Raw genomic sequence first — 230,686 nt, forward strand, 5'->3', positions numbered from 1 at the left:
GGTCTCGGTGCGACTGAGGCCGAGGATCGAGGCGTTGAGGTAGACGTTCTCCCGACCGGTGAGGTCGGGGTGGAACCCCGCCCCGAGCTCGAGGAGGGCCGCGATGCGTCCGCGTCGCTTGACCGATCCGGAGGTCGGGTCGATGATTCCGCCGATGACCTTGAGGAGGGTGCTCTTGCCCGAGCCGTTGTGTCCGATGAGCCCCACGGTCGTGCCAGCGGGGATCGAGATCGAGACGTCCCGCAGTGCCCAGAACTCCTCACGATGACGACGCCCGAGGCGGCCGAGGGTCACGAGGCGCTCTTTGAGCGAGTTGTCGCGGCGGATGACGAATCGCTTCGACACCGAGTCGACGACGGCGATGGTCGGTACTTCTGTCACTGGTTCTCTCTCACTCGAAATGCGCGGCACCGGTTACAGCTCTTGTGCGAAGTTGCCCTGGAGGCGGGCGAACACGCGCTGGAAGCCGATGAGCAGACCGAGGCCGATGACGATCGCCACGAGCATGCGCGGCAGTAGTTCGCCTGGGTAGTCGACGACGCCGTCTCCCCCGACCCAGAACGCCTGCTGGAAACCGAGTACCGCGAGGGTGACGGGGTTGTTCGTGTAGATGTCGAGGAGGAGGCCGTATCCGACGATGTCGCGCACCATCTCCCACGCGTACACCACGGGCGAGGCCCACAGCATGATGAGGAGGAGCACTTCGGTGAGGTACTGGATGTCGCGGAGGTAGACGTTGACGGCGGAGAGCAGGAGCCCGAACGCCGTGCCGTAGACGACGAGGATCGCGAGCGACGGGATGAGGTAGAAGATGTCGACCGAGAGGGGGATCGCCCCCGCGATGATCGTCGCGATGATGAGGATGCCGAGCTGGATGAAGAAGTTGAAGAGCGCGGACCCGACGCTCGCGAGGGGGAAGACCTCGCGGGGGAGGTAGACCTTCTTGATGAGCCCGCCGTTGGCGACGATCGATGACGTCGATCCGCCGATGATCTCGCTGAAGAGGCCGTACGCCGTGAGCCCCGTGAACACGTAGATGGCGAAGTCCGGGATGCCGCGCTCGGCCCCGAGGAACTTGCCGATGACCACGTAGTAGATCATGAGCTGCGTGAGAGGGCGGATGAGCGTCCACACGAAACCGAGGGCGCTGTCCTTGTATCGCGACTTGAGGTCGCGCCTGATCAGCAGGTTGAGCATCTCGCGATGACGGAAGATGTCCTGGATCGATTGCACGGCTCCCGTGAACGACCGCGACTTGGTCGTGTTCACGAAGGGGAGCTTCTCGAGGCTGGCGAATCTCTCAGCAGGGTCCATCGGAGCCTCCCGGCGGGTTAGTCGACAACCGCATCACTCTACACGCGCCGACATCCCCGTCTGCTTCGGGGGCGCTAGGCACCGGGCCTGAGCTTTCGCACGCGGGAGGCGAGAGCGTCGGTCGCCCGCACGACCGTCCTCGAGCGCAGGGAGTGGAGTTCGGCGTGGAGCGCGTCGAGTTCGGCGCGCTGCGTGCGCACGACCTCGTCGAGCTCACGTCGCGCGATCCGCTCGCTCTCGAGGTCGTCGCGTGCGTGCACGAGCTCCGTTCGCGCGGTCGCGACGTCGGCTTCACGAGCGATGAGGGCGCGGCCGGAGTCGGAGAGCACGCGCACGAGGTCGGCGGGGAAATCGACGGGGGGCGAGGTCGAGTCGGCCGCGCCGCCGAACCGCGCGAGGAGGCCGTCGTCCCGTGTGAAGGCGGAGCCAGCCTCGAGGTCGTCGGGGGAGGGGAATCGTGCCGCGTAGTAGGGAAGGAGAACGCCCGCTCGCAAGCGCGCGAAGTCGAGCATGCCGTGGTGGTTGGGGCTCGGCGTGATCGAGGGGTTGGCGAGATACGCCGCCCCCGAGATGTCGACGCGGTGCTCGTATTGTTCCCACGCGCGCCACGGCACGTGGAGCACCTCGAGCTCGAGGCCCGCGGGCACACCTCCCGAGTTCGGGATGCTCGCGGCGTGATTGCCCTGGGCGACAGTCACGTCGGGGGCGCCGACGTGGATCGCGTTGGGGGTCGGGTGGCTCTGCAGCCCCACAGCACGGAGCTCGTCGACGGTCCGGCCGTCGCGCCACACGAAGTCTGCGAGGCGGGAGCCGCGGCGCACGAGCGGACCGATCATGTTGACGACGGGAACGAGGAAGGAGCCGATCGATGTCGGCATCGCCTCGAACACCGCGCGCAAGTCGAGGGTGCGGTCGACGGGGAGGAGGAACTCGTCGGCGTCGGCGTTGATGACCCAGTCGACACCGTGCTCCGTCGAGAGCCGGCGGGCCATCGAAGTGACCACCGCGGCTTGCTGTTTGCGATGCACGGGGTCGTGCTCGAGGAGGATGCTGCCGGCATCCGCGAGGCGCTGGAGGATCTCCGTCGTGCCGTCCGTCGACGCGTTGTCGGTGATGACGAGGGTGTCGACACCCTGCTCGAGATAGAAATTCACCGTGCTCTCGATGATGTCCGCTTCGTCGCGAACCATCATCGTCAGTCCGAGCTTCACGTGGACTCCTTCGGGTTGGGGCTCCACCCGAGGGTGGCCTACGCGTCTGGGCCGCGCAAGTCGGTCAGGAGGGGTGAGCCGGAGCGCGAGAGGCGCGGGTCGGCCGGCGGCGCACCGGGCGCGCGGCGTCGAGCGATTAGCATGTTCACCGCAGACTCCTGTCCGGCGTCGTGTGACCACCACACCCTCGAGGAAAGGCCCACCCCCGTGAAGCAGTGGATTGTGGGGCGGCTGCGCCGCGTTCTTCCGCAGGACAGCTCGAGCCGACGCGTCGCCCGGATCGGCTACGGAGCCTTGCGCGACGCGCGCGGGGTGACCCGATCGGTCTCGACCGCGATCCGCGAAGAGGTCGTGTCCGGCGCGGGAGACGACGCCTACGGCGCATGGCGCCGACAGCACCGTGATCCGGTCATCGTCGAGGGCTCGGGCGCGGTCACGACCGACTTCACGATCGTCTTGCGGGGCGGCCCGGGAGACGCCAAGAGCTCGAGCGCGACGGTCGACAGCATCCACCGGCAGTCGGTCGGTCGCGTCGACATCCGCTGGGCTCACGACGGCGACGATCTCGCGGCGATCCTCGAGACTCTCACGTCGCACTTCGTGCTCTTCCTGAGGGAGGGCGACGTGCTCGAGCCGACCGCTCTCGCTCAGATCGCCAAGAAGCACCGCATCGACCCGCGCCTCGACCTGATCTACTTCGACTCCGATACGCGCGGAGCACGGCGCCGCGAATCGCCGCGATTCCGCCCGGAGTGGTCGCCCGAGATCCTCCTCGGAGCCAACTACCTCGGTCGCGCGTTCGCGATCTCGCCCCGCATCCTCGATGCGGAGGCGGGGGAATCGCTCGGGCCGCGCGCCCTCTGGCGCAACCTCCTCGCGATCGACCCGACGACGACGCGCGTCGGGTCCATCCCCGAGGTGCTCCTCTCCGAGGTGGAGGGGGCAGACGATCGCGTCGTCGCCGCCGACGCCGAGATGGTCGAGTCGGCCCTCGCGCGCCGCGGCGAGGTCGCTCGCGCGGTCGTCGACGACGGCATCGTGCGCACCTTCTTCGAGCCGAGCGTGTGGCCGACCGTGTCGGTCGTCATCCCGACGCGGCACTCCCGCTCCAACCTCTCGGTGCTCCTGCCGAGCCTCGCGGCATCCGACTACCCGCACCTCGACGTCACCATCATGGACAACGGCGAGCAGTCGCCCGAGAACCGCGAGTGGTACGAGCAGTGGAACTCGCAGCTCGACCTCTCGGTGACCTGGTGGAGCGAGACCCCGTTCAACTACTCGCGGGTCAACAACGTCGGGGCGAGGTCCGCTGTCGGAGACGTCATCGTGTTCCTCAATGACGACACCGAGATCGTCGACCCCCGCTGGTTACGCGAATCGGTCGGACTCCTTCTGCGCGAGGGAGTCGGCACCGTCGGATTCCGTCATCTCCGAGCCGACGGGCTCATCCAGCATGCCGGTGTCGTCGTGGGCCCCGGTGGCTTCGCCGACAACCTCTTCGTGGGCCGCGACCCCCACGAGGACACCCTCATCGGGCCGACCAACTGGTACCGCAACTCCCTCGCCGTCACGGGCGCGTGCGTCGCGATCCGCCGCAGCGACTTCGAGGAGGTCGGCGGTTTCGACGAGCGGTTCGAACTCACCGGGAGCGACGTCGTGCTCGGGCTCGACCAGGTCATCCACGGCCGTCGCAACGCGGTCATCCCCTTCGACGTCGTGAGGCACTACGAGTCGATCACGCGCGGCACGCACGTTCCCCCGCAAGATTTCTTCGCGAGCTACTGGCGGTACAACCCGTGGCTGCGCAACGGCGACCCCTACTCGTCGCCCAACATCTCCCGGTCGACCGCCGTCCCGCGCTTCGCACGCACCGACGACGAGGTGCCGATCAAGCGCGCCCTCGAGACCCTCGGCCGACCCTACGGAAGCGTCGCGCAGTCGGCGTCGATCTCCGACGAGGCCCGAGGCCTCCTGGGAACCGCGTCGGTCTCGCGCGAGACCGTCGAAGACGTGCACAAGACCCACGCCGACAACGCGGCACCGTTCGAGATCCGCACCGTCAACTGGTTCATCCCCGACATCGACATGCCGTTCTTCGGTGGGCTCAACACGGCGTTCCGCCTCGCCGACAAGCTCGCGCGCGACCACGGCGTCGTCAACCGCTTCGTCGTGCTCGCGGCACCGAACCCGCTCTTCTTCACCTCGGCCCTCGCCGCCGCGTTCCCGAACCTCGCCGACGCCGAGGTGCACTTCTACGACGGCAGCGCGACATCGATCGAGGAGATCCCCGGGGCGGATGCGGCCGTCGCGACGCTGTGGCTCACGGCCATGCACGTCGCGCGCTCGAACGACGTGAAGCGCAAGTTCTACCTCGTGCAGGACTTCGAGCCCGGTTTCTACGCCGCGAGCACGATGTTCGCGATGGCCGAGGAGTCGTACAGGCTCGGTCTCTACGCGATCTGCAACACGCCGAGCATGTTCGAGAGCTACACGGGCGAGTACGGCGGCAAGGCGACGTCGTTCATCCCGGCCGTCGACGCGTCGATCTTCCACGCCGAGGGGCGGGAGACCCCCGATCCCGACGCTCCCGTGACGATCTTCGCTTACGCGCGCGACCACTTCCGCAACTGCTGGGAGCTCGTCTACGCCGCCCTCGCCGAGATCAAGCGCCGTCACGGCGACGGGGTTCGCATCGTCGCTGCGGGCGCTCGGTACCTCCCCGACAGCGCCGACTTCATCGACCTCGGCCTCATCGACTATCGCGAGACCGGGCGGCTCTATCGCGACGCCGACATCGGTATCACGATGCAGATCTCGCGCCACCCCTCGTATCTCCCGCTCGAGCTCATGGCGAGCGGGGTCGCGATGGTCGTGCCCGACAGCCACTGGTTCACGTGGCTCTTCGACGACGGCGTCAACGCCGAGATGTCGATGCGCTCCTTCGACGACGTCGTCGCGAAACTCGACCGTCTCGTGACCGACCCCGAGTTGCGCGCGCGCATCGCGAGCGGCGGGCTCGAGACCATCGCCGAGAAGCACTCCGACTGGGATGCCGCCCTCGACCACATCTACGACTACCTGTGCGACCCGGAGAGAGACCGATGACCGTTTCGACCACACCCGCCCACTCGACTCCGAGGAGCCGCGCGTGCTGAACCGACTCAAGAACATCGCGAAGGACCTCCTCGCGATCGCGTGGATCCGCCGCATCTACGAGAACGTCAACAGGGCGTTCCTCGAGACCTTCGGATCGAGCCGCATCCTCTCGCACCTGTTCTTCTTCGTGAGCTTCATCACGTTCAACCGCGAGCAAGCGGCGACGCTCCGCGGGCGCCGCAACTACTACCGCAACAAGAAGGCGCACCGCCGCTCGCACGTCGAGTTGCGCCGTAACATCCACCGCTTGGAGAAGGGCCTCATCATGCGGCCGCGGCGCGAGGTCTTCGCGCGCGACTACATCGGCGAGACGCTCGAGTTCTACCGGTTCGCCGCGCAGCAGGTCGCCGCATCGCCTTCGTCTATGGACCGGGGCGAGATGGACTGGGCGCACAACGTGCTCGAGGAGTTCTTCTCGGCGACGGGCACGACCGACCCGACCATCTCGGCCGCCCGTGCGGCGTTCGAGGCCGTCGGCTACCGTCCGAGCGAGACCGGGTTGGTGCCGTACCACAAGAAGCAGATCTCGTCGGTGACGTTCGAACAGCTCGAGGAACTCGCGATGCAGCGCCGCTCGGTGCGCTGGTTCGACGACCGGCCGGTGCCGCGCGAGTCGATCGACCGCGCGCTCGAAGTGGCGCGTCAGGCCCCGACCGCGTGCAACAGGCTCCCCTACGAGTTCCGGGTCTTCGACGACGAGAAGATGGTCCGCACCGTCTCGTCGATCCCCTTCGGTGCGGCGGGATACGCCCACAACATCCCCGCGATCGTCGTCGTCGTCGGCAAGCTCGACAGCTACTTCAGCCCGCGCGACCGCCACGCGATCTACGTCGACTCGTCTCTCGCGGCGATGTCGTTCATGTTCGGCCTCGAGACCCTCGGCCTGAGCTCGAGCGTCATCAACTGGCCCGATTTCGAGCCTCTCGAGGTCAAGATGCAGCGCACGCTCGGCCTCGAGGTCTCGGAGCGGGTCGTCATGCTCATCGCCGTCGGCTATGCGCACCCGGAAGGAATGGTCCCCTACTCGCAGAAGAAGGAGCTCGACTCCATCCGCCGCTTCAACGCGCTCGGCTGATCGTGCGGGTTCCGCAGTGGCTGCGCTCGAAGAAACTCTGGCGTCGGGTCGCGACCGTCGTGATCGTCGGGGTCGTGGGCGTGCTGTTCACGCTCGCCCTCGTCGAGAACTGGGCGCAGGTGCGGGAACAGGACCTCTCGTTCAGCTGGCTCTGGATCGTGGCGATCGTGCTGTTCGCGGCCGCGGTTCCCCTCTCGGGAGTGCTGTGGGCGGCGATCGTCAACAGGTTGAGCGAGCCGGGGCTCCACGTCTCCGTGCGCGACGGTGTCATGGTGCACTCCGCCTCGTGGTTGCTCAAATACATCCCCGGGCAAGTGGGCTCGCTCGTCAACAAGGTCATGTGGGGCGCGAAGCAGGGGTTCAGCCGCGCCCTCATCGTTATCACGTTCATCTACGAGAACGTCTTCCTCCAGGTCGCGTCGATCGTGCCGAGCGCGATCATCCTCCTCGTCGTCGCGGGGCCTGACGCCTTCGCCCTCGACGGCCTCACGATCGTGCTCGCGATCGCGGCGGCCGGTCTCCTCGTCGTCGTGCTCACACCGCCCCTGTTCCGTCGCGTGCTCGACGTCGTGAGCCGTCGCGCGATCAAGCGTGACCTCCCGCCCGCCTACTTCCTGCCCGTCACAGCGTCGGCGGGCTTCATCCTCGCCTTCACGCTCCCGCGCGTCGTCAACGCGTTCGGCTTCGTCGCCGTCGTCGCGTCGTTCCGGCCCATCGAGCCGTCGGACTGGGCGCTGCTCTCCGCGGCCTACGTGCTCGCCGGGGCGATCGGCATCCTCGCCGTCTTCGTGCCGAGCGGCCTCGGTGTGCGCGAGGGCGTGCTCGCGGTGTGTCTCGTCGCCGGCGGCTTCACGATCGCCGAATCCATCGTCGCGGCCATCCTCGCGCGCCTCCTGAGCACGGCGGCCGACGCGGTCGTGGCTATGCTCTATGGGTCCCTCCGTGCCCTCTCCAAGAAAGACTCCTGACTGTGCGCTCTCCCCACATCTCGATCATCGGCTCCGCATTCTCGGGCAACAAGGGGGCTTCGGCGATGCTCGAGAGCGCGATCACGACGCTCCGCGCGAGGATCCCCGGGGTCACCTTCACCCTGTTCAGCATGTATCCGTCGGAGGATGCCGCGCTCAACGACCACGCCGACGTCGAGATCATCGACGCGCGACCGCGCCAGCTCGGGGTCAACATCAACACCCTCGCTCTCGCCTACCGGGTGCTCCGGCCCGCGAGGTCCATCCTCAGGAGCCGCTCGCGCGCCGTCGCGGCCCTCGCGAAGTCCGACGTGCTGCTCGATCAGGGCGGCATCACCTTCGCCGACGGGCGTGAGAAGTTCCTGCTCTACAACGTCGCCTCGATACTCCCCGCGCTCAACATCGGCACGGCCGTGTTCAAGTGCGCTCAGGCCGTCGGGCCGTTCATGTCGCCCGTCAACAGGATCGCCGCCAAGACGTTCCTGCCCAAGGTCGCGACGATCGTCACGCGCGGGCGCATCACGCACGACTTCGCTCGCGGGCTCGGTCTCACCAACATCCACGCGGGGGCCGACTACGCTTTCTCGCTCGAGCTCGACGGCACCGAGCACGATGTCGCCTCGAGTGTGCTCGACACCGCGTTCTTCGACGAGGGGCGCGTCGTCGGCATCAGCCCGAGTGTCGTCGTTCAGAAGAAGGTCGATGCCGCCGGCGCCGCGGGCGACTACAGCGCGCATGTCGTCGCTCTCATCAACCATCTGACCGCGCGGGGCCTCAAAGTCTTCCTCGTGCCGCACAGCGTGCGCACGGGCACCGACGCGACGCACAATAACGACCTGCCGCTGTGCCGCGACCTCTTCGCCCGCATCGACCACCGCGATCGCGTTCTCTTCGCCGACACCGAGCTGCCGTCGCAGGTTCTGCGATACCTCATCGGCCGCTGTGACTTCTTCATCGCGAGTCGGTTCCACGCGATGGTCTCGTCTCTCGCGATGAAGGTCCCGACCCTCGTGATCGGGTGGAGCCACAAGTACCGCGAGGTGCTCGAGATGTTCGACCTCGAGGAGTGGGCCATGGGGTTCGCGACAGCATCCGCCGACGCCATGATCGCGCGGTTCCGTGAGCTCGAGGCGGCGGAGGACAGCGTCAGGGCGAAGCTCGAAGAGCACTTGCCCGCCGTCAAGGCGCTCTCGGTGCAGCAGGCCGACCTCATCGCGGAGCTCGTGCTCTCGAAGCGCTAGTCCTCGAGCGCGCGCGGAGCCTCGGCGAGGGTCGCCCTGCGGGCGACGAGCACGGCGAGGAGGGCGAGGGTTCCCGCGACCGCGCCGACGATGCCGACGACGGGAGCCCACTCGGGAGCCCCGTTGCGGCCCGCGAGCACCATCGAGGTCGCCACGATGTCGCCGATTCCGGGCACGGTGTCTGCCCGGTAGGCGACGAAGGCCCACAGGTTCCATCCCCACAGCACCGTCATGGCCGCGGGGATGAGCACGATGCGCGCGCGCGGGAGGGCGGCGATACCGAGACCGAGGATGATCGCGATCGAGATCGTCGACGGGAGGAAGTACCTCCAGTTGTAGGCCCCGTAGCCGCTCGCGTGGCTGAGCTGCAGCACATAGGAGCCCGCGAGGTGACCGAGGATGAGGGTCGTGAGCAGAGCCATCTCGATTCGGCCCGCGGGGGTCAGAGGATTCTGCTTGCGACGGACGATCCAGCGGATGACGACCGCGATCGTGATGGCGACGAGCACGGCGAAGAGGGCGACGGACGCCGATTCGGCGAGCGCGCGGTAGTCCGTGGTCCCGCGGTGCAGCAGCGCGCGCGGCACGATCGTGTAGAAGTCGGGGTCGACGAGGTTGTCGACGAGGCTCCGCTCCTGCCGCGTGCCCACGGGGGCTTTCGGGGTCGAGCGGTACCAGGCCCCGCTGAGCTCGGCGTTGCGCACGTAGAACCACCCGAAGACCGCGATCGGCACGGCGAGGAGCACTCCCGTCGCGACGAGCGGCCGCAGGTACCAGCGTCGACCGCCCGCCCTACGGTGCAGGATGCCCGCAACGATGACCGCGACGACCGCGACTCCCCACGAGAGCACGAACGTCGCTTTCGTTCCGAAGCCGAGCGTCGAGACGATGACGAGCGGAATGAACAGTCTCGCGGAGATGCCGCTCTGGATGAGCCGGCAGCTGATCGTCACGGCGAGCAGGGAGAGGAGCGTCACGAGGAGGTCGTTGTAGACCTCGGCGGAGAACCGCAGGTAGTAGAAGGTGAAGCCGCCGATCGCCGGGAGGGTGATGGCGAGGGCGACGCGTCGGGTGTAGCCGAGAGTCCATCCCGCCCAGGCGAGAACGGCGAGGCCGGCGAGACCGATCACGGTGTTGACGAGCCGCAACACGAGAACGCCGTGGCGCCAGTCCGGGCCCGCGAGCGTCTCGCCCACGAGCGCGGCTCCGATCGCGTACCACAGCGGGGGGTGAGCCGACGAGAACTGCCGCGCGGCGATCTTCGCCTCGAACGACGGTTCGCCGTGCGTGGTCCACTCGTGGCCGACGGGCTGCGGAAGCTGTCCCTGTGAGACCTGGTAGACGTAGTCGAGGTGATCGAACGCATCGGCGGTCCCGACCCACGGAAGGGTCAGGATGCCGACGATCGTGACCGAGAGGAAGGTCACCGCGATCGCGATCCACGCGAGCGCGACGGTGACGGCGCCGGGGTCGAGCCGCCTGAGGGACGTCGTGAGTGTTGTCATCGAGGCGCTGGGGCCCTTTCGGGCGTGGAGCCGCCGTCGGTGGTGGCGGGGATGGCCGCCGCTGTCGCTGGTGTCTGAGCTTTCAGGGCACGCCACATCGCGACGACGGTGAGGGTGCACGTCGCGGCGACGAGAGTGCCGACGATCGCGAGACCGACGATGCCGAAGGTCGACGTCGCCGCCCAGTTGCCGAGCGAGCTCACGGGGGAGATGTTGTTGTCCCTGTTGTAGAAGCCGTCGAAGGCGAGGATGACGCCGTAGGCACTCACGGCGATCGCCGCGCACGTCGCGGCGAAGCCGAACCTCACCCGTGCGCGCTCGTCGCGGATCCCGCGCAGCGCACCGATGGCCGCGAGCAGGATGAGGGCGACGACGGCGGAGAAGAGGTAGCGACCCTGGATCGCGTAGGTCACCTGGGTGCGCTCGTAGACGCTCCACGTCGTGTAGCCGAGGAACAGCAGCGTCGCGATCGGGAACGACGCGAGGACCCAGGCGTCGCGCCGGAGCGGCCCGCGCCGGAAGGCGTAGATCGCGATCACCAGGAGGCTCACGACCGTGAGGAGGTCGGTGACGATCGACGACATCGGAATCTCGAGTCGACCGAAGTATCCCCAGAAGCTCGCGGAGAGACCGTTCCAGAACTGAGTGAGGTAGAAGTGGATGTCTGGCCCACTCCCCTCGGCCCACGGCACGCGGGGACGCGCCTCGGCGAGCCCACTCGGTTGCACTTCGCCGTAGAGCAGGATGTTGCGAATCCACCACCAGCCCCCGAGAGCTCCCGCGATGCCGAGGGGAACGAGTGCCGCGAGGATGCGGCGCCCCCACGGGATCGCGCGGCCCCGACCGAAGAGCATGACGACGGCGACGAACGGTACGGCGGGCAGACCCGTCCCCTTCGTGAAGATGAGGAGCCCGAGCACAACGCCCATCGCGACGAGGGTGCGCCATCGGGAGTCGCCCGTCATGACCTTCGAGGCGAGCCACGTGAGGGCCGCCGCGCCGAGGATGACCATCGAGTCGTTCGTGACCGACGACCCGATCTGGGCGACCTGCGGGATCAGGAGGATCGACACGGCGCCGACGAGGGCCGCGCGGGGCGACCCGGTCACGCGTCGCACGGCGCTCCAGATGAGCAGTGGGAGGGGGACGAGGAACAGCACGTTGAGCATGCGGAGCGTGAGCAACCCGATGTCCCACCGCTCGTCTTCGAAATCGGTGGCGGCGAGAACCGCGCCCGCGATGACGTAGTAGGTCGGCGGGTGCTGACTCATCTGGTCGATGCGGTCGCTGTCTCCGGGCGCTTCGGCCGTGAGCTCGTCGAACGTCTCACGCTCGTCGGCGCGGGTTCCCGGACCGAACTTGTCCATGAGGTGGACTGAGGCGAGGTACTCACCGTCGCCCGGGGCTGGCCACTCCGGATCTGTCGCCATGCGCACGGCACTGCTGTAGTGAGCACCCTCGTCGGGGGCGCGGAACGCCGGGGTCAGGAACGCCCACAGGGTCAGGATCGCGAAGAACGCCGCCGTAATGGCCACGAGGGCGTGACGTTCGCGGCGAGACGACCGCGGTCGCACCGGACGGGCGTCAGCTGCCATATCGCTGCATCTTGAGGTAGTCGAGCGTGTCTTCGCTCAACGTCCTGTTGATTCTCGTGAGGTCGGCGACGACGCCGATGACGAGGGAGAGCAGAGCGCCGATGAGCAGGAGCACACCGAGGAGCAGCGACTGCAAGTGGTCACCCGCGACCTCGAGCGTCGTGAGCACGAGGTACCTGATGAAGGGGATGAGGCCGAGGGCCGCAAGCAGGGCGCTGATCCACGCGAAGAGCGCGTAGGGGCGATACATGAGGTAGGCGCGCACGATCGCCGACCCCGACTGGAACATGTGCTCCCAGATGTTGCTGAACAAGCGCGACTCGCGCGTCTTCGCGTTGATCTCGATCGGCACGCTCGCGATCGCGAGTCGCTTGTAGCCCGCCTGGATGATCGTCTCCATGCAGTAGCTGAACCGCGTGACGATGTTGAGTCGGATGAGCGAGTACTTCGAGTAGGCGCGGAATCCGCTCGCCGCGTCGGGGAGGCTGAGCCCCGCGGCGCGACTGACGACCCAACTGCCGAACTGCTGCATCCGCTTCTTGAACGGGGAGAAGTGGGCGACCGTCGCGGTCTGGCGATCGCCGATGACGATCTCCGCCTCACCCCGGAGGATGGGCTGCACGAGGTCGGCGATGCGTGCCTGGGGGTACTGGTTGTCGCCGTCGGTGTTGACGACGATGTCGGCGCCGTGCAGGAGCGCGTAGTCGACGCCGTCGCTGAACGAGCGGGCGAGACCCATGTTGCGGGTGTGATGCACGAAGTGGGTGACCCCGTAGGACTTCGCGACCTCGACGGTGCGGTCGCTCGATCCGTCATCGATGACGAGGATGTGGATCTCGTCGATGCCGTCGATCTGCCGGGGGATCGATTCGAGCACGAGCGGAAGAGTCGTTTCTTCGTTGAGGCACGGAATCTGGATAAAAAGCTTCACAAAAATTCCTCGAGCGATGTCGCAGTCGGGCGGCGTCGGAGCCGCGCTCCATATCCACGATGTGCAGACAGTCTAATCCCCGGCGGTACACCCGTCGGCCAGCCGCCGCGTCGTGCCGACCGGGTCTCCCGCACCGGCACCAGTAGGATCGTCCGAGTCAACGGAGTGGAAGTGGGTCCCCATGCCTGAGCTGCGCCCAGGCGTCGTGTCTGTCGTCCTCGTCAACTATCGGGGTGCCGACGACACCATCGAGGCGATCCGCACTCTCGGTGAACTCGAGTGGCCGAGCGAACTGCTCGAGATCGTCGTCGTCGAGAACGCGTCGGGGGATGACAGCGCTGAGCGCATCCGCGCCGCCGCCCCGCACGTGACGCTCATCGTGTCGAAGACCAATACGGGGTTCGCCGGCGGGTGCAACCTCGGTGTCGCGTCGAGCTCGGGCGAGTTCATCGCGCTGCTCAACAACGATGCGAAGCCGGATGCCGCGTGGGTCAGCGCCGCGGTCGCGAAGTTCGGCGAATCGCCCCGCATCGGTGCCGTCGCGAGTCGCGTGCTCGACTGGGACGGCGAACTCGTGGACTACATCGGGTCGGCGATGACCTGGTACGGCATGGGATTCAAGCCCTGGACCGCCCAGGCGATCCCGAAGAGGGTCGACGACCCTACCGACGTGCTGTTCGGCACCGGGTCGGCGATGTTCGTACGCCGGTCGGTGTTCGACGAGCTCGGCGGTTTCGACGAGCGCTACTTCATGTTCTTCGAAGACGTCGACCTCGGTTGGCGACTCAACCTGCGCGGGTGGCGATACGCCTACGCGCCCGCTTCGCTCGCCTACCACAAGCACCACGCGTCGATGTCGTCGTTCGGTGCGCACAAGGAGACCTACCTGCTCGAGCGCAACGCGCTCTTCACGCTCTACAAGAATCTCGGCGACGAGTCGCTCACCGAGATCCTGCCCGCCGCCATGGCCCTGTCGGTGCGCCGCGGCATCTCGCAGGGGTCCGTTGACTCCGAGCAGTTCGAGTTGCGCTCGCCGGGCGCGAACGAGCCCGAGACGACGATCGCGTCGACCACGCTCGCGCCCCTCTTCGCGATCGACCGGTTCGTCGAGGAGCTGCCGTCGCTCCGCGCAGACCGCGAGCGGATCCAAGCGACGAGGGTCGTTCCCGAGAACCGCATCTGGCGGCTCTTCGGGCACGCCGACGCGCCCGTCTATCAGGAGGAGAGCTATCTCCGGGGGTATGAGAATCTCGTGACGACCTTCAACGTGACCGAGCCCCCTGCGACGCGCAACGTGCTCATCATCACGGGCGACCCTCTCGGCGACAAGATGGCGGGCCCCGCCATCCGCGCGTGGAACATGGCCGTCGCTCTCGCCGACGACAACGCCGTGACGGTCGTGACGCTCTCGGGAGCGGAGCCGCTCGACGCGCCGTTCGACATCGCCCACGTGCGAGCGGGCGACGATCGCGCGTTCGCGCCCTACGAGAAGTGGGCGGACGTCATCATCTTCCAGGGGCACGCGATGGCGGTCTTCTCGGCCCTGCGGTCGACGTCGAAGATCGTCGTCGTCGACATCTACGACCCCATGCACCTCGAGCAGCTCGAGCAGGGCCGCGAACTCCCGGCGGCCACGTGGGCGAAGCAAGTGGACGACGCGACCGACGTTCTCAACGAGCAGCTCGCGCGCGGCGACTTCTTCTTGTGCGCCTCCGAGCGTCAGCGGCACTTCTACCTCGGTCAGCTCGCGGCCCTCGGCCGCATCAACCCGGCGAACTACGCCGACGACCCCGACCTCGACGGGCTCATCGCCGTCGCCCCCTTCGGCATGACGAGCACCCCGCCCCGTCACGAGAAGACGGTGCTCAAGGGAGTGAAGCCCGGCATCGGTGCCGACGACAAGGTGCTCCTGTGGGGTGGAGGGCTCTACAACTGGTTCGACCCGAAGACCCTGATCCGCGCGGTCGCGAAGGTTAGCGAGACCCACGGCGACGTGCGGTTGTTCTTCCAGGGAACCAAGCACCCGCACCCCGGCGTGCCCGAGATGGCGATCGTCGCCGAATCGCGTCGCCTCGCCGCCGAACTCGGAGCCCTCGACACCTCGGTGTTCTTCAACGACTCGTGGGTCGACTACACCGACCGCCAGAACTACCTCACCGAGGCCGACGCGGGGGTGAGCACGCACTTCTCGCACGTCGAGACGACGTTCTCGTTCCGCACGCGCATCCTCGACTACCTCTGGGCCGAACTGCCCATGGTCGTGACCGAGGGTGATAGCTTCGCCGAGCTCGTCGCGACCGAGAAGCTCGGCATCGTCGTGCCCTCGGGGGATGTCGACGCTCTCGCGGCGGCGCTCGACCGCATCCTCTTCGACGAGAAGTTCATCGCCACGAGCCGACGGAACATCCGCAGGGTGCGCACGCGGTTCTTCTGGGAGGAGACCCTGCGCCCCCTCACCGACTTCATGGCCCAGCCGGCGCACGCGGGTGACCGACAGGGTGTCGTCGGGGCGTCGGGCAGGGCGACCGATTCGGCGGCGATGCGGCGCAGGCAGCGGCCGCACGGCATCCGTCACGACGTGCAGCTCGCCGCCCACTACTTGAAGCACGGTGGCATCTCGACGGTCGCCCGCAAGGTCGGCAGCCGACTGAAGCGCTTGCGCGGGCGCTGAGCGGGCGCTGAGCGGGCACTCGACAGCCGAGCTGCGCCGCCCTACCGGCGCCGGGCGACGGGCGCCGCGGTCTACGCCTCGGGGAGTCGCGATCTCCAGCTCAGCTCGTGCGCCGAGCGCACGCAGCAGATCACGAGCAGGAGCCAGCCGAACTCGACGAGGATCGAGCTCTCGGCCGCCGAGGTGAGGATGAGTGCGACGAGCACGAGGGGGACCCACGCGAACACGACGCTCCGCTTGTTCGACGCGAGCAGCCACGATCGCACGAGCGTGAGCCCGAGGAGCGCGATGAACGCGAAGAGCCCGACGATGCCGGTCTGCAGGAGGACGTCGAGGTAGGCGTTGAGTGCCGACGAGTGCGCGGGCCCGAAGGGGTCGATGCCGATGTACGGGGGCAGGTCGCGCCGCCAGAGGCCGAGCCATCCGAAGCCCTCGACGGTTCTCGTGGCCGCGCGCTCGACGACGTCGAGCCAGAGGCTGTAGCGGAACTCGAACTCGCTGCCCGCGTCGAGCACGGCGATGAGTCGCGAGCGGAACACGAAGGCCGCGGTGAGCACGAAGACCGTCGTGCCGAGGAGCGCGAACTGCGCGACCCGTCGAGGGTCGGGATCGAGCCGGCGCAACCACACGAGCACGGCCGAGGTCACGGCGACGGCGGCGAGCACCCCGAGACTCACGGGCGACCCGGTGAACCACACCGAGAGGGCCGCGAGTACGATCGACCCCACCGCGAGCCCACGATCGGCGGACCGCGTGACGAGCTCGATCGAGAAGGTGATGAGCGCGATGACCGCGACGAGGCCGAGCTGGTTGCGCGTTCCGAGCAGGCCCTGGATGGGGCCGCCGTCGGCGAGGGACCCGTCGATCCTCAGGAACGGGGCCGAGGTGTCGAGGAGGATGCCGACGAGCACTTCGAGGGCGAGCGACGCGACGAGAACGGTGCGCAGCACATCACCGACCGCGCGGACGATCTGGATGAGATCGCGCCGCAGCGCCACGAAGACCCCGAGTGAGGCGAACGCGACCTGGTACGCGATCGAGCCGAGTGTCGCCCACTGGTAATCGCTCCAGAGGATCGTCGCTCCGCACCATCCGATGAAGAGGATGAGCGAGATCGGCAGCAACCCGCGCCACTCGATCTCCTCGCGCGACACAGCGAGGGAGGCGCCCGCGAGCACGACGAGGCACACGAGGGCGCCGATGAGCCCCTCCCACCCCATCGTCGCCTTGACCGTCGACGACAGGAAGGCGGTGCCGAGGATCGCGACGGTGAGCGCTTGGGTGAACCGTGCCGACGCGAGCACCGACACCCCGACCTCGATGAGGGTGCGGTGCGGCGGTGGGGTCACGATCGCACCTCGGCGTCGACCACGGAGGGGAGGGAGCGCGCCCTCGACGGGTGGCTCGCCTTCGTCGACGCGGCGAGGACGACGAGCAGGAGCCAGCCGCCCTCGATGAGCAACCGACTCTCGGCGAGCGACTGCACGAGGAGAGCCGTCATGAGCAGGGGGGCGGCGAGTGAGACGGACGAGAATCGTCCGCGCTCGGAGGCCGAGGTCACCACGCGATCGGTCGCGAGCAACCACGCGCGCAGTGTCGTCGAGAGAACGAGGGCGCCGAAGACCACGAGCCCGACGATCCCGAGTTGTAGCCACACGTCGAGCCACGCGTTGTGGGCGTGCAGCTGCACGACCCCGTTGCGGGTCACGAGGTCGGCGAACGGCTCGCGCCACGGCGCCCAGAAGCTGATCCATCCCCACCCGAGGGCGGGGCGCTGCTCGGCGAGTCCGATGACGGCCTCCCAGATCCCCGCCCGCCCGGTGAGGTCGGAGCTCTTGCCGAGGGTGCTCAGGATGCCCTCCCTCGCGACGAGGGCGATCGCGACGAGACCGACGCCCGCCACCGCGAGCGACCCGTAGACGATCGCGCGCGGCCGACCCGAGGGGGTGCGTCGCACGATCAGGATCATGGCGAGCACGACGGCGACGGCGACGAGGCCGAGGAGAACGGTCGCGGATCGGGTGATCGCGACCGTTGCGCCCGCGAGGGCGAGCCACGCGATCGCGCGTGATCGGCGGATCATGCCCGCCGCGAGTTGCACGCCGAGAACGATGATCGCGAGGAAAGCGACCATCGCGAGGAGGCTCGACGATCCGACGATGCCCTGCACGGGTTCGCCGTCGAGAAGCACGTTGCGCGACCAGAACAGCAGAAGGGGCGGGTCGACGCGATCGGCGCCCACGACCCACACGGGCAGCACGGGGGCACGCACGACGAAGGCCACGACGAGTTCGAAGACGAGCGACAGAGCGAGGATCGCCGTGAGCGCTCGACCGAGAGCCCGGAGGATCGCCGCGCGATCGACCGTGAGCGCGACAGCGAGCCCGATCGTCGTCGTGAGGAGCTGCAACAGGAGTCCGGCGGCGGACTCGAGCGGATAGCGCGACCACACGATCGACGCGGCGCACAGCGCGAGGAACGCGACGAGAGGCACGGGCACATCGCTCGCGCGGAGCACCAGGCGGTGCCTCACGAGCACGACGATCGCGAGCGCGAGCGACGCGATCACGACGACGCCGTAGCCCCACCACGTGATCGAATTGCGCCACGCGTCGGCGGCGAAGCCCGTGAAGAACACGAAGGCCGCGAACCCCGTGAGAAACCCGCGGCTATCGAGCGTCGTCATGGGGCAAGGCTACCGCCCGCACCCCGGTGATCCCGCGGCGGGAGGGCGGCAGCGCGGGTGGGCGGCGCCGATCAGACGAACGCGGCCTTGCCCGTGATCGCGCGACCCACGATGAGCGTGTTCATCTCGCGCGTGCCCTCGTAGGAGTAGATCGCCTCGGCGTCGGCGAAGTAGCGGATGACGTCGTAGTCGAGCACGATGCCGTTGCCACCCATGAGCTCGCGGCACCATGCCACGGTCTCCCGCATGCGCGCCGTCGTGTAGAACTTGGCGAGCGAGGCGTGCTCGTCTCGCTGGGTGCCCTCGTCGAGCATCGCCGACACGCGAGTGACCATGCCGATCGACGCGGTGATGTTGCCGAGACTCTTCGCGAGCAGGTCTTGCACGAGCTGGTGGCTGCCGATCGGCTTGCCGAACTGCACGCGCTCGTCGGCGTACTTCACGGCGGCGTCGTAGGCGCCGACCGAGTTTCCGACGGCGGCCCACGCGACCTCGGCGCGCGTGAGGCGCAGCACTGCCGCGGTCTCGCGGAACGACTTCGACTTCTGCAGGCGGTTGGCTTCGGGAACGACGACGTTCTCGAGGGTGATGTCGGCGTTCTGCACGATGCGCAGGGCCTGCTTGTTCTCGATGCGCGTCGCCGAGTACCCGGGCGTCGACGTCGGGACGATGAAGCCCTTCACCTGGCCGTCGGCGGTGTCCTTCGCCCAGATGATCGTCACGTCGCTGATCGAGCCGTTGCCGATCCACCGCTTGGCGCCGTTGAGCACCCACGAGTCCCCCTCGAGGGTCGCCGTCGTGCGCAGCCCCTGCGCCGCATCGGAGCCCGAGAGCGGTTCGGTGAGCCCGAATGCACCGAGCAGCTCTCCCGACGCGAACTTCGGGAGCCACTCGGCGCGCTGCTCGGGCGACCCCGCCACGGCGATGGACCCCATCACGAGACCGTTCTGCATTCCCACGAGGGTCGCGAGGCTCGCATCCACTCGCGCGAGTTCGAGAGCGACCCAGCCGCGGAAGACCGCGGAGTTGTCGAAGCGCTTGGTCTCCTCCCACGGTTGCCCGAAGAGTCCGAGGTCGGCGAGCCCTTGCACGATGTGGCGGGGGAAGAACTCCGCGTTCGACCACAGGTCGTTGACGAGGGGGCGGACCTCGGCTTCGAGGAACGCGCGCAACTCGATGATGAGGGCCTTCTCCTCGTCGCTGAGGGCGTTCTCGTATCCGTAGAAGTCGCTGCTGAGGGGCTCGAAGGTCATGACCTGCTCCATTGCTCGGTTTCGATGCTGGTTTCGGCGGCACGGTGTCACGTCGTGCGGCTCTCGGAGCCTAGATCGGGGAGGGTCGAGGGGCGAACGGGTTGGTAGTTTGGTCTAACGCGGCGCCAGCCCGAGTCGGGCACCTTTGTAGGTCGCGCCCACTCGTCGGCCGATCCCGAGGCAGTCGCCTCACGAGCGAAAGCACCGGATGTTCGTCAGCATCACCAACACCCCCAGGCCGTACGCGTGGGGTTCCCGCTCGGCGATCGCCGAGCTCGTCGGTCGCGAGAGGTCGGTCGAGCCCGAGGCCGAGCTGTGGTTCGGGGCCCACTCGGGTTCGCCGAGCGTCATCGTCGACCCCGCAGCCGTGGGCGGAGCGCGGACCCTCGACGAGTGGATCTCGGCCGACCCCGTCGCGGCTCTCGGGTCGCCCGACGCCGAGCGACTCCCGTTTCTGCTCAAGCTCCTCGCCGCCGAGGCTCCACTCTCGCTGCAAGCGCATCCGACTCCGGAGCAAGCGCGAGAGGGCTTCGCGCGGGAGAATCGCGCCGGGGTGCCCCTCGACGCGCCGAACCGCAACTACAGGGACGAGTTCGCGAAGCCCGAGATCCTCGTCGCGCTGAGCGAGACATTCGAGGCGGTGTGCGGCTTCCGTGAGCTCGCGGAGTCACAGGCGGTCATCCGCGACCTCGCCGAGCGGGCGGAGACGTCGTCTTCCCTCAAGCTCTGGGCGTCGAGGCTCGAGGGTCACGGGATCCCCGACGGCGCCGACCCCCTCGAGCACGCGGTCGCGTGGCTGAGCGCTGGCGGATCCGAGGTCGATGAGATCGTGCGCGTGCTCACGGCCACGTCGGCGGCGGTGTCGGCGGAGGAATCCGCTCCGCCCGCGACGCTGCTCGCCGCGCGCACCGTGGCCCTCCTCGCGGAGCACCACCCCGGTGACCCGGGGATCGCCGTCGCCCTCTTGCTCAACAGGGTGACCCTTCGGCGGGGTGAGGCGCTCTACCTGCCCGCGGGCAACATCCACGCCTATCTCCACGGCCTCGGCGTCGAGATCATGACGGCGTCGGACAACGTCTTGCGCGGGGGGCTCACGGTCAAGCACGTCGACGTCGGCGAGCTCACCTCGGTGCTCGACTTCTCGGCGACGCCGCCGCCCGTGATCGAGCCCGAGCGGCCGTCCGAGGGGATCGAGATCTTCCGGCCCGATGTGAGGGACTTCGTTCTCGCGCGAGTCGACGCCGCGTCGCGCGACGGGTCGGACCCCGTGCTCGTGGGCCTCACGGGCCCCGCGATCGCGCTCTGCACGGGAGGAGAGGTCGTGATCCGCGACGAGACGACGGGCGAGAACGCGACCCTGTCTCCCGGCCAGGCGAGCTACCTCACGCCCGAGGTCACCGCCGTGGCGGTCTCGGGGGGCGAACTGTTCGTCGCGATGCCCGGCTGAGCGGCGGGAGTCATCGGGGGCGCCTCCGGAACGAGAAGAACTTGTGCCCGAGGTAGCTCATGATCGTCGTGATCACGACGATCGTCGCTTGAGCGAGCCACGACGGCCACCCCGCGAGCTCGATGAACACGGGCAGGAGTGCCGCGTTGACGGCGAACATCACGACGTAGACGCTCTCGAAGCGCACGAAGTCGAGGATGACGTTCGACCGCCCCGTGAGGCCGAAGGTCACGCGCCGATGCAGCACGAAGGCGAGCACGGTCGCGAGAGCGTAGGAGAGCGCGAGGCTCACGAAGTACCTCCCGTCGAGGAGCGCTTCGAAGGCGAGGAAGAGCGCGTAGGCGACGACCGTGTTGACACCCCCGATGACAACGAACCGTGTGCGCTCGTCGGCGAGGAGGGTCCGGAGCCGAGGGTGCATCCCGCAAGCGTGCCACGGGGTGGTCCGCCGACGGTCATAGGCTTGCGGAATGACTTGGCTTGTGACCGGCGGTGCCGGCTATATCGGTTCTCACGTGGTGCGCGCTCTCGTCGACAACGGCCTCGCGGCCGTCGTCTACGACGACCTCTCGAGTGGTCGTGAGGAGTTCGTCCCGGCGAGCGTGCCCTTCGTGCGCGGGAGCATCCTCGACGGTGACGCTCTCGTGCGCAGTTTCGACGCGCACGGTGTCACGGGGGTCATCCACGTGGCCGGCTTCAAGTACGCGGGGGTGTCGGTGTCGCGCCCGCTCCACACCTACGCGCAGAACGTCACGGGCACGGCGACCCTCCTCGCGGCGATGGAGGATCGCGGGGTCGATCGCGCCGTGTTCTCGTCGAGCGCCGCGGTCTACGGAACGCCCGACACCGATCTCGTGACCGAGGACACCCCGAAGAACCCGCAGTCGCCCTACGGCGAATCGAAACTCATCGGCGAGTGGCTCCTGCGCGATCAGGAGGTCGCCGCCGGGTTGCGTCACACGTCACTGCGGTACTTCAACGTCGTCGGCTCCGGCAGTGACGGCGTCTTCGACGTGAGCCCGCACAATCTCTTTCCGATCGTCTTCGAGGCCCTGCTCGACGGCAGGACGCCGCGTATCAACGGAGCGGACTACGACACGCCCGACGGCACGAACGTGCGTGACTACATCCACGTCGTCGACCTCGCCCACTCGCACGTGCGCGCCGCCGAGCGCCTCGACGCGGGAGAGGGCCTCGAGGCGGCCTACAACCTCGGGAGCGGCGCGGGGGTCTCGGTCGGCGAGATCATGACGACGATCGCCGAGGTCACGGGCATCCCGTTCTCTCCCGAGGTGGGACCCCGCCGCCCCGGCGATCCCGCGCGCATCGTCGCGGCGGGGGACCTCGCCGCGCGCGACCTCGATTGGCGCATGCGGCACTCGCTCCACGACATGGTGTCGAGCGCCTGGAGCGCGAGACGGGGCACTGCCGCGTCGTGACGGTTGCGCATCGGCATCAAACCGTCGGCGCGTCGCCAACTCTCGATAGCCGGTTGAGGCTTTACGATTCGCGACTTGACGCGAGCTAACTACACGGGTGTAATTATCCCTAACGCGACAGGCGGACGCCGGAACGCCGTGCGGAGGGGAGATCGTGATATGGCTATGGCCAACGATGACAGGTCGAGCAGGCAACTGGACTCGGGGGAGTCGGGTTCCGTGAGGCGCGGGGTTCCCGACGACTGGTTCGTCGACCCGGTTCAGCTCGGAGTCCCCGGGGTCCGCAAGCCCCAGCTCGACGACGACAACCCGCTCGCGTGGCAGACCGACTCGCTGTGCGCGCAGACGGACCCCGAGGCCTTCTTTCCCGAGAAGGGCGGTTCGACTCGCGACGCGAAGAAGATCTGCCTCTCGTGCGAAGTGCGGTCGGATTGCCTCGAGTACGCCCTCCAGAACGACGAGAGATTCGGTATCTGGGGCGGACTCTCCGAGCGCGAGCGACGCAAACTGCGCAAGCGCGACAGCGCGTGACCTGAGTCGTCGAGCTCGGGGCTTTGCCCGCCCGCGTGTGTCACCCGTCTGATCTGCGCCACGCGGCTTTAGGCTCGGTCAGATGCGTCAGCGAGTAACCGCGATCGTCGTCGCCCACTCGGGCGCCGACCTCCTCGAGCGAACCCTCGAGGCCGTCGGACGCCAATCGAGGCTCCCCGACAACCTCGTCGGAGTGGATGTCGCGTCCGTCGACAGGTCGAGCGAGGTCTTCGCGCGCTCCTCGGCAGCGCACCTCGTCGCCGCGCCGTCCGGTTCGTCGTTCGGTGCGGCCGTATCGCACGCCCTCGACGTCGCCGTGCCCCCGGGGGAGCCGGGGGAGTGGCTCTGGCTCCTCGCGCACGACAACGTGCCCGAACCGGACGCGCTGGCCGCGCTCCTCGGCGCGGTCGAGATCGCACCCTCGGTCGCGATCGCCGGACCCAAGCTCATGCGCATCGACGACCCTGCCGTGATCGCGGAGTTCGGCGAATCGATGACGAAGCTCGGGGCGTCGGTCGGACTCGTCGCGAGCGAGCTCGATCAAGCACAGCACGACGTGCAGAACGACGTCCTGGGTGTCTCCGCCTCGGGAATGCTCGTTCGCCGGTCGCTCTGGGCCGAGCTCGGCGGGTTCGACCCCGCCCTCGGCTCGACCGACGCGTCGCTCGACTTCTCCATCCGCGCGAGACTCGCGGGACACCGTGTCATCGGCGTTCCCGCGGCCAAGGTCGCGAGTGCCGGTGGTCCCTATCTGTTCGACGCACCGCGCGTGAGCTCCGCCAAGCGCACGACGATCGCGCGCGCAGCCCAACTGCACCGGCGGCTCACCTACGCCCCCCTCGCGGCGGTCCCGCTGCACTGGCTGTCGCTCCTGCCCCTCGCTATCGCCCGATCGATCGTGCACCTCCTCGCGAAACGGCCGGGGCTCGTCGGCGCTGAATTCGGTGCGGCCCTCACGGCGGCCGTCGGTATCGGCAGGGTCGCCGCCGCGCGCCGAACGCTGCGTCGCACGAAGACCCTCGGATGGTCGTCGATCGAGCCGCTGCGCATCACGGCGCGGGCTGCGCGGGAACAGCGCGCCCGCAAATCCGGCACTGCGCCGCGCGGTGCCGTGCCCGTCGCCCTCGTCGAACCGCTCGGGTTCATCTCGGGCGGGGGACTCTGGGCGGTCGTCATCACCGGTCTCCTGGGGCTCATCGCCTTCGGCACTCTCCTCGGCTCGACGACGGTCGTCGGTGGGTCACTCGTGCCGCTCGCGGACTCCGTGTCGCAACTGTGGAGCAACGTCGGGTGGGGTGCGAGGTCGATCGGCACCGGATTCGACGGTGCAGCCGACCCGTTCGCCGCCCTCCTCGCGGTGCTCGGGAGCATCACCTTCTGGCAACCGTCGCTCGCGATAGTGCTGCTCTACCTCGTCGCCCTCCCTCTCGCGTCACTGAGCGCGTGGTTCTGCGCGAGACGCTTGAGCGAGAGGCCGTGGCTCCCCGCCCTCGCCGCCATCCTGTGGGCGGTCGCCCCGCCGTTCCTCGGCTCCCTCCACACGGGCCACCTCGGCGCGGCGATCGTGCACATCGTGCTGCCGGTGTTCGTCGTGCTCCTGCTCGGCGCCTCGAGTTCGTGGGCGGCATCCGCGGGGGCGGCCCTCGTCTTCGCCGTGATCGCCGCCTCGGCTCCGTCGACCGTTCCGGTTCTCGTTCTCGCGTGGGTCGCGCTCATGGTGTTCCGCCCGTCGAACGCGCACCGTGTTCTCGCCATCCCGCTTCCGGCCGCGGTGCTCTTCGCGCCGCTCGTCGTCGACCAGATCACGCGGGGCACCCCGCTCGGTCTGCTCGCCGACCCTGGCGTGCCGTCGGGTGGCGGCACCCTGTCGGGACTCCAGCTCGCGCTCGGCTCGCTCACGGGAGGCTCCGACGGCTGGACGGAGTTGCTCGGCGAGCTCTCGCTCCCGTCGACGGCGGGACCGATCGTGGCGTCCGCACTCTTGCTCCCCCTCGCGGTGCTCGCGGTGCTCGCCCTCTTCGTGCGCGGGTCGCGCCGAGCGATCCCCGCGCTCGCCGTCGCCCTCGTCGGCTATGCGACCGCCGTGCTCGCGTCGCGGATCTCCGTGACCTCGATCGCCGACGCCCCCGTCGCCCTGTGGTCCGGTGCCGGCGCGAGTCTCTACTGGCTCGGTCTGCTCGGGTCGGCGATCGTCGCTCTCGACGCCATCGGGCGGGCGGCGACGAGCGCCGCTCTTCTCGTCGGGGTCGCCTCGGTTCTCGTCGCCGTGCCCCTCATCTCCGCCGTCTTCCTCGGGTCGACGACGATCGCGCCGTCGACCGATCGGATGCTCCCGGCCTTCGTCGACGCCGAGGCCCAGTCGCGCCCCGACGTGGGCACCCTCGTTCTCGACCCTGTCGCGGGCGACGAGATCTCGGCGACGCTCGAGCGCGGTCGGGGCACGCACCTCGACGACCAGTCGACCCTGTGGTGGACGACGACGGATGCGGGCGCCGAGGAGGTCGCCGTCGCGACTCTCGCGGGCAACCTCGTGTCGCGCAGCGGGTTCGATTCCGCGGCCGAACTCGACCGCCTCTCGATCGCGTTCGTACTGCTCGCCACTTCTGAGGGCGAGGAGACCGACGCGGTCACCACGCGCGCGAAGGAGGCGCTCGACGGCAACGCGCTGTTCGTCCCTGTCGGCGACACCGCTGCGGGATCACTGTGGCGCTATTCGGGTGACGAGACGGCCTCGGGCGAGCAAGCGGACGCGCAGCTCGATCGGGGCAGCCGCAACACCGAGTCGGTCTACGGGATCCTCGTGCTCGTCGTTCAGGGCCTCGTCGTCGGCCTCACCGTGCTGCTCGCTATCCCGACCGGATTGGGTCGGCGCGAGGTCGCCGATCGCGGCCGGGTGAGCGATCGACCCGCGACGACGTTCGAGAGGACCGACGATGACTGACCGCACGGGACGCGACGACGGCGCCGGCCCAACGGAGCCACCCGCTACCGGCCCCGACCCGGTCGAGCAGGGCGCCGCCGAGCCGGGCGCCGCCGAGCAGGGCGCCACCGAGCCGGGCGCCGCCGAGCCGGCCGCCGAGCCCACCGCCGCCGAGCCCACGGGGCTCGAGCCGGAGGAGGAGTCGTCTCTCGAGACCCCGCTCCCCGAACCGACGGGGGAGCAGAACCCGCGCGCTCGCCGCTTCCGCCGTGTCACCCGCAAGGGCGCGATCGTCGTGACCGCTCGCGGCCTCACGGGCGCCATCGCGGTCGCGGTCGCGGTCGTGGCCATCGGCGCCGCGACGGTCGTGACCGATCGCGCCTACACCGTCGATCCCCCCGTCTCGCTCGTCGAGCCCCTCGCGACCGCGCAGCAGCGGGTGTGCCCCGGTCCGCTCCTGCAATTCGGCGACGAGTCGGGAGGCGCGACGGTCGTCTCGTCGGTCGGCGAGGTCGACGAGGTCGTGCGGGCGACGGAGCCGGGCGCCGAGTCCGCGCCGCTCGACGACACCGACGACTCTCGCGACGTCGCTCCCACTCTCGTGACCCTCCCGCCGTCGAGCGCGTCTGGTCCGTCGAGCGACGATGTCGCTCTCGCGGGCGCCCAGTCCGCCGACGTGTCGGCGGGCGACCTCGTCGGTCTCACCGCGGCCGAGTGCTCCGAGGCCGCGGGCGACTCCTGGCTCGTCGGTGGGGCGACGGATGTCGGGCGCAACACCCTCGTGACCCTGAGCAACCCCTCGGCCGTCGCCGCGGTCGTCTCGCTCCGCATCTACGGCGACGAAGGCGAGATCATCGCGCCGGGCACCGAGGGCATCACGGTGGCGCCGAGCACGCAGCGCGTGTTCTCGCTCGCCGGGTTCGCCCCCGATCTCGTCTCGCCCGTCGTGCACGTGTCGAGCCAGGGCGGCCTCGTCGTCGCCAACCTCCAGCAGTCCACAGTGCGCACCCTCGCTCCCGGCGGGGTCGACATCGTCGGCACCACGGCCACGCCGTCGCGGTCGGCGGTCATCCCCGGATTCCGCGTCGTCGACGGCGAGGACGTCGTCGCGGCCCAGACCGAGACGGGGTTCGTCGACCTCGAGAGCATCGTGCGGATCTTCGCGCCCGGGAGTACCGACACGACCGTGACGGTCACCATCACTCCCGAGACCGACCTGTCGTCCTCGGGCTCCGGCGATGGCGACGACGGCGACGGCGTCGGGTCCGACGCGACCGCGGACGCCGCGTCGTTCGAGGTCGAGGTCACCGCGGGCGAGGTCACCGACATCCCTGTCGCGGGGCTCGAAGACGGTCGCTACACCGTGAGGGTCGACTCCGAGGAGCCCGTCGTCGCGGCCGCTCGCGTGAGTGTCGTGGCCGACGAGGTCGCGAGCGACTTCATGTGGCTCACGGCGCCGAGCCCGCTGCGGGAGACCGCGATCGCGACCGTCGCGCCGGGGCCCGCGGCCCGCATCCACCTCGCCAACGCGAGCGGCGAGCAACGCGACGTCGTCGTGACGATCCGTCGCGACGACGACGACGAGGTGACCGAACGACAGACCGCCGTGACACTCGACGCGTCGGAGAGTGTCTCACTCGCCGTCAGGGCGGGTGACGAGGTCGACCTCGAGGGCGTCGAGGGTGTCACGGCCGCCGTGACCTACTCGGGCGAGGCGCAAGCGGCGTCGTACCGCATCAGCTCCCCCGGCGCCGGGTCGAGCGACATCGCCGTGTATCGCGGTCGCCCCGCCGCGCGCTGACCGCCGCGCGCCCGATCCCGTCGTGAGCTCGTCAGAGCGATCGATAGCGCTCGGGCGCGAGATCCCAGGGGTCTTTGCCGAGGTACTCCGCGACGGCGCGGAAGACGCAGCTCTCGACGTAGAGCTGCCGTTGCACGTCGTCGGAACGCTGCAGCTTCGAGAAGCGCTCGACGGGCACGCGGAAGAGCGTGATCCTCTTCTCGGAGGGAGCCACACGCCAGCGTTCCACACCGGCGGTGTCGGTCGGGTTGTCGGTCTCGACGCCGAGCCGCGACGGGAGGTCGGCGACCTCGACGCGCACGTCGTGCAGGTCGTCGGCCCAGAGATCCCGCAGGTAGTCGGCCGTCGATGCGACGGTCGACTCGAAGAGGTCGGCGCGCGTGCGCAATCGCGGAAGCGGCGGCACCGTGACCGACGAGCGGATGCCGCGACCGTGGCGGTCGCGAGATACCCCTCGAGACACTCCGCGTCCGGTCGCGCGTCGCGCGGGCCCTGTCATCAGGTCAGTCTAGGCTGACGGCAAATGGATGGACGGCTCTGCAGCAAGGTCGCCTGCGTCAGTGACGCGGTGTCGACACTCACCTACGACTACGGCGACTCGATGGCGGTGCTCGGCCCCCTCAGCTACGCCCCCGAGCCGCACAGCTACGACCTGTGCCCCAAGCACTCCGAGCGCCTGTCTGTTCCGCAGGGGTGGCAGGTCGTGAGGCACGTCGTCATGCGTGACCTAGGATTTTCGGCATGACTGACGAGGGCGCGGGCCCGATCGACCTCTCCCCGTTCATCAAGGCCTACGACGTGCGAGGCCTCGTCGGGTCGCAACTGACCGACGACGTCGTGCGGGCCCTCGGGGCGGCGTTCGCCGACGAGGTCGGCGCCCCCGGGTCGTCGGTCGTCGTCGGCCACGACATGAGGGACTCGTCTCCCGGTTTCGTCGAGGCCTTCTCCCGCGGTGTCGTCGCTCGCGGTGTCGACGTCGTGTCGATCGGGCTGTGTTCGACCGACGAGACGTACTTCGCGTCTGGTCGACTCGACCTCCCGGCCGCGATGTTCACGGCGAGCCACAACCCGGCGACCTACAACGGCATCAAGTTCAGTCGTGCGGGCGCCCAGGGAATCAGTTTCGACACGGGGCTCGAGTCGATCCGGGATCGCGCGACGCGCTACCTCGAGAACGGGATCGACGCGGTGGAGACGCCCGGCGTCGTGGGCGAGCGCGACGTGCTCGCCGACTACGCGGGATACCTGCGCGAGCTCGTCGACCTGCGCGGCATCCGCCCTCTCAAGGTCGTCGTCGACGCGGGCAACGGCATGGGCGGGCTCACCGTGCCCGCCGTGCTCGGGGGCTCCGCCGGGCTCCCCGAGCTGCCTCTCGACATCGTGCCGCTGTACTTCGAGCTCGACGGCACGTTTCCGAACCACGAGGCCAACCCTCTCGACCCCGCGAACATCGTCGACCTGCAGCGCGCCGTCGTCGAACACGGCGCGGACCTCGGGCTCGCGTTCGACGGTGACGCCGATCGCTGCTTCGTCGTCGACGAGCGTGGAGAGGCCGTCACACCGTCGGCGATCGCCGCGATCGTCGCCCTCCGGTCGATCGCGCGGGCGAAGTCGCTCGGCGACGACGAGGTCGTCGTGCTGCACAACCTCATCACCTCGAGGTTCGTGCCCGAGACGATCGAGTCCGCGGGAGCGGTCGCCGTGCGCACCAGGGTCGGGCACTCGCTCATCAAAGACGAGATGGCGTCGACGGGAGCCGTGTTCGGCGGCGAGCACTCGGCGCACTACTACTTCAAAGAGTTCTGGGGCGCAGACAACGGGATGCTCGCGGCCATGCACACGCTCGCCGAGCTCGGGTCGAACGACGAAACGATGTCCGCCCTCTCGGCGAGGTTCACGCCGTATTCGGCGAGCGGAGAGATCAACTCGACGGTCACCGACGTCTCGGCGGCATACGCTCGCATCGTCGACGCCTTCGCCTCGTCGGCGGAGTTCGATGAGCTCGACGGGCTCACGGTCACGGGAACGCGGCTCGCCGACGGTCCGTTCTGGTGGTTCAACGTGCGGCCGTCGAACACCGAGCCGCTCCTGCGCCTCAACGTCGAGGCGGAGACCTCGACCGAGATGACGCGCGTGCGCGACGCGGTGCTCGAGCTCATCCGGCGCTGACACCCCCGCGTCGGCGCGCAAACGCACAGCCCGTGAGCCCGCCGACCTGAGACAATGGCGCCATGACGCTCGCCACCACCACTCTCCCCTTCAGGGTCGCCGACCTCTCTCTCGCCACCGCGGGGCGCCACCAGTTGCGTCTCGCCGAGAACGAGATGCCCGGGCTCATGGCCCTCCGCGAGGAGTTCGGCGACAGCAAGCCCCTCGCCGGCGCGCGCATCGCCGGCAGCCTGCACATGACGGTGCAGACGGCCGTGCTCATCGAGACCCTCGTGGCGCTCGGTGCCCAGGTGCGATGGGCCAGCTGCAACATCTTCTCGACCCAGGACGAGGCTGCCGCGGCCGTCGCCGTCGGTCCGACGGGAACCCCGGAGGCTCCCGCGGGTGTGCCGGTGTTCGCGTGGAAGGGCGAGTCGCTCGAGGAGTACTGGTGGTGCACCTCGCAGATCTTCGACTGGAGTGCCGAGGCCGAGGCCGCCGGCGCCTCGTGGACCGGCCCCAACATGATCCTCGACGACGGTGGCGACGCGACGATCCTCGTGCACAAGGGTCGCGAGTTCGAGGCGGCCGGCGCGGTGCCGGATGCCGCGCCCGGCGATTCGGCCGAGTACGGCGTCATCCTCGACACCCTCCGGGCCTCGCTCGCGTCGAGCTCCGACCGCTGGACCCGCATCGGAGACGACATCCTCGGGGTCACCGAGGAAACCACGACGGGCGTGCACCGCCTCTACGAGCTCTCGAAGAACGACGATCTGCTGTTCGCGGCGATCAACGTCAACGACTCGGTCACGAAGTCGAAGTTCGACAACAAGTACGGCATCCGCCACTCGCTCCCCGACGGTCTGAACCGCGCGACCGACGTGCTCATCGGCGGCAAGGTCGTCTTCGTCGCGGGCTACGGCGACGTCGGCAAGGGGGCGGCGGAGGCCATGCGCGGCCAGGGTGCCCGCGTCATCGTCTCGGAGGTCGACCCGATCTGCGCGCTCCAGGCGGTCATGGACGGCTTCCAGGTCACGACGATCGAGAGCGTGCTCGACCAGATCGACATCGTCGTCACCGGAACGGGCAACGAGAACGTCATCACGGTCGAGCACCTCCTCGGCCTCAAGCACCTCGCGATCGTCGCGAACGTCGGTCACTTCGACAACGAGATCGACATGGCGTCACTCGAAGCCCTCGAGGGCGCCGAGCGCGTCGAGATCAAGCCCCAGGTGCACGAGTGGCGCCTTCCGAACGGTCGCGCGATCCTCGTGCTCTCCGAGGGCCGCCTCATGAACCTCGGCAACGCCACGGGCCACCCCTCGTTCGTCATGAGTACGTCGTTCACGAACCAGGTCCTCGCGCAGATCGAGCTCTACGCCCACGGCGAGAACTACGAGAAGAAGGTCTACGTGCTGCCGAAGCACCTCGACGAGAAGGTCGCGCGCTTGCACCTCGACGCCCTCGGGGTCACGCTCACGACCCTGACCCCTCGCCAGGCCGCCTACATCGGCGTCGACCAGGCCGGGCCGTACAAGGTCGACCACTACCGCTACTGAGGTGCCGCGGGCGGGCTCTCGCGCGCAGTCTCGAGTTCGACCACGAGGTCGTGTTCGTGAGCCGGTGCGAGTCCCGCGCCGCCGGGGAAGGGCGAGTCGCTCTCGTGTGCGAGCGCGGCGTCGCGGAGGGTGTCTTCGAGCGGGCGCACGGTCAGTCCCGCTGCGCGCGCGGCGGCGGACGACCTCGCGTTCATGCCGTACCACGAGCGATCCGACACCCACAGGGGCAGCGATCGCGGACCGGCCCACTCGGAGACACCTCGGTCGAGGAGCCAGCGTTCCGCCGCGACGACGGTGGGAGCGGTGCTTCTCGTCACCGCTCTCGCCGCTGCTCTCGCCGCGTCGAGGTGAGCGGGAAACGGCACGGGGGTGCCCCCGGCGTTGAACACTCCCGCGGTGCCCGCCTCGGCGGCGCGCACGAGCCAGTCGGCCAGATCACGGACGTCGATGAGGGCGGTCGGGAGGTCGGGGGCGTCGGGAACGAGCACGGGACCGCCGGAGATCGAGTCTCCCGCCGTCTCCCGGGCGAAGCGTCGGGGCCAGTAGTCCGTGCGTCCTGTCGGGTCTCCCGGCCCGCCGATGAGCCCTGCTCGGGCGATGAGCGAGCGGCCCGACCCGAACGCCGCGAGCACGGCGCTCTCGCATGCGACCTTCGCCGGCCCGTAGTGGTCGGGGTCGGTGAAGCTGTCGGCGACGAGCGCCGGGAGGAGTTTGGCGGTCTCGTCCGCACCCTCGTCGCTCTGCGAGGCGTAGACGTTGCCCGTCGAGACGAAGACGTAGCGGCCGGACCGCGATCGGAGCTCGCGCACGGCGCGGCGCACATGCCCCGGTTGCCTCGCGACATCGACGACGACATCCCAGTGCGCTCCCGCGGGGAGCGGGAGCTCGCGCGGGTCGTCGCGGTCCGCGACGACGAGCTCCGCGCCGTCGGGCACGGCTGAGCCGCGCGCGAGGCACGTGACGTCGTGCCCCCGCTCGAGCGCCGTCGCGGCGATCCGGTGACCGAGCCAGGCTGTACCGCCGAGGACGAGGAATCTCATGTCCGAATGGTGTCACGCCGGACGGGCGGAGAGCCCGCGGGTGCCGGTCGCCTCGCCGCGGCCGAGAGGTCAGTCGCGATCGGGGAACCGGTGCGGCATCCCCGTGAGCACCGGATCGAGCTGATCGAGCCTTGCCCGCTCGAGCGCGAGAGCCGCGCTGTCACGATCGCGTCGGATGGCTGTGACGGCGAGAAGGAACGCTTCGGGGTGGATGTCGGGAACCGAGCTGACGAACGGAGTCGCCTCGACCGCGAGTTCGTCGGCGACCCTCATGCGAGCCGTCGCGGTCATGCCGGGGGCGCCCACGAGGAATTGCGCGATCCGCCTCGACAGCCGATCGGGGAGCCGCCGCACATCCGCCGTCTCGGCCCACGCCTCGAGCTCCGTCGGCACCGAGAACTCCGGCTCGACCGCGGAGCTCACGCGCTCGTGCTGGCTGTACGTGCCCGCGAGGATGTCGCCGATGCGCTTCGTGCGGGAGTTGAGAAGCCCGACGACGGCCGCGAGTCCACCGAGGGTCGTGATGATCTCGAGTGAACCCGTGAGGGCGCGGATGAACGCGTGCCGAAAGCCGATCGCTCCGCCGTCGTCGCGCACGATGCGGGCGCCGACAGCGAGTTTGCCGAGCGATTTGCCCCGCGTGAGCGTCTCGATCGCGGTCGGCACGACGATCGTGACGAAGACGAACAGCGCGACCGAGATGGCCGCGACGGCCGCATCGTCGAGTGACCCGGAGACGAGCGGGCTCGTGAGGAGCAGCACCCCGCCGATGCCGAGAACGACCACGAGGAGGAAATCGATCATCGCTCCGGCGGCACGCAACACGAAACTCGCGGGCCGCAGATCGAGGGCGACCGCCTCGCCCGTCACGAGTTCGTCGTCGGTCTCGTAGTCCGGTTCGAACTCGGGGAGCTGAGCCATGCCTAGTATTTAAGCAGATGGATCTTCACGCATACTCCGCCGCCCACCGCGATGAATGGGACAGGCTTGCCCAGCTCGGCAATCAACGCCGCCACACGGGGGCCGAAGCCGACGAGCTCATCGAGCGCTATCAGTCGGCGACGGCGCAGCTGTCGACGATGAAGACGACGACGGGCTCGTCGACGCACGCCGACCGGCTGTCGCTGCGTCTGAGCCGCGCGCGCTTGCGTTTCACGGGGGTCGGCGTCAACGTCGTCGACCAGATGCGGATGTTCTTCTTCCTGCAGTTGCCCGCCGCGCTCTACCGGATCCGATGGACGACCCTCGCCGTCGCCTTCGCGACGGGGCTCATCGGGTTCCTCACGGCGCTGTGGTTCATCGACAACCCCGCGCTCCTCACGGGTCTCGGCTCGGAGGCGACGAGGCGGGCCTACGCCGAGGAGGAGTTCGTGGGTTACTACTCGAACAACCCCGAGGCGTCGTTCGCCGGCCAGGTCTGGACGAACAACGCGCGGATCGCCGCGCAGTGCATCGCGTTCGGCATCACCGGGCTGTTCGTGCCCTACGTGATCATGCAGAACGCGATGGGCCTCGGGCAGTCCGCGGCGATCATGAATGAGTTCGGGCGTCTCGGCGACTTCTTCCTCTACATCTCCCCTCACGGCCAGCTCGAGCTCTACGCGGTCTTCGTCGCGGCGGCGGCCGGCCTCCTCATCTTCTGGTCGTGGGTCGCCCCCGGCGCTCGCACGCGAGGCGAGGCTCTCGCTCAAGACGGGCGAGCCCTCTTCACCGTCGCGATCGGCCTCATCATCGCCCTGCTCGTCTCCGGTGTCATCGAGGGCTGGGTCACCCGCCAGGAGAGTTGGCCGTGGCCCGTCAAGATCGGCATCGGCACGATCGCCCTCGCGGCGTTCCTCGCCTACCAGTGGGGCCTCGGCGGTCGTGCGTCACGGGCCGGTCAGACGGGTGACCTCGAGGAGTTCGAGGCCGGAGCCCGTCGCATCGTCGCGGGCTGACCGGATCGCGCGACCCGGTGGCTAGAGGCGGCCGGCGCGCTTGAGCGCGATGTAGCGGTCGGCGACCGCGGGGGGAAGGTCCGCGGGGGGAGCGGTCACGACATCCGCTCCGAGCCTCACGACGGCTTCGGTCACGCGCGCGGTGTCGAGGAGCGAGCGCTCGGCGGCGGCGGCACGATAGATCGACGACCGATCGCTGCGATCGGCCACAGCTTCGACGATGGCGGGGTCGCTCACCGATGACACCACGACGAGGTGCTTGCGCGTCAACTGGGGAAGCACCGAGAGCAGCCCGCGCGAGGCGCCCGGTGCGTCGATCGACGTCATGAGAACCACGAGTGCCCGTTGCGACGTGACAGAGTTCACGAGAGCGGGCACCGCGGACCAGTCCATCTCGATGAGCTCGGGATTCACGGGAGCCATCGTCGTGACCATGCGGTTGAGGAGCTCGGGACCGTTGACCCCCTGCACGCGACCGCGGATGCGCCGGTCGTAGATGACGGTGTCGACGCGATCACCCGCGGTGCTCGCGAGGGCCGCGAGGAGCAGGGCCGATTCGAAGGCCGTGTCGATGCGCGGCTCGTCGGCGATGCGCGCGGCCGAGGTGCGCGCGCTGTCGATGACGACGACCACGCGCCGGTCGCGCTCGGGGCGCCACGTGCGCACCATGAGGTCGTCGCGTCGCGCGGTCGCGCGCCAGTCGATCGACCGCACATCGTCTCCGCGCACGTATTCGCGCAGGCTGTCGAACTCGGTTCCCTGGCCGCGCACCTGCACGCTCGTGGCGCCGTCGAGTTCACGGAGGCGCGCGATGCGCGACGGGAGGTGCTTGCGCGAGTTGAACGGGGGGAGCACCCGCAGAACGCTCGATTCGGCGATTGTGGCTTGTCTCGCGGCGAGGCGCAGCGGCCCGAACGACCGGATGGTCACGTGCACGGCGCGACGCTCACCTCGACGGAACGGGGTGAGGATGGTCGTGACGATGCGCCTCTCGCCCGCCGGGATCGAGACGGCCGACCTCGTGCTCGCCGCTCCCGCCGACGGTTGCCAACCGTCGCGCACGATGCCGCGGATGCGCCGCACGCCGCGATTCGTGATCGTGAGAGTGCTCGTGACGCTCTCACCGAGTCGCACGCGCGACGGCACGTCGCGCGTGAGGGTCACCGCCCGGGGAGAACCCGCGAGCAGGATGTCAACGGCCCCGAGCACGATCGCGAGAGCGAGCCACACGGCCGCGGCGGCGGGTTCGCCCGAGAGCACGATCGGCACGATGCCAACCGCGACGAGGGCGACGAACCAGCCGGAGATGGCCACTAGATCGGCACCTGCACGTGCTGCATGATCGAGCGCAGGATCGTGTCCGACGTGACGCCCTCGAGTTCCGCCTCGGGGCGGAGCTGGATGCGGTGGCGCAGCACCGGGAGCGCCATCGCCTGCACGTGGTCGGGGGTCACGCCGTCGGACCCCGTGAGCCACGCCCACGCCTTCGACGCGGCGAGCAGTGCGGTCGACCCGCGCGGCGACACCCCGAGTCTCACCGACGGGCTGCTCCGGGTGGCGCGCGCGAGGTCGACGGCGTACCCGATGACGTCGGCGTTGGTGTTCACGCGAGCGACGAGGGCTTGAGCTTCGGCGAGCTCGGCCGCCGTCAACACGGGAGTGACCCCCGCGGCGGTGAGGTCGCGCGGCGAGAACCCCGCGGCGTGGCGACGCAGAACCTCGACCTCGACGTCGCGCTCGGGCAGATCGAGCACGAGCTTGAGCAGAAAGCGGTCGAGTTGCGCTTCGGGCAGGGTGTACGTGCCCTCGTACTCGACGGGGTTCTGCGTCGCCGCGACCATGAACGGCACGGGCAGCAAGCGGCTCTCGCCGTCGACCGAGACCTGGCGCTCCTCCATCGCCTCGAGAAGCGCGGACTGCGTCTTGGGGGGAGTGCGGTTGATCTCGTCCGCGAGCATGATGTTGGTGAAGACCGGACCGGCCCGGAACTCGAACTCGCCGGCCTTCGCGTCGTAGACGAGCGATCCGGTGACATCGCCGGGCATGAGGTCGGGGGTGAACTGCACGCGCTTGGTGTCGAGGCTCAGCGCGTGGCTCAGCGAGCGCACGAGGAGGGTCTTCGCGACCCCCGGCACACCCTCGAGCAGCACGTGGCCGCCCGCGAGAAGGGCGATGAGCAGGCCCGTGACCGCGCCATCCTGGCCGACGACGGCCTTGCCGACCTCGGTTCGCACGTTGGCGAAAGCTGTTCTCAACTCGGTTGTCATGAGCGTGGCGTCTCCGGATCGATCGGTGGTCTCTGGTGGGGAAGGCGTGGTGTGGGATGGGTGGTCGTCACGGGGCCACCGCGCGGCGCACGGAGGCTTCGAGGGCGAGGAGGTCGTCGCTCGAGCGCACGAGGTCGACGTCGGTCTCGGGGGTCGAGTCGACGAGGGTCTCCCTCACGCTCCGCGGATCGGTGCCGAGCACGGAGGCGACCGCGAGGATCACCTCGTCGAGCGTCGCGGAGCTCGCGAGTCCGCACGCTCGCGCGAGGCGAGCGACACTGCCGATGCGCAGCGCGTCGAGGGCCCGGGAGCGTGCCGCCGCCTTCTGGTAGAGGCGCGCTCGACCCTCCATGGTCTCGCTCGACCGCGGTGTGACGGGGAGGTTCTCGACGATGAGCGGACCGAACCGGCGACCCCTCCAGACGGCGGCGACGACGACGAGAGCCACCGCGAGGGTGATCGCGGGCGTCACCCACGGCGGAGTGAAGTCCGCCGGGTTGACGATCTCCGACGAATCGGATGCCGACGGCAGGTACCAGACGAGGGTGTCCGTCTCGCCGAGCACCGTGAGCGCGAATGCGGCGTTGCCGAGCGACCGGATCTGCCCGTTGGTGAGGGCGTCGGTCGCCCCGAGGATGTCGAGGGTCGAACCGTCGCGATCGATGCTCACGAACGAGTAGGCGGGGTCGCTCCCCTCGCTCTCGCTCCGCAGGCACACGTCGGCCGTCGCGGCGGCATCGTCGTCGACGCGGTAGGACACCCCGCCGGGCGACACCGTCGCGTCTGCCGTGATCGCGGGGCGCGAGCATCCGGCCTCGAGGGCGTCGTCGTCGGGGGATCCCGCGGCACTCACGCCGGGGGCGAGCTCGCGCAGCATCGTGAAACCCGGCTCGATGAGCACCGTGCGCGCGGAGAGCGCCGTGACCTCGGCGAGCTGGTCGGCGTCGAGGATGCCGTCGGGGTCGAAGAGGGCGATCGAGACCGACTCGGCCGACGCGGCCGAGAGAGCCTGCCTCGTCTCGTCGAGGCTCGAGGTCTCGACGACATCGACACCCTGCTGACGGAGCACCTCCGCGACGGCCATCGTGCCCTCGGGAGCGGGGTTCGCGGGGGAGAGTCTCCGGGCATCGTCCGACGCGCCCACGAGCAGAAGTGACCCGACCGCGAGCAGCACGACACCGAGGAATGCCACGATCCAGAAGAGCGACCTGCGCCCCGATTGCCTCAAGGTCGGGGTGAGGACCGTCGCTCGGGAGTCCGGCGCGGGCGCGAGGGCCGGAGCGGGCGCGAGGGCCGGAGCGGGCGCTGGCGCGGTCACGCGGGCACCGGTGCGTCGAAGAGGGGGCGAGCCGACCTCACGCGAGCCTCGAGGGCGACCACGCGCGACCACTGCTCCTCGCTTCCCGTGCGATCGAGGTAGCGCACCTCGTCGAAGTCGGATGCCGCGGCGGCGAGCCCCGCGGCGGAGTCGGGGAAGTGCGCTCCCGCGGCCGCGGCGAACGCGCTCGCCGTCATCCCGGGCGTCGGCGTCACGACGGCGCGTTCGGCGAGCCCGCGCGCGATGGCGCGGAACATCTCCTCGATCGCGAGATCCCAGCGGGCGTCGCGCGCCGCCGCTTCGGCCGCGCGGCGGATGGCCGCGGCGTCACGTTCGTCGTCATCGCCGAAGAGAGCCCCCGTGACCGCGCTCTTGCGGTTGATGCGCGGGGCTCCGTAGATCACGTAGAGGCCCACGAGACCGGCGATCACGACGACCGCGACGACGATCCAGGCGAGCGAGGGCGGGCCGCCCTCGATGCCGTCGAGGAGACCGAGGATCCAGTCCCACACGGCGGAGGCGAGCCTGTCGAAGAGGTTGGGTTGCGCCTCGGTGTAGACCGTCTTCGCGAGTTCGCGCTCGAGGAGATCGCGGGCCTCGTCGACGTCCGGCTCGATGGGGGCGAGCCTCATGCCGTCTCGCGCACCGTCTCGAACGGGTTGCGGGCTCCGGCGTCGCCCACTTGCCTCGCCTCGACGTAGCGGATGAGGTCGAGGTCGAGCCCCTCCTTGCGGATGCGCTGATCGAGGTACAGCAGGGCGGTCGTCGCCGACTGGATCACGAGGATGACCGCCGAGATGACGACCGTCGCGATGAGGCTCACGACGACGGTCACGACGAGCACGACGATGACGACGGTCTCGTCACCCGTGGGCGCGAGGATGGCGGGGAGGAACGAGGCCGCGATCTGCAGCGGGGCGCTCACGATGCTCGACGCGACGTTGAGGATGATCGCGACGAGGAGGAGGGTTCCGAACGTGCGCCAGAAAGCGTTGTTCGTGAGCCGCCACGAGCGCGAGATCGCCGCGCGGATGGACACGCGCTCGAGCACGATCGCGCTCGGCACGAAAGCGAGTTTCGTCGTGAGCCACGCGGTGAGCACGATCCCCCCGAGAACGAGCAGCACCGCGAGACCGATGCCGATCGCGATGCCCGCGTCGCCCGCGACGAAAGCCGCGACGACGACGGCGATCGCCGCGACGAGGGCGACGAGCACGATGACGGTCACGACGAGGGTGTACCCGACGACGGCGCCGATGCGCCCCTTCGCGAGGCGCCACAACTGGGGGAAGCGGAGCTTCTCACCGAGAGACTGCCTCGCGACCTCGAGCACGACGATCGCTTGCATGATGGCCGTCGCGACGAGCAGCAGGATCATGGGCACGAGGGTCGACAGCACGATGAGAGCGACCGCTCCCGCCGCGATGTCGTCGGCGTCGGAGGCGCTCGCCGCCGAGTCGATGCGGGAGAACGCGAAGAACGTCACGAGCCCCGTGACGAGAAAGGTCAGGAGGTAGGCGACGCCGACGAGGAGCAGGCTCACACCAAAGGTCGGCCGCGGGTTGCGGCGGAGCAAACGGTACGGCGCTCCGAGGATCGTGCCGAACTCGAGAGGCCGCAGCGGAATGAGCCCGGGCTTCGGCGGCGGCGTCCATCCGGCGTTCGCGCCGGGCCCCGCACCCGGAGGTGTCGCGGGGGTCGTCGCCGGGCTGTACGACGGCTCGCTCCCGCTCGGGCGCACGGGTCCCGCGGCCTCCGGCGACTGCCACGCGTGGTTGTCGGTCACTCGATCCCCCTCGAACCGCGCCCCAGGTCGTGGGCGCCACCCGACGATGCTTTCACACTCGACTACTGTTGTGCCAAAGCTCCACCCACGTCCGCGCGACGGGCGTGCGAATCCGAAGACGGAGACGATGACAGCACGCATCCTTGTGGTCGACGACGACACAGCGCTCGCCGAGATGATCGGCATCGTGCTGCGCACCGAGGGCTTCGACCCGGTCTTCTGCGCCGACGGTTCGGGGGCGTTCGACGCGTTCGTGGCATCCAAGCCCGACCTCGTCCTCCTCGACCTCATGCTCCCGGGCAAAGACGGCATCGAGGTGTGCGCCGAGATCCGCGCCGAGTCCGGGGTGCCGGTCATCATGCTCACGGCGAAGTCCGACACGGCGGATGTCGTGCGCGGCCTCGAGAGCGGAGCGGACGACTACGTCGTCAAACCGTTCAACCCCAAAGAGCTCGTCGCGCGCATCCGCACGCGGCTTCGACCGACCGCGTCCGATTCGACCGACGTGCTCACCGTCGGAGACATCGAGCTCGACGTCGCGGGCCACGAGGTGCGTCGCGGCGACAGCAGGATCAACCTCACCCCGCTCGAGTTCGAGCTCCTGCTCGCCCTCGCCTCCAAACCGCAACAGGTGTTCACGAGGGAGATGCTCCTCGAGCAGGTGTGGGGCTACCACTACAAGGCCGACACGAGGCTCGTCAACGTGCACGTGCAGCGTCTGCGCGCCAAAGTGGAGGTCGACCCCGACAACCCGCAGATCGTGATGACCGTGCGGGGCGTCGGCTACCGCGCGGGCTCCCACTGACGGGCTCCGCGTGACGTGGCGTTCGGCGCTCGCGCGACTGCTGCGGTTCTGGCGCACGTCGCTGCAGTTCCGCACGGTCGCGATCACCGTCATCCTCTCGAGCGCCGCGGTGACGATCATCGGGGCCTACATGTCCGTGAGCATCGGCGGCAACCTCTTCGCGTCGCGACAGGAACAGGTCAACTCCGAGGCGGTGCGCGCCAACCTCATCGCGCAGCAGATCTTCGACGCGACCGATGACGCCAACCCCGTCGAGCTCGCGACCCTCGGGGTGCAAGTGCAGACGGCCGTCGCGAGCTCGACGACGAGCCCGGGAGGCACGGGCATCGCGATCCTGCGCTCCGACCAACCGCCCACGCCGCAGATCCTGCAGCCGACGAGCAGCCGGGACTTTCCGGACGAGGTCGTGACGCCGCAGATGCGCGTCGCCGTCTCGGAGACGTCGGAGCGCGTGTTCCTGCAGTCGGTCGACCTGCCGAACGACGCACCGGGGCTCGTCGCGGGGTCGAGGTTGACCGTGCCCTCCGCGGGGCTCTACGAGCTCTACCTCGTCTACGACCTGAGCGACGCGGAGCGCACTCTGGGTTTCGTGCAGCAGACTCTCTTCGCCGGCGGTCTCGCGCTCGTCGCGCTCATCGGCGGGGTGACCTACATCGTCGTGCGGCTCGTGGTCGGCCCGGTGCGACTCGCCGCCGAAACGAGCGAGAGGCTCGCGGCGGGCGAGCTCGAGGTCCGGATACCGGAGAAGGGGGAGGATGTCATCGCGACCCTCGCTCGATCGTTCAACGGCATGGCCGACAGCCTGCAGCAGCAGATCACCAAACTCGCCGACCTCTCGCGAGTGCAACAGCGTTTCGTCTCCGACGTCTCGCACGAGTTGCGCACACCGCTCACGACCATCCGCCTCGCGGGCGATGTTCTCTACGACCAGCGCGAGAGCTTCCCGCCCGCGACCGAGCGCACGGCCGAACTGCTCCACACCCAGGTCGAGCGATTCGAGGTCCTCCTCGCCGACCTCCTCGAGATCAGTCGCTACGACGCGGGGGCCGTCGAACTCGACCTCGAGCCGACCAACCTCGTGCGTCTCGTCGACGACGCCGTCGACCAGATGGGTTCCCTCGCCCACGAGCGGGGGAGCGAGATGTTCGTCGTCGCGCCCGGAGGCTATTTCGAGGCCGAAGTGGATGCCCGGCGCATCCGCCGCATCCTGCGCAACCTCCTCGGCAACGCCGTCGAACACGGCGAGGGGCGACCGATCGTCGTCACGGTCGACAGCAATGCGACCGCGGTCGCCATCGCCGTGCGCGATCACGGCATCGGCATGAGCGAGAGTGACGTCGAGAAGGTCTTCGAGAGATTCTGGCGCGCCGACCCTTCTCGCCGGCGCACGATCGGCGGCACGGGTCTGGGGCTCGCGATCTCTCTCGAAGACGCCATCCAGCACGACGGCCACCTCGATGTCTGGTCGGAGGTCGGCACCGGCACGTGCTTCAGGCTCACCCTGCCGCGCGTGCGCGGTGTCGGAATCGCGAGGTCGCCACTCGAGCTGCCCCCGCAGGAGCTCGTCGACGCGCCGCCCGGTGAGGACGGCCCATCGTGACGCGCCACGCTCGCTCGCTCGCGGCCCGGTCGGTGCGGGCGGTGGCCGGGGCCGCCCTCGTCGCCGTCGCGCTCGCCGGGTGCGTCGGCATCCCGTCGTCGGGTTCGGTCATCGTCGGCGAAGACCTCGTCGAGCAAGACGCCGGATTCGAGTACTTTCCGCTCGGTCCCGTCGCCGGCGCCGAGCCCGCCGACATCGCGCGCGGATTCGTCGATGCCTTCACAGGATCGGCGAACGACTACGAGGTCGCGAGGCAGTTCTTGAGCGACGGGTTCGAGGCCGAGTGGAACCCGCGTCGCTCCGTCACGGTGCGCAACACCGAGGGGCGATTCACCGAGGTCGACGACGACACCGTCGAATACTCCCTCGCCTCCGTCGCAACCGTCGACTCGGCGGGGGCGTACCGCCGCAACTCCGAGCCCGCGGCGCTCGTGCTGCCGTTCGACTTCGTGCAGGAGAACGGGGAGTGGCGCATCAGCTCGGCCGACGACGGCATCGTGCTCTCCGACATCACCTTCCGCTCGCTCTTCGACACCCACACGCTCTACTTCCTCGACCCCGAGAACGACGAGCTCGTTCCCGACCTGCGGTGGTTCGCCACCGGCTCGGCGACTCAGCGCATCGTCACGACGCTCTTGAGCGGTCCGCCCCCGTGGTTGAGCGGGGCCGTGCGAACCGCGTTTCCCGAGGGCACCCAGCTCGACGGTCCGAGCATCGACGTGCAGGCCGGCGTCGCCGACCTCGGCCTCACGACCGAGGCGCTCTCGGCCGACGACGCCGAGCGGCAGCTCATGCAAGTGCAGTTGACCGAGAGCCTCGCGACCGTGCCGAACATCCGCCGCGTCAGCCTCACGGTCGGCGGGACACCGCTCATCTCGAGCGAGGTCTCCGACACCGTTCCCCAGCCCGAACCCTCCGTCGACTCGCGCGCGCTCGTCGAGCGCGAGGGGAGCGTCGGGTTCGTCTCGGGAGACGGGGTCGCCTCGATCGGGTCGCTCGGAGAGAAGATCGCCGACCTCGACGCCGTCGGCGCGACCGTCGCCCTCGAGCAGGGGGTCGCGGCCGTGCGCAGCTCGTCAGGCGTCTCGCTCGTGAGGGCGGGCGAGGGCGCGGCGACCCTCCTCGACACGCGGCAGTCCCTCGTGACCCCGTCTCTCGACGACGTCGGATTCGTCTGGGTCGCGTCGCAGACCGACGCCTCCGTAGTCTTGGCCTACAGCTTCGACGGGGCCGTCACGAGACTCGCGACCGGACTCCCCTCCGACGCGGATGTCGCTGCGATCGACATCTCCCGTGACGGCGCGCGCATCCTGATCTTCGTCGAGTCCGAGGAGGGGACGCGGCTCGTCGTCAAGGCGATCAGCCGCGACGCCAACGCCGACGGGGTGCCGCTCGCCCTGAGCGAGTCGGTGCTCGACTCCGTCGTCTCCGGGGCGGACGCCCTCGATGCGACGTGGGTCGACGAGCTCACCGTCGCGACGCTCTCGACGACGGGATCGGGCAGCGCCGTCGTGGCACACACCGTGGGTGGCGACCGCACCCCGCTCGGTGCAGCGCCCGGCGCCGTCGCCCTCGTGGGCGGGAACGGGGAATCCAACCTGCGGGCGATCGACGACTCGGGGATGATCCTCCTACGCAGCGGAAGCGGATGGACGGAGACGGGCGTCGAGGTGGGTTTCATCGCGACCCAGCGCTGACCCGGAGTGAGCCCCCTCCCCGGGGGTGACGCGGCACGGTCGCTCCACGGTGAGGTGCTGGCGACGTTCGAGAGCCGCCCCGGGCGCGAGGCTCGGCTCATGCCGCGCCGCCCGCCTGCCCCACACCCGCTCGCGCGCGAGGCGGTGCCGGGGCGCGCGCGAGAGGCGCTGCCGGCGCTCGTGCGCGAGGCGGTGCTCGACGCCGCGGCGGTCGTGCTGCCCGTGTCGTGCGCCGGGTGCGGCGCCGACGGGCGCAGCGTGTGCCGGGAGTGTCTCGCCGCCCTCGCCCCACAGCCTCTCGCTCCCGTGACTCTCGACGCCGCGAACCTCGCGGGGAGCACGGTGTCGGTGACCGCCTCCGCGCGCTACGAGCGGGTCATGCGCGCGGTCATCGTCGCGGTGAAGGAGAACGGCAGACGAGACGCGGCGACACCCGTCGCACTCGCGCTCGCGGCATCCGTGCACCGAGCCCTCGAGGGGGTGAGGGTGGATGCCGGGGCGCCCGCGATCGAGATCGCGATGGTGCCGTCGTCGGCATCCGCCTATCGCGCGCGCGGGTTCGATCCGGTCGCGCTCCTCGTGCGGCGGGGAGGGCTCCCGGGGCCCGCTCGAGTGCTCCGCCGCGCCCGCTCGACCGTCGCCCAGAAGTCGCTCGACAGCGCCGCGCGTGCCCGCAACGCGCACGGGTCGCTCGCCGCCCGATCGCGTCTCGACGGCCGCTTCTTCCTGCTCGTCGACGACGTCGTCACGACCGGTTCGACTCTCGCCGAGGCGACACGGGCGATCACGGCGGCGGGCGGTAACGTCGTGGCGGCCGCCGCCGCGGCGGCCACGCCGAGACGCTCGAGCAATACCCGGGCATCGGATGACATCACCGTTTCCGGAGACTAGGTTGGGCGAAAGAGGCGCGGAGCACCGCGTGGTTCACGAGGGTGCAGCACTACCGTGCCGAGCGAACTGGGAGGACGTCATGGAAATCTCCATCAACGGACTGGGCCTCGGAATCACCGATCGATTCCGCGACTACGCCACCGAAAAGGCCGAGAAGATCGCGCATCTCGCCGAGAAGGCCCAAGCCTTCGAAGTGAAAGTCTCCCGTCACAGCGGGAAGAACGGGTCGTCGGGGGATGACCGCGTCGAGCTGACGCTCATCGGCCCCGGGCCGCTCGTGCGGGCCGAGTCGAACGGATCCGACAAGTACGTCGCATTCGATCTGGCCTTCGACAAACTCGTGCAGAGACTCCGCAAGGCGAAGGACCGCTCGAAGGTCCATCGCGGTAAGCACCGACCGACCTCGCTGCGCGAGGCGAGCGCCGACGGTTTCAGCGTCGTCGACATCACCCCCGCCGATCCCGAGGTGCTCGATCGCGTGCGCACGGGCGGAATCGACATCGTGCCGTCGGCGACGGCCGACGAGACCGAAGACGACTGGAGCCCTGTCGTCATCCGCAAGAAGGTGTTCGCGTCGATGCCGATGACGGTCGACGACGCGCTCTACTACATGGAACTCGTCGGGCACGATTTCTACCTCTTCATCGACGCCGAGACCGACCGCCCGAGCGTCGTCTACCGACGCAAGGGCTGGGACTACGGCGTCATCGGTCTCGACGATGACGCCGCCGAGATCCAGGAGAGCGTGACGGCGTCACGGAAGCGATCGAGCTGACCCGCTCGCGAAAGAGAGCACGCTGAGGGGCGTCGATCCACGAGGATCGGCGCCCCTCAGCACGCTCCTAGTGGCGCATCGCTAGGATTGGTCAGCATCACGGATCGGTCACGGACCGGTTTCACGGCCCTGATCGATCTGGCGGCCTCACGAAAAGCATTGGGAGTTTCTGGTGGCAAATGTTCTCGAGCGCGTTCTCCGAGTCGGAGAAGGCCGCACCTTGCGCAGACTCAAGCGGTATGCGGAGGCGATCAACCACCTCGAAGACGACTTCACGGGTCTCACCGACGAGGAGCTGAAGAACGAGACCGTCGAGCTGCGCGAGCGCTACTCGAACGGCGAATCCCTCGACGACCTCCTCCCGGAGGCGTTCGCGGCGGTGCGCGAAGCGTCCAAGCGCACGCTCGGGCTCCGGCACTTCGACGTTCAGCTCATGGGTGGCGCCGCCCTCCACCTCGGCAACATCGCCGAGATGAAGACCGGTGAGGGCAAGACCCTCGTCGCGACGACCGCGGCATACCTCAACGCCATCGCGTCGCGCGGCGTGCACGTCATCACGGTCAACGACTATCTCGCGAACTACCAGTCCGAGCTCATGGGGCGCGTGTTCCGCGCCCTCGGAATGACCACGGGCTGCATCGTCGCGGGGCAGACTCCCGCGGTGCGGCGCGAGCAGTACGCCGCCGACATCACCTACGGCACGAACAACGAGTTCGGCTTCGACTACTTGCGCGACAACATGGCGTGGCAAGCGCAGGACATGGTGCAGCGCGGGCACTTCTTCGCGGTCGTCGACGAGGTCGACTCGATCCTCATCGACGAGGCCCGGACCCCCCTCATCATCTCGGGGCCGTCGTCGGGCGAGGCCAACCGCTGGTTCACCGAGTTCGCGCGACTCGCGAAGAAGCTCGAGCCCGGCGTCGATTTCGAGGTCGACGAGAAGAAGCGCACCGTCGGCGTGCTCGAGCCCGGCATCGAGAAGGTCGAGGACTACCTCGGCATCGACAACCTCTACGAGTCGGCGAACACCCCGCTCATCTCCTTCCTCAACAACTCGATCAAAGCCGCGGCGCTGTTCAAGAAAGACAAGGACTACGTCGTCATGAACGGCGAAGTGCTCATCGTCGATGAGCACACGGGCCGCATCCTCATGGGGCGTCGCTACAACGAGGGCATCCACCAGGCGATCGAGGCCAAGGAGGGCGTCGCGGTCAAGGCCGAGAACCAGACCCTCGCGACCGTCACGCTGCAGAACTACTTCCGGCTCTACAAGAAGCTCTCGGGCATGACCGGTACGGCCGAAACCGAGGCCGCCGAATTCATGAGCACCTACAAGCTCGGCGTCGTCTCGATCCCCACCAACCGCAGCATGGTGCGCATCGACCAGTCCGACCTCGTCTACAAGAACGAGACGGCCAAGTTCGAGCAGGTCGTCGAAGACATCGCGGGGCGCCACGAGAACGGCCAGCCGGTTCTCGTCGGCACGACGAGCGTCGAGAAGAGCGAATACCTCTCGAAGATGCTCGCGAAACGGGGCATCAAGCACGAGGTGCTCAACGCCAAGAACCACGCGCGCGAGGCCGCGATCGTCGCTCAGGCCGGGCGACTCGCCTCGGTCACCGTCGCGACGAACATGGCGGGTCGTGGAACCGACGTCATGCTCGGAGGTAACGCCGAGTTCCTCGCCGTCGCCGAGATGAACGCCAAGGGTTTGAGCCCCGTCGACACCCCCGACGAGTACGAGGCGGAGTGGGACGACGTCTTCTCCCGCGTGAAGGCGGAGGTCGAGGAGGAAGCGGCGAAGGTCCGGGAAGCCGGCGGCCTCTACGTTCTCGGCACCGAGCGTCACGAGTCCCGCCGTATCGACAATCAGCTGCGGGGGCGGTCTGGTCGACAGGGTGACCCCGGCGAGAGCCGGTTCTACCTCTCGCTCACCGACGACCTCATGCGCCTCTTCAACTCCGCCGCCGCGGAGTCGCTCATGGGTCGCGGAAACGTGCCCGACGATCTCGCGATCGAGTCGAAGGTCGTGAGCCGCGCCATCCGCAGCGCGCAGAGCCAGGTCGAGTCGCGCAACGCCGAGATCCGCAAGAACGTGCTCAAGTACGACGACGTCCTCAACCGGCAGCGCGAGGCGATCTACGGCGACCGCCGCCACATCCTCGAGGGCGACGATCTGCAAGACCGCACCCAGAAGTTCCTCGAGGAGGTCATCTCCGAGGTCGTCGACGAGCACGCCGCCGCAGGCAGCGCGGATGACTGGGATCTCGACGCCCTGTGGACCGAGCTGCGCACGCTCTACCCCGTGTCGATCACCGTCGACGAGGTGCTCACCGAAGCGGGATCGCGCGGTCGGCTGACGCGCGACTTCCTCGCCGACGAGATCCTCGCCGACGCGAAGCTCGCCTACGACAAGCGCACCGAGGCCCTCGGCGAGCCCGCGATGCGCGAACTCGAGCGTCGTGTCGTGCTCTCGGTCATCGACCGCCGCTGGCGCGACCACCTCTACGAGATGGACTACCTGAAAGACGGCATCGGCTTGCGCGCGATGGCTCAGCGTGACCCGCTCGTCGAGTATCAGCGCGAGGGTTTCACGCTCTATCAGAGCATGATGGGCCAGATCCGCGAGGAGACCGTCGGGTTCCTCTTCAACCTCGAGGTCGAGGTCTCGCCTGCCGGTGCCACCGCGGCGATGCCGACGGTCGCGGCGAAGGGACTCGGAGCGTCTGGCGCTCCCGTCGACAAGCTCACCTACTCGGCGCCCAACCCCGACGGCGAGGTCGAGGTGCGCAACCAGCGCGGGCAGATCGAGCAGGCCGCGACGGCACGGGCGCAGCGCGAGAGCGACGAGAAGTCGGGTGTCCCGCAGGCTCCCGCGTCGCAGCCGACTCAGGGCGGCCCCAAGCGGTCACCAGGCGGACGAGGAGCCGGGGGAGCCTCGGCTCCCGCGTCGCGCGGAGCGTTCGGCGAGCAATCGTCGGGGGCCGCTGCCGCACCGGCGAACCGGGCTCAGCGACGCTCGCAGACCAAGGGCAAGTAGAGGCAGCAGAACGGCAGCCGACGGGTCTGTCTAGAGCACGTTGATCGCGGTCGCGCGCCATCGGTCGTCGAGACCTTCGAGCCTGATGGCGACGGCGCGGGTTCGCGCCCGACCGCGCACGATGACGACGGCTTCGACCGCGCCGTCCCGCGGCTCGCACATCGTCGTCGACCCGATCGCGAAGGTCGGGCGCACGACGGGCTGGTGTTTCGCGTGCCGGGCGCGGGCGGAGATCACGACGCGCTTGAGCAAGTGCCGATAGACGTCGTCGGTGACCCAGCGGGAGATCTGCTCGAGATCGCGGGCGCCCGCGAGGATCTCGATGACGCACCGCGTGAGATTCTCGAGGAGCGGCTCGGGGCTCGGGAGCGAGGAGGTGCTCGCGGGTTGGTGCCCGAAGAACTCCTCGGCCTCGATGCGGGACCGCGGTCTCGGGCGATCCGCTGGGGCGGGGGAGGGGCTCGCGGTGGCGAGCGCCCTCTCGGGCGCGGCGGCCCGGGCGGAACCGGCGGGCTGGACTGGCATCGCGTTGCTCATGGCATCTCCGAACCGAGGTCGTTGGTCGTCACGGCATGCCCCCCGAACAGGGGATGCGGCGCCGTGAGAAATCATCGTGACAGCTCGGTCTACCCGAGTCCACGCCCCACAACGGGGCTGTGGATAACCAGCATGGCGCCGGATGCCCGCCACTAGCTTTCGACGATGCGCTGGGACGACTTGTTCGACGACCTCGAGGGTCAACTCGAACACGAGCTCTTCGCCGAAGAACTCGACGTCCGTGCCGAGGAGGAGCGGCTGCGCATCGGGCGACTGTCGCTCCGCGACCGCGTGGCCGGCATCCGCAGCGCGGCGGGGAAGCACGGTTCGCGCATCGTCCGCCTGCTGCTGTGCGACGGCACCGCGATCGACGTCGCCCCCGCGACGATCGGAAGAGACTGGCTGTCGGCGGATGTCGCGGGCGACACGTCGAGGCGCGACCAGTGCATCGTGCCGTTCTCGTCGATCGCGGGCGTCGTGTTGTCTCGCGAGCGCGTCGTCGAGAGCATCTCCGCCCCCTCCACCGGGAGGGAGGGACCGCCCGATTCGCTCTCCGCGAGGCTCACCCTGAGTTTCGTCCTGCGCGATCTGTGTCGACGCCGATCGACCGTGGAGGTCCGGTTGCGCTCGGGGAGCGCGGTGGGCACGATCGACAGGGTCGGCCGCGACCATCTCGACCTCGCGATCCACGAGCGGGGCGTGCCCCGGCGCGAGTCGCTCGTGAGCGAGTACCGCATCGTGCCGTTCGATCAGGTCGTGCTCGTGCGCGTCTGACCGCCGCGGGGTCGGTCGGGGTCGAACGAGTACTCGGGCAGTGACGAGTATTCGGCTTGGTTCCAGAGTCCGATGCGGCGGGATTCCTCGTACTTGCCCTCGATGTACGCCTCGAGCACGGTGCGTTCGATGCGCCAGTGGCCGGCTCTGCCGACCTTGATCGCCGGCAGTTCGCCCGATCGGACGAGCGAGTAAGCCTGACTCGCGGAGATGTTGAGGATCTCGGCGGTGTCGGCGAGCGTGAGAAAACGGCCGAGGCCGTCTGCGCTCGCCAACTCGTCCATGCGTCGATTATCGAGGCCGCAGCGATACCCCGGCGGCCCTGTGGATAACTCGCTCTCGTCGGCGCCCGGGAGTTTTGGATAGGGCGACGGCGACGGCATCGCGAGGGATGGCCGCGAAAGGGTGGGGACGAGATGGCGAAACCGCGCACAGCGCTCGAGAGACCTCCGCGCTCCGCCTGGTTCGACCCGAGATTCGCGGTCGGCATCGGGCTCATCGTCGTCTCGGTCGCCGCGGTCACGACACTCGTGTCGTCGCTCGACCGCACGGTCGATGTCTGGGTGGCGAGCGCCGCTCTGAGCCCCGGCGACGTTCTCGAGAGCGACGACGTGACGGTGCGCTCCGTCTCCCTCGGTGACGCCCACGGTCTCTATCTGGCGGCCGACGAGAGGCCGATCGCCGACCTCGTCGTCACGAGGGTCGTGTCGAGGGGCGAACTCATTCCCGCGGCCGCGGTCGGCTCTCGCGAGGGGACGACGCGAGCGGCCGTCGTCGTGGGGGTGCCCGGGCGGCTCCCCGCGGGCGTCGGGCCGGGAGCGAGCGTCGACATCTGGAGCGCGCGCGAGAGCGAACCCGGTGTCTTCGGCGCGCCCGCCGTGCTCGTCGGCGATGCGACGGTCGTGAGGATCATCGAGAGCGAGGGCATCATCGCGGGTGACGACGACCTCGCCGTCGAAGTGCTCGTGCCTCGGGAGAGCGTCGCGCGCGTGCTCGAGTCCCTCGCCAACGACGACGCCGTGTCGCTCGTGCCCACGAGCCTCCCGATCGGAGGCTGAGGTGGTCGCCGTCGCCCTGGCGCTCCCGCCCGGACTCGACGAGGCGGTCGCCCGGGACCTCGAGCGTCACGGGCACACCGTCGTCGCGCGGTGCGACGACGTCGCGGAGCTCACCGACGCGATCGGGAGTCGGATCGCCATCGCGACTGCCGGGCCCGTGTCGCGGATCGACGCGGCCATCGTGACGGCCGATCGACGGATGCTCACCGTCGACCTGCTCGCGGCGTGCGACGCGGCGGGAGTGCGGGTGGTCGCGATCGTCGCAACCGACGCGCACCGGAGGCACGCGGCATCCGTCGGACTGCTCGAGACCGTCGACGCCGATGCGCCGTTCTCGGTCGTCGAGCGGATGCTCACGGGGCTGCCCTCGGTGCCGCCGCGGGAATCGCGCCCCGCGCGCGGTCGCGTCGTGGCGGTGTGGGGGCCTGCGGGGTCGCCCGGGCGCACGGCTCTCGCGATCTCGATCGCCGCGGAGCTCGCGGCCGCGGGCTCGACGGTCGCTCTCGCCGACGTCGACACCCACAGCGCGTCGATCGCGCCGTCTCTCGGCCTGCTCGACGAGTCCCCGGGGTTCGCCGCCGCGTGCAGACTCGCGGGGGCCGGGAGTCTGACGGTGCCCGAGCTCGAGCGGATCGGCCAGCGATACCTCACCGGACACGGGAGTTTCTGGGTGCTCACGGGGCTCGGACGACCGAGTCGGTGGCCCGAGCTCTCCGGCGACCGCGTGACGGCGACCCTCGAGGCGTGTCGCGACTGGGTCGACGTGACCGTCGTCGACACCGCCTCGAGCCTCGAAGACGACGAGGAGATCAGCAGCGACCTCTTCGCGCCACGGCGCAACGCCGCGACGGTCTCGGCTCTGCGTTCGGCCGACCGCATCGTCGCCGTGGGGGCGGCCGACCCCGTCGGGCTCTCGCGTTTTCTGCGCTCGCACGCCGACCTGCTCGAGGTCGTCGACACCGCGCACATCGATGTCGTCGTGAACCGCGTGCGCATGAGCGCGGTCGGGCTCAACCCTGCGGCGCACGTCGAGCAGACCCTCCGACGGTTCGGGGGCATCGTGCCCACCGCTCTCGTGCCCGACGACCGCCACGCCTTCGACACCGCCGTGCTCGAGGGGCGCACCGTGCGAGACACCGCGCCGAAGTCATCCGCGCGCGTGGCGATCCAGCGCTTCGTCGAGGCCACCCTCGTGCCGGAGGGGCGAACCACGACGAGACGGGCTCGGCGGGCACAGCGGGCACGGCGCTGACATCGGATGTCGGATGTCGGATGTCGGGTGTCGACTCCGCGGAGCCGTCGTGCGGCGTGCTCACGCCCCGGGCCCCGCTCCTGCCAACATCCTGCGTCTCTCGAAGCGACGCACGAAAAGTGGTTCGCTTGAACCATGACCTCGACGCCGAATCCGACGCCGAACCCGACGCCGCCCGGCACCGTGGAGTTGCCGATGTTCCCGCTCGGGTCGGTGCTGTTTCCGCACATGCCCATCCAGTTGCGTCTCTTCGAGCCCCGCTACCTGCAGATGCTCGCGCACCTCATCGAGACGGAGGAGCCGCGATTCGGGGTGGTCCTCATCGAGCGGGGTCACGAGGTCGGCGGCCAGGCTCTCACCGGGGCGAACGCGGAGAAACGCTTCGAGGTCGGCACCGTCGCGGAGATCACGCAGCTCGAGTCGGGCGAGGGCTTCGTGGGGCTCGCCGCGACGGGCACGAACCGCATCGTCGTCGACGAGTGGTTGCCCGACGACCCCTACCCGCGCGCTCTCGTTCACGAATTGCCCGAGCTCGCCTGGAGCGACGATCTCGAGCGAGAGAAGGCCGAGGCGGACCAGGCGGTGCGTCGCGCCCTCGCGATCGCGAGCGAATTCGTCGAGCAACCGTGGGCGGCGAGTGTCGAGATCTCGAGCGATCCCGTCGAAGGCTCGTGGCAACTGGCGGGGGTCGCCCCCGTGTCGGAGCTCGACCAGTTGCGATTCCTCGGCAGCTCGTCGCTTCGCGACCTGCTCGTCGCGGTGGCGACCGAAGCCGTCGCCGCGTCGGAGACCCTCGTCGCGTCGTGGTCGGACGAGGAGTGAGCCGCACCCCCCGGCGGTTACGCTAGACGCGTGTCGACCCTCAGTGATCTCGTTCTCGCCCAGGGCCGCTCGAGCGAGGCCGACGTCGAATGGCTCCACCTTCTCGTCGGCGACTGGCAGCTCCTCGCCGACCTCGCGTTCGCCGACATCGTGCTGTGGGTCCCGACGACGACCGACTCCTTCGTCGCCGTCGCGCACGCGCGCCCCTCGAGCTCGGCGACCCTCTTCTACCGCGACTTCGTCGGGCAGAACATCAAGCCCGAGTGGCGCAAGCAAGTGACGGATGCGTTCGTCTCCGGCCACATCATCGACTCCGCAGCGCCGGACTGGTACGAGGAGACCCCCACTCGCGTGCGGGCCGTCCCGGTCTTGCGACGCCTCGCCGCGACGGGAGCCCAGACGACGGATGCTCCCGTCGCCATCATCACGCGACACACCAACCTGAGCGAGGCGCGCACCCCGAGCCGGCAGGAGCTCACCTTCAACGAGTGCGCCAACGACCTCTTCGCGATGATCGCGGGGGGAGACTTTCCGGATCTCGGGGCGCCGACGGGACCGCGCCGAGGTGCGCCACGGGCATCCGACGGTTTGCTGAGGCTCGACACCGACGGGATGGTGAACTTCGCGAGCCCCAACGGTCTCTCGGCGTTCAACCGCATGGGGTTCGCGGGCGAACTCGAGGGGGAGTCGCTCGCCGAGGTCACGACGATGCTCTTGAGCGGCCAGAGCGTCGTGGACGAGTCGCTTCCCCTCGTCGTGACGGGGCGCGCGCCGTGGCGAACCGACATCGAGGCTCGCGGGGTCACGGTGTCGCTCCGAGCCATCCCGATCCGCGACCGCGGTGAGCGAGTCGGCGCCATCGTGCTGTGCCGCGACGTCACGGAGCTGCGTCACCAGGAGCGCGAGCTCATCACGAAGGACGCGACCATCCGGGAGATCCACCACCGGGTGAAGAATAACCTGCAGACGGTCGCCTCGCTGTTGCGCATCCAAGCGCGACGATCGCACTCCGAGGAGGCGCGGGAGTCGCTCAACCAGGCGATGAGGCGCGTCGCGGCGATCGCCGTCGTGCACGACACGCTGAGCGAGGGCCTGAGCCAGAACGTCGACTTCGACGCGGTCTTCGATCGGGTGCTCCTGCTCATCGCCGAGGTCGCCTCGACCCACAACACCAAGGTGCACCCGAAGTCGACGGGGAGTTTCGGGGTCCTCCCGAGCGAGTACGCGACGCCGCTCGCCCTCGCGCTCACCGAACTCGTGACGAACGCCGTCGAGCACGGCCTCGCGGGCCGCGAAGGCGACGTCGAGATCGACGCGACGCGATCCGAGGAGCGATTGAGCGTCAAGGTGCGCGACACCGGCGCGGGGATGCCCGAGGGCAAGGTCGGGTCGGGGCTCGGCACGCAGATCGTGCGCACGCTCATTCAGGGCGAACTGAGCGGCACGATCGACTGGCACACCATGGTCGGCAGCGGCACCGAGGTGACGATCGACATCCCGCTCGCGTGGATCACGACCGAACGCTGACCGACCCGCGGGCCCGGAGCACCCGACCCGTCGGAGGGGCGTTCCTCAACACACGCCCGAACGGAAAGACCCCGGTCGCACCGAGTGGTGCGACCGGGGTCGGGGTTCGACCGCCGGGATCGAGCGGGGGGCTAAACCGGCGGTGCGAGGGTCAGGATGCGCGGCGGGCGCGGGCGGCGCGACGCTTGAGGGCGCGACGCTCGTCTTCGCTCAGTCCGCCCCAGACGCCCGAATCCTGGCTCGTCTCGAGGGCGTACTGGAGGCACTGCTCGGAGACACTGCATCGGCCACAGACCGACTTGGCTTTCTCGATCTGGTCGACAGCGGGTCCCGTGTTTCCGACGGGGAAGAAGAGTTCGGGGTCGGCCGTGAGGCAGGCTGCGTTGTCGCGCCAATCCATGGGTGTACTCCTTAGTTGCATACGGAACGTGAGGTCGAGTCGACCGGTGATCTCGCGAGAAATCGCGCGCTCGCCGATTGGGTTGTCGACGATGAGGCTGCGCTCACGGCCCTGTAAGCATCAAAAACAGCCTCACATAGACTCTCATATCGACTTAACCAAATCAATAGTTTTGTATTGGATTCCGCTGTGAGCCACCCCGACACCGGCGCGCCTGAGGGCGCTCGATCACCCCGCCGACCCGTAGCCCTCCTCGTGCTCGCGGGCATCCTGTTCCTGCAGGGTGCGGCGCTCGCCGTGCTCACCGCGGTGCTCGTCGTCGAGCTCGTCATCGCCGTTCCGGTGTCGTACGGAAGCGCGGTCGTGCTGACCCTCCTGACCGGCGCGGCCGCCGCGTGGCTCGGGGCGATCGCCGTCAACCTGCTCCGCGGTCGGGCGTGGACGCGAGGTGCGGCCATCACGACGCAAGTGCTCCAGGTCGCGATCTCGATCGGGAGCTTTCAGGGTCTCTTCGCGCAACCGGCGGTCGGATGGGCCATCCTCGTTCCCGCCGTCATCGCCCTCGTGCTGCTGTTCACGCGCTCGGTCGTCGCGGCGACGGCGCGGCGAGACGAGATCTGAGCCGACCGTCGACCCGAGAGGACGACGGGCCGGGCCCGGTCTCCCCGGACGCGGTGGGCCCGTCCTCAGTCGGCGCTGAGCTTCTTGCGCAGCGACGCGACGTGGCCCGTCGCCTTCACGTTGTAGAGCGCGAGCTGGATGACGCCGCTCTCGTCGATCACGAAGGTCGAGCGCAGCACGCCCGTGACGGTCTTCCCGTAGAGCGACTTCTCGCCGTACGCCCCGTAGGCGTGGTGCACCGCGAGGTCGTCGTCGCTCAGGAGCGGGAACGTGAGGCTCTGCTCCTCCACGAACTTCTGGAGCGCGTCGATCGGGTCCTTCGAGATGCCGAGGATGCGATACCCGGCACCCGCGAGCGAACCCATGCTGTCGCGGAAGTCGCACGCTTGAGTAGTGCACCCCGGCGTGGACGCGGCGGGGTAGAAGTAGATGATCACTTTCGAACCCGCGAGGTCGGCGAGCGAGACGCTCGCGCCCTCCGAGTCACTGAGGGTGAAGTCGGGAGCGGTGTCTCCGGCCGCCAGTCGCGTGGTCGTGTCACTCATGTCGTCTCCGAATCGTCGGTGCGCGGCACGTTGAAGAGCCGCCGCCGTCTCATGCTAACCTTGATCCTCGGCTCGGGTCTTCGCCCCGAAACCGCGCATCCCTAGCTCAATTGGCAGAGCAACTGACTCTTAATCAGTGGGTTCTGGGTTCAAGTCCCAGGGGGTGCACTCCAGACTCACCGCGCCAGCGCCGTCGGCACATCCGCCCGACTCACCTGGAGCACCATGCCCGAACTCATGCCCGCCGTCGTCGCGGCCGCGGGGGTCGTGATCGCGATCATCGTCGCCATCGTGATCACCGCCGTCATCGCCGCCGTCCTCCGCGTCGTGGGGCGCCACCGCTCGTGGCCCGCCGACCTCATCGCGCGAGCGCGCAAACCGTTCCGCATCACGCTCGTGCTCTCGCTCGTGTGGATCGCTCTCGAGGTCACCCTCCCCGGCGGCGACTGGCGCCCGGCCGTGACCCTCGCGTTCCGCATCGCGTTCATCGCGGCGTTCGCGTGGCTCGTGGCATCCATCGCGATCTTCTTCGAAGACCTCGGGCTCGGGCGCTACCGCGTCGACGTGCCGGACAACAGGGTCGCGAGGCGACTGCGCACCCAGGTGCTCATCATCCGCAGGCTCACGGTCGTGATCATCGTCGTGCTCGCGCTCGGCGCGATCCTGCTGAGCTTTCCCGGGGTCGAGGCGCTCGGTGCGAGCATCCTCGCATCGGCCGGTCTCATCTCGATCGTCGCGGGGCTCGCGGCACAATCGAGTCTCGCCAACCTCTTCGCGGGTATGCAGCTCGCGTTCAGTGACGCCATCCGCATGGACGACGTCGTCGTCGTCGAAGGCGAGTGGGGGCGCATCGAGGAGATCACGCTCACCTACGTGGTCGTGCACCTGTGGGACGACCGTCGCCTCGTGCTGCCCTCGACGTGGTTCACGACGACACCGTTCCAGAACTGGACCCGCCGCAGCTCCGAGCTGCTCGGCTCCGTCGAGCTCGACCTCGACTGGGACGTGCCGCTCGACGACATGCGCGCGGAACTCGACCGGCTGCTCGCGGACTCCGAACTGTGGGATGGCCGCGCTTCGGTGCTGCAGGTGACGGATGCCGTCGGCGGCTACGTGCGCGTGCGCGTGCTCGTGACGGCGGTCGACGCCCCGACGCTCTTCGACTTGCGCTGCGACGTGCGCGAGGGCCTCGTGACGTGGTTGCGGAGCATCGGCTCGGTGGGTGTGCCCCGGGGTCGCGTCGCTCTCGTCTCCGATACGGCCGAGTCGGATGCGCGCGGCGACCGTGCCGCGCAACCGGACGCGGGTCAGCGCCGCCCGCGCGAGAGCGTCGGCCTCTTCACGGGCGATGAGCGAGCGATCGAACGCGCGGGTCAGCTCACCGGCACGATTCCGATCCAGACCGCGCGCGACGACGAGTCGGCCGACGGCCCGTGGGACGCCGACCGCTAGAGCTACTGAGCCGGGCCGCGCGGGTCAGTCGGCGTCGGGTGTCGGCGCCGACGGGTCGACCGTCGGAGTGGTCTTCGCTCGCGTGCGCGGGGTCTTCGGCGCGGTCGCCGGTGCCTTAGCGGGTGCCTTCGCCGGGGTCTTGTTCGGCGCCGCGGGTGCGGGGGTCGGCGTCGTGGCAGGGGCGGACTCGGGCGATGGTGCAGGCGCAGGCGCAGGCGCAGGCGCGGGCTCGGGTGATGGTGCGGGCTCGGGCGCAGGAGTGGGCTCGGGCGACGGCGCTTCGGGCGCGCCCGCCGGCGTCGATCCCGCCTTCGGTGCTCGCGGAGCGTTGCGGTCGACGTAGAGCTGGGCCGCGCGCGTGCCCACGAGCAGGAAGCGCACGAACAGGAACAGCAGTCCGACGACGACGACGAACGCCACGAAGGCGATCGCGAGGTTGAGGATGGAGAACAGCACTCCGCCGAATCCGAAGTCGTTCCACGCGGGTGAGTAGCCCACCGCTAGTCGTCCAGCTCGCCGCGACGGTCTTCGTCGATGACGGTCCCGATCGCGATCGCGAGAGACACGCCCCAGCCGACCCACATGAGAAGGAGTCGCCAGTCGCGCGGTCCCTCCTTCGTCGCCTGCAGGGTGCTCCACCCGCTGAAAAGGGCGGCGATGACGCTGCTGCTGAAGATGTATTTGCGCACGGGTCCTCCAAGACGGTGTGGGTCAACGGTACCCCGGCGCCCGCGGACCTGCGAAGACACTGGGAGGCTGACCGAGCGGTCAGTAACTGTCCGATCGGTCAGTTAGGGTCGTTCGCGTGTCCAGCGCAACCGACCTCCGTGAGATAGCTCTCGCCGAATTCGCGACCGCCGGATACGCCGGGACCTCCATCCATCGCATCGCCGAGCTCGCGGGGCTGTCCAAGTCCGCCGTGCTCTACCACTACAGCTCGAAAGAGGCTCTCCTCGAAGCCGCGATCTCCCCCGCGATCACGACCATGGAGGCCCACATCGCGCGCTTCTCGAGCAGACCGTTCGGCCCGGAGACGCGGCAGGAGTTCCTCGAGGGCTTCGTCGACTTCCTTCTCGAACACCGTCGCGAAGTGAACCTCTTCATCAACCAGGGTCCCTCTCTCGTCGACGTGCCCGTCGTCGACAGGGCGACGGAGGTCATCCGTCGTCTCGCCGACTTCTTCGAATCGGCGTCACCGGCTCTCGAAGACCGCATGCGTTTCGCGGTCGCCCTCGGGGGCGCCGCCTACATGCTGTGCGCCGAGCAGTATCTCGAACGCGAAGCCCAGCCGATCGACGAGACCAGGGTCGCTCTCGTCACGATCATCACCGAACTCCTCGCGCCCGTGGGTGCGAACTCCACCACCTGACCCTCGGGAGACCCGCACAATGGCCACACTGCTCTACCGACTCGGTCGGTTCTCGTTCCGGCACGCGTGGACCGTCATCGCGGTGTGGCTCGTGCTCTTCGTCGCCGTGCTCGGCGGAGGCTTCGCCCTCGGGGGCCAGACCAACGAGTCGTTCGAGATCCCCGGCACCGAGTCTCAGGAGGCGCTCGATCGGCTCGAGGCGGTGTTCCCGCAGGTCGCGGGTGCGAGCGCGCAGGGGATCGTCGTCGCCCCCGACGGCGAATCGGTGACCGACGACGACGTCGTCGACACCATCGGCGAGCTCGTCGACGAGATCTCCGCCATCGACGGCATCGAATCGGCACTGAGCCCGTTCGACGAGTTCGCCGACGGCGCGATCTCCGACGACGATCAGTCCGCGCTCATCCAGATCCAGTTCGACGGCGTCGCGACGGACGTGACCGAGGAGACCCTCGACGAGCTCGTCGCGAGCGCCGAGATCGGGCGCGACGCGGGACTCGACGTCGAGTTCGGCGGCCAGGTCTTCCAGGAGAACGAGTTCGGCATCACCGTGACCGAGGTCTTCGGCGTGATCTTCGCTGGGATCGTGCTCTTCATCACCTTCGGATCGCTGCGCGCGGCGGGAATGCCGCTCGCGAGCGCGCTCGTGGGAGTCGGCATCGTCATCGGCGGCATCACGGGCATCTCGGCGTTCGCAACGGTGTCGAGCACGGCGCCCCTGCTCGCCCTCATGATCGGCCTCGCTGTCGGGATCGACTACTCCCTCTTCATCCTGTCGAGACATCGAAACCAGCTCGCCGTCGGAGAGGACCCCGAGGAGTCGACGGGGATCGCGGTCGGAACCGCGGGCAGCGCCGTCGTGTTCGCGGGGGTCACCGTCATCATCGCCCTCCTCGGGCTGCTCGTCGTCGGGATCCCCTTCTTGAGCGTCATGGGCGTCGGTGCCGCGTTCGCGGTACTCATCGCGATCTTCGTCGCTGTGACCCTCCTGCCCGCGTTCCTCGGGCTCGCCGGGTCGAAGCTCACCCCGAAGCCTGGCTCGCGCGCCTATCGTCGCGCGATCGCCCACGACGACGAGAACGCCAAGCCCACGATGGGTGCGCGCTGGGTCGGCATCGTCATGAAGGCGCCGATCCTCGCGGCACTCGGTGTCGTCGCGATCCTCGGCACCCTCGCGGTGCCCGCACTGAGTCTCGAGCTCAGCCTCCCCGACAACGGGTCGGAAGCCCCCGACACGACGCAGCGTCAGGCCTACGACCTCATCAGCGACGAGTTCGGCCCCGGATACAACGGCCCCCTCGTCGTCGCGATCGACATCACCCAGACCGTCGACATCCTCGACGACCTCGAGGCCATCGGCGACGAGATCGGCGAGCTCGACGACGTCGCCGCTGTGAGCCAGGGCATCCCCTCGCCCGGGCTCGACACCGCGATCATCCAGGTAACTCCGGAGAGCGGCCCGAGCACCGAGGAGACGAAAGCGCTCGTGCAGTCGATCCGCGACCTCGCGCCCTCGATCGAATCCGAGTACGACACGCCCATCAACGTCACGGGGGCCACCGCCGTCGGCATCGACATCTCGAATCGGCTGTCCGAAGCGCTCCTCCCCTTCGGGATCGTCGTCGTCGGTCTCTCGATCGTGTTGCTCATGATCGTGTTCCGCTCGGTGCTCGTCCCCGTCAAGGCCGCCCTCGGGTTCCTGCTCTCGGTCGTCGCCTCGTTCGGCGTCGTCGTCGCTATCTTCCAGTGGGGGTGGTTGAGCGACCTGCTCAACGTCGCGACGCCGGGCCCGATCCTGAGCTTCATGCCGATCCTCCTCATGGCCGTTCTCTTCGGGCTCGCGATGGACTACGAGGTGTTCCTCGTCTCGGGGATGCGCGAGGAGTTCGTCAAGACGAAGAACGCGAGACTCTCGGTGAGGAGAGGGTTCTCGAGTGGCGCCCGAGTCGTGACCGCGGCCGCGCTCATCATGTTCTTCGTGTTCTTCGCCTTCGTGCCGGAGGGGTCGGGAACGATCAAGCCCATCGCCCTCGGGCTCGCCGTCGGCATCGCCTTCGACGCGTTCCTCGTGAGGATGACGCTCGTGCCCGCGATCATGACCCTGCTCGGGCGGCACGCCTGGTGGCTCCCCGCGTGGCTCGATCGCATTCTCCCCAACCTCGACATCGAGGGTGAGCGACTCGGGCACCACCGCGACGCGGTCGACTGGGTCGCGACGCGCGAGCCCGGCGCGATCGTGACGGAGGACGTCGTGGTGGGAACAGGCCACTCCCGCACCGACCCCGTGACCGTGACGATCCCCGACGGCAGCCTCGTGCTCGTCACGGGTGACGCCGCGAAGCGCCGCGTGTTGCTCGCGGGGCTCGCCGGCAGGGTCGAGCTCGAGTCGGGGCGCGCGAGCGTCGCCGGGCGCGTGCTCCCGACCGAGTCGGGCGACGTCGCGCGCCTCGTCGCCCTCACCGATCTCGACGGCCGCACCGCCGACGACGGCGGCGCGACGCTCGGGAGCATGCTCGCCGAGCGACTCCGGTTCACGCGCACCGCGGCGGCCGGGCGGTCGCGCGGCGGGGGAGTCGACGACTGGATCTCGCGGGCCGCCGACGCGACCTCGCGCGGCGAGACGCGGGTGCGAGCGACCGACACCGTCTCGGCTCTCGACCCCGCAGACCGGGCCTTCGCCCTCGCTCTCCTCGCGATCGCCGAGGGGGCTCCCATCGTCATGCTCGACGAGGGCGAACTGGGCCTCGACCCCGAAGCGCACGCCGCGCTCCTCTTGCGCGTCTCCCGACTCGCGCCAGCCTCGACGACCCTGCTCGTGGGCACGTCGACCCCGCTCCCGCCCTCGGGCGCCGACCTCGCGGCAGACCGCGTCGTCGTGACCCTCGATCTCTCCCGACGCTCGCTCGAGCCGTCATCCGCTTCGAAAGGCGTCCTCTCATGAGCCGCAGCTCCCGCACCCCTCGCCGTAGCCGGGGGATCGCCGCCCTCGCGGCGGTCGCCCTCGTGCCTCTCGCCGTCGCGGGCCTCGTCGTCGGTGCGCTGAGCGAAGCCGATTCGGGCCTCGACAGCATCCCCGCGGCGATCGTCAACTCCGACGAACTCATCAATCAAACCGCGGACGACGGCACCGAGACCCCCGTGTTCGCCGGGCGCCAGCTCGTCACCGAGCTCACGGCCGACGATGTCGAGGGGTTCGAGTGGACCATCACGAACGAGGATGACGCCGAGGAGATGCTCGACTCCGGTGAGGTCTACGCGATCCTCACGGTGCCCGAGGACTTCTCCGAATCGATCCTGTCGCTCCAGGGGGACGACCCCCAGCAGGCCACGATCGACATCCGGACCGACGACCGCCACAGCTACCTCGCCGGGGCCGTGGCCGAGACCGTCGGATCGAGCCTGACCTCGGCGTTCGGAAGCGAGATCACCGCGCAGTACCTGAGCGGCCTCTACAGCGGGTTCGGCGAACTCGGGGCGGCGCTCTCGGATGCCGCGGACGGCGCGACCGAACTCGAGTCGGGTTCGGGCGACCTCACCGACGGTCTCGACGAACTCGCGACCGGTGCGGGGACCGCGGCGTCGGGTGCCGACACGCTCTCCTCGGGAGTGAGCGAATACACCGACGGGGTCGGCGCGCTCAGCAGTGGGCTCGGCCAGTTGCAGACCGGCGCCGGGGGGCTCTCGACGATCTCCTCGTCGCTCGGAACCTACACGAGCGGCGTCAGTCAACTCTCGGCGGGCATCGCCGGGGCGACTGCGGCGCTGGGCGACGGGGACCCGAGCAACGACGCCGTCGCTCAAGCGACCCTCGCGGCGCTGAGCGCCCAGTTGCAGGATGCCGCGGCCGGCGGTGCGCAACTGTCGGCCGAGACCACGGGCGCGCTCCAGGGCGTGCAGTCGGGCATCGCGCAGAGCGCGACCGGCGCTCAGCAGCTCGCGGCAGGGTCGGCGGCGCTCGACTCGGGAGCGTCATCGCTCGCGTCGGGACTCACCGACCTCGAGACCGGGGCCGCGGCGTCGGTCGACGGGTCGCGTCAGCTCACCGACGGGCTCGGGGAGCTCGCCGACGGGCTCGCGACCGGCGCCGAGCAAGTGCCGGCGTCCGCGGACGACACGACGGACGCGATCGACGTCGCCTCCGACCCCGTCGGGCTCGAGGTCGACCGCGACAACGAGGTGACCGACATCGGCCAGCTCGTGTCGACGTTCTTCGTGCCGCTCGGACTCTGGCTCGGAGCCCTCGCGATCTTCCTCGTCGCGCGCCTGCCTTCGGCCTCCTCGCTCGGGTCGACCGCGCGGGGAACGCGCATCGTGGGGGTCACACTCGGTCGCGCGTCGATCGTCGCCGCCGTGCAAGCCCTCCTGCTCGTGCTTCTCCTGCACACGACGCTCGACGTTGCGTGGAGCCTCGTCGGGTGGACGACGGCGCTCGCGATCGTCATGGCAGTGAGCTTCACGGCGCTGCACTACCTGTTGACGCTCGCGTTCGGGCGGGTCGGCCTCGTCGTGTCGCTGCTTCTGCTCGCGATCCAGGCGACGGCGACGGGCGGTGTCTACCCTGTCGAGGTGCTTGCCGGTCCGTTCGAGGCGATCAGCCCCGCGCTACCCCTGACCTACGGTGTCGCGGGAATGCAAGCCGTGCTCACGGGAGCCGACCCCGGGGCGATCGTCGGAAGCATCCTCGCGTTGCTCGCCTTCGGAGTGCTGAGCGCTCTGCTGTCGGTCGCGGTGCTGTCGAGGGTGCGCCGCACGACGGCCATCGCGAGGCTCGCGCCGGCGAGCTAGCTGCGCGGGAGAGACCGTTCGGTCGACGCCGGCACCTCGCGTGCCGGCGTTCGCCGTGCCGGTCGAGCGGATGCCGACCCCGCGGACGCCGGCGGAGCGGATGACGACCGAGCGGATGACGACCCCGCGGAGAGCGCTCGCCGAGCGAAGTCGAGCGTGACTCCGAGCATCTCGAGTCGGCGAGCCTCGCTGCGCGCGGCGCGCGTGTTGATCTCGGCGACGACCGAGCCGCTCCAGCCGAGCCCCGCGAGCCTCTCGAGCACCGCCGCGACAGGCTGGTCGCCGTCTCCCGGCCGCAAATGCTCGTCGACGTGTCTTCCCGAGGTGATGCCGTCGCACAAGTGCACGTGGCGGAGTCTCGGGCCCATGTTCCGCGCGATGTCGAGGGAGTCCAGTCCTGCGGAGGCGGCGTGCGAGAAGTCGAGGGTCATCGCGTCGACGTCCATGAGCGTCGGGTCCCAGCCGGGCGCGAACGCGTCGACGGTGATCCCCCGCGTCGTGATCGGAAACATGTTCTCGACGGCGATCGAGACGCCCGATCTCTCGGCCGTCGCCCGCACGATCTCGGCGAACCGCGACGCGAACGATCTCTGCCACCGGAACGGCGGATGCGCGACGACGACGGGCGCACCGAGCTGCGCCGCGAGATCCGCCGACCTCTCGAGCTTGCCGACGGGGTCGCGACCCCAGACGAGCTGACTCAGAAGCAGAACGGGGGCGTGGACGGAGAGCACTCGCATTCCATACCGGTCGGACAGGGTCCGGAGCGTGTCGACGGACCTCGTCGACGGATCGCTCGTGATCATGACCTCGACGCCGTCGTAACCCGCAGTTGCTGCGAGCCTGAAGGCGCCCTCGGTCGACAGTGGATAGACGCTGCTCGTGCTCATCCCGACGGTGATCATCACGACAATCGTAGAGGCGCAGGTCAAACATCGGGTGGCCGGGTGAAGGCCAATCGGGGCCGCGTAACACGCGCGGCACCCGGCCCGCTAGAGGGGCCGCCACCCCCGCGGTCGAGTCGGGGCACCTGCTACCGTCGAGTGTGCTTATTTCGCGATGCTGCGTGGCATACCGATGAGAGAGCACGCCGACACATGACTTCACCAGCCGACACCACCGCCCACCCCGCCCCGGGTCAGGAGACGGCGGTCTACGACTTCGTCGTCGTCTCGAATCGCCTCCCGGTCGACCGTGTCGTCGGTCGAGACGGCTCGGCGACGTGGCGCCAGTCGCCCGGCGGACTCGTGACCGCGCTCGAGCCCGTCATGCGAGCGCGCGATGGCGCGTGGGTGGGGTGGTCGGGTCAACCCGATCTCGACTTCGAGCCGTTCGACAACGACGGCATCCGCGTCGTCCCGATGCGCTTGAGCGCCGTGGAGGTCGAGCAGTACTACGAGGGATTCTCGAACGACACCCTCTGGCCGCTCTACCACGACGTCATCGCACCCCCCTCGTATCACCGCGAGTGGTGGGAGGCCTACGTCGAGGTCAACCAGCGATTCGCGGATGCGACCGCCGCGATCAGTGGCCCCGACGCGACGGTGTGGGTGCAGGACTACCAGCTCCAGCTCGTGCCCAAGATGCTCCGCGCACTGCGGCCCGACCTCACGATCGGCTTCTTCAACCACATTCCCTTTCCGCCATACGGCATCTACTCGCAATTGCCGTGGCGCACGCAGATCATCGAGGGGCTTCTCGGAGCCGATGTCATCGGATTCCAACGGCTCGCCGACGCCAACAACTTCTCGCGCGCCGTGCGCAGGCTCAAGGGCTACACGACGAAGAACCCGCGCATCGAGGTTCCGCTCGTCGACGAGTCCGAGGGGGTGCGAACGCACGGACCGACGCGCACCGGCCAGAAGTCGCGCACGGTCGTCGCGAAGCAGTTTCCGATCTCGATCGACGCCGCGGCATACGAGGCACTCGCTCGAACCCCCGCGATCCAGGCTCGTGCGCAGCAGATCCGCGAGGACCTCGGCAACCCGAAGACGATCATGCTCGGCGTCGACAGGCTCGACTACACGAAGGGCATAGGTCACCGACTCAAGGCCTTCGGCGAACTGCTCGCCGACGAGCAGCTCTCCGTGGAGGACGCGACTCTCGTGCAGGTCGCGAGCCCGAGTCGCGAGCGGGTGCAGACCTATATGCACTTGCGCGACGAGATCGAACTCACGGTCGGTCGCATCAACGGCGACTACGCGACGATCAGTCACACGGCCATCAGCTACCACCACCACGGCTACCCTCGCGAGGAGATGGTCGCCCTCTACCTGGCAGCGGACATCATGCTCGTGACCGCGCTTCGCGACGGTATGAACCTCGTCGCCAAGGAGTACGTCGCGTCGCGCTTCGACAACGACGGAGTGCTCATCCTGAGCGAGTTCGCGGGAGCCGCCGACGAGCTCAAGCGCGCGACGCTCATCAACCCCCACGACATCGAGGGACTCAAGGACGCCATCCTCGAGGCCATCGAGCTGCCCGCGCGCGAGCGCGCGACGCGCATGAAGTCGCTGCGCAAGCGCGTTCTCGACAACGACGTCGAGAAGTGGTCGGCCGAGTTCCTCCGTGTGCTCGCAGAGAGTCGCGGCTCGGCGCCGCGGGAGTCGTGAGCCCCGTGGTCGACGTCGACGTGCCCCCGGATTTCTCCCGGTTGCCCGAGACTCTCGTCGGTGCCATGCGTGAGCTCGCTCGCACGAGGCGGCTGCTCGTCGCGCTCGACTTCGACGGAACCCTCGCCCCCGAGGTCGACGACCCCGAGCAGGCGAGGGCGACTCCGGAGGCGCGCGCCGCCGTGCTCCGCCTTCTCGACATGCCGAACACGCGCGTCGCCCTCGTCTCCGGACGCTCCGTCGCGAGCCTCGAGCATGTCGCCGACCTGCCCGACAACGCGCTCCTCATCGGGTCGCACGGCATCGAGTTGCGACTCGATACCCCCGACACCCGGATCGATCTCAACGCCGACGAGCTCGAGCAGCGCGACGTGCTGCGCGACGTGCTCGGGGAGGTCGCCGACTCCCTCGACCAGGTGTGGCTCGAACCGAAGCCCGCGGGTTTCGCCCTGCACACTCGCCTCGCGACGGCGCACGATAGCCGGATAGCGCACCTCGTCGCCCTCAGCGAAGCGTCTGCCGAAGTCGATGATCTGACGGTCCGCTCCGGAAAGAACGTGCTCGAGTTCTCGGTGCGCTCGACGACCAAGGGCGAAGCGATCGAGCACTTGCGCGCGTACACCAAGGCGACGGCGGTCTTCTTCGCGGGAGACGATGTGACCGACGAAGACGGCTTCGCCGCTCTCGAGCCCGACGATCTCGGGCTCAAGAGCGGGGAGGGCGCGACGCTCGCCCAGCATCGGGTGCCCGGACCCCGCGAGGTCGCGCGCGCTCTCGGGCTGCTCGCGGATCTGCGCGAGGGCGACGTCCACGAGCAGTAGCCGACGGCCTCGGCATGCCCGCCGGGTAATATGAGGGTGCGGCTGTCGAGGAACCGACCGGTACTCCCCAGCGACGACGTCTCGCCGCCCTGACGATTCGGGAGGTTGCATGATCACGCTCCTCTCGGTGTTCGGTCTCGTCGCGATCATCGTCCTCCCGCTCACGCGCGTGCTCGGCCGGCGCGTGTTCCTCGTGGCGGCGGCCGTGCCGCTCGCCGCCTTCATCCACACCGCGACGCTCGCGCCGCGCATCCTCGCGGGTGACGTCGTCGTCGATCGCCTCGAGTGGATCCCGCAGCTCGACATGGCGATCTCGCTGCGCCTCGACACGCTCTCGTGGATCATGACGCTCGTCGTCACGGGCGTCGGAAGCCTCGTGCTCGTCTATTGCGCGCGGTATTTCCGCGCTGACGAAGAGGGCATCGGCCGCTTCGCCGGGGTGCTGCTCGCTTTCGCCGGATCGATGTACGGCCTCGTGCTCGCCGACGACGTCTTCCTGCTCTTCGTGTTCTGGGAGGCGACGAGCGTCTTCTCCTATCTGCTCATCGGGCACTACGCGAGTCGCAAGTCGAGCAGGGGCGCGGCGCTGCAAGCCCTCCTCGTGACGACGCTCGGCGGACTCGTGATGCTCGTGGGTCTCGTGATCCTCGCGGTGCAGAACGGCACCTCGAGCCTCGCCGAGATCATCGCGATGGCGCCGACGGACACCCTCTCGATCGTGTCGATCTTCCTCGTGCTCGTCGGGGCGCTCTCGAAGTCGGCGGTCATCCCGTTCCACTTCTGGTTGCCCGCCGCTATGGCCGCCCCGACCCCCGTGAGCGCCTATCTCCACGCCGCCGCCATGGTCAAAGCCGGCATCTACCTCATCGCCCGATTCGCTCCGGGTTTCGCCGAGATCCCGGGCTGGCGCGAAACACTCGTGATCCTCGGCGTCGCGACGATGCTCGTCGGGGGCTGGACCTCGCTCAAGCAATACGATCTCAAACTCGTGCTCGCCCACGGAACCGTGAGCCAGCTCGGATTCCTCACGGTCATCGTCGGCTACGGAACCCGCGACGCCGCGCTCGCGGGCGTCGCGATGCTCCTCGCCCACGCCCTCTTCAAGTCGACCCTGTTCCTCGTGATCGGAATCGTCGACCACCGGGCTGGCACGCGCGACCTGCGCAAGCTCTCGGGCCTCGGCCGCGAAGCACCCATCCTCGCGACGATCGCCGCACTCGCCCTCGCGTCGATGGCGGGACTCCCGCCCACCTTCGGGTTCGTCGCCAAAGAGGCCGTTTTCACGGCGCTCTTCGAGGATGCGGTCGGGGGAAGTGTCATCGGCGCCGTCGCGATCATCGGCGTCGCGATCGGCACCGTGCTCACCGTCGCCTACAGCGCGCGGTTCTTCTGGGGGGCGTTCATGCGCAAGCCCGGTTGCGAGCGCGTGCGCCCCGTCGACGAGCACATCGACTTCCTCTTCGCTCCGGGGCTCCTCGCGGCGAGCGGCGTCGTGCTCGGGGGCTTCGCGCCTCTCGTCGACGACTCCATAACCGGTTATTCGAGCGTGTTCGCCTCCGAGGGGGAGCCCTACTACCTCGCTCTGTGGCACGGGTTCGAGCCCGCGCTCGGAATCTCGGCACTCACCCTCATCCTCGGTCTCGTCATGTTCGCGATGCGCACGCGCGTCTCCGAGTTCCAGGCGAAGGCGGGAACCGGCATCTCGGCCGCCGACATCTACTGGGCGTCGATGCGGTTCATCGACCGCACGGCGGCGCGCACGACGAGCGTGACGCAGCGAGGATCGCTGCCGTTCTACCTCGGCATCATCCTGCTCGTCTTCGTCGTCGCGGTCGGCGCCTCTCTCGCGTTCTCGGACTCGTGGACCGTCACACTCCGGCCGTGGGACTACCCGGCCCAGCTCGCGATCGGCGTCGTCATGGTCGTCGCGTCGCTCGCGGCGACTCGCGCGGGCAAGAGGTTCCAAGCCGTCGTCCTCGTGGGGGTCACGGGGTTCGGGATGTCGGCGCTCTTCGCGCTCCAGGGCGCACCCGACCTCGCTCTGACCCAAGCCCTCGTCGAGGTCGTGACCCTCGTCGCCTTCGTGCTCGTGCTCCGACGCCTCCCCCCTCGGCTCGGCAAGCGCAACGGGAGCACCCACCGCGGACTGCGGGCGTTCATCGGAATCTCGTTCGGCGTGCTCATGGGGCTCGTGGCGCTCGTCGCGGCGGGCAGTCGGGTCGCCTCACCCATCTCGCTCGAGTGGCCCGACCTCGCGTTCATCGAGGGGCACGGCCGCAACGTCGTCAACGTCGCCCTCGTCGACATCCGCGCCTGGGACACCATGGGGGAGCTCTCGGTCGTCATCGCGGCGGCGACGGGAGTCGCGAGCCTCATCTTCATCAGCGGCAGGCTCGACACCCTGCCGCGTGTCGGTCGCCGCGAGGCGCGCAAGACGATCGGGGAGCGTCGACAGAAGGCGCGCGATTCGGCGAACACGGATGTGCGCAACTCCTGGTTGCTCGCGGGCCGCACGCTCGCGCCCCGCAACCGCTCGATCCTGCTCGAGGTCGTCGTGAGGCTGACCTTCCACGCCGTGATCATCGTCTCGGTCTACCTGCTCTTCGCGGGGCACAACCTGCCGGGCGGCGGCTTCGCCGGGGGGATCGTCGCGGGGCTCGCCCTCGTCGCGCGCTACCTCGCGGGCGGCCGCTTCGAGCTCGGCGCCGCCGCGCCCATCGACGCGGGAAAGCTCCTCGGCACGGGCCTCGCCCTCGCCGTGGGCACCGCTCTCGTGCCGCTCTTCTTCGGGGCGCCGCCGCTGACCTCCGCATACATCGAGGGAACCGTCTGGCTCTTCGGTGACGTCGAGTTCGTCTCGACGACGATCTTCGACGTCGGGGTCTACCTCGTGGTCATCGGCCTCGTGCTCGACGTGCTGCGGAGCCTCGGTGCCGAGGTCGATCGGCAGCAGGAAGACGAGAGCGCCGCTTCCGACAGCGCGGCGGATGAGACCGAGAGGGTCGACGCATGAGCCTCTCCCTGACCCTCGTCATCGTCATGGCGATCATGTACGCGTGCGCCGTCTACCTCATCCTCGAGCGCAGCCTCACGCGCGTGCTGCTCGGGTTCCTCCTCGCGGGCAACGCGACCAACCTGCTCATCCTGATCATGGCGGGCGAGGCGGGCATGGCGCCGATCGTCGGGGGCGGCGTCGAACCCGGCGAGATGAGCGACCCGCTTCCGCAAGCTCTCATCCTCACCGCGATCGTCATCACGTTCGCGGTCTCGGCTTTCCTCATGGCCCTCATCTACCGGTCGTGGCGACTCGCGCGCGAAGACGAGCTGCTCGACGACGCCGACGATGTCGCGATGCGCTCGGGCGAGCCGAGCGTCGTCGACGACCGCATCGACATCGAGGGCGACGACACCGAGTTCGGCGTGCGAGCGCGGGCAGCGATCTCGACAGCGCGCGACCTCGAGGAGCGCGACGAACTCGCGGCGCGCATCGCCGCGAGCACAGATCGCGCGTCGGATGACGCGGCAGCCGCCGACGCGTCGACCGCGACCGATCACGACGAGGACCGCACATCATGATCGAGTCACTCGTCCCCCTCGTCGTCATCCTCCCGCTGTTCGGGGCGGCGGCGGCTCTCGCCGTCGGTCGTCATCCCCGCACACAGCGCGCGATCACGACGATCGTGCTCGCGGCGGTGCTCGCGATCAGCATCGTCATGCTCGTCGTCGTCGACCAGGGCTCGCCCCTCGTCGTCGAGGTGGGCGGATGGGAGGCCCCGTTCGGCATCGTGCTCGTGGTCGATCGCCTCGCCGCCCTCATGCTCTCGGTTTCGGCAGCGGTGCTGCTCGCGGTTCTCATCTTCTCGATCGGGCAGGGCCTCGCCGATCCCGATGACGACACCCCGGTCTCGATCTACTACCCGACCTACCTCATCCTCGCGACCGGCATCTTCATGGCGTTCATCGCGGGCGACCTCTTCAACCTCTACGTCGGGTTCGAGATCCTCCTCGTGTCGAGCTACGTGCTCATCACCCTCGGGGGCACCGAGCGCCGCATCCGCGCCGGCGTGACCTACATCGTCGTGAGCCTCGTCTCGTCGATCCTGTTCCTCTCCGCGATCGCGATGATCTACGGGGCGGTCGGCACGGTCAACATCGCGCAGATCTCGCTGCGCATCGCCGAGATCCCCGTCGACACGCAGATCATCCTGCACGTCATGCTGCTCGTGGCCTTCGGCATCAAGGCGGCGGTGTTCCCGCTGTCGTTTTGGCTCCCGGACTCCTACCCGACGGCGCCGGCTCCCGTCACCGCGGTCTTCGCCGGGCTGCTCACGAAGGTCGGTGTCTACGCGATCATCCGTGCCGAGACCGTGATCTTCCCCGGGCCCGAGCTCAACCCCGCCCTCATGATCATCGCCCTCCTGACGATGGTCGTCGGCGTGCTCGGGGCCGTCGCGCAAGCCGACATCAAACGACTGCTCTCGTTCACGCTCGTGAGTCACATCGGCTACATGATCCTCGGAGTCGCCCTCGGCACGTCGGAGGGGACCTCGGCGGCGATCTTCTACATCGTGCATCACATCGTCGTGCAGACGACGCTCTTCCTCGCGACGGGCCTCATCGAGCGCCGCGGTGGCACGACGTCGATCAACAAGCTCGGGGGGCTCCTCGCGTCGTCGCCCATCATCGCCGTGCTCTTCTTCATCCCGGCACTCAACCTCGGGGGCATCCCCCCGTTCTCGGGGTTCATCGGCAAGCTCGCCCTCTTCGAGGCGAGCGCCGAGCAGGGCACGCCGCTCGCCTACATCCTCATCGGCGCCGGCGCCCTCGTCTCGCTCCTCACCCTCTACGCTCTCGTGCGCGTGTGGAACATGGCGTTCTGGCGTCCGGCCGACGAGGTCGAGGGCTACGAGTCGACGCTGCTCAACAACGTGAGCGAGGCGCCGGGCGACACGTCGGTCAAGGCGAGGCTCGCGATCCCGCGAGTCATGGTCGCGGCGACCGCGGGCATGGTCGCCCTGAGTGTCGCCCTCACCGTCTTCGCCGGCCCGCTCTTCGGCGTGAGCAGTCGGGCGGGGGAGAATCTCGAGGGACCGTCGTTCTACGTCGACCTCGTCTTCCCGGGCGCCGTCGAAGAACCGGCATCGATCGACGAGACGGGAGGAATCGATGACTGACGGCCAGACCCGCGTCGAGCGTCGGGCGAGCCTGCGCGAGCAGCTTCCACTCCTCGTCGTGCTCGTCGCGCTGTGGATGCTCCTGTGGGGCTCGGTCTCGTGGCTCAACCTCGTCACGGGCATCGTGCTCGCTCTCGTCGTGACACGCGTGTTCTACCTGCCACCCGTCGAGCTCTCGGGTCGCTTCAACGTGCTGTGGTTCGTCTGGTATCTCGCGCGCTTCCTCGTCGAGCTCGTGGGCGCGTCGTTCCAGATCGCCCTCAAGGCCTTCGATCTCAAGGGGGTGCGGGGCAACGCCGTCATCGGCGTCAACCTCCGCACCCGATCCGATTTCATCCTGACGCTCACGGCGATCAATCTCTCGCTCATCCCGGGGTCGCTCGTCGTCGAAACCGATCGCGAGCGCTCGGTGCTCTACCTCCACGTGTTCAACACGAAGGGCGCCGCCGACGCGGACGCGATGCACGGTCGCGCTCTCGAGATCGAGGAGCGGCTCGTGCGCATCTTCGGGTCGAAGGCCGACGTCGAGAGGATCTGCTCGTGACGATCACGACCATCATCAACATCATCACGGGGGTCTTCTTCACGGGGGCGGCGCTCGCGATCATCTTTCGCATCGTTCGCGGTCCGTCGATCCTCGATCGGATGATCGCCTCCGATGTGCTCCTCACGACCCTCATGCTCGTGGTCGGTGCCGAGATGGTCTACAACGGGCACACCCGCACGATCCCCCTCATGGTCGTTCTCGCGGCCACGGCCATCTTCGCGACGGTCGCTGTGGCGAGGTACGTCTCGAAGCAGGACCTCGCGACGACAGGCTCACCGGATGCCGCCCAGGCTCCCTCCGCGAGACCGACGGAGGCCGAACGATGATGCTCGACGACTGGCTCGACCTCGCGGCCGCGATCTGCCTCATGCTCGGGGCGTTCCTCTCCCTCGCGGCGGGGGTCGGTCTCGTGCGCTTTCCCGACGCCCTCTCGAGACTCCACGCGGCGACCAAGCCGCAAGTGCTCGGGTTGCTGTTTATCGTCGTCGCGATCGCCCTCGAGGCCCGCAGTTGGTCCGTGCTCCTGACGCTCGTGCCCGTCGTCGTCTTCCAAGTGCTCACGGCGCCGATCTCGGCGCACATGGTCGGTCGCGCCGGTTATCGCACGGGCAACTTCCGCGGCGACCTGGTCGTGGTCGATGAACTGCACGACGCGGTCGAGCGCGCATCCAGGACCGACGACATCCGCTCCCCCCAAGACGGCGCCTGAACGGCGGGCATGCTGAACGACGGGCATGCGGGGCGACGGGGAGGGATACTCTCGTAACATGCCGGAAATCGACTTCAAACCCCGCTCCCGCGTCGTCACCGACGGGATCGAAGCCACGACCTCGCGCGGCATGCTGCGCGCCGTCGGAATGGGTGACGCCGACTGGGACAAGCCGCAGATCGGCATCGCGAGCTCGTGGAACGAGATCACCCCGTGCAACCTCTCGCTCGACCGCCTCGCGCAAGCGTCGAAGGAGGGGGTGCACTCGGGTGGGGGATACCCCCTGCAGTTCGGCACGATCTCCGTCTCCGACGGCATCTCGATGGGGCACGAGGGCATGCACTTCTCCCTCGTGAGCCGCGAGGTCATCGCCGACAGTGTCGAGGTCGTCATGCAGGCCGAGCGCCTCGACGGGTCGGTGCTGCTCGCGGGCTGCGACAAATCGCTCCCCGGCATGCTCATGGCGGCCGCGCGACTCGACCTCGCCTCGGTGTTCCTCTACGCGGGCTCGATCGCGCCCGGCTGGGTCAAGCTCAGCGACGGCACCGAGAAAGACATCACGATCATCGACTCGTTCGAGGCCGTCGGTGCCGTCAAGGCCGGCCGCATGAGCGAAGAGGACGCCAAGCGCATCGAGTGCGCCTTCGCCCCGGGAGAGGGGGCGTGCGGCGGAATGTACACGGCCAACACCATGGCGAGCGTCGCCGAGGCCCTCGGCATGAGCCTCCCCGGGTCGACATCGCCCGCCTCGGCCGACCGCCGCCGCGACTACTTCGCCCACCGCTCGGGCGAAGCCGTCGTGAACATGCTGCGCCTCGGCATCACGACGCGCGACATCCTCACGAAAGACGCCTTCGAGAACGCGATCGCCGTGGCCATGGCGCTCGGAGGCTCGACGAACGTCGTGCTGCACCTCCTCGCGATCGCGCACGAGGCCGAGGTCGAGCTCACACTCGACGACTTCAACCGCATCGGCAGCCGCGTGCCGCACATCGGCGACCTCAAGCCCTTCGGGCAGTACGTCATGAACGACGTCGACCGTCACGGGGGCATCCCCGTGCTCATGCGCGCGCTCCTCGAGGCGGGACTCCTGCACGGCGACGCCCTCACCGTGACGGGCAAGACGGTGGCCGAGAACCTCGCGGAGCTCGACCCCGAGCCGCTCGACGGAAAGGTGCTCCGCACCCTCGACAACCCCATCCACGCCTCGGGCGGGCTCACGATCCTGCACGGTTCGCTCGCACCCGAGGGTGCGGTCGTGAAGACGGCCGGGTTCGACGCCGAGATCTTCGAGGGGCCGGCCAAGGTCTTCGAACGCGAACGAGCGGCGATGGATGCGCTCACCGAGGGCCTCATCGAGAAAGGCGACATCGTCGTCATCCGATACGAGGGGCCCAAGGGAGGGCCGGGCATGCGCGAGATGCTCGCGATCACGGCCGCCATCAAGGGCGCGGGGCTCGGAAAAGATGTATTACTCTTGACGGACGGACGATTCTCAGGCGGCACAACCGGCCTGTGCATCGGCCACATAGCTCCCGAAGCGGTCGACTCCGGTCCGATCGCCTTCGTGCGCGATGGTGATCTGATACGGGTCGATATCGCAGCTCGCTCGCTCGACCTACTTGTCGATCCCGCAGAGCTCGCAGCTCGCCGAGACGGCTGGGCTCCACTGCCACCCCGCTACACGCGAGGGGTGCTTGCCAAGTACTCCAAGCTCGTGCGCTCCGCCGCTGTCGGCGCCGTCACGGGCTGAGGGCCGAGCAGCCCCGGTCACCCCGTTCGCCCACGCACTCGCTCCCGCGACTAAGGATCCGATCTTCATGTCCACCGAATCCAAGCCGACGCCTGTCGCGCGTCCCGCCGAACCCGGTCGCGCCGCGACGACGCAACCGGAGATCCTCACCGGGTCGGGCGCCATCCTGCGCACCCTCGAGAAGCTCGGGATCACCGAGGTCTTCGGGCTCCCGGGCGGCGCGATCATGCCGTTCTACGACGAACTCATGTCGTCCGACGCCATCCGCCACATCCTCGTGCGACACGAGCAGGGTGCCGGCCACGCCGCCGAGGGGTACGCCTCGTCGAGCGGTCGCGTGGGGGTCGCCATCGCGACATCCGGTCCGGGCGCGACGAACCTCGTCACCGCCATCGCCGACGCCCACATGGACTCCGTTCCCCTCCTCGCGATCACGGGCCAGGTCTTCAGCACGTCGATGGGCACCGACGCGTTCCAGGAGGTCGACATCGTGGGGATCACGATGCCGATCACGAAGCACTCGTTCCTCGTCACGAAGCCCGAAGACGTGCCGGCGACCCTCGCCGCGGCGTATCACATCGCCACGACCGGGCGCCCGGGCCCCGTGCTCGTCGACGTGACCAAGGACTGCCAGCAGGCGAGTGCCCCGTTCGTGTGGCCGCCCAAGGTGGACCTGCCCGGATACCGCCCCGTGACGAAAGCGCACGGAAAGCAGATTCAGGCCGCGGCGCAACTGATCCTCGAGGCGAAGCGCCCCGTGCTCTACGTCGGAGGCGGCGTCGTGCGCGCGGAGGCGTCTGCCGAACTGCTCGCACTAGCCGAGCTCACGGGTGCCCCGGTCGTCACGACCCTCATGGCGCGCGGCGCCTTCCCCGACTCGCACCCCCAGCAGCTCGGGATGCCCGGCATGCACGGAACCGTGCCCGCCGTTCTCGGACTGCAGGAGGCAGACCTCCTCGTGGCACTCGGGTCGCGCTTCGACGACCGGGTCACGGGCAAGCCGAGCGAGTTCGCGCCCGACGCCAAAGTCGTGCACGTCGACATCGACCCCGCCGAGATCTCCAAGATCCGCGTCGCCGACGTGCCGATCGTGGGTGACGCGAAAGACGTCATCGCCGACCTCACCGCGGCGTACACGACCATCTCCTCGGGCACGAGCAATGACATCTCCGCGTGGTGGGAACGGCTCGAGAGTCTGCGCGAGCAGTTTCCGCTCGGCTACGACGAGCCCGAAGACGGCTTGCTCTCGCCGCAGTACGTCATCGAGCGCATCGGCCAGATCACGGGCCCCGAGGGTGTCTACGCCTCGGGCGTCGGCCAGCACCAGATGTGGGCGGCGCAGTTCATCAAGTACGAGCGCCCCAACGCGTGGCTCAACTCGGGCGGCGCGGGCACCATGGGCTACGGCGTGCCCGCCGCGATGGGCGCCAAGGTCGCCCAGCCCGACCGCACGGTGTGGGCGATCGACGGCGACGGATGCTTCCAGATGACCAATCAGGAGCTCGCGACGTGCACGATCAACCAGATCCCCATCAAGGTCGCGGTCATCAACAACTCGTCCCTCGGCATGGTGCGCCAGTGGCAGACGCTCTTCTACGAGGGCCGCCACTCGTTCACCGACCTCAACACGGGCCACGACACCGTCATGGTTCCCGACTTCGTGAAGCTCGCCGAGGCATACGGTGCCCTCGGCATCCGCGTGACGAAGAAAGAGGATGTCGACGCCGCCATCCGTCTCGCCAACGAGACCAACGACCGCCCCGTGGTCATCGACTTCATCGTGAGCCGAGACGCCATGGTGTGGCCGATGGTTCCGCAGGGAGTCGGAAACTCGTCGGTGCAATACGCGAGACAACACGCCCCCGAGTGGGAAGAGGAGTAGAGCCATGAGTCACGTCCTGTCCCTCCTCGTCGAAGACAAACCGGGTCTGCTCACGCGCGTCGCGGGGCTCTTCGCCCGCCGCGGGTTCAACATCGAGTCGCTCGCGGTCGGCAAGAGCGAGATCCCCGGACTCTCGCGCATCACCGTCGTCGTCGACGTCGAAGAGTTGCCGCTCGAGCAAGTGACGAAACAGCTCAACAAACTCGTCAACGTGATCAAGATCGTCGAGCTCGAGCCGGCGCAGACCGTCGAGCGCGAGCACATGCTCATCAAGGTGCGCGTCGACAACACGACGAGAAGCCAGATCCTCGAGGCCGCCAACCTGTTCCGCGCGCGCATCGTGGATGTCTCGACCGACGCCCTCGTGATCGAGGTCACGGGTAACACCCCCAAGGTGCACGCGCTCCTCAGGGTGCTCGAGCCCTACGGCATCAAGGAGATCGCCCAATCGGGTCTCCTCGCCATCGGTCGAGGCTCGAAGAGCATCACCGAGCGCGTCTTCAAGAGCTGACCGCACCGAATCGCCCTGCCGCACCGGCCGGGACGCCGACCCCCACCATCAAGGAGAACACTGTGACTGAAATCGTCTACGACAACGACGCCGATCTGTCGATCATCCAGAGCAAGAAGGTCGCCGTCATCGGCTACGGCTCGCAAGGACACGCTCACGCGCAGAACCTGCGCGACTCGGGCGTCGAGGTCGTCGTCGGTCTCAAAGAGGGATCGAAGTCGATCGCGAAGGCCGAGGAGGCCGGGTTCCGCGTGCTCACCTCGGCCGAGGCCGCCGCGTGGGCCGACGTCATCGTGATCCTCGCCCCCGACCAGCACCAGCGTCACCTCTACGCCGACGACATCGCGGGCAACCTCTCCGAGGGCAAGGCTCTCGTCTTCGGCCACGGGTTCAACATCCGCTACGGCTACATCACGGCGCCCTCGGGGGTCGACGTGCTCCTCGTCGCTCCCAAGGGGCCGGGCCACACGGTGCGCCGCGAGTACGAGGCCGGTCGCGGTGTGCCCGTGATCGTCGCCGTCGAGCAGGACGCCTCGGGCGCCGCGTGGGATCTCGCGTGGTCGTATTCGAAAGCCATCGGCGGACTCCGCGCCGGGGGGATCAAGACGACTTTCACCGAAGAGACCGAGACCGACCTCTTCGGCGAGCAGGCCGTTCTCTGCGGTGGCACCTCGCAGCTCGTGCAGTACGGCTTCGAGACCCTCATCGAGGCCGGCTACCAGCCCGAGATCGCCTACTTCGAGGTTCTCCACGAGCTCAAGCTCATCGTCGACCTCATGTGGGAGGGCGGCATCGCGAAGCAGCGCTGGAGCGTCTCCGACACGGCCGAGTACGGCGACTACGTCTCGGGCCCCCGCGTGATCGACCCCTCGGTGAAGGAGAACATGCAGGCGGTGCTCAAGGACATCCAGTCCGGTGCCTTCGCTGAGCGCTTCATCACCGATCAGGATGCCGGAGCCCCCGAGTTCCTCGCGCTGCGCGAAAGGGGCCAGGCCCACCCGATCGAGGCGACGGGACAGAAGCTCCGCGCCCTCTTCGCGTGGAAGCAGCAGGACGCCGACTACACCGACGGCAGCGCCGCCCGCTAAGCGTCAGCACCCCGCACCACGAACGAGGGGCAGTCGCGACCGGATCGGTCGCGACTGCCCCTCGTTCGTTTCTTCGTCCTCGTTTCGCCGGGGAGGGCGGCGCGGGGAGAGCGGCGCTAAGAGGTCCGCGTGACCGAGCCGACGCGCGTCGTCGTCAGGCGGCGGTCGTCTGCGGTGGTCGCGTACTTGTCACCGACGAGCTCGATCGACCCCGTGGTCTCCTTGTCGTCGCACGACGACCCGACCCACAGCTCGACCGTTCCCGCCTCGACGATGCGCGTGCCCGCGCTCCCCGTGTAGGCGAGCCTCGTCGGCGGAACGTCGAACTCCACGACCGTCTCCTGCCCGGCGTCCAGGTCGACCCTCGCATAGCCGAGCAGTTGCGCGACCGGTCGCGTGACCTGGGCCTGCACGTCGCGAGCGTAGAGCTGCACGACATCCGTTCCCGCTCGCTCGCCCGTGTTGGTCACGCGCACCGAGACCCGGAACGAGCTCTCGGTCGGGCCCGTCGCGTCCACCGCGAGGTCGCGGTGCTCGAACGACGTGTACGAGAGCCCGAAACCGAACGGACGCACGGGAGCGCTGCTCGCGCTCGTGATCTCGTTCGGACCCCCGAGAACCGGGTGGAGGTAGGAGTACGGCTGCGCTCCCGCCGACCGGGGGAGCGAGACGGGCAAGCGACCACTCGGGTTGACCGCCCCCGAGAGAATGGCGGCGAGAGCCGATGCGCCCTCCTCCCCGGGGAAGAACGCCTGCACGACCGCACCGGGAACCGTCGCGGCGTCGAGGGCCCACGCGAGCGAATACGGCCGCCCGGTGAGCAGGACGACGACGACCGGGGTGCCCGTGGCCACGAGCGCCTCGACGAGCTCCCTCTGAACGCCGGGGAGGTCGAGGCTCTCGACGTCGTTGCCCTCGCCGACCGTGCCGCGGCCGAAGAGCCCCGCGCGATCGCCGACGACGACGACCGCGACATTCGCGTCGTCTGCAGCGGCGACCGCGGCGGCGATGCCGGAGCGATCGATGCCCTCGACGGTGCACCCGGTGTCGTGGGTGATCTCCGCGTCGGGGAACTCGGCGCGGACGGCCTCGAGCACCGTCGGGATCTCGAACCCGATCTCGACCCCGGGGTGGTGCGCGAGCACGTGGTTCGCGAACGAGTAGCACCCCATGAGGGCCTCGGCCGAGTCGGCGTTGGGTCCGACCACGGCGATCCGGCGGGGTGAGACGAGAGGGAGCACCGCGTGGTTCGAGAGCAGCACCACCGACTCCTCGGCGAGGCGGCGCGCGAGACGACGGTGCGTCGCGCTGTCGAGATCGATCGACGTCGGGGGAGTGTCGAATGTCTCGTCGAGCAGACCGAGACGCTCCTTCTGCGCGAGCACGCGCTCCACCGCGCGATCGACGATCGCGACATCCATGCCCCCGGACTCGAGGAGGTCGAGGAGAGCCTCCCCGAACGCGTCCGTCGTCGGGAGCTCGACGTCGAGCCCCGCCGTGAGAGCCAAGCGCGCGGCATCCGCCGGACCCGCGGCCACACCGTGCATCGTCTCGAGGAACTTTACGGCGAAGTAGTCCGAGACGACGACCCCGTCGAACCCCCACTCGTCGCGCAGGATTCCCGTGAGGTACTGCGCCGTCGCGGCGACGGGCATCCCGTCGATCTCGGCGTAGGAGTTCATGACACTGCGGGCGCCGCCGTCGCGCACGGCCATCTCGAACGGCGGGAGCAGCACGTCGGCGATCTCGCGGGGGCCGGCAGACACGGGAGCGTGATTGCGACCGGACCGGGACGCCGAATACCCGACGAAGTGCTTGAGGGTCGCGTCGATGCCGGCATCCTGCAGTCCCCGCACGTAGGCGGTGCCGATCGTTCCGACCACGTAGGGGTCTTCGGCGATGCACTCGTCGACGCGACCCCAGCGAGCGTCACGGATGACGTCGAGCACGGGGGAGAGGCCCTGATGGATGCCGAGGCGGCGCATCGAGTCACCGATGCTGCGGGCCATCTCCTCCACGGTGTCCGGGTCGAACGACGCACCCCACGCGAGCGGGGTCGGGAAGGTCGCCGCCTTCCACGCGGCGAGACCCGTGAGGCACTCCTCGTGCACGATCGCGGGGATGCCGAGCCTCGTCTCGGCGCGCAGCCTGCGCTGCTCCGCCCAGAGCCACCCCGCACGCTCGATCGGATCGACCGGACGGGTTCCGTAGACGCGACTCAGGTGCCCGATCCCGTCTCGCGAGATCTCCTCGTACTTCGTCGAGGAGGCCATCTCCCCGGCCATGGGCGCGACGACCTCATCGCCCTGATCGACCCAGAAGCTTCCGAGCTGGCCCAACTTCTCGCGCAGCGTCATCGACTCGATGAGTGCGCGGACGCGCGACGAAACAGCGGTATTCACGGTAGACACTGTCTCTCAGCCCTTCACAGCGCCGGTCAGACCGCCGACGATGCGACGCTCGAACAGGCTGAAGAACACGAGAGCCGGGATCATCGACAGGGCCGTGAACGCGAGAACCCGAGCCGTATCGACCGAGTACTGCGACGAGAACACCTGGGTTCCGAGCGGCAGCGTGAACAACCCCGGGTCGTTGAGGATGAACAGCGGGAGCATGTAGCTGTTCCAGCTCGCGATGAACGCGAGGATGCCGACCGTGATCACCCCGGGCACCGACAGCGGGATCACCATGCGCCAGAAGAAGCCCAGTCGCGAACATCCGTCGATGGATGCCGCCTCCTGGAGTTCGTTCGGGATCGCCGCGAGGAACGGCACGAGGATGATGACCGTGATCGGCAGCGCGAACGCGACCTGAGGCACGATGACACCCGCGAGGGTGTTCGTGAGCCCGAGGTCACGCACGAGGATGTAGAGCGGGGTGATCGCAACCGTCATCGGGAACATCAGTCCCGCGGCGAAGATCGCGTAGATGAGCCCGCGACCCCGGAACGAGTAGCGCGCGAGGCCGAACGCGGCCATGAGGCCGAGCGCGACGACGATGACCGTCGTCGAGATCGCGGCGATCGACGAGTTGCCCACCTGCTGCCAGAACACGGGGTTCGAGAGGACCTCGACGTAGTTCTGCCACTGCCACGCCACGGGGAAGCCCGAGGGGTCGACGGTGATCTCCGAGTTCGACCGGAAGCCGCCGAGGATGATGAACACGACGGGCGTGAGCATGAGCCCGATGAGCACGAGAGCGATGAAGTAGATCACGAGGGACTTCGAGCGCTTCGGTGCGACCGACGAGGTCGTCGGCTGCTTGCGCACCACCGGGGACGGGCCGCGCGGAGCGGTTGTGAGTGCGGTGGCCATCAGGCTTTACCTCCGGTGACAGCGCCCGCGGTGTCGCGGCGCAACAGGATGCGCTGGTAGAGCAGCGCGATCGCGAGCGACAGCAGGAACATGACGACGGCGACGGCGCTGCCGTATCCGTAGCTTCCGGCATTTCGCCCGTTCGCGACCATGTAGGTCGCCATGGTGGATGTTCCCGCGGTCCCGGCGACGTATTGACCCCAGATGATCCAGACGAGGTCGAACAGTTGGAGGGACCCGATTATCGAGAGGAACGCCCAGATGCGGATGGTCGGTCCGAGCAGGGGCAGAACGATGTAGCGCTGCACCTGCCAGTAGGACGCACCGTCGATCGACGCCGCTTCGGACAGCTCCTCGGGAACACCCTGCAGTCCCGCGAGGAAGAGGATGACGGCGAAGCCGATGTACTTCCACGTGATGATGACGAGGAGCGTCCAGATGGCGATCGCGGGGTTCGACAACCAGTCCTGCGCGAGGTCACCGAGTCCGACCTTGACGAGCAGACCGTTGAGGGCGCCGTTCGTCTGGAGCATGAGGCTCCAACCGATTCCGACGACGACCTCGGCGATGACGTAGGGCACGAAGATCAGCACGCGGATGACCGACTGACCGCGCATCTTGCGGTTGAGGAGCAGTGCGAGGCCGAGAGCGAGGGGGCCCTGCATGATGAGGGATGCCACGGCGATCAAGACGTTGTTGCCGAGCGCATCGTGGAACGACGAGTCGGTGAGGATCGTGACGTAGTTGCTCAGGCCGACGAACTCCGTGGCCGGTCCGAACCCGGACCAGCTGAAGAAGCCGTAGTAGGCCGCGATCGCGACGGGGAAGATGACGAACGCGACGAAGACGACGAGCGCGGGCCCGATGAGGAGTGCGAGTTCGAGGCGGGGGATCCAGCTGGCGGAACGCCGGCGGGTTTCCCCCGTGGGGAGGCGGGCGGGCGAACCCGACGGGGGCAGCTTGGCTGAGCTGCCCCCGTCGTTGTTCGTCGCCCCTGGCGCGCCCGCGTCGACGCGGGTCGTGTCTTGGGCCGATGTCATGGTTCTGTCGGACTAACCGCGGGCCGCAGCGTCACTCACGGCATCGACGATCGACTGAGCGTCTCCGTTGCCCGCGAACATGTCGACGACCGCCACGTTGAGTGCGTTTCCGACGTTGAGGCCGTAGAGGGTGTCGAGCCAGACGATCACGTACGGGGCCTCGTTGTAGGCCTCGAGCACGCTCTGGAGCGAGGGGTCGTCAACGACGCCCTGGGCTTCCTGCGACGCGGGAAGTGTCACGAACGCCTCGGCGTATGCCTCCTGGTTGGCCTGCTCGACCGTGAAGTTCAGGAAGTCGACGCACTCCTCGGGCGCGTTGACCCAGCACGAGTACCCGTCGACTCCACCCATCATCGCGCCGGGTTCTCCGTCGCCGCCGTCAACTGCGGGGAACGGCATCCAGCCCAGGTCGGGGAGGGGCTGCTCGTCAGGGGTGAGCCCGGCGATCACACCGGGGTTCCAGGCGCCCATGAGCTCCATGCCGGCCTGCTTGTTGGCGATGAGTCCCGCCGACGATCCTGCGCCCTGCTGTGCGGCGGTCGTTAGGTAGCCCTCGTTGAACGGTTCGGTCTCGAGGAAGTCTTCGAGGTTCTCTCCGGCCTCGAGCCAGCACGGGTCGTCGAAGCTACGGGTTTCGGCCGCGCTGTTCATCGCGTCTTGCGAGCACGCGCGCAGCGCGAAGTTGTAGTACCAGTGCGCGGCGGGCCACGCGTCGTTGGCGCCGACGGCGATCGGTGCGACGCCGGAGTCCTTGAGGGCGTCGGTCGCGTCCTCGAGGTCGTCGAAGGTCTCGAGCGGAGTGGTGACGCCCGCCTCGTCGAGCACGTCGCCCGAGTAGAAGAGACCCGACGGGAGAACGGCGACGGGCATGCCGTAGATCGCGTCATCGATCGCGAAGGCGTTGAGCACGGCGTCACCGAGGGCGGTGCGTGTCGCATCCGACACTCCGCTGGTCAGGTCCATGACCTGGCCGGCCTCGACGACGTCGGCGAGCTTGCCGCCGCCGCGCGCCATGAAGACGTCGGGGGCGTCGCCCGAGTTGAGGGCGGTCTGGAGGCGGCCGTCCATCTCCTCGTTCTGGATCGACTGGACGTCGATCGTCACGCCGGGGTTCGCTTCTTCGAACGCCGCGACGGTGTCTTCCCAGTACTCCACACCCGGGCCGGTCGTGGAGTTGTGCCAGAACGTCATCTCGACGCTCCCGTCGGCGTTGTCGGAGCCCGACCCGCCGCCACCACACGCGGTGAGGGTGAGGGCACCCGCCACCAGCAGGGCCGAGCCTGCGAGGAACTTCTTGGTTCTCATGTGCTGTCCGTTTCTCTTCATTGAGTCGTACCTGTCGCGGAACGGGGAGTGCGTGAGCACTGTGAGAGCGGCGGCTTCGCTGCTCCCGGAAAACCCCAGCGTCCAAGATCTCCTCCAGTGTGTTCATCGATGCGCTGGGGTGTCAAACGTTTTCGAAAACCTTTTCCATTCGTTATAGTCAGCTCATGGGACGCCGGACAACAATCAACGACGTCGCCGCGGCCGCCGGCGTCTCCGTCTCGACGGTGTCGAAAGCCGTGCACGGGCGATACGGGGTCTCGCCCGAGACGGTGCGCCGCGTCATCGACATCGTCGAGAAGCTCGGCTACCAGTCGAGCCTCGGCGCGAGCAGCATGCGGTCGCAGCGCACGGGTGTCATCGGTGTGCTCGTTCCCGGCTTCGAGCCCTTCAGCGCGGAGATCCTCAAGGGTGTCGGCTCGGCGGTTCGCGGAACCGGGTTCGACCTTCTCGCCTACTCCGGATCGGAGGACGGCTCGGGCGACGGATGGGAGCGCCGGTCCGTCAGTCGACTCAGCGGCACCCTCGTCGACGGACTCATCATGGTGACCCCGTCGGTCGTCTCGGTTTCGGGCGAGGTCCCCGTCGTGGCGATCGACCCGCACACGGGTCGCGCCGACCTGCCGACCGTCGAATCCGACAGCTACCACGGGGCGCAACTCGCGACGCGATACCTCATCGGGCTCGGGCACACGCGCATCGGGTTCGTCGCGGGCCGCCCGGATCTGCGTTCCTCCGGGCTTCGCGACGCGGGGTACCGCAGCGCCCTCATCGAGGCGGGACTGCAGTTCGATCCGTCCCTCGTCGGGATCGGTCGATACGAGGTCGACGCCACGAGGCAGCTCGCCTTCGAGATGCTCTCCCGCGCAGACCGGCCGACCGCGATCTTCGCCGCGAACGACCTCTCGGCGATCGCCGTCGCGGCCGTCGCATCCGAGCTCGGGATCTCGGTTCCCGACCAGCTCTCGATCATCGGGTTCGACGACATCGCCGAGGCATCGCGGCACTCGCCGCCGCTCAGCACGGTGCGTCAGCCGATGCAGTTGCTCGGCGAGATCGCGGCGTCGATGCTCTTCGCTCTGCTCAAGGGCGAGAAGCCCGAGGTGACGCACGTGCAGCTCCCCACGAGGCTCGTGCCCCGCGGAACGACGTCCCCGCCCCGCTGACCCTGCGGCCCGCGCCCGCGCCACAGTACGCAGTTTCCGCGAGCGGATGCCGGAACCGGCACCCGCTCGCGGAAACTGCGTACTTTCGGGGGATGGGTCAGCCCGTGAAGAGGGCCGTGACGCGCGTGAGGGTCACGATGACGCCGTAGAGCAGCGGAACTCCCACGAGCGCCCACGCGACCGTGATCTTCGCGGTCGTCGCGCCCGATCGTGCGGCAGGTGCGGTGTTCGTCGTCGACATGTCAGGCTCCCTTCGCGGCGGTCGTCGCATCCGCGCGCATGTCTGCCGGCTCGTGGTACTTGGCCGCGACGGGCTTCACGAGGAGGTTGGCGATGAATCCGATGATGAGCAGACCCACCATCGTGAGCAGCGCCGGCTGGTAGGCCTGCGCCGTGAGTTCGCCCGGGGTGCCCTGGGCGTCGAGGAACGCGTTGATGATGAGCGGACCCGCGATGCCCGCCGCCGACCACGCGGTGAGCAGCCGACCGTGGATGGCGCCGACTTGGAAGGTGCCGAAGAGGTCGCGCAAGTACGCCGGGATCGTCGCGAACCCCCCGCCGTAGAACGAGATGATCACGAACGCGAGCGCGACGTAGAGGAACGTCGTGCTGAACCCGAAGAGCGCGAGCAGGATGTAAAGAGCGGCACCCACACCGAGATAGACCATGTAGATGCGCTTGCGACCGATGATGTCGGATGTCGACGACCACACGAAACGCCCGGCCATGTTGCCGATCGACAGCAGTCCGACGAACCCGCCGGCGACGGCCGCGTTGACCGCCGACGCCCCGTCGGCGTCGCGGAAGAAGTCCTGGATCATGGGGGCCGCTTGCTCGAGGATGCCGATGCCCGCGGTGACGTTGCAGAACAGCACCACCCAGAGCAGCCAGAACTGGCGGGTCTTGATGGCGTTCTTCGCCGAGACGTTGTCGGTCGTCACGAGTGCCTTGGTCTTGACCGTGCTCGGGTCGAAGCCGGCGGGCTTCCAGCCGTCGGCGGGCACGCGGATCGTGAAGGCGCCGAACATCATGTAGACGAGGTAGATCGCGGCGAAGGTGAGGAAGAGCTTGCCGACGGCGTCGCCGCTCGCCACCCACCCCTCGGTGCCCGACTCGGGGTCGTAGGCCGTGAGCAGGAGGGTCGAGAGGGGGCTCGCGATGAGCGCGCCACCGCCGAAGCCCATGATCGCCATTCCCGTGGCGAGTCCGGGGCGGTCCGGGAACCACTTGATGAGGGTCGACACGGGCGAGATGTAGCCGATGCCGAGCCCGATGCCGCCGATGAAGCCGTAGCCGAGGTAGACGAGCCAGAGCTGGTTGGAGAAGATGCCGAGCGCGCCGATCACGAAGCCCGCCGACCAGAGGAGGGCCGCGGTGAACATCGCCTTGCGCGGTCCGTTCTTGTCGACCCACGTGCCGAGGATCGCGGCGGAGAGCCCGAGCATGACGATCGCGATCGAGAAGATGATGCCGATCTGGGTGAGGCTCGCCTCGAAGTGGTCGACGAGGGCGGTCTTGTAGACACTCGTCGCGTAGGCCTGCCCGATGCACAGGTGCACCGCGAGCGCCGCCGGGGGGATGAGCCAGCGATTGAATCCGGGGGGTGCGACTGATCGTTCACGGTCGAGAAAACTCATCGGGGTGTCCCTTACGGTGCGGGGTGGCGGCGAGGGCAGCGGCGCTGCTGTTCGGTCGAGCGGTCTCACCCTACGTCGAGGTCGGTCGGCGCGGTTAGGCTCGGGGAGTGGCGAGGCTTCGAGACGACAACGACGACGCCCTCAGTTGGGGCGACGAGATCGGCGACCCCAGCCACATCGATCACGAGGCGGATGCTGCGGTTCCCGGCCTCGAGGGTGGCCCGACCGATCCCGACACGACCTCCGATCGCGGGACCGGGTCCGGGCCGGAGTCCGCGTCCGCGACGGGGTCGGTGCTCCTCGTGGTCTACGGGGTGCTCGCGGGCGCTTACCTTCTGTTCACCGTGGGGTGGGTCATCGCGATCCAGGGGTCCGTGTTCGTCGCGAGCAACCTCTTCATCGACATCATGTTCCAGTTCGGCGAGTTCCTCTCGATCGCCTCGCCCGCGCTGTGGTTCACCGCCACGCTGCTGCTCACGCGTCGTCGCCGGGCGATCGCGCGCGTCGGTTGGCTCGTCGCGGGGCTCGTGATCGTGGCGCCGTGGCCGTTCATCGTCTCGGGGGCGGGCATATGACGACCGGAGCGCCGCAGTCGGCCTCGCAGCCGGAGTCCGCGCGGCCCCCGCAGCCCCAGCGCGAGCGCATGAGTGCCGTGCGCTGGGCGGTCATCGTCCTCTTCGGGCTGCTCTTCGCCTACGACCTCTTCGGGGCTCTCGCCAACCTCACGGGTGTGCTCGCCGTCGTCGACGCCGAGAACGCCGTGCGCGCCTCCGTGGACCTCGACCTCATCTCGCCCCCGTGGGCACTGCTCGTCGTGACGATCGTGCTGCCCGTCGCGGGGTTCGCGATCGCCGCGCTCGTGGGCCGACGGCACTCGGTCGCCACGGCCGCGCTCGTCTTCGCCGCGGGCCTCGCGGCCGTCGCGGCCCTCACCGCGAGCCTCACCGCCCTCGCCTAGAGGATCGCGGCGAGCACGACCACGAGGATGAGCACGAGCTGCCCCGCGAATCGCGGCCAGAAGGGGATCGCGAGCGAACCGAACCTCTCGGGGTGCTCGGCCGCGTAGGCGTTGGCGGGGAACACCGCGATGAGAAACAGCACGAGTCCGACGGCGGCAGCCCCGCGCAGCTCCGGGATGAGGATGCCGACGCCCCCGGCGATCTCGCACACCCCCGTGAGGTAGACGAGGGCGAGGGGGTTCGCGATCCCGTCGAATCTCAGCCGGGGCGGGATGAGCTTCGCCATCACTCGCGCGGGTCCGGGCCTGAAGTGGTTCACGCCCATCCCGACGAACACGAGGGCGACGACGACCCGCAGCACGACCCCGACGATGTCTGCTGGCGAGTCGGTCATGCGCCCAGTCTGCGCCCTTCCGGTTTGCGCTCGTCGGCCCAGTAGGCTCTCAACGGTACTTTCCGGGCTATCGAAGGACTCTCCGTGGCGAAGCCGATCGTGTTGATCGCAGAAGAACTCTCACCCGCTACCGTCGACGCCCTCGGGCCCGACTTCGACGTGCGATCGGTCGACGGCACCGATCGTGCGGCGCTGATCTCGGCGCTCGCCGACGCGGAGGCGATCCTGATCCGCTCGGCGACGCACATGGATGCCGAGGCGATCGCGGCCGCGTCGTCGCTGCGGGTCATCGCGCGCGCGGGTGTCGGGCTCGACAACGTCGACATCAAGGCGGCGACGACCGCGGGCATCATGGTCGTGAACGCGCCGACGTCGAACATCATCTCGGCCGCCGAACTCACGGTCGGACACATCCTGAGCCTCGCCCGGCACATCCCGCCAGCGCACGCGGCGCTCGCTCAGGGCCAGTGGAAGCGCTCGAAGTACACGGGCACCGAGCTCTATGAGAAGACGATCGGCATCATCGGCCTCGGCCGCATCGGGGCGCTCATCACGGCGCGCATGCAGGCGTTCGGCACGAGGGTCGTCGCGTACGACCCCTACGTGACCGCCCAGCGCGCCCAGCAGCTCGGCGTCACGCTGCTGTCACTCGACGAGCTGCTCGCGCAATCGGACTTCATCACCATCCACATGCCGAAGACCCCCGAGACCACGGGCATGATCTCCGACGCGCAACTCGCCCTCATGAAGTCGAGCGCCTACATCGTCAACGTCGCGCGCGGCGGTCTCATCGACGAAGACGCCCTGCACCGAGCCCTCAGCTCGGGTGAGATCGCGGGAGCCGGACTGGATGTCTTCGTGAGCGAGCCGCCCACCGGTTCACCGCTCCTCGCCCTCGACAACGTCATCGTCACCCCGCACCTCGGTGCCTCGACCGACGAGGCGCAAGAGAAGGCCGGCGTGTCGGTCGCCCGATCGGTGCGCCTCGCGCTCTCGGGAGAGCTCGTGCCCGACGCCGTGAACGTGGCAGGCGGGGTCATCGACCCGACGGTGCGCCCCGGCATCCCGCTCATGGAGAAGCTCGGTCAGGTGTTCTCGGGGCTCGCCCAGAGCCCCGTCACGAGCATCGACATCGAGGTGCGCGGCGAGATCGTCGAGTTCGACGTGAGCGTGCTCAAGCTCGCGGCGCTCAAGGGGATCTTCACGAACATCGTCTCGGAGTCGGTGTCGTACGTGAACGCTCCGCTCCTCGCCGAGCAGCGCGGGCTCGACGTGCGCCTCATCACGGATGCCGTGAGCGACGAGTACCGCAACATCCTGACGATCCGCGGGGCCCTGAGCGACGGCTCGCAAGTATCGGTCTCGGGAACCCTCACGGGCACGAAGCAGATCGAGAAGATCGTGGAGATCAACGGCTACGACGTCGAAGTGCCGATGGCCGACCACTTCATCGTCATGGTCTACACCGACCGCCCCGGCATCGTCGCGATCTACGGTCGCGAGTTCGGCGAGGCGGGCATCAACATCGCGGGCATGCAAATCAGCCGGCGCGAGGCGGGCGGGCAGGCGCTCGCCGTGCTCACGGTCGACTCCCCGGCGCCCGACGCCCTGCTCGAGTCGCTGCGTCTCGCGATCGACGCCGACGTCATGAGCGAGATCGACATCACGACCTGAGTCGCGCGAGACGACGAGAACGGGCCCGGCACAGTGTGCCGGGCCCGTTCTGTCGTGCGGGTCTGTCGAGAAGCGGTGTCCCTAGATGAGCGGGTCGCTGTCGCGACGCGTCTCGCGCTGCACACCACCGTCGACGTTGCGGGTGACCTCGACGCTCGAGCGCTTCTTGAGCATGAACGCGAGGGAGATGAGGAAGATGACGACTCCGGCACCCATGAGGATGTAGCCGACGAGGTCGAGGTTGACGAAGCTGGTTTCGACGTTGAGCGCGAAAGCCAGAATGGCTCCCACGACGAAGAGGAAGATTCCCGAACCGATACCCATGTGATTGCCTGCCCTTTCGTGAGGCCGCCCGATCGTGGTGAGCACGTCGATGTCGACTTCGATGTGCGACAACCCTAACCTCAGCAGACGTTCAGGTCGGGGAAATCGGGGCGTTGGCGGCTCCGCTACTGTGAATCCATGCCTCGGAGAATCAGCCTCGCCGTCATCCCCGGAGACGGAATCGGGCCCGAAGTGGTCGCCGAAGCCCTCGCGGTGCTCGCGGCCGCGACGCCCGACGAGGTGTCGGTCGAGACGACCGAGTATCCGTTCGGCGCCCGCCACTATCTCGAGACGGGCGACATCCTCACGACGGGCGATCTCGAGGCTCTTGCCGCTCACGACGCCATCCTTCTCGGCGCCGTCGGGGGAGACCCCCGAGAACCGCGGCTCTCGGGCGGCATCATCGAGCGGGGTCTGCTCCTGAAGCTCAGGTTCGCGTTCGACCACTACGTCAACCTGCGGCCGACAGTGCTCTTCCCGTCGGTCGTCTCGCCGCTCGCCGACGCGGGCGACGTCGACTTCGTCGTCGTGCGCGAGGGCACCGAGGGTCCGTACGTCGGCAACGGCGGAGGCATCCGTGTCGGCACTCCGCACGAGATCGCCAACGAGGTGAGCGTCAACACCGCCTTCGGTGTCGAGCGCCTCGTGAGATTCGCCTTCCAGACCGCGCGCTCGCGTCGGGGCACGCTCACCCTCGTGCACAAGACCAACGTGCTCGTGCACGCGGGCGGTCTGTGGCAGCGCACCGTCGACGCCGTCTCGAGCGAGTTTCCGGATGTCGCGGTCGACTACCTCCATGTCGACGCCGCGACGATCTTCCTGGTGACCGATCCGTCGCGGTTCGACACGATCGTCACCGACAACCTCTTCGGCGACATCCTGACCGACCTCGCCGGCGCCATCAGCGGGGGGATCGGCCTCGCCGCGTCGGGCAACATCAACCCCGACGGCGCCTTTCCGAGCATGTTCGAACCGGTGCACGGCTCGGCCCCCGACATCGCCGGGAAGGGCATCGCCGATCCGACCGCCGCGATCCTGTCGGTTGCGATGCTCCTGGACCACCTCGAGCTGCCCGATGCCGCCGCGCAGGTGCGCGACGCCGTCACGAGCGACCTCGCCGTCCGCGGCCCCGGCGACCCCCGGCGCTCGACGAGCGAGATCGGCGCGGCGATCGTCGCAGCGCTCCCCGATCACCAGCTCACCCCGACCTCACCCGACACCTCGAGCGCGACCCACGGAGGCACCCCATGAGCGATGCGACGACTTTCCCCCTCACGTTCGAGCACGTCCCGTCGACGAGCGCGCGCGAGTCGGCGGAGCGCGAGGCGATCCTCGCCGACCCGGGCTTCGGCAAACACTTCACCGACCACATGGTGCAGATCGATTGGTCGGTCGACGCGGGGTGGCACGAGGCCCGCGTGACGCCGTACGGACCACTGCAACTCGACCCCGCGGCATCCGTTCTGCACTACGCCCAGGAGATCTTCGAGGGGCTCAAGGCCTACCGTCACGCGGATGACTCGATCTGGTCGTTCCGACCCGAGGCCAACGCCGCGCGACTGCGGCGATCGGCGACGAGGCTCGCCCTTCCCGAGCTCGCCGAGGCCGACTTCGTCGAGTCGCTCCGCCGCCTCGTGAGCATCGACTCGGCGTGGGTGCCGTCGGCGCCCGAGACGAGCCTCTACCTGCGCCCGTTCATGATCGCGACCGAGGCGTTCCTCGGGGTGCGCGCCGCCCAGAAGGTCGGCTACTACGTCATCGCGTCTCCCGCGGGCGCCTACTTCGCGACCGGGGTCACGCCCGTGTCGATCTGGATCTCCGATCACTACTCGCGAGCGGGTCGCGGCGGAATGGGCGCCGCGAAGACGGGCGGAAACTACGCGTCGTCGCTCCTGCCCCAGGCCGAGGCATACGAGCACGGGTGCGCCCAGGTGCTCTTCCTCGACTCGGAGGAGCAGACCTACATCGAGGAGCTCGGCGGCATGAACGTCGTGCTCGTCTACCGCGACGGCACCCTCGTGACACCGCAATCCGACAGCATCCTCGAGGGCATCACGCGCGACAGCGTGCTCCAGCTCGCCGAAGACCGCGGCCACCGTGTCGAGCGCCGGCGGGTGTCTCTCGCGGAGTGGCGCGACGGCGTCGCGAGCGGCGACATCACCGAGGTGTTCGCGTGCGGCACGGCCGCCGTCATCACGCCCATCGCTCAGCTCAAGGGCGACGGGGTCGAGATCGGGTCAGCGGATGCCGCGCCAGGTGAACTGACGATGTCGCTGCGCGACGAGCTCACCGACATCCAGTACGGCCGTCGCGACGACCCCCACGGGTGGATGACGCGACTCGCGTGAGCGCGGGTGCGGGCAGGGGCGTGGGCGACCGAGCCCGCGCTGTGCCGTCGGGGGCCGCAGGGCCCAGGCGATAGTCTCGACACCGTGAAGATCGCGCGATTCAGCACCGGTGGAGACCCTCGCTACGGCATCGTCGACGACGACGCCCTCGTCGTTCTCACGGGCGACCCCATGTTCAGCGGATTCGACACCACGGGGGAGCGCGTTGCGCTGAGCGACGCGAAACTGCTCGCGCCCGTCATCCCGCGGTCGAAGGTCATCTGCGTCGGACTCAACTACGCCGACCACAAGAGCGACATGGGCGACATCGGCCCGGCCAACCCGCTCCTCTTCCTCAAGCCCAACACGGCCGTCGTCGGCCCGGGCGACACGATCGTCATCCCCCCGGTCGAAGGCCGCATCGTGCACGAGGGTGAACTCGTCGTCGTGATCGGGTCGATCGCCAAGCAGGTGAAGGCCGAGGACTACGCGAGCGTCGTGTTCGGCTACACGATCGGCAACGACGTCTCGGCGCGCGACGTCATGTTCGCCGACGGTCAGTGGGCGAGGGCGAAGGGCTACGACACCTTCGCGCCCATCGGGCCGTGGATCGAGACCGACCTCGACGCCCAGAACGTCGCGATCACGACCTTCGTCGACGGCGAGCAGCGCCGCGCGGGGTCGACCGCCGACATGATCCACACGATCCCCGAGATCATCGAGTTCGCCTCCGACGTCTTCACCCTCCTGCCCGGTGACATCATCATGACCGGAACTCCCGCCGGGCTCGGCGGTTTCACCGACGGTCAGACCGTCGACATCACGATCGAGGGCATCGGCACGCTCTCGAACCCCGCACGCAACCGCTGATCGTGGCTGCGCGCGCTCGCGCTCTCGCCCCCGGTCTCGCCGTCGCCGGGGCGGGGGCTCTGCTCGCGGCCATCGTCGCGCTCGCCCTTCCCGTGGTGCCGCTCCTCACGGCCGCCGTCGTGCTCGGCATCGTCGTGGGGCAGCTCCCCGCCGCGAAGCCGCTGCTCGACGGGCCGCTCGCGCCGGGTATCCGCTTCGCCTCGAAGACCCTCATGAGGGTCGGAATCGTGCTGCTCGGATTCAGACTGAGCCTCGTCGACATCGCCGATCTCGGTGTCGTCGCGGTTCTCGCGATCGTCGCGCTCGTGGTCGCGACGTTCTTCGCGACGTGGGGGTTCGGGCGCGCGATGCGGCTACCCGGCGACGAGCCGCTCCTCATCGCCGCCGGATTCTCCATCTGCGGGGCATCGGCGATCGGCGCGATGGGGGCCGCGACGCGCAGTGACGCCCGACAGCAGGCGACCCCCGTGGCTCTCGTGACCCTGTGCGGCACCCTCGCGATCGCGGTGCTGCCGCTCGCCGGCTCTCTCGTGGGTCTCGACCCCGAGCAGTTCGGGCGCTGGGTCGGCGCGAGCGTGCACGACGTCGGCCAGGTCGTCGCGACAGCCCAGACCGCGGGGGCGGCCGCTCTCGCGATCGCCGTCGTCGTCAAACTCACGCGCGTGCTCATGCTCGCGCCGATGGTCGCGATCGCGACGACGGCGCTGCGCGTGCGCGATCGTCGGGCGGATGCCGCGGGCACGCCTCGCGAGGGCGTGACCGGCCGCGCACCGATCGTGCCCCTCTTCGTGGTCGGGTTTCTCGCGGCCGTGCTCGTCAACACCCTCGTGCCGCTGCCGACTCCGATGCTCGAGGTCGTAGACGGCGTGCAGGTGATCGTGCTCGCGGCCGCACTCGTGGCGCTCGGTTCGGCGGTGAGGATCGCGACCCTCGTGCGCACGGGCTGGCGAGCGCTCGTGGTCGGGCTCGCCTCGTGGGCGTTCATCGCGTCGGCCGCGCTCGCCCTCGTGACGCTCGGGTCGTGAGGCCCGGGACGGTCGGGTCGCTCGGGTCGCTCGGGTCGTGACCCGCGGGGCTCTCGAGGGTCGGCCCTCTAGAATCGGGGAGCCATGTCTGACACCTCCGCTCCCGCCCTTTTCACCACTGCGACCGGAAGCGACGTGCGCGTGCGTTTCTGCCCGTCGCCGACGGGAACGCCTCACGTGGGGCTCATCCGCACCGCCCTCTTCAACTGGGCGTACGCGCGGCACACCGGGGGCAAGCTCATCTTCCGCATCGAAGACACCGATGCCGCGCGCGACAGCGAGGAGAGCTACGCGCAGATTATCGAGGGCCTCCGCTGGCTCGGTCTCGATTGGGACGAGGGCGTCGACGTCGGTGGCCCTCACGGCCCCTACCGCCAGTCGCAGCGCTCCGACATCTACTCGCAGATCATCGAGAAGCTGCGTGCGAGCGGGCACCTCTACGAGAGCTTCGCGACGGGCGAGGAGATCGAGGCGCGCAACGTCGCCGCCGGTCGCGATCCCAAGCAGGGCTACGACAACTTCGAGCGCGAGCTCACCGCCGAGCAGCGCGAGGCCTACCTCGCCGAGGGCCGCGCTCCGGCGCTCAGGCTCCGGGTGCCCGACACCGAATTGAGCTTCGACGACCTCGTGCGCGGCGAGATCACCTTTCCCGCCGGGAGCTTCACCGACTTCGTCGTCGTGAGGCCCAGCGGTGCACCGCTCTACACGTTCGTGAACCCCGTCGACGACGCGCTCATGGGGGTCACCCACGTGTTGCGCGGCGAAGACCTGCTCTCGTCGACCCCGCGTCAGATCGCGCTCTATCACGCGCTCATCGAGATCGGCGTGGCCACGGCGATCCCGCGCTTCGGGCACCTCCCCACCGTCACGGGCGAGGGCAACAAGAAGCTCAGCAAGCGCAACCCCGAGTCGAACCTCTTCCACCACCGCGACCGCGGTTTCGTGCCCGAGGGCCTCATCAACTACCTCGCGCTGCTCGGCTGGTCGCTCACCCACGATCGCGACGTCTTCACGATCGACGAGATGATCGCCGCGTTCGACGTCGCCGATGTGAACCCGAACCCCGCGCGCTTCGACCTCGCGAAAGCCGAGTCGATCAACGGCGACCACATCCGGATGCTCCCGGTCGACGAGTTCGCGCGCCGCCTCACGCCCTACCTCGCCGGCATCGCGGAGTCGCCGCGCGACGACGCGACGATTCTCGCCGCGGCGCCTCTCGTGCAGGAGCGCATGCAGCTTCTCAGCGAAGCGCCGGGGCTGCTCGCCTTTCTCTTCACCGCAGACGACGACATCGTGTGGGAAGCCGACGCGATGCCCAAGGGTGACGTCAGGCCGACCCTCGACGCCGCGCTCGCCGCACTGAGCGGTCTCGACGAGTGGACGACCGAGAGCACCGAGGCGGCATTGCGCACGGCCCTCATCGACGAGCTCGGGCTCAAGCCCCGCCTCGCGTTCGGCCCCGTGCGCACCGCGATCTCGGGGCGCCGCATCAGCCCGCCCCTCTTCGAGTCGCTCGAACTGCTCGGCCGCGAGTCGTCGCTGCGCCGGATCGAGAGGTTCGCGGCGTCGCTATGAGCGAGGTGAGCACCGCCGGGGTCGACGCCCCGATCAGCGACGTCGCGATCATCGGGGCCGGTCCCGCGGGTCTGAGTGCCGCACTCAACCTCGTGCGCGCGCGTCGACGCCTCGTCGTGATCGACAGCAACCGTCCGCGCAACGCCGCGACGTTCCACTCGCACGGCTTCATCACGCGCGACGGTGTCTCGCCCCTCGAGCTGCGGCGCCTCGGTCGCGAGGAGCTCGAGGCCTACCCGAACTACGAGTTCCACCAGTCGATGGTCGTCTCGATCGATCGGGCGGATGACGCCTTCGAGGTCTCGACGAAGGGCCCGGGCTTCACGAAGGCGGTCTACCGCGCGCGCTCCGTCGTCATCACGACCGGGCTCACCGAGATCATGCCCGCGCTCCCGACCCTGCGCGCGTTCTACGGCACGAGCATCCACAGCTGCATCGAGTGCGACGGCTGGGAGGAGCGCGACAAACCGATCGCCGTCATCGGCGAGACCGACGACCTCGCCTCGAGGGCCCTCCTCGTCTCCCAGTGGAGCGACGACGTCATCGTGTTTACGAACGGCGTCGGCGAGATCACGGCGGCGGATGAGGCGGGTCTCCTGAAGCGGGGCATCCGCGTCGACCGGCGCCCCCTCGCCGACGTCGAGGGCGACCAGACCGGACTCACGGGCGTGCGCCTCGCCGACGGTGAGGTCGTGCCGCGCACGGCGGCGTTCGTGCGGCCGCGGTATGCCCCGAAACTCGAGTACGCGGCATCCCTCGGGCTCGAGGTCGATGACCTGGGCCTCCTCGTCGTCGACGCGCGGGGGCGCACGACCGTGCCCGGCGTCTACGCCGCGGGCGATTCGACGCCGCCGGGACCCCAGCAGCTCATCGTCGCCGCGGGTGCGGGAGCACGCGTCGCGTCGGCTCTCAACGAAGACCTCCTCGGCGCGCTCTGACCGATTTCGGCGTGCGACTGCGGCGGGTGCGAGCGACCGGCGAGCGGCGTTCGTGCGCCCGAGTATGACTCGGCTCCGCTCGTAGGCTAAAGTGGACTGTCGTCCCGATTCCGGTCGGAAACGGTGGGGTATGGTGTAATTGGCAACACGGAAGATTCTGATTCTTTTGTTCTTGGTTCGAGTCCAGGTACCCCAGCACTGAAACACACGAGGCTCCGCCGCTGCGCTCTGGGAGCCTGCAATCATCGCCTCCGCCTCCGCTTCCGACGACGTGTCGGAGCGTGACTCTGCCGCTCACGCTCGCCTGGTCGGCCGTGCTCATCGCCGTCTTCGGATCACTCACGATGTGGAGGTATCGCGACGCCCGGTGAGGCCCGCCCGCCGATTCCCGGCGGTTGTCGAGCGGGTTCGCAGGAGAGCGAGTTGCGTGTTTAGGTAAGCCTAAGCTAACGTCTCGATACGTGAGCAGCGAACGCGTCCCCACCGGCATCCGCGGCCGTGCGCTCACTCTCGATTACGAGAAGACCGACGTCGTGCACGACGCGAGCATCAGCTTCGAGGCGGGAACGGTCACGGCCCTCGTCGGGCCCAACGGGAGCGGCAAGTCGACCCTCCTGCGTGCTGTCGCGCGACTGCACGCCCCGCGACTCGGCGGCGTGCAGCTCGACGACGACACCGACGCCCTCCTCCTCGCGCGCGGCGACTTCGCGCGCCGCGTCACCCTCCTCGCTCAGACACGGCCTCCGGCCACGGGCATCACCGTGCGCGACGTCGTCGAGTTCGGCAGGCACCCGCACCGTGGCCGTTGGCGCGGGGGAGACCCCGGTGGCGCGGCGGCGATCGAGCACGCGATGACCGTCACGGGCGTCCACGAGTTCGCGGGCCGTGCGATCGACCGGCTCTCGGGCGGTCAGATGCAGAGGGTCTGGCTCGCGAGCTGCCTCGCGCAAGAGACCGGAGTGCTCCTGCTCGACGAGCCCACGACGTTCCTCGACCTCCGCTACCAGGTCGAGATCCTCGACCTCGTGCGCGAACTCTCCGACGACCACGGCGTCACGATCGGCGTCGTGCTCCACGACCTCGACCAGGCCGCGTCCGTCGCCGACACCGTCGTGCTGCTCGCCGACGGCGCGATCGTCGCGACGGGTGCCGCCGCCGACGTCTTCACCCCTGAGCGCCTCAGCGACGTCTACGGCATCCGCATCGACGTCGACCACGATCCCCTCACCGGCGGCTTGCGCACTCGCGCGATCGGCCGCCACCACTCACGACACGAAAGAACACCCACACCGCGATGATCACCTCACCCTTGAAGTCAGCAGCACGCCGCAGAACCCTCACCGCGCTCGTCGCGGCGGCATCCGTCACTCTCGCCCTCGCCGCCTGCGGCACCACCGAGTCGACCACCGACGAGGATGCCGCGGTGAGCGGCGGCCCGATCACGATCACCGACGCCCGCGGTGTCGATGTCGAACTCGACGGACCCGCGACGCGCGTCGTCGGCACCGAGTGGAACGTCGTCGAGCACCTCGTGTCGCTCGGTGTCATGCCCGTCGGGGCTGCGGACGTCGAGGGCTACTCCGCGTGGGTCACCTCCGAGCCGCTCGACGGCGACGTCGAAGACATCGGCACGCGCGGCGAGCCGAGCATCGACACGATCGCGAGCCTCGACCCCGACCTCGTCGTCGCCACGAGCGACCTCCCCGAAGCCGCGATCGCGCAGCTCGAGGAGATCGTCCCCGTGATCGTCATCACCTCGGCAGACGCGAGCGCGCAGATCGAGCGGATGTATGACAACACGCGCATGATCGCCGAAGCGACGGGCACGAGCGACGTCGCCGACGAGGTGCTCGCGGGCTTCGAGACGGCGGTCGCCGACGGTGCCGCCGCCATCGAGGACGCCGGTCTCGAGGGGGCGCCCGTCGCGTTCTCCGACGCGTACGTCGCGGGCGGTGCCGTCTCGATCCGGCCGTACGTCGAGGGTTCTCTCATCGCGTCGGTCAACGAGGAGCTCGGCCTCACGATGCCGTGGGACCTCGAGGGCGACCCGGCATACGGTCTCGCCGCAACCGACGTCGAAGGCCTCACGGCGCTCCCCGACGACGTGAACTTCGTCTACATCACCAACGGGTCCGAAGAAGACGACGCCTACGCGTCGACCCTCGCGGGCAACGCCGTGTGGGAGTCGCTCCCGTTCGTCGAAGCGGGCGACGTCACGAGGCTCCCCGACGGCATCTGGATGTTCGGCGGCGCCTCGTCGATGGAGGTCTACATCGACTCCCTCGTCGACGCCCTCAGCTGACCCGCCGAGCCGCCGACCCGCACCCCGCCGACCCGCACCCCGCCGCCCCCGTGAATCAGACCGCGCTCGCCCCGAGATCCGCCGTGCCCGAGGGGCGCACGGACCCGGGGCGACGCGTCGGTTGGGGAGTGCCTGCGCTCGCGGCCGGCCTCATCGCGGCGATCGCCGTCATCGCCGCGGTGCACCTGACCCAGGGCACCGCGGCGGTCGGCGCGGCAGACCTCCTCGCGCTTCTCGGCGGGCGCGCTGCCGACGGCTCGGATGACGCGGCCGCGGTCCTCGTGGCGTCGCGGGCACCGCGACTCGTCGCCGGACTACTCGTCGGGTTCGCCCTCGGGGCTGCGGGGGCGGCGATGCAATCGGTCTCCCGCAACATCCTCGCCTCGCCGGACACCCTCGCGGTCAACGCGGGAGCCCACCTCGCGATCGTCGCGGTCGCGGCGTTCGGCATCAGCCTCCCCGTGATCCCCACGGGTCTCGTCGCCTTCGCCGGTGGCCTTCTCGCGGCGGCCCTCGTTCTCGGGCTCTCCTCGGGTGGCAGCGGCCCCGTGCGGCTCGTGCTCGCCGGGTCGGCGATCGCCCTCGGGCTCTCGGCCGTCACGAGCATGCTGCTCCTTCTCTTCGCGCAAGACACCGTCGGCCTGTTCTCGTGGGGGAGCGGCAGCCTCGCGCAGATCGGCATCGCCGCCGCCCGGAGCATGGCCCCCGTCATCGTCGTCGCCGTCATCGTGCTCCTCCTGCTCGGCCGCCGACTCGACATCCTCGGTCTCGGCGACGACGCCGCGCGTGTCGTCGGAGTCAACCCGCGGATGACGCGCATCCTCACGGTCGTGGTCGCGGTGCTGCTCGCGGCCGCGGCGGTCACGATCGCGGGCCCGATCGGTTTCGTCGGGCTGTGTGCGCCCGCGATCATCCGGCTCCTCGCTCCCCGCATCCGCGGGCTGCACCGCCACCGCGCACTCATTCCGCTCGCGGGGCTCGCGGGGGTCGCGATCGTGCTCGGGGCCGACGTGCTCCTGCGCGTGTTCGTCGGGAGCGACCGCAGTGTCGCCGTGCCCACGGGCGTCGTGACGACGATGCTCGGGGCGGTGTTCCTCACCGCGCTCGCGTGGCGAATGCGCGACACCGGGGCGACCTCGACCGCGGCGGGGCTCACGCGCGTGCGATCGGTGCGGCGCTACCTCGTGACCCTCGTCGTCGCCGTCGTGCTCCTCGTGGCCCTCGTGGTCGCCTCGAGCCTGCTCGGTGACGCCAAGCTGCTGCTCGGCGACGTCGCCAACTGGATCACGGGGCAGGCGGGCACGGGGGTGACGTTCATCCTCGACACCCGGATGCCTCGCGTGCTCGCCGCGGTGCTCGCGGGCGCCGCGCTCGCGCTCGCGGGAGCGCTCGTGCAAGCGGTGTCGCGCAACGCCCTCGCCGAACCGGGCATCCTCGGCGTCGTCGGGGGAGCGGGGCTCGCCGCGATCGCCGTCATCACGATCGTGCCGCTCGCGAGCGCGTGGCTCGTCACGGGAGCGGCCCTCGTCGGTGCCGTCGTCGCCGCGTCGATCGTGTTCGGGCTCGCCGCGCGCGGGGGTCTCGCGCAGAACCGCCTCGTGCTCATCGGAATCGCGGTCTCGGCCGCGAGCCTCGCGATGATCACGCTCCTCGTCGTGCTCACCGACCCCTTCAACAGCACGAAAGCCCTCACGTGGCTCGCGGGGTCGACCTACGGACGCTCGTTCGCCGCGATCGCCCCCGTCGCGATCGCGATCGCCGTCGCGATCCCCCTGCTCGTCGCGAGCCGCCGCGACCTCGACCTGCTCGCGCTCGACGACGAGACGCCGCGACTCGCGGGCATCGACGTCTCCCGAGCGCGCTTCGCTCTCCTGTGCGTCGCGGTCGTGCTCACGGCCACCGCGGTCGCGTCGGTGGGGGTCATCTCGTTCGTGGGACTCGTGGCCCCGCACGCCGCGCGCGCTCTCGTCGGCGGGCGACACTCGCGCATCCTCCCCGTCGCCGCCATCCTCGGCGGGCTCCTCGTGTGCGTCGCGGATGTCGTCGGCCGCACGGTCATCGCCCCCGACCAGTTGCCCGCCGGTCTCGTGACCGCGCTCGTCGGGGCGCCGTACTTCGCGTGGGTGCTGTGGCGCTCGCGAGCGGGAGCATCGAGGCTCGTCTGATCGCGTCGGCGAAACCGCCTACCCTGAGGTAATGCCTGCGCCACGCTCCGCTCCGTGGTGGCGCCGCACCCGCCGAAACTCCGTTCCTCGCGCCGACCGCCCGCGCCTCTCGCGCGACGTCTACGTGCTCGGCGTCATCGCGTTCTTCGTCATGGTCGGCTTCGGCGTCGTCATCCCCGTGCTCCCCGTCTACGCCCGCAGTTTCGGTGTCGGCTACGTCGAGGTCGGGGCGGTCGTCTCGGCGTTCGCCCTCATGAGGCTCGTCGCGAGCCCCGTGGTCGGCCGGATGATCGACGCGCTCGGAGAGCGCAGTGTGCTCTCGATCGGCATCGGAATCGTCGCGGTGTCGAGCGGACTCGTCGGCATCGCCCAGGACTACCCGCAGTTGCTCATCCTCCGCGGGGTCGGCGGCATCGGTTCGGCGATGTTCAGCGTCGCCGCGATGACGCTGCTGCTCGGTTCGACGGCCCCGACGATGCGGGCTCGCGCGGTCGGCTTCTATCAGGGCGGGTTCCTCATCGGCGGGATGGCGGGGCCCGCGATCGGCGGGCTCCTCGCCACGATCTCGCTCCAGGCACCGTTCTTCTTCTACGCCGCGACCCTCGCGGTCGCGGGGGCCGTCGGTGCGGTGCTGCTGAGGTCGGGAGCGAAGCCGACGGCGGATGACGCGGCGGCCGTTCGCGTGCCGCTGCGCGTCGTGGCACGCGACCGCCGTTTCCAGACCGCGTGCGCCGCGAATTTCGCGCAGGGCTGGACCTCCTTCGGTGTGCGCGGAGCCCTCGTTCCGCTCTTCATCGTCGAAGTCCTGCGCAACCCGACCGCCGCGACGGGCGTCGCCTTCGCGATCGCCGCGGTCGCGCAGACGGTCGCCCTCGCCCCCGCCGCTCGCTTCGTCGACATGGTCGGTCGAAAGCCCGCCGTCATCGGGGGTTTCGCTCTCGCCGCCGCAGTCGTCGCGGCCGTTCCGTTCTCGACCGACATCGTCATGCTCACGGTGCTCTTGAGCGTCTACGGGGTCGCCGCCGCATTCATGGGCACGGCGCCGGCCGCTCTCGTCGGAGACGCCGTCGCGGGTCGCGGGGGCAGGCCCGTCGCGGTGTTCTCGATGTTCTCGGATGTCGGTGCGATCGTCGGTCCGATCGCCGCGGGACTCCTCGCCGATTCGGTCTCCTACGGCGCCGCGTTCTTCGTCGGTGCGGTGTTCCTCCTCGCGGTCGCGCTTCTCGCGATCACGATTCCGCGCCCCGCTGATCGACCGGGCGAACACTAGCGCCGACATCGCGTGAGCGCATCTCGTTTCGGTAACGGTTGGGCCGCGCAGAGGGGCGCAAATGGCCGGGCGCCATCCTCGATCCGTCGATACGACCATTGGCATCGGGGGAGCTGCGCGACCGCGGATTCCCTGTTCCGCCGAGGATGCAAGGGGTGGTTCGGCCATCACGCTCTCGGTATGGTCAGTGGCTGGTCGCCCCGTCGGGCGGCTCGACTGACGCTGATACATAACCGATGTGACGAGGTGCGCTATGTGGGAATTCCTGAGTGAGCGCTTCGACCAGATAGCGTTCGCGTCGCTGCAGCACTTCAGCCTCGTGGTGCAGTGTGTGATCCTCGCCACGGTCATCGCCGTGGCGATCGCCGCCCTGGTGTACCGCAGCCCCCGGTTGAGTGCGCTCACCAACGGCATCTCGGCGATCGGGCTCACGATCCCCGCGTTCGCCCTCATCGGGTTGCTCGTCACCCCGCTCGGGTTCGGCGTCGCTCCCGCGGTCGCCGTGTGCACGTTCTTCGCCGTGTTGCCGATCCTGCGCAACGCGATCGTCGGGTTCACCGGCGTCGACCCCGCGATCGTCGAATCTGCGCGCGGCATCGGGATGGGGCGTGTCCGCGCGTTCTTCCAGATCGAGCTGCCCCTCGCGTGGCCCGTCATCCTCGGGGGCATCCGTGTCTCGGCGCAGCTCGTCATGGGCATCGCCGCCGTCGCCGCGTTCGTTCTCGGTCCGGGCCTCGGCGGGCTCATCTTCTCCGGCCTCTCCCGACTCGGCGGAGCCAACTCCCTCGAGTCCGTGCTCACCGCCGTCATCGGCGTCGTGCTGCTCGCTCTCGTGCTCGACCTCATCCTCGTCGGCATCGGCCGACTGACCACTTCGCGAGGTATCCGTGTCTGAAACACCCACCGTCACCGCCGACCGCTCCGACTCCGCAGGCGAACCCGCGGGCGTGAGCGGAAAGTCGATCCTGCTCGACAAGGTCACCAAGCGGTACCCCGGGCAATCGGGGGCCGCAGTCGACGGCCTGACGCTCGAGATCCCCGCGGGCAAGATCGTCATGCTCGTCGGGCCGTCCGGTTGCGGCAAGACCACGACGCTCAAAATGATCAACCGCCTCATCGAGCCGACCGACGGTCGCATCGTCCTCGGCGACGAAGACGTCACGAGCATCGACGGCGACGAGTTGCGCCGCCGGATCGGATACGTCATCCAGGCCGGCGGACTCTTTCCGCACATGACCGTCGCCGCGAACATCGCCATCGTGCCGAAGATGCTCGGGTGGAAGTCCGACCGTATCGCGGCTCGCGTCGACGAGCTGCTCAATCTCGTGTCCCTCGACCCCGCCGCCTACCGCGACCGGTACCCGAAAGAACTCTCGGGTGGTCAGCAACAGCGTGTCGGTGTCGCGCGCGCCCTCGCCGCCGACCCTCCCGTGTTGCTGATGGACGAGCCTTTCGGCGCGGTCGACCCGATCACGCGACAGCGACTGCAAGACGAGCTCATTCGGATTCAGGAGGAGCTGCAGAAGACGATCATCATCGTCACCCACGACTTCGACGAGGCGGTGAAGCTCGGCGACTGGATCGTCGTCTTCACCGACGGGGCGCAGATCGTGCAGTACGACACCCCCGAGCGCATCCTCGCCGAGCCGGCGAACGAGTTCGTCGAGAACTTCATCGGCTCCGGTGCCGGACTCAAGCAACTCACTCTCCAGCGCGTCGAAGGGGTCGAACTCGCCGACGCGATCACCGCGAAACCCGGCGACGACCCGCGGGCGGTGCTCGGGGCGATCGAACAGGCCGGACACAATCACGTCGTCGTTCTCGACGAGCGTGACCGCCCGATCCAGTGGCTGAGCCGTCGGCAGCTCAATCGACTCGACTCCATCGACTCGACCCCCGACCCGCGGCTTCCCGTCGTCGGGCGTCGCGCGACCCTGAACGACGCCCTCGACGAGATGCTCGTCTCGAGTGCGGGGGCCGCGCTCGTCACGGGCAAACGCGATGCGTTCATCGGTGTCATCAACGTCGAGACGGTCATGACCGCGATCACGGCAGCGAGAGAAGCGGCCTCGACGGCGGCATCAGCGCCTGTCGGCACCAACACCGGACCCATCGGCGGTGTCGCGAGCAACGGTACCGACGAGCACGCTCCCCGCACCCCCGCTGCGGGGCCAACCGCAGTGTCGGGTGGCGACACCCGTGAGTGAGGTCACGGCGGTCGAGACCAAGGCGGATGCCGCGCCGCCCACGGTCTCGTGGCGCAGCCTCATCGCCCAGCCGATCGGCATCCTCGTCGTGCTCGGCGGCTTCCTGGCCTGGCTTTCTTTCGCGCCGCTCACCGCGACGGAGCGCACGACACTCGACCCCGGCGCCCTCTGGAGTGCGACGGTCGAGCATCTCGCGCTGACGTTCACGGCGGCGCTCATCGTGCTCGCGATCGCCATTCCGCTCGGCATCCTGCTCACGAGGTCGGCGCTCCGCAAGTTCGTTCCTCCCGTGCTCGTCGTCGCCAACTTCGGTCAGGCCGCTCCCGCTCTGGGGCTCCTCGTGCTTCTCGCGATCTTCATCGCCTCCGGTTTCTGGGCGTCGATCACGGCTCTCGTGCTCTACGCCGCTCTCCCGGTTCTGCGCAACACGATGATCGGAATCAGCGGCGTCGATGCTCGGCTCGTCGAAGCCGGGCGCGGAATGGGCATGAGTTCCACGTCGGTGCTGTTCCGCATCGAGCTGCCCCTCGCCGTGCCCGTGATGCTCGCGGGCATCCGCACCGCGCTCGTCCTACTCGTCGGAACCGCGGCGCTCGCCGCGTTCGTCAACGGCGGTGGGCTCGGGCTTCTCATCACGACGGGCGTCAACCTGTACCTCACGAGTGTGCTCGTGTCTGGCGCCCTCCTCATCGCACTCCTCGCGCTCGCGATCGACTGGGTCGGCCGCGTCGTCGAGTTCGTCGCTCGCCCGAAGGGCCTGTGATGTCGCGTCGCAACCCCAGAAAGTCTCGAATGTCGTCTTTCCGTCGTCCCCTCCTCGCTACGATCGTCGCCGGCACCGCTCTGACCGCTCTCGCGGGCTGCGGACTGCAGCCCGCGACGGCATACGTTCCGCCCGTCGGCCCCGGTTCGATCGAAGAACTCGACCTGCCCGACGACGCGAGCATCACGATCACGTCGAAGAACTTCACCGAGCAACTGATCCTCGGCAAGATCGCGGTCATCGCGGCGTCGGCGGCGGGTTTCGAGGTCGAGGACCTCACGAACGTGCCCGGCAGCGTGCCGGTGCGGGAACTCATGCTCTCCGGCGACGCCGACATGACGTGGGAGTACACCGGAACCGCCTGGCTCACCTTCCTGGCAGAGGAGGAGGGGATCCCCGACCAGCAGGAGCAGTACGAAGCGGTGCGCGATGCGGACGCCGAGAACGGGCTCACCTGGTTGCCCACGGCTCCGCTCAACAACACGTACGCGATGGCTGTGCGAACCGAAGCGGTCGAAGAACTCGACGGCGTCGCGACGCTCTCGGATGTCGCGGCTCTGCCCGTGGAGGACCGCACCTTCTGTGTCGAGCCCGAGTTCAACTCTCGTGCCGACGGAATGAGCCCGATGCTCGAGGCCTACGATCTCGAGCGCGGTTCCGACGACGGCGTGCCCGAGTCGAACATCGGGATCTTCGACACGGGCGCTGTCTACACGGCGACCGATCGCGGCACCTGCAACTTCGGCGAGGTCTTCACGACCGACGGCCGCATCGATCAGCTCGACCTCACGGTTCTCGAAGACGACCGCGGTTTCTTCCCGGCGTACAACGTCGCCGCCGTTCTCGCGACCGAGACTCTCGAGGAGTACCCCGAGCTCGAGCAGGTCTTCGGTCAGATCTCCCCCGAGATCACAGACGAGACCCTCCGCGAACTCAACCTCAGAGTCGACTCGGCGGGCGAGGAGCCGGCGGATGTCGCACTCGACTTCATGCTCGACCGCGGGTTCGTCACCGAACCCTGAGCGCTAGAGGTCGAGTGAGCTTCCGGGCTCGAGGGCGAAGAACTCTCCGCCCCCCTTCTCTGTCGCGGCCTTGATGCGGTCGTTCGACATGCCCTTGCCCGCGACCGAGAGAACCATCTCGTGCACCGCGAAGCTGCGCCGCGGGGCGATCGCCTCGACGTAGTCGATGACCTCGCCGATCTTGAGCCAGGGTGCACCCGCCGGAACTGCGAGGGTCGGGATGTCGACACCCTCGGGGATGAAGAAGGAGTCTCCCGCGTAGTAGAGCTCGCCGTCGACGAGGACGCCGACGTTGTCGACGAGCGGGATGGAACGGTGGATCTCCGCGTGGGTTCCGCCGAAGAACCGCAGCGAGAACGGCCCGGCCTCGATCTCGTCACCCGCGGCGACCACGGTCACGTCGACGTCGTCACCTGCGGCGGCGGCGACTCCGGCGGGGCCGTAGATCGTCGCTCCGCTGTTGACGTCGAGGATGCGACGCAACTGCTCGGGAGTCCAGTGGTCGGGGTGCTCGTGGGTGATGACGATGGCCGTCACGCCGCGAGCATCCGACAGGGGAGTCGTGAACATGCCGGGGTCGACGATGAGCGATTGACCCGACTTCTCGAGAACGAGGCAGGAGTGTTCGTACTTGGTGACCTTCATGCGTCGAGCCTACGCTCGCGGAGTCGCGTGCGACGGCAGCGCGGTCACTCGCTCGGTTTGGTCGGCCGCTTGCGCGTGTGGCATACTCGTGGAGTTGTCCACTTTCGGCCCCATCGTATAGTGGCCTAGTACGCCGCCCTCTCACGGCGGTAACACGGGTTCGAATCCCGTTGGGGTCACCACAAACCCGGATATCGCACTGTACTGAACGAAGTACCGTGTCGATCTCCGGGTTTTTTGGCGTCCGGAGCCGCGAATCGCGCGAGGGCAAGCCCCCGGTCTCACCGAGGTCGTCGTGACACGATGGTGTCTCGACCAGCAGTGAGGACACGATCATGAGCGACACCACCAACTCGACCCCCGCGAGCCACGACGACGAGGGCACCCCGAAGCCCGGCGGCGTGGGCGACGACAAGACCATCCCCGACTCCGACGACGGACTCGCGGTGAGCGTCACCGAAGAAGACACCCACTTCAACGCCGAAGAAGACCCCGAGGCCTGACCCGAGGCATCCCTCGGCTGCCGCCGCTCACCGCCCCGACGCGTCGACCGCACGATTGTTGATAACTTTGCCTCAATCCATCCGGTCGACGTGATCGGGGCCGTTCGAGTTGATCGGGCCAGGGGCGGCGTGAGCGGGGGTGACGTGAGCGAGAACGAGACGGTCCGTTTCGCCGCGGGCGCCGCGACGGCCGCGTTCGAGTTCGGCGGTTCGAGCGATCGCGGCTCGGTGAGGCGCATCAACGAAGACAGCTTCCTCGCGCGCCCGCCCGTGTTCGTCGTCGCCGACGGCATGGGCGGCCACTCGCACGGCGACCGCGCGAGCCAGACCGCGATCGCCGTGTTCTCCCGCCGCTTCGGCGACGCCGCCCCCGCGCGGCCCGACGACGTGCTCGCGGCCATCCGCGAGGCCAACGACGACGTGCTCGCGCTCGCCGGATCGGGCGAGTCGCTCTCGGGAACGACCCTCGCGGGCGTCGCCTTCGTCGCGGTGAGCCCCGCGGGCGGCTACCACTGGATGGCCTTCAACGTCGGGGACTCCCGCGTCTACCGCTGGGACGGCCGCAGCCTCACCCAGTTGAGCGTCGACCACTCGGTCGTGCAAGAGCTCGTCGACGCGGGGGTGCTCTCGCGCGGCGAAGCCGAGCGGCACCCCGACCGCAACGTCGTGACGCGCGCCCTCGGAGCGGACTCCGACGTCGACCCCGACATCTGGCTCCTGCCCGCCGACGGGCGGCAGACGTTCCTCATCTGCTCCGACGGCCTCACGAAAGAGCTGAGCGACGACGAGATCGCGCGCATCATCGTCTTCCACGCGACGCTGAGCCTCGGAGACGAGCTCGCGATGTCGCTGAGCGAGCGGCTCGTGAGGGCCGCGGTCGCGGCGGGCGGATCCGACAACGTCACGGCCGTCGTCGTCGAAGCGGATGTCGCGAACATCCGTGCCGACCCGACCGCCGACGACGGCGCCGACGACGACACGATCGACCGACGGGGCGTCTCTCGACACCTCGAGGACACGAGCCCGAGGAGATGAGCGCGTGAGCGTGCACTATGCCGCAGCCGAAGCCGAAGCCGAAGGGTGGTTCGGGGTGATCCGTGACGGCCTCGCGGTCGTCTTCGACGTCGAGCCCGGGCCGGCCGTCGTCGACGCCGCCTGGTCGGCGATCACTGGGGAGAGCGCCCTGCCCGCACTCCTCGACCTCCTCACCCGGGACGGCCTCTCGGCGACCCCGCCCTTCGCGGTCGTCGACTGGACCGCGTCGACGCGCGAGATCCGGGCGATCGTGCGGGGAGGCGTCACCCTCGACGTCACCGATGACGAGGGCGCCCACGACACCCTCTCGGGTGCCGGAGCGGCGACCTGGATCGAGCGGCACTTCTCGTCTGTGCGGTCCGCGACCCTCACGGTGGATGCCGCGACCGTCGCGTCGTCGTCTCCGCTGCTGCCCGTCACCGCGGGCGCCGTCGTCGCGGCGTCGCTCTCGATCGAGCTCGCGGTGTCGGAGCAGGGCGCGCCCGCGGTGGCGCCGGTGCCCGAGCCGGCGCCAGCCGAGCCGCTGCCAGTCGAGCCGCTGCCAGAGGAATCGGTGCCCGACGAGTCGACCCTGGCCGCGACACCGTCGTCCGACGGGGACGGCGACGATGATGACGATGTCTCGGGCGACACGGTCGTGCGGCCGCGACGCAACGCCGCCGCTGCTCCCGCACCGACGAGCGCCGACCTCGCGAGCGCCGACCTCGCGAGCGCCGCTCTCGCGAGCGCGGATCTGCCGAACGCAGACCCACCCCCCGCCCCCGAGGCGGAGCCCGCCACGGTTCCGCTCGCGGGCGACCACGACGGCGAGACGATCATGACGAGCGACATCGCGGCCCTCCGGGGTCGCCGTCGCGAGGCGGCGGCCACGGGATCACCCGCGGTCCTCGCTCAGCCCCGGGTCTCGGTGCGCCTGCCCGACGGCTCGCGCGAGTCGCTCACGCAACCCGTTCTCGTGGGGCGTGCGCCGAGCGTCTCGAAGGTCTCGGGCGGGTCGCTTCCGCGTCTCGTGTCGCTCGGCACGGGCGATCAGGACATCTCGCGCAACCACGCCCAGGTCGCTCTCGAGGGCGACACCATCGTCGTGACCGACCTCCACTCGCGCAACGGCACCTTCGTGGTGCTTCCAGGCAAGTCGCCGCAGAAACTGCGTGCGGGGGAGCCCACCCCTGTCATCGTGGGCACGATCATCGACCTGGGCGGCGGCATCTCGCTCACGGTGGACGAGGACTGATGCGTCGCCCCGCATCCCAGCCTCCCGCGCTGCCCGGATACACCTTCGTGAGTGTGCTCGGCTCGGGCGGTTTCTCCGACGTCTACCTCTACGAGCAGCAGCTCCCCAAGCGTCGTGTCGCCGTCAAAGTGCTCCTCGCCGACGAGATCTCCGGGGCGGACCGCGCGGCGTTCGTGGGCGAGGCCAACCTCATGGCCCAGCTCTCGACGCATCCGTACATCGTGTCGATCTACCACGCCGACGTCGCGAGCGACGACCGGCCCTACTTCGTCATGGAGTACTGCTCCGGCCCGAGTCTCGCCGAGCGCTACAAACAGCAGACCTTCGCCGTCGCCGACGCGCTGCGCACGGGCGTGCGTCTCTCGAGCGCCATCGCGACGGCGCACTCGGCGGGCATCCTCCACCGTGACATCAAGCCGGCCAACGTGCTCACGAACGACTACGGGTGGCCGGCCCTCACCGACTTCGGCATCTCGTCGGCCGTCGAGGACGACTCTCTGCAGGCCCACACGGGCACGCTCAGCGAACTCATCGACGAGAGCGGCGCGACGGGAACGGGCTCGATCGGCATGTCGGTGCCCTGGTCGCCCCCCGAGATGTTCGAAGACGACCCCAAGCCGGATGTGCGCTCCGACGTGTTCTCGCTCGCCGCGACGATCTACACGATCATCGCCGGGCAGACCCCGTTCGAGGTGCGCGGTCGCTCGAACGGCACCCTCGATCTGATCGGACGCATCGAGCGCGGCGCCGTCACCCCGATCTCGCGCACCGACGTTCCCCGCTCGCTCGTCGCCGTGCTGCAGAAGGGTATGGCGACCGATCGAGCGCAGCGATTCGAGTCGGCGATCGATTTCGCGCGGGCCCTCCAGCGCGTCGAGCTCGAGCTCGGATACTCCCCGACGCCGATCGACGTTCCGAACCTCGACGTCGTCGCCGATGAGCGCGTCGACGGGGGAGACGACCCCGACGCCACTCGAGCCCGATCCGTCGCGACCATCGAGGCGCAACCGAAGGCTCCGCTGACCCCGGGGGATTCGCCGGCTCCCGTGATCCCCCCTCCGAGTGCGGATGCCGCAGAGACCGTGGCGCGCCGGTCGACGAGTATCGAGGCGCAACCGAGCACGCCCGCTCCCGACGAGACGGTCGTGCGGCCGCGCACCCGCGAGACGACGGGGCGCGCCTCGACCCAGTCCGCCTCGACCAATGCCGCGTCGACGCAGGGTGCCTTGACGTATGACACCTCAACCGACGCTGCGGCTACCGGCGCTGCCGCGACATCCGGTTCCGTCGCCGACGAGACCGTCGTTCGGCCCGCGCGCACCGAGCGGACCGCTGCCGACCCGCCCGCGGCCGCGGTCGGGGCTGCGGGGGAGGCGTCCGCAGCGGAGGCACCCGCGGGGTCAGGCGATGCTGTCGCCTCCCGACCGCGGAGTCTGACGGCGTGGATCGCGGGTGCCGCTGCCGCGGCGATCGCGATCGCGGTCGTCGTGAGCCTCGTCGTCTTCGGCCCGCCCGCGGGCCCCGACACCGCGACGAGTCCGAGCGCGCCCGCGGGCGGACCCGCCGTGCTCGACACCATCCCCGCTCCCGAGCTCGAGGGTGCAGAAGACGAGGGCGACAGTCTCGTCTTCACCGTCTCCAACCCCGACGCCGAGGAGGGCGACACCATCCGGTGGGCCCGCTTGCCGCAGGTCTCGACCGACCCGCCGCGCACGACCGACGACGGGGTCATTACGATCGACCCCTGGGCGGGCGAGCGCGTGTGCATCGAGGCGAGCATCATCCGCGACGGTCGATCGTCGGCCAACCCCCTCGAGGCGTGCTACCCCGAGTAGTCTCCGGGGGCGGCCGGGGCGACCACGCTCGGCCCGACCGGTACCTCGACGATCAGGAAGTGATTCTCGTGACAACCACACCCCTCGCGACGGTCAAGCCGTTGAAGGTCGAGTTCTGCGGAGAGTGGCACGACGTCGTTCATCCGGCCGACTTCCACGTCGGCCGGGAGTCCGACCTCGTGATCGACGACAACCCCTACTTGCACCGGCGGTTCCTGCGCATCTACGAGGACTTCGGCATGTGGTGGCTCGGAAACGTCGGCAACCTGCTCTCGGCGACGGTCACCGACGCCACGGGGCAAGTGCAAGCCTGGCTCGCTCCCGGGGCGAGGCTCCCGATCGTCTTCGAGAAAATGATCGTGCTCTTCAGCGCGGGGTCGACGACCTACGAGTTCACCATCCACTCGGCCGAGGACTACTACAACACCTCGACCGCGATGGCCGGCTCGGGCGGGTCGACGACGATCGAACCCGTGCCACTCACGAGCTCGCAGCGCTTGCTCATCGTCTCGCTCGCCGAACACGTGCTGCGCCAGTCGTCTCCCGGGCGCGGGGAGATCCCGACCTCCGCCGAGGCGGCGGCGCGGTTGCACTGGTCGATGACGACCTTCAACCGCAAGCTCGACAACGTGTGCGAGAAGCTCGACAAGATCGGCGTCGCGGGGCTCCGCGGAGCCAAGGGCAAACTCGCGACCAACCGTCGACTGCGCCTCGTGGAATACGCCGTCGCCACGCGGCTCGTCGGGCCCGACGACCTCTACTTGCTCGATCGCAACGACCTCGACAACCGGGATCCCGACGCGAACGGGTGAAACCGGCGGGCGCCGCCCCTCTCGGGGGCCACGCTCCGCGCCGCCATTCTGTTAGCTTGGTCACCGACCGGCCCGCGGGGGTGTGCATCGCGGCCGGCGAATTCATTCTGGGGCTTCTGGGGGTACGCGCTTGAGCGCGCTGACGACGTGGATCACGAAGCGGAAGAAGGCTGTCGCCTCGACGCTCGTCGTCGCTCTCGTCGCCGGGGTGCCGCTCACGATCGCCGCCCTGCACCCGGGATTCCCGGTGACCGACGTCGACCTCACGGCGCGCGACGTCTGGGTCACCAACGGTGAGCAGCTGCAGGGTGGGCGACTCAACCGTCAGATCGAAGAACTCAACGCCTCGGTCGTGGCATCGAGCTCGGAGTTCGACGTGCTGCAAAACGGAGACACCCTCTTCATGGTCGATCCCGTCGGGGGACGGGTCGAGTCGGTGAGCCCCTCGACGACCGAGGTCACCTCGTCCATCGACGTTCCCGTGGGTTCGGAGGTCGACTACGGCGGCGACGTGCTCGCGATCGTCTCGCCCGAGGGCGACCTGTGGATGACCGGCTCGGTCGGCGACCTCGTCTTCAACTACGCGCAGACCGACCCCCTCGTGCGCCTCGGAGACGGTGGCCACGCGGTCGTCACGAAGGCGGGAGCGGTCATCGCCGTCTCGCCCGAGGAGGGCGCGGCCTACCGCATCGAGTCGCTCGGGGCCGAGATCGTCGAGACGGAGTTTCCCGAGATCGGCGCGTTCGAGCTCACCGCCGTCGGAGACGAAGCGGTCGCGCTCGACACGACGACGAGCACGGTCGTCAAAGAAGACGGAACGGTGTTCGAGCTCGAGCACGACGGCTTGCGCATCCAGCAGGCCGGCCCCGCGAACGAGGCCGTCTACGTCGCGTCCGGCGACGCCCTGCTCGAGGTCGATCTCGGGTCGGGCGAGACCGTCGAGCACGCGGCATCCATCGAGACGCCCCTCACCTCGCCCGAGGATGCCTCGGCCCCCGTGTTCCTCGACGGGTGCGCGCACGGCGCGTGGGCGGGAGCGCAGCGCTACCTCCTCGCGTGCGAGGGTGCGGAGGGTCAAGCGCAGGAGATCACGGAGCCCACGGCGGGGAACACCCTCGAATTCCGTGTCAACCGCTCGGTCATCGCGCTCAACAACCTCACCAACGGCAACACGTGGCTCGTCGACGACAACATGCGTCTCGTCGACAACTGGGAAGACGTCACGCCCCCCGAGGAGGCCGACGGCGTCGAGGGTGACGAGAAGTCGGCGACCCAGTCGCTCTCCGACACCCTCGCCGAGCGCACCGAGAACAACCGGCCGCCCACGGCCACCGACGACGAGTTCGGCGTGCGCCCCGAGAAGACCACGATCCTCCCCGTTCTCGACAACGACACCGACCCCGACGGCGACATCCTCGTCATCTCGCGCTTCGACGACATCGCGTCGTCGACAGGCAAGCTCGACCCGATCGACGGAGGCCGGGCGCTCCAGTTCACGCCGTCGGAAGACTTCGTCGGCAATTTCGCCTTCAGCTACACCGTGGACGACGGGCGAGGGGGCACCGACAGTGCTCGCGTGACCGTCAACGTGCGACCGCCCGAGATCAACGAGCTACCCGAATCGCAGCGGCTCTCGGCGACGACGGCCGAGGCGAACCAGCAGATCACCTACAACGTGCTGAACGACTGGCTCGACCCCGACGGCGACGACCTCTACCTCGTCGGCGCGAGCCCGCGGTCGGGCGACCTCGTGCAGTTCACTCCCGACGGCTACGTGACCTTCTCGCACCGCACGTCGGAGATCGGCGTCAAAGAGGTCACCGTGCAGGTGAGCGACGGCATCGGGGATCCCGTCGAGGGAGTCCTCACCGTCGACGTCCAAGCGACGGGATCGCTCAGCCCCATCGGCACTCCCGACTTCGCCGAGACCTTCACGGGTGAGCCCGTCGTGGTCGAGCCCCTCGACAACGACCTCTCGCCCTCGGGCGCTCAGCTCTCGCTCTCGAGCATCGCCGAGCCCGGCCGGGGAGCCACCGCGTCGCTCAACGCCGATCAGGGCACGGTGACGTTCAGCGCTCCGACCGCGGGCATCTACTACGTGACCTACACGGTGAGCGCGGGCGGGATGTCGAGCGAGAGCATCATCCGCGTCGACGTGACAGACAAGATCGACGACGAACGACCGCCGATCGCCGTGAAAGACACCGCCTATCTGCGCGGGGATGCGCCGACGACCGTCTCCGTGCTGTCGAACGACACGAGTCCGTCGGGTCGCGTGCTCGCCGTGCAATCCCTCGACGTCGACGACGACCTCCTCGCGCGCGGGCTCGTCGTCGAGTTGCTCGAGAGCACCCTCATCCGCGTGACCTCGCCCCAAGCGCTCACCGAGCAGGTGTCGTTCAGTTACACGATCTCCGACGGCGCCAACACGGCGACGGCGGGGGTCACGGTCGTGCCCGTGCCTCCCCTCACGAAGCATCAGCCCCCGATAGCGAACGACGACACCGCGACGGTGCGCGAGGGCGACATCGTCACGGTCGACGTGCTCGAGAACGACTACCACCCCGACGACGTCACAATGTCGGTCGAGGAGGAACTCGTGAGCGAGCCCGCCGAGGGGCTCGCCTTCGTCAACGCGAACACCGTGCGTTTCCAGGCTCCGGACGAGCCCGGGCAGTACAGCGTCGACTACTCGGTCGTCGACCCCTACGGGGAGACCTCCGCCGCGAACGTGCTCTTCACCGTCACGCCCGTCGACGAAGACGCGAACCAGGAACCCGTTCCCGAGCCCCTCACCGCGCGGGTGCTCTCGGGCGGGTCGATCCGCGTGGAGATCCCGCTCGACGGCATCGACCCCGACGGCGACTCCGCGCAACTGCTCGGCTTCCCGGTCAACCCCACGCTCGGCACGATCGTCGACGACGGCATCGACTACTTCGTCTACGAGGCTGTCGGCGGGCTCGCGGGCACCGACGAGTTCAGCTACGAGGTCTACGACGCGTTCGGGGCCACGGGCATCGCGACGGTCAAGATCGCCGTCATCCCCGAGCCGACCGAGAGTCTTCCGCCGAACGCCGTTCCCGACAGCGTCGCGGTGCGTCCCGGCAGGGTCGCCCAGGTGGATGTCACCGCCAACGACTCCGACCCGCAGGGGGCGGCGATCAAGGTCGAAGACGAGCTCATCGACGTGCCCGACGACATCCCGGTCGAGGTCGAGCGCAGCCAGACGGTCATCATCGAGGCGCCGGACGAGGAGATGTCGTTCTCGTTCCGGTACGAACTGACCAACAACCTCGGCGGTTCGTCGGTGAGCTACGTGCAAGTGCAAGTGACTCCGGATGCCCCGATCCTCCCGCCGAGCGCCGACGACATCATCATCGACACCGCGGACATCGCGGGCGAGCAGTCGATCTCGGTCGACATCTACGACAACGTGTTCAACCCCGGGGGGCGCAACTCCGACCTCGCCGTGTCGCTCGAGGGGCCCAACGCGTCGTCGGCCGAAGTGCTCGACGGGGGCAGGGTCGAGGTGACGCCCGGGGAGACGCGTCAGGCGATCGCCTATCGCGTGACCGACGACGTCGAAGACCTCGACGCGATGGCGTTCATCATCGTGCCCGCGGCGACGGGCGAGGAGTTCGACGATCCGCCGATCATCGACCCGTCGCTCCCGGTGCAGTACATCGACCAGAACGAGACGAAGGAGTGGGATCTCTCGGAGATCGTCTTCGTGCCGTCGGGTCGCGACGTGATCATCACCGACCCCGCGAGCGTGAGCGCGGTGCAGAGCAACGGCGACTCGAACTACGTCGACGAGGACACCATCCGCTTCACCCCGCCGCTCGACTACCGGGGCCCCGCTGCGATCAACTTCACGGTCACCGACGGGTCGAACCCCAACGACCCCAATGGCAACGTCTCGTCGCTGCGGCTCAACATCATCGTCGGCGACCCCGAGTCGCGCGACGTCGAGCCGACCTTCACGTCGCCCTCGGTCGAGGTCGAGGCGGGCGAGTCGGCGACGATCGACCTGCGCGAGTCGACGGGGCACCCGAACCCGCAGATCCTGCAGGAGATCACCTACTCCGACATCACGGGCGCGAGCGAGGGTCTGCAGGTCGAGCAGGCCGGTTCGACGCTCACCCTCTCGGCGCCGATCGACGCCGTCAAGGGAACGGCGTCGACCCTCGGCGTGACCCTGCGCTGGGGCGACTTCGAGGTCCCCGGCACCGTCAACGTCACGGTCGTGTCGTCGTCGAGGCCCCTCGCCGTCGCCGTGAGCGACTCGGCGGAGGCCGCGCGCGGCGATGGCGCAACGGTCGTGCCTGTTCTCGCCAACGACTCCAACCCGTTCCAGTCGACGGGGCAGTCGCTGCGCGTGATCGACGCGAACGTCGACAACAGCGGTGAGCCGGCATCGGTGACGTTCACCGAAGACAGCGTGCGCATCGCCCCGAACCCCAACCTCAAGTCGGGGGAGATCGTCGTCATCTATCGCATCGCTGACGCGACGAACGATCCGGATCGCGAGGTCAACGGCACTGTGAGCCTCGTCGTGAGCGACGTTCCCGACGCCGTCGCCAAACCGGTGCGCCAGCCGAACAACGAGATCGGTGCCGACGGCACGGCGACGTGGGTGTTCCAGGCTCCCGCGACCAACGGAAAACCGATCACGTCCTACGACATCACCGTGACTCCGGCCATCAGCAACCCGCCCACGTGCACGGCGGGGGCACCCTGCACGCTCACCGGGCTCACGAACGGCACGGCGTATCGCATCAGCGCCGCCGCCGAGAACATGCGCGGTCGCGGCGGTTTCTCGCCCCAGAGCGACCCGATCACGCCCTTCGGCACCCCGGGAACACCCGAGCCGACCAAGACGACGCAATCGAAGTGGTCGCCCGCGAACATCACCTGGAGCTGGCCGGCGGTCGACGCCCGCGGTGGATCGACGACGTACTTCTGGGAGCTCAACTCGGGGCAGAAGGGTCAGGGCACGTCGACGTCGGCGACCGTGTCGGGCCTCGGTCCCGGCACATACACCCTCTCGGTCTACGCGCGGAACTCGGGCGGCAGGGACGGCCAGACGGGCACCTCCGCTCCCGCCGAGGTGCGGCAGCAGCCCACCCCCAACGCCGTGCGGAACCTCTCGGCGAGGGCGTCGAGCCCGACCGCGGACGCCGACCTGACGTTCTCGTGGAACCCGCCCAACAACGCGACCGCGGATGCCGCGGGCGACGGCCTGCGCTACCGCTGGTCGGTCAACACGGGTGGGGGCGGAACCGTGACCGGGACGACCGTGAACCTCAACGGCAGGGGCCAGGGCAACCACACCATCACCGTCGTACCGTTCAACGACAGCGGCGACGGCCCGGCGCAGACCGCCTCGGTGCGGGTCGACGCCCCGCCGCCACCGGCCCGCAACCCCAGTGTCGAACCGCGCCGCGGTGACGGCAGGGTCGGCCAGCAGCAGTGTGGCAGCTGGAGCTGCGCCTACCCGGCGATGTCGTGGAACGATGTCGAGCCCGGAAGCTACAACCTCTGCTACACCCTCTCGGGCAACGATGCGATCAGCGGCTGCCAGCGCGTGAACATCGCGAGTTCGGGCAGCCACCAGTTCACGGGTCAGGGATTCCGCGGCTGGCCGAACAACACCCTCGCGGTGCGGATCGAGGGCGTCGCCAACGCCTCGAAGTCGTGGGGCAACTCGTCGTGTCTCAACACCGGGAGCGGATGTCGCAATGGCCCGTGACCGTCGCCCCGCCCCCTCGTCCTCCCGTTCTGCCCACACCCAGGAGAAACCGTGCCCGTAACCCAAGAGCAAGCCGACTGGTTCGCCGACGCCTTCCGCAAGCTCATCGGCAATGTGAACAAGGCGATCGTGGGCAAGGACGAGGTCATCAAGCTCGTGCTCACGGCGCTCGTCTCCGACGGTCACGTGCTCCTCGAGGACTTCCCCGGCACGGGCAAGACCGTGCTCGCGAAGGCGCTCGCCAACACCCTCGACGGCACGACGTCGCGCATCCAGTTCACGCCCGACCTGTTGCCCTCCGACGTCACGGGCGTGCAAATCTTCGACCAGTCGAAGGGCAAGTTCACCTTCCACCCCGGCCCGATCTTCGCGTCGATCGTGCTCGCCGACGAGATCAACCGCGCGAGCCCCAAGACCCAGAGCGCGCTCCTCGAGGTCATGGAGGAGGGCATCGTCACGATCGACGGCGAGAGCAACCCGGTCGGCGCCCCCTTCATGGTCATCGCGACCCAGAACCCCGTCGAGCAGGCCGGAACCTACAAGCTGCCCGAAGCCCAGCTCGACCGGTTTCTCATCAAGACCTCGCTCGGCTACCCCGACACCAAGACGACGGTCGCCTTGCTCATGTCGTCGTCGTCGCGAGCGCGCGCCTCACTCGTGTCGCCGATCATCAAGCCCGATTCGATCGTCGCGATGACGGCTCTCGCGACGGAGGTCTTCGTCGACGAGTCGGTGATGACCTACCTGAGCGAGATCGTGGATGCCACGCGCGTCAACAAAGACATCCTGCTCGGGGTGAGCATGCGAGGTGCCCTCGCCCTCGCGAGGGCCGCGAAAACGTGGGCCATCGCCGCCGGGCGCACGTATGTCACACCCGACGACGTGCGCGACCTCGCCGTTCCCGTCTTCGCCCACCGCATGATCATCGACCCCGAGTCGGAGTTCGCGGGTGTCAAGGCCGAGGACCTCGTGAGCCGCATCCTCGTCGACATCGAACCGCCCGTCTACCGCGCCGCGTGACCGCTCCGCACGAGGTCGCTGTCGAGCGAGCACAGCGAGCCGGTCTCTCGATCGTCGCGCCGCTGCGCGCGCTCGCCGCGGCGACCGGGCCGCGGCTCGCGGCTCTCGCGCGCGTCGTGGGGCGCGCGGTCGGCCCCGTGCTCGGCGTCGTCACCCCCGCGGGCTGGACGGTGCTCGCGTTCGCCGTCGTCGCCGTGACACTCAGCCTCGTCTTCGCGTGGCAGGAGTTCACCTACCTCGGTTCGGTGCTGCTCGCCGCCTTCGTGCTCGCGACCGTGTTCCTCATCGGTCGCTCGTCGTACGGCGTCGAGATCGAACTCAACCCCCGACGCGTCGTGGTCGGAGACCGCGCCCTCGGGCGCATGGTCGTGACCAACACGGGTGCGCGACCGCTCTCTCCCGTGCGCATGGAACTTCCGGTCGGCAAGGGGCTCGCGGAGTTCCAGCTGCCCGCGATGGCGCCGGGTGAGGAACACGAGGAGCTCTTCGCCGTGCCCACGACCAAGCGGGCCGTGATCGTCGCGGGTCCCGCCGAGTCGGTGCGGGGAGACCAGCTCGGGCTCATGCGCCGCGCGGTGCGCTGGACCGAACCCGTGGAACTCTTCGTGCACCCCGCGACGGTGCGCCTCGCGGCCACGGCGTCGGGCCTCGTGCGCGACCTCGAGGGGCAGGTGTCGAAGAAGATCACCAACAGCGACATCGCGTTCCACGCGCTCCGGCCCTACGTGCCGGGAGACGATCGCAGATACGTGCACTGGCGCACGTCGGCGCGCATCGGACAGCTCATGGTGCGCCAGTTCGAGGAGACCCGTCGGTCGCAGCTCACCATCATCCACAACAGTCTCGAGAGCCTCTACGCGAGTGAGGAGGAGTTCGAGCTCGCGGTCTCGGTCACGGCGTCGATCGGCGCTCAAGTGCTGCGGGACGGCACCCAGATGAACATCGTGAGCGAGAGCGGGGTGTGGCGCACCCCCTCGGTCACGTCGATGCTCGACCACTCGAGCCGCATCGAACCCGCGGGGCGGATCTTCGAGAGCACGCGCAGTTTCGCTCGCGAGCAGACCAAGCGGCTGCCCGCACCGAGCATCGTCATGATCGTGGGCGGGTCGCTCATGTCGACGGCCGAGTTCCGCAGCATCGAGAGCCTCTTCGGGCAGGACACGACGCAGATCGGATTCCGCATCTCGGCGGGGGCCGCGCCGTCGATCTCGGCCGTCGGCTCGCTCACCCTCGTGACGGTCGGCAGGCTCAGCGACCTCGGCATGCTCGTGAGGGTCGCCTCGTGAGCGCGTCGGCGCCGCAGCAGACGCAGGCGAAGCCGGTGCGTGCGCCTCGACCGGCAACTCCGAAGCGGATGCCGTCGACCCGCACGTGGGCCGACATCGCCGTTCTGCTCACCCTCGCGATGCTCGGCGTCGTCGGGTTCGAGCCGCCGTTCGGCGGGTTCGGGTTCCTGCTCGCGGGAATCGGCGGTCTCGCCGTGGGGGCGGCCACGGGCATCCTCACCTCGATCTACCGTCTGCCCGTGATAACGACGACCCTCGTCGCGGTGACGGGCTACTTCCTCCTCGGCAGCGCCTTCGCGGTTCCCGGCCAGGCGCTCGCGGGAGTCTTCCCGAGCCTGCAGTCGCTCGCCTCCCTCGCCGTCGGCGCGGTCTACGGGTGGGCCGACATCGTCACCCTCCAGACCCCGATCGGTGCGCCGCAGTACATCGCGGTCGTGCCCTTCGTCGCGACCTGGCTCGTGGCCCTCATCGCGACGACACTCGCGGCGCGATGGCTGCCGTCGCGCCCGCGTGCCGCGTGGCGTCACGGGGTCATGCTCATCGGGCCCGTGCTGCTCTACCTCGCGGGGGTCCTCCTCGGCACCGACACCCCGTTCCAAGCGGGCGTTCGCGGCGTCACCTTCGCGGTGCTCGCCCTCGTGTGGCTCGCTTGGCGACGCTCGAGCGAGGGCACCCTCGCGGCCGAGTCCGCGGCGCGCAACCGGCGCCGCAAACTCGCGGGCACCGCCATCCTCGTCGCGGCGTCCGTCGTCGTCGGCACCGGATCGGCTCTCGTGCTCGCTCCGCCGAACGACCAGCGATTTGTTCTGCGCGACGAGATCGAACCGCCGTTCGACCCCCTGCAGTACCCGAGCCCGCTCGCGGGGTTCCGTGAGTACAGCAAGCTCATGCAGGAAGACGTGCTCTTCACCGTCGACGGGCTCGCGCCCGCCGATCGGCTGCGTCTCGCGACGATGGACACCTTCACGGGCAAACTCTGGAACGTCACGGGCCCCGAACTCCAGACCGCCGGTTCGGGGTCGTTCGCTCTCGTCGGTCGCGAACTTCCCCGGCAGGATTTCATCACCGCGGATCGGCGCGAGAACGTCACCGTGACGATCGAGGCCTACGACGACGTGTGGGTGCCGAGCGTCGGCTACCCGACCGATCTCGAGTTCACCGCGGGAGACGCCGCCGACGACACCGACAGCCTGCGCTACAACGAGGCGACGGGCACGAGCGTGCTCACGACGGGCGTGAGCGAGGGCGACAGCTACACGATCGACGCGGATGTGCAGCGCGTGCTCTCGGGCGACGACCTCGCCGACGCGAGCCCCGCCGCGATCTCGCTCCCGCCCATCACCGACAACCCCGACATCACGACGGCGAAAGCCCAGGAGCTCGCCGGAAGCGCGACCGAACCGGCGGCGCAACTCGAGGCCATCCGGCTCGGGCTCGCGGAGCAGGGCTTTCTCTCTCGGGGGCTCGCGTCCGACGCCGTGCCCTCCCGGGCGGGTCACGGAGCCGATCGCATCGACGAGCTCTTGAGTCGAAACCAGCTCATCGGAGACGAAGAGCAGTACGCCTCGGCGTTCGCCCTCATGGCGTCGACCTACGGCTACCCCGCTCGCGTCGTCATGGGATTCGCTCCCGAGGTCGTCGAGGGGCAAGTGACCGAGGTGCGCGGTGAAGACGTGAGCGCGTGGGTCGAGGTCGCCTTCGAGGACATCGGGTGGGTCGCCTACGACCCCACCCCCGACGAGACCGACATCCCGCAAGACCAGACCCCGCAGCCGCAGATCGAACCGCAACCGCAAGTGCGTCAACCGCCGCGTGCCGACAACGACCCCGAAGACCTCCTCACCCCCGTCGAGCTCGACAACGAAGACACCGACGACGAAGACGCCTTCGTGTTTCCGACGTGGCTCGTCGTGCTCGCGCTCAGCATCCTCATTCCCGCCGCGATCATCCTCATCCCCGCGCTCATCATCGGCGCGCTCAAGGCTCGCCGCGCTCGCCGTCGCCGGGACGCGGCGACGGGGGACGCCCGAGCCGCGGGAGCGTGGGACGAACTCGTCGACCAGTACACCGAACTCGGCTACGCCGTGCCCGCCCGATCGACACGCCCGATGATCGCGCGCGACCTCGAACGCCAGGTGCCGGGGGAGGAGCCGCTCCCGCTGCGATCGCTCGCGACGGCGACAGACCGCGCCGTGTTCTCCGGTGCCGACCTCGATGCGGCGAGCACCGACGAGGTGTGGTCGGAGGCCATCGCCGCCGTCGAGATCGCGCGTCGCGCCGTCACGCGCTCCCGCCGCATCCTCAGCAGGTATCGCTTGCACCGCCGTCGGCGTCGCCGCGGTCGCGCGTGACCACTCGGCTACCATGGCGTTCGTCGCTGAGCGGGGAGGTCGCGGGATGACGCCAACAGATCCGCACGCGGACGAGGGTCGGCCGTTCATCGCGCCGCCCCCGGGTGCGGATGCCGCGCCGCCCACTCAGAACGGTTCGAACGGTTCGGACGGGCCGGGCCGCAGCGCTACCGACGGCTCCGCCGGAGACCCCGCCCCCGACGACTTCATCAGCCTCCCGCCGGGCGTCGTCGACATCCCCGATCCCGACTCGGGAACACGCCGCGTGCAGCGGGCCAGACCGGACATCGCCGAGCCCGCGGCGACCCGCGGGCCGACCGCGCCGGCCGCGCCGGGCGGGATCACGTTCTTCCCTGCGCCGATCGGAGCCCCTGCACCGATCGGAGCTCCTGCGCCGCCCGTGCGCGACGCGCCGCCCGCCACCCCCGCGCCCGCCGCGCAACACGACGTCGAGACGGGGCAGACGGCAGCCGTCACGTGGCGCTTGCGCCTGCCCGGTGGCGACAGCATCCTCGTCGACCGGGCGGTCTTCGTGGGGCGCAACCCCTCGGCGACCGACGTCGCCGGTCTCGCGACCGCGGGCGCGCGACTCGTCGCCGTGGTCGACCCGGCCAAGACGGTGTCGAAGACGCACGCCCTCTTCGTGCTCGACGGCACCGACCTGCTGGTCGTCGACCTCGACTCGACGAACGGCGTGCACATCACCGCTCCCGGCGACGCCGAGCGTGCCGCGACCCCCGGCCAGACCACCGCCATTCCGGACGGCGCTCGCGTCGAACTCGGCGACTTCGCTCTCGACGTCTCTCGCGGCTGACCCCCGTCGCAACGAGCGCGCAGCGGTGCGCGTCGTAGACTTGCGAGATTACGCCCGTGTTACACGCGGTCGAGAGCACGTCACGAAGAGAGAGGGCGATTCAGTGGGCAGGACGCTGGCGGAAAAGGTGTGGGACGACCACCTCGTGGTCAAAGGCGACGACGGATCGCCCGACCTCCTCTACATCGACCTCCACCTCGTCCACGAGGTGACGAGCCCTCAGGCCTTCGACGGGCTCCGTCTGGCGGGCAGGCCAGTGCGGCGGCCCGATCTCACGATCGCGACCGAAGACCACAACACTCCGACCATCGACATCGACAAGCCGATCGCCGATCTCACGAGCCGCACGCAGATCCAGACCCTCCGCACGAACGCGGCCGAGTTCGGTGTGCGCCTGCACTCCCTCGGCGACGTCGAGCAGGGCATCGTGCACGTCGTCGGCCCGCAGCTCGGACTCACGATGCCGGGCGTCACCGTGGTCTGCGGCGACTCGCACACGTCGACGCACGGTGCATTCGGAGCCATGGCGTTCGGCATCGGCACGAGCGAGGTCGAGCACGTGCTCGCGACGCAGACGCTCCCGCTCAAGCCGTTCAAGACGATGGCCATCACCGTCGAGGGCGAGCTGCGCCCGGGCGTCACCGCGAAAGACATCATCCTCGCCGTGATCGCCAAGATCGGCACGGGAGGCGGCCAGGGATACGTTCTCGAGTACCGCGGCAGCGCCATCCGGTCACTCTCGATGGATGGCCGGATGACGATCTGCAATATGTCGATCGAGGCGGGCGCTCGCGCGGGGATGGTCGCCCCCGATCAGACCACGTACGACTACCTCGAGGGACGCCCCCACGCTCCGACGGGTGCCGACTGGGATGCCGCCGTCGAGTACTGGAACACCCTCGCGACCGACGACGACGCCGTGTTCGACGCCGAGGTCTTCCTCGACGCGAACGAGCTCGAGCCCTTCGTGACGTGGGGAACCAACCCCGGCCAGGGCGTCTCGCTCAACGACAGCGTTCCCGACCCCGCGACGATCGTCGACCACAACGAGCGGGCCTCGGCCGAGCGCGCCCTCGAGTACATGGCCCTCGAGGCCGGAACCCCGATGAAGGACATCGCCGTCGACGCCGTGTTCATGGGGTCGTGCACCAACAGCCGGATCGAAGACCTGCGAGCCTTCGCCTCGATCATCAAGGGGCAGAAGAAAGCCGACGGCGTGCGCGTCATGGTCGTGCCGGGGTCGGCGCGCGTGCGCATCGAGGCCGAGGCCGAGGGAATAGACCAGATCGTCAAAGACTTCGGAGCAGAGTGGCGATTCGCGGGGTGCTCGATGTGTCTCGGGATGAACCCCGACCAGCTCGCTCCCGGCGAGCGCTGCGCGTCGACCTCCAACCGCAACTTCGAGGGACGCCAGGGCAAGGGCGGTCGCACGCACCTCGTGTCGCCGCTCGTGGCAGCCGCGACCGCGGTGCGCGGAACGCTCTCGAGCCCCGCCGACCTCGCGGTCGCCGCCGAGAGGGGCGCGATCTGATGGACAAGGTCACCGTCATCACGGGTGTCGCCGCGCCGCTCGAGCGCGCGAACGTCGACACCGACCAGATCATCCCCGCCGTGTTCCTCAAGCGCGTCACCAAGACGGGTTTCGACGACGCACTCTTCTACGGATGGCGGCAGGACCCCGACTTCGTGCTCAACCGACCCGAATTCCAGGGTGCGAGGGTGCTCGTCGCCGGACCGGACTTCGGCACGGGCTCGAGCCGCGAGCACGCCGTGTGGGCCTTGCGCGACTTCGGGTTCGCCGCCGTGCTCAGCCCGCGATTCGGCGACATCTTCCGCGGCAACGCGGGCAAGCAGGGGCTCCTCGCGGCGCAGATCACCGAGGCCGAGGCCGAGGAGTTCTGGGCACTCATCCGCTCGAACCCCGGCATCGAGGCGACCGTCGACCTCGAGGCGCGGACCGCGACGATCGGCGAGCGCACCGTGGCGATCGAGGTCGACGACTACACCCGCTGGCGTCTTCTCGAGGGCCTCGACGACATCAGTCTCACCCTGCGTGACGAAGCGCAGATCACAGAGTTCGAGGGGCGCCGGGCATCCTGGCGACCGCGCACTCTGCCCGTAAAGTAGATCGACCGATCAGAAATCAGTGCAGGTGAACTCAATGAACTCTCTCGTCACAGACGCCCAAAAGGCGGGTCAGCGCGTGGGAATGACGTCCGACTCGATCATCATCGACGGCGGTAAACCCCTCAGGGGAACCATCGAGGTGCGCGGGGCGAAGAACCTCGCGACCAAGGCGATGGTCGCGGCACTCCTCGGGCAGACCCCGAGTGTTCTGCGCGATGTTCCCGACATCAGCGACGTGCAGGTCGTGCGCGGACTCCTCGAGGTCTACGGGGTCAAGGTCACGAGCGAGGCGCGCGGAGAGCTGCGGTTCGACACGAGCAAGGTCGAGACGGCCGATTTCGCCGAGATCGACGCGCACGCGGGAGCGAGCCGCATCCCGATCCTCTTCTGCGGACCCCTCCTGCACCGCCTCGGTCACGCGCGCATCCCCGACCTCGGTGGTTGCCGCATCGGCGACCGCCCCATCGACTTCCATCTCGACGCGCTGCGCAAGTTCGGCGCGATCGTCGACAAGACTTACGAGGGCATCAACCTCACCGCACCGAACGGCCTCAAGGGTGCCGACATCGAGCTGCCGTACCCGAGCGTCGGGGCGACCGAACAAGTGCTGCTCACGGCTGTGCTCGCCGAGGGCACGACCGAGCTCAAGAACGCGGCCATCGAGCCGGAGATCATGGATCTCATCGCCATCCTTCAGAAGATGGGCGCGATCATCTCGGTCGAACCCAACCGCGTCATCCTCATCGAGGGTGTCGAGAGCCTCGACGGCTACAAGCACCGCGCGCTCTTCGACCGCAACGAGGTCGCGAGCTGGGCGTCGGCCGCACTCGTGACCGGGGGAGACATCCTCGTCAAGGGTGCCCGCCAGTCGGAGCTCATGACCTTCCTCAACGTCTTCCGCAAGGTCGGCGGCGCGTTCGACGTGCAAGACGACGGCATCCGCTTCTGGCACCCCGGAGGCAACCTCAAGCCCGTGACGATCGAGACCGACGTACACCCCGGGTTCATGACCGACTGGCAGCAGCCGCTCATCGTCGCGCTCACGCACGCTCACGGCGAATCGATCGTGCACGAGACGGTCTACGAGAACCGTTTCGGCTTCACCGACGCGCTCAACGAGATGGGCGCCAACATCGTCGTGCACAAGACCGGACTGCCCGACCACCCGCGTCGCGTCGCTCGCCGCGATTTCGAGCAGGCCGCCGTCATCACGGGACCGACGAAGCTGCACGGCGCCGCGATCTACGTTCCCGACCTGCGCGGAGGGTTCAGTCACCTCATCGCGGCGTTGAGCGCCGAAGGTCGATCGGTCATCAGCAACATGGGCATCATCAGCCGCGGCTACGAGCACATCATCGACAAGCTCGAGGCGCTCGGGGCCGATTTCGTCTACGAAGGCTGATCCGGCGTGACGAAACGCGCGTCCGAGAAGACCCCGATCTTCCGGTTCCTGGCGTTCCTCCTGCTCCCCGTGATGCACGTGCTCGCGCGGTATCGCCTCCACGACGGAGACAAGCTCCCGAAAGACGGAGCGTTCGTTCTCGCACCCAACCACTACAGCGAGATCGACCCCGTCGTCGTGGGGGTCGCGATGTGGAAACTCGGGAGGATGCCGCGCTACCTCGCGAAAGCCGACCTCTTCAAGTACCCCGTCATCGGCACCCTTCTGCGCGCCTCCGACCAGATCCCGGTCGAGCGGACGGGCGCCGTCCGCGGGAGCGACCCCCTCGTCGCAGCACGCAAGATCGTCGACAAGGGGCTCGCCGTCGTCATCTACCCCGAGGGGTCGCTCACGCGCGACCCCGACCTCTGGCCCATGCGCGGCAAGGCGGGGGCCGTGCGCATGGCGCTGCAGTCGGGCATCCCCATCATCCCCGTGGCTCACTGGGGAACGCAGAAGGTCATGCCGCGCTACGCCAAGCGCATCAGCGTCTTTCCGCGCAAGACCATCGACATCAAGTTCGGCGACCCCGTCGACCTCTCCGCCTTCCGCGACAAACCCCTCGACGGCGCGACGGTGACCGCCGCGACGTCGCTCGTCATGGATGCGATCACCGCCCTGCTCGAAGACCTCCGAGACGAGAAGGCCCCCGCGACGCGGTGGGACCCGTCGAAGAACAACCAGAAAGAGACCGGTCGCTTTTGAGCATGACGATGCCGATCCGCCTGCCCATCCCCGGAGCGACGAGGATCGCCGTCCTCGGCGCGGGCAGCTGGGGCACGACCTTCAGCAAGGTGCTCGCCGACGGGGGAGGCGACGTCGCCCTGTGGGCGCGGCGGGCCGAGCTGGCTCGCGAGATCTCGCAGAGCAAGCGCAACAGCGAGTACCTCCCCGGCATCAACCTCCCGCGCAACCTGTGGTCGAGTTCGCGCTTGCCCGACGTGCTCGACGGCGCGGAGATCGTGTTCATCTCGGTTCCGAGCCAGTCTCTCCGTGGCAACCTCGCGATCGTGAAAGAGCTCATCCCCGCAGACGCTATCGTCGTGAGCCTCATGAAGGGCGTCGAGAAGGGGTCGGGCCTCCGCATGAGCGAGGTCATCCACGAGGAGCTCGGCATCGACCCCGAGCGCGTGGCCGTGGCATCCGGACCCAACCTCGCCCTCGAGATCGCCAAGCAGCAGCCGACCGCGGCCGTCGTGTCGTCGGTGAGCATGGCGACGGCGACGACCGTGGCCGTCGCCGCGACCAACCCCTACTTCCGCTCTTTCGTGAACACGGATGTCATCGGCACCGAGTTCGGGGGAGTGCTCAAGAACCTCATCGCCGTCGCCATCGGTATCGTCGACGGCGTCGGGCACGGAGAGAACACGAAGGCCTCGATCATCACGCGAGGCCTCGTGGAGATGACGGAGTTCGCCGTCGCGTTCGGTGCGCGCCCCGAGACCCTGTCGGGGCTCGCAGGGCTCGGCGACCTCATCGCGACGTGCGGTTCGCCCCTCTCGCGCAACAACACCGCGGGCCGTCTGCTCGGGCAGGGCTACGCGTTCGACGACGTCGTGACGCAGATGAACCAGACGGCCGAGGGCCTCTCGTCGGTCGCGCCCGTGCTCGAGCTCGCTCGCGCCAAGGGTGTCGACATGCCCATCGTCGAGCAGGTGGCCGGAGTGCTCGCCGGTACGATGAACCCGCGCGACATCGCGCCCCATCTCACCACTGACAGCGACGAACCGCAGACGGAGTCCTAGGTGCCAGCACAACTCACGGTCGTCGTTCTGTTCGGCGGCCGGTCGAGTGAGCACTCGGTCAGTTGCGCGACCGCCGGCGGTGTTCTCTCGGCGATCGATCGCTCGAAGTATCGCGTGATCCCCGTCGGCATCACGCGCGACGGGGCGTTCGTGCTCGAGAGCGACGACCCCGACCGTTTCGCGATGACCGGCGAACTGCCGTCGGTCATCGACACCGGGTCACGCGTGCACTGGCCCGAATCCGCGGTGTCGCGAGAGCTCACCGTGACCGAGGAGGGCGTCACGCGTTCGCTCGGCGATGTCGACGTCGTGTTCCCGATCCTGCACGGCCGTTTCGGTGAGGACGGCACCGTTCAGGGCATGCTCGAGCTGCTCGGGCTGCCGTACGTCGGCGCGGGCGTGCTCGCGTCGTCGGTGGGCATGGACAAGCACTTCACCAAGACGGTGCTGCAGGCATCCGGTATCGCCGTGGCGCCGTGGGTGACCGTGACCGAGTCGGCGTGGCGGCGCGACCCCGACCGTGAGCTCACCGCGATCGACGCTCTCGCCTCGAACGGCTCGCTCTACCCGCTCTTCGTCAAGCCCGCGCGCGCGGGGTCGAGTGTCGGCGTCTCGAAGGCGACGGATGCCGCGAGCCTCACCGAGGCCATCGACACGGCTCTGCGCGAAGACACCAAGGTTCTCGTCGAGACCGCGATCGTCGGCCGCGAGGTCGAGTGCGCGGTGCTCGCGGGGCGCGACGGTGGTGCCCCTCGCGTGTCTGTCGCCGGGGAGATCATCACCCCGTCGGGCGTCTTCTACGACTTCGAGTCGAAGTACCTCGACGCGGACGCCGCGAGGCTCGAGTGCCCCGCCGACCTCGCCCCCGAGCAGCTCGCCGAGATGCAAGACCTCGCAGCGCACGCCTTCGTCGCCATCGACGGATCCGGTCTCGCGCGCGTCGACTTCTTTCTCACGGCAGACGGTTTCGTCATCAACGAGCTCAACACGATGCCGGGTTTCACGCCGATCTCGATGTTCCCGAAGTGCTGGATGGCGTCGGGCATGAGCTACCCCGAACTGCTCGACGAGCTCATCACGCTCGGCCTCGAGACCGCCCGCTAGCGAGCCCTGCCCCGCCCTAGGGTGCGGGCGTCAGCACTTCGCTGTCGCCCGTCGTGAAGTCCTGGGCGACGGTGCACTCGCGGTCGACGGGGTTGACGCCGACAGCGGTCGCGAGCTCGTTGAGCGCGGTGGCCTCGGCGAACTCGGAGTCGACGATCACTTGCACGGCGGGGTCGCGACCGTAGGTCGTGAAGCGGCCGAAGGCGTCGTCGGAGTCGTCGACGAGCCAGTCGACACCGTCGATCGTGACGCAGCGCTGCTCCGACGGACCGGGCACCGCGACACCGCACGTGAGCAGCACGACGGCGGGTTCCCCCCAGGCACCCGTGGCCTGGGCATCCGTCTGGCGCTTCTCGAGTTCGCCGATCGTGTCGGGCAACCGCACCGTGATCTCGGCGCACAGCGGGTCGGTCGCCTCGGGAGCGGCCTCCATCGGGACCGTCGCCGTGCACCCCGTGAGGGCGACGCCCGCGAGGCCGAGGGTCACGAGGATGCGAGCGGCAGTCGTCACCGCTCGCGTGCGCGAGCGTGTGCCCGTGCGTGTGCCCGTCGAGTTCATCGTGACCAGGTTAGCGTTGAGCGCATGACGCCACCTGAGACCCCCGCTGACGGCGCAAGCAACGCAGACACCCTCGGCAGCGTCGGTGAGGGGGCGGTGCTCGAGCGCATCTTCCCTCGGCTGCCGGGGGCGGCATCCGCTCTCATCGGCCCGGGAGACGACGCCGCCGTCGTCGCGGCACCCGACGGCCGTTTCGTCGTGACGACCGATCTCATGGTGCACGGCCCCGACTTCCGGCTCGCGTGGTCGACCCCCGTCGAGCTCGGACTCAAAGCGGCGGCCTCCAACCTCGCGGATGTCGCCGCCATGGGCGCCGTGCCCACGGCGCTCGTCGTGGCGATCGCCGCTCCCTCGAACACCCCGGTCTCGACCCTCGAGCTGATCGCCGACGGACTGCGGGAGGGCTGCGAGAGCCTCGCGCCCGGGTGCGGGGTCGTGGGGGGCGACCTCTCGGTGTCGGCGACCCTCACGATCGCGGTCACGGCGTTCGGCGACCTCGAGGGCCGCGACCCGGTGCTGCGCTCGGGTGCGAGGGTCGGCGACACCGTCGCGGTCTCGGGGGCACTCGGGCGCTCCCTGCGCGGACTCGAGCTGCTCTTCACCCGCGGGGTGGATGCGGCGGGGGAGCCGGATGCCGCGGCGACCGCAGAGCTGCGCCGCGAGCATCCCGCCCTATTGACGGCCCATCTCGCCCCGACGCCGCCGATCGCCGACGGCCCTCTCGCGGCCGAATCGGGGGTCACCGCGATGCTCGACGTGAGCGACGGCCTCGCCCTCGACGCGGCCCGCATCGCGCGCGCGAGCGGTGTCGGCATCGACCTCGAGTCGGCGCTGCTCGGCGACGACCCCGACGCGGCGATCGCGGGCGGCGAAGACCACTCGCTCCTCGCGACCTTCCCCGACGGCGCAGCCCTCCCCGGGGGGTTCCGCCGCATCGGAACGGTCGTCGAAGCGCAGGCCCAACACGGGCCGCGAGTCACGGTCGACGGTGCGACGCCGGCGCGGTCGGGCTGGGACCCCTATGCGGGCTGGGACGGCGCGGCGGGCTAGTCCTGCGCGCCGGCTAGTCCTCAGCGGCGGGCCGAGCCGGCCCCGCCCACCACAGCGTCGTGTCGCCGTAGTCTTTGCGCCGATCGAGCCGCAGGGCGGCGGGCCAGCGCGGTTCGGATGTTCGCGAACTGCGCTCGACGAGCACGATCGCGTCGCTCGTGAGCTGCGGCGCGAGAGCCTCGAGCGTGCGTGCGAGGTCGTCGTCACTCAGGTCGTACGGCGGGTCGAGGAAGACGAGGTCCCACGCGGCCCCCGCTGCGGCCGCCAAGAACCCCTCCACGCTCGTCGCCCGCACCTCGACGAGCGGGGCCGGCGACGGAGCCCCCGCGAGCACCGCTTTCGCGTTGCTGCGGCATACCGCCGCGGCCTTGCCGTTCTTCTCCACGAGAGTGACCGACCGGGCTCCGCGGCTCGCCGCCTCGAGCCCGAGCGCGCCCGACCCGGCGAAGAGGTCGAGCACTCGCGCGCCGTCGAGAGCGTCGCGCGACTCGAGCGCCGAGAAGATCGCCTCGCGCACCCGATCACTCGTCGGGCGGGTGCCCGCATCGGGCACGCGGATGGCGATGGAGCCGGCGAAGCCGGCGATGATGCGCGTCATGAGCATCCACGTTACCGGCGGCTTTGGCGGAACGACCGCACCCGGGGCGCGCTCCCCGGCGCCGAGACTGTAGACAAACGACAACCCGTTCGGTCGAAACGGGTGGATGTTCGACACTGGCGTCATGGCCAGTGTCGACCGATCCACCAAACCCTCGTTCACCAAATCACTCTTCCTCGGGCATCTCGCGTCAGACCTCGTTCTGCCGTATCCGACGATGGCCGAGGAGGAACGGCGCACCGTCTCGGCGCTCGTGAACTCGGCGCGCGACTACCTCGAGAACGTCTACGACCCGCAGAAGGCCGAGCGCGAACGCTGGGTCGGAGACGACACCATCCGCGACCTCGGCGAGCGCGGCCTCCTCGGCCTCTTCGTCGACAAGCAGTACGGCGGCCAGGGGCTCAGCCAGTCGGGCTACTGCCGCGTCATGGAGGAGTTCGGGCGCATGGACGGCGCGCTCGCCGTGGTCATGGGCGTGCACCAGTCGATCGGCACGAAACCCATCCACCTGTTCGGCACCGACGACCAGAAGGCCCGCTGGCTTCCCGATCTCGCCGCCGGCCGCAAGCTCGCCGCGTTCGTGCTCACCGAACCGAACGTCGGGTCGGATGCCTACAACCTCGAGACGTGGGCCGAACGCCAGTCCGACGGCTCGTGGATCCTCAACGGCGAGAAGCGCTGGATCGGCAACGGCGATCAAGACGTGCTCACGGTCTTCGCCCGATCCGACCTCGGCCACGTGGCCCTCGTCGTCGAGAAGGGCTCGGAGGGGCTCAGCACCGGCCCGCGCTTCGAGACCCTCGGGCTCAAAGCCAATCGCCTGCAGCGCGTGCACTTCAACGACGTGCGCGTGCCGGCCGAGAACCTGCTCGGGGAGCCGGGCGACGGCTTCCGCATCGCGATGAACACCCTCAACAACGGGCGAATGTCGATGGGGACCTCGATCGCGGGAGGCATGAAGCGCTTCCTCGACCTGACCCTCGAGCATGCGACATCGCGCCGCCAGTTCGATCGCGCGATCATCGACTTCGAGCTCGTCGAAGAGAAGACGGCGTGGATGACGACGCAGATCTACGGCCTCGAGTCGATGTCGTACCTCACGACGGGCCTCGTCGACCTCGGCGTCGCCGACTACTCGCTCGAATCGGCGATGACCAAGATCGTCGCGAGCGACACCGGCTGGTACGGCCTCAACAAGGCCGTGCAAGTGCACGGCGGCACGGCCTACATGGACGACCACCCTCTCGCGAAGGCTCTGCGCGACTTCCGCATCTTTCCGATCTTCGAGGGGGCGAACGACGTCATGCGCGCGTTCGTGGCCCTCAACGGCATCAAGGCGCTCAGCGAAGACCTCCCCGACGTGCGGTCGCTCAGCATCAGCGACCCCGGCAAAGCGATCGGCGTGCTCGCGCCATACGTGTCCGGTCGCATCAACCGCGTGATCCGCCCGGGAAGGCTCGCCGGGCCCCACGCGGCGTTCGCGCGGCACAGCTCCGCGGTGAGCGAGCAGACCGTGCGGCTTCGAGACGCCGCCGAAGCCGCCCTGCGCAAACACGGCAAGAAGGTGCAGGAGAAGCAGCTCCTGCAGAAGAGGCTCACGGCCGTGGCATCCGGTATCTACTCGCAAGTGGCCGTGATCGGGCGGGCGTCGGCGACGATCGCCCGCGACGGGCTCGACGAGTCGGCCGCGGAGAAGACGGTCGCCATCAACTTCCTCAAGAGCAGCCAGCGCGAGGTCGCGAGACAGCTCAGGTCGCTCGAGAAGAACGACGACCGGTACACGCGCGTCATCGGGGCGAACGTGCGGGCGTCGAAGGGGTACCGCTTCGAGTTGTAGCGTTCTCGCATGTCTGCCGAATCGCGCTCGAGCGTCGTCGCCAACGTCATCTATGCGAACGGGAAGCGTGCTGCCGCGCCCGCCGATCTCGCCGCGACCTTCGCGGAACTCGAGGCGCACCCCGACTCGATGGCGTGGATCGGTCTCTACCGGCCCGACGCGGCCGAGCTCACCGAACTCGCGGAGCGATTCGATCTCCACGAGCTCGCCGTCGAAGACGCCGTGCTCGCGCACCAGCGGCCCAAGATGGAGCGCTACGGCGAGAGCGTGTTCCTCGTGCTCCGCGCGGCGCGCTACCTCGACGCCGAGGAACGCGTCGAGTTCGGCGAACTCCACATCTTCGTGGGCAAGGGATACGTCGTCACGGTGCGTCACGCCGAGAAACCCGACCTCTCGATCGTGCGCACGCGGCTCGAGGACGACCCGGAGCTGCTCGCCCTCGGGCCGGAAGCGGTTCTCTACGGCATCCTCGACGCCCTCGTCGACGGCTATTCCCCGGTCGTCGACGGCCTCGAGAACGACATCGACGAGATCGAGTCGCAAGTGTTCGACGGCGACCCCGCGGTGTCTCGACGCATCTACGAGCTCTCGCGCGAGGTCATCGACTTCCAGCTCGCCGCGAAGCCGCTCAGCGGCATCCTCAGGTCGATCACCGACGCCTTCGACGAGTCGGACATCGACCCGAGGCTGCGGGCCTACCTGAGGGATGTCGACGACCACGTCGTCGCGGTCACCGAGCGCATCGCCGAGTTCCGTGAGGTGCTGCGCGACATGCTCACCGTCAACGCCACTCTCGTGGCGCAGCGTCAGAACGACGAGATGCAGCGCGTCGGTGTCGCGAGCAACCGGCAAGCGGAGGAGGCCCGCAAGATCTCGGGGTGGGCGGCGATCCTCTTCGCGCCGTCGCTCATCGGCTCGGTGTACGGCATGAACTTCGCGAACATGCCCGAGCTCTCGTGGCAGTTCGGCTACCCCTTCGCGCTCGGCCTCATGGTGGCGGCGAGCGGAACGCTCTTCGTCGTGTTCCGCAAGCGCGGCTGGATCTGAGCCCGCGCGAGCCGGGCAGGAGCGCGCCGCGAGCGCGGCCGCAGTCACACCCCTCGCCTACGATCGGAGCATGCCGGATTCGCCTCTCGACGCGCGCCTGAGCGGCGCGCTCGGGGGGCGCACGGCGTCGGCATTCGCGAAGGCGTTCGGTGTCTCGACGGTCGGCGACCTGCTCTCGCACTACCCGCGCCGCTACGCGCGCCGCGGTGAGCTCACGGCCCTCGCCGAGCTGCCCCTCGATGAGAACGTCACGATCGTGGCCGAGGTGCTCGAGGTGCGCGAGCGCCCGATGCGCGCGCGTCGGGGGTCGATCCTCGAGGTCAAGATCAGCGACGGCAGCGGCATCCTCACCCTCACGTTCTTCAATCAGTCGTGGCGTTCGAAAGAGCTCCGGCCGGGCAGTCGGGGCATCTTCGCGGGCAAGGTCACCGACTACCGCGGAACGCGCGGGCTCAATCATCCGGACTACGAACTCTTCGACGTCGAGCTGGGGCGCGGTGAGGCGTCGGTGTCGAAGTGGGCGCAGCAACCGATCCCGATCTACCCGGCGACGGCGAGTGTCGCGTCGTGGCAAGTGCAGAAAGCGATCGGGGTCGTGCTCGACACGCTTCCGGCGCTCGCCGACCCGGTTCCCGAGTCGGTGCGGAGCGAGCGGCAGCTCATGTCGTTCTCGCGCGCGATCGACCTCATCCACCGGCCCGAGAAGGATTCGGACTGGCGAACCGCGCGCGACGCCCTGAGGTTTCAGGAGGCGTTCGTCTTGCAAGCGGCCCTTCTGCAGCAGCGCGCGAGGTTGCGCTCGCGCACCGCGACGACGCGCGTCGCCGGGGCGGGCGGGATGCTCGAGCGGTTCGACGCTGACCTCCCGTTCGAGCTCACGGGCGACCAGAAGTTCGTCGGGAGAGAGATCACGGCCGACCTCGCCTCGGACGCCCCGATGAACCGCCTCGTGCAGGGCGAGGTCGGCTCGGGCAAGACCCTCGTGGCGGTGCGCGCGATGCTCGCGGTCGCCGAGTCTGGCGGGCAGTCGGCGCTCCTCGCCCCCACCGAGGTGCTCGCAGCGCAGCACGTGCGCTCGATCGCGCGCGTTCTCGGGCCGGAGCTGGCCGCGCGAGTGCGACCGACCCTCATCACGGGGCAGATGCCTCTCGCCGATCGCCGCAAAGCGACCCTCGCGTCGGTGAGCGGGCACGCGAGCATCGTCGTCGGTACCCACGCGCTCATGAGCGAGAGCGTCGAGTTCTTCGACCTCGGTCTCGTCGTCGTCGACGAGCAGCACCGCTTCGGTGTCGAACAACGGGAATCGCTGCGACAGAAGGGGCACACGCCGCCCCACGTGCTCGTGCTCACGGCGACCCCGATTCCCCGCACCGTCGCGATGACCGTGTTCGGCGACCTCGACGTCTCGACGATCGCCGAGCTGCCGGCGGGCCGCGTGCCGATCGAGTCGTTCGTCGTGCCCCTCGCCGAGAAACCCGCGTGGGGGTCGCGCATCTGGCAGCGCATCTCGGAGGAGCTCGCGCTCGGGCGGCAGGCGTTCGTCGTGTGCCCCGCGATCGACAGCACGGTCGTCGAGGTCGGCGACGAGCCCGACGCCGCCGAGGTGCGGGATGCCGCGGATGCGGGTGAAGCGCCCGTCGCGCGCGCCAACGTGACCGACGTGCTCGCGAGCATCCGCGCGAGACCCGAGTTCGCGGGCCGACGCGTCGAGGAGCTGCACGGCCGCATGCCGGGCGAGCTCAAAGATCAGGTCATGCGCGCCTTCGCCGCGGGCGACATCGACGTGCTCGTTGCGACGACGGTGATCGAGGTCGGTGTCGACGTGCCGAACGCGTCGGTCATGGTCGTGCTCGACGCCGACCGGTTCGGGGTGTCGCAACTGCACCAGTTGCGTGGCCGGGTCGGGCGCGGCGGGGTGCCCGGGCTGTGCCTCCTCGTGACCCACGCCGAGGCCGAGTCGCTCGCGCGCGAGCGTGTCGAGGCTGTCGCGTCGACCCTCGACGGTTTCGAGCTCGCCCAGAAAGACCTCGAGTTGCGGCGCGAGGGTGACGTGCTCGGTCGCAACCAGGCCGGGGGGCGCTCATCGCTGCGGTTGTTGCGCGTCGTGACCGACGGCGACCTGATTCTGGAGGCTCGGGAGGCGGCGGGGTTCGTGCTCGACGCCGACCCCGAGCTCGAGTCTCACGAGGCACTCCGGGAGGCTCTCGAGCGCCGCCTCGACGAGTCGAGCCGCGACTTCCTCGCCAAGAACTGACGCGGGGTCGCCGCTTACCACTGCTGCCCCGATGCGAGCTGGGCTGGATGTCACAGAACGGCAACATCGGGCGGTTAGGGTCGAGTCATGCACCGGATCGCTGTCGTCCCTGGCTCCTTCGACCCTGTGACTCTCGGGCACCTGGATGTGATCGAACGCGCGGCGGGAATCTTCGACGAGTTGCACGTGCTCGTGGTTCACAATCCGGCCAAAACGGCTCTCCTGCCGGTCGCGCAGCGTGTGTCGCTCATCGAGAAGGCGATCCAAGACGCCGGTTTCGCGGGCGACATCAGGGTCACGTCGTGGAGTGTCGGTCTGCTCGTCGACTACTGCACGGATGTCGGGGCGAGCGTGCTCGTCAAGGGCGTGCGGTCGCAAGTGGATGTCGCGTATGAGACGCCCATGGCGATCGTCAACCGCAACCTCGCGGGCGTCGAAACGGTGTTCCTGCTCCCCGACCCCGCGCACGCGCACGTGTCGAGTTCGCTCGTGCGTCAGGTGTCCGGTCTCGGCGGGGATGTCTCGCCCTATGTTCCTCGCGCCGTCGCCGATTTTCTGCAGAAGCCCCGCGGCTAGCTGCGGTGCGCCGCGCGTCTCACCGCCGCAACGCGGTCATGAGTGCGCGGTTGCGGCCGAGGGGTTTCCACACCTGGTCGGGGTCGAGCCAGGGCGGGGCGAGCAGTCGGGGGCGGCCCGCGAACATCCGCATCGTGAAGGCGGAGGCGTGCAGCAAATGGTGATGGGCAGAGCACAGTAGGGCGCCGTTGTCGACATCCGTCGTGCCGCCGTGCTCCCACTCGGTGACGTGATGCGCTTCGCACCACGACGGGGGAGCCGTGCATCTCGGCCACACGCACCCGCCGTCGCGAACGGCGAGGGCTTTGCGTTGTGCGGCGGAGAACAGGCGTCTCGTGCGACCGAAGTGCAGGATCTCGCCCGCGTCACCGACGAGCACGGGCCGGAACCCGGCGTCGCACGCCATCGTGCGCACCGTCGGCGCCGAGACCGGTTCGGTCACGTCGTCGAGCCACCCTGCCCCGACCCCGGAGCGCAACTCGTCGAGGGTGATGACCGCCATGACTGCGGTCATCGGCCGAAGCGACCCGGGTCCGGCCGTCGCGGCGCCCCTCGGCACAGCGCCTGTCGACACGGCTCCCGTCGGCGCAGCTTCCGTCGGCACGGCGCGTTCGGTGTCGCGGGAGCGGAGTCCCGCGGTGATGGTTCCGATGAGAACGTCGAGGCGCCGCTGTTCTCTCGTGCGCGGGTCGGCGAGGGTCTCGACGAGGTCGCCGTCGGGTGTGGGCGTGACCGTCGTTCCCGTGCGCTCGTCGGCTTCGTCGATGAACTGCGGCTCACGACCGGGGTCGGTGCCGTGGGACAGCATCGAACGCACGAGCGCGGCGGATTGCGGATCGAGCACGAGGGTGCCGCGCGTCATCCCGTTCGTTTCGCGGCCGAGGGTGAAACCGCGCCTCTGCCGGAGGTCTTCGTCGCGGGGCTCCGTTCCGTCGGGGTCGATCGCTTCTCGCCAGGCGAGGGCGTGCACCGACACGAGGTCGGCGCAATCGGAACGCGCGACATCGACGAGCGCGCGCTCCGCTCGGTCGACGTCTGCGGGGTCGGCTGCGCTCGAGGCCGAGTCGAGGCAGCGGATGATCGCCCTCGCCGCGTCGGTGCCGACCTCTCCTTCGGCCACCGCCTCGGCGACGGCCGGGTAGCTCGGTGGCAGGAGGCGGCCACCGAGCTCGCGCCGCGGGCGGAGGCCGGCGGCGAGGCGGAGTCGACGGGCGGCTTCGGACGGCGACACCCGCGTGTGCTGCTCGAGGAGGTGCGCCGGGGTGGAGTGCCCGAGACGACGCGCGAGGGAATCGCCGGCGAGTTCGACGCGAGAGCGCTCGGCGAGCTCGCCGGCGACGGCAACCCTCAGCGCGTCGATGACTCTGCCCGCGTGCTCGACGTCGCGGAGCAGAGCCACGACCGCCCCATCGTCGAGCCCCGTCAATTGCGAGGCGAGAGCGGCGGCGGCGTCGCCCTCGCCCTTACCCTCGCCCTTACCCTCGCGACCACGCCCGTTTGCATCGGCACCGCTGATGGCGGACCCGAGCTCACTCGCCGATCGACGCACGGCGAGTGCGAGATCGGTGCGGGGTGGTCTGTTCATGCTCACACGGTGACACCAGCCACTGACATTCGAAATCTCCCGGTCAGAGGGGTTTTTAGCTGTGGATGAATGGTAGTCGTTGTCGGCTGGGGAGGAGATGACACAGCCTCCGCACGAGTCGCCGCTCGAGCGCGGGATGGACGCCACTAAGCTTCGGCGCATGACGCACCCCGCCGCGCCGAACCCGTACGTGCCGAACCCCGCCGCGCCGAACCCGTACGTGCCGAACCCGTACGCCCCGGCATCCCTCCGCCCACCGCTCTCGAAACGACACAAGCGCGGGGCATTCTGGGCGGGCTTCGTCGGGCTCAACCTCGTCAGCCTCGGTGGCTCACTGCTCGTGTCTGCGGCGGGAGTGGCCGCGTTCGTCGCCTTCCTCAGCGCGGCCATGGATTCGACCGGGTCATCGTCGCTCCCGAGTTCGCCAGACGCCTCGGCCTCGCAAGACGGGTTCGCCGAAGCGATCGACAGCATCGACCTGTGGGCGTGGCTCACCATCGCTGCCCTCGTCGGGTTCGCGGTGGTCGCTCTCGGAGTGATCGCGAGCGGCCTGATCCTGCGCGGGCGAGGAGTGCGCAAGCCGTGGGCGGTCACCTGGAGTTCGATCGGCATCTCGCTTCCGGTGCTCGTCGTCATCGGATTCGTCGGCGCGACGGTGGCTCAATTCGTCGGAGTCGCGGCATCGATCGCGGCGTTCAGCTCCATGACCACGTCGGCCGCGCCAGCGGGATCACCCGAGGGCGACCTCACCGCGGCTCTCACGGCGGCACTCGCGACCGGAGCCGTCGGGCTCGTCTTCTCCGTCATCGTCGTCGGCATCGCGGGGTGGCTCATCTGGTGGTGGATGACGCACGTGTTCCGCGGGTCTACTGCTGCGAACGGGGAGTGAATACTCGCGAGGGTGCGGTGATGGGTGGTCGGAGCGGCAGACTGTCAGGGTGACTCTCAAACTCGGATACAAGGCATCGGCAGAGCAGTTCGACCCCCGCGAGCTCGTCGAGATCGCGGTCGCGGCCGAAGCGCACGGCATGGAGAGCGTCGCGGTGAGCGACCACTTCCAGCCCTGGCGGCACGAGGGCGGTCACGCACCGTTCTCGCTCTCGTGGATGGCCGCGGTGGGCGAGCGCACGAAGACCATTCAGATCGGCACCTCCGTGATGACGCCGACGTTCCGCTACAACCCCGCCGTTCTCGCGCAAGCGTTCGCGACGATGGGGGTGCTCTACCCGGGGCGCATCATGCTCGGTGTCGGAACGGGTGAGGCGCTCAACGAGGTCGCGACCGGATTCCGCGGGGCGGGCGAGCAGACCTGGCCCGAGTTCAAGGAGCGATTCGCGCGCCTCCGCGAGGCGGTGCAGCTCATGCGGCAGTTGTGGACCGAGGACCGCGTCAACTTCGAGGGCGAGTACTACTCGACCCACGACGCGAGCATCTACGACCGGCCCGAGGGCGGCATCCCCGTCTACATCGCGGCCGGCGGCCCTGTCGTCGCGCGCTACGCCGGTCGCTCGGGTGACGGGTTCATCTGCACGTCGGGCAAGGGCGCCGAGCTCTACACCGATTCGCTCATCCCCGCGGTCAAAGAGGGGGCGGACAAGGTGGGGCGCGAGTTCGAGAGCATCGATCGCATGATCGAGATCAAGCTCTCGTATGACACCGATCACGACACCGCGCTCGAGAACACGCGCTTCTGGGCGCCGCTCGCCCTCTCGAAGGAGCAGAAGCACGACATCACCGACCCCGTCGAGATGGAACGGGCCGCGGATGCCCTCCCCATCGAGAAGATCGCCTCCCGCTGGATCGTCGGCTCCGACCCCGATGCCGTGGTCGACGAGATCGGCAAGTATCTCGATTACGGCATGAACCACCTCGTGTTCCACGCCCCCGGGCAGGACCAGCGCCGCTTTCTCGAGCTCTTCGAGCGCGACATCGCGCCGCGGTTGCGCGCGAGAGCCTGATCGGCGGGGCGGTCGGCCCCGGCACGGAGAAACGACCCGCGCCTCGGTGAGGTGCGGGTCGTTTCTGGCGAGGGCGGTTCAGCGGCGCGTGACGCTGCGACGGCCGCCGACGCGGATCCAGATGAGCAGCACGATGATCGCGCCGATGATGGAGCCGATGATGCCGGCGGGCTGGAAGAAGCCGTCGGTCGCGTCGGCGCCGAAGAGCAGGTAGCCGAGGAACCCGCCGACGAACGATCCGATGATGCCGATGAGGATCGTCATGGGAACCGAGAGGTTCTGCTTTCCGGGGACGAGAAGGCGAGCGACGAAGCCCGCGATGAGGCCGATGACGATGATGCTGATGATGAGACCGAGCATGGTGTTCCTTTCGTGATGCGGAGGGGGTTCCGCGGGGGACGCCCGAAGGTCGGGTCAGTGGCAGTGGAGAACCAGTGAGTCCACGAAACCACCCCCTCGGGTGTGCCACTACACCCCTCGGGGTGGAATAGTCATCCCATGACCCCGCCCCGTTCGACACCCATCACGGTGACCCTCGTCGACGACTACGACGTCGTGCTCACGGGCCTCGCGCACATGTTCGACGACTATCGCGATCGCGTGATCGTCTCGGAGATCGCCGCGAACGCCGAACTCGACGACGTCATCGACATCGTGATGTACGACTCGTTCGCGCAGCCGGAGTCGGACCACGACGAGATCCGCGCCCTCGTCACGAACCCCCGCGCGACCCACGTCGTCGTCTACACGTGGAACTTCGACCAGAGACTCATCGACGATGCCCTCGCGCAGGGCGTCACGGGCTACCTGTCGAAGACGCTCGCCGCCCGCCACCTCGTGGCCGCGCTCGAGCGGGTGCACGCGGGCGAGACCGTCGTGAGCGAGAGCCCGAAGCGCGCGACGAGCAACCTCGGGCTCGACTGGCCGGGCCGCCGGGAGGGCATCACCGATCGCGAGTCCGAGGTGCTCGCGCTCATCACGCAGGGCAAGAGCAACGCGGATGTCGCCACACTCACCTATCTGAGCCCCAACACCGTGAAGTCGTACATCCGCAGCATCTATCGCAAGATCGGTGCCGACAGTCGCACCCAAGCGGTGCTGTGGGGTGTGAAGCACGGCTTCACGCCCGACCACCACCGGATCGATCACTGGCTCGGGGGTCCGTGAGCGCCGGATCGGCGGCCCAGCTCGCGAGCACGGGCAGCATCCGCTCGGTGGGGGAGCCCCGCTCGGCCGTGTAGACGATGAGGCGCTGCTCGGGGTCGTGCGGTGCCGTCACGATCTCGAGGTCGAACTCGAGCTCGCCCACGAGAGGGTGTCGGATCTTCTTCGCGACCGAGGCGTAGTCGCGCACACCGTGGTCGTTCCACCAGCGTTCGGCGTCGGCATCCGCCGCCCGCAGGTCGTCGACGAGGGCGGCGAGTCTGCGATCGTGCGGGTGCCTTGCGAGGTCGCGGCGCAGCGACGCGACCGTCGTCGCCGCGAAGGTCTCCCAGTTGACGATGCGCTCGCGCGCGACGGGATCGAGAAACATGAACCGAGCGAGAGACGACCCCACCGGGAGGTCGTGGAGCACGGTGGCGAGCAGGGCGTTGCGCGCGAGCACCTCGGCGCGCTGCCCGATGATGAGTGCGGGGAGGTGCTCGACGGCGGTCATGAGTCTGAGCAGCCCGGGGTCGGCGTGCTGCGTCGTGGTCGTCGACATCGGCGCCCTCCGCGCTGGCGCAGCGAGGTCGTGGAGGTGAGCCCGCTCGACATCGTCGAGGCGCAGTGCTCGGGCCAGCGAGTCGAGAACCTCCCGCGAGATGGTGGCCTGACGCCCCTGCTCGAGGCGGCTGTAGTAGTCGGGACTCACCCCCGCGAGCACGGCGAGCTCTTCTTTGCGCAGTCCGGGCACGCGGCGGGGGCCGGGGAACGCCTCGATACCGGCCGTCGAGGGCGTGAGTCGATCGCGGCGCGAGCGCAGAAACTCTCCGAGGGCGGCGCGGTCACGAGTCATACCGCCACCCTAGGAGCCCGTGTCGCTTGCAGCCTGGTCCCGTCATGCCCAGGTTGAGCCTGACCTGGTGGCTGCAGCGATGGCCGCTTAGACCTGAGACATGACATCAGCGAACACGCCCCCCTCCTCGTCCACCACCTCGGCGCCCGACAGGCGCACCGCCATCGTCACCGGCTCGACGAGCGGCATCGGCGCGGCGATCGCCCGCGCTCTCGCCGTCGAGGGGGTGCTCGTCGCCGTGAGCGGCCGTGACCGGGCCCGCGGCGAGGCCGTCGTCTCGTCGATCGCCGCCGCCGGCGGGGAGGCGATCTTCGTTCCCGTCGACCTCGCCGGTGACTACGCGGCGCTGCGCGCCTTCGCGGCCGACACCACCGAGAGGCTTGGCGGCCGCGTCGACATCCTCGTGAACAACGCGGGCATCTACCCGGCGACGTCGACTGCCGAACTCGCGGATGCCGACCTCGACGCGATGCTCGCCGTCAACGTGCGAGCGCCCCACGTGCTCGTCGCGGCGACCGCCCCGGCGATGGCCGAGCGCGGCTCGGGGGCGATCGTGACGGTCGGATCGTGGATGGGCCGCGTCGGCAACCCCTTCGCCGCGATGTACTCCGCGACGAAGGCGGCAGACGAGCAGCTCACGAGATCGTGGGCTGCCGAGTTCGGGCCGCGCGGCGTTCGCGTGACCGCGGTCGCCCCGGGCGTCACCCTGACCCCGGGCAACGAGGGCGCGCGCCCCGTGCTCGACGCCATGGCCGCTGGCACCCCCGCCGGTGTCGTCGTACAGCCGGAGGACATCGCGAACGCCGTCGTCTTTCTCGTGTCGGACGCCGCCGCGATGATCCACGGCGTCGTGCTCGACGTCGACGGCGGCATCTCGTCGACGAGGCCGGCGGGCGTGGCGTGAGCGGTATGGACGCCTCCCCAGCCGCCTTCGGCGCCACGAGCACGGCAGCCGACGTCGTCGAGGGCGTCGACCTGCGCGGTGCTGTCGCCATCGTCACGGGTGCCGCTTCGGGCATCGGCGTCGAGACGGCGCGTGCGCTCGCCGCCGCCGGCGCGAGTGTCACGCTCGCCGTGCGCGACGTCGCCGCGGGTGAGAGGGTCGCCGACGACATCCGCGGTTCGTCACGCGAAGCGGATGTCGCGGTCGCGCGACTCGATCTCGCCGATGTGCACTCTGTCGACGCTTTCGCGGCCGCGTGGGCGGGGCCGCTGCACATCCTCGTGAACAACGCGGGCGTGATGTGGACCCCCGAGACGCGGACGCCCGAAGGCTGGGAGCTTCAGTTCGCGACCAACCACCTCGGGCACTTCGCGCTCGCGACCGGTTTGCACACGGCGCTCGCCGCGGGTGCCGCCGAACGACCCGGCGGCTCGCGCATCGTTTCGGTGAGCTCGAGCGGGCACGCGTCGTCGTCGGTCGACTTCGACGACCTCTTCTTCGAGAGGCGGCCGTACGACGCCGGTGTCGCCTACGGGCAGTCGAAGACGGCGAACGTGCTCTTCGCCGTCGAGGCGTCGCGGCGCTGGGCGGGCGACGGCATCACCGCCAACGCCGTGATGCCCGGCGGCATCTGGACCAACCTGCAACGCCACTGGGATCCGGCCCTGCTCGAGACCACCAAGCGCCAGGTCACCGAGGCGGGGTTCACCGCGAAGACACCCGAGCAGGGTGCCGCGACATCGGTGTTCGTGGCGACGTCGCCGACGCTCGCGGGGGTCGGCGGCCGATACTTCGAGGACTGCCACGAAGCGGATGTCGTCGACCACCTCGCCGACGGCCTCCACGGTGTCGTGGCGCACGCGCTCGACCCCGAGGCCGCGCGCCGGCTGTGGATCGTGTCGCTCGCCCTGCTCGAGGCGGCGCGCGCCCGCGAGAGCCGGCGGTGAGCCGCAGCGCCGCGAGCTTCGGCACCTCGAGTTACAGCGCCGCGAGAATCGTCTCGGCGAGCTGACGGGGCTTGGTGAACTGGGGCCAGTGCCCCGTCGGCAGGTCGACGAGCTCACGATCGCGGATGCGTGCGAGCTCGGCCGTGTATGGATGGTCTTCGGCCATGAACTGCCGGAGCATGTCGGCGGGGAACTCGCAGCAGATCACGGTGACCGGCACATCGAATCGCCTCGGGTCACGGAGCTCGAGCGCGTCGGTGGCGACGTGCACCGGCTGCGGGTGGGCGATGCTGCGGAAGTGTTCCCGTGCGGCGTCGTCGAGGTCGGTCAGGTCGGGCTCGTCGAAGACACTCCAGTCGGGCAGGGGGATCACGCCGTCGACCGCGGGCAACTCGTCGTTGATGACCCCGCCGTGCGCGAGGGGTCCGCTGTCGACGTAGACCACGCGGGCCACCCGGTCGGGGCGCGCGTCGACCGCGCCGTGCGCGAGGGCGCCACCGCCGCTGTGGCCGACGAGCACCACCGGAACGTCTGACGCGTCGACCGCGGCCACGACCGCGTCGACGTGGTCGCGGAGACAGATCGTAGACCTGTCGATCCCGGGCTTCGCGGGCTTCGCCGCATTCGCCGCGTCGTCGCGTTCAAGTCCGGGGAGGGTGAGGGCCGTGACACCGTGACCGTGCTCTCGGAGCACCGTCGTCACCTCGCCCCACGAATCGCCGTCGAGCCAGAAACCGGGGATCAGGACGATGTTCATGCGGGAAATGTAGCGCTGGCCGCAGACATCCGCGACGGAAGGCGACCCGCTAGCGCTCCGACACCGCAGCCTCGACCACGGCCTCGAGAACGAGGGTCGAGTCGGCGAGGTCGAACGCCGTGATGGTCATGCCGGCCATCCTCGAGTCGACGGCTTTCTGCAGGTCGATGAGCACGACGGGCTCGCTTTCGCCCCGCTCGAGTTCGACGAGCCCGGGAGGCATGCCGCTCTCGTTGAGACCCCGGTTGATCGGGTCGAGGAGGTAGGGCACGAGTTTGTGTGCGGGGAGGCCCCGCGCGTGCGCGGTGATCGCGAAGGAGACGACGCCCGAGGTGAAGCCGAGAAAACGCGCCGTGACCGTGACGGTGCCCGCGGCCGCGAACGCGAGTTGCTTGGCGAAGGCGGTCGTCTCGATCTGCGTGAGGTCGACCTCGGTGTGGATCGTCGAGCCCTCGCACCGCACGTCGTCGAGCATGACCGGGAGGGCGGCGCCCGAGGTCGCGAGAGCGAGTGCCTCGTCGAAGGGCAGGGTGAGCTTCACGTGCACCTCCGGTCTCACCGAGCGGAACGCGCGGTCGTGATGATGCTAGAGGAGCGAGGCTGGGACTCGCGCCGCCTCGAGCAGCCGTGCGTCGTGACAGCATGAGGGAAGCATTCATCCAGTGGAGGATCCCCATGAGCATCATCAAGATCAACGCCATCACCGTTGCGGCCGACAGCGGGGACGAACTCGCCCAGCGCTTCGCCGCTCGCGCCGGAGCCGTCGACGGCCAACCCGGTTTCGAGGGGTTCGAACTGCTCAAGCCGACCGACGATCGCACGACGTGGCTCGTCATCACCCGCTGGAGCGACGACGAGTCGTTCCAGGCCTGGGTCGATTCGCCCGCGTTCGGCCACGGTCACCGCGGCCCCACCCCAGCGGAGGGTGACGCCCCGAAGGGGCACGTCGGTCTCAGCAGTGAACTGTGGTCCTACGTCGTCGCCGGCGGTTCGGCGGGGTGACCTCTCCGGGCGTGCACATCGGTTATGCCGCGATGCTCGAGCGGTTCCACCCGAACGAGATCCTCGAGTTCGCGGCGCACGCCGAGTCCCGCGGGTTCACGGGCGTCATGGCCGCCGACCACTTCCAGCCGTGGGTGCCGGCCCAGGGCAACGCCTCGTTCGTGTGGAACGTGCTCTCCGCCCTCGGTCAGACGACGTCGGGCGACCTCGGCACGGGGGTGACAGCGCCGACGTTCCGCTGGCATCCGGCGATGGTCGCGCAAGCATCCGCCACTCTCGCCGCGATGTATCCGGGCAGGCACTGGCTCGGCCTCGGGAGCGGCGAGGCCCTCAACGAGCACGTGGTCGGGCAGTACTGGCCCGAGGCGCCCGAGCGCATCAACCGGATGTTCGAGGCCGTCGACATCATCAAGAAACTGTTCGTGTCGGGGCTCAGCCACCGCGACGTGCGGCACGACGGGCAGTTCTACAAGCTCGAGTCGACGCGGCTGTGGACGATGCCCGAGGTCGCACCCGAGATCCTCGTCGCGACGGCCGGGCCCGTGGCGGCGAAGCGTGCCGGTCGCACCGTCGACGGGCTCATCACCGAGGCCGCGCCGGTCGAGAAGGTCGCGATGCTCGTGCAGCGCTTCGCGGAGGGAGCCCGCGAGGTGGGTCGCGAACCCGCGACGATGACCAAGGTGCTCCGGGTGCACGTGAGCTGGGCGGCGACCGACACCGAGGCGATGCGCAACGCGCTCACCGAGTGGCCCAACGGCGGCATCCGCTTTCCGAAGGGCGACATCCGCTCGCCGTTCGAACTCGAGCAGATCGCGCGGATGGTGCGCCCCGACGATTTCGAGGGCCGCATGCCGATCAGCTCCGACCCCGACGTGCACCGCGCGTACATCCAGCAGTTCGTCGATCTCGGCTTCGACCGCATCTATCTGCACAATGTGGGGCGCAACCAGCGAGAGTGGATCGACGTGTTCGCGCGCGAGGTGCTGCCGGCGCTGCGGAAGTAGCGCTGGCCGCACGGTCTGTCAGCCCTCGGAGTCGTCGCCGAGAAGGTCGACCTCGTCGCGTGTCAGTCGAAGGCGAAGACGTTCTCGGAGACGGCCGTGGCCCCCTCGGGCGTCGGACTGTCGTCGGGGCGGATCTCGAAGCGCCCTCCGGGACCGTCGATCTCGAGCTGCCCTGTCCCGCCGCACGCGACGTGCCAGTCGCCGCCCTCCGGTGACACGATGAGACACACGCCGAGCCCGACCACGGAATCTCCGCTCCGCGCGAGCCAGACATCGGTTCCGTCATGCTCGCCCACGAACCGTGCCGACGACATATCGAGGTCGTCGAATGCGTAGCCAGGCAGGTCGGGGAGGGCATCGCCAGGACCCGGCTCTCGCTCGAGCACGGCGAAATCAGAAGTCCCTCCCACGCATCCGGCGAGCACCGCCATGACCGACACCGCGACGATGGTCGCACCTGCACTGCGAAATCGAGCCCTCATACCGCGATGATCCCTCACCTCAGGTGGTCAGCGAAAGAGCCTCTCGAGTCACCATGCCGGTGTGCATCGCCGAGCGACGCCTCCCGAGCTCGGGAGTTCGGGCCGTAGACGCAGGTCCGGGGGCGAAATGGCCATCACTCACAAGAAGGTCTGACGGGTGCGTCTCTGAGATAGTGGCGGCGGAACCGTCGTCGCGCTGGGGGAGTTGCCAAGCCAGAAAGCCGCTGACGAGCATGGCGATGGGCACACCCCCCGGTCGAAGCGACGTGCTCGGCCCGTGTCAGCCACCACGCACAGCGGTTTGGCGCACGCGACACGGGACAATGGGGGAGTGCAGCTCACCGCGTTCTCGATCCCCGGCCTCCCCGAGTTCCAGGCGGGCGACGACCTCGCGCGCATCCTCGGCGACGCGCTCGAACCGGTCATCGAGAGCGGCGACATCGTCGCGGTGACGAGCAAGATCGTGAGCAAGGCGCAGGGGCGTCAGGTCGCCGCCGCCGATCGCGAAGACGCGATCACGAGCCAGACCGTGCGTCTCGTCGCGAGCCGCGAGCATCCGAACGGGGTCACGCGCATCGTCGAGAACCCGCTCGGTCTCGTGATGGCGGCGGCGGGAGTGGATGCGAGCAACACGCCCGACGGCGTCGTGCTGCTGCTCCCCGAAGATCCCGACGCGACCGCGCGCGAGCTGTGTGCGGCGTGGCGGGAGCGGTTCGGGTTCGACATCGGCGTCGTCGTGAGCGACACCTTCGGCAGGCCGTGGCGCGAGGGGCAGACCGACGCGGCGATCGGAGCGGCGGGGCTGCGCGTTCTCGACGACTTGCGCGGGTCGACGGATGCCTCGGGCAAGCCCCTCGCCGTCACCGCGCCCGCGGTGGCCGACGAGATCGCCGCGACGGCCGACCTCGTCAAAGGCAAAGCGTCGGGCCGACCCCTCGCGATCGTGCGGGGGCTCGCTCACCTCGTCGGCGACGTCGACCTCCCCGGCGCGCGCGTTCTCGTGAGGTCGCCCGAGAACGACATGTTCCGGGTCGGCAGCGCCGAGGCGCACGCCGCGGGGTTCGCCGCCGGACTCGCGGCGGGGCGGGCGGAGCGCGCCGAACACGCCGCACCCGATCGCGCTCTCTGAGCACCCCCGCACCGGCGTCTGGCAGACTGCGCCGAGAACACGCGAAGGAGCACGGTTGATGGTGGAGAGCTCGATGAGTGACGTACAGACCGATCCGGCCCGATCGGTTCGGGTGCCCGTGCTGGATGCGGGTGAGTTCCAACGGCTGAGCACCCTCATCGTCGCGAGCGTGGAGAAGGTCATCGACGGCAAGCGCGGCCCCGTCGAGCTCGCGCTCACGGTGCTCCTGGCCGAAGGACACCTGCTCATCGAGGATGTGCCCGGCGTCGGCAAGACCATGCTCGCGCGCGCCCTCGCTCGCTCGGTCGACTGCACGGTGTCGCGCATCCAGTTCACGCCCGACCTGCTGCCGTCGGATGTCACGGGTGTCTCGATCTTCAACCAGGCGACCCGCGAGTTCGAGTTCAAGCCCGGGCCGGTGTTCGCCAACATCGTCATCGGCGACGAGATCAACCGGGCGAGCCCGAAGACCCAGTCGGCTCTGCTCGAGAGCATGGAGGAGCGCCAGGTCACCGTCGACGGCGTCACCCACCCGCTCGCGGCACCGTTCGTCGTCGTCGCGACGCAGAACCCGGTCGAGATGGAGGGCACCTATCCTCTGCCCGAAGCGCAGCGCGACCGCTTCATGATGCGGGTGTCGATGGGATATCCGGATGCGGCGGCCGAACTCGCGATGCTGCGTCAGCGCGAGACCCACAGTCCCCTCGACGACGTGCGCAGCGTCGTCTCTACCGACCAGTTCATCGGCATGATCGCCGCCGTGCGGTCGGTCTTCGTTTCGCGAGCCGTCGAGCAGTACGCGGTCGCGATCGCGCAGGCGACGCGCGCCGAGCGGGCGCTGCGCCTCGGCGCGAGCCCGCGAGCGACGCTCCAGCTCGTGCGGGCCGCGAAAGCGCGAGCGGCACTCGACGGCCGTGAGTTCGTGCTCCCCGACGACATCGACGCCCTCGCCGTTCCCGTTCTCGCCCACCGGCTCATTCCCGCCAACAGGTCGTCGGGCGGCTCGCCCGCGTCGGCGTCCGCCCTCGACGATGTCGTGGAACGCATCGTCGCGCGCGTCGAGGTTCCCCTCGGTTCGTCGACCGCGCCCTGATGCGGTTCGTGGCGCGGGAGCGCGAGTGACGGCGGGGCGCGAATGACTGCGGGGCCCGAATGACGACAGGGCGCGTGCGTCGCTCGTCTCGGCGCCGGGAGGGCTACGGCATCCGATTGACGGCGCGCGGGTGGTGGTTCGTCGTCGCGGCGGGTGCGAGTGCCGCCGGCGCTTTCGCGGCGGGGGTGCCCGAGCTGCTCTATGTCGCGGGCCTCGCGCTCGTGCTCGTCGCCGTCGCGTTCACGCTCGTGGTCTCGCGGCGCGTGCGGCTCGACGTGGTGCGGGAGTTCGCGCCCGCCGTCGCGGCGATCGGGCAGGTCGTGTCGGTCGACGTCACGGTGCGCAACACGTCGCGCACGACTCTCGCCGCGAGCGACGCCGTCGACTTCCGCCCGTTCGGCGCGATCAATCGCGACCGCTCCCTCGCTCTGCCCGCCCTCGGCCCCGACCGCCGGGGCTCGTCGGCGAAGCCGAGCGTCGCCCACGTGCGCTATCGCCTCGAGGCGACGAGTCGCGGGGTGTTCGAGATCGGCCCGTTCGCCGTCACCGTCATCGATCCGTTCGCGCTCGCGACTCGCGTGGTGCCCGCGGGCCCTCTCGACGAACTCGTCGTGACCCCCGCGCTCGAGACCCTGAGGGATTCGGGTCTCGCCGTCATCGCGAGCGAGGGCGCCTCGGCGCTCGTGCGCCGCGCGAGCGGGGCCGACGACGACCTCTCGACACGCGAATACCGCACGGGAGACGCGATGCGCCGCGTGCACTGGCGGGCGACGGCCAAATACGGCGAGCTCATGGTGCGGCAGGAGGAGCCTCGCAGTCACGCCGAGGCGCGCGTCGTGATCGACACGAGGGCGAGCGGATACGGTCCGCTCGCGCCCGTGACGCCGAGGTCGAGCCCCGAGTTCGAGCGGGCGCTCTCGATCGCCGGGTCGATCGCCATCCACCTCGCCCACCGCGGTTTCGCGGTCGAGGTCGTCGAGTCGAGCGCGGCTCAGCTCGCCCCCGTCGCGCCCCTCCCCGAGTTCCTGCGTTCGCTCGCGACAATCGAGCTGAGTGGCGAGACCGGGCGGGTCTCACCCGACTCGCCCCTCGGTGCCCCCGTGAGACTCGACCGCGGCTCGGGATCGCTGTTCGCCGTCGTCAGCAACCCCGACCAGGAGACGCTCGACCGGCTCGAACGGCAGCGGTCGGGGTTCGGGCTCGCCGTCGCGTGCGTCGTCGATCCGGATGCCATCGCCGACGCGAGTTCGGACGACGGCGCCCGCGAGACCGCGACGGCCGCGCTCGACCGGGCGGGGTGGACGGTCATGCTCGTGAGGCCGGGCGACACCGCGGTCGACGTGTGGGCCGCGGTCGCCGACATCCACGGGGTGCGTCATGGCCGTTGACACCCGCAGCCCCGCCCGGGAGGGGCGATCGTCGACGGCGCGCGGCCCCGTGCGTGGCGGGCCGCGAGCGCGCCGAGGGCGGGAGAAACCGCGCTCGACGCTTCTCGCGAGTGCGTCTCTCGCCGGGGCGTTCCTCGCGGCGGCGTTCGGCCTCGGTGCTCTCCTCGACGGGCTCTCGTGGTGGGCGGTCGTGTCTCTCGTCGTGCTCATCGTGCTCGGCGCCGCCGCCCTCACGCGTGCGAGAGCCCGCGTCGCCGCCCTCGCCCCGATCGTCTCCGCCGTCGTGTTCGTCGTCGTCACCACTCTGTTCTTCGCGCCGGGGAGCGCGATCCTCGGCATCATCCCGACGCCCGACACGATCGCGGTGTGGCGTGCGCTCGCGGATGCCGCCCAGACGTCGATCTCCGAGCAGACGGTTCCCGCGACCGCGAACGTCGCCATCGTGTTCGCGGCGTCGGTCGGAATCGGCGCCCTCGCGTGGGTCGGCGACGTCGTCGCGATCACCCTCAGGCGCCCCCTCTTCGTGGCTGTCCCGCTGCTCGTCATCCTCGCGATACCCCCCGTCGTCGCCCCCGGCCGCTTCGACATCGCGTCGTTCGTCGCCACGAGCGCCGCGTTCCTCGCGCTCCTCGTGGTCGTGCGAGGAACCCGGCAACCGGGGGTGGCGGTCGGCATCGGCGCCGTCGCGGTCGTCGGTTCACTCCTCACCCCGCTCGTGCTCCCCGCGGTGCAGCCGTCCGTCGCCTTCGGCCCCGGGCTCTCGACGGGCATCAACCCCGTGCTCAACCTCGGCGACGATCTGCGTCGCACGACCGATCGCACCGTGCTCGAATACTCGACCGAGAGCGGCAGCGCGCAGTACCTGCGCCTCGTGACCCTCGAGCGCTTCACGGGTGACGAGTGGGCGCCGACCCCCACGCGCGTCGACACGGGCAACACGCTCGACGACTTCGGGGCGATTCCGGGGCTCGAGAGCGAGGTCCCTCTGGAACCCGAGACGACGGCGATCGACGTCGCGCGGCTCTCCTCCCCGTGGCTCCCGCTTCCCTACCCCGCGCTGTCGGTCTCGGGGGTCGAGGGGGAGTGGTTCTTCGAACCGCGCGGGCTGTCGGCATCCGGAGTCGGCGAGACCGCGACCGGTCTCGACTACACCGTCTCGAGCGTGCGCGTGACGCCGACCCCCGAGCAGTTGCTCGCGGCCGTGCCGGGCACGGACGACGTCGACGACTACCTCGAGCTCCCAGACGACCTCCCCGAGGTCATCGGGGAGACCGCGCGCACCGTCGCGGGGGATGACGGTGCCTACACCTCGGCCATCCGCCTGCAGGAGTTCTTCCGCTCCGGCGACTTCGACTACTCCGAGACCGCGCCCGTGGACAACGGCTACGACGGAACCGGGATGGAGGTCATCGCGACGTTCCTCGAGGCACGATCGGGGTATTGCGTGCACTTCTCGTCGGCGATGGCCGTCATGGCTCGCGAGCTCGGCATCCCCGCGCGGGTCGTCGTCGGCTTCCTGCCCGGTTCGACGGGGGAGGAGCCCGGGATCTTCGAGGTGTCGACCCACGACCTCCACGCGTGGCCCGAGCTCTACTTCGACGGCATCGGCTGGGTGCAGTTCGAGCCGACCCCGGGCAGGGGAGCGCTCGAGACCTACGCGGATGTGAGCATCGAGGGTGTGCCCGAGGCGACGCCCCCGGCGGAAGCCGAACCGGACGAGCCCGACGACGCGCCCGACCCCGACGTCGACCCCGACGACGGCACCGACCCCGAGACCGACCAGGACCCCGACTCGGCACTGCCCGAGACGGGGAGCACCGAGTCCGCGCAGACGCCACAGGGTGGGCTCGCGTGGGTCGGTGTCGCGGCACTGATTCTGGGCCTCGCACTCGCCCCCGCCCTCATCCGCTTCGGGCAGCGCGCGGCATTCGTGCGTCGCGCGCGCGACGGGCGGAGCGACGCCGTCGAGGCGTGGCGGGAGGTCGTCCGCGACGCGACCGACACGGGCGTCGCTCTCGTCGACACCGCGACGCCTCGCGAGAACGCGCGGCTCATCGAGGAGGCTCTGCTCAGTGCGGAGCCGGCTCTCTCGAGGGTTCTCGCGCGAGTCGAACGCCACGCGTTCGCCGGGGCCACGGCGGCAGCCGCTGCCGGTGCGGGCGCAGAGGGCGACGCACCGGGCGACGTGGCGGCCGTGCGATCGGCGCTTCTCACGAGCGCGGGAGCCGGAGGAGCCCTGCGCGCGACGGTGCTCCCCCGATCGCTCCTGCGCGCGTTCGACCGCGGGCGGACGACCCGATCGTGAGGTGGAGCGTCGTCATCCCGGTCAAACGATTGCCCGAGGCGAAGTCGAGGCTGCGCGGCGATGCCGGCGCTGGCGGCGATGCCGGCGGCGGAGCCGGTGCGGGCGGTGGATCGGCGCCGGCGAGCCCGGCGCCAGACAGCCCGGTCGCCGATCTCGCCCTCGCGTTCGCGCTCGACACCGTGAGCGCGGCGCGCGAGTCGCCCGGGGTCGACCGCGTTCTCGTGGTGTCGAGTGACGCGACCGTCGCGCGGGAGGTCACCGCGATCGGGGGTGTCGTCGTCGCCGACCCGGGAGGCGGGCTCAACGCCGCGGTCGGCGGGGGAGTCGCGGCGGCGCTCGCGGTCGCTCCCAAGGCGGGGGTCGCGGTGCTCACGGGTGACCTCCCGTCGCTCCTCCCCGCCGACCTCGGGGCGGCGCTCGCCGCGGCGGCACTGCACCCGCGAGCCGTCGTGCCCGACCACCTCGGAACGGGAACGACCCTCCTCACCGCGCGACCCGGCGAGAGCCTCGACCCCCGATTCGGTGTCGACTCGCGATCACGGCACGAGAACGCGGGTCACGAGGTGCTCGACATCGCGCTCGGGTCGAGCGTGCGGTGGGATGTCGACACCCCGGCCGATCTCGACCGCGCGGCGCAGCACGGCACAGGGCGACACACCGCTCGAGCCCTCGCCGAGCGCACCGGCGCACACGCCGCGCGACACCGACCGCGCGACTAGGGCCGCGCGACCAGGGTCCCGCGACGAGATCAGGTCGCGAGCGCGAGGGCGTCGCGGGCGATCTTCGCGGTCGCCGCGACATCCGTCATCCACAGCGGAACGGCGGCGGTGCGGATGCCCGCGGCCTCGAGTGCCGGCAGAGAGGCGGCATCGGCGTCGTCGACGAGCCACCCGTCGATCAGCCCGCCGGTCGACCGTGCGCCGTAGTGGGAGGCGACCGCCGCGGCACTCGTCTCGACGCCGATCGCGGCGAGGCAGGCGTCGGCCATTCCCCGCACGGCGGCGCCGGCGATGATCGGCGAGACCCCGATCACGGGTGCCCCCGTTGCGGAGAGTGCCGCGCGCATGCCGGGGAGCTCGAGGATCGTTCCGATCGACACGACGGGGTTCGAGGGGGCGACGAGCACGACGTCGGCGGCCGCGATCGCCTCGAGGGCTCTCGGGCTCGCCGCCGCGGTCTCGATGCCGCGCTGCACGAAGCGGCGGGCCGGGAGGGCGGCGCGGTGTCGCACCCACCACTCCTCGAAGTGCAGTTCGCGCACGGGGTCGCCGACCTCGACGTGCGTCTCGACCTCGTCGTCGGTCGCGGGCACCAGGGTCACGCCGAGATCCCAGCGAGCCGTGAGCCGCTCGGTCGCCTCGCTCAGGGTGAGGCCGTCGCGCAGCATCGAGGTTCGCGCGATGTGGGTCGCGAGGTCGAGGTCGCCGAGAGTGAACCACGGCCAGCCGACCCCGTAGGCGGTGAGCTCGGCGCTCACCCTCTCGCTCTCGCCGACGCGGCCCCATCCGCGCACCTCGTCGTTCGCGCCCGCGAGCGTGTACATGAGCGAGTCGAGGTCGGGGCACACGCGCAGGCCCGCGAGCCACAGGTCGTCTCCCGTGTTGGCGACGACCGTGATCGAGCTCGGGCCACCGGCGCCGATCCCATCGAGCTGCTCGAGGTGCTGCCGGAGGCCGCGCACGAAGCGCGCTCCGCCGACCCCTCCCGCGAGAACGGTGATCGCCGTCATGTCGTGCTCCTGGTTCTGCTTCGGGGTGCGGCCTCCGACGGGGGCTCATCGGGAGCCGCGTCGAACGCGATGACGGGGAGACCCGAGAGCGGATGCGTGAGCATCGTGACCGAGACCCCCCACACCGACTCGATGACCGATCGCGTGAGCGCCGTGCGGGGCGGGCCCGAAATCACGACGCGTCCGCGGTCGAGAACGATCACGTGGTCGGCATACGTCATCGCGAGGTTGAGGTCGTGCAGCGCAGCGACGACCGCGATGCCGCCCGCTGTCGCGAGCGAGCGCGCGAGACCGAGGATCGACAGCTGGGCGCGCACGTCGAGGTGGTTCGTCGGTTCGTCGAGCAAGAGCAACCCCGGTTGCTGGGCGAGCGCCCTCGCGAGGTGCACCCGCTGCCGCTCGCCGCCCGAGAGGGTCGAGAGGGGGCGAGCTGCGAACTCCGCGACACCCGCGTCGCGCATCGCGTCACGCACGATCGCGGCGTCGTCGCGCGAGGGCGCCCCGAAGGCCGAGAGGTGCGGGGTGCGACCGAGCGCCACGGCGTCGCGCACCGTGAGCGGCAGTTCGGCGTGCACATCCTGTTCGACGAGCGCGGCCGACCTGGCCCGTTCACGACGGCCGAGGGCGAACCAGTCGGAGCCGTTCCAGCGCACGTCACCTGACGACGGCCGCGCGACCCCGGCGAGCACACGGATGAGGGTCGACTTGCCCGCGCCGTTGGGTCCGACGATCGCCGTCACCTCGCCACCTCGCACCTCGAGATCGACCTCGTCGACGACGGACCGACCTCCCAGGGTCACCGTGACGACGCTCGCCTCGAGGCGCGTCACGCTCGCACCCTCGCCCGCACGAGCAGCCACACGAAGACGGGGGCGCCGATGACGGCGGTCACGATGCCGACGGGCAGCTCCCGCGGGTCGAATACGGTTCGTGCGAGGGTGTCGCACCAGATCAAGAAGATCGCCCCCGTGAGCGCCGAGAGGGGCAGGAGCGCGCGGTGGCGGGCACCGACGACGAGGCGCACGGCGTGCGGGAGGATGAGCCCGACGAAACCGATCGACCCGCTCACCGCGACCATCCCGCCCGTGAGGAGCGCCGTGCCGACGAGCATGAGCACGCGCATCCGCGCGACGTCGACACCGAGGGCGGCGGCGGACGTGTCACCGAACGCGAACGCGTCGAGCACGCGGCCGCCGACCATGAGGGGAACGCCCACGATCGCGAGAGCACCCACGGCGATCGCGACGGCGGGCCAGCGGGCCCCCGCGAGCGACCCGAGCAGCCACGTGATGATCTCGCGGTAGGAGTCTCCCGTCGCGGTCCAGAAGATGACGAAACTCGTGAGGGCGGCGCCGAGGCTCGACACCGCGACACCGGCGAGGATCGTGCGGCTCGGGGTCAGCGACGCACCGGTGCCCGCGATCGCGAGGGTCGCGACGAGGGCGACGAGGGCTCCGACGAAAGCGGCGCCGGGGAGGGCGACGGTGAGGCCGAGCACGAGCACCGCGACGGCGCCGAGCGAGGCGCCGGAGGAGAGCCCGAGCAGGTAGGGGTCGGCGAGCGGATTGCGTGTGACCGCTTGCATCACCGCCCCCGCGATGGCGAGGCCCGCGCCGACCGCACCCGCTGTGAGCACGCGCGGCAACCGCAACTGCCACACGATGCCGTCGCGCAAGGCGTCGAGAGGGGTCACCCCGAGACCGAGGTTGCTCGCGACCGACAACCACACGTCGGCGACGCGGATGTCTGCCTGGCCGATCGTCACCGCGACGCCGACGGACACCACGAGCGCGATCGTGAGCGCGACGCCGACGAGCACGGGGACCGCGACGGTGCGCCGCGTCGCGGTGCCGCGCGCGCTCTCGATCGTCGCCATGCCGTGATCAGCCCTCGGTCGCACTCTCGGCCAGCGCGGCGGTCGAGAGCTGATCGGCGAGGTCGGCCGCGGCATCGACGTTGCGCACCCCGGCCTCGCCCGCCGCGAAGGGCACCACGAGGTACCGCTCGTCGCGCACGGCCGAGAGCTCGGCGGTCGCCGGATTCGACTCGAGAAGCTCGATCTTGCTCTCGGCGGTGTTCCAACTCGCGTCGACGAGCACGATGACATCGGGGTCGGCGTCGACGATCGCCTCCCACCCGATCGAACTCCAGGTGTCGTCGATGTCGGACGCGATGTTCTCGAGGCCCGCGGCCTCCATGATCATCTGCGGAGCACCGATGCCCGCGCCCACGTAAGGGGTGTCTGTTCCGGAGGAGTACCAGAGGGCGGTGAGACCGCGGTCGTCGGGCTCGACGGCGTCGAGCGCGGCGCTCTGCTCGGCCACGAGGTCGGTCGCGGCATCCTCGGCGCCCAGGAGCACGCCGGCCTCGGCGATCTCGTCGAACACGTCGGCGAAGGCGAGCTTCTCGGGCATGTAGTCGCGGTCTTTGCACGCCGACGGGGCCACATAGGTGCCCACGCCGAAGCCGGCGAGAGAGTCGCGGTCACCCGCCGCTTCGGCCGTGAACATCGACTCCCAGCCCGCGTAGACGAGGTCGGGTTCGAGTTCGAGCACGGCCTCCTGGCTCGGCGCGAAGTCGGAGATCACCGGAACGTCTGCCGCGGCATCCGCCCACCGCTCGGGAACCGGCCCGTCTTGAAAAGCGGCACCGACGATGCGGTCGCCGAGACCGAGCGCGAGAACGAGCTCGGTCGTCGTCGACTTGATAGTGACGATGCGCTCGGGCGCGGCACCCGCCGTGTCGACCTCGGTGCCGCAGTTGTCGAGGATGCCGGCCGCCGCGGCGTCGGGTGAGGCCTCACCCGAATCGGAGGCGGGAGCGGTCGCGCACCCCGAGAGGGCGACGGTCGCGGCGATGACGACGGCGAGGGAGGCTGCGGGGCGGAAGCGGGAGGGGGTCACGGGCGGGCTCCTGGATGACGGCGAGAGGGAACGCGATCCGGGCACACGGCGGTGCAGCAGACGCGAGACCTGTCGCCCCAGAACCGGGATCGACTCGCCGCACCAGATCGGGTGCGGGGGCCTCCCCCCAGCGTAGCGACACTATGCACGGCCGCTCGACGGTCGTAGGTTTTACGCCAGCGTCACTGATCGAAACGACCCCGAAACGTGAGCCGCTGACAATGACACCCACGAGGCACCCCCAGGAGGCACACCGATGACCGTCGTTCGCGCAGCAATCACCCAGACCACGTGGACGGGCGACAAAGAGTCGATGCTCGACAAGCACGAGCAGTTCGCCCGCGACGCCGCGGCCGACGGAGCGCAGATCATCTGCTTCCAAGAACTCTTCTACGGGCCCTACTTCGGCATCACCGAAGACAAGAAGTACTACGCGTACGCGGAGCCGTCCGACGGCCCCATCGTTCAGCGGTTCGCGGCCCTCGCGAAAGAGCTCGGCCTCGTCATGGTGCTCCCCATCTACGAGGAGGACATGCCCGGCGTCTACTACAACACCGCCGTCGTCGTTGACTCCGACGGAAGCATCCTCGGGCAGTACCGCAAGCACCACATCCCGCACCTCGACAGGTTCTGGGAGAAGTTCTACTTCCGCCCCGGCAACATGGGGTACCCGGTGTTCCAGACCTCCGTCGGCCCGGTCGGCCTGTACATCTGCTACGACAGGCACTTTCCCGAGGGATGGCGCGAGCTCGGCCTCAACGGCGCACAGATCGTGTTCAACCCCAACGCGACCAAGCCCGGCCTCTCCAATCGCCTGTGGGAGGTCGAGGGCCCCGCGGCGGCCGTCGCGAACGGCTACTTCGTGCTCCAGCCCAACCGGGTCGGGCGCGAAGACAACGAGTACGGCGAGCTCGCCGTCGACTTCTACGGCACGAGCCAGGTGATCGACCCGCGCGGCAACTTCGTCGGAGAACGGGGGTCGGGAACGACCGAAGAGATCCTCATCCGCGACCTCGAGATGGACCTCATCCGCGAGATGCGTGACGACTGGCAGTTCTACCGCGACCGCCGGCCGGAGTCGTACACGTCGATCCCCAAGCCGTGACCGTGAACCCCAGACGAAAGGCAGGTCGATGAAGACCCTCATCAAGAACGGCACCGTCGTCAACTCCACGGGGCGCGCGCCGGCCGACGTGCTCATCGACGGCGAGACGATCGCCGCCGTGCTCGCCCCCGGTTCCTCGCTCCTCGGGTTCGACATCGAGCGCAACGTCGACACCGTCATCGACGCCGCGGGCAAATACGTGATCCCCGGGGGGATCGACGCCCACACCCACATGCAGATGCCGTTCGGCGGCACCGAGGCATCCGACACCTTCGAAACGGGCACGCGGGCCGCCGCCCACGGGGGCACGACGAGCATCGTCGACTTCGTCGTGCAGTACGCGGGCGAGAACGTGCTCGACCAGTACGCCCTGTGGCACGAGAAGGCGGCGGGCCAGTGCGCGATCGACTACGGGTTCCACCAGATCCTCTCCGACGTGCAGGACTCGTCGCTCACGGCGATGGACGAACTCATCGACGAAGGGGTCACGAGCTTCAAGCTCTTCATGGCCTACAAGGGGGTGTTCCTCTCCGACGACGGCCAGATCGTCAAAGCGATGCAGAAAGCCGCGTCGAACGGATCGATGATCATGATGCACGCCGAGAACGGCAGCGTCATCGACCTCCTCGTGCAGCAGGCGATCGCCGCGGGCAACACCTCGCCATACAACCACGGGCTTACGCGCCCGTGGCAGGCGGAAGAGGAGGCCACGCACCGCGCCATCATGCTCGCCGACCTCACCGGCGCCCCGCTCTACGTCGTGCACGTCAGTGCGAAGCAAGCGGTCGAGCAGATCGCCGTCGCGCGCGACCGCGGCCAGAACGTGTTCGGCGAGACGTGCCCGCAGTACCTCTACCTCTCGCTCGAAGACCAGCTCGGCGCCTCGAGCGACGAGTGGGGCGACTTCGAGGGGGCCAAGTGGGTGTGCTCCACCCCGCTGCGCTCGAAGCACGAGGGTCACCAGCACCACATGTGGCAGAGCCTCCGCACGAACGACATCCAGATGGTCTCGACCGACCACTGCCCGTTCTGCATGAAGGGCCAGAAAGACATGGGCCTTGGCGACTTCTCCAAGATCCCCAACGGCATCGGATCAGTCGAACACCGCATGGACCTCCTCTATCAGGGTGTCGTCGACGGCAAACTCTCGCTCGAGAGGTGGGTTGAGGTGACGTCCACGACCCCCGCGCGCATGTTCGGGATGTACGGCACGAAGGGGGTGATCCAGCCGGGAGCCGACGGTGACATCGTCGTCTACGACCCGAGCGGGCACACATCCATCGGGGTCGACCAGACGCACCACATGAACATGGACTACTCGGCGTGGGAGGGCTACGAGATCGACGGGCACGTCGACACCGTGATCAGCCGCGGCAGGGTCGTCGTCGACGGCAACGAGTACCTCGGATCGAAGGGCGACGGGCGCTACATCAAGCGCGGCCTGTCGCAGTACCTCATCTGATGCCGAAGGTACGCAATTTCCGCGAGGGTACGCAGGATCCGGCACAGTCTGGCGGAAACTGCGCACTGTCGGCGGGCGGAAAGAGGATCTGATGGACTTCGGAGCGGTACTGCAGACCAACCCGCCGGCCTCGCGCACGGTGCACCTCGCCAAGCTCGCCGAGCAGCACGGGTTCAGCCACGTGTGGACCTTCGACTCGCACCTGCTGTGGCAGGAGCCGTACGTGATCTACAGCCAGATCCTCGCCGAGACGCGTCGCGTGAAGGTCGGCCCGATGGTCACCAACCCCGCGACGCGCGACTGGACGGTGACGGCGTCGACCTACGCGACGCTCAACGAGATGTACGGCAACCGCACGATCTGCGGCATCGGCCGTGGCGACAGTGCCGTGCGAGTGACGGGAGGGGCGCCCACGACCCTCAAGTCGCTGCGCGAGTCGATCCACGTGATCCGCGAGCTCGCCAACAGCCGGTCGGTCGAATACAACGGGCAGACCCTCCAGTTTCCGTGGAGCCGGGGTTCCGAGCTCGAGATGTGGGTCGCGGCCTACGGCCCGCTCGCCCTCAAGCTCACCGGTGAGGTGGGCGACGGGTTCATCCTGCAGCTCGCCGACCTCGACATCGCCGAGTGGATGATCGCGACCGTGCGCCGCGCCGCCGAGAACGTGGGGCGTGATCCGGACTCCATAAAGTTCTGCGTCGCGGCCCCGATGTACATCGGCGACGACACCGAGGAGTCCCGAGCTCACATGCGCGACCAGTGCCGCTGGTTCGGCGGGATGGTCGGCAACCACGTGGCCGACATCGTGAGCAAGTACGGGGCAGACAGTTCGGTTCCGCCCGCGCTCACCGACTACATCGCCGGCCGGGAGAGCTACGACTACAACGAGCACGGTCGCGCGGGCAACAGCCACACGAGTTTCGTGCCCGACGAGATCGTCGACAGGTTCTGCATCCTCGGCACGGCCGAACAGCACATCGGGAAGCTCGAGAAACTGCGGGCGCTCGGCGTCGACCAGTTCGCCGGCTACCTCCAGCACGACAACAAGGAGGAGACCCTGCGCGTCTACGGGGAGACGGTCATCCCGGCCCTGAGCGACACGATCGTGGCCCGGTCGTGACGGCCGCGGGCACGCCTTCCGCGGTCGACGCGCCTCCCGCGGTGCGTTCCCCGCGGGGGCGGGCCCGCTCGTCTCGCGCGACGGCGTCGCGCCTCGGCCTCGGCGCTCTCGCGATCCTCGCGGTGGCCGCCGTGTGGGAGCTCTACAAGTGGCTCGGTCCCGCCGACGGCCTCGTCATCGGCGGTGCGCGCATCCTGCCGCGCACGAGCGACCTCGCGATGCCTCACATCCCCGACATGGTCGTGCGGTTGTTCGAACCGGTGACGCGCGCGGATGGTTCCCCGCCCCTGTGGCTCGAGGTCGCGGGTGCGGCATCCCTCACGCTCGGTATCGCCGCGGTCGGGTGGCTCCTCGGCCTCGTCGTGGGCTTCGCGCTCTCGCTTCTCATGGTGCGCTCGCGCATCGCCGAGGCGAGCCTCCTGCCGTGGATCGTGCTGAGCCAGACCGTGCCCCTCATCGCCTTCGCGCCCGTCGTGCGCAGCTGGGGGTCGAGGGTCGAGATCGGCGCGTTCGAGTGGCAGGACTGGATGTCGGTTGCTCTCATCGCCTCGTATCTCGCGTTCTTCCCCATCGCGATCGGGGCGCTGCGGGGGCTGACGTCTCCCGCCGCGATGCACACCGACCTCATGACGTCGTACGCCGCCGGATGGTGGGCGACCCTCGTCAAGCTCCGCCTCCCGGCGAGCGTGCCCTACCTGCTGCCCGCGCTCAGGCTCGGGGCGGCCAACGCCGTCGTCGGGGCGATCGTCGCCGAGGTCTCGACGGGGCTGCGGGGTGGGCTCGGTCGCATGATCGTGCAGTTCGCCGGCCAGGCGAGCGGCGACCCTGCCAAGTCGTGGGGTCCCATTTTCGGAGCCATCCTCCTGGGGCTCCTCGCCGCGGGATCCGTCGCCCTCATCGGCGGCGGGTTGCGCAACTATCGCAGAGCTGAGGTGAGCGCATGACGCTCGACGAAACGGTCCCCACGACGGAGGGCGCTCGTGCGCGTGGAGCCGACGCCGTCGTCGCGTCGGGGGTGAGTAAGGTCTTCGAGGCGGCGGGGGTCACGGCGCTCGACGGCGTCGACCTCGTGGTGAGCGCGGGGGAGTTCGTCTCCCTCATCGGCCCGTCCGGGTGCGGAAAGAGCACGCTCTTGAGGCTCATCGCCGACCTCGACACCCCCTCGAGCGGGTCCCTCGAGATCTTCGGCAAGTCGGCGAAGCAGGCGCGTGTCGACCAGGACTACGGCATCGCGTTCCAGCAAGCCGGACTCCTGCCGTGGCGCACGGTCGCGGCGAACATCGAGCTCCCCCTCGAACTCCACGGGTTCTCGAAGGCGCAGCGCGCCGCCCGGTCGCGCGAGCTGCTCGATCTCGTCGGCCTCTCCGATTTCGGTGAGCGCTATCCCGACGAACTCTCGGGCGGGATGCAGCAGCGCATCGCGATCGCGCGCGCTCTCGCCGAGAAGCCCAACCTCCTCCTCATGGATGAACCGTTCGGCGCGCTCGACGAGATGACGCGCGAGCGCATGCAGACGGAGCTCACGCGCATCTGCGCCGAGACCGGGGCAGCGGTCGTCTTCGTGACCCACTCGATCCCCGAGGCGGTGTTCCTCTCCGATCGCGTCGTCGTCATGTCGCCTCGTCCCGGCCGGATCGAGACGGTCGTGCCCATGGCCCTCGGGCCCGCCTCTGAGCGCGGCGACGGCATCCGCGAAGACCCCGCGTTCTTCGAGATGGTCACGGCCGTGCGCGAGGCCCTCCATCGCGGCGCCCCCGCGAGGGGTACGGACAACCGATGACGGCGCCGTCGCGAGACTCGATCGTGAGGATCGGTGCGCCCGTCGCGCTCGGGGTCGTCGTGCTCGTCGCGTGGCAACTCGTCGTCACCGTGGGCGAGATCGACGACTACCTGCTGCCGAGCCCGCTGAGCATCGTCGAGCAGATCGTCGAGTTCTGGCCCGCACTCGTCGCGGCGGTCGGGAGCACGGGGCTCAACGCCCTCATCGGTCTCGTCGTCGGCTCGGTCGTCGGCATCCTCGTGGCGCTCCTCGCTTCACTCAACCGCGTCGTCGATCACCTCTCGGCCCCTCTCGTCGCGGGCCTCGCGGTGGTTCCGATCGTCGCCCTCGCCCCCGTGCTCAACACGATGTTCGGTGCCGACTCCGAGACGGGGAGGCGCACGATCGCGGGCCTCGCGGTGTTCGTGCCCGTCTTCATCAACACGCTCCGAGGGCTCCGGCAGACCGACCCCGTGCACCGCGACCTCATGAGGTCGTATGCCGCGGGGCCCGGTCAGGTCGTGCGCGTGCTCACGATTCCGGCGGCGCGTCCGTACATCGTCACGGGCATCAGGGTCGCGTCGTCGCTCGCGGTGATCTCGGCCCTCGTCGCGGAGTATTTCGGCGGCCCGCGCGGCGGGCTCGGCTCGCTCATCTCGTCGTCGGCGGCGACGAGCGCCTACGCCCGGGCGTGGGCATACGTCGTCGGCGGCATCGTGCTCGGTCTGCTCTTCTTCGTCGCGACCGCCGCCCTCGAGAGAGCCGCGACACCCCGCAGGCTCACCGTCGCCTCGACACTCACCCCCACGAAAACACCTCTCACCGCACCACGAAAGGAACTGACATGACACACAGCAGGCGTCGTGCCGTCGCTCTCGGAGCAGGTCTCCTGAGCTCGGCCCTCCTCCTCTCGGCTTGCTCGTCATCGGGAGACTCCGGCGGCTCCGGTGGCTCCGGCGATCTCACTCCCGTGAGTCTCCAGTTGCAGTGGCTGCCCCAGGGCCAGTTCGCGGGCTACTACGCAGCCCTCGACCAGGGGTTCTTCGAGGAGGAGGGGCTCGACGTCGAGATCATCCCGAGCGGCGGAGACATCGTTCCGCAAGACGCTCTCGTCGCGGGAGACGTCGACTACGCGATCGCGTGGGTGCCCAAGGCCCTCGGGTCGATCGAGGCCGGCGCGAACATCACCGACATCGCCCAGATCTTCCAGCGCTCCGGCACCCTGCAGGTCGCGTGGGCCGACAGCGGCATCGAGTCGGTCGCCGACTTCGAGGGCAAGCGCATCGGCAGCTGGGGTTTCGGCAACGAGTGGGAGATCTTCGCGGCGATGGCCGCCGAGGGACTCGACGCGACGTCGGTCGAGATCATCACGCAGGACTTCAACATGAACGCCTTCCTCGAGGGCGACATCGACGCGGCCCAGGCGATGACCTACAACGAGTACGCGCAACTGCTCGAGAGCACCGATCCCGACACGGGCGAGCTCTATCAGCCCGAAGACTTCTCGGTCATCGACTACAACGAGGCGGGCGGCGCGATGCTGCAAGACGCCATCTGGGCCGACACCGAGAGGCTCGAGAGCGACGAGGAGTACCAGGAGACCACCGTCGCGTTCCTCAAGGCCGTGATCAAGGGCTGGGCGTACGCCGCGAACGAGCCCGAGGCGGCGGCCGACATCACGATCAACGAGGGGTCGGGCTGGGGTCTCACGCACGAGCTGTGGATGGTCAACGAGACCAACAAGCTCATCTGGCCGTCGGAGAACGGCATCGGAATCATCGACGAGGATGCCTGGAACGACACCGTCGAGGGCGCGCTCTCGGCGACCAACGAGACCGGTGCCTCGCTCATCACCGAGGAGCCGCCGAGCTCCGCGTGGACGAACGAGTGGATCCAGATGGCCCTCGACGAACTCGAGGGGGAGGACATCGACCTCACGGGCGCCGACTTCGAGCCCATCGAGGTCGAGGTCACCGAGGGCGGTCAGTAGCGGCGGGCTCACGCCGTTCTGTCTGGGGCGGTCGGTATGGTGCGACCATGTCGACCGCCCCTCGCACGTCTTCCGACGCTCCCGTGTTCGCACCCACTCGCGCGGCGGGGCTCGAACTCCTCGCCGACTTCGTGCCGCGGGCGGGCCGCGACTACGCCGTCGGGCGCAACACCGACCCCGGCCCCGGCCGCGACACCGCCGTCTCGATGCTCTCGCGGTATGTGAGCCACCGGCTCGTGACCGAGCGCGAGATCATCGAGGGCGTGCTCGAGAAGCATTCCCCCGCCGCGGCGCAGAAGTTCGTGCAGGAGGTCTTCTGGCGCACCTACTGGAAGGGCTGGCTCGAGCTGCGACCGAGCGTGTGGGCGGGCTACCGCGCAGACGTCGAGCGGTTGACCGCGGCATCCGACGACGCCGACTTCTCGGTCGGCCTCGCCGCGGCTCTCGAGGCCCGCACCGGAATCGAGTGTTTCGACGCGTGGGTCTCCGAGCTCGTCGAGAACGGCTACCTCCACAACCACACGCGGATGTGGTTCGCGAGCATCTGGATCTTCACCCTCCGGTTGCCGTGGCAGCTCGGAGCCGACTTCTTCTACCGACACCTGCTCGACGGAGACCCCGCGTCGAACACCCTCTCGTGGCGCTGGGTCGCCGGTCTCCAGACGACGGGCAAGACCTACCTCGCGACGGCAGACAACATCGAGAAGTTCACGGAGGGGCGGTTCCGCCCCGCCGGGCTCGCGCCCACAGCTCCCGCGATCGACGACGACCCCGCACCGGATGCACGCGAACTCCCCGCCGCCGAGCCTGCGCCCGCGGGGCGTGCCGTGCTCCTTCTGCACGACGACGATCTGCACGTCGAGAGTCTCGACCTCGGGCCCGCCGACATCGTGGGGGTCACGGCGTTCTCGTCGGTCGGGTCGCGCTCGCCGCTCCGTGTCGCAGGCGATGTCGCGCGGTTCTCGATCGCGGCCGTCGACGACGGCGTCTCCCGGGCGCGTGCCCACGTCGCCGAGAGGGGAAGCGAGCCCGAGCACGTCGGCCTCGACGACCTCGACGAGTGGATGCGGCGAGCCGACGTCTCGACCATCGTGACTCCCGTCGCGCCCGTCGGTCCCGCCTCCGAGATGCTCGACGCCATCGAGCGCGAGCTGCCCGAGGGCGTGCGGCTCGTGCGCGTGCGTCGCGAGTGGGACACCCTCGCGTGGCCGCACGCGCGTCGGGGCTTCTTCCCCTTCCGTGAGCGCATCCCCGAGTTGCTTCGCGCGCAGCACCTCACCTAGAGCGGGCCTCGTAATAGTGTGAGAATCCGACCGCGACCCGCAGGAGACCCCATGACCGGCATCGATGCAGTGGAGGGTCGTCGCGCGCACGACCTCGACCGCGCTCACGTCTTCCACTCCTGGTCTGCTCAGGGTGCCCTCGACCCGTTCGTCATCGCCGGGGGGCTCGCGTCGACGATCTGGGATTTCGACGGCCGCGAGTACCTCGACTTCTCGAGCCAGCTCGTGAACATGAACATCGGCCACCAGCATCCGAAGGTCGTCGCGGCCATTCAGAAGCAAGCCGAGCTGCTCACGATGGTCGCCCCACCCCACGCCGACATCGCGCGCGGCGAGGCGGCCCAGCGCATCGTCGAGAAGGCGGGCCCCCCGTTCTCGAAGGTCTTCTTCACCAACGGGGGCGCCGATGCCAACGAGAACGCCATCCGCATGGCGCGCCTCGTGACGGGCCGCGACAAGGTGCTGTCGACCTACCGCTCGTACCACGGCAACACGGGAGCCGCGATCGTGGCGACGGGCGACTGGCGCCGCGTTCCCAACGAGTTCGCGCGCGGTCACGTGCACTTCTTCGGACCCTTCCTCTACCGCTCCGAGTTCTGGGCGTCGAGCGAGGCCGAAGAGAGCGAGCGGGCACTCCACCACCTCGAGCGGGTCGTGCAGGCCGAGGGCCCCGAATCGATCGCCGCGATCATCCTCGAGGGCATCCCGGGAACCGCGGGAGTGCTCGTGCCCCCGCCCGGCTATCTGCAGGGCGTGCGCGAGATCTGCGACCGCTACGGCATCAAGCTCATCGTCGACGAGGTCATGAGCGGCTTCGGCCGCGCGGGCGAGTGGTTCGCCTTCCAGCTCGCGGGAATCACCCCCGACCTCGTGACTTTCGCGAAGGGCGTCAACTCCGGCTACGTGCCCGTCGGCGGCGTGATCATCTCCGACGAGATCGCGCGGCACTTCGACGAGCGCGTCTTCCCCGGGGGGCTCACCTACTCCGGTCACGCCCTCGCCGCGGCATCCATCGTCGCGTCGATCGACGCCATGGTCGACGAGGGCGTCATCGAGAACGCGCGGATGATCGGCACCGACCACCTGGGGCCGGCGCTCGCGGCGCTCGCGGCCAGACATCCGATGATCGGGGAGGTTCGGGGGATCGGCGTGTTCTGGGCGCTCGATCTCGTGAGCGACCCCGAGACCCGCGCTCCCGTCGACGCCGCGACGATCGCGGCGCTCAAGCGCGAGCTCCTGGCGCGAGGGGTGCTGCCGTTCGCGGCCGACAACCGCATCCACGTCGTGCCACCGTGCGTCGTCACCCCCGCCGAGGTCGAGAGGGCCATGGTCGCCTACGACGAGGCGTTCACGGCAGTGGCGGCCGCCTCGAGCTGAGAGCGCCGGCCTCCGCGCGGAGTGCGCTGACCGAGAACGTCGGGGAGGCGCACACGGGCACGCGAGTACAATTCCGCGAGTGCCGCACATCTCGAAATCCCCATTCGTCGTCCCCGTCTTCGATCTCATGCACCGTCCGGGTGAGATGCGGGAGAAGCTCGTCGACGCCGTCGTGCCCGAGGGGTTCGGCAACGCGGTCATCGGGGTTCCGACCGGCGGCGAGGTGCACATCGACGTGCGTCTCGAGTCGCTGCACGACGGAATCCTCGTGAGCGCGGATGTCACGGCGACCGCCGTGGGGGAGTGCGTGCGGTGCCTCACCGACGTCGAGCTCCCCATCGAGGTCGATATACAGGAGCTTTTCGCGTATTCTCATGACGAAGCTTTCGACTACGAGGTTCAAGACGACTCCATCGATCTCGAACCGCTGGTCAGAGACGCGGTAGTATTGTCACTTCCGTTTCAACCGGTCTGTCAAGAGAACTGCCCCGGGCTGTGCCCGACTTGTGGGGCGAGGCTCCTCGACGATCCGGGTCACGAGCACGAAGCACCCATCGATCCTCGATGGGCCGCTCTGTCAGGACTCCAGGGTGTGACCGGCACCCCAACCGATGATGTTGCTGGCGCAGAGAACGATGGCGCCACCGAGGAAAAGAGATAGTCATGGCCGTACCGAAGCGCAAAATGTCCCGCGCGAGCACCCGCGCGCGCCGCGCCCAGTGGAAGGCCACGCCTCCCACCCTCGTGAAGACCATCGAGGGCGGAAAGGTCACCTACAGCCTCCCGCACCGCGCGAAGGTCGTCGAAGACTCCACCGGCACCCCTCTGTACATGGAGTACAAGGGCCGCAAGGTCGCCGACGTCTGAGCCGATGACTCGTCCTGCGGACGGTCACGCTCGTGCGCCTCGCGAAGGCGCGCCCCTCGTGCGATCGATCCTCGCGCGTGAACTCGCGGTGGACGTCAGTGAAGAGCTCCTCGAGCTCGCACTGACCCACCGCTCTTTCGCGTACGAAAACGGCGGAATCCCACACAACGAGCGCCTCGAGTTCCTCGGCGACTCGATCCTCGGGCAAGCCGTGACCGTGATGCTCTACACCGAGAACCCCGATCTCGACGAGGGCGAACTGGCGAAGCGCCGCGCGAGCCTCGTGAGCAGTGTCGCTCTCGCCGAGGTCGCGAGGTCCATCGACCTCGGTCGACACATCCGGCTCGGTCGCGGTGAAGAATTGACCGGCGGGCGGGACAAGTCCTCGATCCTCGCCGACACCGTCGAAGCCGTGATCGGTGCGACCTACCTCTCGGCGGGCCCCGAGGCGGCGACCGGACTCGTCATGCGGCTCATCGCCCCGCTCCTCATCGACCCGGCCCGTTTCGGAGCCGCCATGGACCCGAAGACCGCCCTGCAGGAGCTCTCGGCGCAGCTGGGCCGCGGAGTGCCGCGATACGCGGTGAGCGACAGCGGCCCCGACCATTCGAAGCGCTTCCACGCGGCCGTGAGCCTCGGAACCGAGGGCCCGATCGCCGAGGGCGACGGGTCGAGCAAGAAGCACGCCGAGATGGCGGCGGCCCTCCTCGCGTGGACCTCGCTCACGTCGTGATCGCGGGATCCCCGCGTGCCTGAGCTCCCCGAAGTCGAGGTCGTGCGTGCCGGTCTCGCGCCCGCCGTCTCCGGTGCGACCATCACGGCCGTCACGATCTTCGACGAGCGCTCGCTCCGGCGCCACGATGGGCCCGCCGAGGACTTCGTCGAGCGGCTCGTGGGCTCGACGATCTCGGTCGCCGCGCGACGCGGCAAGTTCCTGTGGTTCCCCCTCCTCGAGCGCGACGCGGTCGGTAGCGCCACCGCTCTCGTCGCCCACCTCGGCATGTCGGGCCAGATGCTCTTGCGTGATCGGCAGACCGATGACAGGCTCACGCGCATCCGGTTCGATTTCGCGCATCCCGAGCACGGCGCACTCCGACTCAATTTCGTCGACCAGCGCATCTTCGGGTCGATGGCCATCGACAGCCTCGTTGCGACGAGGGATGGCGGCCCCGGCGGGTTCACGGGAGACGCGAGTCTCGACGCTCCGCTCGTGCCGTCGCACGTCGCGCACATCGCGAGGGACCCCCTCGACCCGGCATTCGACGACGACCGCTTTCTCGATGCGCTCGCGTCGAAGTCGTCAGGCATCAAGCGCGTGCTGCTCGACCAGCGGGTCGTGAGCGGGATCGGCAACATCTACGCCGACGAGTCTCTGTGGGCGGCGAAGGTGCACTTCGACCAGCCCGCGAGTCGACTGTCGCGGCGTCGCGCCCGCACGCTCCTCGGCGAGGTCCGCGAGGTGCTCGCGAAAGCGCTCCTCGAGGGCGGCACGAGTTTCGACAGCCAGTACGTCAACGTCAACGGGGCCTCGGGGTACTTCTCCCACTCGCTCAACGCCTACGGGCAGCAGGGAAAGCCGTGCCCGCGGTGCGGTCGGCCGATCCGCCGCATCCAGTTCATGAACCGCGGGTCGCACCTGTGCACGTGGTGTCAGCGCCTCACGCGCTGACCGACACGGCGCTGACCCCTAGAGCTCCCGGCGCCACGCCCCCTCGGCGCCGACGGCGACGAACCCGATCGCCTCGTTGACCGAGAGCATGTGCCGGTTCTCTTCGGCGTTGAACGTCGTGATGCTCGGGTGGCCGGGGCGCTGCGACCGCAGGGCGTCGATGCCGGCGAGTTTGAGGAGCATCCCGAGCCGGTGACCGCGGTGCTCTCGCAGCACGAGGGTGTCCATCTGGGCGACGGGGAGGTGCCCCTCCGCGGGAATGGAGAGTTCGGTGAACCCCGCGAGAGTGCCGCTCGGCACGTGCTCAACCGCCGTGACGAGGGATGTGCGCGGACTCGCGTCGTTGCGCGCATCCATCGCGATGACGCGAGCGTCGTCCCACGGGTCTTCTGCGATGTCGAGCCCCGCCGAGGGGGCATCGGTGCTCATCCGCTGGTGCAGCATCGCGACATCACCGCGCCAGCGCTCCGGTGTCGCGCCGAGCCAGTGCACGATGCGATAGTCGCCGCCCGCCGAGGCGCGCGCCGACGCCCGCAGCGCATCGAGCGTCGCGTCGTCGACCGGGAGGCGGAGCCTGCTATATCTCTCGACCTGTTCGAGCCGGAATCCCCGAGCCAGGAGGAACGACGTGCCCGGGCTGCTGCGGAGAACGGCGCCGAACCCCGTCGGGGAGTCGAGCCGCTCTGGCTCCGGCGCGTTCTCGACCGGGTAGGGCCCGAGCGCGTAGCTCTGCAGAACCGTGCGACCGTCGATGCGCGCGTGGTCGACGAGCACGTCGAAGAGCGCGGAGCCGATGCCGCGCCCGCGGAACTCGGGTAGAACCTCGACCTTGATCCACGCGGCGACCGCTTCCTCGGCGACCTCGACCTCGTAGAGGCCGCGCCCGACGATGCGGCCCGTGCCGCGCGACGACCCGGCTGACGGCACCCGGGCGAGCCAGGCCCGCTTCGGCTCGTAGGGGTCGTTCCACTCGGGCAGCAGGTCGTCGGCGGAGTAGGCGAGGTCGTCGTCTCCGACGGCGTCGGCCTCGACGAGGTTGGTGAGCGCGGCCATCTCGCGGAAGTCGTCGGCGGCACCGCGCGTCGCCGGGTCGTCGAGGCGGGAGGGGATGACGAGCTCGTCGATCGTGACGTTCATGGTGGCGTCGTCTCCTCGTGTCTGTCGTGTGCCTCTGTCGTGTGCTGCGGATGCTGCGCCGCGGGTCGTGCTGCGCGTGCCACTGCCGCCCGTACCGCCCGCTCCGACAGCCCATCAGGATATCGCGGCGGGTCGCCGCGACGCTAGCGGAGGTCGATCCGGCGCTCCGGTACCGTAGATCCGACCATCGGGCCGTCGACGCCGCCCGAGCCGAGGCGAGTCGAGAGGCATCCGTGTACCTGAAGAGCTTGACCCTCAAGGGGTTCAAGTCGTTCGCCCAACCGACGACGTTCGCGTTCGAGACGGGTGTCACGTGTGTCGTCGGGCCGAACGGTTCGGGCAAGTCGAACGTCGTCGACGCGCTCGCGTGGGTCATGGGCGAGCAGGGCGCCAAGACCCTGCGCGGCGGCAAGATGGAGGACGTCATCTTCGCGGGCACGGCGACGAAGGGCCCGCTCGGCCGCGCCGAGGTCATCCTCACGATCGACAACACCGACGGCGCGCTGCCGATCGAGTTCACCGAGGTCACCATCAGTCGCACACTCTTCCGCAACGGCGGAAGCGAATACGCGATAAACGGGCAGGGCTGCCGGTTGCTCGACGTGCAAGAGCTCTTGAGCGACTCGGGGCTCGGCCGCGAGATGCACGTCATCGTCGGCCAGGGGCAGCTCGACGCGGTGTTGCGTGCGACGCCCGAAGAGCGCCGGGGGTTCATCGAGGAGGCCGCGGGCATCCTCAAGCACCGTCGCCGCAAAGAGAAGACCATCCGCAAGCTCGACGCGATGCAGGTCAACCTCACGAGGCTCAGCGACCTCGCGGGCGAGATCCGTCGACAGCTCAAGCCTCTCGGCAAGCAAGCCGAGATCGCGCGCGAGGCGCAATCGATCGCGAGCGTCGTGCGCGACGCCCGCGCCCGCATCCTCGCCGACGACGTCGTCACGGTGCGCGCGGCGATCACGGCGCAGAGCCGAGGCGAGAGCGAGCGCAAGACCGAGCGCATCGTCGTGCAAGAGCAGCTCGATCAGGCGAGACTGCGCCAGCAGCGCATCGAGGAACGCCAGGTGGGCGACGCCGTCGACCTCGCGAGACGCACCGCGTTCGGCCTCGAGACCGAGCAGGCGCGGTTGCGCAGTCTCTACACTCTCGCCAACCAGAAGCTCGCGCTCCTGTCGCAGCAGGCCGAGCTCGTCGACCCCGATGTCGGGGTGTCGGGGGCGGCCGTCGCCGACGCGCGCGACGAGGCCGCGAGGCTCGCCGAGCTCATCGGCGACGCGGATGCCGCGTGGCAGGAGGCTCGCGCTGTCACGGCCCTCGCGCGCGAATCTCTCGACGGCCTCGACGAGCACATCGCCGCGCAGAGCGACCTCGTGTCGAAGCACGATCTCGAGGTCTCGAAATTGACGGGGCACGTGGAGACCGCGGCGTCCCGTCTCGCGGCGGTGCGGGGCGAGGTGTTGCGGCAGCAGAACGCCCTCGACGCTGCTGCCGTCCGCAGAGACGCCGCGATCGCCGCTTTCACCCAGCTCGAAGCGGATGCCGCGCTCATCGACGTCGGCGAGACCGACCTCGATTCGGCCTACGAGAGCGCGCAGTCCGCCGTCACCGCGGCGGAGGCGGAGATCGACAGGCTGCGCGACGCGCTCCACGGTCACGAGCGCGAGCGCGACGCCCTGTCGGCGCGCGTCGCGGCCCTCTCGAGTGCCCTCGACCAGAAAGACGGCTCGAGCGCCCTCGTCGCGAGCGCGCGGCCCGGTGTCACGGGCCTCCTCGCCGAACACGTGACCGTCGAGCCCGGTTTCGAGGCGGCGATCGCCGCGGCGCTCGGCACTCTCGCCGACGCGGTGCTCGCCGACGATCGCGATTCGGCGCTCGACGCTCTCGCCTTCGCGAGCGACGGCGATCTCGGCCGGGTCGAGCTCGTGCTCGCCGACCCCGGCACCGATCACGAGCGCTCGATCGACGTCGCGCTGCCCGACGGCGCGGTGTGGGCGTCGGATGTCGCGACCGCACCCGTGGGAGTCCTCGGCCTGCTCGCCCACACGCTCATCGCCGCCGATCTCGCCGTGGCGAGGGCCGCGTGGGACTCGATCGAGCGGACGGCGCCCGACGTCGCATCGAGCACGACGGTCATCACCCGGGCGGGCGACGTGCTGAGCCGGTTCGTCGTTCGTGGGGGCTCGGGCGCGACGCGCTCGAAACTCGAACTCGTGGCCGATCGCGACGCCGCGACCGCCCGTCTCACCGAGGTCACCGCCCACATCGAGCGGGCCCGATTCGCGCTCGCCGAGCAGCGCGCCCTCGCGCAGACGGCGAAGACCGCGAGCGCGGCGGCCCTCGCCGAACTGCGTGACTTCGACGCCAGGCTCGCGGCGCAGACCGAGAAACTCAACAGGACGCGCGTGCAGGTCGAGGCCACGACGGGGGAGGCGGAGCGTCTCGAGCGTGCCCTCGCCCTCGCGACCGCCTCGGTCGGTGATGCCGAGGAGGCCGTCACTCGCGCGAAGCACTCCCTCGACGAGGTGACATCCCGCGCGCGCCCGATCCTCGACGTCGCCGCGCGGGACGCCCTGCTCGACGAACTCGAGTCGGCGCGCGAGCGCGAGGTCGAAGCGCGACTGCAGTTCGAGACTGCGAGGGAGCGCGCGCGCGTCGAAGCCGAGAGGGCGGCCGCGCTCGAGAAGCGTCGCCGAGCCGAGCAGGCTCAAGCGGAGGAGGCGGCGCGGCGGGCGGTCATCCGTCGTCGGCGCGTGGACTCCGCTCAGCGCGTGCTCGACGCGCTCCCGACCGTGCTCGACGCCATCGACCGCTCGGTGTCGATGGCGCGCGTGGAACTCGCGGCGCGGGAAGCCGAGCGAGCGGAGCAGAACACCGAGCTCGCGGCGCTGCGTGTCGAAGAGGCGTCGTTGCGTGAACGACTGCACGGCATCAGTGAAAACGTGCACGGGCTCGAGATGCAGCTCTACGAGAGCAAACTGCACCTCTCGGCACTGCTCGAACGCGCGGGCAACGAGCTCGGGCTCGTCGAAGACGTGCTCGTCGCCGAGTACGGCCCCGAGACGCTCGTGCCCGACGACTCGGCGACCGAGAGTGCTGAGACCGCTGAGGGCGCCGAGACCGCTGAGGGCGCCGAGGCCGCCGAGGGTCGCGTCGACGGCGTGCCCTACGTGCGCGCCGACCAGGAGAAACGCCTCGCGCGGGCGGAGCGCACCCTCGCACAGCTGGGCCGTGTGAACCCTCTCGCCCTCGAGGAGTTCGAGGCCCTCGAGCAGCGGCACAAGTTCCTCACCGAGCAGCTCACCGACCTCACGAAGACGCGCGCCGACCTCCTCACGATCATCGAGGAGATCGACGACAAGATGCAGAACATCTTCCGTGCCGCCTTCGACGACACGAGGGAGGCGTTCGATCGCGTCTTCCCGATCCTGTTCCCCGGGGGCACGGGCAGCATCCACCTCACCGACCCCGACGACCTGCTCGCCACGGGAATCGAGGTGTCGGTGAAACCCGCGGGCAAGAAGATCGAGCGGCTCTCGCTCTTGAGCGGTGGTGAGCGATCGCTCGCGGCCGTCGCCCTCCTCATCGCGATCTTCAAGGCGAGGCCGAGCCCGTTCTACATCATGGACGAGGTGGAGGCGGCGCTCGACGACGCCAACCTCGGCAGGCTCCTCACGATCTTCGAAGACCTGCGCGAGACCTCCCAGCTCATCGTCATCACGCACCAGAAGCGCACGATGGAGATCGCCGACGCGCTCTACGGCGTCTCGATGCGCGCCGACGGCATCAGCGCCGTCGTCGGTCAGCGCGTCGCGCGGGACCGCGCCGACGACCGCGAGGCGAGCTGAGCGGAGGCTGCGGGGTCAGCGGTCAGCGGTCAGCTGCGCGTTCGCGGTGCTGCAGGAGTTTCGGGTGCCACGAGCCCCGAAACTCCTGCGGGCGCTGCGGGTTCAGCAGAGACTCCCGCGATTCCGCGCGGCGTGAGCTGGGTGTCGCGGGCCGCGCGGCGGGCGACACAGCGCGCCGCGCCTCAGAACTGCGCGGTGTCGTGGTCCGCGACGATGCGCAGCCAGCGGTAGCCGTAGCCGTCGAGGTCGAGGGTGATGCCGTCGGCGGTGGCCGAGACATCCGCTCCCGACATCATGTCGACGACACTCCTGCCCTCTCCCACGTCGAGCGCGACCGTGAGGTCGACGGCGTCGGCCGCGAAGTTGTGGGCGACGACCACGCGGCCCTCGCCCCACGTGAGCGAGTGCACGAGTACCGCGGGGGTGTCGTGCGCGACGACCGCGAAGTCGCCCCATCCGAACTCGGGTGAGTTGCGATAGTGCCGCACGAGCTCGCGCATGAAGCTCAAGAGCGAGTCGGGGTCGCGACGCTGGCTCGCGACGTTCACGTGCCGGGGTCCGTAGGCGCCGTCGACCACGGGGTTGCGCAGTTTGCGCCGCGGCGCCGACGAGAAGCCGCCGCTCTCCCCGGAGTTCCACTGCATCGGGGTGCGCACGGCCATGCGGCCCTCGAGGTCGAGATTCTCGCCCATCCCGATCTCCTCGCCGTAGAACAGCACGGGTGTGCCGGGCAGCGAGAAGAGGAGGCTGTAGACCATGCGGATGCGGCGGGGGTCGCCCTCGAGCATGGGCGGCAGTCGCCGCACGAGTCCGCGCCCGAACACCTGCATCCTCTCTTCGGGGCCGAAGGCCGCGAAGACCTCCTCGCGCTCCCCGTCGCTGAGCTTGTCGAGGGTGAGTTCGTCGTGGTTGCGCACGAAGTTGGCCCACTGGGAGTCGGCTCCGCCTCCCGTGCGGGATTCGAGAGCCTCGACGAGCGTCGCCGGGTCGTTGCGGGCGAGCGAGAGGTAGAGCTTCTGCATCGAGATGAAGTCGAACTGCATCGTGAGTTCGTCGCCGTGACCGTCGCCGAAGAAGATCGCCTGGTCGTCGCGCTCGAGGTTGACTTCGCCGAGCAGAACGCCGTCGCCCGTCCTCCGGCCGAGGAAGGCGCGCAGCGAGGCGAGGTAGGCGTGGGGGTCGGGCAGCAGGTCGGGGCCACCCTCGACGGGCTCGGTCTCGAGGAGGAACGGCACGGCATCGACGCGGAACCCCGAGAGTCCGAGCTGCAGCCAGAACCCCATGATGCGGGCGATCTCGTCACGCACGACCGGGTTCGTGATGTTGAGGTCGGGCTGGTGCTTGTAGAAGACGTGCTGGTAGTACTGGCCTGTTTTCGGGTCGAGCTCCCAGTTGCTGTCTTCCTGGTCGGGGAAGACGGGTTCGCCGTCATCGGCCGGTGGTTCGTCGCGCCACACGTAGAAGTCGCGATAGGGCGAGTCCCGGTCGCCGAGAGCGGCCTTGAACCACGGATGCCGGTCGGACGTGTGATTGATCACGAGGTCGGCGATGACCCTCATGCCGCGATCGTTCGCCGTGCGGATGACCTCGACGAGGTCGCCGAGGCTCCCGAGGCGGGAGTCGACGGCGTAGAAGTCGGTGATGTCGTAGCCGTCGTCGCGGTCGGGGGTCGGATAGAACGGCATGAGCCACAGGCACGTGACCCCGAGCTCGGCGAGGTAGTCGAGTCTCTGGGCGAGTCCGGCGAAGTCGCCGATGCCGTCGCCGTTCGCATCCATGAAGGTCTCGACGTCGAGGCAGTAGACGACGGCGGTCTTCCACCACAGGTCGCCCGTGTCGGTGATCTTCACGCGTCGAATCCGATCGGTGCTTTCGCCGTCGGCGAGAGCGCGGGCAGCACTCGATCGCCGAAGACGTCGAGAAACTCGTCTTGTGTCGGTCCGACGTGGTGCAGGTAGATCTCGTCCGCGCCGAGTGCGATGTATTCCTCGATCTGGGCGATGTGGACGGACGGGTCGGATGACACGACCACCGAGTCGCGCATGTGCTCGGGTGTCACGTGCTTCGACGCCTCGTCGAACGCCTCGGGTGTCTCGAGATCCCAGGGGATGGGGGGCGAGAACACGTTCGTGCGCCACTGGTCGTGGGCGATCGCGAGGGCCTCGTCGTCGGTCTTCGCGTAGCTCAGGTGCACTTGAACCGCCACGGGACCGGTGCCGCCCGCGTCGCGATAGCTGCCGATCACGCGGCGGAGGGCCTCGGCGGGTTGCGCGATCGTGGCAAGGCCGTCTGCCCACCCGGCGACCCAGCCCGCCGTCTCGGCGCTCACGGCGGCGCCGATGATGGCGGGTGGGTGCTCGGCGCGGGTCCACAGCCGGGCGCGATCGACGACGACGTGCCCGTCGACGCTCATCTCTCTGCCTTCGAGCATGCCGCGGATGACCTCGACGCTCTCGAGCAACCGCGCGTTGCGGATGTCTTTGCGGGGCCAGCCGTCGCCCGTGATGTGCTCGTTCATCGCTTCGCCCGACCCGAGTGCGGCCCAGAACCGTCCGGGGTACATCGCCGCGAGCGTCGACATGGCTTGCGCGATGATCGCGGGGTGGTATCGCTGGCCCGGGGCGTTGACGACCCCGAACGGGAGGGTCGTACTCTGCATCGCGGCGCCGAGCCACGCCCACGCGAATGCCGAGTGCCCCTGCCGCTCGCTCCACGGCGCGAAGTGGTCCGAGCACATCGCGGCGGTGAACCCCACCTCTTCGGCGCGCTGCACGGCGCGAAGCAGGTCGGAGGGGTGCAGCTGCTCGTGGGAGGAGTGGAAGCCGATGACAGTCATCCCCCGACCCTAGGCAACTTCGGCGTTCCGCGCCCGGTCGACGTGAAGTCGGTCGCTCGACGGACGGCGGTGGTGAGCCCGACTCGGAAACTCGGGAGATACGCCGCGGATACATCCGGTTAACACCGCGCGCATAGCGTCGGCTCAGGCACCTGAGCATCGTGTGGTCCTCCGACCGCACTCGCGGGCACAACCCCGTCTTCCGTGATCGCGCGAGCGACATGCGCGCCTCGTCCTGCACGTCACGATCACGAACAGAGAAGGAACGAATGACGTTCACCCGTGTCGTCGCAGCAACCGGTGGCATTGCCGTCGCCGTTGCCGCGGTCACCATCAGCCCGCTCGCCGCCCAGGCGGACCCGAACACCTCGGCGACGCCGATCGTCCGGGCCACCTCGAGTTACATCGACATGCCCGAGAGCTACCCGTTCCAACCGGCGCTCGAGATCACGCCCGACCTGCCCACCGATGCCTCGCTCTCGCGAGGCCTCACCCCCTACGACGAGATCGCCCCGCAGCTCACCGAGTGGATGGCCGAGAGCGACCTCATCTCGGCGCAGGTCGTGGGCAAGTCGGGCCTCGGTCGCGACATCCACCTCGTGACGATCACGGCGCCGGAGACCGCCGAGCAGACCGCTCAGCAGGATGCCTGGCGCGACGAGGTCAAGAACGATGCGGCCGCTGCGGCCGATGACGCCGAACTCGCCGCGGGCTACAAGGTGCCGCTGTGGTTCAACAGCAACATCCACGGCAACGAGTGGGAGGGCACCGACTCGAGCCTCAACTACATCGACGACCTGCTGAGCGACGACTCGACCGAGACGGCCGAGCTGCTTGCCGGGCACCGCATCTACTTCACCCTCTCGACGAACCCCGACGGTCGCGCACTCGGGCAGCGGGCCGTGGCCGCGGGGTTCGACCCCAACCGCGACATGATCACGGGCGCGACGGCCGAGTCGGCGATCATCCGCGACCTCGCGAGCATCCTCCAGCCGACCAACTTCATCGACATCCACGGCTACACCAACGTGCTGCAGGTCGAACCGTGCGGCCCGCCCCACGGCGAGAACTACGAGTACGACCTGTTCCTGCCGTACGCCTACGACGCCGCGCTCGACATCGAAGCCGCCGTCGCCGCCGCCGACATCGAGGGCAACACCTACCTCGCCGCCGACGGCTCGGTGACGACGACGAACACCGGTCAGATCCGGATCCCCTACCGCGACATCCGCGCGGGCTGGGACGACTGGCCGCCGATCTTCGCCCCGCAGTACGTGGCCTTCCAGGGTGCGATCACCAACACCGTCGAGCTTCCGCTCGGTCGCGTGAACGACAACGTCCCCGAGGGCACCCGCCGCGGCGTCGTGAACACGGCCGTGGGCGAGGTCGTCATCGACTCGACCGTGCAGTACGTCGTCGAGAACGGCGACGCGCTCCTCGAGAACCAGATCGAGATCTTCCGCCGCGGAGACGCCGGAGAGCCGCTGCAGACGATCCCCGCCGACGTCGACCCCGCTTCAGTGCCCGAGCCCAACCAGTGGGCCGAGATCTGGGACGAGACCGACGTCTACCGCGCCGAGTTCCCGCGCGCCTACGTGATCCCGATGGGTGAGGGCCAGCGCTCGGACACCGACGCCTCGACCCTCGTCGACCAGTTGCTCGTCAACGACATCGAAGTGCAGCGCACGACCGCCGACCTCACCGTCGACGGGGTGACCTACGCATCCGGGTCGTACTTCGTCGACATGCACCAGCCCCTCCGCGGTCTCGCGAACGTGTTGCTCGCCGACGGGACCGACATCTCCGACCGCGTGCCCGACATGTACGACATCTCGGCGTGGAGTCTCTCGCTCCTGTGGGGGGCGGATGTCGCAGCCCTCGGCTCGACGACCGACCCCGCCATCGCGGTCACCTCCACCCCGATCGTCGACACCCCCGTCGACGCGACACTGCCCGCAGCCGGCGAGTACCTCGAACTCGAGCTGCGCGGTGTCGCCGAGTTCCAGGCGGTCAACGAGATGCTCTTCGACGGCATCCCCGTGTCTCAGTTCGACGACGGAACCGTCATGATCGGCCCCGACGACGCGTCACGCGCCTCGGCGGCGAACGTCGTCGCCGAGTACGGCGTGACCTTCACGGTGGGCGACGGTTCGAGGCTCGACTCCGAGGAGAACGTCGGGCTCGCGTCGCTCACGGTCGGCTACTCGGGCCCCGCCTCGGGGGCGCAAGACGAGAGGGTGACGCTCGAGAAGCTCGGGTTCCGCTCACCCGTTCTCGTGACCGCGGCGTCGATCACCTCGGGGGCCACCGACCTCTCGCAGATCGATGTGCTCTTCGTCGGGGGATCGCTCGTTTTCGACCCCGCGACACAGGGGGCCGGGATCGCGGCGGTGAACGACTACCTCGCCGCGGGCAAGGGTGTCGTCGGCCGAGCGGGCGCGGGAGCGACCTTCGCCAACACCTTCTCGCTGCTCGCGGCGACGACGGTCAACGGCACGAGCGGATCGAACGGCATCGTGAACATCGAGACGCCCGACGACGCGCTGCTGTCGACCTTCGCGCAAGACACGGCGTTCGTGTCGCCCGCGACGTGGTTCACGACTCTCGGTGCCGACGTGACGGTGGAGCAGAGCTACGCGGAGTCCGATCCCTTCGTCTCGGGCCACTGGTCCGACTCGGTCGGCCAGTCGCGCGCGTCGTCTGCGGGCCAAGCGGCGGCCGTCTCGTCGATCGCCCCGAGCGGATCGCGCACCTTCCTGTTCGGCACCACGCCGACCTACCGCACGCACCCCGTCGGCGCGTTCAGCGACGTCGCCGAGGCGCTCCTGTGGGCGGGGCCCGAGGGAGCCGCAGTCGCCGCGCCCGTCGTCGTGGAGCCCGAGCCGGAGCCCGAGCCGAGCCCGGGAGTGCCGGCACCCGGCGACCCCGCACCCGGCGACCCGAGCCCCGAGGCGCCGCCGGTCGACGGCGGCGTCGGATCGGTCGACGATGAGAGTGGCCCCGCATCCGATTCGGCGGGCGACGCGAGCGGCCCCCTGGCCGTCACCGGGGTCGACGAGGCGGGACTCGCGGGGCTCGCCACCCTCGCGGCGTTGCTCCTCGCCGCGGGCTTCGCGGCGATGGCGGTGGCGCGTCGCCGCGGTCGCCGCAACACCGGCGGAGTCGAGGTCACGGAGGGCTGACCCCGCTCTTCGATCAGCTCGGCGACGGGCCGTCCGCTCAGGCGGGCGGCCCGTCGTTGATCGAGACGACGTGCCAGCCGGTCTCCGTGCGCTCGATGACGCTCGAGGCGGCGTTGAGGATCGGCGGCACCTCCGCCCCCGAGAGCCTGCGCAGAACCTCGCGGATGAGTGTGCCGTGCGCCACGACGATCGCATCGCCGGCGCCGGGCTCGGCTGCGACATCCGCGGCGATCGCCTCGATCGCGGCGAGCCCGCGTGCGGCGACCGACTCCCGCGGTTCGAGCCGCGGATAGTCGAGGTCGGGCCACGCGACAGCGGCGTCGGCGAGCGTCATCCCCTCGGCGTCTCCGTAGTCGCGCTCGACGAGGTCGGGGTAGCTGCCGCGGTAGTCGAGCCCCGCCCCTGCCGCGATGATGCGGGCCGTCTCAGCAGCACGGGAAAGCGGTGACGAGACCACGGCCACCCACTCGCCCCCGTCGAAACGCTCGGCAGACGCCACCGCTTGAGCTCGCCCGGTGTCGTTGAGGGGGATGTCGCTCACACCCTGCAGGCGTCCGGTTCGGTTCCACTCGGTCTGGCCGTGTCTCGTTAGCGCGATTTTCACCCGTCGAGCCTAGGGCAGGCGGCCCGGTCGGCCGCGCCCGCTTAAGCTGGGGGCATGGCAGAGCGTTCGACACCGTGGTCCCTCGGCGGAGCCCTTCGCGGCATGTTCCAGAAGCCGACGATCGACGAGACCACGTGGGACGACCTCGAAGACGCCCTCATCACCGCCGACTTCGGCCCCGCGATCACCGAAGAGGTCATCGAGCACTTGCGCGCCCAGGTGAAGCGCTACAGCACGACCGATCCGGCGGACCTCAAGCGGATGCTGCGCGAGACCCTCGAGGAGCGCCTCGCGCGACTCGACCCGACGCTCCACCTCAGCGCACGCCCCGCCGTCGTGCTCGTCGTCGGCGTCAACGGCGTCGGCAAGACGACGACGATCGGCAAGTTCTCGAAGTTCCTCGTCAATTACGGGCGCACGGTCATCGTGGGCGCGGCCGACACCTTCCGCGCGGCGGCCGTCGAGCAGCTCGCGACGTGGGCCGAGCGCGGGGGTGCCGCGATCCAGCGTCCGCAGCAGCAGGGCCAGGACCCCGCATCCGTCGCCTACCAGACCGTCGATCGCGCGATGCGCGAGGGCATCGAGATCGTCATCATCGACACCGCGGGCCGCCTGCAGACCAAGAGCGGGCTCATGGACGAGCTCGGCAAGATCAAGCGCGTGGTCGAGAAGCAGACCGAGATCGCCGAGGTGCTGCTCGTGCTCGATGCGACGACGGGCCAGAACGGTCTCGCCCAAGCCGAAGCCTTCATCCAGCACGCGGGGGTCACAGGCCTCGTCATCACGAAGCTCGACGGCTCGGCCAAGGGCGGTTTCGTGCTCGCCGTGCAGGAGAAGACCGGCATCCCCATCAAGCTCGTCGGCCAGGGGGAGCGCATCGGCGACCTCACCGGATTCACGCCGCACGTCTTCGTCTCCCACCTCGTCGGCTGATGCCCGTCGCGCGCCGGGACCCGAGTCCGCAGACCGCGCTCACGCGCACGGTGTCACTCGCGGCCGTCACCTTCGCGATCCTCGCGCCGCTGTTCTTCGTGATCATCTTCTTTCTCGCGAGCATCGGCTATTCGACCGCCGGTGCGACCCTCTCGCCGTTCGCGATCCTCTCGACGGGCCTCGGAACGATCGCGGCCGTGTGGGCCGTGTGCCTCGCCCGCACGCGCGTCGTCGGCATCACGACGCTCCTCGTGATGGTGCCGTGCCTGTTCCTCGCGTCGATCGCGTTGCTCACGCTCCTCGCGGGCTGAGACCGGAGGGTCGCGAGAGCATTTGCCGACGTCAGCTCGCGGCGTGCCGCCGGGCGATGCTCACGTAGCGCGTCGCGTTGTCGGCGATGTGCGCCCGCTCCTCGGCGGTCAATTCGCGCCGCACCCTCGCGGGCACCCCCGCGACGAGAGACCCGGGCGGAACCACCGTGCCCTCGAGTACGACGGCTCCCGCCGCCACGAGTGACCCCGCGCCGATGACGGCACCGCTCAGCACCGTCGAGTTCATGCCGATGAGGCAGTCGTCTTCGATCGTGCACCCGTGCACGACGGCGCCGTGCCCGACGCTCACGCCGTTTCCGATGACCGCGGGAGACCCGCCGTCGCAGTGCACGACGCAGTTGTCCTGGATGTTGCTTCTCCGGCCGATCGTGATCGTGTCGACGTCGGCGCGCACGACGGCACCGTAGAACACGCTCGAGTCGGCGCCGAGAGCGACCCGACCGACGAGAGTCGCGGTCGGTGCGATCCACGCCGTCGCATCGAGGTCGGGGGAGTGCCCGTCGAAGGGGAGTGCGGTCATCGGGCCGGCGCCGTCAGTGCGCGGAGGGTCGGGAGTCTCGCCGCGACCGCCTCGAGAACGTCGACCGACCCCGCGTACACGCCGTCGCGCCGCGGCCAGTGCACGACGACATCCGTGAAGCCGAGGGAGGCCGCGCGCGCCGTCGCGTCTTCGAACGCCGCGACACTCTCGAGGGCGAACGACCCTCCGCTGTCGAGCGAGAGGTAGCGATCGATCGACGCGGGATCGCGCCCGGTCGCGGATGCCGCGGTGTCGAGTCTCTCCGCGAGCGCGGCGACGGCGTTCCACCAGTCCTGTCCCGTCGCCCCCTCCGGCCCCGTCGTGACCCACCCGCTGCCGTGTTGGGCGACCACACGGAGCCCCTTCGGCCCGTTGGCTGCGAGCACGAACGGCACGCGCGGCAGTTGAGCGGGTGTGCCGACCATGCGCGCGCCGTGCGCCTCGAACCACTGACCGGTGAGCGTGATGCCCTCCGCCGACGCGGTGGGCTCATGCCGCAGCAGAACGTCGAGGTGCTCGACGAACTCCGCGAACCGCTCGTGCCTCTTTCGCGCCGAGAGCTCGGGCTGCCCGAGCACCGTCGCGTCGAAGCCCGTTCCGCCCGAGCCGATGCCGAGGATGACGCGGCCCCCCGCGATGTCGTCGAGGGTAGCGATCTCCTTCGCGAACGGCACGGGGTGACGGAAGTTCGGCGACGACACGAACGTGCCGAGACCGATCGTCGACGTCACGGTCGCGGCGGCCGTGAGCGTCGGGATGGTCGCGCCCCACGGCTCACTCGCGAGCGAGCGCCACGACAAGTGGTCGTAGGTCCACGCGTGGTCGAACCCGAGTTCTTCGGTGGCTGCCCAGTGACGCCGGGCGACCGCCCACGGCTCCTGGGGGAGGACGACGATGCCGAAACGCATGCGTCGAGCCTATGCCGCTCATCGGTGTTCGGGGTCGGTGCTGGTCGGGGTCGGAGCCGATCGGGCTCGGAGCCGATCGGGCTGGCGTTAGCCGCGGGCGTGCGGCTGATTGCGCACGAGCGCGAGGGCGTAGTCGTCCCACCACTCGCCGGCGGGCGGGCCCCCGTTGCACGTGCCGTCGCTCTGACCCGGGTGCTTGATCCACAGGAGGGCGTCGAGAGCGGAGACCCCGGACGCGACGGACGGCGCGGCGCCGATAGCCGCGCCCGCGGGGTTGCACCAGGTTCCGCGCCATTCGGTGCCGTTGCGCGAGATGTCGATCACGTAGCGCTTGCCTCCGAGCAGCTGCGACACCGTGTCGGCGTAGCGGGTCTCGTCTGCCGTGGTCTTGAAGTTCGAGACGTTCGTCGCGAAACCGCGCGCGTCGTGCACCCCCGCGTCGACGAGGAGCGCGGCCATCTCCGTCGGCGGCACCCAGTTCGAATTGCCGGCATCGAGGTAGACCGAGAGTCCCGCGGCCCCGAGGATCTCCACCGCGTGCTTCACGAGGGGGATGCGGCGTTGCGCCTCGCCGGGGCACCGGTCGCCCGACAGCATCGCGAGAGCATCCGGTTCGACGATGACCACCGCTCCCGAACCCCGCAACGCGTCGGCGACGTCGCGGTTCCACTGCAGATACTCGGTGGGGGTGAGACCGCCCGCCGAGTAGTTGCCGCAATCGCGATTGGTGATGGCGTAGGTCACGAAGACGGGCGTCGTTCCCTGGGCCGTCGCCGTCGCGACGTGTCGCGTGATCCGCGAGGTGAGGACCGCGCCCCGGTACCACTCGCCGAGCCAGATCGCGGTCGGCCGGTCGCTGATCTGCGCGATGAGCTCCGCAGACGCGGTGTCGCCCGCGGCGAGGAAGCGCTCCTTCGCTCTCACCGCGCTCGAGTCGGTCTGGCGCATCGGGCCGCCAGGGAATATCTCCGACGGGGTCTTCATGTCGAGCGGTGACACGGGTCCGACGAACGACACGGCTGTTCCCTCTCCGACGACGGTCGCGGCCGGGGGCGTCAGGATCGACGGCGCGAGCGGGTTTCCCCCGCTCGCGGTGGCGGGCGGAGTAGCCGCCGTCGCCCCGAGCGTCGCCGCGAGAGCGGTCGCGACCGCGAGAACGACGGCCGATCGAATGGCCTTTCCGCGCAGTGCCGTCACGCGCATCGCGAGTCCCTCCCCCGAAGAACCGGGTCGCGCGCCACCCCCGTGGCGCGACCGGTCTCAGCAGGATCGCACGGCGTGAGCCGTGAAGACGGGGTTTGACCCGCTCTGGGGGTGCGGCGCCGATAACGTGGGAGCCGTGATCATCCGCAGCTACCGCACCGACGACACCGAGGCCGTCGTGGCCCTCTGGCGCGAGACCGACCTCACCCGCCCGTGGAACGACCCCTACCGCGACATCGAGCGGAGCGTCGCCGAGAGACCCGAGCTGTTTCTCGTCGGATCGCACAACGGTGCGGTCGTGGCCACGGCGATGGGGGGATACGACGGGCACCGCGGCTGGGTCTACTACTTCGCCGTGTCGCCCGCCCACCGCGGTTCGGGATTCGGACGCCGCATGATGGCCGAGCTCGAGCGACGGCTCACGGCTCTCGGATGCCCCAAGCTCAACCTCCTCGTGCGCGCCGACAACCCCGACGCCGTCGGGTTCTACGAGGCGATCGGCTACAGCCCTGACGATTCCGTGAGCCTGGGGCGCCGCCTCATCGAGGAGTGACCCCGGTCGAGGGCTCCCGGCACCGGGTGACCGTCGCACCGCGACGGGGTTAAACTCGACTCACCATGGCCACCTTCGGAAACCTCACAGATCGCCTCGCCGATACCTTCAAGAACCTCCGCGGCAAAGGAAAACTGAGCCCCGCGGATGTCGACGGAACCGTGCGCGAGATCCGTCGCGCTCTGCTCGACGCCGACGTCGCCCTCACGGTCGTCAAAGACTTCACGGCGCGCGTGCGCGAGCGCGCCCTCGGAGACGAGGTCTCGAAAGCGCTCAACCCGGCCCAGCAGGTCGTCCAGATCGTCAACGACGAACTCGTCACGATCCTCGGCGGTGACCTCGACGGTGGTGAGCAGCGCCGCATCCGGTTCGCGAAGACGGCCCCGACCATCATCATGCTCGCGGGCCTCCAGGGTGCCGGAAAGACCACGCTCGCGGGCAAGCTCGCCAAGTTCCTCGCGAAAGACGGCCACACCCCGATGCTCGTCGCGGCCGACCTCCAGCGCCCCAACGCCGTGACCCAGCTCCAGGTCGTCGGCGAACAGGCCGGCGCCCACGTGTTCGCACCGGAGCCGGGCAACGGAGTCGGCAACCCCGTGCGCGTCGCGAAAGACGCCGTCAAGTACGCGCGAGACAAGCAGTACGACGTCGTCATCGTCGACACGGCCGGGCGCCTCGGAGTCGACGCCGACCTCATGAAGCAGGCCGCAGACATCCGCAAGGCCGTCGACCCCGACGAGGTCTTCTTCGTCATCGACGCCATGATCGGTCAAGACGCCGTCGCCACGGCCAAGGCGTTCCAAGACGGCGTGGACTTCACCGGGGTCGTGCTCTCGAAGCTCGACGGCGACGCGCGCGGAGGAGCGGCCCTGAGCGTCGCCTCCGTCACGGGTCGCCCCATCATCTTCGCGTCGACGGGAGAGGGGCTCGACGACTTCGAGCCGTTCTATCCCGACCGCATGGCGAGTCGCATCCTCGACCTCGGTGACATCCTCACGCTCATCGAGCAGGCGCAGCAGAACTTCGACGAAGAAGAGACGCGCAAGGTCGCCGAGAAGCTCGCGACGGCGACCTTCACCCTCGAAGACTTCCTCGCGCAGATGCAGCAGCTCAAGAACATGGGTTCGCTCAAGAACATGCTCGGCATGCTCCCCGGAGCCAAAGGCATGCGCGAGCAGCTCGACAACTTCGACGAGTCGGAGATCACCCGCACCGAGGCGATCATCCAATCGATGACCCTGCAGGAGCGACGCCAGCCGAAGCTCCTCAACGGGTCGCGTCGCGTGCGCATCGCGCGAGGGTCGGGAACGACCGTGACCGAGGTCAACGCCCTCGTGCAGCGATTCGACCAGGCGGCCAAGATGATGAAGACCGTCGCCAAGGGCGGAGTGCCGCAGGTGCCGGGGATGGGCCCCATCCCGGGAGCGGGGTTCGGCGGTGGCCGCGGCAAGAGCCAGCCCAAGAAGAAGGGCTCGAAGTCGGGCAACCCGGCCAAGCGTGCGGCCGAGAACGCCGCACTCGCGGCGGGGACCAAGCCGTCGGGAGCCCCCGCGGGCACCGGGTTCGGGCTCGGCGGCGGCACGGGGTCGTCGGGCGGCCCGACCGAAGAGGAGCTCGCCTCGCTGCAGAAGTTCCTCGGGCGCTGATCTTCGGCGCTGACTTCGGGCGCTGACCTGCCCTGCGGGTCGCGCGCCTAGTATGCGGGAATGACTTCAGCTCAGCGTCCCGTCCGCATCGGCGTGCAGATCGCGCCCCAACACGCGTCATACGAGAAGATCCGCGACACCGCGGCCGCCCTCGAAGACGCGGGCGTCGACATCCTCTTCAACTGGGACCACTTCTTTCCCCTCTTCGGCGAACCCGACGGCCTGCACTTCGAGTCGTGGACGATGCTCGCGGCGCTCGCCGAGCAGACGAGCCGCGTCGAGCTCGGGGCGCTCGTCAACTGCAACAGCTACCGCAACGCCAACCTCCAGGCCGACATGGCCCGCACGATCGACCACATCAGCGCGAAGGGCGGCACGGGCCGCTTCATCTTCGGCACGGGGTCGGGCTGGTTCGAGCGCGACTACGAGGAGTACGGCTACGAGTTCGGCACGGCGGGCCAGCGACTCGATGCCCTCGCTGCGGGGCTTCCCGTGATCGAGGAGCGCTGGGCCAGGCTCAACCCCGCACCGACCCGCGACATCCCCGTGCTCATCGGCGGCGGGGGAGAGAAGAAGACCCTCAAGATCGTCGCGACGCACGCCGACATCTGGCACAGCTTCGCCGACGTGCCGGCGCTCGAGCACAAGCTCGGCGTGCTCGGTTCGTGGTGCTCCGAGGTGGGCCGCGACATCCGCGACATCGAGATCTCGAACGAGCTCAAGGGGCGCACCGTCGAGACGGCAGACGAGCTGCACGATCGCGGCACGACGCTCTTCACGATCGGTCTCTCGGGCCCCGACTACGATCTGGCTCCCGTGCACGACTGGCTCGCCTGGCGCGACGCGAAGAACGCCTAGCACCCCCCTGTACGCAGTTTCCGCGAGCGTACGCCGGATCCGGCGCACGCTCGCGGAAACTGCGTACATCGGCGGGGCTCGGCGGGGCTCGGCGGGGCTCGGCGGGGCTGCTCGGGTTGGAGCCGGGCGGGGCGGGGCTGCGCGGGATTCGCGGCGCGCGTCAGAGGCCGTCGCGCAGCTCGCGCACGAGCGAGGCGACAACGGCCTTGAGGCTTCCGCCGTTGCTCTCGGCGACGGCGAGCTGGCGCTGGTAGCTCGCGCCCCGGTCGAGGATGCGTTCGACACAGCGCAGCTCCTCGAGACACCCGAGCCTCTCGGCGATCGGCTCGAGGCGGGGGAGCATGGCGCGGATGTCGTCGGTCACGAGCGCTTCGTCGCCGGACGCGTTGCGGATGATGATCGCGTCGAGGCCGTACCGCGCCGCACGCCACTTGTTCTCGCGAACGAACCACGGAGGCATCGTCGGGATCTCGTGTCCGTCGTCGAGAGTCGTCGAGAACTCCTCGACGAGGCACTGTGTGAGCGCGACGATCGCGCCGACCTCCTCGAGGGTCGCCATGCCGTCGCACACGCGCATCTCGATCGTTCCCCAGCGCGCCGACGGGCGGATGTCCCACCGCAGCTCGTTGTAGTGGTCGATGACCCCCACGTGCGTCATGTCGTCGACCATGGCCTCGTAGTTCGCCCACGCCTGGAACTGCGGGGGGAGACCCGCGGTCGGCAGCTGCTGGAAGAGCATCGCGCGACTCGACGCGTAGCCCGTCGATTCGCCCGTCCAGTAGGGGCTCGAGGCGGAGAGCGCTTGAAAGTGGGGGATGTACGCGAGCAGCCCGTTGATGATCGGAAGCACTTTTTCGCGGTCTTCGACACCCACGTGCACGTGCACGCCCCAGATCATGAGCTGGCGGCCCCACCACTGCGTGCGGTCGATGAGGGTCGCGTAGCGCTCCTTGTCGGTCACCTGCTGCGCGAACCACTGGCTGAACGGGTGGGTGCCCGCGCACATGACGTCGACGCCCATCGGCTCCGCGATGGTGCGGACGGTGTCGAGGCTGCGCGCGAGGTCGGCGACGCCGGACCCCACCGTGCGATGAACGCCCGTGACGATCTCGACCGTGTTGGTGAGCAGCTCGGCGGTGATGTGCGGGTTCGCGGTGCCGTCATCCGGTTCCACGGCAGCGAGGATCTCGGGCGCCGCGGGGGCGAGTTCGCCGCTTGCGTGGTCGACGAGGGCGAGCTCCCACTCGATGCCGAGAGTGGAGCGGTCGGACCTCGCGAATTCGATCTGCACCAGCGTGCCCTCCGTCGTGACTGCGACCGATCGGTCGCGAGCGGTGCCCTCATCCTGACAGTCGCGCGGCGGTTTGCGCGTCGCCCGACGATCGTGTTCGGCGGTGTCGTCGTTTTTCTGACAGAATGGTCAGTCGAGTCCTCGCCCGCCCGACCCTCTAATCAGGCGGCGAATGGATTCCCTCAGAGCTCGTGTCGAGTGTGCCCCCACGCTCACGCCATCAGTTCGATCACTCAAATCGATTCAGGAGAATTGTGGCTGTAAAAATCCGTTTGAAGCGCATGGGAAAGATCCGCGCTCCTTACTACCGCATCGTCGTCGCCGATTCGCGCACCAAGCGCGACGGCCGTGTCATCGAAGAGATCGGCAAGTACCACCCGACCGAAGAGCCTTCGGTCATCCAGGTGGACTCCGACCGCGCGCAGTACTGGCTCGGCGTCGGCGCTCAGCCGACCGAGCAGGTCGCCGCGCTTCTCAAGCTCACGGGCGACTGGGGCATCTTCAAGGGCGACAAGAGCGCTTCGGAGAGCACCGTCAAGGTCAAGGAGCCCAAGGTCGGTTTCCAGGCCGACGAGAAGAAGAAGGCCGTGCTCAAGCCCAAGGCTGAGGCGCCCGCGCCCGCGCCCCAGGCCGATGAGGCACCCGCTGCACCCGCCGAGGCCGAAGCGGAGACCGAGTCGGTCGACGCTCCCGCCGGCGACGCCGACAAGGCGTAGTCAGTGCTCGCTGGCGCACTCGAGCACCTCGTCAAGGGGATCGTCGATCACCCTGACGAGGTGCGCGTGGTCGAGAAGAATTCCCCCCGCGGAGATGTGCTCGAGGTGCGCGTGCATCCCGAGGACCTCGGTCGCGTGATCGGTCGCGCCGGTCGCACGGCGAAAGCGCTGCGCACCCTCGTCTCGGCTATCGCCGACGGCAAGCGAGTGCGTGTCGACGTGGTGGACACCGATTTCTAGTCCAGCGCCGTCGAACAAGACCCAGTTGCGGGTCGGTCGCCTCACCAAGGCCCACGGGCTCAAGGGCGCGATCAAGGTCGAGCTTTACACGGATGCCCCGGAACGACGTTTCGTTCCGGGCGCCGTGTTTCAGCTGCAAGTGCCCACGAGCTCCTCGTGGCACGGCAAGACCATCGAGCTCGTCGAGCTCAAGTGGTACAACTCTCACGCCGTCGCATTCTTCAAGGATGTTCCCGACCGCGATGCCGCCGAGTCTCTCGTCAAAGCCATCCTGTGGGTCGACCAGGACCTCGCCGAGAGCCCCGACGAAGAGGATGCGTGGTACGACCACCAGCTCGTCGGGCTCGCGGTCGTGCGTGATGGTGTGACGATCGGTCGAGTGACGCTCGTCGACCATCTGCCCGCGCAAGATCTGTTGCACGTGAAGACGGAGTCGGGCGACGTTCTCGTGCCGTTCGTCAAGGCCATCGTTCCCGCCGTCGACATCGCCGCGGGCACCGTGACCGTGACACCGCCTCCCGGTCTCTTCGAGGAGCTCCCTGACGAGCCGGAGCCGGAGCCGGAGCCGGAGTCGGAGTCGACCGCCGAGCCTGCCGAAGTGGCACCCGTCGAGGCGGCACCCGTCGATACGGCACCTCCGGCCGACCAGCCCACCTGATCGCTCGCGATGCGCATCGACATCGTCACGATCTTTCCCGAGTTCTTCTCGGTGCTCGACGTCTCGCTCCTCGGCAAGGCTCGCAAGGCGGGCCGGATCGAACTCGGCGTGCACGACTTGCGCGACTACGCCTACGACCGGCACCGCACCGTCGACGACACCCCCTACGGCGGGGGAGCGGGCATGGTCATGCGCCCCGAGCCGTGGGGCGACGCGATCGACAACATCCTCTACGCGAGCGAGGGACGCGGCATCGCCGACCCCGTCATCATCTTCCCGTCACCCGCGGGGGAACGCTTCACTCAAGCGATGGCCGTCGAGCTCGCGACGGAGCACCAGCTCGTCTTCGGTTGCGGCCGATACGAGGGCATCGACCAGCGCGTCGTGGACTACGCCTCGACGCGGGCGCGCGTGCGGCTCGTGAGCATGGGCGACTACGTGCTCAACGGCGGGGAGGTCGCATCCATGGCCATGATCGAGGCCGTCGGCAGGCTCATCCCCGGTGTCGTCGGCAACCCCGCGAGTCTCGTCGAAGAGAGCCACAGCGACGGCTTGCTCGAGTACCCGAGCTACACGAAACCCGCCGAGTGGCGTGGTCGAGCGGTGCCGCCCGTGCTCTTGAGCGGCAATCACGGGGCGATCGCGCAGTGGCGGCGCGACCAACAGCTCGAGCGCACTCGGAGGGTGCGTCCCGACCTGCTTCCGCCCGAGTAGAGCCCCTACCCGCCTAGCTCGAGCGGGCGGTCAGAACGACGGGGCCGTCATCCGTGATGGCCACGGTGTGCTCGGCGTGCGCGGCGCGTGATCCGTCCATCGACCGCAGCGTCCAGCCGTCGGGATCGGTGAAGATCTCACCGGTCGACTGCATGAGCCACGGCTCGATCGCGAAGACGAGGCCCGCCCGCAGGGGAAACCCGCGCCCCGGGCGACCGTCGTTGGCGATGTGCGGGTCGCCGTGCATCGTGCGACCCACCCCGTGTCCACCGAAATCGGTGTTGACCTCGTAGCCCGCACCGCGCCCGACGGCGCCGATCGCCGCAGAGATGTCGCCGACGCGATTGCCGACGACCGCGGCCGCGATGCCGGCGTCGAGCGACTTCTGCGTGACGTCGATGAGCCGGAGGTCTTCCGCTTTCGCGGTTCCGACGACGAACGATACGGCGCTGTCGGCGACCCAGCCGTCTACCGAGACGGCGAAGTCGAGGCTCACGAGGTCACCGTCGCGGATGACGTAGTCGAAGGGGAGACCGTGCAGGGCGGCGTCGTTGACCGAGGTGCAGAGCACCTTGCCGAACGGGCTCGCGCCGAACGACGGGTGGTAGTCGATGTAGCAGCTCTCGGCACCGCGCTCAGTGATCCTGCGGTGCGCGAGGCGGTCGAGGTCGAGCAGGTTCGTTCCGACGGCGGTCGCCGCGGTCAGCTCGGTGAGGACGTCGGCGACGAAGGAGCCCGCGGCCCGCATCTCGTCGATCTCTTTCGGTGTGCGCAGCTCGATCATCCCCCCATTCTCCCCGCTTCGACGCGTACCCTGGCACCATGTGGCTTCGTCGAGCGTTCTACTACGTGCAGATTGCCGCGATCATCGCGGTTCCGCTCTGGATCGTCGTCGCCCGATCGATCGCGACCGAGGGGGTCGGCGCCATCGGCGCCCTCGTCTTCGTCATCTGGCCGACCCTCGCGATCGCGATGGTCGCGGTCCTCTTCCTCACGTGGGGTCGCAAGTCGGTGCGATCGACACGAACACTCTCGTGGATCGATGTCGGCGCCCTCTCGGCGTGGTACCTCACGGCGATCGGCTACGGCGTGGCGATCGCCGTCGCCGACTCCCTCTTCGCGGGCCTCCTCGCCGGCGTGCTCTTCCTCGTGACGGTCGCCGTGTTCTGGGTCGCCGTGTGGCAGCTCATCACCGCGGCGCGCAAGCGGGTCGAAACGGTTCTCGCGTCGCTCGATCAGACGGCGGTGCCCGCGGGGGAGTATCAGGCGACCCGATTCGCGCGGGGTGACGGCGACGTCATCCGCATCGACCCGCCTTCGGGATCCAGCAGCTCGCGTTCGTAGCGGTGCAGCGCGGTTCTGTGGCAGAATAACCCCTTGTGCCATTGCTCGGCCCTGCCACAGGGGGGTCCGCGCTGACGGTCGAACCGTCACTGCACACTCACACACTCCAGCTTCACCTGAACAGTGATCGACCCGTGGCGGTCACAGAGAGCGAATCAGCCATGCACATTCTCGACCACGTCGACGCCGCGTCACTGCGCAACGACATCCCCGACTTCCGCGCGGGAGACACCGTCAAGGTGCACGTGAACATCGTCGAAGGCACGCGCTCGCGAATCCAGGTCTTCCAGGGCGTCGTCATCGGCCGCTCGGGCGAGGGCATCCGCGAGACGTTCTGCGTTCGCAAGGTGAGCTTCCAGGTCGGCGTCGAGCGCACGTTCCCCGTGCACTCGCCCGTCATCGACCACATCGAGGTCGTCACCCGCGGCGCCGTCCGTCGCGCGAAGCTGTACTACCTGCGCGACCTGCGCGGCAAGAAGGCGAAGATCAAAGAGAAGCGCTGACGCTTCCCCCAGCATCACCCTGAGCTCCCCTCCGCGTACGATGGAGGGGAGCTCAGGGGTTTAATGACAGATACAGATCCTTCGTCGCGGCCCGCGGGCGCGACCCGGGATGACGAGGCGGCCGATCGCCCATCCGACAGTCGTTCGCGAGGCGTGTTGCTCTTCGTGAGAGACATCGCCGTCATCTTCCTCATCGCGATCATCGTCTCCGTCGGCATCAAGACGTTCCTCATCCGGTCGTTCTACATCCCCTCCTCGTCGATGCAGAACACCCTGCAGATCAACGACCGCATCATCGTCAACCAGCTCGTGCCCGCAGCCATCGACATCGAGCGCGGCGACGTCGTCGTCTTCCGCGATCCGGGCGGGTGGTTGCCCGATCGCCCCGAGCCCGAGGTCAACCCCGTCGCGGGTGCCGTCGACTGGTTCTTGACCCTCGTGGGGCTCAGCGCCTCCGACAGCAACGACCACCTCATCAAGCGAGTCATCGGTCTGCCCGGCGACGTCGTCGCGTGCTGCAACGAGCTCGGCCAGATGGAGGTCAACGGGGTCCCCCTCGACGAGCCCTACCTCGATCTGCCCGACGGCGTGACCAAGGTCTCGTTCGACGACTTCGAGGTGACGGTGCCCGAGAACTCGCTCTGGGTCATGGGCGACAACCGCTACAACTCGCGCGACTCGCGCTACAACCCTCAGCCGCCCGCACTCGGGTTCGTGCCGATCGACAACGTCGTGGGGCGCGCCTTCGTCGTCTCGTGGCCGATCAGTCACTGGAGCTGGCTCGACAACTACCCCGACACCTTCCGCGGCGTCGACCCCGCAGGCGACTGACGTGGCGGTGGCGGATCCGACCCTCGACCTCGAGGCTCGACTGCACTCCGACGGCCACCGCTTCGTGATCGGTTGCGACGAGGTCGGTCGCGGGGCACTCGCGGGCCCCGTCGCCGTCGGCTTCGCCCTCGTCGACACGGCGGTCGACCCCATCCCCGCGGGCCTGCGCGACTCGAAGATGCTGAGCGAGAAGCGCCGAGAAGAGCTCGCCCCGCTCGCGCACGCGTGGGCACGCTATTGCTCGGTCGGCATGGCTACGGCCCGCGAGGTCGACGAGATCGGTCTCTCGGCCGCGCTCGGCCTCGCCGGGCGGCGCGGGCTGCTCGAACTCCACGCTGCCGGAGCCGACATCTCGTCGTCGATCGTGCTTCTCGACGGAGCCTTCGACTGGCTCAACCCCGCCCTTCGAGCGCCGGTGCTCGTGGAGCTCTGCGTCAAAGCCGACCGCGACTGCGCGTCGGTCGCCGCGGCATCCGTCATCGCGAAGGTCGCGCGAGACCGGCTCATGATCGAGGCGGATGCCCGGCACCCCGGCTACGAGTGGGCGGGAAACAAGGGCTACGGTTCCGCCCGTCACCTCGACGCGATCGCACGGCTCGGTGCGACGGACCTGCACCGCCGCTCGTGGCTCAAGTCGGCGGCGCCCACGACCGCGCCCACGACCGTGGCTCTCGCGTCCTGAGCGATTCGCGAGGCGTTGCGGGCGCGGCGGTCGACGTGCTGCGCGAAGCGTAGGATTGCCGCAGCATGGACGACGACGTATTCGAGGATTACGACCGCGAGGTCGAGCTCGCTCTCTACCGCGAGTACCGCGACGTCGTCTCGCAGTTCCGCTACGTCGTCGAGACGGAGCGCCGCTTCTACCTCGCCAACGACGTCGCGCTCGTGAGGCAAGACACCGAGCACGACTTCTACTTCGAGCTCACCATGAACGACGTGTGGGTGTGGGACGTCTACCGCTCCGACCGCTTCGTGAAATCGGTGCGGGTCTTGACGTTCAAAGACGTCAACGTCGAGGAGCTCTCGTCGAAGGAGCTCGAGTTGCCCAAGGATCTCGCGCTCGACGAGTAGGGCGCACGCCGATCGTTCCCTTCCTCCCCAGGTCGGCCTAGCCCGGCGGATGCCTCCGCTGCGAGTTCGGCGCCGCCAGGCGCGCCGCACCTCCGCCACGCTCGATCGCGGAGGTGCTCATGGCGGCGAAAGACGAGCTCGGCAGGCGGGGTGAAGACCTCGCGGCAGCCCACTTGAGCGGCAAGGGGCTCACGATCCTCGAGCGCAACTGGCGGTGCCCGCTCGGCGAGATCGATGTCGTTGCGAGAGACGGTTCGACGATCGTGTTCGTCGAGGTCAAGACGAGGTCGAGTTCGCTCTTCGGGCATCCGCTCGAGGCGATCACGACCGTCAAGCTCGCGCGGTTGCGCCGGCTCGCGGGAGCATGGTGCGAGGCGCACCCCGGTGCGGGCGGCCGAGGCGCGCACATCCGCATCGACGCCGTCGCGGTCATCGCGCCCTCGGGGGCCGAGCCCGTCGTCGACCACCTCGAGGGGGTGTTCTGATGGCCGTCGCGCGCACGAGGGCGGTGTCTCTGCTCGGACTCGCGGGAGCGATCGTCGACATCGAGGCCGACATCTCGAGTGCGCTGCCCGCGTTCGTGATCATCGGACTGCCCGACAGTGCCCTGTCCGAAGCCCAGCATCGGGTCCGCGCGGCCGCGGCCAACTCGGGGCTCGAGCTCACCACCCGCAAGCTCACGATCAACCTCTCGCCTGCCGCCCTGCCGAAACACGGGTCGGCGTTCGATCTCGGCATCGCGCTTGCGGCCCTCGCCGCCGGTCAGACGGTGTCTGCCGAATCGGTCGAGCGGGTTGTGCATCTCGGCGAGGTCGGGCTCGACGGACGACTTCGGCCCACCCCGGGCATCCTGCCGGCCGTTCTCGCGGCCGCGCGAGCGGGCGCCGAGACGGTCATGGTGCCGAAGGCGAACGCCGACGAAGCGAGCCTCGTTCCCGGGGTGCGCGTGGTCGGGGTCGCCTCGCTGCGCGACGCCGCCATCTGGCACGGGGGAGAGTTCGACCCCGTCCCCGTCGAGGCGGTTCCGCTCTCCGTCGACACCGGGCCTCCGAGCGACGACGACTCGCTCGACCTCGCCGACGTCATCGGCAACGACGACGCTGTCGAAGCACTGCTCGTCGCGGCGGCGGGTGGCCACCACATGTTCATGCTCGGCCCGCCGGGCTCGGGCAAGACGATGCTCGCCTCCCGGCTGCCCTCGATCCTCCCCGACCTCGACACCGACGCTGCCCTCGAAGTCAGCTGCCTGCGGTCGCTCGTCGGGATGCCCGTGGGCACGTCACTGCGCACGCGGCCCCCGCTCGAATCCCCGCACCACACGGCTACCGCCGCCTCCATCATCGGGGGAGGGAGCGGCACGATCCGTCCGGGCGCTGCGGCCCGCGCCTCCCACGGTGTGCTCTTCATGGACGAAGCCCCGGAGTTCGCGTCGTCGGTTCTCGACGCCCTGCGTCAGCCCCTCGAGAGCGGCGTCATCAGCATCCACCGGGCCAACTCCGTCGCGCACTTCCCGGGCAGGTTCCAGCTCGTGCTCGCCGCCAACCCCTGCCCGTGCGGTCACTTCGGAGACCGCGACGCCGAGTGCACGTGCCCACCGCACTCGCGACGCCGCTACCTCGCGAGGCTCTCCGGCCCGCTCCTCGACCGCATCGACATCCAGTTGCGCGTGCACCGCATCACCTCGGCGCAGCTCCGCCTCGTCGACGACGCGCCGCGGTCCCGCTCGGCCGACGCTCGAGCGCGCGTCGTGACCGCGCGAGCAAGCGCCCGTGAGCGCCTCGCCACGACAGGGTGGCAGCTCAACAGCCACGTACCCGGCGCGTGGTTGCGGTCGCCGCGAATGAGGCTCGGCACCACGACGACGGCGCCGATCGATCGCGCCCTCGAGCGCGGCGGGCTCACGATGCGCGGATACGACCGCGTCTTGCGCGTCGCCTGGACGTTGAGCGACCTCGACGGATCCCCCCTCCCCGGCGCCGACCACATCGGGCGCGCGCTCTACTTGCGAAAGGCCATGGCGTCATGACGATGTTCGGACTCACCGAGGCTGTCGTCGCACCCCTCGTGCGCGCGGTCATCCCCGACAACGGACTCGATGCGGATGCCGCGGTGCTGCGCTCTCCCGACCGCGACGAGATCGCCGACAGGTTCGCTCGCGCGACCTGGACAGGCATCGCCGAACCCGGCGACCGTGTGGCCGGCGTGCTCGTGAGGGTGCTCGGTGCGGCTCCCGCCCTCACCGCCGTCGTCGACGCGTGGCCCGTCGAGAAGCTAGCCGAGAGGCTCGCCGACCGTGCCGCCGACCGTGCCGCCGACCGTGCCGCCGTCGCGGATTCCGTCGCACCCAGCTCGGTGTCGACGGACGACCTCGCGGCGGCCCTCGCCCGCTGGCGGCCGCGCGTCGTGTCGGCGACCGCTCTGACCTCCCTCACGCAAGCGCAACGCTACGGCGTGCGCCTCGTCCGCCCGGGAGACGCCGGTTGGCCTACGGGAGTCGACGACCTCGGCGACCACGCCCCGATCGCGCTGTGGATGCGGGGAAGGGAGACCACCCTCGAGACCCACGCCTCATCCATTTCCCTCGTGGGCGCGCGTGCCGCGACGAACTACGGCGAACACGTGACGATGGAGGCATCCGCGGGGCTCGTCGATCGCGGATACACGATCGTCTCCGGAGCCGCCTACGGGGTCGACGGGATGGCGCACCGAGCCGCGCTCGCGAGTTCGGGCGAGACGATCGCCGTGCTCGCCGGGGGAGTGGACCGGTTCTACCCGAGCGGACACGACGCCCTCCTCGCACGCATCGTCGAATCGGGGGCGGTCGTCTCCGAGCTCCCGTGCGGGTCGTCGCCCACGAAGTGGAGGTTTCTGCAGCGCAACAGGATCATCGCGGCGATGAGCGGCGCCACCATCGTGCTCGAGGCGGGCTGGCGGTCGGGCTCCCTCAACACGGCGGGCCACGCGGCCGCCCTCGGTCGGCCCCTCGGAGCGGTGCCCGGGCCCGTCACGAGTGCGGCGTCTGCGGGGTGCCACCGACTCATCCGCGAGTTCGACGCCGTGTGCGTCACGAGCGCGGAGGAGATGGCCGAACTCGCGCCCCTCGAGTCCCAGCTGCACTCCGAGCCCGACACGGCTACGGCCGGCGAGGCGCACAGCCGTAGGGGCCGCCGCAGCGACGGAGACCGACCGTCGGCCGAGCAGACCCGCGTGCTCGACGCTGTCACCTCGAGGTCGCCGCGCACCGTCGACGACATCGCCGCGCGCAGCGGCCTCGCGGTCGACACGGTTCGCGGAGTGCTCGGCACCCTCGACCTGGAGGGAGTCGTGCGCCGCGTCGAGCGTGGTTGGGTGCGGTGACGGCGGCCGCGTCTACTCTGGTCGCGTGACCAGCATCGGACAGCACCCCGCAACGCCAGCCGCTCCCGCGCACGTCATCGCCCACTTCAGCGACACCCACTTCCTCGGTGGCAACCGCCCGCTGCACGGGGCCGTCGACACGCAGAGCACCCTTGAGCTCGCGCTCAGCCAACTCGAGAGATCCGGAACCGCGCCCGAAGCGATCGTCTTCACCGGAGATCTCACCGACCTCGGCGAACCCGAGGCCTACGACCGACTCCGCCGCATCGTCGAACCGGCGGCCGCGCGCCTGGGTGCCGAGATCATCTGGGTCATGGGCAACCACGACGAGCGCCACCTCCTGCGCTCCCACCTCCTGAACGACTCGGGCGCCACCGATCCCGGCGCACCCTACGACCGCGTGCACACCCTCGGCGGGCTCCGCGTCATCGTGCTCGACACGACAGTGCCCGGCTACCACCACGGTGAACTCGCCGCCGATCAGCTCGCGTGGCTCCGCGAACAACTCGCGACGCCCGCACCGCACGGCACCCTGCTCGCCCTCCACCACCCGCCGATCCCGACATCCATCGACCTCATGAGCGTTCTCGAACTGCAGCGGCAGCACGAACTCGCCGACGTCATCCGTGACACCGACGTGCGAGGCATCCTCGGGGGCCACCTGCACTACACGACGCACAGCACCTTCGCCGGGGTGCCCGTGAGTGTCGCCTCTGCGACGTGTTACACCCTCGACTTGAGCGCCCTCGCCGGCACCTTCGCGGGAGTCGACGGCGGGCGCGCGTTCAACCTCGTGCACGTCTACGACGACCGCGTCGTGCACTCCGTCGTGCCGATCGGCGACTCGCCCATCGTGAGCGGATTCAGCGAGACCTTTCTGCGCAACATCGCGGCGATGACCCCCGACGAGAGGCTCGAGGTCTTCTCCAACAAGGCATCCACCGTGACCGTCGCCGACATCGAGAACCGGTGACCGCGCCGTGACGACAGACCGATGATGCGCGGCACCCGATGACCGTCGAGCGGGAACCGATGCGCGCGACCGCCCTCGAGCGCACCGTCGACGAATTCGCCACCCATCTCGTGGTCGAGCGCGGTTTGAGCGAGAACACCGCGCGCGCCTACCGATCCGACCTCGCAGACCTCGTGGACTTCGCCGCCGAACACGCCGTCGCGAGCGCGAGCGACGTCACCCTCGAGGTGCTGCGCGACTGGTTGTGGCGGGCATCGGAGCGGGGGCTCACGAGCGCGACCCTCTCGAGGCGATCCGCGTCGGCTCGAGCCCTGACCGCGTGGGCGATGCGAGCGGGGCACACGCCGACCGACGCGGGTGTGCGACTCAAAGCCCCGAGCGCCGACAACCACCTTCCGCGGGTGCTGACTCGCGATCAGGTCGACGCGTGCCTCGAGGTGCTCGAGCAGCGCGCGGCGACGGGCCACCCCGAGTCGATCCGCGACGTCGCGATCGTCGAACTGCTCTACGCGTCGGCGCTGCGCGTGAGCGAGCTCGCCGGTCTCGACGTGCGCCACGTCGACATGGCGAGGCTCACGGTGCGCGTCACCGGCAAGGGCTCGCGCGAGCGCGTCGTTCCGTTCGGCGTGCCGGCGAAGTCCGCCGTCGAGCGCTACCTCGTCGACGCGCGCCCCACCCTCCTGCCCGAGGCGAGCGATCGCCCCCGCATCGAGCCCGCACTGTTCATCGGATCGCAGGGGCGCCGCCTGGGAGTGCGCAGCGTCTATCGCGTCGTCGCCCGGATGCTCGCCGACCTCCCCGGTTCCGGATCGTCGGGGCCGCACACGCTCCGTCACACCGCGGCGACCCACCTCCTCGACGGCGGTGCCGACCTCCGCGCCGTGCAGGAGATGCTCGGACACGCGAGCCTCGGCACCACCCAGATCTACACGCATGTCTCCACTGAACGACTCAAAGACAGCTACCGTTCCGCGCACCCCCGGGCGTAGCGGGGTCACTCGAGCGGGCGGGTCGGCAGGAGCACGGCTCTCGGAATCCCCGTGAGATAGAGGAGCGGCGAGACGTATGCTCCGTCGAGCCTCGCCCCCAGGTGCAGGCAGGGTGCCGCGCAGTGGCCGGCCTCGAGCGTGCCGATCTGCTGCCCCCGCGCCACGATGTCGCCCTCAGACACCAACGGGTCCACGGGCTCGAAACTCGACACGAGCCCGTCGGCGTGTCTGATCGACACGACGGGTCGATCGACGACGACGCCGGCGAAGTGCACGGTTCCCGCTTCGGGTGCCGTGACCTCGGCCCCCTCGGCAGCCCCGACATCGATGCCGCGGTGCCCGGCCGAGTATGCCGTCGCCGGCGCGACGAACTCGCGCACGATGACGTGGGGGGAGGGCGCCGGCCACGCCCACCTCCCAGGCTCGCCCCGATTCGACGGGTCCGAGCCCGGCACGGTGAGCGAGACAGCCTCTCCCGCCCCGCCGCGCACCGACGGGGGCGGTGAAGCCCCCACGATCGCGAGGCACACGAGTGCCGTCGCGGCGAGGCTGAGCCGGGATACCTCGGCGAGGCGGGACGGGAGCGACATGGCACCGAGTCTCGGCCCGGGCGGCCGTCGGAAGATGCTCGCGGCGTCCGTCCGTGGATACCCGGCGACCGCGCCGGTTCTGCAGGACCGGTGCTAGTATTGCCCTCGCAGCGCGCGTGCGCGCTGACTACGCGTGCCCATCCGGCCGCCACATCCACTCAGTCACTCTCCGACGGACTCGTCCGTCGCCGGTGCGGATGTGCGCCAGGGCACCAGGGATCGCGCCACACGGCCGCGACGACAAACTGAGTTGGCGGGCTTCGCCCTGCCGGAAAAGGAGACGGCCATGGCCGTTGTCACCATTCGCCAGCTGCTCGACAGCGGTGTCCACTTCGGACACCAGACCCGTCGCTGGAACCCGAAGATGAAGCGCTTCATTCTGACCGAGCGCTCGGGCAGCCACATCATCGACCTGCAGCAGTCGCTCGCCCACATCGACAAGACCTACGACTATGTCAAGGACACCGTCGCCCACGGCGGAACGATCCTCTTCGTCGGAACGAAGAAGCAGGCTCAGGGCTCCATCGCCGAGCAGGCTCAGCGCGTCGGCCAGCCCTACGTGAACCAGCGCTGGCTCGGTGGGCTCCTCACCAACTTCCAGACGGTCTCGAAGCGCCTCGCGCGCATGAAGGAGCTCGAAGAGCTCGACTTCGACGACACCACGAAGGGCTTCACCAAGAAGGAGCTCCTCATCAAGAAGCGTGAGCTCGTGAAGCTCAACCGCAGCCTCGGCGGAATCCGCAACCTCACGAAGACCCCGTCGGCGATCTGGATCGTCGACACCAAGAAGGAGCACCTCGCGATCGACGAGGCGCACAAGCTCGGCATCCCGGTCATCGCGATCCTCGACACCAACTGCGACCCCGACGACGTGCAGTACCCGATCCCGGGCAACGACGACGCCATCCGTTCGGTCGGTCTGCTGACCCGCATCATCGCGGATGCTGCGGCAGAGGGTCTCATCCAGCGTCACCAGAAGCCCGACGAGGCCGACGCTCCCGTCGAGCCCCTCGCGGCGTGGGAGGCTGAACTGCTCGGACAGGCCGACGCGCCCGCCGCCGACGCTGCTCCCGCGGCCGACGCCGCAGCGACCGAGGCCCCCGCAGCGACCGAGGCTCCCGCAGCCGAGGAGCCCGCCGCCGACCTCCCGGTCGAAGAGAACGACGCCGACGCGGTCGCCGCGGAGAACGAAGCCGCCGCCGACGACACGATCGTCCCCGAGCACACCGTCGAGTCCGACGCTGAGACCGAGGCGAAGATCGAAGCCGAAGCGAGCGACGAGGAGAAGACCCCCGCCGCCCCCACGAAGCCCGCAGCTTCCGCTGCGTCGAGCAAGTAAGGACACCCAGATGGCAAACGTAAGCCTCGCTGACGTCAAGACCCTCCGCGACCGCCTCGGCACCGGGATGGTCGACACCAAGAACGCCCTCGTGGAAGCCGACGGCGACCTCGACAAGGCCACCGAGCTCCTCCGTCTCAAGGGAGCGAAGGGCAACGCGAAGCGTGCCGACCGCTCCACGAGCGAGGGGCTCGTCGCGGCGACTCAGGCATCCGGTGCGACGACGATGATCGAGCTCGCGTGCGAGACCGACTTCGTCGCGAAGGGCGACCGTTTCGGCGCGCTCGGCCAGAACGTGCTCGACTTCGTGTCGACCGCGGGTGCGACGACCGTCGAGGAAGCCCTCGCGGCTCCCGCCGGCAAGCAGTCGGTCGCCGAACTCATCGGTGACGAGGCCGCGGTGCTCGGAGAGAAGATCGAGCTCCGCCGCGTCGCCGTCGTCACGGGTGACAACTTCGAGGTCTACCTCCACCGCACGAGCAAGGACCTCCCGCCGCAGGTCGGCGTGGTCGTCGGCTACACGGGTGACGACGCCGAGACCGCTCGCGGTGTCGCGCAGCACATCGCGTTCGCCGACCCGCAGGTGCTCAGCCGCGACGACGTTCCGGCCGACGAGGTCGAGCGCGAGCGAGCGATCGTCACGGAGATCGCGAAGGGCGAGGGCAAGCCCGAAGCCGCTCTTCCGAAGATCATCGAGGGGCGCATCACGGGCTTCTTCAAGCAAGTGGCACTGCTCGAGCAGGACTACGCGAAGGACAACAAGCAGTCCGTCGCGAAGGTGCTTGAGAGTGCCGGCGTCACCGTCACCGGGTTCGCCCGCTTCAAGGTCGGCGCGTAACACCACGTGTGTCGAGGGGTCCGAGTCGCGTGAGCGGCTCGGACCCCTTTTCGATGCCCGACCCCCTACCCTGTAACGAGCCGCACGCGAGGAGCCCCCATGACATCAGACACCGGTAGACGTCGAGTCCTCCTGAAACTCTCAGGCGAATCCTTCGGCGGTGGCTCCCTCGGGGTCAACCCCGACGTCGTGAGCGCTCTCGCGCGAGAGATCGCCGAGGCCGCGCAGGATGTCGAGGTCGCGATCGTCGTCGGCGGAGGCAACTTCTTCCGCGGCGCCGAACTGAGCCAGCGGGGCATGGATCGTGGCCGCGCCGACTACATGGGCATGCTCGGCACCGTCATGAACGCGCTCGCCCTGCAGGACTTCCTCGAGCAGGCCGGTGCCGCCACGCGCGTGCAATCCGCGATCTCGATGACCCAGGTCGCCGAGCCGTACATCCCGCGTCGCGCCGAGCGACACCTCGAGAAGGGGCGAGTCGTCATCTTCGGTGCGGGAGCGGGGCTCCCGTACTTCTCGACCGACACCGTCGCCGCGCAGCGTGCCCTCGAGATCGACGCCGACGTCGTTCTCGTCGCCAAGAACGGGGTCGACGGCGTCTACTCCGCCGACCCCAACAAAGACTCCTCCGCCGAGCGGATCGACACGATCACCTACCAGGAGGCCCTCGTGCGCGGTCTCAAGGTCGTCGATTCGACGGCGTTCAGCCTGTGCATGGACAACGGCATGCCCATGGTCGTCTTCGGGATGGCCCCCGAGGGCAACGTCGCGGGCGCGATCCGCGGCGACCGCATCGGCACCCTGCTCTCCAACTGATCTGCCGCGACTAAACTCGACTCAAGCCCCACCGAAGGAGACAGCGTGATTGCCGACGTCATGACCGAAGCCAGAGACAAGATGGACAAGTCGGTCGAGGCCGCGAAAGACGACTTCAGCAACGTGCGGACCGGCCGGGCCAACCCCGCGCTCTTCCAGAAGATCCTCGTGGACTACTACGGCTCGCCGACCCCCCTCGCGCAGCTCGCGGGCATGCAGAACCCCGAGGCGCGCACGCTCCTCGTGACGCCCTACGACAAGAGCGCGCTCAAAGACATCGAGCGGGCCCTCGTCAGTGCGCCGAACCTCTCCGCGAACGTCGGCAACGACGGCGAAGTCATCCGCGTGACGCTCCCCGAGCTCACCGAGGAGCGCCGCAAGGAGTTCGTCAAGATCGTGCGCAGCAAGGGCGAGGACGCCAAGGTGTCGATCCGCAACATCCGCCGCAAGGCCAAGGACGATCTCGACGCACTCAAGAGCGAGGTCGGAGACGACGAGGTCAGCCGCGGGGAGAAGGAACTCGAAGCCGTGACCAAGGCGCACATCGACGCGATCGACGACGCGCTCAAGAAGAAGGAAGCCGAGCTGCTCGAGGTCTGAATGTCGGACTCTCCGGAAGGCCCCCAGACACCTCTCGCGAACAACCGCCCGCCCAGGCGTCGCGACGAGTTCGAGGCTCGAGCCTTCGCGACGCGCGACGACATCGTGGCTCAGGTCGCCGCGAGACGCGCGCAATTCGATCAGGCGAACGAGAGGCTCGAGGAGCGCACGGGGCGCAACCTCCCCCTCGCGATCCTGTTCGGGCTCGTTCTCGGCGTGAGCATGCTCTTGAGCCTCATCGTCGTCAAAGAGCTCTTCATGCTCGTGGCCTCGGCCCTCGTGGCGTTCACGGCGCTCGAGCTCGCGAGCGCGCTCCGTTTCGCGGGCCGCGACGTCCCCCGGTTCGCCGCCGTCGCGGTGTCGGTCGCGATGGTGCCCGCGATCTTCTACTTCGAGGGAGAGGGCCTGTGGTTCTCGTTCCTCGCGGCGGTCGTCCTGCTCGCCCTCGCGCGCACGGCCCAACTCGCGACCCCCACCGGGCGCGTCCCCGCCAAGCAGTTCTGGAGTGACATCGGGGCGGGAACGCTCATCGTCGCCTATGCGCCATTCCTCGGCGGGTTCGGGGTTCTCCTCACCGCTCAAGACGGCGGGGAGTGGTGGACTCTCGCCTTCCTGATCGTGGTCATCTCGACCGACACGGGGGCGTACGCAAGCGGACTGCTCTTCGGCAAGCACCCCATGGCCCCGCGCATCAGCCCCAAGAAGACGTGGGAGGGATTCGCCGGATCCGCCCTCGTCGCGGTTCTCGCTGGCGTGCTCCTCGCACTCTTCATGCTCGGGCAGCCCTGGTGGTTCGGGCTCATCTTCGGTCTCACGATGGTCGCGACGGCGACGGTCGGCGACCTGACCGAATCGCTCATCAAGCGCGACCTCGGCATCAAAGACATCAGCACGTGGCTCCCCGGGCACGGGGGCTTCCTCGACCGACTTGACTCGGTGCTCCCGAGTGCCGCGGCCGCCTACGTGCTCTACCTGCTCTTCGCGTGACCGTCCGCGGGGTTACGGCCCTCGTCGGGGCGTGCGGCAGAATGTCTGCGTGAGCACAACATTCCCCCGCACCCGTCGATCCGTTCTCGGTTACGATGTCGAGCAGGTCGAGGACTTCCTCGAGGATGCTCGACGCGCCTACGGGGCCGAGCCCGGCGAGCTCACGGTCGTGACCGCCGCGAGCATCCGCAACACGGCGTTCGCGATGCAGAAAGGCGGCTACTCGCCCGCGAGCGTCGATGCCGCCCTCGAGAGGCTCGAGGATGCGTTCGCCGTGCGTGAGCGCGAGGCCGCCGTGCAGGCGCTCGGAGACGAGGAGTGGTTCTCGCGCGCTCGGGAGCGCGCACAGGAGATCCTCGATCGACTGGCCCGACCCGAGGGGGCGAAGTTCGATCGCGCCGGTCGGTTGACGGCGGGATACGACGTGCGCGACGTCGATGCGTTCGCCGAGCGTCTCACGAGGTACTTCCAAGACGGCGCGAGCGTGACCGTCGACGACGTGCGCACCGTCGCGTTCCGGTCGGTGCGACACGGCTACCGCGAGGCCCAGGTCGACATGGTCCTCGACGCCGTGGTCGACGTCATGCTCTCGGTTCGCGCGTGACGTGACAGACCTTCCGGGGCACCGGAAGCGGTCTCGATGCGGCGAATCCGACACTATGGTCTAAAATGTTATAAATATGGCCCGTCACACTGATCTCGTGTTCTCCACGCCGTCGCTCTCGACCGCAGGAGACTCCGCTCAACGACGAAAGATGCGTCGGCGCGGAACGACCCTCCCGATGTTCGCCTCCTTCGCGGCGCTCGCGTTCGTGCTCGTCTCGGTCACCTCGCCGATGTCGCAGAACGACGCGGCCGCGGCCGCGGTCATGGCGCAGATCGAGCAGGGAACGACTCAGAACCTCGCTGTCGGCACGGTCGAGACCGCGACGGTGTCGCGCGACTCCTACGGCGTCACCGGCAAGCCCGAGCCCGTCGAGGTCGCTGCTGCTCCCGAAGAGACCGAAAGTGACGACGTCGCGTCGGCCGAGCCGGAGGCTCCTGCGACCGCTCCCGTCGCCGGCACGCCCGATCCCGGGTCCGCGCAGGCGATCGCCCACGACATGGTTCTCGCCCGCGGATGGGGCGAAGGCGAATTCTCCTGCCTCGTCTCGCTGTGGAACAAGGAGTCGGGCTGGAACACCTTCGCCGCCAACCCGAGCAGCGGTGCCTACGGCATTCCGCAGTCCCTCCCCGGCAACAAGATGGCGTCGGCCGGCGGCGACTGGGCGACGAACCCTGCGACTCAGATCACCTGGGGTCTCGGATACATCGCGGATCGCTACGGAAGCCCGTGCGGTGCGTGGGGTGCGAGCCAGGCCCAGGGCTGGTACTGACCCTCCGCCGTACACTGGAGGGATGCCCCGCAGCAACCGCCCTCGCTCAGCGCGAGGTCGCGGCAACGGGGGCGGCGCGAGCGATGAGGAGTACGACATCGCGAACGCGTTGCGCGGTCGCGCGACCGTCGAGTCCAAGCGCGGTCGCTCCTTCACCGTGCAGCAGGTTCCCGCATCGACCAAGACCTACGTGTGCCCGGGGTGCTCGCTCGCGGTGACACCGGGAACGGCGCACGTCGTCGTCTGGCGCGCCGACGGACTCATGGGCGAAGCCGACGACCTCGCCGCGCGCCGTCACTGGCACACGCACTGCTGGCGGATCTCCTAGGGTCCGCGACAACGAGAGAGAAGACCCCGTGGAGATCAAGAGTTCTGTCGTGCTACCGGCGCGTCGAGAAGACATCGAACTCACGACGGCCGACGGGCTGACTCTCGTCGGAGAGCTCGCTCTGCCGGAGAGCGCGGAGCCCGTCGCCACGATCGTCGCCCTGCATCCGCTGCCGACCGCGGGCGGCTTCATGGACTCCCACATCATCCGCAAGGCAGCAGCGCGGCTCCCGGCCCTCGCCGACATCGCGGTGCTCCGATTCAACTTCCGGGGGGTGACGTCTCCCCGCGGAACCTCCGAGGGGGAGTTCGGCGAGGGCATCGCCGAACAGCACGACCTCGCAGCCGCACTCGACTTCGTCGCCGCCCGGGGTCTCCCCGCTGCATGGCTCGTCGGCTGGTCATTCGGAACGGAGGTCGCTCTCAAGCACGGGCGCTCCGCCGACGTCGAGGGAGTCATCCTGCTCTCGCCCCCGCTGCACCGCACGTCCGACGCGGAGGTCGCCGCGTGGGCCGACAGTGGCAAGAGGGTCGTCGCGCTCATCCCCGAACTCGACGACTATCTGCGTCCCGAGGCAGCCATCGAACGCTTCGCGAGCATCCCCGACGCCGAGATCGTGGCGGTCGAGGAGGGCAAACACCTGTGGGTCGGCGAGAATCAGACGAGGCGCGTGCTCACCGAGATCGTCGCGCGACTGAACCCCGGTGTGCTCCCGCTGCCCGAGGAGTGGAACGACTAGGGCTGACTAAAGCTCGTTCTGCCGTGGCACGACGACCTGCCGGATGACGAGCTGGATCGAGGCCGCGACGGGGATGGCCACGAGCGCCCCGAGGATACCGAGCAGGGTTCCGCCGGAGAGAGCCGCGATGACGACGATGACGCCGGGCACCTGCACGGCCTGGGTCATGATGCGCGGATTGAGCACGTATGCCTCGATCTGCATGTAGACGAGGTAGTACCCGGCGACATAGAAGACCTCGGGGGTTCCGTTGAAGAGCCACACCGCGAGGGTGATCGTGATGGAGGCCGTGATGGTTCCGACGAGCGGGATGAGGGATCCGAGGAACGCGATGAAGGCGAGGAGCGCGGAGTACTCGACCCTGATCACGAACGTGAGAACGATGAACGACAGCACACCGTTCACGAGTGCGAGGGTGCCCTGGCCGACCACGTAGCGACCGACCGAGGCGCTGATCTGCTCCGTGATGTCGATGAACGCCGGTCGCTTCGACGCCGGTACGAGCGTGTAGATGCCGCGCTTGAGGTTGGCGAGCGAGGCGATGAAGTAGAGCATCAGGATGATCACGATGAGCGCGCCCGTGACTCCTGTCGCGATCGTGATGCCCGCCTGCAGCACTCCGCCGCCGAGGTTTCCGATGAACTGCGGATCCTGCACGGCGCTCGTGATCTCGTTGAGCACGAGGTCCACGTCGAGCCACGGGAAATTCTGCTTGACCTCGTCGATGAGCGACTCGTCTTCGATGCCCGCGATGAGGATGGGCACCTGCACGATGAGGGTGTCGACCTGATCGACGATCACGGGGACGATGGCGAGGACGAGTCCCGCGACCACCGAGAGCACGCCGACGAGAACGATGAGGATTGCGAACGGCCGCTTGATGCCCTTCTTCTCGAGCCACGTGACGAATGGATCGAATCCGAGGGCGAGGAAGATGGCCGCACCGATGTAGGTGAGGATCGTCGCGAGCGACGTGATGGCCGCCCCGATCGCGACTGCCACGAGCACGCCGAGTGCACCGAATAGACCGAATCGGAACGCGTTGTGGATCTTCACGGGGCCCCTCGATTTCCGCTCAGTCGGCGGAGGCTTCTTCCGCGTGATTCAACATGCCGCGGAGCCCCTGGAAGTAGCCGGCGACCGCTTCGCGCTCAATCCTAATCTTGGCCAGTCGCTCTTCCGCGTCGGACACGAGCGCCTGCGTGCGCGTCTCCGCCTCCGAGATCATCGCGCGTGCTCGCGCCTCGGCCGTCGAGATGACCTCGTTCGCCGTGGCGTCGGCCTCGGCCGCCGCCGCCGCCGCCCTCTCGCGGGACTCCCGTTCGAGCTCGTCGGCTTCGGCGCGCTGGTCGGCCACGCGCGCGGTGGTCTCGGCGAGCTGGCGGTCCGCTTCGTCCTGGAACTTCGAGAGCTGGGCGACGGCCTCCTGATGCTTCGCGAGGAACTCCTGCTCCGCCTCGCCTCGCCTCGCGGTCAACTCGACGTCGAGGTCGATCCTCGCCTGGTCGGTGTCGGCGACGATGCGAGTGCGCGTCTCGTCGAGTTCGAACGCGAGAGCGGCGCGGGTCTCGTCTGCCTCGCGCCGCAGGTCGGCGCGCTCCTGAGCGACCTCGCGTGCGACATCCGCTCGCTGCTGATCGATGTCGTGCTCGAGCTGGGCCCGCGCGGTGGCGGTGTCGGCCTCGAGGGTCGCTCTGGCCGTCGCGATCTCGGCCGCGAGTTCGGCGCGAGCCTTCTCGGCTTCGGCGTCGACACGCGTCGTGGTCGCGGTCGTGGTCTCGTCGAGCACCGCGTAGGCCGCAGTCGTGCGGGCGTCGAGCTCAACTCGCTTGGCCTCGAGTTCTCGGTCGAGTTCGGCCCGTCGGTCGGTGACCTCGCGATCGAGCGCCGCTCTGCCGTCGAGGAGGTCGCGCTCGAGTGCGGTGCGCTGCTGCTCCGTCTCGGCGGCGAGCCTCGCGTGTGCGTCCTCCATCTCGCGCGCGAGAGCGGCGCGGCCCTCGTCGATCTCGCGAGCGAGTTCGGCCTCCTGATCGGCCTTCGCCGCGGCGAGAGCCGCCCACGCATCGGCCGTCTCCCGCTCGAGCGTCGCTCGCGTCGTCGTCTCGTCGCGGTCGAGTCCCGTACGCCTCGTCGTCGTCTCGAGTTCGAGCGCGGCGCGCGTCTCGGTCACGTCGGCGTCGAGGTCCGCTCGCGTCGCCTCGACCTCGCGAGCGAGCTCCGCCGTCACGCGAGCGACGGTCGCTTCGAGCTCGGCCGTCGTGGTCTCGACGTGCCGGGTGAGGTCGGTGGTCTTCTGCTCGACCTCGCGGTCGAGGTCACCCCGGCGCTTCGCGTCGATGCTCTCGAACTCCGCCCTGCCCTTCGCGGTGTCGCGTGCGAGGGCCGCAGCGTGCTCGCGAGCCTCGCTCGTCTCGCGTGCCGCGACGGCGCGGATCTCTGCGGCATCCCTGTCGGCGTCGGCGCGAACGGTGGCGACCTCGCGTCGCACGGTCGTTCTCGATTCTGCGGCTTCCGTCGCAACCGCTCCGCGGATGGCGGCGGCCTCGCGCACGGCGTCGTCGGTCAGCCGCTGTGCCTCGGCGGCGGCGCGCTCGAGCGTGTGCTGCGCCTCGTTCTCGGCGTCGTCGATGATCGCCGCGGCGCGCTCCTCGGCGCGGGCGACGAACGCCTCCGACGATTCCATCGCCTCGACGCGCAGGGAGTGCACCTCGTTCTGCACGCTCGTCCGCATGCGTTCGGCATCGACATCCGCTTGACCGATGAGCCGAGTCGACTGCTCCTCGGCGACCCGGAGCATGTTCTCGAGCTTCGTGCCGAGACCGCTGTATGTGGGGGCGCCGTTCTCCTCGATCTCCGCTTCGAGCTGGCTCACCGAACCCTGCAGTCGCTTGACCTCGGTGACCGCCTCGGCCTTGTCGCTGTTGGCCTTGATGAGCTCTCGGCGCAGATCGCCGAGCGCCTTGTCGACCTCGTCGCGGTTGTATCCGCGCATCGCGGTCGTGAAAGTCTCGTCGTCGCTCGCCACGGTATCTCCTTGCAGTTCGGCTCGACCCGGGTGCCGTCGAATCAGTCACGAGTGTAGCGACGGCGGCGTTTTCGTTGCCCGGTCAGCGAACCCTCGGCTACCGTTCGCGCGTCTTCGGCTATTCTTGACTGTCTTTGCCTGTTGCCTTCCGGTCGTCATCGGCCGGATCGACCCCCCACCGCTCCGCGCGCGACGCGTGCTTCGATGAGCGGACCGGGGTTCCGCTGTGCGGGTTCGGCAACACGAGAGGAGTAATCCGTGCGTTTTGTTCTGGCCATCGTGAGCCTCGTCATCGCGGTCGTGCTCGCGGGCTACGGGGTCGCTCAGCGCACCGTGCTCGCCGACCCCGACTCGCTCACCGCCTCGGTGCAGACGACGGGAGACGCAACCGTCACCGTCATCGACGGGGCGACCCTCGACGCCCTCGAGGGGCGCCAGTCTGTCGCTCTCGCCGGGTCGGACACCGTCTTCGCCTCCTACGGCCGCACCGGCGACGTGCTCGCGTGGATCGGCGACACCTCCTACAACACCGTGACGTTCGACGCCGAGACCCAGTCGCTCGAATCGTCGGTCGTCGAGGGGGAGGAGATCGAGGTCCCGTCTCCTGCCGGTTCGGACCTGTGGTTGCGCGAGTACGAGGGGGAGGGATCCCTCGACATGCAGATGAGCCTCAACGACGAGCTCTCGCTCCTCGTCGTCTCCGACGGCGTCGCCCCCGCCCCGACGGATGTCTCGATCACCTGGCCGCTCGACAATCGCACACCGTGGGCCGGTCCCCTCATCCTCGCGGGAGCCTTCATGCTCCTCCTCGCGCTCGTCTTCCTGCTGTGGGCCCTCCTGCACCAGCGTCGATCCCGTGGCCCGCGACGCAAGAGCATCGCCCCGCCGAAGCAACCGCGCATGCCGAAGCTCCCGAGACAGAAGAGCTACCGCGTGCGCAAGCCGAAGGCGGTCACGCAGACGAAGGGGCGCAGATCGATCCGCCGCATGACCGTCGTGCTTCCGACCGTGCTCATCGGTTCGCTCGCTCTCGGGGGATGCTCGACCGACCTCTTCGACGACTTCAATGCCGAGGATCTGCTTCCGTCGCCCTCCGCGAGCCCGTCACCGTCAGCGGTGACCGTCGAGGAGATCCAGCCGCCGACCGTGACGGTCGGGCAGATCGAGTCGATCGTGCGCGACGTCTCGGAGGTCGCGGAGAACGCCGACGCCTCGCTCGACGCCGACGAGCTCGCCGAGCGATTTGCCGGACCCGCGCTCGAGCTCCGCGCGAGCAACTACGAGATCCGCTCCGACGACAGCTCGTTCGCCGCTCTTCCCGTGATCCCCTCGGGCCCCGTCGAGGTGAGCCTTCCCCAGCAGCTTCCCCGCGACGCGGATGCCTGGCCGAGAACGGCTTTCGCCGTCGTCTCGGGAGCCGACGATGACGAGAACGCCGCGCCGATCGCGCTCACGCTCATCCAGGAGACCCCGCGCTCGATGTACAAGGTGCACTACGCCGTGACTCTCGAGCCCGACGTCGTCATCCCGCCGCTCGCCCCCGAGGGGGTCGGTGCGCCGCGACTCGGCCCCGAATCGCGATTGCTCTCGCTCGCCCCAGGTGAGTTGCTCCCCGCCTACATCGACGTTCTCAACTCCGGTGCCGACAGTGACTCGTTCGACCTCTTCGACGTCGAGAACGACGGGTTCGTCGCCAACGTCGGTGTCGAGGCGCGCGAGGCGCGCGAGGAGGCTCTCGACGAGGATGCCGCCATCGAGTTCTCGGTCGAGGCGGGCGACGCCGAGACCATCGCCCTCGCGACCAACGAGTCCGGCGCCCTCGTGTCGGTCTACGTGACCGAGACCGAGACGGTCACCCCCGTCGAGGACGGCGCGACGATCAACCCCGAGGGCGCGACCAAGACGCTCTCGGGAGTGACCGGCTCGGAGACGGGCGTCACCGCGACCTACGGTGACCAATTGCTGTTCTCCGTCCCCCCGGTCGGCAGTGACGAGAAGATCGTTCTTCTCGGTTTCAGTCAAGGCCTCATCAGCGCACAGGAGATTCCATGACCAACGTCCCGCCGTCTGCCGCGAGCCTTCGCGGCGCCGTCGACCTCTCATCTCTCGTCCGCCCGCCCGCGGGCTCCGCGGCGCCGGCCCCGGCGGGTGGCACGGCGGCGCCCTCGGGTCAGCAGCTCGTCGTCGAGGGCTCGGACGCGAGCTTCACGAGCGTTCTCGAGCTCTCGAAGACGGTGCCCGTCATCGTCGAGCTCTACGCGGGCGCCCCGAGTGAATCCCTCTCGACGCTCGTCACGTCGTTCGCGGGGCGTCTCGTGCTCGTGCGCGTGGATGCGACGGCGAACCCGCAGCTGCAGCAGGCGTTCCAGGCCCAGGTCGCCCCGACCGTCGCCGCCGTCGTGGGCGGACGCCCGCTCTCGCTCTTCGAGGGGGAGCTCCCCGAGGCCGAGGCACGCAGCGTGTTCGACCAGGTCCTGACCCTCGCCGCGCAGAACGGGGTGACCGGAACGGTTCCCGCTCCCGACGAGAACGACGCCGCGGAGCCCGTCGAGGAGCCCCTCCCGCCTCACCACCAGGAGGCCTACGACGCGATCGACCGCGGTGACTACTCCGCGGCGATCGCGGCGTATCGCACGGCGATCGCGCAAGACCCGCGCGATCAGCTCGCCGTCGCGGGGCTCGCGCAAGTGTCGCTCCTGCACCGCCTGGGCTCGCAGTCGGCCGAGAGCATCCGGTCTGCCGCGGCATCCGCTCCCGGTGACGTCGATGCCCAGCTCGCGGTCGCCGACCTCGACGTCTCGGGCGGTCACCTCGACGACGCGTTCGACAGGCTGCTCTCGCTCTTCCCGGATCTCGACGCTGCGGGCAAGAACGCCGTGCGCACCCGATTGCTCGACTTCTTCGAGATCGCGGGTGCCGACGACCCGCGGGTCACAGCCGCGAGGCGCCGCCTCACGATGCTGCTCTACTGAGCACCCGCCACGACGTCAGTACGAGCACGACGAAGCCCGGGAGTCATGTCGACTCCCGGGCTTCGTCGTTCCCGAGTCTCGTGCCTCAGGGCTCGCGTCGGAGCTTGAGCCACAGCCCCGCAAGGGGAGGCAGAGTCAGATCGGCGCTCGCGGGGCGACCGGCCCACGGCACGTCGGTCGCCGTGACGGTGCCGAAGTTGCCGACCCCCGAGCCTCCGAACTGCTCGGCGTCGGTGTTGACCACTTCTTCCCACACCCCGGCGAACGGGAGAGCCAGTCGATAGGGGCCCACGGGCGCACCCGAGAAGTTCATCACGACGGCGATCGGTTGACCGTCGGACGACCACCGGAGGAACGAGACGACGTTCTGGTCGGCGGCACCACCGTCGATCCACTCGAACCCCGTCTCGGCGTTGTCCTGCTCCCACAGAGCGGCCTCATCGCGGTAGACGCGGTTGAGCTCGGCGACGAGGCGCTGGAGTCCGCGGTGCACGGGCTGGTCGAGGATCCACCAGTCGAGACCCCGCTCCTCCGACCACTCGGACGGCTGACCGAACTCCTGGCCCATGAAGAGCAATTGCTTGCCGGGGTGCGCCCACATGAACGAGAGGTAGGCCCGCAGGTTCGCGAGCTTCTGCCACTGGTCGCCCGGCATCTTCGCGAGCAGCGACCCCTTGCCGTGCACGACCTCGTCGTGACTGATCGGCAGGAGGAAGTTCTCGGTGTACTGATACACCATGCTGAAGGTGATCTCGTTGTGGTGATAGGCCCGGTACATCGGGTCGGTCTGCATGTACGAGAGCGTGTCGTGCATCCAGCCCATGTTCCACTTGAGGCCGAACCCGAGACCGCTCACGGATGTCGGCTTCGTGACGCCCGGCCACGCGGTCGACTCTTCGGCGATGACGATGACGCCGGGGTTGCGCCGGTAGGTCGTCGCGTTGACCTCCTGGAGGAAGCTGATCGCCTCGAGGTTCTCCCGGCCGCCGTAGACGTTGGGGAGCCACTCGTCCGCCTCGCGCGAGTAGTCGAGGTAGAGGATCGACGCGACGGCGTCGACGCGGAGCCCGTCGATGTGGAACTCTTCGATCCAGTAGAGCGCGTTCGCGACGAGGAAGTTGCGCACCTGGGAGTCGCCGAAGTTGAAGATGTAGGTTCCCCAGTCCATCTGCTCGCCCCGGCGGGGGTCGGAGTGCTCGTAGACCGCTTCGCCGTCGAATCGGCCGAGGGCCCACTCGTCTTTGGGGAAGTGGCCGGGAACCCAGTCCATGATCACGCCGATGCCCGCCTGGTGCAGGCGGTCGATGAGATAACGGAGGTCGTCGGGGTGGCCGAAGCGGCTCGTCGGGGCGAAGTAGCCCGTGACCTGGTAGCCCCACGAGCCGCCGAAGGGGTGCTCGGCGAGCGGCATGAACTCGACGTGGGTGAACCCGAGGTCGGTGACGTAGTCGATGAGCTCGTCGGCGAGTTCGCGGTATCCGAGTCCGGGACGCCACGACCCGACGTGCATCTCGTAGACGCTCATCGCGGAGTTGTGCGGGTCTTTCGCGGCGCGAGCGGCGAGCCAGTCGCCGTCATTCCACTCATAGTCGCTCACGCCGACGCGGGATCCGGTCGCGGGGGGCACCTCGGTGTAGCGAGCCATCGGGTCAGCCCGCGAGACCCACTCCTCGCTCTGCGTGAGGAGCTCGAACTTGTAGGTCGCACCGGGCTCGACGCCCGGGACGAAGAGCTCCCACACGCCGTTGTCGTCGAGCCGGCGCATGGCGTGCCCGACGCCGTGCCAGCCGTTGAAGTCTCCGAGAACCCTCGCCGCTTTCGCGTGCGGAGCCCACACGCTGAACGACGTTCCCGCGACACCCTCGTGAGGGCGGTGGTGAGAACCGAAGACGGTCCACATCTGCTCGTGGCGCCCCTCGCCGAAGAGGTAGAGGTCGAGGTCGCCGACGGTCGGCGAGAACCGGTAGGGGTCGCCCGCTATCCAGTCGGGTCCGTCGGAGTACGACGTCTCGAGCTCGTATGCCGACGCGGGTGCCGGGGCGGAACCCTGCCACAGCCCGTCGGAGACGTGGGTGAGCGCGATGCGCGAGCCGTCGGCCCGCACCGCTGTCACGCCTTCGGCGAGGGGCCGCAGGGCGCGGATGACGATGCCGCCCTCGAAGGCGTGCTGGCCGAGGGTGTCGTGCGGACGAGGATGTCTGCCGTCGACGATCGAGGCGACGAGGCCCGGGTGCAGGTCGGGGAGTGCTGGTCCGCCCGACGGTGTCGGGGGAGTGAGGTCGAGCGATCCGGTCATGGAGTGCCTTTCGGGAATTCGACGCGCAGGATGTGCGCGGGCTCGGTGAAGGCGTCGAGGCGCACGAAGTTGTCGAGGCCCCACGTGAATGTCTCGCCGGTCACGAGGTCGGTGACGTCGAAGAGCGAGGCGGGGTCGACGCCGAACCTCGTCGGGTCGAGGTGCACGGTCGTCTCGCGCACGGAGTGCGGGTCGACGTTCGCGACGACGATGATCGCGTCGCTCTCGCCCGACGCGGTGAACTCGCCGTCGATGAACTTGCTGAACACGAGGATCGAGTCGTCGTCACTCCAGTGCACCTCGAGGTTGCGCAGTTGGACGAGAGCCGGATGCTGCGCTCTGATGCGGTTGAGGAGGGTCAGGTAGGGAGCGAGCGTGCGCCCTTCGGCCTCGGCTGCCGCCCAGTCGCGCTGCTTGAACTCGTATTTCTCGTTGTCGATGTTCTCTTCCGACCCGGGGCGAGCGATGTTCTCCATCAACTCGTAGCCCGAGTACACGCCCCAGGTCGGTGACGCGGTCGCGGCGATCGCCGCACGCACCTTGTAGGCCGCTTGGCCGCCGAACTGGAGGTAGGGCGGGAGGATGTCGTGGGTGTTGACGAAGAGGTTGGGGCGCAAGTAGTCGCTCGTCTCTTTCGACAGCTCGACGAGGTACTCCTCGAGCTCGACCTTGGTGTTGCGCCACGTGAAGTAGGTGTACGACTGCTGGAAGCCGACCCCCGCGAGGGAACGCATCATCGCGGGGCGGGTGAACGCCTCGGACAGGAAGATCACGTCGGGGTCGTCGTCGAGGATCTCCGCGATGAGGCGCTCCCAGAACTGCAGGGGCTTCGTGTGCGGGTTGTCGACGCGGAAGATCTTGATTCCGTAGCCGAGCCAGACGCGGAAGATGCGGAGCATCTCCTGGTAGATGCCCTCGGGGTCGTTGTCGAAGTTCAGGGGGTAGATGTCCTGGTACTTCTTCGGCGGGTTCTCGGCATAGGCGATCGTGCCGTCGGGAAGGGTCGTGAACCATTCGGGATGCTCGGTCACCCAGGGGTGGTCGGGGGATGCCTGCAGCGCGATGTCGATCGCGAGCTCGAGTCCGCTCTGCGTGCACGCGCGCACGAAGAACGCGAGGTCCTTCTCGGTGCCGAGCTCGGGGTGGATGGAATCGTGACCGCCGTCGGCCGAGCCGATTCCATAGGGGGATCCCGGATCGCCGGGGCCCGCGGTGAGGGTGTTGTTCGGTCCCTTGCGATTGGTCGTGCCGATCGGGTGGATCGGGGGGATGTAGACGACGTCGAAGCCCATGGACGCGATCGCGGGGAGGCGCTTGGCGGCGGTGCGGAAGGTTCCGCTCACCCACGAGCCGTCTTTCTTCTGCTTCGCCCCCTCGGAGCGGGGGAAGAACTCGTACCAGGCGCCCACCCCGGCGCGCTCGCGCTCCACCCTGATGGGGCGCGGTCCACTCTCGGTGATGAGGCTGCGGAGCGGAGCGGTCGCGAGAGCGGCGGCCACGCGGGCATCCGTCGCGACGCTGAATCGAGCCTCGACGGGGAGCCTCTCGCTCGCCATGCGAGTCGCCGCGTCGGCGAGCACGGTCGAAGCGGGGGTCGCCGCAGCGGCACGCGCGAGCAACTCCGCACCCATCGTGAGCATGAGGTCGACGTCGACTCCCGCCGCGATCTTGATCTCGGCGTTGTGGAGCCAGGTCTCCCAGTCGTCGAGCCACGCGCTCACGCGGTAGGTCCATTCACCCGACTCGTCGACGACCGCGCTCGCGTGCCAGCGGTCGGTTCCCGGCGCGCCCGGGCGCATCCGGTGCACGGTCTCGACGCCGCGAGGTGTCGTCAGAACGACGTCGACGCCGAGGACATCGTGGCCCTCTTTGAAGACCGTCGCCGCGAACGGGACGACCTCGCCGACGTAGGCCTTCGCCGGCCAGAGATTCTCGGGCTGTTGGGGGGACAGGTGTCTGATGGGAATACGGCCCATCTTCGTTTCGAGTGAGGTGGCCACCATTCGACCGTACCCGCTTATCCCGGCGCACGCGCCCTTCGCCCGACCTTGAGGGTGCCCCTATACCGCGGCGGGGGAAAGCGATAGGGCGATTGCGCGGCCGGGAGGGAGCACGTCACGATCGCACCGCGGTCGGGTGGAGGGTCGCGAGATCTGCCGAGCACGCAGAGAACGCTGATAGACGACTCTGTCTAGTGCGCGAATGGTTTTGTACCCCATTGCCCGTCGCATTGCTGTATGCAAACGCATATACAGAATGATTGCCTCGTTGTCCACGTCTCAAATCGAGTAATCCGTTGATTGGCGTCGCAAAATCAACGATATCCGCATATTGAAGACGCAGCCCGAGGGGCACATCCCGGCCCCCGTAGTGGGGGTCTTGTGTGGATAGACAGGGCGGTCTGTCCGTTCTACGGTTGAGTCATCGGGAAACGATGCGCTTGCATGAGATCGCTGAGATCGCAGCCACCCACTCTCCCCGGTCGGCACGACCTCACCACCCGAACATCCCCACCACCCGAACACCGCGACGCTGCGGGCATCGCGGCGATTGCTGCTGCGTGCCCGAAGCGCGGATCAGCGGCGCCGTCCTGCGCCACGAAAGGATTCACCATGAACAAGCTCGTCAAAGGCTCGATCGCCGGAGCTGCCGGAATCGCCCTTCTGCTCGGTGGCGCGGGAACCTTCGCGCTGTGGAACTCGACCGAGACCATGAACGTCGGTGCCGTCTCGGCCGGCACGCTCACCATCGACGCCGCGGCCGCGGGCACCTGGAAGAACGTCTCGAGCGACGCACCCGCCGGTGGCGAGGCCATCGCGAACATCGCGGACTACCGCATCGTTCCGGGTGACCGACTCGAGTTCGTCCAGACGGTCACGATCGACGCGACCGGCGACAACCTCGACGCGACCCTCACGCTCGTCCCCACGAGCATCAGCGGCGCCCTGCTCCCGTTCGTCGACATCGACGTCGCGGTCGCCGGCGACACGATCGACGAGGCGACCGCCCCCGGCGTCTACACGATCTCCGCAGACTCGGCGACGCCGTCGACCGCGACGATCACCGCGACCGTCGAGCTCCCCGCCGATGTGACCGGAGAGACCGCGCAGGGCGCGACTCTCGACCTCAGCGCCATCCAGTTCGCGCTGCAGCAGACCCGCGCCTAATCCGCGCGCGATCCGACGGTCGCGCTCGGCCCGAACCGAGCGCGACCGGCCGGATCCCCTCCCTCACGGGACACCGAGCCTCCTCCCCCCGAGGATGACGCAACACCCCGCACGACCCGCACCGCCCGAACGGTGCGGCACCCGAAGAGCACGACCCGCACCGCCCGAATGATGCGGCGCTTCGTGCGTCACCGAGAGGAGATCCCATGGCCAGGCACCGCGCGACCACGGCGATCTCCTCTCGGCCCCGTCTCTCCGCGATCCGCGCGCTTCTCGCCGTCGTCGTCGTCGTCCTCATCGCGGTCGTCATCGCCCTCGCCGCGACGGGCACGAGCTACGCGCTCTGGACCTCGAGCACCTCGGTCGACGCGTCCGTCGTCTCGTCGGGTTCGACCGCCGTCACCATCGACGGGTCGACGACCCACGACCTCGCGAGCCTCGATCTCTCGACAATCGGTCCCGGCCAGTCGGTCGCGGCGCCGCTCACCCTCCAGAACACGGGCACGACCCCCGTCGCGGCGAGCGTCGCGACGACCACGATCATCGCGCAGACCAACGCTCTCGCGAACGAACTCGCCGTGACCCTCGTCCCGACGGCCTCGTGCACTCCCGCCGTCACCGGAGGCATGACGGGTCGCCTCGTCGGCTTCACCACCTCGGCGTCGCCCGTCGTCCTCCAGCCGGGACAGTCGATGGCTCTGTGCCTCAAGGTCACGGTCGACCTCGACGCGCCGGCGTCGACCCAGAACAGCAGCGCGACGTTCCGCATGGACGTCTCGGCGACGCAGGTGCGTTCCTGATGCGGCCTACCCGCCGCATCGCGGTCATCGCCGGTCTCGTGGTCTTCGCCGTTCTCGGTGGCACGGGGGCGAGTCACGCCTACTGGAGCAGCACCGCGACGACATCCGGAACCGTCGCGACGGGGGCGGTCGGCGTCGGCCAATCCGGTTTCTCCTCGCTCGCCCACAACTACACCGCGAGCGCCCTCGCGCGCACCGTGCCCGTGACCCTCACCAATACGGGAAGCGTCGAGTCGACCCTGTCGATGACCTACAAGAGCGAGACGGGAAACAATCTCGCCCGCGCCGTCGACACGCAGACCTGGCCCGTCGCGGCCGCGAGCGCGTGCACCGCGAGCGCCCCCGTGCCCGCGACCGCGACCGCCTCGGCCAAACTCGAGCGCGGCGCAACCGTCTCGGCGACCGTCAAGGCCGGCGCGACGGCCGTCTACTGCGTGCGCACGTCGCTCACGGCGTCGACCGCCTCGGGGCTCTCGACCGATTCGACGCGAGTGCTCGCCACTATGACCGCCACCCTCGGGTCGTGGACCAGATCGGTCTCGGCGAACGCGACCCAGACGTCGACCGATTCGGCCGCCCCCTCGGCTCCCGGATCGTTCACGGCGAGCGCGACCACGCGCACCCAGACGACCCTCTCGTGGGCGGCGTCGACCGACAACGTGGGCGTCACCGGCTACGAGCTGCGACGGGACAACGTCGTCGTGTACTCCGGTAGCCCCGCGGCCGCTCCGTCGTACCAGATCACCAACACGTCGCTCACCGCGGGCACGACCTACCGCTACGACCTCCGCGCGCGAGACGCCGCGGGCAACTGGTCCGCCGTGTCGACGGTCACGATCACGACCCTCCCCGTGACCGAAGGGCGCTGGATGCGTCTCGCCAACCCCTCGACGGGCGTGTGCGTGACGACGACGAGCGGCAACGACGGAGCGCTGCTCTACGGCGCGTCGTGCTCCACGTCGACCGCGCAGCTCTTCCAGTTCGTGCAGCTGAACGACGGCACCTTCCGAGTGCACTCGGGCGTCAACACGAGCCGCGTGTGGGACGTCAACACCAACTCGCGCGGGATGCAGCTGTGGTCGCAGACCGGTGGAGCCAACCAGGCGTTCACGATCGTCTCCGCAGCGGGTGGGTACACCATCGTCAGCCGGGTGAATAATCAGTGTGTGACGTCAACCGGATCGGGATCGCAGATGAACACCGCGCCGTGCTCGGGTGCGGCCAACCAGCTCTTCACGATGACACCCCGCTAGGGCAGTGATGACGGACTCACCCCAGGCGCCGAACGACACCGCGCCCGTGCGAGGCGAGCGGCGAGCCAGGCGTGACGAGTCGCGTGAGCGCGGAATCGGCCACTACATCGGTCTCGGCGCGAGCGTGGGTCTCCTCGCCCTCGTCGTGGCGCTCGCCGCGATCCTCATCGTCGTTCCGAAGCTCGCGGGGGCGACTCCGCTCACGATCCTCACGAGCTCGATGGAACCGGGACTCCCGCCCGGCACACTCATCGTCGTGGAGCCCGTCGACCCCGACGAGCTCGTCATCGGAGACGTGGTGACCTACCAGATCCGTTCGGGGGACCCCACCGTGATCACGCATCGCATCATCGGGATCACCGCCGTGACCGACGGAACACGCACGTTCCAGCTGCAGGGTGACAACAACTCCGACCCCGACCCCGAGGCTGTCCTCGAGGAGCAGGTGCAGGGTCGCGTCTGGTACGCCGTGCCCTATGTCGGCTTCGTCAACTCGGTCGTCAACGGGGAGAATCGTGCGGTCATCATCCCCGTCGTCGCAATCGCCCTCCTGGGATACGCCGCGGCCACGATCCTGCTCGGCATCAGGTCGAGCATCGTCGCGAAACGCGCGCGCTCGACGGAGTGAGTCCGACGCGCCCCGCTCACGCCGCCCGGTACAGCTGTATCGACGTGCCCGACACCTCGCGAGTGTCTCCGGGCGATGCCGTGCGGCCCTCATCGTCCTCCGGCTGGTCGCTGGGCCACGCGCTGTCCCACAGCAACCGGTACGACGCCACGCCCTCGTGACGGGGGAGCACGACGGTCGTCGGCGACGTCCGCCCGTGCACCACGAGGAGGATGCGGTTGAAGTCCTCGTGCTCCGGGGTCGACGAGGCGAGGTACTGCAGCGTGCGTGAGCCCGGCGCATCCCAGTTCTCACTCGACATCGCGGCGCCGTCCGAGCCGAACCAGTCCATCTCCGTCGCCGACGGCGTCGATTCGCCCAGGACACCGAACCGCACGGGCCGCAGCGCGGGATTCTCCCTCCGCAGCCTCAAGAGCGTCCGCGTGACCTCGGCGAGGTCGCGCTGCCACGGTTCGTGATCCCACGAGAGCCACGTGAGGTCGTCGTCGTGGCAATAGCCGTTGTTGTTGCCGTGCTGGCTGCGCCCGAACTCGTCGCCCGCGGTGAGCATCGGCACACCGGCCGAGAGCGCGAGGGTGCCGAGCAGGTTGCGCATCGTGAGGCGTCGCGCGTCGGTCACCGCGGGGTCGTCGGTCGGCCCCTCGACGCCGTGGTTGTGCGAGTGGTTGTCGTCGGTGCCGTCGCGATTGCCCTCGCCGTTCGCGAGGTTGTGCTTCTGGTTGTACGCCGTCAGGTCGGCGAGGGTGAAGCCGTCGTGCGCGGTCACGAAGTTGACGGATGCGAGCGGCCCCCGCTCGTGCGCGAACGCGTGCGCTGAGCCCGCGAGCCGTCTCGCCATGCCCCCGATGCCGTGCGGCGCCTCGCCGTGCGCCCTCTCGGCCGCGATGTCGGTGAGCCAGAAGTCGCGCATCCGGTCGCGGTATCCGTCATTCCACTCCGACCACCCCGTCGGGAACGAGCCCGTCTGCCATCCGCCCATGCCGACGTCCCAGGGTTCGGCGATCATCTTCACGCCCGCGAGGGCGGGGTCGGAGACGATGGCGGTGAGGAGCGGATGCCGGGGGTCGAAGTGCACGTCGGTGTCGCGACCGAGGGCGGGCGCGAGGTCGAAACGGAAGCCGTCGATCTGCACGTCGTTCGCCCAGTAGCGGAGCGAGTCGAGCACGAGCCTCTGCGTGATCTCGCGGGAGAAATCGAGGGTGTTGCCGCACCCGGTGACATCGATGTAGTCGCCGTCGGGCATCTGCCGGTAGTAGTGGGCGTTGTCGAGGCCGCGAAAACTCGTGGTCGGGCCGTTCGGGCCCTCTTCTCCCGTGTGGTTGAAGACGACGTCGAGGATGACCTCGATGCCGGCCTCGTGCAGCAGCTTGACCATCCCCTTGAACTCGCGCAGCACGGCGCTCGGTCCGGAGAGCCTCGCACCGGGCGAGGCGTAGTCCGCGTGGGGCGAGAAGAAGCTCAGGGTGTTGTATCCCCAGTAGTTGCGCAGTCCCTGCTGCACGAGGCGCTCCTCGCTCGTGAACCGGTGCACGGGGAGGAGCTCGACGGCGGTCACCCCGAGGTCGCGCAGGTATGCGATCGAATTCTCGTGCGCGAGTCCCGCGTAGGTGCCGCGCAACTCGGCGGGCACGGCGGGGTTGAGCTTTGTGAACCCCGCGGCGTGCATCTCGTAGATGACGGTGTGATCGAGGGGAGTTCCCGGCTTGCGGGCGCCGTTCCAGTCGAATGCCTCGTCGGTGACGACGGACCGCACTCCGCCGTCTCGCGACTCGACGACACCGCGCGACCACGGGTCGAGCAGGTGGCGTTCTCGGTCGAAGCGGTGGGTCGGCCCGCTCGGGCCGTCGGCGCGGACAGAGTAGGTCGCCCCGACGGCGAGCCCGGGCGAGAAGCCGCTCCACACCGAGCCGGGCCCGGGCTCGAGGGTGATGCACTCGGCGACGTGCTCGGCCCCGCTGTCGGAGAACAGACACACCTCGACGCTCGTCGCGGTCGCCGACCACGCCCGGATCGTGCCACCGTCGATGGTGGCCGTCACTCCGAGGTCGCGCAGCGGGTCCTGAGAGGCGGGGGCGGAAGGCTCGGTGTCAGGCATGCGCCTTACAGTAGTGATTCCGCCGTCGACCACCGCGTCGCGCTTCCAGGAGAGTCTCATGCCCGTCTACCTCGATCACGCGGCGACGACGCCGATGCTCGGCGAGGCGATCGAGGCCTACACGGGGGCGCTCGGCATCGTCGGCAACCCCGCGTCCATCCACTCGCAGGGGCAGAACGCGAAACGACTGCTCGAGGAGGCGCGCGAACGCGTCGCGGCATCCGTCGGTGCCGACGCGATCGAGGTCGTCTTCACCTCCGGCGGAACGGAATCGATCAACCTCGGCGTCAAAGGTCTGTACTGGTCGAGGAACGCCGACGGGTCACGGCCCCGAGTGCTCGTACCGCGGGGCGAGCACCACGCGACCATCGACGCGGTCGAGTGGCTCGAGACCCACGAGGGTGCGACGATCGAGTGGATCGCCGTCGACGACGAGGGGCGCGTGCGCATCGACGTTCTCGAGGCCGCGCTCGGCGACGACGTCGCACTCGTGACGATGCTCGCCGCCAACAACGAGGTCGGGACCATCCAACCGGTCGCCGAGGTCGCGACGCTCGCCGCGGCCCACGGGGTGCCCGTGCACGTCGACGCCGTCTCGGCCTACCGCCACATGCCCATCGACTTCGCCGAGTGGGGCGTCGCCGCTCTGAGCGTGTCTGCGCATAAGATCGGCGGCCCGCTCGGCATCGGTGCCCTCGTGCTCGCGCGCTCCGCCACGGTCGAGCCGCTCATCCACGGCGGCGGTCAGCAGCGTCGCGTGCGATCGGGAACCCAAGACGCGCCGGCCGCGATCGCCTTCGGCGTCGCCGCCCGACACGAGCACGCGTCGCTCGTCCGCCTGCGCGATCGCGTCATCGCCGGGGTGCTCGAGCGGGTGCCGAGCGCGATCCTGCGCGGGTCGCGTCACGATCGCATCGAGAACAACGCGCACTTCACCTTTCCCGGGTGCGAAGGGGATTCACTGCTCTACCTCCTCGACGTCGCGGGGGTCTCGGTGAGCACGGGGTCGGCGTGCCAAGCGGGAGTCCCCGAGGCATCCCACGTGCTCATCGCCATGGGGCTCGACGAGGCGGACGCGCGCGGCGCCCTGCGCATCACCGTCGGCCACACGACGACGGATGCCGACGTCGACGCGATGCTCGACGCCCTCCCGGCCGCGGTCGAGCGTGCCCGTCGCGCGGGATACGCCGATCGTGCGGTGGGCTCTCGTGGCTGACCGCGGGCGCCGGGTCGCCGCGGCGGTTCGCGCGACGGCGCTCGCCGCGGTCGTCGCGCTCGGTCTCGGTGCGTGCACGTCCGACGAGATCGAGATCGCCGACCCCTCGCCCACGCAGACGACCCAGCCGGTGCCCGAGGGCACGGGGGATTCCGACGACGGGGAGCCGTCTCCGCTGCTCCCGGTCTTTCCCGACGGCGGAGAGCCGTGGACGATCGTCGCGGCGCAATCGGAGACCGAACGTGTCGCCGACAGGGTCGCGGGTCTCGTCGCGATCGCGGGTCTGCTCAACGACGATCTCGTGTCTCAAGAGGTCGAGGCGGCGACGGGCGGCACCTACTGGGGAGTCATCCACACGCTCACCCTCCAACCGACGGTCGACTCCGCAGGGCAAGCGGGCGATGTCGTCTCGGCCCTCGAGGGGGAGGGGTGGCTCGTCGAAGACGTCTCCGACACCGACGAGAGCTACCTCGCCGCCCTCTCGAGCGGCGAGGACGCGGACCGCGCCTGGTTCCTCGTCGTCGGCGCCGACTTCTCGGTGCCGGGCCAATCGGTCGTCACCGTGCAGCTCGCGAGCCCTCTGCTGTCGGAAGGCTGACCAGCGGTACCGACCGCGCGGGGTGATTCCGCCGGCGGGGCTCCGCCGCGTGAGGCCGCCCAGCCGACCGCGCGTACCCTGGACTCATGAGAGTTCTCGCGGCGATGAGTGGTGGCGTCGATTCGGCGGTCGCGGCAGCGCGCGCCGTCGATGCCGGTCACGAGGTCGTCGGCGTGCACCTCGCGCTGAGCCGCATGCCAGGCACCCTCCGCACGGGAAGCCGCGGGTGTTGCACGATCGAAGACTCGATGGACGCCCAGCGTGCGGCGAACATCATCGGCATCCCCTATTACGTGTGGGACTTCTCGGAGAGGTTCAAGCTCGACGTCGTCGACGACTTCATCGCCGAGTACAGCGCGGGCCGCACCCCGAACCCGTGCATGAGGTGCAACGAGCGCATCAAGTTCGCGGCCCTCCTCGAGAAAGCGCTCGACCTCGGTTTCGATGCCGTCGTCACCGGTCACTACGCGACTGTGCGCACGGATGCCGCGGGCAATCGCGAGTTGCACCGCGCTGCCGACTGGGCCAAAGACCAGTCCTACGTTCTCGGGGTATTGACGGCCGACCAGCTCGACCACAGTCTCTTCCCGCTCGGAGCGACCCCGTCGAAGGCCGAGGTGCGTGCCGAGGCCGCCGCGCGCGGTTTCAGCGTCGCGTCCAAGCCCGATTCCCACGACATCTGCTTCATCCCCGACGGCGACACCCGCGGGTGGCTCGCCGACCGGGTCGGGGCCGAGAAGGGTGTCATCCGCGATCGCTCCGGCGACGTCGTCGGCAGCCACGACGGCGCGACGGCGTTCACCGTCGGTCAGCGCAAGGGGCTCCACCTCGGGGTGCCGAGTGCCGACGGCCGCCCCCGGTTCGTGCTCGAGGTCAAGCCGTCGTCGAACGAGGTCGTCGTGGGCCCGAAAGAGGCCCTCGATCTCGCGCTCGTCGCCGGGTCGACATTCAGCTGGGCCGGCCTCGACCCGGTCGCCTCGGGAATCGTCGAGGCCGAGGGCGACGCGTTCGCGTGCACGGTTCAAGTGCGCGCGCACTCCGACCCCGTGCCCGCGACGGCGGCCGTTCGCGACGGCGAACTCGTCATCACGCCCGACTCGCCCCTCAACGGGGTCTCTCCCGGCCAGACGGCTGTCGTCTACGTCGGCACACGCGTGCTC

The 230,686-nt window shown here is 69.1% G+C and carries 206 protein-coding genes and 3 tRNA genes (2 of these 209 only partly in view); 148 read left to right on the forward strand and 61 right to left on the reverse strand.

Annotation, left to right across the window (positions count from 1 at the left end):
- From ACLHG5_RS00510 to ACLHG5_RS00520, 3 genes are all read right to left on the reverse strand, one after another.
- Positions 1-381: the 5' portion of an ABC transporter ATP-binding protein gene (locus ACLHG5_RS00510; RefSeq protein WP_411317544.1), read on the reverse strand. The gene continues 819 nt to the left of window position 1, outside the view; only the first 381 of its 1,200 coding nucleotides appear in the window; its start codon is at positions 379-381; the stop codon falls past the left edge of the window.
- Between the two features lie 33 nt (positions 382-414).
- Entirely contained in the window at positions 415-1,314 is a 900-nt protein-coding gene (locus ACLHG5_RS00515) for an ABC transporter permease (RefSeq protein ID WP_411316168.1), read from the reverse strand.
- Positions 1,315-1,388: 74 nt separating this feature from the next.
- Positions 1,389-2,525 carry a glycosyltransferase family 2 protein gene (locus ACLHG5_RS00520; RefSeq protein WP_411316167.1) on the reverse strand — a complete coding sequence of 379 codons (1,137 nt, stop codon included), beginning with the start codon at positions 2,523-2,525 and terminating at the stop codon, positions 1,389-1,391.
- A 207-nt stretch (positions 2,526-2,732) separates the two neighbouring features.
- On the opposite strand from ACLHG5_RS00520, the gene ACLHG5_RS00525 reads away from it, so the two are divergent.
- The 4 genes from ACLHG5_RS00525 to ACLHG5_RS00540 are packed head-to-tail and all read left to right on the forward strand — an operon-like array spanning position 2,733 to position 8,965.
- Positions 2,733-5,630, forward strand: coding sequence for a glycosyltransferase (locus tag ACLHG5_RS00525; protein ID WP_411317545.1), 2,898 nt, complete (start codon positions 2,733-2,735; stop codon positions 5,628-5,630).
- Positions 5,631-5,673: 43 nt separating this feature from the next.
- Positions 5,674-6,756: a nitroreductase family protein gene (locus tag ACLHG5_RS00530; protein ID WP_411317546.1), complete on the forward strand. Its 1,083-nt coding sequence runs from the start codon at positions 5,674-5,676 to the stop codon at positions 6,754-6,756.
- A gap of 2 nt (positions 6,757-6,758) precedes the next feature.
- A complete protein-coding gene (locus ACLHG5_RS00535; RefSeq protein ID WP_411317547.1) occupies positions 6,759-7,724 on the forward strand; it encodes a lysylphosphatidylglycerol synthase domain-containing protein in 966 nt (321 codons plus the stop codon).
- 2 nt (positions 7,725-7,726) lie between these two features.
- Positions 7,727-8,965, forward strand: coding sequence for a polysaccharide pyruvyl transferase family protein (locus ACLHG5_RS00540; RefSeq protein ID WP_411316161.1), 1,239 nt, complete (start codon positions 7,727-7,729; stop codon positions 8,963-8,965).
- On the opposite strand, the gene ACLHG5_RS00545 is transcribed toward ACLHG5_RS00540, so the two are convergent.
- From ACLHG5_RS00545 to ACLHG5_RS00555, 3 genes are read right to left on the reverse strand one after another with little or no spacing between them, the layout of a single operon-like run.
- Positions 8,962-10,470: a hypothetical protein gene (locus tag ACLHG5_RS00545; protein ID WP_411317548.1), complete on the reverse strand. Its 1,509-nt coding sequence runs from the start codon at positions 10,468-10,470 to the stop codon at positions 8,962-8,964. The two genes, ACLHG5_RS00540 and ACLHG5_RS00545, sit on opposite strands and share 4 nt — an antisense overlap.
- Complete coding sequence (locus tag ACLHG5_RS00550) at positions 10,467-12,065, reverse strand: DUF2142 domain-containing protein (protein ID WP_411317549.1); 1,599 nt, start codon at positions 12,063-12,065, stop codon at positions 10,467-10,469. The genes ACLHG5_RS00545 and ACLHG5_RS00550 overlap by 4 nt, the downstream gene beginning before the upstream one ends.
- The gene (locus ACLHG5_RS00555; RefSeq protein ID WP_411316158.1) at positions 12,055-12,996 is read right to left on the reverse strand and encodes a glycosyltransferase family 2 protein; all 942 of its coding nucleotides are present in this window, start codon (positions 12,994-12,996) and stop codon (positions 12,055-12,057) included. Before ACLHG5_RS00555 ends, ACLHG5_RS00550 begins: the two co-directional genes overlap by 11 nt.
- A gap of 181 nt (positions 12,997-13,177) precedes the next feature.
- On the opposite strand from ACLHG5_RS00555, the gene ACLHG5_RS00560 reads away from it, so the two are divergent.
- Positions 13,178-15,667 (forward strand): glycosyltransferase, encoded by a 2,490-nt coding sequence (locus ACLHG5_RS00560; protein ID WP_411317550.1) that lies wholly within the window; start codon positions 13,178-13,180, stop codon positions 15,665-15,667.
- A gap of 71 nt (positions 15,668-15,738) precedes the next feature.
- Here the strand turns inward: ACLHG5_RS00560 and ACLHG5_RS00565 are convergent, their stop codons facing one another.
- The 3 genes from ACLHG5_RS00565 to ACLHG5_RS00575 form a co-directional block, all read right to left on the reverse strand.
- A complete protein-coding gene (locus ACLHG5_RS00565) occupies positions 15,739-17,016 on the reverse strand; it encodes an O-antigen ligase family protein (RefSeq protein ID WP_411316156.1) in 1,278 nt (425 codons plus the stop codon).
- Positions 17,013-18,353 (reverse strand): O-antigen ligase family protein, encoded by a 1,341-nt coding sequence (locus ACLHG5_RS00570; RefSeq protein ID WP_411317551.1) that lies wholly within the window; start codon positions 18,351-18,353, stop codon positions 17,013-17,015. The genes ACLHG5_RS00565 and ACLHG5_RS00570 overlap by 4 nt, the downstream gene beginning before the upstream one ends.
- 71 nt (positions 18,354-18,424) lie before the next feature.
- Positions 18,425-19,606 carry an acyl-CoA dehydrogenase family protein gene (locus ACLHG5_RS00575; protein WP_411316154.1) on the reverse strand — a complete coding sequence of 394 codons (1,182 nt, stop codon included), beginning with the start codon at positions 19,604-19,606 and terminating at the stop codon, positions 18,425-18,427.
- Between the two features lie 208 nt (positions 19,607-19,814).
- Here ACLHG5_RS00575 and manA point away from each other — a divergent pair, with 208 nt between their 5' ends.
- Positions 19,815-21,053, forward strand: coding sequence for a mannose-6-phosphate isomerase, class I (gene manA, locus ACLHG5_RS00580; RefSeq protein ID WP_411317552.1), 1,239 nt, complete (start codon positions 19,815-19,817; stop codon positions 21,051-21,053).
- Positions 21,054-21,063: 10 nt separating this feature from the next.
- Here manA and ACLHG5_RS00585 read toward each other — a convergent pair whose 3' ends face one another.
- Positions 21,064-21,474, reverse strand: a complete 411-nt coding sequence (locus ACLHG5_RS00585) for a GtrA family protein (protein WP_411316152.1) — start codon at positions 21,472-21,474, stop codon at positions 21,064-21,066.
- A gap of 49 nt (positions 21,475-21,523) precedes the next feature.
- On the opposite strand from ACLHG5_RS00585, the gene galE reads away from it, so the two are divergent.
- The 4 genes from galE (at position 21,524) to ACLHG5_RS00605 (ending at position 27,744) form a co-directional block, all read left to right on the forward strand.
- Positions 21,524-22,492, forward strand: a complete 969-nt coding sequence (gene galE, locus ACLHG5_RS00590; RefSeq protein ID WP_411316151.1) for a UDP-glucose 4-epimerase GalE — start codon at positions 21,524-21,526, stop codon at positions 22,490-22,492.
- Positions 22,493-22,657: 165 nt separating this feature from the next.
- Positions 22,658-23,023, forward strand: coding sequence for a WhiB family transcriptional regulator (locus tag ACLHG5_RS00595; RefSeq protein WP_411316150.1), 366 nt, complete (start codon positions 22,658-22,660; stop codon positions 23,021-23,023).
- Between the two features lie 82 nt (positions 23,024-23,105).
- Entirely contained in the window at positions 23,106-25,964 is a 2,859-nt protein-coding gene (locus ACLHG5_RS00600; RefSeq protein WP_411317553.1) for a glycosyltransferase, read from the forward strand.
- The gene (locus ACLHG5_RS00605) at positions 25,957-27,744 is read left to right on the forward strand and encodes a DUF5719 family protein (protein WP_411317554.1); all 1,788 of its coding nucleotides are present in this window, start codon (positions 25,957-25,959) and stop codon (positions 27,742-27,744) included. Before ACLHG5_RS00600 ends, ACLHG5_RS00605 begins: the two co-directional genes overlap by 8 nt.
- A 31-nt stretch (positions 27,745-27,775) precedes the next feature.
- Here the strand turns inward: ACLHG5_RS00605 and ACLHG5_RS00610 are convergent, their stop codons facing one another.
- Positions 27,776-28,243: a metallopeptidase family protein gene (locus ACLHG5_RS00610; protein ID WP_411317555.1), complete on the reverse strand. Its 468-nt coding sequence runs from the start codon at positions 28,241-28,243 to the stop codon at positions 27,776-27,778.
- A gap of 24 nt (positions 28,244-28,267) precedes the next feature.
- Between ACLHG5_RS00610 and ACLHG5_RS00615 the strand changes: the two genes are divergently transcribed.
- The 3 genes from ACLHG5_RS00615 (at position 28,268) to ahcY (ending at position 31,451) form a co-directional block, all read left to right on the forward strand.
- Positions 28,268-28,489, forward strand: coding sequence for a DUF3499 family protein (locus tag ACLHG5_RS00615; protein WP_411316146.1), 222 nt, complete (start codon positions 28,268-28,270; stop codon positions 28,487-28,489).
- A complete protein-coding gene (locus tag ACLHG5_RS00620; protein ID WP_411317556.1) occupies positions 28,486-29,913 on the forward strand; it encodes a phosphomannomutase/phosphoglucomutase in 1,428 nt (475 codons plus the stop codon). The genes ACLHG5_RS00615 and ACLHG5_RS00620 overlap by 4 nt, the downstream gene beginning before the upstream one ends.
- 62 nt (positions 29,914-29,975) lie before the next feature.
- The gene (gene ahcY, locus ACLHG5_RS00625; protein WP_411317557.1) at positions 29,976-31,451 is read left to right on the forward strand and encodes an adenosylhomocysteinase; all 1,476 of its coding nucleotides are present in this window, start codon (positions 29,976-29,978) and stop codon (positions 31,449-31,451) included.
- Here the strand turns inward: ahcY and ACLHG5_RS00630 are convergent.
- Complete coding sequence (locus tag ACLHG5_RS00630; protein WP_411317558.1) at positions 31,445-32,491, reverse strand: oxidoreductase; 1,047 nt, start codon at positions 32,489-32,491, stop codon at positions 31,445-31,447. The two genes, ahcY and ACLHG5_RS00630, sit on opposite strands and share 7 nt — an antisense overlap.
- A 69-nt stretch (positions 32,492-32,560) precedes the next feature.
- Positions 32,561-33,412 carry an RDD family protein gene (locus ACLHG5_RS00635; RefSeq protein WP_411316142.1) on the reverse strand — a complete coding sequence of 284 codons (852 nt, stop codon included), beginning with the start codon at positions 33,410-33,412 and terminating at the stop codon, positions 32,561-32,563.
- Between the two features lie 17 nt (positions 33,413-33,429).
- Between ACLHG5_RS00635 and ACLHG5_RS00640 the strand changes: the two genes are divergently transcribed.
- Positions 33,430-34,428, forward strand: coding sequence for a stage II sporulation protein M (locus ACLHG5_RS00640; protein WP_411316141.1), 999 nt, complete (start codon positions 33,430-33,432; stop codon positions 34,426-34,428).
- Between the two features lie 21 nt (positions 34,429-34,449).
- Here ACLHG5_RS00640 and ACLHG5_RS00645 read toward each other — a convergent pair whose 3' ends face one another.
- From ACLHG5_RS00645 to ACLHG5_RS00665, 5 genes are all read right to left on the reverse strand, one after another.
- Positions 34,450-35,742, reverse strand: coding sequence for a DUF58 domain-containing protein (locus ACLHG5_RS00645; RefSeq protein WP_411316140.1), 1,293 nt, complete (start codon positions 35,740-35,742; stop codon positions 34,450-34,452).
- Positions 35,742-36,695 carry an AAA family ATPase gene (locus ACLHG5_RS00650; protein WP_411317559.1) on the reverse strand — a complete coding sequence of 318 codons (954 nt, stop codon included), beginning with the start codon at positions 36,693-36,695 and terminating at the stop codon, positions 35,742-35,744. The genes ACLHG5_RS00645 and ACLHG5_RS00650 overlap by 1 nt, the downstream gene beginning before the upstream one ends.
- Before the next feature lie 67 nt (positions 36,696-36,762).
- Entirely contained in the window at positions 36,763-38,013 is a 1,251-nt protein-coding gene (locus tag ACLHG5_RS00655; protein WP_411317560.1) for a DUF4350 domain-containing protein, read from the reverse strand.
- Entirely contained in the window at positions 38,010-38,645 is a 636-nt protein-coding gene (locus tag ACLHG5_RS00660; RefSeq protein WP_411316137.1) for a DUF4129 domain-containing protein, read from the reverse strand. Before ACLHG5_RS00660 ends, ACLHG5_RS00655 begins: the two co-directional genes overlap by 4 nt.
- Positions 38,642-39,799, reverse strand: coding sequence for a hypothetical protein (locus ACLHG5_RS00665; protein WP_411317561.1), 1,158 nt, complete (start codon positions 39,797-39,799; stop codon positions 38,642-38,644). Before ACLHG5_RS00665 ends, ACLHG5_RS00660 begins: the two co-directional genes overlap by 4 nt.
- 127 nt (positions 39,800-39,926) lie before the next feature.
- Between ACLHG5_RS00665 and mtrA the strand changes: the two genes are divergently transcribed.
- The 6 genes from mtrA to secA all read left to right on the forward strand — a co-directional run bounded on the left by mtrA (position 39,927) and on the right by secA (position 48,607).
- Positions 39,927-40,604 (forward strand): MtrAB system response regulator MtrA, encoded by a 678-nt coding sequence (mtrA, locus tag ACLHG5_RS00670; protein ID WP_411316135.1) that lies wholly within the window; start codon positions 39,927-39,929, stop codon positions 40,602-40,604.
- A 10-nt stretch (positions 40,605-40,614) separates the two neighbouring features.
- Positions 40,615-42,204 carry an MtrAB system histidine kinase MtrB gene (gene mtrB / locus ACLHG5_RS00675; RefSeq protein ID WP_411317562.1) on the forward strand — a complete coding sequence of 530 codons (1,590 nt, stop codon included), beginning with the start codon at positions 40,615-40,617 and terminating at the stop codon, positions 42,202-42,204.
- A complete protein-coding gene (locus ACLHG5_RS00680) occupies positions 42,201-43,901 on the forward strand; it encodes an LpqB family beta-propeller domain-containing protein (protein WP_411316133.1) in 1,701 nt (566 codons plus the stop codon). The genes mtrB and ACLHG5_RS00680 overlap by 4 nt, the downstream gene beginning before the upstream one ends.
- Before the next feature lie 99 nt (positions 43,902-44,000).
- A complete protein-coding gene (locus ACLHG5_RS00685) occupies positions 44,001-44,792 on the forward strand; it encodes a ComF family protein (protein ID WP_411317563.1) in 792 nt (263 codons plus the stop codon).
- A 79-nt stretch (positions 44,793-44,871) separates the two neighbouring features.
- Complete coding sequence (hpf, locus tag ACLHG5_RS00690) at positions 44,872-45,567, forward strand: ribosome hibernation-promoting factor, HPF/YfiA family (protein WP_411316131.1); 696 nt, start codon at positions 44,872-44,874, stop codon at positions 45,565-45,567.
- Between the two features lie 172 nt (positions 45,568-45,739).
- Entirely contained in the window at positions 45,740-48,607 is a 2,868-nt protein-coding gene (gene secA, locus ACLHG5_RS00695; RefSeq protein ID WP_411317564.1) for a preprotein translocase subunit SecA, read from the forward strand.
- A gap of 30 nt (positions 48,608-48,637) precedes the next feature.
- Here secA and ACLHG5_RS00700 read toward each other — a convergent pair whose 3' ends face one another.
- Complete coding sequence (locus ACLHG5_RS00700; RefSeq protein WP_411316129.1) at positions 48,638-49,144, reverse strand: Rv3235 family protein; 507 nt, start codon at positions 49,142-49,144, stop codon at positions 48,638-48,640.
- A 165-nt stretch (positions 49,145-49,309) separates the two neighbouring features.
- Here ACLHG5_RS00700 and ACLHG5_RS00705 point away from each other — a divergent pair, with 165 nt between their 5' ends.
- The gene (locus tag ACLHG5_RS00705) at positions 49,310-49,918 is read left to right on the forward strand and encodes a hypothetical protein (RefSeq protein ID WP_411316128.1); all 609 of its coding nucleotides are present in this window, start codon (positions 49,310-49,312) and stop codon (positions 49,916-49,918) included.
- Here the strand turns inward: ACLHG5_RS00705 and ACLHG5_RS00710 are convergent.
- Positions 49,894-50,202, reverse strand: a complete 309-nt coding sequence (locus ACLHG5_RS00710) for a helix-turn-helix domain-containing protein (protein WP_411317565.1) — start codon at positions 50,200-50,202, stop codon at positions 49,894-49,896. The two genes, ACLHG5_RS00705 and ACLHG5_RS00710, sit on opposite strands and share 25 nt — an antisense overlap.
- A 132-nt stretch (positions 50,203-50,334) precedes the next feature.
- Between ACLHG5_RS00710 and ACLHG5_RS00715 the strand changes: the two genes are divergently transcribed.
- From ACLHG5_RS00715 to ACLHG5_RS00730, 4 genes are all read left to right on the forward strand, one after another.
- On the forward strand, positions 50,335-50,976 hold the full coding sequence (locus tag ACLHG5_RS00715; protein ID WP_411317566.1) for a hypothetical protein: 642 nt from the start codon (positions 50,335-50,337) through the stop codon (positions 50,974-50,976).
- Between the two features lies 1 nt (position 50,977).
- A complete protein-coding gene (locus ACLHG5_RS00720; RefSeq protein ID WP_411317567.1) occupies positions 50,978-52,228 on the forward strand; it encodes a CpaE family protein in 1,251 nt (416 codons plus the stop codon).
- 135 nt (positions 52,229-52,363) lie between these two features.
- Positions 52,364-53,050, forward strand: coding sequence for an LON peptidase substrate-binding domain-containing protein (locus ACLHG5_RS00725; RefSeq protein ID WP_411317568.1), 687 nt, complete (start codon positions 52,364-52,366; stop codon positions 53,048-53,050).
- 30 nt (positions 53,051-53,080) lie between these two features.
- A complete protein-coding gene (locus tag ACLHG5_RS00730; protein WP_411316123.1) occupies positions 53,081-54,577 on the forward strand; it encodes a sensor histidine kinase in 1,497 nt (498 codons plus the stop codon).
- 151 nt (positions 54,578-54,728) lie between these two features.
- On the opposite strand, the gene ACLHG5_RS00735 is transcribed toward ACLHG5_RS00730, so the two are convergent.
- Complete coding sequence (locus ACLHG5_RS00735; protein ID WP_411316122.1) at positions 54,729-54,977, reverse strand: WhiB family transcriptional regulator; 249 nt, start codon at positions 54,975-54,977, stop codon at positions 54,729-54,731.
- A 177-nt stretch (positions 54,978-55,154) separates the two neighbouring features.
- On the opposite strand from ACLHG5_RS00735, the gene ACLHG5_RS00740 reads away from it, so the two are divergent.
- Positions 55,155-55,598 carry a hypothetical protein gene (locus ACLHG5_RS00740; protein WP_411316121.1) on the forward strand — a complete coding sequence of 148 codons (444 nt, stop codon included), beginning with the start codon at positions 55,155-55,157 and terminating at the stop codon, positions 55,596-55,598.
- A gap of 65 nt (positions 55,599-55,663) precedes the next feature.
- On the opposite strand, the gene bcp is transcribed toward ACLHG5_RS00740, so the two are convergent.
- Positions 55,664-56,143 (reverse strand): thioredoxin-dependent thiol peroxidase, encoded by a 480-nt coding sequence (bcp, locus tag ACLHG5_RS00745; protein WP_411317569.1) that lies wholly within the window; start codon positions 56,141-56,143, stop codon positions 55,664-55,666.
- Positions 56,144-56,238: 95 nt separating this feature from the next.
- On the opposite strand from bcp, the gene ACLHG5_RS00750 reads away from it, so the two are divergent.
- Together ACLHG5_RS00750 and ACLHG5_RS00755 are read left to right on the forward strand one after the other, a co-directional pair.
- A tRNA-Lys gene (locus tag ACLHG5_RS00750) sits at positions 56,239-56,311 on the forward strand.
- 57 nt (positions 56,312-56,368) lie between these two features.
- A complete protein-coding gene (locus ACLHG5_RS00755) occupies positions 56,369-57,595 on the forward strand; it encodes a mechanosensitive ion channel family protein (protein WP_411316119.1) in 1,227 nt (408 codons plus the stop codon).
- A gap of 24 nt (positions 57,596-57,619) precedes the next feature.
- Here ACLHG5_RS00755 and ACLHG5_RS00760 read toward each other — a convergent pair whose 3' ends face one another.
- Positions 57,620-58,093, reverse strand: coding sequence for a hypothetical protein (locus ACLHG5_RS00760; protein WP_411317570.1), 474 nt, complete (start codon positions 58,091-58,093; stop codon positions 57,620-57,622).
- Between the two features lie 2 nt (positions 58,094-58,095).
- On the reverse strand, positions 58,096-58,284 hold the full coding sequence (locus ACLHG5_RS00765; protein ID WP_411316117.1) for a hypothetical protein: 189 nt from the start codon (positions 58,282-58,284) through the stop codon (positions 58,096-58,098).
- A 116-nt stretch (positions 58,285-58,400) separates the two neighbouring features.
- Between ACLHG5_RS00765 and ACLHG5_RS00770 the strand changes: the two genes are divergently transcribed.
- Genes ACLHG5_RS00770 through ACLHG5_RS00780 form a run of 3 tightly spaced genes read left to right on the forward strand, consistent with a single transcriptional unit; the run spans position 58,401 to position 63,749 of the window.
- A complete protein-coding gene (locus ACLHG5_RS00770; RefSeq protein ID WP_411316116.1) occupies positions 58,401-58,964 on the forward strand; it encodes a TetR/AcrR family transcriptional regulator in 564 nt (187 codons plus the stop codon).
- Positions 58,965-58,983: 19 nt separating this feature from the next.
- Positions 58,984-61,905: an MMPL family transporter gene (locus ACLHG5_RS00775; RefSeq protein WP_411317571.1), complete on the forward strand. Its 2,922-nt coding sequence runs from the start codon at positions 58,984-58,986 to the stop codon at positions 61,903-61,905.
- On the forward strand, positions 61,902-63,749 hold the full coding sequence (locus ACLHG5_RS00780; protein WP_411317572.1) for a YhgE/Pip family protein: 1,848 nt from the start codon (positions 61,902-61,904) through the stop codon (positions 63,747-63,749). Before ACLHG5_RS00775 ends, ACLHG5_RS00780 begins: the two co-directional genes overlap by 4 nt.
- On the opposite strand, the gene ACLHG5_RS00785 is transcribed toward ACLHG5_RS00780, so the two are convergent.
- Positions 63,746-64,654: a sugar phosphate isomerase/epimerase family protein gene (locus ACLHG5_RS00785; protein ID WP_411317573.1), complete on the reverse strand. Its 909-nt coding sequence runs from the start codon at positions 64,652-64,654 to the stop codon at positions 63,746-63,748. The genes ACLHG5_RS00780 and ACLHG5_RS00785 overlap by 4 nt on opposite strands.
- A 192-nt stretch (positions 64,655-64,846) precedes the next feature.
- Between ACLHG5_RS00785 and ACLHG5_RS00790 the strand changes: the two genes are divergently transcribed.
- The 12 genes from ACLHG5_RS00790 (at position 64,847) to ilvC (ending at position 78,846) form a co-directional block, all read left to right on the forward strand.
- The gene (locus tag ACLHG5_RS00790) at positions 64,847-66,361 is read left to right on the forward strand and encodes a trehalose-6-phosphate synthase (protein WP_411316113.1); all 1,515 of its coding nucleotides are present in this window, start codon (positions 64,847-64,849) and stop codon (positions 66,359-66,361) included.
- Positions 66,358-67,182, forward strand: a complete 825-nt coding sequence (gene otsB, locus ACLHG5_RS00795) for a trehalose-phosphatase (protein WP_411317574.1) — start codon at positions 66,358-66,360, stop codon at positions 67,180-67,182. Before ACLHG5_RS00790 ends, otsB begins: the two co-directional genes overlap by 4 nt.
- Positions 67,183-67,291: 109 nt before the next feature.
- Positions 67,292-70,195 (forward strand): Na+/H+ antiporter subunit A, encoded by a 2,904-nt coding sequence (locus ACLHG5_RS00800; protein ID WP_411317575.1) that lies wholly within the window; start codon positions 67,292-67,294, stop codon positions 70,193-70,195.
- Positions 70,192-70,758: a Na(+)/H(+) antiporter subunit C gene (locus tag ACLHG5_RS00805; protein WP_411316110.1), complete on the forward strand. Its 567-nt coding sequence runs from the start codon at positions 70,192-70,194 to the stop codon at positions 70,756-70,758. Before ACLHG5_RS00800 ends, ACLHG5_RS00805 begins: the two co-directional genes overlap by 4 nt.
- Entirely contained in the window at positions 70,755-72,356 is a 1,602-nt protein-coding gene (locus ACLHG5_RS00810) for a Na+/H+ antiporter subunit D (protein WP_411316109.1), read from the forward strand. The genes ACLHG5_RS00805 and ACLHG5_RS00810 overlap by 4 nt, the downstream gene beginning before the upstream one ends.
- On the forward strand, positions 72,349-72,900 hold the full coding sequence (locus ACLHG5_RS00815; RefSeq protein ID WP_411317576.1) for a Na+/H+ antiporter subunit E: 552 nt from the start codon (positions 72,349-72,351) through the stop codon (positions 72,898-72,900). The genes ACLHG5_RS00810 and ACLHG5_RS00815 overlap by 8 nt, the downstream gene beginning before the upstream one ends.
- On the forward strand, positions 72,897-73,229 hold the full coding sequence (locus ACLHG5_RS00820; RefSeq protein ID WP_411316107.1) for a monovalent cation/H+ antiporter complex subunit F: 333 nt from the start codon (positions 72,897-72,899) through the stop codon (positions 73,227-73,229). The genes ACLHG5_RS00815 and ACLHG5_RS00820 overlap by 4 nt, the downstream gene beginning before the upstream one ends.
- Positions 73,226-73,612, forward strand: a complete 387-nt coding sequence (mnhG, locus tag ACLHG5_RS00825) for a monovalent cation/H(+) antiporter subunit G (protein ID WP_411316106.1) — start codon at positions 73,226-73,228, stop codon at positions 73,610-73,612. The genes ACLHG5_RS00820 and mnhG overlap by 4 nt, the downstream gene beginning before the upstream one ends.
- 58 nt (positions 73,613-73,670) lie before the next feature.
- Positions 73,671-75,365, forward strand: coding sequence for a dihydroxy-acid dehydratase (ilvD, locus tag ACLHG5_RS00830; RefSeq protein WP_411316105.1), 1,695 nt, complete (start codon positions 73,671-73,673; stop codon positions 75,363-75,365).
- 67 nt (positions 75,366-75,432) lie between these two features.
- Positions 75,433-77,247 carry an acetolactate synthase large subunit gene (locus tag ACLHG5_RS00835; protein ID WP_411316104.1) on the forward strand — a complete coding sequence of 605 codons (1,815 nt, stop codon included), beginning with the start codon at positions 75,433-75,435 and terminating at the stop codon, positions 77,245-77,247.
- Between the two features lie 4 nt (positions 77,248-77,251).
- The gene (gene ilvN / locus ACLHG5_RS00840) at positions 77,252-77,758 is read left to right on the forward strand and encodes an acetolactate synthase small subunit (RefSeq protein WP_411317577.1); all 507 of its coding nucleotides are present in this window, start codon (positions 77,252-77,254) and stop codon (positions 77,756-77,758) included.
- 62 nt (positions 77,759-77,820) lie between these two features.
- Entirely contained in the window at positions 77,821-78,846 is a 1,026-nt protein-coding gene (gene ilvC, locus ACLHG5_RS00845; RefSeq protein ID WP_411317578.1) for a ketol-acid reductoisomerase, read from the forward strand.
- A 116-nt stretch (positions 78,847-78,962) separates the two neighbouring features.
- On the opposite strand, the gene ACLHG5_RS00850 is transcribed toward ilvC, so the two are convergent.
- The 4 genes from ACLHG5_RS00850 to ACLHG5_RS00865 are packed head-to-tail and all read right to left on the reverse strand — an operon-like array spanning position 78,963 to position 84,505.
- Positions 78,963-81,203, reverse strand: a complete 2,241-nt coding sequence (locus tag ACLHG5_RS00850; protein ID WP_411318394.1) for a glycoside hydrolase family 3 N-terminal domain-containing protein — start codon at positions 81,201-81,203, stop codon at positions 78,963-78,965.
- Positions 81,204-81,263: 60 nt separating this feature from the next.
- Positions 81,264-82,160, reverse strand: a complete 897-nt coding sequence (locus tag ACLHG5_RS00855; RefSeq protein ID WP_411316100.1) for a carbohydrate ABC transporter permease — start codon at positions 82,158-82,160, stop codon at positions 81,264-81,266.
- A complete protein-coding gene (locus ACLHG5_RS00860) occupies positions 82,160-83,200 on the reverse strand; it encodes a carbohydrate ABC transporter permease (protein WP_411316099.1) in 1,041 nt (346 codons plus the stop codon). Before ACLHG5_RS00860 ends, ACLHG5_RS00855 begins: the two co-directional genes overlap by 1 nt.
- A gap of 12 nt (positions 83,201-83,212) precedes the next feature.
- Entirely contained in the window at positions 83,213-84,505 is a 1,293-nt protein-coding gene (locus tag ACLHG5_RS00865) for an ABC transporter substrate-binding protein (protein WP_411316098.1), read from the reverse strand.
- Positions 84,506-84,690: 185 nt separating this feature from the next.
- Here ACLHG5_RS00865 and ACLHG5_RS00870 point away from each other — a divergent pair, with 185 nt between their 5' ends.
- Positions 84,691-85,689, forward strand: a complete 999-nt coding sequence (locus ACLHG5_RS00870) for a LacI family DNA-binding transcriptional regulator (protein ID WP_411316097.1) — start codon at positions 84,691-84,693, stop codon at positions 85,687-85,689.
- Positions 85,690-85,786: 97 nt separating this feature from the next.
- Here ACLHG5_RS00870 and ACLHG5_RS00875 read toward each other — a convergent pair whose 3' ends face one another.
- Entirely contained in the window at positions 85,787-85,930 is a 144-nt protein-coding gene (locus tag ACLHG5_RS00875) for a hypothetical protein (protein ID WP_411316096.1), read from the reverse strand.
- Between the two features lies 1 nt (position 85,931).
- Complete coding sequence (locus ACLHG5_RS00880; RefSeq protein WP_411316095.1) at positions 85,932-87,326, reverse strand: OFA family MFS transporter; 1,395 nt, start codon at positions 87,324-87,326, stop codon at positions 85,932-85,934.
- 107 nt (positions 87,327-87,433) lie between these two features.
- Here ACLHG5_RS00880 and ACLHG5_RS00885 point away from each other — a divergent pair, with 107 nt between their 5' ends.
- Positions 87,434-87,901 carry a hypothetical protein gene (locus tag ACLHG5_RS00885; RefSeq protein WP_411317579.1) on the forward strand — a complete coding sequence of 156 codons (468 nt, stop codon included), beginning with the start codon at positions 87,434-87,436 and terminating at the stop codon, positions 87,899-87,901.
- Positions 87,898-88,284: a hypothetical protein gene (locus tag ACLHG5_RS00890; protein WP_411317580.1), complete on the forward strand. Its 387-nt coding sequence runs from the start codon at positions 87,898-87,900 to the stop codon at positions 88,282-88,284. Before ACLHG5_RS00885 ends, ACLHG5_RS00890 begins: the two co-directional genes overlap by 4 nt.
- Here the strand turns inward: ACLHG5_RS00890 and ACLHG5_RS00895 are convergent.
- Positions 88,281-88,679 (reverse strand): DoxX family protein, encoded by a 399-nt coding sequence (locus ACLHG5_RS00895; protein ID WP_411316091.1) that lies wholly within the window; start codon positions 88,677-88,679, stop codon positions 88,281-88,283. The genes ACLHG5_RS00890 and ACLHG5_RS00895 overlap by 4 nt on opposite strands.
- A gap of 84 nt (positions 88,680-88,763) precedes the next feature.
- On the opposite strand from ACLHG5_RS00895, the gene serA reads away from it, so the two are divergent.
- On the forward strand, positions 88,764-90,353 hold the full coding sequence (gene serA, locus ACLHG5_RS00900; RefSeq protein WP_411317581.1) for a phosphoglycerate dehydrogenase: 1,590 nt from the start codon (positions 88,764-88,766) through the stop codon (positions 90,351-90,353).
- Between the two features lie 81 nt (positions 90,354-90,434).
- On the opposite strand, the gene ACLHG5_RS00905 is transcribed toward serA, so the two are convergent.
- Entirely contained in the window at positions 90,435-90,749 is a 315-nt protein-coding gene (locus tag ACLHG5_RS00905; protein WP_411316089.1) for a DUF6458 family protein, read from the reverse strand.
- Positions 90,750-90,815: 66 nt separating this feature from the next.
- On the opposite strand from ACLHG5_RS00905, the gene ACLHG5_RS00910 reads away from it, so the two are divergent.
- The 15 genes from ACLHG5_RS00910 (at position 90,816) to ACLHG5_RS00980 (ending at position 107,141) form a co-directional block, all read left to right on the forward strand.
- Complete coding sequence (locus ACLHG5_RS00910; RefSeq protein WP_411317582.1) at positions 90,816-91,928, forward strand: 3-isopropylmalate dehydrogenase; 1,113 nt, start codon at positions 90,816-90,818, stop codon at positions 91,926-91,928.
- Positions 91,925-93,025: a branched-chain amino acid aminotransferase gene (locus ACLHG5_RS00915; RefSeq protein WP_411317583.1), complete on the forward strand. Its 1,101-nt coding sequence runs from the start codon at positions 91,925-91,927 to the stop codon at positions 93,023-93,025. The genes ACLHG5_RS00910 and ACLHG5_RS00915 overlap by 4 nt, the downstream gene beginning before the upstream one ends.
- Before the next feature lie 84 nt (positions 93,026-93,109).
- Positions 93,110-93,874 carry a fumarylacetoacetate hydrolase family protein gene (locus tag ACLHG5_RS00920; protein ID WP_411317584.1) on the forward strand — a complete coding sequence of 255 codons (765 nt, stop codon included), beginning with the start codon at positions 93,110-93,112 and terminating at the stop codon, positions 93,872-93,874.
- A gap of 2 nt (positions 93,875-93,876) precedes the next feature.
- Positions 93,877-94,899: a YeiH family protein gene (locus ACLHG5_RS00925; protein ID WP_411316085.1), complete on the forward strand. Its 1,023-nt coding sequence runs from the start codon at positions 93,877-93,879 to the stop codon at positions 94,897-94,899.
- 84 nt (positions 94,900-94,983) lie between these two features.
- Complete coding sequence (gltX, locus tag ACLHG5_RS00930; RefSeq protein ID WP_411317585.1) at positions 94,984-96,474, forward strand: glutamate--tRNA ligase; 1,491 nt, start codon at positions 94,984-94,986, stop codon at positions 96,472-96,474.
- Positions 96,471-97,412, forward strand: coding sequence for an NAD(P)/FAD-dependent oxidoreductase (locus ACLHG5_RS00935; RefSeq protein ID WP_411317587.1), 942 nt, complete (start codon positions 96,471-96,473; stop codon positions 97,410-97,412). The genes gltX and ACLHG5_RS00935 overlap by 4 nt, the downstream gene beginning before the upstream one ends.
- Positions 97,413-97,536: 124 nt before the next feature.
- Positions 97,537-97,608 (forward strand) — tRNA-Gln (locus ACLHG5_RS00940).
- 265 nt (positions 97,609-97,873) lie between these two features.
- On the forward strand, positions 97,874-98,710 hold the full coding sequence (locus tag ACLHG5_RS00945) for an ABC transporter ATP-binding protein (RefSeq protein WP_411316082.1): 837 nt from the start codon (positions 97,874-97,876) through the stop codon (positions 98,708-98,710).
- 11 nt (positions 98,711-98,721) lie between these two features.
- On the forward strand, positions 98,722-99,714 hold the full coding sequence (locus ACLHG5_RS00950) for an ABC transporter substrate-binding protein (protein WP_411316080.1): 993 nt from the start codon (positions 98,722-98,724) through the stop codon (positions 99,712-99,714).
- A 128-nt stretch (positions 99,715-99,842) separates the two neighbouring features.
- On the forward strand, positions 99,843-101,879 hold the full coding sequence (locus ACLHG5_RS00955; protein WP_411317588.1) for an iron ABC transporter permease: 2,037 nt from the start codon (positions 99,843-99,845) through the stop codon (positions 101,877-101,879).
- 31 nt (positions 101,880-101,910) lie between these two features.
- Complete coding sequence (locus tag ACLHG5_RS00960) at positions 101,911-103,149, forward strand: MFS transporter (protein ID WP_411317589.1); 1,239 nt, start codon at positions 101,911-101,913, stop codon at positions 103,147-103,149.
- 253 nt (positions 103,150-103,402) lie between these two features.
- Complete coding sequence (locus tag ACLHG5_RS00965) at positions 103,403-104,044, forward strand: ABC transporter permease (RefSeq protein WP_411316076.1); 642 nt, start codon at positions 103,403-103,405, stop codon at positions 104,042-104,044.
- Positions 104,037-105,356, forward strand: a complete 1,320-nt coding sequence (locus tag ACLHG5_RS00970; RefSeq protein ID WP_411317590.1) for an ABC transporter ATP-binding protein — start codon at positions 104,037-104,039, stop codon at positions 105,354-105,356. The genes ACLHG5_RS00965 and ACLHG5_RS00970 overlap by 8 nt, the downstream gene beginning before the upstream one ends.
- Entirely contained in the window at positions 105,349-106,119 is a 771-nt protein-coding gene (locus ACLHG5_RS00975) for an ABC transporter permease (protein WP_411317591.1), read from the forward strand. The genes ACLHG5_RS00970 and ACLHG5_RS00975 overlap by 8 nt, the downstream gene beginning before the upstream one ends.
- Before the next feature lie 29 nt (positions 106,120-106,148).
- Entirely contained in the window at positions 106,149-107,141 is a 993-nt protein-coding gene (locus ACLHG5_RS00980; protein ID WP_411316073.1) for a glycine betaine ABC transporter substrate-binding protein, read from the forward strand.
- A 3-nt stretch (positions 107,142-107,144) separates the two neighbouring features.
- Here ACLHG5_RS00980 and ACLHG5_RS00985 read toward each other — a convergent pair whose 3' ends face one another.
- A complete protein-coding gene (locus tag ACLHG5_RS00985) occupies positions 107,145-107,786 on the reverse strand; it encodes an MBL fold metallo-hydrolase (RefSeq protein ID WP_411317592.1) in 642 nt (213 codons plus the stop codon).
- Positions 107,787-107,892: 106 nt separating this feature from the next.
- Between ACLHG5_RS00985 and ACLHG5_RS00990 the strand changes: the two genes are divergently transcribed.
- The 17 genes from ACLHG5_RS00990 (at position 107,893) to ACLHG5_RS01070 (ending at position 130,845) form a co-directional block, all read left to right on the forward strand.
- A tRNA-Glu gene (locus ACLHG5_RS00990) sits at positions 107,893-107,968 on the forward strand.
- Positions 107,969-108,121: 153 nt separating this feature from the next.
- Positions 108,122-108,289 (forward strand): hypothetical protein, encoded by a 168-nt coding sequence (locus tag ACLHG5_RS00995; RefSeq protein WP_411317593.1) that lies wholly within the window; start codon positions 108,122-108,124, stop codon positions 108,287-108,289.
- Between the two features lie 129 nt (positions 108,290-108,418).
- Positions 108,419-109,324, forward strand: a complete 906-nt coding sequence (locus ACLHG5_RS01000; protein ID WP_411316068.1) for a PP2C family protein-serine/threonine phosphatase — start codon at positions 108,419-108,421, stop codon at positions 109,322-109,324.
- A gap of 4 nt (positions 109,325-109,328) precedes the next feature.
- On the forward strand, positions 109,329-110,558 hold the full coding sequence (locus ACLHG5_RS01005; protein ID WP_411317594.1) for an FHA domain-containing protein: 1,230 nt from the start codon (positions 109,329-109,331) through the stop codon (positions 110,556-110,558).
- Positions 110,558-112,393, forward strand: coding sequence for a protein kinase domain-containing protein (locus tag ACLHG5_RS01010; RefSeq protein WP_411317595.1), 1,836 nt, complete (start codon positions 110,558-110,560; stop codon positions 112,391-112,393). The genes ACLHG5_RS01005 and ACLHG5_RS01010 overlap by 1 nt, the downstream gene beginning before the upstream one ends.
- 68 nt (positions 112,394-112,461) lie before the next feature.
- The gene (locus tag ACLHG5_RS01015) at positions 112,462-113,205 is read left to right on the forward strand and encodes a hypothetical protein (RefSeq protein ID WP_411317596.1); all 744 of its coding nucleotides are present in this window, start codon (positions 112,462-112,464) and stop codon (positions 113,203-113,205) included.
- 130 nt (positions 113,206-113,335) lie between these two features.
- Positions 113,336-118,957, forward strand: coding sequence for an Ig-like domain-containing protein (locus ACLHG5_RS01020; RefSeq protein WP_411317597.1), 5,622 nt, complete (start codon positions 113,336-113,338; stop codon positions 118,955-118,957).
- Positions 118,958-119,008: 51 nt separating this feature from the next.
- Complete coding sequence (locus ACLHG5_RS01025) at positions 119,009-119,977, forward strand: AAA family ATPase (RefSeq protein ID WP_411316060.1); 969 nt, start codon at positions 119,009-119,011, stop codon at positions 119,975-119,977.
- A complete protein-coding gene (locus ACLHG5_RS01030) occupies positions 119,974-121,263 on the forward strand; it encodes a DUF58 domain-containing protein (RefSeq protein ID WP_411316059.1) in 1,290 nt (429 codons plus the stop codon). Before ACLHG5_RS01025 ends, ACLHG5_RS01030 begins: the two co-directional genes overlap by 4 nt.
- A gap of 68 nt (positions 121,264-121,331) precedes the next feature.
- The gene (locus tag ACLHG5_RS01035) at positions 121,332-123,614 is read left to right on the forward strand and encodes a transglutaminaseTgpA domain-containing protein (protein ID WP_411317598.1); all 2,283 of its coding nucleotides are present in this window, start codon (positions 121,332-121,334) and stop codon (positions 123,612-123,614) included.
- Positions 123,615-123,660: 46 nt separating this feature from the next.
- Positions 123,661-124,428: an FHA domain-containing protein gene (locus ACLHG5_RS01040; RefSeq protein ID WP_411316057.1), complete on the forward strand. Its 768-nt coding sequence runs from the start codon at positions 123,661-123,663 to the stop codon at positions 124,426-124,428.
- Positions 124,429-124,531: 103 nt separating this feature from the next.
- Positions 124,532-125,959 (forward strand): 3-isopropylmalate dehydratase large subunit, encoded by a 1,428-nt coding sequence (leuC, locus tag ACLHG5_RS01045; protein ID WP_411317599.1) that lies wholly within the window; start codon positions 124,532-124,534, stop codon positions 125,957-125,959.
- A complete protein-coding gene (leuD, locus tag ACLHG5_RS01050) occupies positions 125,959-126,555 on the forward strand; it encodes a 3-isopropylmalate dehydratase small subunit (RefSeq protein WP_411316055.1) in 597 nt (198 codons plus the stop codon). Before leuC ends, leuD begins: the two co-directional genes overlap by 1 nt.
- 34 nt (positions 126,556-126,589) lie before the next feature.
- Positions 126,590-127,957, forward strand: a complete 1,368-nt coding sequence (gene murA, locus ACLHG5_RS01055; protein ID WP_411316054.1) for a UDP-N-acetylglucosamine 1-carboxyvinyltransferase — start codon at positions 126,590-126,592, stop codon at positions 127,955-127,957.
- Positions 127,958-127,963: 6 nt separating this feature from the next.
- Positions 127,964-128,701, forward strand: coding sequence for a lysophospholipid acyltransferase family protein (locus ACLHG5_RS01060; RefSeq protein ID WP_411316053.1), 738 nt, complete (start codon positions 127,964-127,966; stop codon positions 128,699-128,701).
- 2 nt (positions 128,702-128,703) lie between these two features.
- Positions 128,704-129,741 carry an NAD(P)H-dependent glycerol-3-phosphate dehydrogenase gene (locus ACLHG5_RS01065; RefSeq protein ID WP_411316052.1) on the forward strand — a complete coding sequence of 346 codons (1,038 nt, stop codon included), beginning with the start codon at positions 128,704-128,706 and terminating at the stop codon, positions 129,739-129,741.
- Positions 129,742-130,845 carry a D-alanine--D-alanine ligase family protein gene (locus ACLHG5_RS01070; RefSeq protein WP_411317600.1) on the forward strand — a complete coding sequence of 368 codons (1,104 nt, stop codon included), beginning with the start codon at positions 129,742-129,744 and terminating at the stop codon, positions 130,843-130,845.
- 16 nt (positions 130,846-130,861) lie between these two features.
- On the opposite strand, the gene ACLHG5_RS01075 is transcribed toward ACLHG5_RS01070, so the two are convergent.
- Positions 130,862-131,404, reverse strand: coding sequence for a DUF3515 family protein (locus ACLHG5_RS01075; RefSeq protein WP_411316050.1), 543 nt, complete (start codon positions 131,402-131,404; stop codon positions 130,862-130,864).
- A 24-nt stretch (positions 131,405-131,428) separates the two neighbouring features.
- Between ACLHG5_RS01075 and thiL the strand changes: the two genes are divergently transcribed.
- A complete protein-coding gene (gene thiL, locus ACLHG5_RS01080; protein ID WP_411317601.1) occupies positions 131,429-132,454 on the forward strand; it encodes a thiamine-phosphate kinase in 1,026 nt (341 codons plus the stop codon).
- Between the two features lie 13 nt (positions 132,455-132,467).
- Here thiL and rsmD read toward each other — a convergent pair whose 3' ends face one another.
- On the reverse strand, positions 132,468-133,052 hold the full coding sequence (gene rsmD / locus ACLHG5_RS01085) for a 16S rRNA (guanine(966)-N(2))-methyltransferase RsmD (RefSeq protein ID WP_411317602.1): 585 nt from the start codon (positions 133,050-133,052) through the stop codon (positions 132,468-132,470).
- Positions 133,053-133,176: 124 nt separating this feature from the next.
- Between rsmD and ACLHG5_RS01090 the strand changes: the two genes are divergently transcribed.
- The 4 genes from ACLHG5_RS01090 to coaD all read left to right on the forward strand — a co-directional run bounded on the left by ACLHG5_RS01090 (position 133,177) and on the right by coaD (position 138,766).
- A complete protein-coding gene (locus ACLHG5_RS01090) occupies positions 133,177-134,889 on the forward strand; it encodes an acyl-CoA dehydrogenase family protein (RefSeq protein ID WP_411317603.1) in 1,713 nt (570 codons plus the stop codon).
- 9 nt (positions 134,890-134,898) lie between these two features.
- Entirely contained in the window at positions 134,899-135,936 is a 1,038-nt protein-coding gene (locus tag ACLHG5_RS01095; protein ID WP_411317604.1) for a magnesium and cobalt transport protein CorA, read from the forward strand.
- Positions 135,937-136,006: 70 nt separating this feature from the next.
- Entirely contained in the window at positions 136,007-138,190 is a 2,184-nt protein-coding gene (locus ACLHG5_RS01100; protein ID WP_411317605.1) for an ATP-dependent DNA helicase RecG, read from the forward strand.
- Positions 138,191-138,277: 87 nt separating this feature from the next.
- Positions 138,278-138,766 (forward strand): pantetheine-phosphate adenylyltransferase, encoded by a 489-nt coding sequence (gene coaD, locus ACLHG5_RS01105; protein WP_411316044.1) that lies wholly within the window; start codon positions 138,278-138,280, stop codon positions 138,764-138,766.
- Between the two features lie 19 nt (positions 138,767-138,785).
- Here the strand turns inward: coaD and ACLHG5_RS01110 are convergent, their stop codons facing one another.
- Positions 138,786-140,351 carry a DUF222 domain-containing protein gene (locus ACLHG5_RS01110; protein ID WP_411317606.1) on the reverse strand — a complete coding sequence of 522 codons (1,566 nt, stop codon included), beginning with the start codon at positions 140,349-140,351 and terminating at the stop codon, positions 138,786-138,788.
- 160 nt (positions 140,352-140,511) lie between these two features.
- Between ACLHG5_RS01110 and ACLHG5_RS01115 the strand changes: the two genes are divergently transcribed.
- On the forward strand, positions 140,512-141,240 hold the full coding sequence (locus ACLHG5_RS01115) for a hypothetical protein (RefSeq protein WP_411317607.1): 729 nt from the start codon (positions 140,512-140,514) through the stop codon (positions 141,238-141,240).
- A 49-nt stretch (positions 141,241-141,289) separates the two neighbouring features.
- Entirely contained in the window at positions 141,290-142,309 is a 1,020-nt protein-coding gene (gene fgd / locus ACLHG5_RS01120) for a glucose-6-phosphate dehydrogenase (coenzyme-F420) (RefSeq protein ID WP_411316041.1), read from the forward strand.
- Between the two features lie 78 nt (positions 142,310-142,387).
- On the opposite strand, the gene ACLHG5_RS01125 is transcribed toward fgd, so the two are convergent.
- Positions 142,388-142,669, reverse strand: a complete 282-nt coding sequence (locus ACLHG5_RS01125; protein WP_411316040.1) for a GlsB/YeaQ/YmgE family stress response membrane protein — start codon at positions 142,667-142,669, stop codon at positions 142,388-142,390.
- Positions 142,670-142,807: 138 nt separating this feature from the next.
- Here ACLHG5_RS01125 and ACLHG5_RS01130 point away from each other — a divergent pair, with 138 nt between their 5' ends.
- Entirely contained in the window at positions 142,808-143,476 is a 669-nt protein-coding gene (locus tag ACLHG5_RS01130; protein ID WP_411317608.1) for a DNA-binding response regulator, read from the forward strand.
- On the opposite strand, the gene ACLHG5_RS01135 is transcribed toward ACLHG5_RS01130, so the two are convergent.
- Positions 143,430-144,308, reverse strand: coding sequence for a helix-turn-helix transcriptional regulator (locus ACLHG5_RS01135; protein WP_411317609.1), 879 nt, complete (start codon positions 144,306-144,308; stop codon positions 143,430-143,432). The two genes, ACLHG5_RS01130 and ACLHG5_RS01135, sit on opposite strands and share 47 nt — an antisense overlap.
- A 100-nt stretch (positions 144,309-144,408) precedes the next feature.
- Here ACLHG5_RS01135 and ACLHG5_RS01140 point away from each other — a divergent pair, with 100 nt between their 5' ends.
- Positions 144,409-145,212, forward strand: coding sequence for an SDR family NAD(P)-dependent oxidoreductase (locus tag ACLHG5_RS01140; RefSeq protein WP_411317610.1), 804 nt, complete (start codon positions 144,409-144,411; stop codon positions 145,210-145,212).
- 5 nt (positions 145,213-145,217) lie between these two features.
- Entirely contained in the window at positions 145,218-146,198 is a 981-nt protein-coding gene (locus ACLHG5_RS01145) for an SDR family NAD(P)-dependent oxidoreductase (RefSeq protein ID WP_411317611.1), read from the forward strand.
- 31 nt (positions 146,199-146,229) lie between these two features.
- On the opposite strand, the gene ACLHG5_RS01150 is transcribed toward ACLHG5_RS01145, so the two are convergent.
- Both ACLHG5_RS01150 and ACLHG5_RS01155 read right to left on the reverse strand, forming a co-directional pair.
- Positions 146,230-146,955 (reverse strand): alpha/beta fold hydrolase, encoded by a 726-nt coding sequence (locus ACLHG5_RS01150; protein ID WP_411317612.1) that lies wholly within the window; start codon positions 146,953-146,955, stop codon positions 146,230-146,232.
- 49 nt (positions 146,956-147,004) lie between these two features.
- Entirely contained in the window at positions 147,005-147,496 is a 492-nt protein-coding gene (locus ACLHG5_RS01155) for a hypothetical protein (RefSeq protein ID WP_411316034.1), read from the reverse strand.
- A 134-nt stretch (positions 147,497-147,630) separates the two neighbouring features.
- On the opposite strand from ACLHG5_RS01155, the gene ACLHG5_RS01160 reads away from it, so the two are divergent.
- Entirely contained in the window at positions 147,631-147,957 is a 327-nt protein-coding gene (locus tag ACLHG5_RS01160; protein ID WP_411316033.1) for an antibiotic biosynthesis monooxygenase family protein, read from the forward strand.
- Positions 147,954-148,961, forward strand: coding sequence for a TIGR03557 family F420-dependent LLM class oxidoreductase (locus ACLHG5_RS01165; RefSeq protein ID WP_411317613.1), 1,008 nt, complete (start codon positions 147,954-147,956; stop codon positions 148,959-148,961). Before ACLHG5_RS01160 ends, ACLHG5_RS01165 begins: the two co-directional genes overlap by 4 nt.
- A gap of 62 nt (positions 148,962-149,023) precedes the next feature.
- Here the strand turns inward: ACLHG5_RS01165 and ACLHG5_RS01170 are convergent, their stop codons facing one another.
- Positions 149,024-149,443: a hypothetical protein gene (locus ACLHG5_RS01170; protein WP_411317614.1), complete on the reverse strand. Its 420-nt coding sequence runs from the start codon at positions 149,441-149,443 to the stop codon at positions 149,024-149,026.
- 331 nt (positions 149,444-149,774) lie between these two features.
- On the opposite strand from ACLHG5_RS01170, the gene cofE reads away from it, so the two are divergent.
- The 5 genes from cofE (at position 149,775) to cofC (ending at position 156,077) form a co-directional block, all read left to right on the forward strand.
- The gene (cofE, locus tag ACLHG5_RS01175; RefSeq protein WP_411316030.1) at positions 149,775-150,572 is read left to right on the forward strand and encodes a coenzyme F420-0:L-glutamate ligase; all 798 of its coding nucleotides are present in this window, start codon (positions 149,775-149,777) and stop codon (positions 150,570-150,572) included.
- Between the two features lie 73 nt (positions 150,573-150,645).
- Positions 150,646-151,665, forward strand: coding sequence for an AAA family ATPase (locus tag ACLHG5_RS01180; protein WP_411316029.1), 1,020 nt, complete (start codon positions 150,646-150,648; stop codon positions 151,663-151,665).
- A 59-nt stretch (positions 151,666-151,724) separates the two neighbouring features.
- Positions 151,725-153,053 (forward strand): DUF58 domain-containing protein, encoded by a 1,329-nt coding sequence (locus ACLHG5_RS01185; RefSeq protein WP_411317615.1) that lies wholly within the window; start codon positions 151,725-151,727, stop codon positions 153,051-153,053.
- Positions 153,043-155,358 carry a transglutaminaseTgpA domain-containing protein gene (locus ACLHG5_RS01190; RefSeq protein ID WP_411317616.1) on the forward strand — a complete coding sequence of 772 codons (2,316 nt, stop codon included), beginning with the start codon at positions 153,043-153,045 and terminating at the stop codon, positions 155,356-155,358. The genes ACLHG5_RS01185 and ACLHG5_RS01190 overlap by 11 nt, the downstream gene beginning before the upstream one ends.
- On the forward strand, positions 155,355-156,077 hold the full coding sequence (gene cofC, locus ACLHG5_RS01195) for a 2-phospho-L-lactate guanylyltransferase (RefSeq protein WP_411317617.1): 723 nt from the start codon (positions 155,355-155,357) through the stop codon (positions 156,075-156,077). The genes ACLHG5_RS01190 and cofC overlap by 4 nt, the downstream gene beginning before the upstream one ends.
- A gap of 29 nt (positions 156,078-156,106) precedes the next feature.
- Here cofC and cofD read toward each other — a convergent pair whose 3' ends face one another.
- From cofD to ACLHG5_RS01215, 4 genes are read right to left on the reverse strand one after another with little or no spacing between them, the layout of a single operon-like run.
- Complete coding sequence (gene cofD, locus ACLHG5_RS01200; RefSeq protein WP_411317618.1) at positions 156,107-157,087, reverse strand: 2-phospho-L-lactate transferase; 981 nt, start codon at positions 157,085-157,087, stop codon at positions 156,107-156,109.
- Entirely contained in the window at positions 157,084-157,917 is an 834-nt protein-coding gene (locus ACLHG5_RS01205) for an ABC transporter ATP-binding protein (RefSeq protein WP_411317619.1), read from the reverse strand. Before ACLHG5_RS01205 ends, cofD begins: the two co-directional genes overlap by 4 nt.
- Positions 157,914-158,963, reverse strand: a complete 1,050-nt coding sequence (locus ACLHG5_RS01210; protein ID WP_411317620.1) for a putative F420-0 ABC transporter permease subunit — start codon at positions 158,961-158,963, stop codon at positions 157,914-157,916. Before ACLHG5_RS01210 ends, ACLHG5_RS01205 begins: the two co-directional genes overlap by 4 nt.
- A gap of 7 nt (positions 158,964-158,970) precedes the next feature.
- A complete protein-coding gene (locus ACLHG5_RS01215) occupies positions 158,971-159,990 on the reverse strand; it encodes a putative F420-0 ABC transporter substrate-binding protein (protein WP_411317621.1) in 1,020 nt (339 codons plus the stop codon).
- A gap of 256 nt (positions 159,991-160,246) precedes the next feature.
- On the opposite strand from ACLHG5_RS01215, the gene ACLHG5_RS01220 reads away from it, so the two are divergent.
- The 13 genes from ACLHG5_RS01220 to mutM all read left to right on the forward strand — a co-directional run bounded on the left by ACLHG5_RS01220 (position 160,247) and on the right by mutM (position 172,622).
- Positions 160,247-161,095 (forward strand): nitrilase-related carbon-nitrogen hydrolase, encoded by an 849-nt coding sequence (locus ACLHG5_RS01220; RefSeq protein WP_411317622.1) that lies wholly within the window; start codon positions 160,247-160,249, stop codon positions 161,093-161,095.
- 28 nt (positions 161,096-161,123) lie between these two features.
- Positions 161,124-162,557 (forward strand): dihydropyrimidinase, encoded by a 1,434-nt coding sequence (gene hydA, locus ACLHG5_RS01225; RefSeq protein ID WP_411317623.1) that lies wholly within the window; start codon positions 161,124-161,126, stop codon positions 162,555-162,557.
- Between the two features lie 91 nt (positions 162,558-162,648).
- Positions 162,649-163,677, forward strand: coding sequence for a TIGR03842 family LLM class F420-dependent oxidoreductase (locus tag ACLHG5_RS01230; RefSeq protein ID WP_411316019.1), 1,029 nt, complete (start codon positions 162,649-162,651; stop codon positions 163,675-163,677).
- Complete coding sequence (locus tag ACLHG5_RS01235; protein ID WP_411317624.1) at positions 163,674-164,621, forward strand: ABC transporter permease; 948 nt, start codon at positions 163,674-163,676, stop codon at positions 164,619-164,621. The genes ACLHG5_RS01230 and ACLHG5_RS01235 overlap by 4 nt, the downstream gene beginning before the upstream one ends.
- On the forward strand, positions 164,618-165,457 hold the full coding sequence (locus ACLHG5_RS01240; RefSeq protein WP_411317625.1) for an ABC transporter ATP-binding protein: 840 nt from the start codon (positions 164,618-164,620) through the stop codon (positions 165,455-165,457). Before ACLHG5_RS01235 ends, ACLHG5_RS01240 begins: the two co-directional genes overlap by 4 nt.
- Entirely contained in the window at positions 165,454-166,284 is an 831-nt protein-coding gene (locus tag ACLHG5_RS01245; RefSeq protein ID WP_411317626.1) for an ABC transporter permease, read from the forward strand. Before ACLHG5_RS01240 ends, ACLHG5_RS01245 begins: the two co-directional genes overlap by 4 nt.
- Positions 166,281-167,426 (forward strand): ABC transporter substrate-binding protein, encoded by a 1,146-nt coding sequence (locus ACLHG5_RS01250; RefSeq protein ID WP_411316015.1) that lies wholly within the window; start codon positions 166,281-166,283, stop codon positions 167,424-167,426. Before ACLHG5_RS01245 ends, ACLHG5_RS01250 begins: the two co-directional genes overlap by 4 nt.
- A 47-nt stretch (positions 167,427-167,473) precedes the next feature.
- Positions 167,474-168,709 carry an FAD-binding domain-containing protein gene (locus ACLHG5_RS01255; protein WP_411317627.1) on the forward strand — a complete coding sequence of 412 codons (1,236 nt, stop codon included), beginning with the start codon at positions 167,474-167,476 and terminating at the stop codon, positions 168,707-168,709.
- A 51-nt stretch (positions 168,710-168,760) separates the two neighbouring features.
- Complete coding sequence (locus tag ACLHG5_RS01260) at positions 168,761-170,086, forward strand: aspartate aminotransferase family protein (RefSeq protein ID WP_411317628.1); 1,326 nt, start codon at positions 168,761-168,763, stop codon at positions 170,084-170,086.
- 79 nt (positions 170,087-170,165) lie between these two features.
- Positions 170,166-170,747, forward strand: a complete 582-nt coding sequence (locus tag ACLHG5_RS01265) for a YceD family protein (RefSeq protein ID WP_411317630.1) — start codon at positions 170,166-170,168, stop codon at positions 170,745-170,747.
- Between the two features lie 2 nt (positions 170,748-170,749).
- Positions 170,750-170,953 (forward strand): 50S ribosomal protein L32, encoded by a 204-nt coding sequence (gene rpmF / locus ACLHG5_RS01270; RefSeq protein WP_411316010.1) that lies wholly within the window; start codon positions 170,750-170,752, stop codon positions 170,951-170,953.
- Positions 170,954-170,957: 4 nt separating this feature from the next.
- Positions 170,958-171,686: a ribonuclease III gene (rnc, locus tag ACLHG5_RS01275; RefSeq protein ID WP_411316009.1), complete on the forward strand. Its 729-nt coding sequence runs from the start codon at positions 170,958-170,960 to the stop codon at positions 171,684-171,686.
- Between the two features lie 15 nt (positions 171,687-171,701).
- Entirely contained in the window at positions 171,702-172,622 is a 921-nt protein-coding gene (gene mutM, locus ACLHG5_RS01280; protein ID WP_411317631.1) for a bifunctional DNA-formamidopyrimidine glycosylase/DNA-(apurinic or apyrimidinic site) lyase, read from the forward strand.
- 18 nt (positions 172,623-172,640) lie between these two features.
- Here the strand turns inward: mutM and ACLHG5_RS01285 are convergent, their stop codons facing one another.
- Positions 172,641-173,759 (reverse strand): GNAT family N-acetyltransferase, encoded by a 1,119-nt coding sequence (locus tag ACLHG5_RS01285; RefSeq protein ID WP_411317632.1) that lies wholly within the window; start codon positions 173,757-173,759, stop codon positions 172,641-172,643.
- A gap of 233 nt (positions 173,760-173,992) precedes the next feature.
- On the opposite strand from ACLHG5_RS01285, the gene smc reads away from it, so the two are divergent.
- Positions 173,993-177,601 (forward strand): chromosome segregation protein SMC, encoded by a 3,609-nt coding sequence (smc, locus tag ACLHG5_RS01290; RefSeq protein ID WP_411316006.1) that lies wholly within the window; start codon positions 173,993-173,995, stop codon positions 177,599-177,601.
- Positions 177,602-177,783: 182 nt separating this feature from the next.
- Here the strand turns inward: smc and ACLHG5_RS01295 are convergent, their stop codons facing one another.
- Complete coding sequence (locus ACLHG5_RS01295) at positions 177,784-179,451, reverse strand: alpha-amylase family protein (RefSeq protein ID WP_411317633.1); 1,668 nt, start codon at positions 179,449-179,451, stop codon at positions 177,784-177,786.
- A complete protein-coding gene (locus ACLHG5_RS01300; RefSeq protein ID WP_411317634.1) occupies positions 179,448-180,437 on the reverse strand; it encodes a TIGR03885 family FMN-dependent LLM class oxidoreductase in 990 nt (329 codons plus the stop codon). The genes ACLHG5_RS01295 and ACLHG5_RS01300 overlap by 4 nt, the downstream gene beginning before the upstream one ends.
- 269 nt (positions 180,438-180,706) lie before the next feature.
- Here ACLHG5_RS01300 and ACLHG5_RS01305 point away from each other — a divergent pair, with 269 nt between their 5' ends.
- A complete protein-coding gene (locus ACLHG5_RS01305; protein ID WP_411317635.1) occupies positions 180,707-183,619 on the forward strand; it encodes a M14 family zinc carboxypeptidase in 2,913 nt (970 codons plus the stop codon).
- Positions 183,620-183,656: 37 nt separating this feature from the next.
- Here the strand turns inward: ACLHG5_RS01305 and ACLHG5_RS01310 are convergent, their stop codons facing one another.
- Positions 183,657-184,223 (reverse strand): histidine phosphatase family protein, encoded by a 567-nt coding sequence (locus tag ACLHG5_RS01310; protein WP_411316002.1) that lies wholly within the window; start codon positions 184,221-184,223, stop codon positions 183,657-183,659.
- Positions 184,224-184,277: 54 nt separating this feature from the next.
- On the opposite strand from ACLHG5_RS01310, the gene ftsY reads away from it, so the two are divergent.
- A complete protein-coding gene (gene ftsY / locus ACLHG5_RS01315; protein WP_411317636.1) occupies positions 184,278-185,156 on the forward strand; it encodes a signal recognition particle-docking protein FtsY in 879 nt (292 codons plus the stop codon).
- The gene (locus ACLHG5_RS01320; RefSeq protein WP_411316000.1) at positions 185,156-185,467 is read left to right on the forward strand and encodes a hypothetical protein; all 312 of its coding nucleotides are present in this window, start codon (positions 185,156-185,158) and stop codon (positions 185,465-185,467) included. Before ftsY ends, ACLHG5_RS01320 begins: the two co-directional genes overlap by 1 nt.
- A 31-nt stretch (positions 185,468-185,498) precedes the next feature.
- On the opposite strand, the gene ACLHG5_RS01325 is transcribed toward ACLHG5_RS01320, so the two are convergent.
- From ACLHG5_RS01325 to ACLHG5_RS01335, 3 genes are all read right to left on the reverse strand, one after another.
- Positions 185,499-186,008, reverse strand: coding sequence for a gamma carbonic anhydrase family protein (locus ACLHG5_RS01325; protein ID WP_411317638.1), 510 nt, complete (start codon positions 186,006-186,008; stop codon positions 185,499-185,501).
- Positions 186,005-186,916, reverse strand: a complete 912-nt coding sequence (locus ACLHG5_RS01330; RefSeq protein WP_411317639.1) for an LLM class flavin-dependent oxidoreductase — start codon at positions 186,914-186,916, stop codon at positions 186,005-186,007. Before ACLHG5_RS01330 ends, ACLHG5_RS01325 begins: the two co-directional genes overlap by 4 nt.
- An 87-nt stretch (positions 186,917-187,003) precedes the next feature.
- On the reverse strand, positions 187,004-188,119 hold the full coding sequence (locus ACLHG5_RS01335) for a glycoside hydrolase family 6 protein (RefSeq protein ID WP_411317640.1): 1,116 nt from the start codon (positions 188,117-188,119) through the stop codon (positions 187,004-187,006).
- A gap of 136 nt (positions 188,120-188,255) precedes the next feature.
- On the opposite strand from ACLHG5_RS01335, the gene ACLHG5_RS01340 reads away from it, so the two are divergent.
- From ACLHG5_RS01340 to ACLHG5_RS01350, 3 genes are all read left to right on the forward strand, one after another.
- Complete coding sequence (locus ACLHG5_RS01340; RefSeq protein ID WP_411315996.1) at positions 188,256-188,672, forward strand: GNAT family acetyltransferase; 417 nt, start codon at positions 188,256-188,258, stop codon at positions 188,670-188,672.
- 65 nt (positions 188,673-188,737) lie between these two features.
- Positions 188,738-190,318 carry a signal recognition particle protein gene (gene ffh / locus ACLHG5_RS01345; protein WP_411315995.1) on the forward strand — a complete coding sequence of 527 codons (1,581 nt, stop codon included), beginning with the start codon at positions 188,738-188,740 and terminating at the stop codon, positions 190,316-190,318.
- Positions 190,319-190,378: 60 nt separating this feature from the next.
- Positions 190,379-191,176: an LLM class F420-dependent oxidoreductase gene (locus ACLHG5_RS01350; protein WP_411315994.1), complete on the forward strand. Its 798-nt coding sequence runs from the start codon at positions 190,379-190,381 to the stop codon at positions 191,174-191,176.
- Positions 191,177-191,336: 160 nt separating this feature from the next.
- Here ACLHG5_RS01350 and ACLHG5_RS01355 read toward each other — a convergent pair whose 3' ends face one another.
- Positions 191,337-192,467, reverse strand: coding sequence for a glutamate--cysteine ligase (locus ACLHG5_RS01355; RefSeq protein ID WP_411317641.1), 1,131 nt, complete (start codon positions 192,465-192,467; stop codon positions 191,337-191,339).
- Positions 192,468-192,721: 254 nt separating this feature from the next.
- Here ACLHG5_RS01355 and rpsP point away from each other — a divergent pair, with 254 nt between their 5' ends.
- From rpsP to trmD, 4 genes are read left to right on the forward strand one after another with little or no spacing between them, the layout of a single operon-like run.
- Entirely contained in the window at positions 192,722-193,183 is a 462-nt protein-coding gene (rpsP, locus tag ACLHG5_RS01360) for a 30S ribosomal protein S16 (RefSeq protein WP_411317642.1), read from the forward strand.
- 3 nt (positions 193,184-193,186) lie between these two features.
- Positions 193,187-193,423, forward strand: a complete 237-nt coding sequence (locus ACLHG5_RS01365) for an RNA-binding protein (RefSeq protein ID WP_411315991.1) — start codon at positions 193,187-193,189, stop codon at positions 193,421-193,423.
- Between the two features lie 25 nt (positions 193,424-193,448).
- Entirely contained in the window at positions 193,449-194,081 is a 633-nt protein-coding gene (gene rimM / locus ACLHG5_RS01370) for a ribosome maturation factor RimM (protein WP_411317643.1), read from the forward strand.
- A gap of 9 nt (positions 194,082-194,090) precedes the next feature.
- The gene (gene trmD, locus ACLHG5_RS01375; RefSeq protein ID WP_411315989.1) at positions 194,091-194,795 is read left to right on the forward strand and encodes a tRNA (guanosine(37)-N1)-methyltransferase TrmD; all 705 of its coding nucleotides are present in this window, start codon (positions 194,091-194,093) and stop codon (positions 194,793-194,795) included.
- A gap of 13 nt (positions 194,796-194,808) precedes the next feature.
- Here the strand turns inward: trmD and map are convergent, their stop codons facing one another.
- The gene (gene map, locus ACLHG5_RS01380) at positions 194,809-195,579 is read right to left on the reverse strand and encodes a type I methionyl aminopeptidase (RefSeq protein WP_411317645.1); all 771 of its coding nucleotides are present in this window, start codon (positions 195,577-195,579) and stop codon (positions 194,809-194,811) included.
- 38 nt (positions 195,580-195,617) lie between these two features.
- Here map and ACLHG5_RS01385 point away from each other — a divergent pair, with 38 nt between their 5' ends.
- From ACLHG5_RS01385 to ACLHG5_RS01430, 10 genes are all read left to right on the forward strand, one after another.
- Positions 195,618-196,139, forward strand: a complete 522-nt coding sequence (locus tag ACLHG5_RS01385; RefSeq protein WP_411317647.1) for an MFS transporter — start codon at positions 195,618-195,620, stop codon at positions 196,137-196,139.
- A gap of 161 nt (positions 196,140-196,300) precedes the next feature.
- Positions 196,301-196,642, forward strand: a complete 342-nt coding sequence (rplS, locus tag ACLHG5_RS01390) for a 50S ribosomal protein L19 (protein WP_411315986.1) — start codon at positions 196,301-196,303, stop codon at positions 196,640-196,642.
- A 63-nt stretch (positions 196,643-196,705) separates the two neighbouring features.
- Positions 196,706-197,473 carry a signal peptidase I gene (gene lepB, locus ACLHG5_RS01395; RefSeq protein ID WP_411315984.1) on the forward strand — a complete coding sequence of 256 codons (768 nt, stop codon included), beginning with the start codon at positions 196,706-196,708 and terminating at the stop codon, positions 197,471-197,473.
- 1 nt (position 197,474) lies between these two features.
- A complete protein-coding gene (locus ACLHG5_RS01400) occupies positions 197,475-198,155 on the forward strand; it encodes a ribonuclease HII (protein WP_411315983.1) in 681 nt (226 codons plus the stop codon).
- A gap of 65 nt (positions 198,156-198,220) precedes the next feature.
- Positions 198,221-198,544, forward strand: a complete 324-nt coding sequence (locus ACLHG5_RS01405) for a DUF2469 family protein (protein ID WP_411315982.1) — start codon at positions 198,221-198,223, stop codon at positions 198,542-198,544.
- A 119-nt stretch (positions 198,545-198,663) separates the two neighbouring features.
- The gene (locus tag ACLHG5_RS01410; protein ID WP_411317649.1) at positions 198,664-199,029 is read left to right on the forward strand and encodes a YraN family protein; all 366 of its coding nucleotides are present in this window, start codon (positions 198,664-198,666) and stop codon (positions 199,027-199,029) included.
- Entirely contained in the window at positions 199,029-200,570 is a 1,542-nt protein-coding gene (locus ACLHG5_RS01415) for a YifB family Mg chelatase-like AAA ATPase (RefSeq protein ID WP_411315980.1), read from the forward strand. Before ACLHG5_RS01410 ends, ACLHG5_RS01415 begins: the two co-directional genes overlap by 1 nt.
- Positions 200,567-201,901, forward strand: coding sequence for a DNA-processing protein DprA (gene dprA, locus ACLHG5_RS01420; RefSeq protein WP_411317651.1), 1,335 nt, complete (start codon positions 200,567-200,569; stop codon positions 201,899-201,901). The genes ACLHG5_RS01415 and dprA overlap by 4 nt, the downstream gene beginning before the upstream one ends.
- A 25-nt stretch (positions 201,902-201,926) precedes the next feature.
- Positions 201,927-202,874, forward strand: coding sequence for a phosphodiesterase (locus ACLHG5_RS01425; RefSeq protein WP_411317653.1), 948 nt, complete (start codon positions 201,927-201,929; stop codon positions 202,872-202,874).
- A 38-nt stretch (positions 202,875-202,912) separates the two neighbouring features.
- On the forward strand, positions 202,913-203,863 hold the full coding sequence (locus tag ACLHG5_RS01430; RefSeq protein WP_411317654.1) for a tyrosine recombinase XerC: 951 nt from the start codon (positions 202,913-202,915) through the stop codon (positions 203,861-203,863).
- A 5-nt stretch (positions 203,864-203,868) separates the two neighbouring features.
- On the opposite strand, the gene ACLHG5_RS01435 is transcribed toward ACLHG5_RS01430, so the two are convergent.
- The gene (locus ACLHG5_RS01435) at positions 203,869-204,453 is read right to left on the reverse strand and encodes a M23 family metallopeptidase (RefSeq protein ID WP_411317655.1); all 585 of its coding nucleotides are present in this window, start codon (positions 204,451-204,453) and stop codon (positions 203,869-203,871) included.
- Between the two features lie 286 nt (positions 204,454-204,739).
- Here ACLHG5_RS01435 and rpsB point away from each other — a divergent pair, with 286 nt between their 5' ends.
- The 9 genes from rpsB to ACLHG5_RS01480 all read left to right on the forward strand — a co-directional run bounded on the left by rpsB (position 204,740) and on the right by ACLHG5_RS01480 (position 211,476).
- Complete coding sequence (gene rpsB / locus ACLHG5_RS01440; protein ID WP_411315974.1) at positions 204,740-205,792, forward strand: 30S ribosomal protein S2; 1,053 nt, start codon at positions 204,740-204,742, stop codon at positions 205,790-205,792.
- Between the two features lie 10 nt (positions 205,793-205,802).
- Positions 205,803-206,630 carry a translation elongation factor Ts gene (tsf, locus tag ACLHG5_RS01445; protein WP_411315973.1) on the forward strand — a complete coding sequence of 276 codons (828 nt, stop codon included), beginning with the start codon at positions 205,803-205,805 and terminating at the stop codon, positions 206,628-206,630.
- Positions 206,631-206,729: 99 nt separating this feature from the next.
- Positions 206,730-207,446: a UMP kinase gene (pyrH, locus tag ACLHG5_RS01450; protein ID WP_411315972.1), complete on the forward strand. Its 717-nt coding sequence runs from the start codon at positions 206,730-206,732 to the stop codon at positions 207,444-207,446.
- A 45-nt stretch (positions 207,447-207,491) separates the two neighbouring features.
- Positions 207,492-208,046, forward strand: coding sequence for a ribosome recycling factor (gene frr, locus ACLHG5_RS01455; RefSeq protein ID WP_411315971.1), 555 nt, complete (start codon positions 207,492-207,494; stop codon positions 208,044-208,046).
- Positions 208,047-209,033 (forward strand): phosphatidate cytidylyltransferase, encoded by a 987-nt coding sequence (locus tag ACLHG5_RS01460; RefSeq protein WP_411315970.1) that lies wholly within the window; start codon positions 208,047-208,049, stop codon positions 209,031-209,033.
- Positions 209,034-209,082: 49 nt separating this feature from the next.
- On the forward strand, positions 209,083-209,637 hold the full coding sequence (locus tag ACLHG5_RS01465) for a DivIVA domain-containing protein (RefSeq protein WP_411317656.1): 555 nt from the start codon (positions 209,083-209,085) through the stop codon (positions 209,635-209,637).
- A 76-nt stretch (positions 209,638-209,713) separates the two neighbouring features.
- A complete protein-coding gene (locus ACLHG5_RS01470; RefSeq protein WP_411317657.1) occupies positions 209,714-210,409 on the forward strand; it encodes a lytic transglycosylase domain-containing protein in 696 nt (231 codons plus the stop codon).
- 22 nt (positions 210,410-210,431) lie between these two features.
- Positions 210,432-210,737 (forward strand): hypothetical protein, encoded by a 306-nt coding sequence (locus ACLHG5_RS01475; RefSeq protein ID WP_411315967.1) that lies wholly within the window; start codon positions 210,432-210,434, stop codon positions 210,735-210,737.
- Positions 210,738-210,765: 28 nt separating this feature from the next.
- A complete protein-coding gene (locus ACLHG5_RS01480) occupies positions 210,766-211,476 on the forward strand; it encodes an alpha/beta hydrolase (RefSeq protein WP_411315966.1) in 711 nt (236 codons plus the stop codon).
- 6 nt (positions 211,477-211,482) lie between these two features.
- Here ACLHG5_RS01480 and ACLHG5_RS01485 read toward each other — a convergent pair whose 3' ends face one another.
- Complete coding sequence (locus tag ACLHG5_RS01485) at positions 211,483-212,532, reverse strand: AI-2E family transporter (RefSeq protein ID WP_411317658.1); 1,050 nt, start codon at positions 212,530-212,532, stop codon at positions 211,483-211,485.
- Positions 212,533-212,551: 19 nt separating this feature from the next.
- Positions 212,552-214,501: a DivIVA domain-containing protein gene (locus tag ACLHG5_RS01490; protein ID WP_411317659.1), complete on the reverse strand. Its 1,950-nt coding sequence runs from the start codon at positions 214,499-214,501 to the stop codon at positions 212,552-212,554.
- 258 nt (positions 214,502-214,759) lie between these two features.
- On the opposite strand from ACLHG5_RS01490, the gene ACLHG5_RS01495 reads away from it, so the two are divergent.
- Together ACLHG5_RS01495 and ACLHG5_RS01500 are read left to right on the forward strand one after the other, a co-directional pair.
- Positions 214,760-216,553, forward strand: coding sequence for a hypothetical protein (locus ACLHG5_RS01495; protein ID WP_411317660.1), 1,794 nt, complete (start codon positions 214,760-214,762; stop codon positions 216,551-216,553).
- The gene (locus ACLHG5_RS01500; protein WP_411315962.1) at positions 216,550-217,473 is read left to right on the forward strand and encodes a tetratricopeptide repeat protein; all 924 of its coding nucleotides are present in this window, start codon (positions 216,550-216,552) and stop codon (positions 217,471-217,473) included. Before ACLHG5_RS01495 ends, ACLHG5_RS01500 begins: the two co-directional genes overlap by 4 nt.
- Positions 217,474-217,558: 85 nt before the next feature.
- On the opposite strand, the gene glgB is transcribed toward ACLHG5_RS01500, so the two are convergent.
- A complete protein-coding gene (gene glgB / locus ACLHG5_RS01505) occupies positions 217,559-219,769 on the reverse strand; it encodes a 1,4-alpha-glucan branching protein GlgB (RefSeq protein WP_411317661.1) in 2,211 nt (736 codons plus the stop codon).
- Positions 219,766-221,745: an alpha-1,4-glucan--maltose-1-phosphate maltosyltransferase gene (locus ACLHG5_RS01510; RefSeq protein ID WP_411318395.1), complete on the reverse strand. Its 1,980-nt coding sequence runs from the start codon at positions 221,743-221,745 to the stop codon at positions 219,766-219,768. The genes glgB and ACLHG5_RS01510 overlap by 4 nt, the downstream gene beginning before the upstream one ends.
- A gap of 636 nt (positions 221,746-222,381) precedes the next feature.
- Between ACLHG5_RS01510 and ACLHG5_RS01515 the strand changes: the two genes are divergently transcribed.
- The 4 genes from ACLHG5_RS01515 (at position 222,382) to ACLHG5_RS01530 (ending at position 225,617) form a co-directional block, all read left to right on the forward strand.
- Positions 222,382-222,936: an alternate-type signal peptide domain-containing protein gene (locus tag ACLHG5_RS01515; RefSeq protein WP_411315960.1), complete on the forward strand. Its 555-nt coding sequence runs from the start codon at positions 222,382-222,384 to the stop codon at positions 222,934-222,936.
- 206 nt (positions 222,937-223,142) lie between these two features.
- On the forward strand, positions 223,143-223,736 hold the full coding sequence (locus ACLHG5_RS01520) for a hypothetical protein (protein ID WP_411317662.1): 594 nt from the start codon (positions 223,143-223,145) through the stop codon (positions 223,734-223,736).
- Positions 223,736-224,989, forward strand: a complete 1,254-nt coding sequence (locus ACLHG5_RS01525) for an RICIN domain-containing protein (protein ID WP_411317663.1) — start codon at positions 223,736-223,738, stop codon at positions 224,987-224,989. The genes ACLHG5_RS01520 and ACLHG5_RS01525 overlap by 1 nt, the downstream gene beginning before the upstream one ends.
- A 7-nt stretch (positions 224,990-224,996) precedes the next feature.
- The gene (locus ACLHG5_RS01530; RefSeq protein WP_411317664.1) at positions 224,997-225,617 is read left to right on the forward strand and encodes a signal peptidase I; all 621 of its coding nucleotides are present in this window, start codon (positions 224,997-224,999) and stop codon (positions 225,615-225,617) included.
- A gap of 16 nt (positions 225,618-225,633) precedes the next feature.
- On the opposite strand, the gene glgX is transcribed toward ACLHG5_RS01530, so the two are convergent.
- Positions 225,634-227,712 carry a glycogen debranching protein GlgX gene (gene glgX / locus ACLHG5_RS01535; RefSeq protein WP_411317665.1) on the reverse strand — a complete coding sequence of 693 codons (2,079 nt, stop codon included), beginning with the start codon at positions 227,710-227,712 and terminating at the stop codon, positions 225,634-225,636.
- Between the two features lie 58 nt (positions 227,713-227,770).
- Between glgX and ACLHG5_RS01540 the strand changes: the two genes are divergently transcribed.
- The 3 genes from ACLHG5_RS01540 to mnmA all read left to right on the forward strand — a co-directional run.
- Positions 227,771-228,928, forward strand: a complete 1,158-nt coding sequence (locus ACLHG5_RS01540) for a cysteine desulfurase family protein (protein ID WP_411316336.1) — start codon at positions 227,771-227,773, stop codon at positions 228,926-228,928.
- Positions 228,921-229,526 carry a hypothetical protein gene (locus ACLHG5_RS01545; RefSeq protein ID WP_411317666.1) on the forward strand — a complete coding sequence of 202 codons (606 nt, stop codon included), beginning with the start codon at positions 228,921-228,923 and terminating at the stop codon, positions 229,524-229,526. The genes ACLHG5_RS01540 and ACLHG5_RS01545 overlap by 8 nt, the downstream gene beginning before the upstream one ends.
- A gap of 86 nt (positions 229,527-229,612) precedes the next feature.
- On the forward strand, positions 229,613-230,686 hold the 5' portion of the coding sequence (mnmA, locus tag ACLHG5_RS01550) for a tRNA 2-thiouridine(34) synthase MnmA (protein ID WP_411317667.1). The gene runs 57 nt beyond the window's last position; the window shows 1,074 of its 1,131 coding nt (coding positions 1-1,074); its start codon is at positions 229,613-229,615; its stop codon lies beyond the right edge, outside the window.

Source organism: Marisediminicola sp. LYQ85 (assembly GCF_046600695.1).
Taxonomy (GTDB): domain Bacteria; phylum Actinomycetota; class Actinomycetes; order Actinomycetales; family Microbacteriaceae; genus Marisediminicola.

What these genes read in the sequence shown, in the direction of transcription:
- ACLHG5_RS01240 (WP_411317625.1), top strand. Translation starts at nt 164,618, where the DNA reads ATGACGCTCGACGAAACGGTCCCCACGACGGAGGGCGCTCGTGCGCGT.
- ACLHG5_RS01410 (WP_411317649.1), top strand. Translation starts at nt 198,664, where the DNA reads ATGGCGGCGAAAGACGAGCTCGGCAGGCGGGGTGAAGACCTCGCGGCA.
- ACLHG5_RS01430 (WP_411317654.1), top strand. Translation starts at nt 202,913, where the DNA reads ATGACCGTCGAGCGGGAACCGATGCGCGCGACCGCCCTCGAGCGCACC.
- ACLHG5_RS01180 (WP_411316029.1), top strand. Translation starts at nt 150,646, where the DNA reads ATGAGTGACGTACAGACCGATCCGGCCCGATCGGTTCGGGTGCCCGTG.
- trmD (WP_411315989.1), top strand. Translation starts at nt 194,091, where the DNA reads ATGCGCATCGACATCGTCACGATCTTTCCCGAGTTCTTCTCGGTGCTC.
- ACLHG5_RS01145 (WP_411317611.1), top strand. Translation starts at nt 145,218, where the DNA reads ATGGACGCCTCCCCAGCCGCCTTCGGCGCCACGAGCACGGCAGCCGAC.
- hpf (WP_411316131.1), top strand. Translation starts at nt 44,872, where the DNA reads ATGGAAATCTCCATCAACGGACTGGGCCTCGGAATCACCGATCGATTC.
- ACLHG5_RS01210 (WP_411317620.1), bottom strand. Translation starts at nt 158,963, where the DNA reads ATGGCGACGATCGAGAGCGCGCGCGGCACCGCGACGCGGCGCACCGTC.
- map (WP_411317645.1), bottom strand. Translation starts at nt 195,579, where the DNA reads ATGATCGAGCTGCGCACACCGAAAGAGATCGACGAGATGCGGGCCGCG.
- ACLHG5_RS00895 (WP_411316091.1), bottom strand. Translation starts at nt 88,679, where the DNA reads ATGACCGACTCGCCAGCAGACATCGTCGGGGTCGTGCTGCGGGTCGTC.
- ACLHG5_RS01040 (WP_411316057.1), top strand. Translation starts at nt 123,661, where the DNA reads ATGACGCCAACAGATCCGCACGCGGACGAGGGTCGGCCGTTCATCGCG.
- ACLHG5_RS00785 (WP_411317573.1), bottom strand. Translation starts at nt 64,654, where the DNA reads ATGATCACCGTCGGGATGAGCACGAGCAGCGTCTATCCACTGTCGACC.
- ACLHG5_RS01470 (WP_411317657.1), top strand. Translation starts at nt 209,714, where the DNA reads ATGGCCCGTCACACTGATCTCGTGTTCTCCACGCCGTCGCTCTCGACC.
- ACLHG5_RS00685 (WP_411317563.1), top strand. Translation starts at nt 44,001, where the DNA reads ATGCCGCGCCGCCCGCCTGCCCCACACCCGCTCGCGCGCGAGGCGGTG.
- ACLHG5_RS00960 (WP_411317589.1), top strand. Translation starts at nt 101,911, where the DNA reads ATGCCTGCGCCACGCTCCGCTCCGTGGTGGCGCCGCACCCGCCGAAAC.
- ACLHG5_RS00550 (WP_411317549.1), bottom strand. Translation starts at nt 12,065, where the DNA reads ATGGCAGCTGACGCCCGTCCGGTGCGACCGCGGTCGTCTCGCCGCGAA.
- ACLHG5_RS01260 (WP_411317628.1), top strand. Translation starts at nt 168,761, where the DNA reads ATGACCGGCATCGATGCAGTGGAGGGTCGTCGCGCGCACGACCTCGAC.
- ACLHG5_RS00865 (WP_411316098.1), bottom strand. Translation starts at nt 84,505, where the DNA reads ATGAGAACCAAGAAGTTCCTCGCAGGCTCGGCCCTGCTGGTGGCGGGT.
- ACLHG5_RS00800 (WP_411317575.1), top strand. Translation starts at nt 67,292, where the DNA reads ATGATCACGCTCCTCTCGGTGTTCGGTCTCGTCGCGATCATCGTCCTC.
- ACLHG5_RS01150 (WP_411317612.1), bottom strand. Translation starts at nt 146,955, where the DNA reads ATGAACATCGTCCTGATCCCCGGTTTCTGGCTCGACGGCGATTCGTGG.
- ACLHG5_RS01305 (WP_411317635.1), top strand. Translation starts at nt 180,707, where the DNA reads ATGACGTTCACCCGTGTCGTCGCAGCAACCGGTGGCATTGCCGTCGCC.
- ACLHG5_RS01510 (WP_411318395.1), bottom strand. Translation starts at nt 221,745, where the DNA reads ATGGGCCGTATTCCCATCAGACACCTGTCCCCCCAACAGCCCGAGAAT.
- ACLHG5_RS01415 (WP_411315980.1), top strand. Translation starts at nt 199,029, where the DNA reads ATGGCCGTCGCGCGCACGAGGGCGGTGTCTCTGCTCGGACTCGCGGGA.
- ilvN (WP_411317577.1), top strand. Translation starts at nt 77,252, where the DNA reads ATGAGTCACGTCCTGTCCCTCCTCGTCGAAGACAAACCGGGTCTGCTC.
- ACLHG5_RS00570 (WP_411317551.1), bottom strand. Translation starts at nt 18,353, where the DNA reads ATGACGACGCTCGATAGCCGCGGGTTTCTCACGGGGTTCGCGGCCTTC.
- cofD (WP_411317618.1), bottom strand. Translation starts at nt 157,087, where the DNA reads ATGACGGCGATCACCGTTCTCGCGGGAGGGGTCGGCGGAGCGCGCTTC.
- ACLHG5_RS00805 (WP_411316110.1), top strand. Translation starts at nt 70,192, where the DNA reads ATGAGCCTCTCCCTGACCCTCGTCATCGTCATGGCGATCATGTACGCG.
- ACLHG5_RS01075 (WP_411316050.1), bottom strand. Translation starts at nt 131,404, where the DNA reads ATGAACTCGACGGGCACACGCACGGGCACACGCTCGCGCACGCGAGCG.
- ACLHG5_RS00755 (WP_411316119.1), top strand. Translation starts at nt 56,369, where the DNA reads ATGCCCGAACTCATGCCCGCCGTCGTCGCGGCCGCGGGGGTCGTGATC.
- ACLHG5_RS01170 (WP_411317614.1), bottom strand. Translation starts at nt 149,443, where the DNA reads ATGAGGGCTCGATTTCGCAGTGCAGGTGCGACCATCGTCGCGGTGTCG.
- ACLHG5_RS01090 (WP_411317603.1), top strand. Translation starts at nt 133,177, where the DNA reads ATGGCCAGTGTCGACCGATCCACCAAACCCTCGTTCACCAAATCACTC.
- ACLHG5_RS01435 (WP_411317655.1), bottom strand. Translation starts at nt 204,453, where the DNA reads ATGTCGCTCCCGTCCCGCCTCGCCGAGGTATCCCGGCTCAGCCTCGCC.
- ACLHG5_RS00780 (WP_411317572.1), top strand. Translation starts at nt 61,902, where the DNA reads ATGAGCCGCAGCTCCCGCACCCCTCGCCGTAGCCGGGGGATCGCCGCC.
- ACLHG5_RS00600 (WP_411317553.1), top strand. Translation starts at nt 23,106, where the DNA reads ATGCGTCAGCGAGTAACCGCGATCGTCGTCGCCCACTCGGGCGCCGAC.
- ACLHG5_RS00585 (WP_411316152.1), bottom strand. Translation starts at nt 21,474, where the DNA reads ATGCACCCTCGGCTCCGGACCCTCCTCGCCGACGAGCGCACACGGTTC.
- ACLHG5_RS00615 (WP_411316146.1), top strand. Translation starts at nt 28,268, where the DNA reads ATGGATGGACGGCTCTGCAGCAAGGTCGCCTGCGTCAGTGACGCGGTG.
- ACLHG5_RS01525 (WP_411317663.1), top strand. Translation starts at nt 223,736, where the DNA reads ATGCGGCCTACCCGCCGCATCGCGGTCATCGCCGGTCTCGTGGTCTTC.
- ACLHG5_RS01330 (WP_411317639.1), bottom strand. Translation starts at nt 186,916, where the DNA reads ATGCGTTTCGGCATCGTCGTCCTCCCCCAGGAGCCGTGGGCGGTCGCC.
- ACLHG5_RS00775 (WP_411317571.1), top strand. Translation starts at nt 58,984, where the DNA reads ATGGCCACACTGCTCTACCGACTCGGTCGGTTCTCGTTCCGGCACGCG.
- ACLHG5_RS01110 (WP_411317606.1), bottom strand. Translation starts at nt 140,351, where the DNA reads ATGAACAGACCACCCCGCACCGATCTCGCACTCGCCGTGCGTCGATCG.
- ACLHG5_RS01250 (WP_411316015.1), top strand. Translation starts at nt 166,281, where the DNA reads ATGACACACAGCAGGCGTCGTGCCGTCGCTCTCGGAGCAGGTCTCCTG.
- pyrH (WP_411315972.1), top strand. Translation starts at nt 206,730, where the DNA reads ATGACATCAGACACCGGTAGACGTCGAGTCCTCCTGAAACTCTCAGGC.
- ACLHG5_RS01350 (WP_411315994.1), top strand. Translation starts at nt 190,379, where the DNA reads ATGACTTCAGCTCAGCGTCCCGTCCGCATCGGCGTGCAGATCGCGCCC.
- ACLHG5_RS00620 (WP_411317556.1), top strand. Translation starts at nt 28,486, where the DNA reads ATGACTGACGAGGGCGCGGGCCCGATCGACCTCTCCCCGTTCATCAAG.
- rpsB (WP_411315974.1), top strand. Translation starts at nt 204,740, where the DNA reads ATGGCCGTTGTCACCATTCGCCAGCTGCTCGACAGCGGTGTCCACTTC.
- ACLHG5_RS00790 (WP_411316113.1), top strand. Translation starts at nt 64,847, where the DNA reads ATGACTTCACCAGCCGACACCACCGCCCACCCCGCCCCGGGTCAGGAG.
- ACLHG5_RS00610 (WP_411317555.1), bottom strand. Translation starts at nt 28,243, where the DNA reads ATGACAGGGCCCGCGCGACGCGCGACCGGACGCGGAGTGTCTCGAGGG.
- galE (WP_411316151.1), top strand. Translation starts at nt 21,524, where the DNA reads ATGACTTGGCTTGTGACCGGCGGTGCCGGCTATATCGGTTCTCACGTG.
- ACLHG5_RS00835 (WP_411316104.1), top strand. Translation starts at nt 75,433, where the DNA reads ATGTCCACCGAATCCAAGCCGACGCCTGTCGCGCGTCCCGCCGAACCC.
- ACLHG5_RS01460 (WP_411315970.1), top strand. Translation starts at nt 208,047, where the DNA reads ATGTCGGACTCTCCGGAAGGCCCCCAGACACCTCTCGCGAACAACCGC.
- ACLHG5_RS01160 (WP_411316033.1), top strand. Translation starts at nt 147,631, where the DNA reads ATGAGCATCATCAAGATCAACGCCATCACCGTTGCGGCCGACAGCGGG.
- ACLHG5_RS01285 (WP_411317632.1), bottom strand. Translation starts at nt 173,759, where the DNA reads ATGAACGTCACGATCGACGAGCTCGTCATCCCCTCCCGCCTCGACGAC.
- ACLHG5_RS01135 (WP_411317609.1), bottom strand. Translation starts at nt 144,308, where the DNA reads ATGACTCGTGACCGCGCCGCCCTCGGAGAGTTTCTGCGCTCGCGCCGC.
- manA (WP_411317552.1), top strand. Translation starts at nt 19,815, where the DNA reads ATGTTCGTCAGCATCACCAACACCCCCAGGCCGTACGCGTGGGGTTCC.
- ACLHG5_RS01300 (WP_411317634.1), bottom strand. Translation starts at nt 180,437, where the DNA reads ATGACTGTCATCGGCTTCCACTCCTCCCACGAGCAGCTGCACCCCTCC.
- mnhG (WP_411316106.1), top strand. Translation starts at nt 73,226, where the DNA reads ATGATGCTCGACGACTGGCTCGACCTCGCGGCCGCGATCTGCCTCATG.
- leuD (WP_411316055.1), top strand. Translation starts at nt 125,959, where the DNA reads ATGGACAAGGTCACCGTCATCACGGGTGTCGCCGCGCCGCTCGAGCGC.
- ACLHG5_RS00915 (WP_411317583.1), top strand. Translation starts at nt 91,925, where the DNA reads ATGAGCGATGCGACGACTTTCCCCCTCACGTTCGAGCACGTCCCGTCG.
- ACLHG5_RS01530 (WP_411317664.1), top strand. Translation starts at nt 224,997, where the DNA reads ATGACGGACTCACCCCAGGCGCCGAACGACACCGCGCCCGTGCGAGGC.
- ACLHG5_RS00935 (WP_411317587.1), top strand. Translation starts at nt 96,471, where the DNA reads ATGAGCGAGGTGAGCACCGCCGGGGTCGACGCCCCGATCAGCGACGTC.
- thiL (WP_411317601.1), top strand. Translation starts at nt 131,429, where the DNA reads ATGACGCCACCTGAGACCCCCGCTGACGGCGCAAGCAACGCAGACACC.
- ACLHG5_RS00810 (WP_411316109.1), top strand. Translation starts at nt 70,755, where the DNA reads ATGATCGAGTCACTCGTCCCCCTCGTCGTCATCCTCCCGCTGTTCGGG.
- rnc (WP_411316009.1), top strand. Translation starts at nt 170,958, where the DNA reads ATGACTCGTCCTGCGGACGGTCACGCTCGTGCGCCTCGCGAAGGCGCG.
- rsmD (WP_411317602.1), bottom strand. Translation starts at nt 133,052, where the DNA reads ATGACGCGCATCATCGCCGGCTTCGCCGGCTCCATCGCCATCCGCGTG.
- ACLHG5_RS00545 (WP_411317548.1), bottom strand. Translation starts at nt 10,470, where the DNA reads ATGACAACACTCACGACGTCCCTCAGGCGGCTCGACCCCGGCGCCGTC.
- ACLHG5_RS01515 (WP_411315960.1), top strand. Translation starts at nt 222,382, where the DNA reads ATGAACAAGCTCGTCAAAGGCTCGATCGCCGGAGCTGCCGGAATCGCC.
- ACLHG5_RS01385 (WP_411317647.1), top strand. Translation starts at nt 195,618, where the DNA reads ATGTGGCTTCGTCGAGCGTTCTACTACGTGCAGATTGCCGCGATCATC.
- ACLHG5_RS00880 (WP_411316095.1), bottom strand. Translation starts at nt 87,326, where the DNA reads ATGAGTTTTCTCGACCGTGAACGATCAGTCGCACCCCCCGGATTCAAT.
- ACLHG5_RS01335 (WP_411317640.1), bottom strand. Translation starts at nt 188,119, where the DNA reads ATGCGCGTGACGGCACTGCGCGGAAAGGCCATTCGATCGGCCGTCGTT.
- glgX (WP_411317665.1), bottom strand. Translation starts at nt 227,712, where the DNA reads ATGCCTGACACCGAGCCTTCCGCCCCCGCCTCTCAGGACCCGCTGCGC.
- ACLHG5_RS00855 (WP_411316100.1), bottom strand. Translation starts at nt 82,160, where the DNA reads ATGGCCACCGCACTCACAACCGCTCCGCGCGGCCCGTCCCCGGTGGTG.
- murA (WP_411316054.1), top strand. Translation starts at nt 126,590, where the DNA reads ATGAACTCTCTCGTCACAGACGCCCAAAAGGCGGGTCAGCGCGTGGGA.
- ACLHG5_RS00980 (WP_411316073.1), top strand. Translation starts at nt 106,149, where the DNA reads ATGTCGTCTTTCCGTCGTCCCCTCCTCGCTACGATCGTCGCCGGCACC.
- ACLHG5_RS00890 (WP_411317580.1), top strand. Translation starts at nt 87,898, where the DNA reads ATGACGACCGGAGCGCCGCAGTCGGCCTCGCAGCCGGAGTCCGCGCGG.
- ACLHG5_RS01220 (WP_411317622.1), top strand. Translation starts at nt 160,247, where the DNA reads ATGACCGTCGTTCGCGCAGCAATCACCCAGACCACGTGGACGGGCGAC.
- dprA (WP_411317651.1), top strand. Translation starts at nt 200,567, where the DNA reads ATGACGATGTTCGGACTCACCGAGGCTGTCGTCGCACCCCTCGTGCGC.
- ACLHG5_RS01095 (WP_411317604.1), top strand. Translation starts at nt 134,899, where the DNA reads ATGTCTGCCGAATCGCGCTCGAGCGTCGTCGCCAACGTCATCTATGCG.
- ACLHG5_RS00985 (WP_411317592.1), bottom strand. Translation starts at nt 107,786, where the DNA reads ATGAAGGTCACCAAGTACGAACACTCCTGCCTCGTTCTCGAGAAGTCG.
- bcp (WP_411317569.1), bottom strand. Translation starts at nt 56,143, where the DNA reads ATGAGTGACACGACCACGCGACTGGCGGCCGGAGACACCGCTCCCGAC.
- ACLHG5_RS01255 (WP_411317627.1), top strand. Translation starts at nt 167,474, where the DNA reads ATGTCGACCGCCCCTCGCACGTCTTCCGACGCTCCCGTGTTCGCACCC.
- ACLHG5_RS00700 (WP_411316129.1), bottom strand. Translation starts at nt 49,144, where the DNA reads ATGAGCAACGCGATGCCAGTCCAGCCCGCCGGTTCCGCCCGGGCCGCC.
- ACLHG5_RS01185 (WP_411317615.1), top strand. Translation starts at nt 151,725, where the DNA reads ATGACGACAGGGCGCGTGCGTCGCTCGTCTCGGCGCCGGGAGGGCTAC.
- ACLHG5_RS01035 (WP_411317598.1), top strand. Translation starts at nt 121,332, where the DNA reads ATGCCGTCGACCCGCACGTGGGCCGACATCGCCGTTCTGCTCACCCTC.
- ffh (WP_411315995.1), top strand. Translation starts at nt 188,738, where the DNA reads ATGGCCACCTTCGGAAACCTCACAGATCGCCTCGCCGATACCTTCAAG.
- rpmF (WP_411316010.1), top strand. Translation starts at nt 170,750, where the DNA reads ATGGCCGTACCGAAGCGCAAAATGTCCCGCGCGAGCACCCGCGCGCGC.
- ACLHG5_RS01125 (WP_411316040.1), bottom strand. Translation starts at nt 142,669, where the DNA reads ATGCTCGGTCTCATCATCAGCATCATCGTCATCGGCCTCATCGCGGGC.
- ACLHG5_RS01190 (WP_411317616.1), top strand. Translation starts at nt 153,043, where the DNA reads ATGGCCGTTGACACCCGCAGCCCCGCCCGGGAGGGGCGATCGTCGACG.
- ACLHG5_RS00710 (WP_411317565.1), bottom strand. Translation starts at nt 50,202, where the DNA reads ATGGACGAGTTGGCGAGCGCAGACGGCCTCGGCCGTTTTCTCACGCTC.
- ACLHG5_RS01115 (WP_411317607.1), top strand. Translation starts at nt 140,512, where the DNA reads ATGACGCACCCCGCCGCGCCGAACCCGTACGTGCCGAACCCCGCCGCG.
- ACLHG5_RS00560 (WP_411317550.1), top strand. Translation starts at nt 13,178, where the DNA reads ATGCCTGAGCTGCGCCCAGGCGTCGTGTCTGTCGTCCTCGTCAACTAT.
- ACLHG5_RS00705 (WP_411316128.1), top strand. Translation starts at nt 49,310, where the DNA reads ATGCGCTGGGACGACTTGTTCGACGACCTCGAGGGTCAACTCGAACAC.
- glgB (WP_411317661.1), bottom strand. Translation starts at nt 219,769, where the DNA reads ATGACCGGATCGCTCGACCTCACTCCCCCGACACCGTCGGGCGGACCA.
- ACLHG5_RS00870 (WP_411316097.1), top strand. Translation starts at nt 84,691, where the DNA reads ATGGGACGCCGGACAACAATCAACGACGTCGCCGCGGCCGCCGGCGTC.
- coaD (WP_411316044.1), top strand. Translation starts at nt 138,278, where the DNA reads ATGCACCGGATCGCTGTCGTCCCTGGCTCCTTCGACCCTGTGACTCTC.
- ACLHG5_RS01325 (WP_411317638.1), bottom strand. Translation starts at nt 186,008, where the DNA reads ATGACCGCACTCCCCTTCGACGGGCACTCCCCCGACCTCGATGCGACG.
- ftsY (WP_411317636.1), top strand. Translation starts at nt 184,278, where the DNA reads ATGGCAGAGCGTTCGACACCGTGGTCCCTCGGCGGAGCCCTTCGCGGC.
- hydA (WP_411317623.1), top strand. Translation starts at nt 161,124, where the DNA reads ATGAAGACCCTCATCAAGAACGGCACCGTCGTCAACTCCACGGGGCGC.
- gltX (WP_411317585.1), top strand. Translation starts at nt 94,984, where the DNA reads ATGTCTGACACCTCCGCTCCCGCCCTTTTCACCACTGCGACCGGAAGC.
- ACLHG5_RS00515 (WP_411316168.1), bottom strand. Translation starts at nt 1,314, where the DNA reads ATGGACCCTGCTGAGAGATTCGCCAGCCTCGAGAAGCTCCCCTTCGTG.
- ACLHG5_RS01100 (WP_411317605.1), top strand. Translation starts at nt 136,007, where the DNA reads ATGCCGGATTCGCCTCTCGACGCGCGCCTGAGCGGCGCGCTCGGGGGG.
- ACLHG5_RS01475 (WP_411315967.1), top strand. Translation starts at nt 210,432, where the DNA reads ATGCCCCGCAGCAACCGCCCTCGCTCAGCGCGAGGTCGCGGCAACGGG.
- ACLHG5_RS01230 (WP_411316019.1), top strand. Translation starts at nt 162,649, where the DNA reads ATGGACTTCGGAGCGGTACTGCAGACCAACCCGCCGGCCTCGCGCACG.
- ACLHG5_RS01500 (WP_411315962.1), top strand. Translation starts at nt 216,550, where the DNA reads ATGACCAACGTCCCGCCGTCTGCCGCGAGCCTTCGCGGCGCCGTCGAC.
- ilvD (WP_411316105.1), top strand. Translation starts at nt 73,671, where the DNA reads ATGCCGGAAATCGACTTCAAACCCCGCTCCCGCGTCGTCACCGACGGG.
- mtrA (WP_411316135.1), top strand. Translation starts at nt 39,927, where the DNA reads ATGACAGCACGCATCCTTGTGGTCGACGACGACACAGCGCTCGCCGAG.
- ACLHG5_RS00815 (WP_411317576.1), top strand. Translation starts at nt 72,349, where the DNA reads ATGACTGACGGCCAGACCCGCGTCGAGCGTCGGGCGAGCCTGCGCGAG.
- tsf (WP_411315973.1), top strand. Translation starts at nt 205,803, where the DNA reads ATGGCAAACGTAAGCCTCGCTGACGTCAAGACCCTCCGCGACCGCCTC.
- ACLHG5_RS01010 (WP_411317595.1), top strand. Translation starts at nt 110,558, where the DNA reads ATGCGTCGCCCCGCATCCCAGCCTCCCGCGCTGCCCGGATACACCTTC.
- ACLHG5_RS00650 (WP_411317559.1), bottom strand. Translation starts at nt 36,695, where the DNA reads ATGACAACCGAGTTGAGAACAGCTTTCGCCAACGTGCGAACCGAGGTC.
- ACLHG5_RS00715 (WP_411317566.1), top strand. Translation starts at nt 50,335, where the DNA reads ATGGCGAAACCGCGCACAGCGCTCGAGAGACCTCCGCGCTCCGCCTGG.
- ACLHG5_RS00860 (WP_411316099.1), bottom strand. Translation starts at nt 83,200, where the DNA reads ATGACATCGGCCCAAGACACGACCCGCGTCGACGCGGGCGCGCCAGGG.
- ACLHG5_RS00635 (WP_411316142.1), bottom strand. Translation starts at nt 33,412, where the DNA reads ATGGCTCAGCTCCCCGAGTTCGAACCGGACTACGAGACCGACGACGAA.
- ACLHG5_RS00995 (WP_411317593.1), top strand. Translation starts at nt 108,122, where the DNA reads ATGAGCGACACCACCAACTCGACCCCCGCGAGCCACGACGACGAGGGC.
- ACLHG5_RS01130 (WP_411317608.1), top strand. Translation starts at nt 142,808, where the DNA reads ATGACCCCGCCCCGTTCGACACCCATCACGGTGACCCTCGTCGACGAC.
- lepB (WP_411315984.1), top strand. Translation starts at nt 196,706, where the DNA reads ATGACAGATACAGATCCTTCGTCGCGGCCCGCGGGCGCGACCCGGGAT.
- ACLHG5_RS00605 (WP_411317554.1), top strand. Translation starts at nt 25,957, where the DNA reads ATGACTGACCGCACGGGACGCGACGACGGCGCCGGCCCAACGGAGCCA.
- ACLHG5_RS00630 (WP_411317558.1), bottom strand. Translation starts at nt 32,491, where the DNA reads ATGAGATTCCTCGTCCTCGGCGGTACAGCCTGGCTCGGTCACCGGATC.
- rplS (WP_411315986.1), top strand. Translation starts at nt 196,301, where the DNA reads ATGCACATTCTCGACCACGTCGACGCCGCGTCACTGCGCAACGACATC.
- ACLHG5_RS00640 (WP_411316141.1), top strand. Translation starts at nt 33,430, where the DNA reads ATGGATCTTCACGCATACTCCGCCGCCCACCGCGATGAATGGGACAGG.
- ACLHG5_RS01065 (WP_411316052.1), top strand. Translation starts at nt 128,704, where the DNA reads ATGACGATGCCGATCCGCCTGCCCATCCCCGGAGCGACGAGGATCGCC.
- ACLHG5_RS01405 (WP_411315982.1), top strand. Translation starts at nt 198,221, where the DNA reads ATGGACGACGACGTATTCGAGGATTACGACCGCGAGGTCGAGCTCGCT.
- ACLHG5_RS01520 (WP_411317662.1), top strand. Translation starts at nt 223,143, where the DNA reads ATGGCCAGGCACCGCGCGACCACGGCGATCTCCTCTCGGCCCCGTCTC.
- ahcY (WP_411317557.1), top strand. Translation starts at nt 29,976, where the DNA reads ATGACGCTCGCCACCACCACTCTCCCCTTCAGGGTCGCCGACCTCTCT.
- ACLHG5_RS01320 (WP_411316000.1), top strand. Translation starts at nt 185,156, where the DNA reads ATGCCCGTCGCGCGCCGGGACCCGAGTCCGCAGACCGCGCTCACGCGC.
- ACLHG5_RS00660 (WP_411316137.1), bottom strand. Translation starts at nt 38,645, where the DNA reads ATGAGGCTCGCCCCCATCGAGCCGGACGTCGACGAGGCCCGCGATCTC.
- ACLHG5_RS00725 (WP_411317568.1), top strand. Translation starts at nt 52,364, where the DNA reads ATGACCTCGACGCCGAATCCGACGCCGAACCCGACGCCGCCCGGCACC.
- ACLHG5_RS01540 (WP_411316336.1), top strand. Translation starts at nt 227,771, where the DNA reads ATGCCCGTCTACCTCGATCACGCGGCGACGACGCCGATGCTCGGCGAG.
- ACLHG5_RS00735 (WP_411316122.1), bottom strand. Translation starts at nt 54,977, where the DNA reads ATGGATTGGCGCGACAACGCAGCCTGCCTCACGGCCGACCCCGAACTC.
- ACLHG5_RS00910 (WP_411317582.1), top strand. Translation starts at nt 90,816, where the DNA reads ATGCCTCGGAGAATCAGCCTCGCCGTCATCCCCGGAGACGGAATCGGG.
- ACLHG5_RS00965 (WP_411316076.1), top strand. Translation starts at nt 103,403, where the DNA reads ATGTGGGAATTCCTGAGTGAGCGCTTCGACCAGATAGCGTTCGCGTCG.
- ACLHG5_RS00575 (WP_411316154.1), bottom strand. Translation starts at nt 19,606, where the DNA reads ATGACCTTCGAGCCCCTCAGCAGCGACTTCTACGGATACGAGAACGCC.
- ACLHG5_RS01140 (WP_411317610.1), top strand. Translation starts at nt 144,409, where the DNA reads ATGACATCAGCGAACACGCCCCCCTCCTCGTCCACCACCTCGGCGCCC.
- ACLHG5_RS01245 (WP_411317626.1), top strand. Translation starts at nt 165,454, where the DNA reads ATGACGGCGCCGTCGCGAGACTCGATCGTGAGGATCGGTGCGCCCGTC.
- ACLHG5_RS00875 (WP_411316096.1), bottom strand. Translation starts at nt 85,930, where the DNA reads ATGTCGACGACGAACACCGCACCTGCCGCACGATCGGGCGCGACGACC.
- ACLHG5_RS00850 (WP_411318394.1), bottom strand. Translation starts at nt 81,203, where the DNA reads ATGACGCTGCGCGAGAAGTTGGGCCAGCTCGGAAGCTTCTGGGTCGAT.
- ACLHG5_RS00595 (WP_411316150.1), top strand. Translation starts at nt 22,658, where the DNA reads ATGGCCAACGATGACAGGTCGAGCAGGCAACTGGACTCGGGGGAGTCG.